Source organism: Brevundimonas sp. (genome assembly GCF_035935935.1).
Classification (GTDB): Bacteria; Pseudomonadota; Alphaproteobacteria; order Caulobacterales; family Caulobacteraceae; genus Brevundimonas.
In genome coordinates this window covers 1-224,116 of record NZ_DASYWO010000002.1, presented here as the reverse complement: position 1 = coordinate 224,116, position 224,116 = coordinate 1, and the positions used below count along the sequence as shown (strand labels likewise).

211 protein-coding genes, 3 tRNA genes and 1 pseudogene (1 of these 215 cut by a window edge) are annotated in these 224,116 nt (G+C 70.2%); 110 read left to right on the top strand and 105 right to left on the bottom strand.

Annotated elements, in window-relative coordinates; translation table 11 throughout:
- The 5 genes from cydB to VGR32_RS01505 all read left to right on the top strand — a co-directional run.
- On the top strand, positions 1 to 95 hold the final stretch of the coding sequence (gene cydB, locus VGR32_RS01525; RefSeq protein ID WP_327447333.1) for a cytochrome d ubiquinol oxidase subunit II. Its footprint begins 937 nt before the window's first position; only the last 95 of its 1,032 coding nucleotides appear in the window; the start codon falls outside the window, past its left edge; its stop codon occupies positions 93 to 95.
- Positions 73 to 243: a hypothetical protein gene (locus tag VGR32_RS01520; protein ID WP_327447331.1), complete on the top strand. Its 171-nt coding sequence runs from the start codon at positions 73 to 75 to the stop codon at positions 241 to 243. Before cydB ends, VGR32_RS01520 begins: the two co-directional genes overlap by 23 nt.
- A gap of 56 nt (positions 244 to 299) precedes the next feature.
- The gene (locus tag VGR32_RS01515; RefSeq protein ID WP_327447329.1) at positions 300 to 839 is read left to right on the top strand and encodes a TspO protein; all 540 of its coding nucleotides are present in this window, start codon (positions 300 to 302) and stop codon (positions 837 to 839) included.
- 90 nt (positions 840 to 929) lie between these two features.
- The gene (gene efp / locus VGR32_RS01510) at positions 930 to 1,499 is read left to right on the top strand and encodes an elongation factor P (RefSeq protein WP_125257577.1); all 570 of its coding nucleotides are present in this window, start codon (positions 930 to 932) and stop codon (positions 1,497 to 1,499) included.
- Between the two features lie 92 nt (positions 1,500 to 1,591).
- A complete protein-coding gene (locus VGR32_RS01505; RefSeq protein ID WP_327447325.1) occupies positions 1,592 to 2,398 on the top strand; it encodes an inositol monophosphatase family protein in 807 nt (268 codons plus the stop codon).
- Positions 2,399 to 2,404: 6 nt separating this feature from the next.
- On the opposite strand, the gene VGR32_RS01500 is transcribed toward VGR32_RS01505, so the two are convergent.
- Positions 2,405 to 4,249, bottom strand: a complete 1,845-nt coding sequence (locus VGR32_RS01500) for an ABC transporter transmembrane domain-containing protein (RefSeq protein ID WP_327447323.1) — start codon at positions 4,247 to 4,249, stop codon at positions 2,405 to 2,407.
- A gap of 135 nt (positions 4,250 to 4,384) precedes the next feature.
- Here VGR32_RS01500 and rpmE point away from each other — a divergent pair, with 135 nt between their 5' ends.
- Together rpmE and VGR32_RS01490 are read left to right on the top strand one after the other, a co-directional pair.
- Positions 4,385 to 4,609 (top strand): 50S ribosomal protein L31, encoded by a 225-nt coding sequence (gene rpmE, locus VGR32_RS01495; protein ID WP_327447321.1) that lies wholly within the window; start codon positions 4,385 to 4,387, stop codon positions 4,607 to 4,609.
- 179 nt (positions 4,610 to 4,788) lie between these two features.
- The gene (locus tag VGR32_RS01490; protein ID WP_327447319.1) at positions 4,789 to 6,348 is read left to right on the top strand and encodes a L,D-transpeptidase family protein; all 1,560 of its coding nucleotides are present in this window, start codon (positions 4,789 to 4,791) and stop codon (positions 6,346 to 6,348) included.
- 3 nt (positions 6,349 to 6,351) lie between these two features.
- Here VGR32_RS01490 and VGR32_RS01485 read toward each other — a convergent pair whose 3' ends face one another.
- Positions 6,352 to 6,867 (bottom strand): DUF1465 family protein, encoded by a 516-nt coding sequence (locus VGR32_RS01485; protein WP_327447317.1) that lies wholly within the window; start codon positions 6,865 to 6,867, stop codon positions 6,352 to 6,354.
- A gap of 100 nt (positions 6,868 to 6,967) precedes the next feature.
- On the bottom strand, positions 6,968 to 7,171 hold the full coding sequence (locus tag VGR32_RS01480) for a DUF1192 domain-containing protein (protein ID WP_327447315.1): 204 nt from the start codon (positions 7,169 to 7,171) through the stop codon (positions 6,968 to 6,970).
- A gap of 75 nt (positions 7,172 to 7,246) precedes the next feature.
- Here VGR32_RS01480 and VGR32_RS01475 point away from each other — a divergent pair, with 75 nt between their 5' ends.
- Positions 7,247 to 8,218, top strand: a complete 972-nt coding sequence (locus tag VGR32_RS01475) for an NAD(P)H-quinone oxidoreductase (RefSeq protein ID WP_327447313.1) — start codon at positions 7,247 to 7,249, stop codon at positions 8,216 to 8,218.
- A 3-nt stretch (positions 8,219 to 8,221) separates the two neighbouring features.
- Here VGR32_RS01475 and VGR32_RS01470 read toward each other — a convergent pair whose 3' ends face one another.
- Positions 8,222 to 8,839, bottom strand: coding sequence for a beta/gamma crystallin-related protein (locus VGR32_RS01470; protein ID WP_327447311.1), 618 nt, complete (start codon positions 8,837 to 8,839; stop codon positions 8,222 to 8,224).
- Between the two features lie 231 nt (positions 8,840 to 9,070).
- On the opposite strand from VGR32_RS01470, the gene VGR32_RS01465 reads away from it, so the two are divergent.
- Positions 9,071 to 9,745 (top strand): DUF1013 domain-containing protein, encoded by a 675-nt coding sequence (locus tag VGR32_RS01465; RefSeq protein ID WP_327447309.1) that lies wholly within the window; start codon positions 9,071 to 9,073, stop codon positions 9,743 to 9,745.
- A gap of 66 nt (positions 9,746 to 9,811) precedes the next feature.
- Here VGR32_RS01465 and VGR32_RS01460 read toward each other — a convergent pair whose 3' ends face one another.
- Complete coding sequence (locus tag VGR32_RS01460) at positions 9,812 to 9,982, bottom strand: YdcH family protein (RefSeq protein WP_327447307.1); 171 nt, start codon at positions 9,980 to 9,982, stop codon at positions 9,812 to 9,814.
- 118 nt (positions 9,983 to 10,100) lie between these two features.
- Between VGR32_RS01460 and VGR32_RS01455 the strand changes: the two genes are divergently transcribed.
- The 3 genes from VGR32_RS01455 to VGR32_RS01445 are packed head-to-tail and all read left to right on the top strand — an operon-like array spanning position 10,101 to position 11,422.
- Entirely contained in the window at positions 10,101 to 10,703 is a 603-nt protein-coding gene (locus tag VGR32_RS01455) for a UbiX family flavin prenyltransferase (RefSeq protein ID WP_327447305.1), read from the top strand.
- Positions 10,700 to 11,173, top strand: a complete 474-nt coding sequence (locus tag VGR32_RS01450; RefSeq protein WP_327447303.1) for a TIGR02444 family protein — start codon at positions 10,700 to 10,702, stop codon at positions 11,171 to 11,173. The genes VGR32_RS01455 and VGR32_RS01450 overlap by 4 nt, the downstream gene beginning before the upstream one ends.
- A 27-nt stretch (positions 11,174 to 11,200) precedes the next feature.
- Positions 11,201 to 11,422, top strand: a complete 222-nt coding sequence (locus VGR32_RS01445; protein WP_327447301.1) for a YdcH family protein — start codon at positions 11,201 to 11,203, stop codon at positions 11,420 to 11,422.
- On the opposite strand, the gene VGR32_RS01440 is transcribed toward VGR32_RS01445, so the two are convergent.
- Positions 11,419 to 11,997 carry a GGDEF domain-containing protein gene (locus VGR32_RS01440; protein ID WP_327447299.1) on the bottom strand — a complete coding sequence of 193 codons (579 nt, stop codon included), beginning with the start codon at positions 11,995 to 11,997 and terminating at the stop codon, positions 11,419 to 11,421. The two genes, VGR32_RS01445 and VGR32_RS01440, sit on opposite strands and share 4 nt — an antisense overlap.
- 116 nt (positions 11,998 to 12,113) lie before the next feature.
- Between VGR32_RS01440 and purE the strand changes: the two genes are divergently transcribed.
- The 4 genes from purE to VGR32_RS01420 all read left to right on the top strand — a co-directional run bounded on the left by purE (position 12,114) and on the right by VGR32_RS01420 (position 16,416).
- Positions 12,114 to 12,602 (top strand): 5-(carboxyamino)imidazole ribonucleotide mutase, encoded by a 489-nt coding sequence (gene purE / locus VGR32_RS01435; RefSeq protein WP_327447297.1) that lies wholly within the window; start codon positions 12,114 to 12,116, stop codon positions 12,600 to 12,602.
- A complete protein-coding gene (locus VGR32_RS01430) occupies positions 12,603 to 13,682 on the top strand; it encodes a 5-(carboxyamino)imidazole ribonucleotide synthase (RefSeq protein ID WP_327447295.1) in 1,080 nt (359 codons plus the stop codon).
- Between the two features lie 96 nt (positions 13,683 to 13,778).
- Positions 13,779 to 15,596 (top strand): SGNH/GDSL hydrolase family protein, encoded by a 1,818-nt coding sequence (locus VGR32_RS01425; protein WP_327447293.1) that lies wholly within the window; start codon positions 13,779 to 13,781, stop codon positions 15,594 to 15,596.
- Between the two features lie 205 nt (positions 15,597 to 15,801).
- Positions 15,802 to 16,416: a M23 family metallopeptidase gene (locus VGR32_RS01420; protein ID WP_327447291.1), complete on the top strand. Its 615-nt coding sequence runs from the start codon at positions 15,802 to 15,804 to the stop codon at positions 16,414 to 16,416.
- A gap of 3 nt (positions 16,417 to 16,419) precedes the next feature.
- Here the strand turns inward: VGR32_RS01420 and VGR32_RS01415 are convergent, their stop codons facing one another.
- Positions 16,420 to 16,812: a hypothetical protein gene (locus tag VGR32_RS01415; protein ID WP_327447289.1), complete on the bottom strand. Its 393-nt coding sequence runs from the start codon at positions 16,810 to 16,812 to the stop codon at positions 16,420 to 16,422.
- 159 nt (positions 16,813 to 16,971) lie between these two features.
- On the opposite strand from VGR32_RS01415, the gene VGR32_RS01410 reads away from it, so the two are divergent.
- From VGR32_RS01410 to VGR32_RS01395, 4 genes are read left to right on the top strand one after another with little or no spacing between them, the layout of a single operon-like run.
- Positions 16,972 to 17,937 (top strand): ABC transporter ATP-binding protein, encoded by a 966-nt coding sequence (locus VGR32_RS01410; protein ID WP_327447288.1) that lies wholly within the window; start codon positions 16,972 to 16,974, stop codon positions 17,935 to 17,937.
- Positions 17,934 to 19,343: an ABC transporter permease gene (locus VGR32_RS01405; protein ID WP_327447286.1), complete on the top strand. Its 1,410-nt coding sequence runs from the start codon at positions 17,934 to 17,936 to the stop codon at positions 19,341 to 19,343. The genes VGR32_RS01410 and VGR32_RS01405 overlap by 4 nt, the downstream gene beginning before the upstream one ends.
- Positions 19,344 to 19,347: 4 nt before the next feature.
- Positions 19,348 to 19,926, top strand: a complete 579-nt coding sequence (locus VGR32_RS01400; RefSeq protein ID WP_327447284.1) for a DNA-3-methyladenine glycosylase I — start codon at positions 19,348 to 19,350, stop codon at positions 19,924 to 19,926.
- Entirely contained in the window at positions 19,923 to 20,558 is a 636-nt protein-coding gene (locus tag VGR32_RS01395) for a ribonuclease HII (protein WP_327447282.1), read from the top strand. Before VGR32_RS01400 ends, VGR32_RS01395 begins: the two co-directional genes overlap by 4 nt.
- Here the strand turns inward: VGR32_RS01395 and VGR32_RS01390 are convergent.
- From VGR32_RS01390 to VGR32_RS01360, 7 genes are all read right to left on the bottom strand, one after another.
- Entirely contained in the window at positions 20,555 to 20,812 is a 258-nt protein-coding gene (locus VGR32_RS01390; protein WP_327447280.1) for a hypothetical protein, read from the bottom strand. The two genes, VGR32_RS01395 and VGR32_RS01390, sit on opposite strands and share 4 nt — an antisense overlap.
- 41 nt (positions 20,813 to 20,853) lie before the next feature.
- Entirely contained in the window at positions 20,854 to 21,882 is a 1,029-nt protein-coding gene (locus tag VGR32_RS01385; protein WP_327447278.1) for a DNA adenine methylase, read from the bottom strand.
- Positions 21,883 to 21,900: 18 nt separating this feature from the next.
- Positions 21,901 to 23,334 (bottom strand): pyruvate kinase, encoded by a 1,434-nt coding sequence (gene pyk / locus VGR32_RS01380; protein ID WP_327447276.1) that lies wholly within the window; start codon positions 23,332 to 23,334, stop codon positions 21,901 to 21,903.
- A gap of 83 nt (positions 23,335 to 23,417) precedes the next feature.
- Positions 23,418 to 23,984, bottom strand: a complete 567-nt coding sequence (locus VGR32_RS01375; RefSeq protein WP_327447274.1) for an alpha-ketoglutarate-dependent dioxygenase AlkB — start codon at positions 23,982 to 23,984, stop codon at positions 23,418 to 23,420.
- 26 nt (positions 23,985 to 24,010) lie between these two features.
- Positions 24,011 to 24,095, bottom strand: a tRNA-Leu gene (locus VGR32_RS01370).
- A 6-nt stretch (positions 24,096 to 24,101) separates the two neighbouring features.
- Complete coding sequence (locus tag VGR32_RS01365; RefSeq protein ID WP_327447272.1) at positions 24,102 to 25,520, bottom strand: M20/M25/M40 family metallo-hydrolase; 1,419 nt, start codon at positions 25,518 to 25,520, stop codon at positions 24,102 to 24,104.
- Positions 25,521 to 25,639: 119 nt separating this feature from the next.
- Positions 25,640 to 25,729 (bottom strand) — tRNA-Ser (locus VGR32_RS01360).
- A gap of 127 nt (positions 25,730 to 25,856) precedes the next feature.
- On the opposite strand from VGR32_RS01360, the gene msrA reads away from it, so the two are divergent.
- Together msrA and VGR32_RS01350 are read left to right on the top strand one after the other, a co-directional pair.
- The gene (gene msrA, locus VGR32_RS01355; protein ID WP_327447270.1) at positions 25,857 to 26,504 is read left to right on the top strand and encodes a peptide-methionine (S)-S-oxide reductase MsrA; all 648 of its coding nucleotides are present in this window, start codon (positions 25,857 to 25,859) and stop codon (positions 26,502 to 26,504) included.
- A gap of 2 nt (positions 26,505 to 26,506) precedes the next feature.
- Positions 26,507 to 26,851 (top strand): MmcQ/YjbR family DNA-binding protein, encoded by a 345-nt coding sequence (locus tag VGR32_RS01350; protein WP_327447268.1) that lies wholly within the window; start codon positions 26,507 to 26,509, stop codon positions 26,849 to 26,851.
- On the opposite strand, the gene VGR32_RS01345 is transcribed toward VGR32_RS01350, so the two are convergent.
- The 8 genes from VGR32_RS01345 to flgF form a co-directional block, all read right to left on the bottom strand.
- Positions 26,848 to 28,638 (bottom strand): DUF885 domain-containing protein, encoded by a 1,791-nt coding sequence (locus VGR32_RS01345; protein ID WP_327447266.1) that lies wholly within the window; start codon positions 28,636 to 28,638, stop codon positions 26,848 to 26,850. The genes VGR32_RS01350 and VGR32_RS01345 overlap by 4 nt on opposite strands.
- A 55-nt stretch (positions 28,639 to 28,693) precedes the next feature.
- Positions 28,694 to 29,188: a hypothetical protein gene (locus VGR32_RS01340; RefSeq protein WP_327447264.1), complete on the bottom strand. Its 495-nt coding sequence runs from the start codon at positions 29,186 to 29,188 to the stop codon at positions 28,694 to 28,696.
- Between the two features lie 13 nt (positions 29,189 to 29,201).
- The gene (locus VGR32_RS01335) at positions 29,202 to 29,630 is read right to left on the bottom strand and encodes a hypothetical protein (protein WP_327447262.1); all 429 of its coding nucleotides are present in this window, start codon (positions 29,628 to 29,630) and stop codon (positions 29,202 to 29,204) included.
- A gap of 38 nt (positions 29,631 to 29,668) precedes the next feature.
- Entirely contained in the window at positions 29,669 to 30,133 is a 465-nt protein-coding gene (locus VGR32_RS01330; protein ID WP_327447260.1) for a hypothetical protein, read from the bottom strand.
- Between the two features lie 142 nt (positions 30,134 to 30,275).
- On the bottom strand, positions 30,276 to 31,034 hold the full coding sequence (gene flgH, locus VGR32_RS01325) for a flagellar basal body L-ring protein FlgH (RefSeq protein WP_414642883.1): 759 nt from the start codon (positions 31,032 to 31,034) through the stop codon (positions 30,276 to 30,278).
- Positions 31,034 to 31,789 (bottom strand): flagellar basal body P-ring formation chaperone FlgA, encoded by a 756-nt coding sequence (gene flgA, locus VGR32_RS01320; protein ID WP_414642882.1) that lies wholly within the window; start codon positions 31,787 to 31,789, stop codon positions 31,034 to 31,036. Before flgA ends, flgH begins: the two co-directional genes overlap by 1 nt.
- Complete coding sequence (gene flgG, locus VGR32_RS01315) at positions 31,786 to 32,574, bottom strand: flagellar basal-body rod protein FlgG (RefSeq protein WP_327447256.1); 789 nt, start codon at positions 32,572 to 32,574, stop codon at positions 31,786 to 31,788. The genes flgA and flgG overlap by 4 nt, the downstream gene beginning before the upstream one ends.
- Before the next feature lie 15 nt (positions 32,575 to 32,589).
- The gene (flgF, locus tag VGR32_RS01310; RefSeq protein ID WP_327447254.1) at positions 32,590 to 33,327 is read right to left on the bottom strand and encodes a flagellar basal-body rod protein FlgF; all 738 of its coding nucleotides are present in this window, start codon (positions 33,325 to 33,327) and stop codon (positions 32,590 to 32,592) included.
- 174 nt (positions 33,328 to 33,501) lie between these two features.
- Between flgF and VGR32_RS01305 the strand changes: the two genes are divergently transcribed.
- From VGR32_RS01305 to VGR32_RS01285, 5 genes are all read left to right on the top strand, one after another.
- The gene (locus VGR32_RS01305) at positions 33,502 to 34,143 is read left to right on the top strand and encodes a flagellar basal body-associated FliL family protein (RefSeq protein WP_327447253.1); all 642 of its coding nucleotides are present in this window, start codon (positions 33,502 to 33,504) and stop codon (positions 34,141 to 34,143) included.
- A gap of 68 nt (positions 34,144 to 34,211) precedes the next feature.
- Entirely contained in the window at positions 34,212 to 35,201 is a 990-nt protein-coding gene (fliM, locus tag VGR32_RS01300; RefSeq protein WP_327447504.1) for a flagellar motor switch protein FliM, read from the top strand.
- Positions 35,201 to 35,734, top strand: a complete 534-nt coding sequence (locus tag VGR32_RS01295) for a DUF6468 domain-containing protein (protein ID WP_327447251.1) — start codon at positions 35,201 to 35,203, stop codon at positions 35,732 to 35,734. Before fliM ends, VGR32_RS01295 begins: the two co-directional genes overlap by 1 nt.
- Positions 35,735 to 35,751: 17 nt before the next feature.
- Positions 35,752 to 36,657, top strand: coding sequence for a MotE family protein (locus VGR32_RS01290; RefSeq protein WP_327447249.1), 906 nt, complete (start codon positions 35,752 to 35,754; stop codon positions 36,655 to 36,657).
- A 60-nt stretch (positions 36,658 to 36,717) separates the two neighbouring features.
- Positions 36,718 to 36,975 (top strand): DUF3297 family protein, encoded by a 258-nt coding sequence (locus VGR32_RS01285; RefSeq protein WP_327447247.1) that lies wholly within the window; start codon positions 36,718 to 36,720, stop codon positions 36,973 to 36,975.
- Positions 36,976 to 36,997: 22 nt separating this feature from the next.
- Here the strand turns inward: VGR32_RS01285 and VGR32_RS01280 are convergent, their stop codons facing one another.
- From VGR32_RS01280 to VGR32_RS01255, 6 genes are all read right to left on the bottom strand, one after another.
- Positions 36,998 to 38,653, bottom strand: a complete 1,656-nt coding sequence (locus VGR32_RS01280) for a carboxylesterase/lipase family protein (RefSeq protein WP_327447245.1) — start codon at positions 38,651 to 38,653, stop codon at positions 36,998 to 37,000.
- Positions 38,650 to 39,939: an MFS transporter gene (locus VGR32_RS01275; RefSeq protein WP_327447243.1), complete on the bottom strand. Its 1,290-nt coding sequence runs from the start codon at positions 39,937 to 39,939 to the stop codon at positions 38,650 to 38,652. Before VGR32_RS01275 ends, VGR32_RS01280 begins: the two co-directional genes overlap by 4 nt.
- 36 nt (positions 39,940 to 39,975) lie before the next feature.
- Positions 39,976 to 41,223, bottom strand: coding sequence for a serine hydrolase domain-containing protein (locus VGR32_RS01270; protein WP_327447241.1), 1,248 nt, complete (start codon positions 41,221 to 41,223; stop codon positions 39,976 to 39,978).
- Positions 41,220 to 41,918 carry a TetR/AcrR family transcriptional regulator gene (locus VGR32_RS01265; RefSeq protein ID WP_327447502.1) on the bottom strand — a complete coding sequence of 233 codons (699 nt, stop codon included), beginning with the start codon at positions 41,916 to 41,918 and terminating at the stop codon, positions 41,220 to 41,222. The genes VGR32_RS01270 and VGR32_RS01265 overlap by 4 nt, the downstream gene beginning before the upstream one ends.
- A gap of 73 nt (positions 41,919 to 41,991) precedes the next feature.
- Positions 41,992 to 43,566, bottom strand: a complete 1,575-nt coding sequence (locus VGR32_RS01260; protein WP_327447239.1) for an AMP-binding protein — start codon at positions 43,564 to 43,566, stop codon at positions 41,992 to 41,994.
- A gap of 127 nt (positions 43,567 to 43,693) precedes the next feature.
- The gene (locus tag VGR32_RS01255; RefSeq protein WP_327447237.1) at positions 43,694 to 45,847 is read right to left on the bottom strand and encodes a TonB-dependent receptor; all 2,154 of its coding nucleotides are present in this window, start codon (positions 45,845 to 45,847) and stop codon (positions 43,694 to 43,696) included.
- A 162-nt stretch (positions 45,848 to 46,009) separates the two neighbouring features.
- On the opposite strand from VGR32_RS01255, the gene VGR32_RS01250 reads away from it, so the two are divergent.
- From VGR32_RS01250 to VGR32_RS01230, 5 genes are all read left to right on the top strand, one after another.
- Positions 46,010 to 46,888 carry an SDR family NAD(P)-dependent oxidoreductase gene (locus VGR32_RS01250; protein WP_327447235.1) on the top strand — a complete coding sequence of 293 codons (879 nt, stop codon included), beginning with the start codon at positions 46,010 to 46,012 and terminating at the stop codon, positions 46,886 to 46,888.
- A 144-nt stretch (positions 46,889 to 47,032) separates the two neighbouring features.
- Positions 47,033 to 47,437 carry a response regulator transcription factor gene (locus tag VGR32_RS01245; protein WP_327447233.1) on the top strand — a complete coding sequence of 135 codons (405 nt, stop codon included), beginning with the start codon at positions 47,033 to 47,035 and terminating at the stop codon, positions 47,435 to 47,437.
- Positions 47,412 to 48,473 (top strand): tetratricopeptide repeat protein, encoded by a 1,062-nt coding sequence (locus VGR32_RS01240; RefSeq protein WP_327447231.1) that lies wholly within the window; start codon positions 47,412 to 47,414, stop codon positions 48,471 to 48,473. Before VGR32_RS01245 ends, VGR32_RS01240 begins: the two co-directional genes overlap by 26 nt.
- Positions 48,470 to 49,522 carry a HEAT repeat domain-containing protein gene (locus VGR32_RS01235; protein ID WP_327447229.1) on the top strand — a complete coding sequence of 351 codons (1,053 nt, stop codon included), beginning with the start codon at positions 48,470 to 48,472 and terminating at the stop codon, positions 49,520 to 49,522. The genes VGR32_RS01240 and VGR32_RS01235 overlap by 4 nt, the downstream gene beginning before the upstream one ends.
- Positions 49,519 to 50,940 (top strand): glycosyltransferase family 2 protein, encoded by a 1,422-nt coding sequence (locus VGR32_RS01230; protein ID WP_327447227.1) that lies wholly within the window; start codon positions 49,519 to 49,521, stop codon positions 50,938 to 50,940. Before VGR32_RS01235 ends, VGR32_RS01230 begins: the two co-directional genes overlap by 4 nt.
- On the opposite strand, the gene VGR32_RS01225 is transcribed toward VGR32_RS01230, so the two are convergent.
- The 10 genes from VGR32_RS01225 to VGR32_RS01180 all read right to left on the bottom strand — a co-directional run bounded on the left by VGR32_RS01225 (position 50,924) and on the right by VGR32_RS01180 (position 65,126).
- Positions 50,924 to 51,190, bottom strand: coding sequence for an Hpt domain-containing protein (locus tag VGR32_RS01225; protein ID WP_327447225.1), 267 nt, complete (start codon positions 51,188 to 51,190; stop codon positions 50,924 to 50,926). The two genes, VGR32_RS01230 and VGR32_RS01225, sit on opposite strands and share 17 nt — an antisense overlap.
- Entirely contained in the window at positions 51,187 to 51,567 is a 381-nt protein-coding gene (locus tag VGR32_RS01220; RefSeq protein ID WP_327447223.1) for a response regulator, read from the bottom strand. The genes VGR32_RS01225 and VGR32_RS01220 overlap by 4 nt, the downstream gene beginning before the upstream one ends.
- A complete protein-coding gene (locus tag VGR32_RS01215) occupies positions 51,564 to 53,981 on the bottom strand; it encodes a CHASE3 domain-containing protein (protein WP_327447220.1) in 2,418 nt (805 codons plus the stop codon). The genes VGR32_RS01220 and VGR32_RS01215 overlap by 4 nt, the downstream gene beginning before the upstream one ends.
- A gap of 114 nt (positions 53,982 to 54,095) precedes the next feature.
- Positions 54,096 to 56,186: a TonB-dependent receptor plug domain-containing protein gene (locus VGR32_RS01210; protein ID WP_327447218.1), complete on the bottom strand. Its 2,091-nt coding sequence runs from the start codon at positions 56,184 to 56,186 to the stop codon at positions 54,096 to 54,098.
- A 35-nt stretch (positions 56,187 to 56,221) separates the two neighbouring features.
- Entirely contained in the window at positions 56,222 to 57,286 is a 1,065-nt protein-coding gene (locus tag VGR32_RS01205) for a hypothetical protein (protein WP_327447216.1), read from the bottom strand.
- Between the two features lie 80 nt (positions 57,287 to 57,366).
- A complete protein-coding gene (locus tag VGR32_RS01200; protein WP_327447214.1) occupies positions 57,367 to 59,055 on the bottom strand; it encodes a M56 family metallopeptidase in 1,689 nt (562 codons plus the stop codon).
- Positions 59,052 to 59,429, bottom strand: coding sequence for a BlaI/MecI/CopY family transcriptional regulator (locus VGR32_RS01195; protein ID WP_327447212.1), 378 nt, complete (start codon positions 59,427 to 59,429; stop codon positions 59,052 to 59,054). Before VGR32_RS01195 ends, VGR32_RS01200 begins: the two co-directional genes overlap by 4 nt.
- Positions 59,430 to 59,531: 102 nt before the next feature.
- Complete coding sequence (locus tag VGR32_RS01190) at positions 59,532 to 62,903, bottom strand: error-prone DNA polymerase (protein WP_327447210.1); 3,372 nt, start codon at positions 62,901 to 62,903, stop codon at positions 59,532 to 59,534.
- Complete coding sequence (locus VGR32_RS01185; protein WP_327447208.1) at positions 62,900 to 64,456, bottom strand: DNA polymerase Y family protein; 1,557 nt, start codon at positions 64,454 to 64,456, stop codon at positions 62,900 to 62,902. The genes VGR32_RS01190 and VGR32_RS01185 overlap by 4 nt, the downstream gene beginning before the upstream one ends.
- Positions 64,347 to 65,126, bottom strand: a complete 780-nt coding sequence (locus tag VGR32_RS01180; protein WP_327447206.1) for a hypothetical protein — start codon at positions 65,124 to 65,126, stop codon at positions 64,347 to 64,349. The genes VGR32_RS01185 and VGR32_RS01180 overlap by 110 nt, the downstream gene beginning before the upstream one ends.
- Before the next feature lie 112 nt (positions 65,127 to 65,238).
- On the opposite strand from VGR32_RS01180, the gene VGR32_RS01175 reads away from it, so the two are divergent.
- The 8 genes from VGR32_RS01175 to hisIE are packed head-to-tail and all read left to right on the top strand — an operon-like array spanning position 65,239 to position 71,868.
- A complete protein-coding gene (locus VGR32_RS01175; RefSeq protein ID WP_327447204.1) occupies positions 65,239 to 65,553 on the top strand; it encodes a YerC/YecD family TrpR-related protein in 315 nt (104 codons plus the stop codon).
- Positions 65,554 to 65,562: 9 nt separating this feature from the next.
- A complete protein-coding gene (gene hisG / locus VGR32_RS01170) occupies positions 65,563 to 66,444 on the top strand; it encodes an ATP phosphoribosyltransferase (RefSeq protein ID WP_327447202.1) in 882 nt (293 codons plus the stop codon).
- Positions 66,444 to 67,751 carry a histidinol dehydrogenase gene (gene hisD / locus VGR32_RS01165; protein WP_327447200.1) on the top strand — a complete coding sequence of 436 codons (1,308 nt, stop codon included), beginning with the start codon at positions 66,444 to 66,446 and terminating at the stop codon, positions 67,749 to 67,751. The genes hisG and hisD overlap by 1 nt, the downstream gene beginning before the upstream one ends.
- Positions 67,748 to 69,178, top strand: coding sequence for an imidazoleglycerol-phosphate dehydratase HisB (gene hisB, locus VGR32_RS01160; RefSeq protein ID WP_327447198.1), 1,431 nt, complete (start codon positions 67,748 to 67,750; stop codon positions 69,176 to 69,178). The genes hisD and hisB overlap by 4 nt, the downstream gene beginning before the upstream one ends.
- Entirely contained in the window at positions 69,175 to 69,771 is a 597-nt protein-coding gene (gene hisH, locus VGR32_RS01155; RefSeq protein ID WP_327447196.1) for an imidazole glycerol phosphate synthase subunit HisH, read from the top strand. Before hisB ends, hisH (VGR32_RS01155) begins: the two co-directional genes overlap by 4 nt.
- Entirely contained in the window at positions 69,768 to 70,499 is a 732-nt protein-coding gene (hisA, locus tag VGR32_RS01150) for a 1-(5-phosphoribosyl)-5-[(5-phosphoribosylamino)methylideneamino]imidazole-4-carboxamide isomerase (RefSeq protein WP_327447194.1), read from the top strand. Before hisH (VGR32_RS01155) ends, hisA begins: the two co-directional genes overlap by 4 nt.
- Positions 70,496 to 71,263: an imidazole glycerol phosphate synthase subunit HisF gene (hisF, locus tag VGR32_RS01145; RefSeq protein ID WP_327447192.1), complete on the top strand. Its 768-nt coding sequence runs from the start codon at positions 70,496 to 70,498 to the stop codon at positions 71,261 to 71,263. The genes hisA and hisF overlap by 4 nt, the downstream gene beginning before the upstream one ends.
- Positions 71,260 to 71,868 (top strand): bifunctional phosphoribosyl-AMP cyclohydrolase/phosphoribosyl-ATP diphosphatase HisIE, encoded by a 609-nt coding sequence (hisIE, locus tag VGR32_RS01140; protein ID WP_327447190.1) that lies wholly within the window; start codon positions 71,260 to 71,262, stop codon positions 71,866 to 71,868. The genes hisF and hisIE overlap by 4 nt, the downstream gene beginning before the upstream one ends.
- An 11-nt stretch (positions 71,869 to 71,879) precedes the next feature.
- On the opposite strand, the gene VGR32_RS01135 is transcribed toward hisIE, so the two are convergent.
- From VGR32_RS01135 to VGR32_RS01125, 3 genes are read right to left on the bottom strand one after another with little or no spacing between them, the layout of a single operon-like run.
- The gene (locus VGR32_RS01135) at positions 71,880 to 72,146 is read right to left on the bottom strand and encodes a DUF5985 family protein (protein ID WP_327447188.1); all 267 of its coding nucleotides are present in this window, start codon (positions 72,144 to 72,146) and stop codon (positions 71,880 to 71,882) included.
- Positions 72,143 to 72,415, bottom strand: coding sequence for a DUF5985 family protein (locus VGR32_RS01130; protein WP_327447500.1), 273 nt, complete (start codon positions 72,413 to 72,415; stop codon positions 72,143 to 72,145). The genes VGR32_RS01135 and VGR32_RS01130 overlap by 4 nt, the downstream gene beginning before the upstream one ends.
- Positions 72,412 to 72,804: a hypothetical protein gene (locus VGR32_RS01125; RefSeq protein WP_327447186.1), complete on the bottom strand. Its 393-nt coding sequence runs from the start codon at positions 72,802 to 72,804 to the stop codon at positions 72,412 to 72,414. The genes VGR32_RS01130 and VGR32_RS01125 overlap by 4 nt, the downstream gene beginning before the upstream one ends.
- A gap of 245 nt (positions 72,805 to 73,049) precedes the next feature.
- On the opposite strand from VGR32_RS01125, the gene VGR32_RS01120 reads away from it, so the two are divergent.
- From VGR32_RS01120 to VGR32_RS01105, 4 genes are all read left to right on the top strand, one after another.
- A complete protein-coding gene (locus tag VGR32_RS01120; RefSeq protein ID WP_327447184.1) occupies positions 73,050 to 78,272 on the top strand; it encodes a HAMP domain-containing protein in 5,223 nt (1,740 codons plus the stop codon).
- A 44-nt stretch (positions 78,273 to 78,316) separates the two neighbouring features.
- A complete protein-coding gene (locus tag VGR32_RS01115; RefSeq protein WP_327447182.1) occupies positions 78,317 to 80,272 on the top strand; it encodes a response regulator in 1,956 nt (651 codons plus the stop codon).
- 69 nt (positions 80,273 to 80,341) lie between these two features.
- Positions 80,342 to 80,776, top strand: a complete 435-nt coding sequence (locus tag VGR32_RS01110) for a DUF2231 domain-containing protein (protein ID WP_327447180.1) — start codon at positions 80,342 to 80,344, stop codon at positions 80,774 to 80,776.
- A complete protein-coding gene (locus VGR32_RS01105) occupies positions 80,773 to 82,107 on the top strand; it encodes a sorbosone dehydrogenase family protein (RefSeq protein ID WP_327447178.1) in 1,335 nt (444 codons plus the stop codon). Before VGR32_RS01110 ends, VGR32_RS01105 begins: the two co-directional genes overlap by 4 nt.
- Positions 82,108 to 82,110: 3 nt before the next feature.
- On the opposite strand, the gene VGR32_RS01100 is transcribed toward VGR32_RS01105, so the two are convergent.
- From VGR32_RS01100 to VGR32_RS01085, 4 genes are read right to left on the bottom strand one after another with little or no spacing between them, the layout of a single operon-like run.
- Positions 82,111 to 82,416, bottom strand: coding sequence for a hypothetical protein (locus tag VGR32_RS01100; RefSeq protein ID WP_327447176.1), 306 nt, complete (start codon positions 82,414 to 82,416; stop codon positions 82,111 to 82,113).
- 1 nt (position 82,417) lies between these two features.
- Positions 82,418 to 84,952, bottom strand: coding sequence for a cbb3-type cytochrome c oxidase subunit I (locus tag VGR32_RS01095; RefSeq protein WP_327447174.1), 2,535 nt, complete (start codon positions 84,950 to 84,952; stop codon positions 82,418 to 82,420).
- A complete protein-coding gene (locus tag VGR32_RS01090; RefSeq protein WP_327447172.1) occupies positions 84,949 to 85,890 on the bottom strand; it encodes a cytochrome c oxidase subunit II in 942 nt (313 codons plus the stop codon). The genes VGR32_RS01095 and VGR32_RS01090 overlap by 4 nt, the downstream gene beginning before the upstream one ends.
- Positions 85,883 to 86,227: a c-type cytochrome gene (locus tag VGR32_RS01085; protein ID WP_327447170.1), complete on the bottom strand. Its 345-nt coding sequence runs from the start codon at positions 86,225 to 86,227 to the stop codon at positions 85,883 to 85,885. The genes VGR32_RS01090 and VGR32_RS01085 overlap by 8 nt, the downstream gene beginning before the upstream one ends.
- Positions 86,228 to 86,309: 82 nt before the next feature.
- Between VGR32_RS01085 and VGR32_RS13425 the strand changes: the two are divergent.
- A pseudogene (locus VGR32_RS13425) lies at positions 86,310 to 86,873 on the top strand (c-type cytochrome); the annotation flags it as partial.
- 16 nt (positions 86,874 to 86,889) lie between these two features.
- Here the strand turns inward: VGR32_RS13425 and VGR32_RS01080 are convergent.
- The 7 genes from VGR32_RS01080 to VGR32_RS01050 form a co-directional block, all read right to left on the bottom strand.
- Positions 86,890 to 87,624 carry a cytochrome b gene (locus VGR32_RS01080; RefSeq protein WP_327447168.1) on the bottom strand — a complete coding sequence of 245 codons (735 nt, stop codon included), beginning with the start codon at positions 87,622 to 87,624 and terminating at the stop codon, positions 86,890 to 86,892.
- Positions 87,621 to 88,340 (bottom strand): cytochrome c oxidase assembly protein, encoded by a 720-nt coding sequence (locus VGR32_RS01075; protein ID WP_327447166.1) that lies wholly within the window; start codon positions 88,338 to 88,340, stop codon positions 87,621 to 87,623. The genes VGR32_RS01080 and VGR32_RS01075 overlap by 4 nt, the downstream gene beginning before the upstream one ends.
- Positions 88,341 to 88,414: 74 nt before the next feature.
- Positions 88,415 to 89,302: an SDR family NAD(P)-dependent oxidoreductase gene (locus VGR32_RS01070; RefSeq protein ID WP_327447164.1), complete on the bottom strand. Its 888-nt coding sequence runs from the start codon at positions 89,300 to 89,302 to the stop codon at positions 88,415 to 88,417.
- 63 nt (positions 89,303 to 89,365) lie between these two features.
- The gene (locus VGR32_RS01065; RefSeq protein ID WP_327447162.1) at positions 89,366 to 89,617 is read right to left on the bottom strand and encodes a hypothetical protein; all 252 of its coding nucleotides are present in this window, start codon (positions 89,615 to 89,617) and stop codon (positions 89,366 to 89,368) included.
- 119 nt (positions 89,618 to 89,736) lie between these two features.
- Positions 89,737 to 91,137, bottom strand: coding sequence for a hypothetical protein (locus VGR32_RS01060; RefSeq protein ID WP_327447160.1), 1,401 nt, complete (start codon positions 91,135 to 91,137; stop codon positions 89,737 to 89,739).
- On the bottom strand, positions 91,118 to 94,171 hold the full coding sequence (locus VGR32_RS01055) for a TonB-dependent receptor plug domain-containing protein (protein ID WP_327447158.1): 3,054 nt from the start codon (positions 94,169 to 94,171) through the stop codon (positions 91,118 to 91,120). The genes VGR32_RS01060 and VGR32_RS01055 overlap by 20 nt, the downstream gene beginning before the upstream one ends.
- 35 nt (positions 94,172 to 94,206) lie before the next feature.
- Entirely contained in the window at positions 94,207 to 95,565 is a 1,359-nt protein-coding gene (locus VGR32_RS01050) for a dicarboxylate/amino acid:cation symporter (protein WP_414642881.1), read from the bottom strand.
- 239 nt (positions 95,566 to 95,804) lie between these two features.
- Between VGR32_RS01050 and VGR32_RS01045 the strand changes: the two genes are divergently transcribed.
- The 3 genes from VGR32_RS01045 to lepB all read left to right on the top strand — a co-directional run bounded on the left by VGR32_RS01045 (position 95,805) and on the right by lepB (position 99,752).
- Complete coding sequence (locus VGR32_RS01045) at positions 95,805 to 97,601, top strand: sensor histidine kinase (protein ID WP_327447156.1); 1,797 nt, start codon at positions 95,805 to 95,807, stop codon at positions 97,599 to 97,601.
- Positions 97,598 to 98,929 carry a sigma-54 dependent transcriptional regulator gene (locus VGR32_RS01040; protein ID WP_327447155.1) on the top strand — a complete coding sequence of 444 codons (1,332 nt, stop codon included), beginning with the start codon at positions 97,598 to 97,600 and terminating at the stop codon, positions 98,927 to 98,929. Before VGR32_RS01045 ends, VGR32_RS01040 begins: the two co-directional genes overlap by 4 nt.
- 79 nt (positions 98,930 to 99,008) lie before the next feature.
- Entirely contained in the window at positions 99,009 to 99,752 is a 744-nt protein-coding gene (gene lepB / locus VGR32_RS01035; protein ID WP_327447153.1) for a signal peptidase I, read from the top strand.
- On the opposite strand, the gene VGR32_RS01030 is transcribed toward lepB, so the two are convergent.
- The 4 genes from VGR32_RS01030 to VGR32_RS01015 all read right to left on the bottom strand — a co-directional run bounded on the left by VGR32_RS01030 (position 99,749) and on the right by VGR32_RS01015 (position 105,621).
- Positions 99,749 to 100,057: an EF-hand domain-containing protein gene (locus tag VGR32_RS01030; RefSeq protein WP_327447151.1), complete on the bottom strand. Its 309-nt coding sequence runs from the start codon at positions 100,055 to 100,057 to the stop codon at positions 99,749 to 99,751. The two genes, lepB and VGR32_RS01030, sit on opposite strands and share 4 nt — an antisense overlap.
- 71 nt (positions 100,058 to 100,128) lie before the next feature.
- On the bottom strand, positions 100,129 to 101,769 hold the full coding sequence (locus VGR32_RS01025) for an amidase (protein WP_327447149.1): 1,641 nt from the start codon (positions 101,767 to 101,769) through the stop codon (positions 100,129 to 100,131).
- Positions 101,703 to 103,955 (bottom strand): S9 family peptidase, encoded by a 2,253-nt coding sequence (locus tag VGR32_RS01020; RefSeq protein ID WP_327447147.1) that lies wholly within the window; start codon positions 103,953 to 103,955, stop codon positions 101,703 to 101,705. Before VGR32_RS01020 ends, VGR32_RS01025 begins: the two co-directional genes overlap by 67 nt.
- A gap of 52 nt (positions 103,956 to 104,007) precedes the next feature.
- Positions 104,008 to 105,621, bottom strand: a complete 1,614-nt coding sequence (locus tag VGR32_RS01015) for a sensor histidine kinase (RefSeq protein WP_327447145.1) — start codon at positions 105,619 to 105,621, stop codon at positions 104,008 to 104,010.
- 117 nt (positions 105,622 to 105,738) lie between these two features.
- Between VGR32_RS01015 and VGR32_RS01010 the strand changes: the two genes are divergently transcribed.
- Genes VGR32_RS01010 through VGR32_RS01000 form a run of 3 tightly spaced genes read left to right on the top strand, consistent with a single transcriptional unit; the run spans position 105,739 to position 107,575 of the window.
- Positions 105,739 to 106,398, top strand: a complete 660-nt coding sequence (locus VGR32_RS01010) for a TorF family putative porin (protein ID WP_327447143.1) — start codon at positions 105,739 to 105,741, stop codon at positions 106,396 to 106,398.
- A gap of 57 nt (positions 106,399 to 106,455) precedes the next feature.
- Positions 106,456 to 107,259 (top strand): ferredoxin--NADP reductase, encoded by an 804-nt coding sequence (locus VGR32_RS01005; RefSeq protein WP_327447141.1) that lies wholly within the window; start codon positions 106,456 to 106,458, stop codon positions 107,257 to 107,259.
- A gap of 43 nt (positions 107,260 to 107,302) precedes the next feature.
- Complete coding sequence (locus VGR32_RS01000) at positions 107,303 to 107,575, top strand: chorismate mutase (protein ID WP_327447496.1); 273 nt, start codon at positions 107,303 to 107,305, stop codon at positions 107,573 to 107,575.
- On the opposite strand, the gene VGR32_RS00995 is transcribed toward VGR32_RS01000, so the two are convergent.
- The 3 genes from VGR32_RS00995 to VGR32_RS00985 all read right to left on the bottom strand — a co-directional run bounded on the left by VGR32_RS00995 (position 107,572) and on the right by VGR32_RS00985 (position 109,841).
- Complete coding sequence (locus VGR32_RS00995; protein WP_327447139.1) at positions 107,572 to 107,877, bottom strand: hypothetical protein; 306 nt, start codon at positions 107,875 to 107,877, stop codon at positions 107,572 to 107,574. The genes VGR32_RS01000 and VGR32_RS00995 overlap by 4 nt on opposite strands.
- Before the next feature lie 159 nt (positions 107,878 to 108,036).
- Entirely contained in the window at positions 108,037 to 108,390 is a 354-nt protein-coding gene (locus VGR32_RS00990; protein WP_327447137.1) for an Hpt domain-containing protein, read from the bottom strand.
- A complete protein-coding gene (locus tag VGR32_RS00985; protein WP_327447135.1) occupies positions 108,390 to 109,841 on the bottom strand; it encodes an amino acid permease in 1,452 nt (483 codons plus the stop codon). Before VGR32_RS00985 ends, VGR32_RS00990 begins: the two co-directional genes overlap by 1 nt.
- A gap of 154 nt (positions 109,842 to 109,995) precedes the next feature.
- On the opposite strand from VGR32_RS00985, the gene VGR32_RS00980 reads away from it, so the two are divergent.
- Positions 109,996 to 110,071: transfer RNA gene (locus VGR32_RS00980), tRNA-Lys, on the top strand.
- A gap of 21 nt (positions 110,072 to 110,092) precedes the next feature.
- Here the strand turns inward: VGR32_RS00980 and VGR32_RS00975 are convergent.
- From VGR32_RS00975 to VGR32_RS00965, 3 genes are read right to left on the bottom strand one after another with little or no spacing between them, the layout of a single operon-like run.
- Positions 110,093 to 110,617, bottom strand: a complete 525-nt coding sequence (locus tag VGR32_RS00975; protein WP_327447133.1) for a DUF1543 domain-containing protein — start codon at positions 110,615 to 110,617, stop codon at positions 110,093 to 110,095.
- Positions 110,614 to 111,960 carry a DUF6880 family protein gene (locus VGR32_RS00970; RefSeq protein ID WP_327447131.1) on the bottom strand — a complete coding sequence of 449 codons (1,347 nt, stop codon included), beginning with the start codon at positions 111,958 to 111,960 and terminating at the stop codon, positions 110,614 to 110,616. The genes VGR32_RS00975 and VGR32_RS00970 overlap by 4 nt, the downstream gene beginning before the upstream one ends.
- Positions 111,961 to 112,019: 59 nt before the next feature.
- Complete coding sequence (locus VGR32_RS00965; RefSeq protein ID WP_327447129.1) at positions 112,020 to 112,379, bottom strand: hypothetical protein; 360 nt, start codon at positions 112,377 to 112,379, stop codon at positions 112,020 to 112,022.
- Between the two features lie 167 nt (positions 112,380 to 112,546).
- Between VGR32_RS00965 and VGR32_RS00960 the strand changes: the two genes are divergently transcribed.
- Positions 112,547 to 113,314 carry a hypothetical protein gene (locus VGR32_RS00960; RefSeq protein ID WP_327447128.1) on the top strand — a complete coding sequence of 256 codons (768 nt, stop codon included), beginning with the start codon at positions 112,547 to 112,549 and terminating at the stop codon, positions 113,312 to 113,314.
- Between the two features lie 51 nt (positions 113,315 to 113,365).
- Here the strand turns inward: VGR32_RS00960 and VGR32_RS00955 are convergent, their stop codons facing one another.
- From VGR32_RS00955 to VGR32_RS00925, 7 genes are all read right to left on the bottom strand, one after another.
- Positions 113,366 to 115,828 carry a S9 family peptidase gene (locus tag VGR32_RS00955; protein WP_327447126.1) on the bottom strand — a complete coding sequence of 821 codons (2,463 nt, stop codon included), beginning with the start codon at positions 115,826 to 115,828 and terminating at the stop codon, positions 113,366 to 113,368.
- A 39-nt stretch (positions 115,829 to 115,867) separates the two neighbouring features.
- Positions 115,868 to 116,476 carry a hypothetical protein gene (locus VGR32_RS00950; protein ID WP_327447124.1) on the bottom strand — a complete coding sequence of 203 codons (609 nt, stop codon included), beginning with the start codon at positions 116,474 to 116,476 and terminating at the stop codon, positions 115,868 to 115,870.
- Positions 116,477 to 116,488: 12 nt separating this feature from the next.
- The gene (locus tag VGR32_RS00945) at positions 116,489 to 117,892 is read right to left on the bottom strand and encodes an MBOAT family protein (RefSeq protein WP_327447122.1); all 1,404 of its coding nucleotides are present in this window, start codon (positions 117,890 to 117,892) and stop codon (positions 116,489 to 116,491) included.
- Between the two features lies 1 nt (position 117,893).
- Positions 117,894 to 119,081 (bottom strand): GDSL-type esterase/lipase family protein, encoded by a 1,188-nt coding sequence (locus VGR32_RS00940; protein ID WP_327447120.1) that lies wholly within the window; start codon positions 119,079 to 119,081, stop codon positions 117,894 to 117,896.
- A gap of 8 nt (positions 119,082 to 119,089) precedes the next feature.
- Positions 119,090 to 119,941: a DUF459 domain-containing protein gene (locus tag VGR32_RS00935; protein WP_327447118.1), complete on the bottom strand. Its 852-nt coding sequence runs from the start codon at positions 119,939 to 119,941 to the stop codon at positions 119,090 to 119,092.
- 93 nt (positions 119,942 to 120,034) lie between these two features.
- Positions 120,035 to 120,448 carry a DUF2177 family protein gene (locus tag VGR32_RS00930; protein ID WP_327447116.1) on the bottom strand — a complete coding sequence of 138 codons (414 nt, stop codon included), beginning with the start codon at positions 120,446 to 120,448 and terminating at the stop codon, positions 120,035 to 120,037.
- Positions 120,445 to 121,494, bottom strand: coding sequence for a cyclopropane-fatty-acyl-phospholipid synthase family protein (locus VGR32_RS00925; RefSeq protein ID WP_327447114.1), 1,050 nt, complete (start codon positions 121,492 to 121,494; stop codon positions 120,445 to 120,447). Before VGR32_RS00925 ends, VGR32_RS00930 begins: the two co-directional genes overlap by 4 nt.
- A 128-nt stretch (positions 121,495 to 121,622) precedes the next feature.
- On the opposite strand from VGR32_RS00925, the gene VGR32_RS00920 reads away from it, so the two are divergent.
- The 6 genes from VGR32_RS00920 (at position 121,623) to VGR32_RS00895 (ending at position 126,850) form a co-directional block, all read left to right on the top strand.
- A complete protein-coding gene (locus tag VGR32_RS00920; RefSeq protein WP_327447112.1) occupies positions 121,623 to 122,948 on the top strand; it encodes an NAD(P)/FAD-dependent oxidoreductase in 1,326 nt (441 codons plus the stop codon).
- A complete protein-coding gene (locus VGR32_RS00915) occupies positions 122,945 to 123,793 on the top strand; it encodes a DUF1365 domain-containing protein (RefSeq protein WP_414642880.1) in 849 nt (282 codons plus the stop codon). Before VGR32_RS00920 ends, VGR32_RS00915 begins: the two co-directional genes overlap by 4 nt.
- A gap of 579 nt (positions 123,794 to 124,372) precedes the next feature.
- Positions 124,373 to 125,077, top strand: coding sequence for a CoA transferase subunit A (locus tag VGR32_RS00910; protein ID WP_327447108.1), 705 nt, complete (start codon positions 124,373 to 124,375; stop codon positions 125,075 to 125,077).
- A complete protein-coding gene (locus VGR32_RS00905; RefSeq protein ID WP_327447106.1) occupies positions 125,077 to 125,298 on the top strand; it encodes a hypothetical protein in 222 nt (73 codons plus the stop codon). The genes VGR32_RS00910 and VGR32_RS00905 overlap by 1 nt, the downstream gene beginning before the upstream one ends.
- On the top strand, positions 125,298 to 125,957 hold the full coding sequence (locus VGR32_RS00900; protein WP_327447104.1) for a 3-oxoacid CoA-transferase subunit B: 660 nt from the start codon (positions 125,298 to 125,300) through the stop codon (positions 125,955 to 125,957). The genes VGR32_RS00905 and VGR32_RS00900 overlap by 1 nt, the downstream gene beginning before the upstream one ends.
- A 44-nt stretch (positions 125,958 to 126,001) precedes the next feature.
- Positions 126,002 to 126,850 (top strand): toxic anion resistance protein, encoded by an 849-nt coding sequence (locus tag VGR32_RS00895; RefSeq protein ID WP_327447102.1) that lies wholly within the window; start codon positions 126,002 to 126,004, stop codon positions 126,848 to 126,850.
- Here VGR32_RS00895 and VGR32_RS00890 read toward each other — a convergent pair.
- Genes VGR32_RS00890 through flgK form a run of 6 tightly spaced genes read right to left on the bottom strand, consistent with a single transcriptional unit; the run spans position 126,847 to position 133,358 of the window.
- Complete coding sequence (locus VGR32_RS00890) at positions 126,847 to 127,449, bottom strand: ABC-type transport auxiliary lipoprotein family protein (protein ID WP_327447100.1); 603 nt, start codon at positions 127,447 to 127,449, stop codon at positions 126,847 to 126,849. The two genes, VGR32_RS00895 and VGR32_RS00890, sit on opposite strands and share 4 nt — an antisense overlap.
- The gene (locus VGR32_RS00885; protein ID WP_327447098.1) at positions 127,446 to 128,384 is read right to left on the bottom strand and encodes an MlaD family protein; all 939 of its coding nucleotides are present in this window, start codon (positions 128,382 to 128,384) and stop codon (positions 127,446 to 127,448) included. Before VGR32_RS00885 ends, VGR32_RS00890 begins: the two co-directional genes overlap by 4 nt.
- A gap of 8 nt (positions 128,385 to 128,392) precedes the next feature.
- The gene (locus VGR32_RS00880) at positions 128,393 to 129,163 is read right to left on the bottom strand and encodes an ABC transporter ATP-binding protein (protein WP_327447096.1); all 771 of its coding nucleotides are present in this window, start codon (positions 129,161 to 129,163) and stop codon (positions 128,393 to 128,395) included.
- Positions 129,160 to 130,275, bottom strand: coding sequence for an ABC transporter permease (locus tag VGR32_RS00875; protein WP_327447094.1), 1,116 nt, complete (start codon positions 130,273 to 130,275; stop codon positions 129,160 to 129,162). The genes VGR32_RS00880 and VGR32_RS00875 overlap by 4 nt, the downstream gene beginning before the upstream one ends.
- Positions 130,276 to 130,326: 51 nt before the next feature.
- On the bottom strand, positions 130,327 to 131,244 hold the full coding sequence (locus tag VGR32_RS00870; protein ID WP_327447092.1) for a flagellin: 918 nt from the start codon (positions 131,242 to 131,244) through the stop codon (positions 130,327 to 130,329).
- Entirely contained in the window at positions 131,244 to 133,358 is a 2,115-nt protein-coding gene (flgK, locus tag VGR32_RS00865; RefSeq protein ID WP_327447090.1) for a flagellar hook-associated protein FlgK, read from the bottom strand. The genes VGR32_RS00870 and flgK overlap by 1 nt, the downstream gene beginning before the upstream one ends.
- A gap of 357 nt (positions 133,359 to 133,715) precedes the next feature.
- Here flgK and VGR32_RS00860 point away from each other — a divergent pair, with 357 nt between their 5' ends.
- The 6 genes from VGR32_RS00860 to VGR32_RS00835 all read left to right on the top strand — a co-directional run bounded on the left by VGR32_RS00860 (position 133,716) and on the right by VGR32_RS00835 (position 139,491).
- Positions 133,716 to 134,972 carry a flagellar hook-length control protein FliK gene (locus VGR32_RS00860; RefSeq protein WP_327447088.1) on the top strand — a complete coding sequence of 419 codons (1,257 nt, stop codon included), beginning with the start codon at positions 133,716 to 133,718 and terminating at the stop codon, positions 134,970 to 134,972.
- A 4-nt stretch (positions 134,973 to 134,976) separates the two neighbouring features.
- Entirely contained in the window at positions 134,977 to 135,690 is a 714-nt protein-coding gene (locus tag VGR32_RS00855) for a flagellar hook assembly protein FlgD (protein WP_327447086.1), read from the top strand.
- A 12-nt stretch (positions 135,691 to 135,702) separates the two neighbouring features.
- The gene (flgE, locus tag VGR32_RS00850) at positions 135,703 to 137,157 is read left to right on the top strand and encodes a flagellar hook protein FlgE (protein ID WP_327447084.1); all 1,455 of its coding nucleotides are present in this window, start codon (positions 135,703 to 135,705) and stop codon (positions 137,155 to 137,157) included.
- Positions 137,158 to 137,319: 162 nt separating this feature from the next.
- Positions 137,320 to 137,604 (top strand): DUF1153 domain-containing protein, encoded by a 285-nt coding sequence (locus VGR32_RS00845; RefSeq protein WP_125257761.1) that lies wholly within the window; start codon positions 137,320 to 137,322, stop codon positions 137,602 to 137,604.
- 107 nt (positions 137,605 to 137,711) lie between these two features.
- Positions 137,712 to 138,926, top strand: a complete 1,215-nt coding sequence (gene mnmA / locus VGR32_RS00840; protein WP_327447082.1) for a tRNA 2-thiouridine(34) synthase MnmA — start codon at positions 137,712 to 137,714, stop codon at positions 138,924 to 138,926.
- Positions 138,919 to 139,491, top strand: a complete 573-nt coding sequence (locus VGR32_RS00835; RefSeq protein WP_327447080.1) for a hemerythrin domain-containing protein — start codon at positions 138,919 to 138,921, stop codon at positions 139,489 to 139,491. Before mnmA ends, VGR32_RS00835 begins: the two co-directional genes overlap by 8 nt.
- Here VGR32_RS00835 and VGR32_RS00830 read toward each other — a convergent pair.
- The gene (locus VGR32_RS00830) at positions 139,488 to 140,324 is read right to left on the bottom strand and encodes a thioesterase family protein (RefSeq protein ID WP_327447078.1); all 837 of its coding nucleotides are present in this window, start codon (positions 140,322 to 140,324) and stop codon (positions 139,488 to 139,490) included. The two genes, VGR32_RS00835 and VGR32_RS00830, sit on opposite strands and share 4 nt — an antisense overlap.
- 172 nt (positions 140,325 to 140,496) lie before the next feature.
- Between VGR32_RS00830 and VGR32_RS00825 the strand changes: the two genes are divergently transcribed.
- The 3 genes from VGR32_RS00825 to VGR32_RS00815 all read left to right on the top strand — a co-directional run bounded on the left by VGR32_RS00825 (position 140,497) and on the right by VGR32_RS00815 (position 143,691).
- On the top strand, positions 140,497 to 140,988 hold the full coding sequence (locus VGR32_RS00825; protein ID WP_327447076.1) for a helix-turn-helix domain-containing protein: 492 nt from the start codon (positions 140,497 to 140,499) through the stop codon (positions 140,986 to 140,988).
- 53 nt (positions 140,989 to 141,041) lie between these two features.
- Complete coding sequence (locus VGR32_RS00820) at positions 141,042 to 142,448, top strand: tetratricopeptide repeat protein (protein ID WP_327447074.1); 1,407 nt, start codon at positions 141,042 to 141,044, stop codon at positions 142,446 to 142,448.
- 61 nt (positions 142,449 to 142,509) lie between these two features.
- Entirely contained in the window at positions 142,510 to 143,691 is a 1,182-nt protein-coding gene (locus VGR32_RS00815) for an acetyl-CoA C-acyltransferase (RefSeq protein ID WP_327447072.1), read from the top strand.
- Between the two features lie 204 nt (positions 143,692 to 143,895).
- On the opposite strand, the gene VGR32_RS00810 is transcribed toward VGR32_RS00815, so the two are convergent.
- The 3 genes from VGR32_RS00810 to VGR32_RS00800 form a co-directional block, all read right to left on the bottom strand.
- A complete protein-coding gene (locus VGR32_RS00810) occupies positions 143,896 to 144,342 on the bottom strand; it encodes a TIGR01244 family sulfur transferase (protein ID WP_327447070.1) in 447 nt (148 codons plus the stop codon).
- Positions 144,343 to 144,380: 38 nt separating this feature from the next.
- Positions 144,381 to 145,460, bottom strand: coding sequence for a sugar kinase (locus tag VGR32_RS00805; RefSeq protein ID WP_327447068.1), 1,080 nt, complete (start codon positions 145,458 to 145,460; stop codon positions 144,381 to 144,383).
- Positions 145,461 to 145,570: 110 nt separating this feature from the next.
- Positions 145,571 to 148,537 carry a TonB-dependent receptor gene (locus tag VGR32_RS00800; RefSeq protein ID WP_327447066.1) on the bottom strand — a complete coding sequence of 989 codons (2,967 nt, stop codon included), beginning with the start codon at positions 148,535 to 148,537 and terminating at the stop codon, positions 145,571 to 145,573.
- A 150-nt stretch (positions 148,538 to 148,687) separates the two neighbouring features.
- Here VGR32_RS00800 and VGR32_RS00795 point away from each other — a divergent pair, with 150 nt between their 5' ends.
- Positions 148,688 to 150,049: a pectate lyase gene (locus tag VGR32_RS00795; protein ID WP_327447064.1), complete on the top strand. Its 1,362-nt coding sequence runs from the start codon at positions 148,688 to 148,690 to the stop codon at positions 150,047 to 150,049.
- 3 nt (positions 150,050 to 150,052) lie between these two features.
- On the opposite strand, the gene kduD is transcribed toward VGR32_RS00795, so the two are convergent.
- On the bottom strand, positions 150,053 to 150,811 hold the full coding sequence (kduD, locus tag VGR32_RS00790; RefSeq protein WP_327447062.1) for a 2-dehydro-3-deoxy-D-gluconate 5-dehydrogenase KduD: 759 nt from the start codon (positions 150,809 to 150,811) through the stop codon (positions 150,053 to 150,055).
- A 113-nt stretch (positions 150,812 to 150,924) separates the two neighbouring features.
- Here kduD and VGR32_RS00785 point away from each other — a divergent pair, with 113 nt between their 5' ends.
- Positions 150,925 to 151,584 carry an RpiB/LacA/LacB family sugar-phosphate isomerase gene (locus VGR32_RS00785; RefSeq protein ID WP_327447060.1) on the top strand — a complete coding sequence of 220 codons (660 nt, stop codon included), beginning with the start codon at positions 150,925 to 150,927 and terminating at the stop codon, positions 151,582 to 151,584.
- Positions 151,585 to 151,588: 4 nt separating this feature from the next.
- Here the strand turns inward: VGR32_RS00785 and VGR32_RS00780 are convergent, their stop codons facing one another.
- Positions 151,589 to 152,632, bottom strand: a complete 1,044-nt coding sequence (locus VGR32_RS00780; RefSeq protein WP_327447058.1) for a LacI family DNA-binding transcriptional regulator — start codon at positions 152,630 to 152,632, stop codon at positions 151,589 to 151,591.
- Between the two features lie 65 nt (positions 152,633 to 152,697).
- Complete coding sequence (locus tag VGR32_RS00775) at positions 152,698 to 154,020, bottom strand: amidohydrolase family protein (protein ID WP_327447056.1); 1,323 nt, start codon at positions 154,018 to 154,020, stop codon at positions 152,698 to 152,700.
- Between the two features lie 148 nt (positions 154,021 to 154,168).
- On the opposite strand from VGR32_RS00775, the gene VGR32_RS00770 reads away from it, so the two are divergent.
- The gene (locus tag VGR32_RS00770) at positions 154,169 to 154,846 is read left to right on the top strand and encodes a murein L,D-transpeptidase catalytic domain-containing protein (RefSeq protein ID WP_327447055.1); all 678 of its coding nucleotides are present in this window, start codon (positions 154,169 to 154,171) and stop codon (positions 154,844 to 154,846) included.
- A gap of 16 nt (positions 154,847 to 154,862) precedes the next feature.
- Here the strand turns inward: VGR32_RS00770 and VGR32_RS00765 are convergent, their stop codons facing one another.
- From VGR32_RS00765 to aceA, 3 genes are all read right to left on the bottom strand, one after another.
- Complete coding sequence (locus VGR32_RS00765) at positions 154,863 to 155,147, bottom strand: hypothetical protein (protein WP_327447054.1); 285 nt, start codon at positions 155,145 to 155,147, stop codon at positions 154,863 to 154,865.
- Positions 155,148 to 155,309: 162 nt separating this feature from the next.
- The gene (locus VGR32_RS00760) at positions 155,310 to 155,519 is read right to left on the bottom strand and encodes a hypothetical protein (protein ID WP_327447053.1); all 210 of its coding nucleotides are present in this window, start codon (positions 155,517 to 155,519) and stop codon (positions 155,310 to 155,312) included.
- Positions 155,520 to 155,532: 13 nt separating this feature from the next.
- Positions 155,533 to 156,813, bottom strand: coding sequence for an isocitrate lyase (gene aceA, locus VGR32_RS00755; protein ID WP_327447052.1), 1,281 nt, complete (start codon positions 156,811 to 156,813; stop codon positions 155,533 to 155,535).
- 146 nt (positions 156,814 to 156,959) lie between these two features.
- Here aceA and VGR32_RS00750 point away from each other — a divergent pair, with 146 nt between their 5' ends.
- The gene (locus tag VGR32_RS00750) at positions 156,960 to 158,366 is read left to right on the top strand and encodes a helix-turn-helix domain-containing protein (RefSeq protein WP_327447051.1); all 1,407 of its coding nucleotides are present in this window, start codon (positions 156,960 to 156,962) and stop codon (positions 158,364 to 158,366) included.
- Positions 158,367 to 158,402: 36 nt separating this feature from the next.
- Here VGR32_RS00750 and VGR32_RS00745 read toward each other — a convergent pair whose 3' ends face one another.
- The 3 genes from VGR32_RS00745 to VGR32_RS00735 form a co-directional block, all read right to left on the bottom strand.
- Positions 158,403 to 158,879, bottom strand: coding sequence for a hypothetical protein (locus VGR32_RS00745; RefSeq protein WP_327447050.1), 477 nt, complete (start codon positions 158,877 to 158,879; stop codon positions 158,403 to 158,405).
- Positions 158,880 to 158,940: 61 nt separating this feature from the next.
- Entirely contained in the window at positions 158,941 to 159,648 is a 708-nt protein-coding gene (locus tag VGR32_RS00740; RefSeq protein ID WP_327447049.1) for a hypothetical protein, read from the bottom strand.
- 124 nt (positions 159,649 to 159,772) lie between these two features.
- Entirely contained in the window at positions 159,773 to 160,753 is a 981-nt protein-coding gene (locus VGR32_RS00735) for a WYL domain-containing protein (protein WP_327447048.1), read from the bottom strand.
- 88 nt (positions 160,754 to 160,841) lie between these two features.
- Here VGR32_RS00735 and VGR32_RS00730 point away from each other — a divergent pair, with 88 nt between their 5' ends.
- Entirely contained in the window at positions 160,842 to 161,072 is a 231-nt protein-coding gene (locus tag VGR32_RS00730) for a hypothetical protein (protein WP_327447046.1), read from the top strand.
- 43 nt (positions 161,073 to 161,115) lie between these two features.
- A complete protein-coding gene (locus VGR32_RS00725; RefSeq protein WP_327447044.1) occupies positions 161,116 to 162,609 on the top strand; it encodes a sulfotransferase in 1,494 nt (497 codons plus the stop codon).
- Here VGR32_RS00725 and VGR32_RS00720 read toward each other — a convergent pair.
- From VGR32_RS00720 to VGR32_RS00685, 8 genes are all read right to left on the bottom strand, one after another.
- The gene (locus tag VGR32_RS00720; protein ID WP_327447042.1) at positions 162,606 to 163,013 is read right to left on the bottom strand and encodes a DUF1801 domain-containing protein; all 408 of its coding nucleotides are present in this window, start codon (positions 163,011 to 163,013) and stop codon (positions 162,606 to 162,608) included. The genes VGR32_RS00725 and VGR32_RS00720 overlap by 4 nt on opposite strands.
- Complete coding sequence (locus tag VGR32_RS00715) at positions 163,014 to 164,429, bottom strand: NAD(P)(+) transhydrogenase (Re/Si-specific) subunit beta (RefSeq protein ID WP_327447040.1); 1,416 nt, start codon at positions 164,427 to 164,429, stop codon at positions 163,014 to 163,016.
- An 18-nt stretch (positions 164,430 to 164,447) separates the two neighbouring features.
- A complete protein-coding gene (locus VGR32_RS00710) occupies positions 164,448 to 164,726 on the bottom strand; it encodes a hypothetical protein (RefSeq protein ID WP_327447038.1) in 279 nt (92 codons plus the stop codon).
- Positions 164,723 to 165,046 (bottom strand): NAD(P) transhydrogenase subunit alpha, encoded by a 324-nt coding sequence (locus VGR32_RS00705; RefSeq protein WP_327447036.1) that lies wholly within the window; start codon positions 165,044 to 165,046, stop codon positions 164,723 to 164,725. Before VGR32_RS00705 ends, VGR32_RS00710 begins: the two co-directional genes overlap by 4 nt.
- Positions 165,046 to 166,179, bottom strand: coding sequence for a Re/Si-specific NAD(P)(+) transhydrogenase subunit alpha (locus tag VGR32_RS00700; RefSeq protein ID WP_327447033.1), 1,134 nt, complete (start codon positions 166,177 to 166,179; stop codon positions 165,046 to 165,048). The genes VGR32_RS00705 and VGR32_RS00700 overlap by 1 nt, the downstream gene beginning before the upstream one ends.
- 68 nt (positions 166,180 to 166,247) lie before the next feature.
- Positions 166,248 to 166,493, bottom strand: a complete 246-nt coding sequence (locus VGR32_RS00695) for an aa3-type cytochrome c oxidase subunit IV (protein WP_327447031.1) — start codon at positions 166,491 to 166,493, stop codon at positions 166,248 to 166,250.
- A 65-nt stretch (positions 166,494 to 166,558) separates the two neighbouring features.
- A complete protein-coding gene (locus VGR32_RS00690; protein ID WP_327447492.1) occupies positions 166,559 to 167,125 on the bottom strand; it encodes a TetR/AcrR family transcriptional regulator in 567 nt (188 codons plus the stop codon).
- 76 nt (positions 167,126 to 167,201) lie between these two features.
- Positions 167,202 to 168,056, bottom strand: a complete 855-nt coding sequence (locus tag VGR32_RS00685) for a metallophosphoesterase (RefSeq protein WP_327447490.1) — start codon at positions 168,054 to 168,056, stop codon at positions 167,202 to 167,204.
- A 64-nt stretch (positions 168,057 to 168,120) separates the two neighbouring features.
- Between VGR32_RS00685 and VGR32_RS00680 the strand changes: the two genes are divergently transcribed.
- Entirely contained in the window at positions 168,121 to 168,474 is a 354-nt protein-coding gene (locus VGR32_RS00680) for a hypothetical protein (protein ID WP_327447029.1), read from the top strand.
- Here the strand turns inward: VGR32_RS00680 and VGR32_RS00675 are convergent.
- A complete protein-coding gene (locus VGR32_RS00675) occupies positions 168,465 to 169,445 on the bottom strand; it encodes a mannose-1-phosphate guanylyltransferase (protein ID WP_327447027.1) in 981 nt (326 codons plus the stop codon). The genes VGR32_RS00680 and VGR32_RS00675 overlap by 10 nt on opposite strands.
- Before the next feature lie 121 nt (positions 169,446 to 169,566).
- Here VGR32_RS00675 and VGR32_RS00670 point away from each other — a divergent pair, with 121 nt between their 5' ends.
- From VGR32_RS00670 to VGR32_RS00545, 26 genes are all read left to right on the top strand, one after another.
- Positions 169,567 to 170,889 (top strand): UDP-glucose/GDP-mannose dehydrogenase family protein, encoded by a 1,323-nt coding sequence (locus VGR32_RS00670; RefSeq protein ID WP_327447025.1) that lies wholly within the window; start codon positions 169,567 to 169,569, stop codon positions 170,887 to 170,889.
- Positions 170,890 to 170,954: 65 nt separating this feature from the next.
- Positions 170,955 to 172,265, top strand: a complete 1,311-nt coding sequence (locus VGR32_RS00665) for a nucleotide sugar dehydrogenase (protein WP_327447023.1) — start codon at positions 170,955 to 170,957, stop codon at positions 172,263 to 172,265.
- A 102-nt stretch (positions 172,266 to 172,367) separates the two neighbouring features.
- Entirely contained in the window at positions 172,368 to 173,825 is a 1,458-nt protein-coding gene (locus VGR32_RS00660; protein WP_327447021.1) for an O-antigen ligase family protein, read from the top strand.
- Positions 173,826 to 173,908: 83 nt separating this feature from the next.
- The gene (locus VGR32_RS00655; protein WP_327447019.1) at positions 173,909 to 174,745 is read left to right on the top strand and encodes an FkbM family methyltransferase; all 837 of its coding nucleotides are present in this window, start codon (positions 173,909 to 173,911) and stop codon (positions 174,743 to 174,745) included.
- Positions 174,742 to 175,899, top strand: a complete 1,158-nt coding sequence (locus tag VGR32_RS00650; protein ID WP_327447017.1) for a glycosyltransferase — start codon at positions 174,742 to 174,744, stop codon at positions 175,897 to 175,899. The genes VGR32_RS00655 and VGR32_RS00650 overlap by 4 nt, the downstream gene beginning before the upstream one ends.
- A 9-nt stretch (positions 175,900 to 175,908) precedes the next feature.
- Positions 175,909 to 176,976 carry a glycosyltransferase family 4 protein gene (locus tag VGR32_RS00645; RefSeq protein ID WP_327447015.1) on the top strand — a complete coding sequence of 356 codons (1,068 nt, stop codon included), beginning with the start codon at positions 175,909 to 175,911 and terminating at the stop codon, positions 176,974 to 176,976.
- A 61-nt stretch (positions 176,977 to 177,037) separates the two neighbouring features.
- Positions 177,038 to 178,195, top strand: coding sequence for an N-acetyl sugar amidotransferase (locus tag VGR32_RS00640; protein ID WP_327447013.1), 1,158 nt, complete (start codon positions 177,038 to 177,040; stop codon positions 178,193 to 178,195).
- Positions 178,192 to 178,806, top strand: a complete 615-nt coding sequence (hisH, locus tag VGR32_RS00635) for an imidazole glycerol phosphate synthase subunit HisH (protein ID WP_327447011.1) — start codon at positions 178,192 to 178,194, stop codon at positions 178,804 to 178,806. Before VGR32_RS00640 ends, hisH (VGR32_RS00635) begins: the two co-directional genes overlap by 4 nt.
- Before the next feature lies 1 nt (position 178,807).
- Entirely contained in the window at positions 178,808 to 179,584 is a 777-nt protein-coding gene (locus VGR32_RS00630; RefSeq protein ID WP_327447009.1) for an AglZ/HisF2 family acetamidino modification protein, read from the top strand.
- Between the two features lie 26 nt (positions 179,585 to 179,610).
- Positions 179,611 to 180,645 carry a polysaccharide biosynthesis protein gene (locus tag VGR32_RS00625; protein WP_327447007.1) on the top strand — a complete coding sequence of 345 codons (1,035 nt, stop codon included), beginning with the start codon at positions 179,611 to 179,613 and terminating at the stop codon, positions 180,643 to 180,645.
- Between the two features lie 2 nt (positions 180,646 to 180,647).
- On the top strand, positions 180,648 to 181,760 hold the full coding sequence (gene wbjC, locus VGR32_RS00620) for a UDP-2-acetamido-2,6-beta-L-arabino-hexul-4-ose reductase (protein WP_327447005.1): 1,113 nt from the start codon (positions 180,648 to 180,650) through the stop codon (positions 181,758 to 181,760).
- Between the two features lie 2 nt (positions 181,761 to 181,762).
- A complete protein-coding gene (gene wecB, locus VGR32_RS00615) occupies positions 181,763 to 182,893 on the top strand; it encodes a non-hydrolyzing UDP-N-acetylglucosamine 2-epimerase (RefSeq protein ID WP_327447003.1) in 1,131 nt (376 codons plus the stop codon).
- A complete protein-coding gene (locus VGR32_RS00610) occupies positions 182,893 to 184,119 on the top strand; it encodes a glycosyltransferase family 4 protein (RefSeq protein ID WP_327447001.1) in 1,227 nt (408 codons plus the stop codon). Before wecB ends, VGR32_RS00610 begins: the two co-directional genes overlap by 1 nt.
- Positions 184,116 to 184,730, top strand: coding sequence for a sugar transferase (locus VGR32_RS00605; protein WP_327446999.1), 615 nt, complete (start codon positions 184,116 to 184,118; stop codon positions 184,728 to 184,730). The genes VGR32_RS00610 and VGR32_RS00605 overlap by 4 nt, the downstream gene beginning before the upstream one ends.
- 13 nt (positions 184,731 to 184,743) lie before the next feature.
- The gene (locus VGR32_RS00600; protein WP_327446997.1) at positions 184,744 to 185,469 is read left to right on the top strand and encodes a metallophosphoesterase; all 726 of its coding nucleotides are present in this window, start codon (positions 184,744 to 184,746) and stop codon (positions 185,467 to 185,469) included.
- Complete coding sequence (locus VGR32_RS00595) at positions 185,466 to 186,452, top strand: ATP-grasp domain-containing protein (protein ID WP_327446995.1); 987 nt, start codon at positions 185,466 to 185,468, stop codon at positions 186,450 to 186,452. The genes VGR32_RS00600 and VGR32_RS00595 overlap by 4 nt, the downstream gene beginning before the upstream one ends.
- Positions 186,449 to 187,375 (top strand): NAD(P)-dependent oxidoreductase, encoded by a 927-nt coding sequence (locus VGR32_RS00590; RefSeq protein WP_327446993.1) that lies wholly within the window; start codon positions 186,449 to 186,451, stop codon positions 187,373 to 187,375. Before VGR32_RS00595 ends, VGR32_RS00590 begins: the two co-directional genes overlap by 4 nt.
- 21 nt (positions 187,376 to 187,396) lie before the next feature.
- The gene (locus VGR32_RS00585; protein ID WP_327446991.1) at positions 187,397 to 188,572 is read left to right on the top strand and encodes a DegT/DnrJ/EryC1/StrS aminotransferase family protein; all 1,176 of its coding nucleotides are present in this window, start codon (positions 187,397 to 187,399) and stop codon (positions 188,570 to 188,572) included.
- A gap of 82 nt (positions 188,573 to 188,654) precedes the next feature.
- A complete protein-coding gene (locus tag VGR32_RS00580; protein ID WP_327446990.1) occupies positions 188,655 to 190,559 on the top strand; it encodes a polysaccharide biosynthesis protein in 1,905 nt (634 codons plus the stop codon).
- 137 nt (positions 190,560 to 190,696) lie between these two features.
- Complete coding sequence (locus tag VGR32_RS00575) at positions 190,697 to 192,859, top strand: polysaccharide biosynthesis tyrosine autokinase (RefSeq protein ID WP_327446988.1); 2,163 nt, start codon at positions 190,697 to 190,699, stop codon at positions 192,857 to 192,859.
- Positions 192,859 to 194,070, top strand: coding sequence for a hypothetical protein (locus tag VGR32_RS00570; RefSeq protein WP_327446986.1), 1,212 nt, complete (start codon positions 192,859 to 192,861; stop codon positions 194,068 to 194,070). The genes VGR32_RS00575 and VGR32_RS00570 overlap by 1 nt, the downstream gene beginning before the upstream one ends.
- Positions 194,071 to 194,093: 23 nt before the next feature.
- The gene (locus VGR32_RS00565) at positions 194,094 to 195,431 is read left to right on the top strand and encodes an O-antigen ligase family protein (RefSeq protein WP_327446984.1); all 1,338 of its coding nucleotides are present in this window, start codon (positions 194,094 to 194,096) and stop codon (positions 195,429 to 195,431) included.
- Between the two features lie 40 nt (positions 195,432 to 195,471).
- Positions 195,472 to 196,494, top strand: a complete 1,023-nt coding sequence (locus VGR32_RS00560; RefSeq protein ID WP_327446982.1) for an NAD-dependent epimerase/dehydratase family protein — start codon at positions 195,472 to 195,474, stop codon at positions 196,492 to 196,494.
- A gap of 114 nt (positions 196,495 to 196,608) precedes the next feature.
- Entirely contained in the window at positions 196,609 to 197,304 is a 696-nt protein-coding gene (locus VGR32_RS00555; protein ID WP_327446980.1) for a polysaccharide biosynthesis/export family protein, read from the top strand.
- Between the two features lie 4 nt (positions 197,305 to 197,308).
- Positions 197,309 to 198,304 (top strand): M48 family metalloprotease, encoded by a 996-nt coding sequence (locus VGR32_RS00550; protein ID WP_327446978.1) that lies wholly within the window; start codon positions 197,309 to 197,311, stop codon positions 198,302 to 198,304.
- A 170-nt stretch (positions 198,305 to 198,474) separates the two neighbouring features.
- Positions 198,475 to 198,702, top strand: a complete 228-nt coding sequence (locus tag VGR32_RS00545) for a hypothetical protein (protein WP_327446976.1) — start codon at positions 198,475 to 198,477, stop codon at positions 198,700 to 198,702.
- 90 nt (positions 198,703 to 198,792) lie between these two features.
- Here the strand turns inward: VGR32_RS00545 and VGR32_RS00540 are convergent, their stop codons facing one another.
- The 3 genes from VGR32_RS00540 to neuC are packed head-to-tail and all read right to left on the bottom strand — an operon-like array spanning position 198,793 to position 202,068.
- On the bottom strand, positions 198,793 to 199,848 hold the full coding sequence (locus VGR32_RS00540) for a nucleotidyltransferase family protein (RefSeq protein ID WP_327446974.1): 1,056 nt from the start codon (positions 199,846 to 199,848) through the stop codon (positions 198,793 to 198,795).
- Positions 199,845 to 200,933: an N-acetylneuraminate synthase gene (gene neuB / locus VGR32_RS00535; RefSeq protein WP_327446972.1), complete on the bottom strand. Its 1,089-nt coding sequence runs from the start codon at positions 200,931 to 200,933 to the stop codon at positions 199,845 to 199,847. The genes VGR32_RS00540 and neuB overlap by 4 nt, the downstream gene beginning before the upstream one ends.
- Positions 200,926 to 202,068 carry a UDP-N-acetylglucosamine 2-epimerase gene (gene neuC / locus VGR32_RS00530; RefSeq protein ID WP_327446970.1) on the bottom strand — a complete coding sequence of 381 codons (1,143 nt, stop codon included), beginning with the start codon at positions 202,066 to 202,068 and terminating at the stop codon, positions 200,926 to 200,928. Before neuC ends, neuB begins: the two co-directional genes overlap by 8 nt.
- Before the next feature lie 86 nt (positions 202,069 to 202,154).
- Here neuC and VGR32_RS00525 point away from each other — a divergent pair, with 86 nt between their 5' ends.
- Positions 202,155 to 202,793, top strand: a complete 639-nt coding sequence (locus VGR32_RS00525) for an acetyltransferase (protein WP_327446968.1) — start codon at positions 202,155 to 202,157, stop codon at positions 202,791 to 202,793.
- A gap of 20 nt (positions 202,794 to 202,813) precedes the next feature.
- On the opposite strand, the gene VGR32_RS00520 is transcribed toward VGR32_RS00525, so the two are convergent.
- Positions 202,814 to 203,824, bottom strand: coding sequence for an NAD-dependent 4,6-dehydratase LegB (locus VGR32_RS00520; protein WP_327446966.1), 1,011 nt, complete (start codon positions 203,822 to 203,824; stop codon positions 202,814 to 202,816).
- 188 nt (positions 203,825 to 204,012) lie between these two features.
- Here VGR32_RS00520 and VGR32_RS00515 point away from each other — a divergent pair, with 188 nt between their 5' ends.
- Positions 204,013 to 205,122, top strand: coding sequence for an AGE family epimerase/isomerase (locus VGR32_RS00515; protein WP_327446964.1), 1,110 nt, complete (start codon positions 204,013 to 204,015; stop codon positions 205,120 to 205,122).
- Here the strand turns inward: VGR32_RS00515 and VGR32_RS00510 are convergent.
- Complete coding sequence (locus VGR32_RS00510) at positions 205,119 to 205,688, bottom strand: hypothetical protein (protein WP_327446962.1); 570 nt, start codon at positions 205,686 to 205,688, stop codon at positions 205,119 to 205,121. The two genes, VGR32_RS00515 and VGR32_RS00510, sit on opposite strands and share 4 nt — an antisense overlap.
- A 122-nt stretch (positions 205,689 to 205,810) precedes the next feature.
- Here VGR32_RS00510 and VGR32_RS00505 point away from each other — a divergent pair, with 122 nt between their 5' ends.
- The 4 genes from VGR32_RS00505 to VGR32_RS00490 all read left to right on the top strand — a co-directional run bounded on the left by VGR32_RS00505 (position 205,811) and on the right by VGR32_RS00490 (position 212,628).
- Positions 205,811 to 207,400 carry an alpha-glucosidase gene (locus tag VGR32_RS00505; protein WP_327446960.1) on the top strand — a complete coding sequence of 530 codons (1,590 nt, stop codon included), beginning with the start codon at positions 205,811 to 205,813 and terminating at the stop codon, positions 207,398 to 207,400.
- Between the two features lie 41 nt (positions 207,401 to 207,441).
- Positions 207,442 to 208,236: a PDZ domain-containing protein gene (locus VGR32_RS00500; protein ID WP_327446958.1), complete on the top strand. Its 795-nt coding sequence runs from the start codon at positions 207,442 to 207,444 to the stop codon at positions 208,234 to 208,236.
- A gap of 188 nt (positions 208,237 to 208,424) precedes the next feature.
- Entirely contained in the window at positions 208,425 to 209,876 is a 1,452-nt protein-coding gene (locus VGR32_RS00495; protein WP_327446956.1) for a hypothetical protein, read from the top strand.
- 82 nt (positions 209,877 to 209,958) lie between these two features.
- Positions 209,959 to 212,628: a TonB-dependent receptor domain-containing protein gene (locus VGR32_RS00490; protein WP_327446954.1), complete on the top strand. Its 2,670-nt coding sequence runs from the start codon at positions 209,959 to 209,961 to the stop codon at positions 212,626 to 212,628.
- A 60-nt stretch (positions 212,629 to 212,688) separates the two neighbouring features.
- On the opposite strand, the gene VGR32_RS00485 is transcribed toward VGR32_RS00490, so the two are convergent.
- Both VGR32_RS00485 and VGR32_RS00480 read right to left on the bottom strand, forming a co-directional pair.
- On the bottom strand, positions 212,689 to 214,134 hold the full coding sequence (locus tag VGR32_RS00485) for an aldehyde dehydrogenase family protein (RefSeq protein ID WP_327446952.1): 1,446 nt from the start codon (positions 214,132 to 214,134) through the stop codon (positions 212,689 to 212,691).
- Between the two features lie 61 nt (positions 214,135 to 214,195).
- Positions 214,196 to 217,024 (bottom strand): pitrilysin family protein, encoded by a 2,829-nt coding sequence (locus tag VGR32_RS00480; protein WP_327446950.1) that lies wholly within the window; start codon positions 217,022 to 217,024, stop codon positions 214,196 to 214,198.
- Between the two features lie 321 nt (positions 217,025 to 217,345).
- Here VGR32_RS00480 and VGR32_RS00475 point away from each other — a divergent pair, with 321 nt between their 5' ends.
- From VGR32_RS00475 to VGR32_RS00465, 3 genes are all read left to right on the top strand, one after another.
- Entirely contained in the window at positions 217,346 to 218,581 is a 1,236-nt protein-coding gene (locus tag VGR32_RS00475; RefSeq protein WP_327446948.1) for an ammonium transporter, read from the top strand.
- A 78-nt stretch (positions 218,582 to 218,659) separates the two neighbouring features.
- On the top strand, positions 218,660 to 220,390 hold the full coding sequence (locus tag VGR32_RS00470; RefSeq protein ID WP_327446946.1) for a type I secretion system permease/ATPase: 1,731 nt from the start codon (positions 218,660 to 218,662) through the stop codon (positions 220,388 to 220,390).
- Positions 220,387 to 221,769 (top strand): HlyD family type I secretion periplasmic adaptor subunit, encoded by a 1,383-nt coding sequence (locus VGR32_RS00465; RefSeq protein WP_327446944.1) that lies wholly within the window; start codon positions 220,387 to 220,389, stop codon positions 221,767 to 221,769. The genes VGR32_RS00470 and VGR32_RS00465 overlap by 4 nt, the downstream gene beginning before the upstream one ends.
- Position 221,770: 1 nt before the next feature.
- Here the strand turns inward: VGR32_RS00465 and VGR32_RS00460 are convergent, their stop codons facing one another.
- Positions 221,771 to 223,870, bottom strand: coding sequence for a malate synthase G (locus VGR32_RS00460; protein ID WP_327446942.1), 2,100 nt, complete (start codon positions 223,868 to 223,870; stop codon positions 221,771 to 221,773).
- Positions 223,871 to 224,116 lie beyond the last annotated feature (246 nt).

Genomic DNA, 224,116 nt, shown 5'->3' with positions numbered 1-224,116 from the left:
GGGCGGTCGTGATCGTTCCCATGATCCTCGCCTACACGGCGTGGGTGTACTGGGTCTTCAGAGGCAAGGTCGATGCCGAGACGGGCTATCATTAGGCCGGACCCGCCGGCGGAGCCGGGCGCGCCCAAGGCGCCGCTGGCCCGGCGGCTGGCGTGGTTCGCGGGCCTGTCGCTGGCGTCGGCGGCGGCGGTGGCGGCGGTCGCCTATGCCCTGCGCGCCCTGCCTTTCATGGGCGCCGGCTGAGCGGAACCGGATCGCCGTGCCCGGACTTTTCCCTCCGTTCGCCGGAGGAGGCCCGCATGAGCGTCGAAGACACCCTGGACCAGGCGCTGGACGGCGCGGCGGATTTCCTGAACGCGGGCGACCGCCCGGCCCACCACGTGGCGCTGGGGCTGGCGCTGACGGTCGGGTTCGCCCTGGCGTCGGCCGCGCTGGCCAAGGGCGTGGTCGAGCCGAGACGGCGCAGTCGGGCGCAGGCGGCGCACCATGAAGGTCCCGTGACCGAGCGGCCGCGCGGGTCACTGGGCCTTCTGATCCCCGCCGTGTTCTCGGCGACGACGCTGTCGGCCCTGCGCGTCTGGAACGCCCCGTCGCGGAAGGAGCGGACGACGGCCCTGTCGTTGTGGGCGGTGGCGCAGGCGGCCAATGCGGCGCTTCTGGCCTTCCGGCCGTCCAGCCGCTTCGGCCAGATCGCCGCGGCCATGACGTCGGCCGGGCTGGCCGCCGCCTTCGCCCATGAGGCCCGGCGCGTGGACGTCGGCGCCGGCAAGCTGGCCGCGCCCTTCGGCGTCACCACGCGGATCGCCAACCGGGTCGAGGAGCGGGCGACCGTCCACTGACCGTCGGCTTGCCGCGGCGCCCGCCGTCGTCTAGGGACTGCGCCCGTTCCGCGCGCCGCGTCGGCCGCGCCTCTCAGACAGCGAATCCCTATGGCCAAGATCAACGGCAACACCATCAAGCCGGGCATGGTGCTTCAGCACAACGGCGGCCTGTGGGTCGTGACCAAGGCCAGCCACGTCAAACCGGGCAAGGGCGGCGCCTTCGCCAACGTCGAGGCCAAGAACCTCGAGACCGGCAACAAGCTGAACGAGCGCTTCCGGTCGGAAGACAAGGTCGAACGCGTCACGCTGGAGCAGAAGGACTTCTCCTACCTGTACGACGGCGGCGACAGCCTGGTGTTCATGGACGACGCCACCTACGAGCAGATCGAACTGCAGAAGGACTGGGTGGGCGAGGAGCGCATCCCCTATCTGCAGGAAGGCATGAAGGTCGTGATCGAAATGCACGAGGAGCGTCCGATCGGTCTGGAGCTGCCCGAGCAGGTCACCCTGACCGTCGCCGAGACCGAACCGACGGTGAAGGGCCAGACGGCCTCTTCCTCCTACAAGCCCGCCATCGCCGACAACGGCGTGCGCATCATGATCCCGCCCTACATGTCGGCCGGCGAGCGCATCGTCGTCGACACGACGACCGGCGAATACGTGCGCCGCGCGGACTGAGTTTCGCGGCTCCGAACGGCGCCGTCAGCGTTTGAACTTCTCCGCATGACCGGGCACGGCGCCTTTCAGGTCATGCGGACCAGGAGATCCCCATGGCCCTCGCCTCCGCCCTGCTGCAAGTCATGATGGACGCGGTCCGCAAGACCGCCCGCCCGATGCTGCGCGACTTCGGCGAGGTCGCCCAGCTGCAGGTGTCCCGCAAGGGCCCGGCCGACTTCGTCACCGCCGCCGACGTCAAGGCCGAGCAGACCCTTTTCGAACTGCTGACCAAGGCCCGCCCCGGCTACGGCTTCCTGGGCGAGGAGCGCGGCATGATCGAGGGAACGGACAAGACCCACACCTGGATCGTCGACCCGATCGACGGCACGACCAATTTCATGCACGCCATGCCGCAGTTCGCCATCACCGTGGCCCTGCAGCGCACGGATCACGACGGCCGCAACGAGATCGTGGCGGGGGTGACCTACAACCCCGTGCAGAACGAGATGTTCTGGGCCGAAAAGGGCAAGGGCGCGCACCTGAACGACGCGCGGATCCGGGTGTCGGGACGCAAGGATCTGGCCGACGGGCTGATCTCGACGGGCCTGCCCTTCCTCGGCCGCCCCGGTCATGCGCAGGCGATCAAGGATCTGCACGGCGTCGGCCAGCGCGTGGCCGGCATCCGGCGTCTGGGCGCCGCCTCGCTGGACCTGGCCTGGACGGCGGCCGGACGTTACGACGCCTTCTACGAGCGCGGCCTGAACGTCTGGGACGTGGCGGCCGGCGTGCTGCTGATCACCGAGGCCGGCGGCGTGGTCACCACCGTCGACCAGGACGGCGACCCGCTGAACGGCCGGCAGATCGTGGCCGGCGGTCCCGACATGCAGTCCAACCTGCGCAAGGTGCTGCAGTCGGCCTGAGGCCGCTCACTCGCCCCTGAACTGAAGCTCGGCCAGACGGGCGTACAGGCCGCCGCGCGCGACCAGATCATGGTGCGTGCCCTCCTCCACCACCCGGCCGCCGTCGATGACGACGATGCGGTCGGCGCGCAGCACCGTGGCAAGCCGGTGGGCGATGACCAGGGTGGTGCGCTCCTCCATCGCCTGATCCAGAGCGGCCTGCACCAGATGCTCGTTCTCGGAATCCAGCGCGCTGGTCGCCTCGTCCAGGAGCAGGATGGGCGCGTGCCGGATCAGGGCACGGGCGATGGCCAGACGCTGGCGCTGGCCGCCCGACAGGGTTTTGCCGCGTTCGCCCAGCGGCGTGTCGAAGCCCTGCGGCAGGGCCTCGATGAAGCCGCGGGCCTGCGCGCGGTCGGCGGCGTCGCGCAGCTCCTCGTCCGTCGCGGTCTCGCGGCCGAAGCGGACGTTCTCCGCCGCCGAGCCGGAGAACAGGGGCGCCTCCTGCGACACCCACGCGAAACGGCCGCGCACCTGTCCGGGATCGGCCTGCCGTACGTCGACGCCGTCGACGGACACGACGCCCGCCTGCGGATCGTAGAAGCGCAGCAGCAGCCGGAAGACGGTCGACTTCCCCGCACCCGACGGGCCCACGAGGGCGACGGTCTCGCCGGGACGGACGGTCAGGGAGAAGCCGTCCAGCGCGGGAAGGTCGGGGCGGCCCGGATAGGCGAAGTCGACGCCGGACATCGACACCTCGCCGCGCGGCGGCTCAGGCAGGGCGCGCGGCTTGACGGGGGGGGCGATCAGGGGTTCAGCCCGCATCAGCTCGTCGATCCGCTCCATGGCCCCGGCGGCCTTCTGCACGTCGCCCCAGCTTTCGCCCAGGGCGCCCACGGCGCCGCCGGCGAAGGTGGACAGCAGCACGAACTGCAGCAGGGCGCCCGGGCTCATGCGTCCGGCCACGACGTCCTGGGCTCCAAGCCACAACACCAGCGTCACGCCGCCGAACATCACGCCGATGATCAGGGCGGTCATGACGGCGCGGGCCCGCATGCGCTTGATCGAGGTGGCGAAGGACGCCTCGACCGCCGACTCGAACCGGCCGATCGCTGTGGCCTCGCGGCCGAAGGCCTGCACGGTCTCGACGCCGTCCACGCTCTCTCCCGCCGAAGCGACCGCTTCGGCGAAGGCGTCCTGGGTCTTCACCGTCAGGCGGCGCACGACCCGTCCGAACAGGAACAGGGGCACGATCAGCACCGGCACGACCAGCACGACCAGACCGGTCAGCTTGGGCGAGACGAAGAACAGCAGGATGATCGCGCCGACCAGGGTCAGCAGATTGCGCAGGGCATAGGAGACCGAGGTGGTCAGCAGCGTCTCGACCAGGGCGATGTCGGTCGTCAGGCGGGACAGAACCTCTCCGGTCCGCATCCTGACGTAGAAGCCGGGGTCCAGCGTCAGCACGCGGCGGAACAGGCCCTCGCGCAGGTCGGCGACGATGCGCTCGCCCGTGCGCGTGACGAAGTAGTAGCGGAAGGCCGTCGCCAGTCCCAGGAAGAGGGCGTTCAGGCCCAGCAGGCCAAACCAGAAGTTCAGGCCCGCTCCGCCGCTGAGGAAGCCGTTGTCGATGGCGCCGCGGGCGGTCACCGTCAGGCCCAGCGAGGCGGCCGTGGACAGGATCAGCCACAGGGCCGCCATACCCGCATGGCCGGCGTGCGCGGCCGCATAGGGCAGCAGCCGGGCCAGCGGCCGGACGTTGCGGCTGCGTTCGCGGCGGTCGCCGGCCTCGGACATCCGCTCGCTCAGCTGGGCCCCCGCGCCGGGGCGGCCGACGGCGGTGGACGAGGCGGAGGCGGAGGCGTCGGTCATGGCCGCGCCTCTTGCCCCGGAACCGTCTCCGGTGTAAACGCCCGCGCTCGCCGCAGGCCCGTCCTGCGGCTTACGTCATTTCAGCGCACCGACGGTCGGCATCGTCACCGCGCGTTTCTGGACCGGATCATCGCCATGAAGGCCGACACCCACCCCGACTACCACTTCATCACCGTGACGATGACGGACGGCAGCACCTATCAGACGCGCTCGACCTACCAGAAGGAAGGCGCGACCCTGAACCTCGACATCGATCCGCTGACGCACCCGGCCTGGACCGGCGGCAACGCCCACCTGATGGACCGCGCCGGCCGCGTGTCGAAGTTCAACAACAAGTTCGGCGGCTTCATCAAGAAGTGAGCCCGTCTCCGGCGCGTGTGCGCCGGGACACAAGATCGCGACATCGCGTCGCCGGAGCGCCGGTCCCATGGGGCCGGCGCTTTCGATTCGACCGGAACGTCGATAAGCTTGCCGACGTTTCCCACATATGGGGCGTCGGGCGGCCCTTCACGTCGCCCGCATCGTGAGACGGACTGGACATGAATCGTCGCGAATTGGGTTTCGGCGTCGCCGCGGCGGCGATGACGGGCGCGGGCGCAGCCCCGGCCTGGAGCCAGTCGAGGGACCCCGACGCGGTCCAATTCTACAACACCTTCAACGATCAGCTGGCGCGTCTGCCGGCGGCGCTTCAGCCCGATGTCCGCGCCTTCTACGAGAAGAACGGATGGACCCCCGTCTGGACCGCGCCGCGGCTGCAGCAGCTGCGCGCCGTGGCCGCGCGCGCCGAGCGCCACGGTCTGGCCGAGAGCGACCATTTCGATTTCCAGACCCTGGCGGCGGACCGCGCGCGGTCCGAGATGCTGACCACGGCGGCCCTGCTGTCCTATTGCCGCGTGCTGTCCGAGGGCCGCATCCGTCCCGAGACGGTCGAGGACCTGTGGGAGATGCGCAAGAACCGCGTCGACCTGCCGGCCGGCCTGCACGACGCCCTGGCCCGCAACGCCCTGCTGGACTGGGCCGAGGGGCTGGCGCCGACCGACATCGGCTATGCCAACCTGTCGGCCGGCTACGTCCGCTACCGGCGTCTGATCCGCGACGGCGGCGGCTGGCCGGCGTTCCGTCCGGGCGCCAACATCGAGCCGGGCCAGAGCGACGCCCGCATCCCCGTGCTGATCGACCGTCTGGTGGCCGAGGGCGACCTTTCGGCCGCGGACGGCGGCCGCCTGAAGGCCCAGGGCGTCGTCTACGGCCCCGAGCTGCAGGAGGCCGTGCGCGGCTTCCAGGTGCGGCACGGCCTGCTGGGCGACGGCCGCATCGGCTCGGGCACCCAGCGCTCGCTGTCGGCCACGGCCGAGAACCGCGCCCGGCAGATCGCGCTGAACCTGGAACGCCGCCGCTGGCTGGCGCGCGACGTGCCCGACGAGCGGATCGAGGTGAACACCGCCGCGGCCATCATGGTCTACTGGAAGGACGGCCGCCCGGTCCATTCCAACCGCGTCGTCGTCGGCACTCCGGCCAACCAGACGCCCAGCCTGGAGCGCCCGTTCGCCTCGGTGGTCGCCAATCCGCCCTGGTACGTGCCGGCCGGCATCGCGCGGAACGAGATTCTGCCCAAGGGCCCCGGCTACCTGGCCGCCAACGACATGTACGTGCAGAACGGCACGGTCATTCAGCGCGCCGGGCCGCGCTCGGCGCTGGGCTACGTGAAGTTCGAGCTGCAGGACAGCTACGCCATCTTCCTGCACGACACGCCGTCGAAGGCCGCGTTCAACAACGCCTATCGCCATCGCTCGCACGGCTGCGTGCGGGTGCAGAACGCCGTCGACTTCGCCCGCCTGCTGCTGTCGCCGGACCCCGCCAAGCTGGGCGAGTTCGACACGGCGCAGGACAGCCGCCGCACGACGCGCGTCACCACCGGCCGCGAGATCGGCGTGCGCCTGCTGTACTGGACGGCCTTCGTCGACGGTCAGGGCCGGGTCGCGTTCCGCGAAGACGTCTACAAGCGCGACGACAAGCTGGCCGATGCCCTAGGCATCGCGGTCAACCTGCCGGCCCCGGTCATCGACGGTCAGGCCGACGCCAACGACGTCGGGCCATAGGGATCAGTTCCGAAAGGCGGCGGCCAGACGCTCCATCTGGCTCAGCACCGGATTGACCGGCGCCTCTGCCTCGACGTCGACGTACATGCGGCGGTCCAGATGCAGGGCGCGCTCGTACAAACGTTCGGCGCTGACCACGTGCTCGATCAGGGCGATCGGCAGGTCCGGATGCGTCGGCTCCGTGCGCAGGCGCAAAGAGGCGAGGCGGTAGCGGGCGTCGCAGGCGGCGTCGGCCGTCATGTCGCCCTCGCGCACCGCGCGCTGGACCAGCAGCCACGACGCCATCTGCATCAGCCGGGTCGTCAGCGACATGCTTTCGGAGGCGTAGGCCAGCGCCGCGGCGCGGCTCAGCAATTTGGACTCGCGACGCCCGTCGCCGTCCAGATAGGCGGCGACCTCCTCGACCAGTTCCATGCCCTCCCGGAAGGTGCGCTCGAACAGTTCGGAGGCGGCGAACTCGCGCACCACGACCGCGCGCGGCCGACCGGAGGCGACGTCGGGACCGGCGTCGTCAATCATGGAATCCATCGACAGCATACGGGAACTCTCGGCACGCGCGGACGAACGGGGCCCACGGCCCCGTCGTGTGCAACGGTCATGCCAGCGCCGGGCACCCGCGTCACCGTCCGAAGTTGAACAAGGCGTCGGCCGCCGACTTCTGGTCCGCCTTCTTCGTCATGGCGGCGCGCGTGCGGGCGATCTCGGCCTCCAGCGCCGCGATGCGCTCCTCACAATCCTCCACGGAGCGCAGGTCGAGGTCCTCGCGCGCCAGCTCGGCCAAGGGTCCGCGCACGCGCTGGGGCTCCAGATCCTCGAACGACATGACGGCCTCCATGGCGGCGATCGGCGCAGCCCTCTATGAAGCGCGCGGGCGCGGCGCTTGGCAAGCGAGGACCGGATGCGGGCGATCGGGATCGAGGGCGGGTCGGGGCCGGCGGAGGCCCTGCGGCCGGTCGAGGTCGCGGACCCCGTGCCCGCGCCCGGCCAGATCCTGATCCGGGTCGAGGCCGCCGGCGTGAACCGGCCGGACCTTCTGCAGCGCGCAGGACTGTATCCCCCGCCCCCGGGCGCCAGCCCCACCCCTGGCCTGGAAGTGGCGGGAACCGTCGTCGCTCTTGGGGAAGACACGGTCCGGTGGAAGGTGGGAGACCGCGTCTGCGCCCTGCTGGGCGGGGGCGGTTATGCCGAGATGGCCGTGACGGACGGGCGGCACGCCTTGCCCGTTCCGGCCGGCATGGAGGCCGTGCAGGCCGCCGCCCTGCCGGAGACCGTCGTGACCGTCTGGGCCAACGTGTTCGAGGCGGGCGCGCTCAGACCCGGCGAAACCCTGCTGGTCCACGGCGCGACCAGCGGCATCGGCGTGACGGCCATCCAGATGGCGAAGGCGCACGGCGCCCGGGTCGTCGCCACGTCGCGCGGCGCGGACAAGGCGCGTGCGGCGGCGAAGCTGGGCGCCGACGTCAGTCTGGACGCGACGACCTTCGATCTGGCCGCAGCGGTGCGGGAGGCGGGCGGCGCGGACGTCATCCTGGACATGGTCGGCGCGGCCTATGCCGCGATCAACCAGACGGCGCTCAACGCCTTCGGACGATGGGTCGTGATCGGCACGCAGACAGGGCCCCTGGCCGAAGTCGACCTGATGCGGCTGATGCTGAAGCGGCAGGTGCTGACGGGGTCGACCCTGAGGTCGCGCCCCGCGGACGAGAAGGCGAGGCTGATCGCCGACGTTGAGCGCGTGGTCTGGCCCTGGGTCGCGGGCGGTCAGGTCCGGCCGCCGATCGACGCGACCTTTCCGCTGGACCGGGCGAGCGACGCCCACCTCCGGCTGGAGGCGGGCGTCCACGTCGGCAAGATCGTGCTGACGGTCTGAGGCCTACCAGCGGCCCCCGCCGCCGCGGCGGACCGGGCGCATCGACGAGATGCGGTCGTTGAAGACCGTGCTCGACAGGTTGCGCAGGTCGCCGTCGAAGGTCTCGCAGTAGCCGCGGAACCAGGCGTCGGTGCAGACCTCCCACTGACCGCGCAGCTGCATGGAGCTGATGCGGTCGTTGAAGCCGGTGTTGGCCAGGTTCGGCACCTCGCCGTCGACCCGCTGGGACGCGCCGCGGAAGGTGGCGTCGGTGTAGATCACCGCCGAGCCGCGGCCGCCCTGGCCCCAGCCGCCGCCGGGACGGTCGTCGCCCCAGCCGCCGCCCGGGCGGCCCGGGCGATCCTCGTATTGCCCGCGGTGCGGACCGCAGACCAGCCGGCCGTCGTCGTTGGCGATGTTGTAGGGGCCGCACTGGGCCAGCTCGATGGAGGTCCCTCGCAGGCGTCCCTGACGGTCGCGGCAGTCGGCGTACAGCCGCCCCCGGTTGACGTACTCTTCCTGACAGCTGTCCCGGTAGCTGCCGCGCGGGGCGGCGCGTTGGGCGCCGGGGTCCTGGGCGTAGGCCGGATCCTGGGCGGACAGGCTGAGCACGGCCGCTGCGGCCAGTTCGACGATCGGCATGGTTCCCTCCTCGAGAAACGCTTCGACGCAAAACGCGTCCTGACGACCGTTGTTCATCGTCGAGGATGAACCTTGGCTGTACGAAAGCGGCGCCGTTCGGTCAGGCGCGGACTCCGTTCCCTTTTTGAACGAACCGACCTATAGGGATTTCATTCCGCGCCCGGCCGAAAGGTCGGGCGCCGTCATTTCCGGCGCGCCGCACCGCCTGCGGCCGCCTGCCAAGGAACCGTCATGACCGACATCCTCATGCCCAAGGCCACCGCGGTCTGGCTGGTCGAGAACACTTCGCTGACCTTCGAGCAGATCGCGGACTTCTGCGGCCTGCATCCGCTGGAGGTGCGCGGCATCGCCGACGGCGACGTGGCGCGCGACATCCGCGGCGCCGATCCGCTCGTCAACGGCCAGCTGACCCGCGAGGAGCTGGACAAGGCCCAGACCGACGACTCCTATCGCATGAAGGCGGTCGTCAGCCGCCACGCCGAACTGCTGAAGTCGGCCAAGCCGGCGCCGAAGTACACGCCGGTGTCGCGCCGGCAGGACCGTCCGGACGCCATCATGTGGTTCGTGAAGAACCACCCGGAGGTCACCGACGCCCAGATCGCCAAGATGCTGGGCACCACCAAGGCCACGATCGAGAGCGTGCGCAACCGCACGCACTGGAACACGGCCAACATCAAGCCGGTCGATCCGGTGACGCTGGGTCTGGTCGGCCAGCTCGCGCTGGACGACCTGGTCCGCAAGGCGGCCGAGAAGAAGGCCCGCGACGACGCGAAGTCGGGCGGCGCCACCCTGGCCGCGGCCGGTCAGGCCGAGGAGACGCCGGCCGAGCCGGAATTCGTGCCGGAAGAGCGCCAGCGCCCCGGCGCCGAGCCCACCGCCGAGTCGGTCTTCGGCACGCGGGACTGATCAAACGAAGACGGCCCCGGGTGTCCCCGGGGCCGCCACGTCGATCTGAATTTCGATGGAGAGGACCTAGCGCGCGTCCTGCAGCGCGTTGATCTGGTCCTTCAGCCTGAGCTTCTGAAGCTTCAGCGCCTTCAAGTGCAACGAGTCCGCGGAAGGTCGTCCGGTCTGACGCTCAATCTCCGATTCGAGCGAGCGGTGGCGGTTTCCCAGTTCGCGAATACGAGCCTCGATGGTCATGGCTTGCGCCTCCATGTCTTAGGGACAAGAGCAGTGAGCCTCGCTATTGACGACCTGTGGAATCACATTCCGGTGACGCTCGCCAAGCGCGACGCTCCTGTGCAGCCTGGATGCGAAAATGGCCGATGATGTGAACTTGACCGTATCGGACCGGCCGCGCGTGGTCGTGGGGATTTCCGGCGCGTCTGGCGTGATCTGCGGCGTGCGCGCGCTGGACGCCCTGCGCGAACTGGGCGTCGAGACCCATCTGGTGGCCACCAGGGCGGCCCTGCTGACCCTGTCGCAGGAGACGGAACTGTCGGCCGACGATCTGTCGGCACGGGCCGACGTGACGCATCGCCTCGCCGACGTCGGGGCGTCGATCGCCTCAGGCTCCTTCCGCACGCTGGGCATGATCGTGGCGCCCTGTTCGGTCCGGACGATGAGCGAGATCGCCACCGGCGTGACCTCGAGCCTGCTGACGCGGGCGGCGGACGTGACGCTGAAGGAGCGGCGTCCCCTGGTCCTCATGGTGCGGGAGACGCCGCTGCACCTCGGCCACCTGCGCACGATGACGGCGCTGGCCGAAATGGGCGCCGTCATCGCGCCGCCCATGCCCGCCTTCTACGCGCGCCCGGGCTCGCTGGAGGAGATGGTCGACCAGTCCGTCGGGCGCGCGCTGGACGCGCTGGGGCTGGACTGGTCGGCGACGCGGCGCTGGTCCGGGGTGCGTCCGGAATGAGCGACGCCGCAGCGTTGTGGGCCTGGGCGGTCGACGCCTATGGGCGGGGCGGCGTGTCCGAGACCTGCCTGTCGCTTCAGGACAGGGACGAGCAGAACGTGCCCCTGCTGCTGTTCGGCGCGTGGTGCGCGCTGACGGGCCGGAGGCTGGACGACGAGGCCGTGGACGCCGCGTGCGATGTGGCCCGGGTGTGGGACGAGAAGGCGGTAGGGCCGCTGCGGGCCGTCCGCCGGGCGCTGAAGGCGCCGCTGATCGACATGGACGCCGGCGCCCGCGAGGAGGTGCGCCGTCAGGTGAAGGCGGTGGAGCTGGAGGCGGAGCGTCGGCTGCTGGAGGCGCTGGCCGGCCTGGCGGGTCCGGCTGGAGCCGTGCGTGACCCCTTGCCCGACCTGGCGCGGCTGTCCCGGCAGTGGGGAGGCCCCCTGCCCCGGCCGGCGCTGGCCCGTCTGGCCGAACGTCTCATCGCGTGACATAAGCGCGCCGCGCGGATGAGGCCCATGAACGACGAACAGGTTCCCGACGAAGTCGAACTGGCGCTGCGCAAGCGTCTGGCCGAGCTGCAGCAGGAGCATGCCGACCTCGACGCCTCCATCGATGCGCTCGGTCGCCTGCCGATTCCGGACCAGCTGATGATCGCGCGTCTGAAGCGAAAGAAGCTGACCCTGCGCGACGAGATCGTGAAGATCGAGGCGCGGATCCTGCCGGACATCATCGCCTAGCGGCCGCGTTTGCGGACCCACATCGCCGCGTCGGCCTCGGCAAGCCAGATCTCGGGATCCGGCTGATCGACGAAGGCGCGGACGCCGAACGAGCCGCCCAGCGCGGCGCGCTCGCCCTCCCAGCGGAAATCCTCGGCGGTCAGCGCCTCGGCCAGCCGGCGCGCCTTCTCCCGCCCCTCTTCCAGACCCGCGTTCAGCATCAGCAGTCCGAACTCGTCGCCGCCCAAGCGGCCGACGGCATCCGATTCGCGGAGGTTTGCGACCAACAGCTCCGCCACCCGGACCAGCGCAGCGTCGCCCGCCGCGTGACCCAGACCGTCATTGACCGACTTGAAGCCGTCGAGATCCAGATACAGCAGGCAGGCGGGCGTCTGATGCCGGCGGCAATAGGCCATGGCCCGGTTCAGCGTCTCGACGAAGCCGCGGCGGTTCAGGGTCGGCGTCAGCACGTCGTGGTCGGCGGCCGCCTCGGCCGCCTCGGCGCGGGCCCTCAGCTCGGCCACCTCGGCGCGCAGGCGCTCGACTTCGGCCAGCAGGTCGGCGTCGGACCGGACTTGGGCGGCGGACAGGGACACGGCGCACTCGGGGAAGGCCGCGACTCAGCAGGGCGGCGTCCCCCCGATCCTATCCGCCCCGGTTGCGGGCGCAACGCGAAGGCCGTAAACCCCGCGCTTTCCGAGGGGGGCTCCGCATGACCGCAGCGGCTCAGGTGGCCATCGTCATGGGCAGCCGCTCGGACTGGCCCACCATGAAGCGCGCCGCCGACGCCCTAGACCGTCTCGGCGTCGCCTGGATCGCGCGCGTCGTGTCCGCCCATCGCACGCCCGACCGACTGGTGAGCTTCGCGCGCGGCGCGGCAGGGGAAGGCTTCAGGGTCGTGATCGCCGGCGCGGGGGGCGCGGCGCACCTGCCGGGCATGGTGGCGTCCATGACCCCGCTGCCCGTCATCGGCGTGCCGGTGCAGTCGAAGGCGCTGAGCGGGCTCGACTCCCTTCTGTCGATCGTCCAGATGCCCGGCGGCGTGCCCGTGGCGACCGTCGCAATCGGCGAGGCCGGCGCGACGAACGCGGGCATTCTGGCGGCGCAGATACTGGCGCTGAACGACGCGGAACTGGCCGGGCGCCTGGGTGCGTTCCGGGAGGCCCAGACCGAGGCCGTTCACGAGACGGTCGAGGACTGAGTGACGCGCCTCGCTCCCGGTTCGACCCTCGGCATTCTCGGCGGCGGACAGCTGGGCCGCATGCTGTCGCAGGCCGCGAACCGGCTGGGCTTCGACGTCGTCATCCTCGATCCGGAGGAGAACAGTCCGGCGGGGCGGGTGTCGCGCGGCCAGATCGTCGCCCCGTACGACGACCCCAACGCGCTCGACGTCATGGGCAAGGTCTGCGACGCGGTGACGTTCGAATTCGAGAACGTGCCGGCGGCCTCCGTCGACCGCATTCGCGCGGGCGGTGCGCGGGTCGCCCCCGGTCCCATGGCTCTGGCGGTGGCCCAGGACCGGCTGGAGGAGAAGACGTTCCTGAACGGCGTCGGGGCCACGACCGTGGCCTTTCACGCCGTGGCCACGCTTGAGGACCTTCACCGCGGCCTCGAGAAGCTGGGCACGCCGTCGCTGCTGAAGACACGGCGCGAGGGCTACGACGGCAAGGGGCAGGTCTGGATCAAGGCGGCCAAGGGCGCCACGGCGGCGTGGGACGCGCTGGGCGGCCGCCCCTGCATCCTCGAGGCGCGGGCGCCGTTCCTGCGCGAGCTGTCGATCATCGCCGCGCGCGGACGCGATGGCGCGGTCGCCGTCTATCCGCTGGGCGAGAACCGCCACGCCGGCGGCGTTCTGCGCACGACCCTGGCGCCGGCCGTCGTCGACGCCCGCATCGACAAGGCGGCGCGCCGGATCGCCAAGGCCGTTCTGAACGGTCTGGAATACGTCGGCGTCGTCGGCATCGAACTGTTCGACCTCGGCGAAGGCCGGCTGCTGGTCAACGAGATCGCGCCGCGTGTGCACAACACCGGGCACTGGACCCAGGACGGCTGCGCCTGTGACCAGTTCGAGCAGCACGTGCGGGCGGTCATGGGCTGGCCGCTGGGTCCCACCGCCGCGCATGCGAGCGTCGAGATGACCAACCTTCTGGGCGACGAGGTGGACCGCTGGGCGGCCCTGTCCGGCAAGAGCGACGTGCGCATCCACCTGTACGGCAAGGCCCCGGCGCGGCCGGGTCGCAAGATGGGGCACGTCAACCGCGTGCGTCCGCTGCAACACTGAAGCCCGGCCTTCCCCGACGGCATCTTGCGCGCCGCGAAATCCGGCGCACACTGATCTCAACGGCCGCGAAAGTCGACGGCCGAGGGAGGATCATCGATGTCTCGTCTTCTGCGCACCGCGGCGCCCGCGGCGCTGGCCTTCGCCGCCGTCTGCGGCCTGGCTTCCGCCGCCTCGGCCCAGAGCTACAGCCGGCTCGTCGTCTTCGGCGACAGCCTGAGCGACAACGGCAACCTGTACGCCGCCAGCTTCAACACCCAGCCGACCTCGCCGCCGTATTTCCAGGGCCGGTTTTCCAACGGACCGGTCTTCACGGAGCTGCTGGGTTTCAACGCCGGCCGGTCTGCGGCCGGGGCACCGGTCACGGGCAGCATCAACTACGCCTACGGCGGCGCGCGGACCGACAACTCCGCCGGCCTGCCACCCGGCATGCGTCGCCAGCTGAGCACCTATCAGACGGCGGGCGGCACCTTCGGCGCCAATGATCTGGTCAGCGTGCTGGGCGGCGCCAACAACATCTTCCAGGCCCTTCCCGCCGCGGCGGTGTCCGCGAGCCCGCAGGCTGCGATCCAGCCCGTGGCGACGTCGGCCGCCGCCGACATCAACTTCATGGTCAACACAATCGCCGGCGCCGGGGCCGGGACCATCCTGGTCACCAACCTGCCGAAGCTGAGCCTTACGCCGCAGTTCCGCACCAGCCCCGCCGCGCCTTTGGCAGACTTCGCCGTAACGACTTTCAACGGCGCGCTGTCGACGGGTCTGTTCGCCACCGCGGCGGCCCGGCCCGGCACGAACATCATCCTGATGGATCTCTACAAGATCGGCGACGTCATCGCCGGCAGCCCGTCCAGCTTCGGCCTGACGAACACGTCGGACGCCTGTTTCAACGGCGTGACCGTCTGCGCGACGCCGTCGACCTATTTCTACTGGGACGGCGTCCACCCGACGGCCGCCGGCCACGCCCTGCTGGCCACCTTGGCCGAGGATTACCTCTACTACGGCGACGCCGGGGCGAAGACGGCGCTGCAGGGCGAAACCGCCATGCGGTTCCGCGAGGACATGCTGGACGCCTCGTCGGAAGGCATGTCGGGCGCGCACGGCTGGGAGGCCGGCACGGGCCTGACTTTCGGCGTGCTTTATGACTCCACCGACTTCGACGCGCGCGGCCTCGTGCCGGAAGCGGAGTCGCAGGGCTGGGGCTTCCGCGGCGGTCTGGTGTGGAGCCCGTCGGCCACATGGCGCGCGTCGCTGTCGGCGTCGCTGCGCAACGCCGAAGTCACGTCGCCCGGCCAGACCTTCGACGTGGAGTCCTATGCGATCGACGCCGCGCTCGGCTGGCGCTCGGGCGACGTCTTCGCCAACGTCGCCGCCGGCGGCGGCGTCGACGACTATGAGGACATCACGCGTCTGACGGCCTTGGCCCCCATCGTCCACACCGGCGAAACCCAGGGCTCGAGCTTCGGCGCCCGGGCGCAGGCCGGCATCTGGTTCGGCGGCGACTCGTTCCGCATCTCGCCCCGCGCGGCCATCACCTGGACGTCGAGCGAGGTCGAGGGCTACTACGAGCAGGGCGTGGCGGCGCAGTACCAGTACGAGGACCGCACCGTCACGGCGACGACGGCCGAGGCCACGGTCCGCGCCGAGACCGGCATGGGCGGCATGAGCGTCTTCGTGGAAGGCGGTTATCGCGACGATCTGGACGACGGCTCGGACGCGGTCGGCACCTCGATCGCCGGCAGCCCCTCCCAAGTCCTCTACCGCGAGATCGAGAGCCCGTTCGGCGGCCACATGATCGCCGCCGCCGGCATCGAGGGCGACTGGGCCGGAATGAAGGTCGCCTTCGGCTACCGCGGCCGCTTCGGCGAGCATGCCGACAGCCACCAAGGCGGCATCCAGGTCACCATCCCCCTGCCCTGACGACTTCGTGATTTCGGCGGAAGGGGCGCGGGCCACGGGGTCCGCGCCCTTTTTGCGCCCCGGGTTCCATGGGTGCGACCGTCCGCCGCGCCCCGCGCCTCATTGTCGTCGCGTCGCCTCCTATAACGGTCGCTTCATCCGCGCCGGGCCGAGCGTCCGCCGCTTCCATTTCGTCGAACGAAGCCGACAGGGAGACGCCGCACGCATGCGACGCCTTATGCCGACCGTCCGCCGCTTTCTGATCCACACGGGTCAGGCCGCCGCTCTCGCCACCACCGCCGTGCTCGCCATGGCCGCCGCTCCCAACGCCGATCCCGACCCTGTCGTGGTCGAGGCCTCCGCCACGCCGGCTGAGGCGCCCATCGTGGCCGTGGCCGAGCCGGCCGGACCGATCATGCGCGAGATCATGTTCCACGAGCCCGTGAAGGGCTTCGCCATCAACTCGCGCTACGGTACCCGTCATCTGGCCGGGGAAGCCGCCGCCCGCGCCCACAAGGGCGTCGATTTCGCCGCGCCGACCGGCACCGGCGTGTTCGTCGCCGCCGAGGGCACGGTGCTGCGCACGGGCTATCAGCCGACCGGGTTCGGCCGCTTCGTCGAGGTGCGTCATCCGAACGGCATGACCAGTCTCTACGCCCACCTGAGCCGCGTGGACGTGCGCTCCGGGCAGGAGCTTTACTCCGGCGAACGCGTCGGACTGGTCGGATCGACCGGCTATTCGACGGGCCCGCACCTGCATTTCGAAATGCGCCGCAACGGCGAGCACGTCGATCCCAGCCGCATCATGGGCCAGACCTTCGACGTGGTGGTCGAGGGCTGACGGTCAGCGGCGCGCCGTGCGGCCGCTCAGCCACGCGCCGCCCAGGATCGTCAGGATCGCCGCGGCCGGAAACCACATCGGGTGGGGATACTGGCTGACGTTGACGAAGGTCGCGGCGATCAGCAGGCCGGCCGGAACCCAGTTGGGCCACCCTGACCCCTTCGCCACAAGGGCGGCGATCCAGCCGCCCACGAAGGCGGCGACGCCGTAGCCCAGGATCACCACGGCGAACTGCCACATCGGCAGTCCCCGCATGTAGGCCGCCATGGCCGCCGCATCCCGCCAGTTCAGGTCCGTCGGCGGCGGCACGATCAGGGCGCTGACGGCCTGCCAGATCATCACGATCACGACGGCCACCACGGCGCCGACGACGGCGGCGAGAATTTTCTGGATCATGTCCGGCCCCTCCCAAGGTCGACCGAGCATCGGGGCGCCGGGCGTCGCGGTCAACCAGAGAACATGACGGGGAATTCATGAAGCGGACCCGGCTTCCGGTTGTCAAACGTCCTTTACATCCCTAGCCTTCAGCCCGACATGACTTCGGGGGGTATGGGTATGGCGGCGGCACTGACGCTGGAGGGGATCGGCAAGCGCTACGGCGACTTTCAGGCCGTCCGCGATCTGAGCTTTTCGGTCGAGAAAGGCACGATCTGCGGCTTTCTCGGACCGAACGGGGCCGGCAAGACCTCGACGCTGAGGATGATCCTCGGCCTGCAGCCGCAGACGGAAGGCCGTCTGGAAATCCTCGGTGCGGCCGACGGGCGCAAGGTGCGGGACCGCATCGGCTTCCTTCCGGAAGAGCGCGGCCTCTACAAGAAAATGACGCCGATCGACGCCATCGCCTTCTTCGGCGCCCTGAAGGGGCTGCCGACGGGCGAGGGCAAGCGTCGCGCGCGGGCGATGCTGAAAGATCAGGGCCTGGAGCACGCCCAGACCAAGAAGATGAAGGAGCTGTCCAAGGGCATGGCCCAGAAGGTCCAGCTGATCGCCTCGGTCGTGCACGGGCCGGAGTTCGTGATCCTGGACGAGCCCTTCTCGGGCCTGGACCCCGTCAACCAGCAGGGGCTGGAGGCCATGATCCGCGGGCTGGCGGCCAACGGGTCGACGGTGCTGTTCTCGACCCACGTGATGCAGCACGCCGAGCGGCTGTGCGACAAGGTCGTGTTGCTGGCGCGAGGGCAAAAGGCGTTCGAAGGCACGGTTGAGGAGGCCAAGGGCACGACCCGCCGCTTTCTGGAGCTGGAGGGCGAGATCGCCGAGGACGCGGCCAGGGCCCTGCCGGGCGTGGTCTCCGTCGAAACGGTGAGGACAGACGGCGCCGTGCGCGTGCTGAAGGCGCAGCTGGCGCCCGGCGGGCGGGGGCAGGACGCGCTGAAGGCGGCCTTCCTGAGCGGACTGGACGTGCGCCGCTTCGAACTGCGCGAGCCGACCCTGCACGACGCCTTCATCGGCCTGACCGGCGACGACCCCGATCAGGATCAGACCGTCCGCCGCGAGACCGTTTCGGAGGCCGCCCGATGAACCGCACGCTTCTCATCGCCCGGCGCGAGTTCGCCGCCTACGCAAGGACCGTCGGCTTCTGGCTGTCGCTGCTGGCGTTTCCGCTGTTCGCCGTGCTGGGCGGCGCCATTCCCATTCTGATGCGCACCTCGGAACCCGTCCGCGCGGTGGTTCTGGTGGAAGAAGGCCCGGCCGCGCAGGGGCTGGCGGGCTCCGTGCAGGACGCGCTCCGGGCCGACGCCGAGCGCCGGGCCGAGAACGCCCGCCGCGCGCAGGAGCAGGCCGCCAAGGCCACCGGCATGCCGAAGGAGGCCGTGGCCGCCGCCGAGAAGCAGGGAGGCGGGCTCGGCGCCTCGCTGAACCGCCAGCGGCTCCGCATCGTCGAGACCCCCTCCACCCTCGCCGCCGCGGCGCCGGGCAAGGCGCAGACGCAGGCCGCGCGCGACCTGCTGACCGCGGATGTCGACCGGGATCAGCGCATCGACTCCGTGGTCTTCCTTACCCGCGACTCCGCCGGCAAACCTTCGGCCCGGGTGTGGACGCGCCGCGCCGCGGACGACACGGTCGAGGACTTCGTGCGCGACGCGCTGAAGACCACGAACCGCCGCGAGGTGTTCGAAGGCGCCGGCATCGACGGCGCCGTGGTCACCGACACGGAGCGGTTCCGGCCGGACGTCACCGCCTTTTCCCCGCAGTCCGCCAGCGGCGGCGAGGTGTCGTTCCGGGACCGCCTGCCGACCATCATCGGCCTGGCCTCGGCCTTCATCCTGTGGTCGCTGATCATCACCGGGGCCTCCATCCTGCTGAACAGCGTGATGGAGGAGAAATCGAACAAGATCCTGGAGGTGCTGCTGTCCTCAGCCTCCGCAACCGAGATTCTGACCGGCAAGGTGCTGGGCGTCGCCATGCTGACGCTTACGGTCATGCTGGTGTGGGCCGGAATCGGCACGGCGGGCCTGCTTTCGACCTTCCCCGACGCCGCACGCGACGTGGCCGCGGTGATCACCGAGGGCGGCATGATCTGGTACTTCGTCGCCTATGCCGTCGGCGGCTATCTGATGTACGCGGTGCTGTTCGCGGCCATCGGCGCCTTCTGCGAGACTCCGCGCGACGCCCAGACGCTGATGGGACCCATCATGATGATCCTCGTCATCCCGATCATCGTGGTGCAGATGGCCCTGCGCACGCCCGACGCCCCGCTGGTGAAGATCATGTCGTGGATCCCCTTCTTCACCCCGTTCCTGATGCCCGCCCGCGCCCCGGCCGATCCGCCGCCGGTCGAGGTGTTCGGCACCATGGCCGGAATGTTCGCCATGGCCCTGCTGATGGTTTGGATCGCCGGTCGCGCCTTCCGGGCGGGGGCTCTGTCGGACGTGAAGCTGAGCTGGAAGACCTTCGGTCACGCCATCCGCTCCGGCGGGCGTTGAGGTCATGGCGGCGGGTCGGTGCGCCTGGTGCGGGACCGACCCGCTTTACGTCGCCTACCACGACAAGGAATGGGGCGTGCCGGAGCGCGATCCCCGCGCCCTGTGGGAGAAGCTGGTGCTGGACGGCATGCAGGCCGGCCTGGCCTGGATCACCATACTGAGGAAACGCGAGGGGATCCGCGACGCCTTCGACCAGTTCGATCCGGACGTGGTGGCCGCCTATGACGATGCCGACGTCGAGCGCCTTCTGGCCGATCCGCGCATCATCCGGTCGCGGGCGAAGATACGGATGGCGATCGACGGCGCGCGCATCTGGGTGCGCATGCGCGACGAGGGCGAAGATTTTTCCGCGTGGCTGTGGAGCTTCGTCGGCGGCGCGCCGACGCAACGGTCACCCGGACTTGACGGGCACCTGACGCAGTCGCCGGAGTCCGCCGCCATGGCCAAGGCGCTGAAGACGCGCGGCTTCAAATTCTGTGGCCCGGTGATCGTCTATGCCTTCATGCAGGCTGTGGGCATGGTCAACGACCATGTGGACGGCTGCTTCCGGCAGGCCGAGGTCCGTGGCATGTCGGGGGTATGACGGCCGCCCGCCCGAAACCGATTCCCACCCTGACGCTGGAAAAGACGCTGGCCAAGGCGGTCGGCGGGCTGGTGTGCGGCGTCGACGAGGCCGGGCGGGGGCCGTGGGCCGGGCCGGTTTCGGCGGCGGCGGTGATCCTGAACCCGCGCCGTGTGCCGAAGGGCATCGACGACTCCAAGGTCCTCACCGCCGCGCGGCGTGAGGAGCTGGAGGTTGAGATCAAGGCGAGAGCCGTCGCCTGGGGCGTCGGCTTCGCCTCGGTGGACGAGATTGCGGAGCTCAACATCCTGCACGCCACCGGACTGGCCATGTGCCGGGCGATCGAGGCGTTGGCCGTGCAGCCGGTCGCGGCGCTGGTGGACGGGAACTATCGCTTCAAACTGCCGTGCGACGTGCAGACGGTCATCGGGGGCGACGGTCTGTCGCTGTCCATCGCCGCGGCCTCCATCCTCGCCAAGACGGCGCGGGATCGGCTGATGGTGGAGCTGGACGCGGAGTTCCCCGGCTACGGCTTCGCCAGCCACAAGGGCTACAATGCGCCGGTGCATCAGGCGGCGCTGAAGACGCTGGGCCCCTGCCCCGCGCATCGCCGCGGCTGGTCGCCGATCCGGGCCTTGCTGGAAGAGGCCTAGAGCCGGAAGACCGCGCCCATCAGGACGCCGAGCAGGGCGCTGAACGCGCCGCCGGTGGCGATGACCACCCACGACGGCAGGGCGCGCAGTTCGTCCATGACCGACGGCATTTCGTAGCCGTCGTTGGCGGTCACGTCGTGAAACCGCCGCGCCTCGGGAGCCTTCCAAGCCACCGCGTCGAAGGCGTCGGCGGCGCGGCCGTACATGCGGTGGGCGTACCGGGCGCGATCGGGGGTCATCGTCATCTGGTCCATGACGGCGAAAACGGCAGGATTCCGCGTACGGTTCCGAACCGTCAAGCCGCCTCGGCCAGATCCACGCGACGGTCCGTGACCACGAACAGGTGTTCCACGTTGCGCAGGCGGCCGACGGCGCCGACCTTCTGGCCTTGCGGATTGTGGATGCCGATGCGCGCGCCGACGTAGCGGGGCCGCTCGATCTCGACCACCTGCACCCGGCCCCGCGCGGAAAGCATCTCGGTCAGCTCGGCGCGACTTAGATACCCCTCGTCGTTGAAGCTGACGATCAGATTCGGGGCGCGCAGCCGTTCCACCACCGTGGCCAGCGCGGGACCGATGCCGGGTCGGCTGTTGAAGGCGCTCTTTCGCGCCTTCACGTCGACGCGCTTGTTGGCGACGCCGTAGACCTCCGGCTTGTCCCAGCGGACCAGGCTCTCCCAGCAGTGGTAGTTCGCCAGATAGCTGTGCTGGTTGTAGGGCGGATCGAGGTAGACGAGGTCAGCCTCGACCTCGGCCGCCGCCTCGACCGCGTCCCTGCAGGTGGCGCGGCCGGCCCCGGGCAGCAGGTCGGGCATCCGCAGCTGGAGCGGATTCAGGGCGCGGGGCGCCCACCGCTTCATGTAGGCCATGTGGACCCCGGCGGTGCTGTCGACGCGGTCGGCCGCTTCCATCAGGGCGACCAGCGCGATCGCCTCCAGCTCGGGCTCCAGCGCCATGGTCGCGATGCGTTCGCGCATGGCGTCGACGCGGCCGCCGTTGTCGGGATGAAAGAACCGCGCGGCCTCGCAGAAGGTGCGCGTGAACCAGCCGGGCTCGGGCGTGACGTCGGCCAGCTCCGTCAGCACCCGCTGCGCCGGTTCCAGCCAGCGGTCACGGTCGGCCTGCACATAGGCGGTCGCCAGCACATGGGCGTAGGCGTTGTGGTCGTTGCTGTGGACCTGGAAGCCCTGCCGTTTCAGCGCATGGCCCACGCGCGCGGAGCCGCTGAAGAGGTCACAGACGCGGCCCCCGTCCGGCAGCCGCCCGCGCACCGCCGTCACGATGCGGTCCAGCAAGGCGCGCTTTGAGCCGAGGTATTTGATCACGCCGACGTCCTCGGGGGACTACCTGCGTCCCTTCTTCGCCGGAGCATGGGCCAGGCGAAGCAGATTCGCAGCCCCCGGGGCGCCGAAGGGGGTCCCGGCCAGGATCAGGATGCGTTGGCCGGGTTCGGCCAGGCCGTACTCCATGGCCGCGGCGACGGCGTCGTCGGTGACCTCTTCCAGCGACGACGGCTCGCGGCCCAGCCGCGACTCCAGCCCCCAGACCAGCGCCAGCCGCCGGGCGGTCGAGGCGTTGGGCGTGAGGGCCAGCACGGGCTGCAGCGGCCGCTCGCGGGCCATGCGACGGGCGGTGCCGCCCAAGGTGGTGAACACCACCACGCAGGCCGTTGACTGGGCCTCCCCCGCCTTGCGCGCCGCGGCGACCAGGGCGTCGGCGTCGATGTCGTCCATGCCCGCGTGCTCGGCGTCCATCAGGCCCGGCCACAGAGGGTCGCGCTCGACCCGCTCGATGATGCGGCTCATCACGGTGACGGCTTCAAGCGGATAGTCGCCGGACGCCGTCTCGGCCGACAGCATCAGCGCGTCGGCACCCTCATAGGCGGCGTTGGCGACGTCGGACGCCTCGGCGCGGGTGGGCGCCGGCGCGCCGGTCATCGACTCCAGCATCTGGGTGGCGACGATGGCGGGCACTCCGCGGCGACGCGCAGCGCGCAGGATCTGCTTCTGCGCCACCGGCACCTCTTCCGGCTCAAGCTCCACGCCCAGATCGCCGCGCGCGACCATGACGCCGTCGCAGTAGTCGAGGATGGCTTCCAGATCAGCCAGGGCCTGCGGCTTCTCGATCTTCGCCAGACAGGCCGCCTTGCCGCCGACCAGCCGCTTCAGCTCGGCCATGTCCTCGGCCTTCTGGACGAAGCTCAGCGCCACCCAGTCGACGCCGATGCGCAGGGCGAAAGCGAGGTCCTCGCGGTCCTTCGGCGTCAGGGCCGAGACCGGGACGACGGCGTCCGGCACGGCCACGCCCTTGCGGTCCGACAGCTTCAAGCCGCTCTCGACCGTCACGTCGGCCCAGTCGTCGGACCGCTCGCCGACCCGGAGACGCACGCGCCCGTCGTCCAGCAACAGCAGCATGCCCGGCCGCAACGCCCGGAAAATTTCCGGATGCGGCATCTGCACCCGGGTGGCGTCACCGGGGGCATCGTCCAGATCGAACCGCATCCGGTGACCGGGCTTCACGTCGATCGCCCCGTCCGCGAACCTGCCCAGACGCAGCTTGGGACCCTGAAGGTCGGCCAGCACGCCCAGCGGCCGTTTGAGCGCCATCTCGGCGCCCCGCACGGCCTTCAGCGCGGTGGCGTGATCCTCGTGGCTGCCGTGGCTGAAGTTCAGACGGAACACGTCCGCCCCGGCCTGGGCCAGCGCCTTGACCGTGCCCGGCGCCCGGCTGGCGGGCCCCAGGGTCGCGACGATGCGGGCGCGGCGGGCTCTGTTCATTCGGCGGTCCTGAGTGACGTCACGTCCTGCATGCCGGGGAACGCGCCGTCGGGCAAAGCCGCTTCGCCGACGGAAACACGAAGTTATGGCCGCAGGGTGCGGAAGGTCACGGAATATCGCAACGCCTCGCCCGGCGCGATCGAATGCTGCCACTGCATGCGGGCCGGCCCGTCCAGCAGATAGGCCGATCCCGGCTCGACCCTCAGCGCCGCACGCCGCCAGCGCTCGCCCTCGCGAAGCCGGAAGCGCAGCACGGCCGGGGCTGCGAAGGACAGGCCGACGACCCTGTCGAACTCCGGCCGGTCGCGGTGCCAGCCGATGCCGGCGCCGGGCGCATACTCGGTGACGAGGACGTGGCCGAACTCGTGGGGCTCGACGCCGGCGAAAGCCGCCGCCGCGTCGCGTGCGGGTTCAAGGAACGCCGGCAGCGGCTCCGCCTCGCGCAGCCGCGACGCGCTGAAATCATAGAGGGCGCCGTAGGAGACGATCCGCCGCAAACCCTTGAAGCCGTGGAAGTCGAACGCCTGGAACGGCAGGTCGGAGAAGCCGGCGATCACTGCAGCCGCGGCCGCGGGCGACATGACGTCGTCGTCGTATCTCAGCCCCTCGGGCAGCGCCGGGGGCGTGGCGAAGAGATCAGGTTGGCCCATGGCGTCTGAACGCGCCGGCAGGTCGATGGTGCGAGCGGCGGGGATCGAACCCGCATGACCGAAGTCGAGGGATTTTAAGTCCCTTGCGTCTACCAGTTTCGCCACGCTCGCAGAGGTCTATTGAGCGGGTCGTATGGCCCTGAAGTCGACGTCCGAGTTGGCCAGCAGCCACAGGAAGGCGGCCCAGGCGGCGACGTTCTGGTCCATGTCCTCGGGGTCGATCCGGTCCAGCACGTCGTCCGCGGTGTGGTGCCAGTCGAAATAGTCGGTGCCGTCCTGGTTCAGGCGAAAGGCCGGGACGCCCATGGCCACGGTCGGGCCGGTGTCGGGACCGCCGCCGGTCGCGGCCGCCCCGTCCCAAACGACGCCCAGCGGCGTCAGCACGGCCATCGCGGCCTTCTGGAAGTCGGTGTTCGCGGCGCCGGCCGGCAGGGCGAGGCTGTAGATCGGTCCCGCGCCGAAATCGCTTTCGGAGATCGCGACGTGGCCTCCCATGTCGTCGCGGCGGCGCTCGGCATAGAAGCGCGCGCCGGCGAGGCCTTGGGCGGGGGGCGGCTGGCTGACCTCCTCGGAGCCCCACCAGACGACGCGGATCGTGCGGCGCGGCTTGACCGGCATGTCGGCGATCAGGGCCAGGGCCGCGGCCGTGATGGCCACGCCCGCACCGTCGTCGATGGCGCCCGTGCCCAGATCCCAGCTGTCCAGATGGCCGCCGATGACGATCACCTCGTCCGGGTTGGTGCCGACGACCTCGCCGACGACGTTCTGGGAGCGGCTGTCCCGCACGTATCCGCTGGTCGAGCTGAGGCGAAGGCGGATCGGCTGGTCCGAGCGCGCCACGATCCGGCGCACCTGATCGGCGTCGGGCGGGCTCATGGCGAAGGCCGGAATCTGGCCCTCGCCCACAGTGGTGGCCCCGGCATGGGCGAAGCGGTGGTCGTGAGTGCCGAGCGAGCGCAGGACGAAGGCGACGGCGCCGCGCTTTCCGGCCTCGATCGGGCCGCGCCCGCGGATCGGAGACGTCGCGCCGTACCCCCGGCCGTCCTGGGCCTGGACCGTGTCCTGCAGCACCATGACGATCTTGCCGGCCAGAGCGCCCTCCGGCGTGTCGAGCAGTTGCTGGAAGGTCTCGAAGACGACGACCTCGCCCTCGATCCCGCCCCGCGGCGTGGCGGGCGACCCGCCCAGCGCCACGACCACCAGCGGCTGCGGGAACGGCGCGAGGATCTCCGCGGAGGCCGTCCCGCGCTCCCAGTACTTCAGGGGAAACGACTCGATCTCGACGTTGGCGAAGCCCAGTTCGCGGAACAGTTCCGCGCCCCAGGCGGCCGACGCCTGTTCCGACGGCGACCCCGCCAGACGCGGGCCGAACCGCGTGGTCAGGTCGCTGACGATCTCATAGGCCGGGTTGTCGGCCAGCGCCCGGTCGCGCAGCTGCGCGGCCTGGGTCACCGTTTCCGGGGACTGTGCGAGGGCCGGCGAGGCGGCCAGCGCGACGGCGCCGACGGCTGCGGCGAACAGGTGAAGGGAACGCATCCGACCTCCGGAACCAGCGAGACCGCGACCCTAGTCGCGCGACCGGCTCTCGTGAAGCTCGGCGCAAGGGTCCGGGATGACTGAAAAGGCCCCGGTTCTGCCGCACGTTCACCGGGCGGTGGCGGACAGAGAGGGATTCGAACCCTCGATAGAGTTGCCCCTATACACGCGTTCCAGGCGTGCGCCTTCAACCACTCGGCCACCTGTCCATGTCCACCTGCGCGGACGCCGTCGGGTCGGGCCCGGCGGGGAAGGCGTGCGAGATAGACGAAGGCGCCCCCCTCGGCAAGCGGCGCGCGACGCCCCATATGCGAGGCCGACTTTCAGGAGACCGCCATGCTGCCCCAGAAGATGACCCTGCCCTCGCCCGACGCGGCCCTGCCCGGCCGCGCGACGCCGCTGGAGACGGATGAGGTCCACTTCGTCAACGGACGCCCGCTGAAAGGGCCGCATCCGGAGGGTTTCCAGACGGCGATCTTCGGCATGGGCTGTTTCTGGGGCGTGGAGCGCGTCTTCTGGAAGCTGCCGGGCGTCTGGGTGACCGCCGTCGGCTACGGCGCCGGGTACACGCCCAACCCGACCTATGAGGAGGTATGCACCGGCAAGACGGGCCACAACGAACTGGTCCAGGTGGTCTTTGATCCTGCGACGACCTCCTATGCCGAACTGCTGAAGGCCTTCTGGGAGAACCACGACCCGACGCAGGGCATGCGTCAGGGCAACGATCTGGGCACCCAGTATCGCTCCGGCATCTATGTGCTCAACGACGCGCAGCGGCGGGAGGCCGAGGCTTCGCGCGACGCCTATCAGGCCGCGCTGGCGGCGGCCGGCAAGGGCGCGATCACGACGGAGATCGCGCCGGCGGGGCCGTTCTACTACGCCGAGGGCTACCACCAGGGCTATCTGGCCAAGAACCCTGCCGGATATTGCGGCATCGGCGGCACCGGCGTGACCTGTCCGATCGGGGTGGGGGTCGAGGCCTGACCATGGAGCGCGAGGGGGTGAAGCGCGTCTGTCTGGCCCTGCCGGGGGTGACGTTGGATCACCCCTGGGACCCGGACCACGACGCCTACAAGGTCGGCGGCAAGATGTTCGCCGTCATCGGCTCGATGGGCGGCCTGTCGTTCAAGGTCTCGGACATCGCCTTCGAGGTGCTGACCGAGAGCGGCCGGGCACGACCGGCGCCCTACATGGCGCGGGCGAAGTGGGTGAACCTCGAGGATCCGTCCGAGTGGCCCGAAGACGAACTGGCCGAACACCTCAGGATCGCGCACGGCCTGGTCGCGCAGAAGCTGACGAGGAAGGCGCGGACCGAACTCGGCCTCGCCTAGTTCCGCGTCCGCTCACTTTCGATCCAGGCGTCCATCCTCAGGTCGAGCAGGTCCAGCGGCAGGGGGCCGTCGACCAGCAGGGCGTCGTGGAAGCGGCGCACGTCGAAGCGGTCGCCCAGAGCGGCCTCCGCCCGGCGCCGGACGTCGCGCAATCGGATCTCGCCGACCTTGTAGGCCGTGGCCTGACCCGGCCAGCCGACGTAGCGCTGCAGCTCGGTCTCGATGTTGTGCGGAGCCAGGGCGGAGTTGTCGCGGAAGCAGGCGCGGGCCTGTTCGACCGACCAGCCCTTCCAGTGCATGCCGGTGTCGGCCACCAGACGGCAGGCGCGCCACATCTCGTAGGACAGCCGACCGAAGCGCTCATAGGGCGTGCGGTAGAAGCCCATCTCCTCGCCCAGGAACTCGGCATACAGGCCCCAGCCCTCGGTGAAGGCGGTGACGTCCGCGGCGCGCCGGAAATAGGGCTGGGCCTCAGCCTCCTGCTGCAGGGCGATCTGCAGGTGGTGGCCCGGCACGGCCTCGTGCAGCGTCAGGGCAGGCAGTTCGTACAGCGGCCGCTGATCCAGCTTGCCCGTGTTGACGATGTAGCCGCCCGCGACCCCGCCCTTCAGCGAGCCCGGGAAATAGCGCCCGGTGGTGTAGGTGGCCTCGATCTCGAGCGGCACCGGACGCACGCCGTAGGGCGTGCGCGGCAGCGTCCCGAACAGGGCCGGCAGGCCGTCGTCGGCCCGCTTGGCCATCTCCGCCGCCTTTTCCAACAACTGCTCCCGGCTGGTGGCGTAGAACTGCGGGTCGGTGCGCAGGTAGTTCAGGAAGCCGGCGAAGTCGCCGGTCCAGCCTGCGGCGCGCATCTCCACGTCCATCCGTGCGCGGATGCGGGCGACCTCCTGCAGGCCCAGCTCATGGACCTGATCAGGAGTCATCTCCGTGGTCGTATAACCACGCACCAGCCAAGCGTACATGTCGCGCCCGCCGGGCTTGAGACCCAGGCCGGGGGCTTCGGGCGCGCGGGGCAGGTAGTCGGTCCTCAGGAACTCCAGCCACGCCCGGCGGACGGGCACGACGCGATCGGCGATGATCGCCGCCGCCCGGGCACGCAGGTCGGCCTGATCCGCGGCGGAGATGGACGAAGGCAGATTGACGAACGGCCGCATCAGCGGCTCGCGGTCGGTGGTCATCGCGACGTCGGTCTCGGCCAGCGAGATGGCGCTGACGACGACGGAGCGCGGCTGGATCATGCCGGTCTCCAGGCCGCGCCGGGCATTGGCGGTGGACGCCACGTAGAGGTCGGGGATGCCGGCCATCCGCGCCAGCCAGTTCTCGGCGTCCTGCTTCGTGGCGATGCGGGTGACCGAGGCGAAATAGCCCAGCGACTGGCCTACGCCGCCCTCGGAGTTGAAGGCGAGGCGGCCCGTGTCGAGGTCGATTCCTTCGATCTCGCGGGTGATCAGCCGGTCCAGCAGGGCGTGGTTGATCCGGTCGTCAAGCGACAGGGCCGAGGCGTCGATGGCGTCCAGTCGGGTCTTGAAGGCGACCAGCTCGGGTCGACGTGCCAGCTCGCCGCCGCGGCTGTTGTCCGGCAGACGGGTCTGGGCGGCGCGGTCGCCTTCCTGACCCGCCGTGATCGGGTCGTTGCGGCGAAGGAAGGCCTCGTAGTCGACGATCAGCGTGCCGAGAGGCGTGGCGTCGGGCCGCGTGGCCTCGGTCGGCATCATTGCCGCGCCGTCGGCGGCGCAGGCGGCGAGCAGCAGGGCGGCGGCCCCGGCGGTGATGGCGGTGCGATGCATTGGTGGTCCCCCTCGTCGCCCCAGAAGGTGCGTCGGGCGTCAGACCGCGGTCAAGTCAGCCGCAGGTGACGAAGAAGCGCTCGATCCGCGGCGCGGAGCCGGGGTGCGCCACCATCGGGACGCGGCGGTCGGGGCCGTAGGCGGCGAGCCAGCCCAAACGGCGGAACCTCTGGAAAACGGGCTCGTCCGCGCCGGCGCGCGCCGCCAGATACTGGCCGTCGCCCAGCTCCGACGGCTGCGCGGCCGCTCGCCACGTCTCGGTGTCGCCGCCGGACTCCAGGGCGATGGCGGCGTCGCTGCCCAGTTCCAGATACTGGTTGATCTCGATCGAACCCGTGCCCGCCTCGCACGACATGCTGAGCCAGACGTCGTCGCTTTCGTTCAGGCCGTAGGACAGATGGTCGCCGGCATCGCCCAGGAACCAGTCGTGTCCGTCGATCGGCTGGGGAGCCACGGCGTCCGCCCCCGGGGCGACCACGGGGGCGGTGGAGGCGCAGGCGGCCAAGGCAAGCGCCGCCAGTCCGGACAGGATCAGACGATGAGCGGACATCAGCGGCCCTTGATCAACCCGCGCACAGTTCGCCGAAACGGCGCAGCTTGGCAAGATTGGCGCGGTCCAGCGTGACGGCGCCGGCCCGTCCAGCTGAGGCGACGTCCAGCCGGCCGCTCGCGCTGAAGGCAGCGAAGACCGGATGATCGATGCGCAGACCGACGCCGAGCGAGCCGTCGGCGTCGGCGTCGGATTGCGACTGCGCCGTGGCCTGTCCGGCGCGCAGCTGGGAAAATTCGGCCGCGTCGCCGAACCCGTAGACCCGCACGGTGGCCGCGCCCGATCCGGCCTCGCATTCCAGGGTCGCCCGGAGATGTTCGGTGTCGGGGATTTCGTGGGCGAGGACCAGCGTGCCGCCGTCCTCGTACAGCGTCCACGTCCAGCCGTCCTGAAATCCCTGGACCGCGAGCGCGCTCGCGGCGGCGACGATGGCGAGGATCATGTCCGGCCCCCCGGCTGAACGGTCAAGCTAGCAGCGCTTCAGGCGCGCGTCGCGCCGCAATGGGTGAAGAAGCCGTCGATCACGGCCTTGTCACCTCGGGTGACCGGCAGGTCGGCCGGTCCGGCCTCGCCGACGACGGGCAGGACGCCGCCGTCCCGCAGCGACGTCAGGGCGCGTGAGTTCAGGCCGACGGCCACGTCGCTCATCGCCAGGCCCGTCAGCGGATCGACCGGCGCCGGGCCCTCCTCCACGGCGGCGCCGGCAGGGGTGACGACGCCGAAGGCCTGCACCTGACGATCGCCCGGAGCACAGGTCAGCATGATGACGATCTGGTCCGAATGGGCCACGCCATAAGCCAGCTTGGCGGTTTCGCCCTCATGGCTGAGATGCCATGCCAGTGCGCCGTCCAGCGGCGCCTCGTCGATGACGGCCTCGGACCGGCTCTGGGCGGCGAAGGCGACCAGGGACAGGGTGGCGGCAACGGGGATCAGGTACTTCAGCATGGCAAAAACTCGCGTCTGATCGGGCTAACGCGAGTTTCTGTTAAGAGTTTCAGCGTGGCCGTAGCCGCCGCCCGGCCGTGCTCGCCCCACAACACCCCGTGCGCTGAAGCAGCGCGCGATCGCGTCGCGAGCGGCAGCGCCTCTAGAAGGGGCTGAACCGCTCGACCAGCGACTGGCCCGCCGGCGTCGCCTGGACGCGGCTGATGTCGCCGCGGCCGCCGTAGCTGATGCGGGCCTCGGCGATCTGGTCGTGCTGAATGACGTTGGCGGACGAGATGTCTTCCGGCCGCACGATGCCTGCCACCGTCAGCTCGCGCACCTCGCGGTTGGTACGCACTTCCTGCCGACCCTGAATTACAAGATTGCCGTTGGGCAGCACCGCGGTGACCACCGCCGCGATGGTCAGGTTGACCCTCTCCGACCGGTTGACGCTGCCCGTGCCCTGGGCGTTCGATTCCCCGCCCATGCCGACCATGTTCTGCGGGTCGAACCCGCCGGGGAAGGCCTGACCGAGGCTGTTCTCCAGTCCGAAGAAGTTCGACACCCCGGCCGAGATCTCGTTGGAGCGGCTGCGCACGGTGCTGTTCGACGTCTGGGCGCGGTCGTCGATGTCGATCTCGATGGTCAGGATGTCGCCGACGCGGCGGGCGCGCTGGTCGCCGAAGAAGCTGCGCGAGCCGCCGGCCGTGAACAGGCTGTTGGCACTGGGTCCCTGAGGCGCGGCATAGGCCGTCTGCGGGGCCGGCAGGTATTGTTGCTCGACCGGCACCAGCGCCGCCGGATAGCCGATCGGAGCCAGTTCGGGTCCCCGCACCGCTTCGATCGCGGTGGAGCAGGCGCCGAGGGCGACGAGCGGAACGATGGCGGCGAGGGTCTTCAGACGCATGAGCGGACTTCCCATCACTGGAACGCTTGGGGATTGGAGCGGGCGGCCTGCGCCGCGGGGCCCGTCACGGCGCGGCCCGGGGCCACGGCGACGGCGTCGATGGTGCGTCCCGACTGCAGATTGGTGATCGCCACGGGCTGGCCTCGCGCGGCGTCGCGCTGGGCCCGGCCCGTGACCGTCAGGGTCACGCCCGGCGCGGAATAGGTGACGGTGACCATCTCGTTGCGGCTGATCACCTTGGGCGCCGTCAGGTCGTTCGGTTGAACGGCCGCGCCGGAGCGCAGGGCGCGGCGGGCCGACATGCCGATCACGGCGTCGGCGTCCTGGGGCGCGCCCGCGGGGACGAGATGGCTCTGCATCGGCGCCCAGATCACGTCTTCGGGCTGGATCACCTCGCCCGCGGCGATGCTGCGCGCGTAGGTCAGGGCCTCGACGGTCGGCCCGGAGCGGCGGGCGGAGGTCGCAGACCCGCCCGGACCGGCCGACGCCGGCGCGCCCTCGCGCACCACCACCCGGCGCAGACCCTGCGGATTGGCCCAGATCAGACCCGCGCGGCGGGCGCTGGCCTGGAGCGTGCCGGCCTCGATCACGACGGTCGGCCCGCTGCGACGCGCGACGACCACGGACGCCGCGGCGCCCGCTCCGTCGAACACCTCGCCCAGGGTCACCTGACCGTCGTCGTCGACCGGATTGGCCTTCAGCGTGACGTCCGAGGCGAAGGCCGGGCTGCCGGCCATGAGCACGACGGCGGCGATCAGGGCCCGGATCACGACTTCACCTGCGCCGACACGGCCATCATCTCGTCGGCCGTGGAAATGACCTTGGAGTTCATCTCATAGGCCCGCTGGGCGATGATCAGGGCGCTGATCTCGGACACGGCGTCGACGTTGGACGCCTCGGTGTAGCCCTGAAGCAGCTGGCCGAAGCCGGGGTCGCCCGGCGTGCCGACGGTCGCGGGCCCGGACGCGGCGGTTTCCAGCAGCAGATTGTCGCCGACCGCTTCCAGACCCGCCTCGTTGAAGAAGGTGGCGATCTGGATGGTGCCGACGACCTGCGGCTCCGGGCTGCCCGAAACGATGACCTGCACCTCGCCCGACTTGGAGATGGACACGTCCACGGCGTCCTGCGGGATGCTGATCGCCGGCTCGAGCAGGTAGCCGTCGTCGGTGACGATCTGGCCCTCGCCGTTCAGGCTGAGGTTGCCGGCGCGCGTGAAGGCTGTCTCGCCCGAGGGCAGGGTGATCTGGAAATAGCCCTTGCCGTCGATGGCCAGGTCGAAGCGGTTTCCTGTCTGGGTCGGCGTGCCCTGCTCGGTGATGCGGTAGACGCTGCCCGTCTTCACCCCCGCGCCGATCTGGATGCCGGTCGGCACCACCGTGCCGGCGCTGGACGAGGTCGCGCCCATCCGCTCGACGTTGTGGTACAGCAGGTCCTGGAACTCGGCGCGCTGACGCTTGTAGCCGACCGTGTTCATGTTCGCGATGTTGTTGGAGATGACCTCCACGTTCGTCTGCTGGGCGGCCATGCCCGAGGCGGCGGTGCGAAGAGCGCGCATGCTGGGCTCCCTCTCTTAGTTGACCTTGCCCAGCCGCTCGACGGAGCGGCGCGACAGGTCGTTGGCGTTTTCGATCATCTTCGTGATCCGCTCGTAGGCGCGCTGGATCTCGATCAGATTGGTGATCTCCAGGATCGGATTGACGTTCGATCCTTCCAGCATCCCCTGATGAATGCGGGCGTCCGCCGCCTCTGCGGGCGCGGCGTTGGAGGTGTTGCGGTACAGGCCGTCGCCGCCCTTCTCCAGCACCGACAGGGCGTCGAACCGGACGGCCGTCAGGCGACCGACCTGCACGCCGCCCTGGCTGATGGTGCCGTCGGCCGCGACGGACGGCGAACCCAGCGCCGGGTCCAGCAGAATCTCCTGACCGTCTCCCAGCACCGCCAGCCCCTGACCGGTGACCAGGCGGCCCTCGGGGTCGAGGGTGAAGGCGCCGTCGCGGGTGTAGGCCTGGCCCGCGCCGTCCTGCACCACGAAGAAGGCGCCCTCGCCTTCGATGGCGAAGTCCAGCGTGCGGTCGGTCTGCTCCAGCGCGCCCTGCGAATAGTCCCGGCCCAGGCCCTGATCGAGGACGAAGCTGACGCCGGGCTTCACCGCGTCGTTGCGGGCGCGCTCGCCGACTTCGGTGCCGACCAGCAGTTGCTCGACCTTGAAGCCGGTCGTCTCGGCGTTGGCGATGTTGTTGGCCACGACGTCGAGCTCACGACGCAGGGTCATCTGACGGGACAGTCCGACGTAGGCGGCGTTTTCCACGGGCGACTCCTTTCGCCGGACCCGTCGCAACGGCCGTGCCAACAGGGTCAGCCCCGGATTTGCTGGATTTGAGCGGGATCCGCTCCCCGGCGCCCGGCAGCTTCTGCCGGTTCTAAACGGCGCGTTAACCAAGTCCGGCCGAAATGACCCGACGGAACGGTGCGGGCGGATTCGATGCTGAAACTCGGCAAGAAGAAGGGCGGAGGCGAGGTGCCGGCCGTCGTCGAAGGCGAGGCGCCCGCCGACGGCGAGGCCGCGCCGAAGAAAAAGAAACTTCCGATCCTGTTCATCGCCATCGGCGCCGGCGTCCTGCTGCTGGGCGGCGGGGGCGGCGCGGCCTTCTTCCTGCTGCAGCCCAAGCCCGCCGCGGCGGAAGAGGGCCACGGCGAGGCCGCGGCCGACCACGGCAAGGGAAAGAAGGACGAAAAGAAGGACGCCAAGGGCGGTCACGGCAAGGGCGGCGAGGCCGAGGCTGACCCCGCGCTGGGCAAGATCACCGAGGGCCCTGACGGCGTGACCTTCCTGACGCTGCCGGACATGGTCGTGAACGTGCAGTCTTCCGACGGTCGTCCGACCTTCCTCAAGCTGAAGCTGACGCTGGAGATGAGCGACGCCCATCAGGCGGAAGTCATCCAGTCCCAGATGCCGCGCCTGCACGACATGCTGCAGGCCTTTCTGCGCGAACTGCGCCCCGAGGAGCTGCAGGGCTCGGCCGCCAGCTTCCAGCTGCGCTCGGAGCTGGCCCGGCGGGTCAATCTGATCCTCGCGCCCGGCAAGATCGACGCGGTGCTGATCGAGGAGATGCTGGTCCAGTGAGCGCCGCGACCGCAGAGGATTTGGAGACGTCCGACCCCTTCGGCGGCGAGCCCGACCGCGGCGGGCTGATGCCCGAGCGCGTGCTGAACCAGGACGAGATCGACAGTCTTCTGGGCTTCGACCTGGGCGACGACGACGCGGCCGACCGCACCGGCATCCGCGCCATCATCAACTCCGCGCTGGTCAGCTACGAGCGACTGCCGATGCTGGAAATCGTCTTCGACCGCCTGGTGCGGTTGATGACGACGTCGTTGCGGAACTTCACGTCCGACAACGTCGAGGTCAGTCTCGACAACATCTCCTCCATCCGCTTCGGCGACTATCTGAACTCCATTCCGCTGCCGGCCATCCTCGCGGTGTTCCGGGCCGAGGAACTGGACAACTACGGCCTGCTGACGGTCGACTCGAACCTCATCTATTCGATCGTCGACGTCCTGCTGGGCGGGCGCCGCGGCACCGCGGCCCTGCGGATCGAGGGCCGTCCATACACCACCATCGAGCGCGTGCTGGTCCAGCGCATGGTCGAGGTCGTCCTGCACGACGCCCAGCAGGCCTTCGAGCCGCTGACGCCGGTTCATTTCAATCTCGACCGTCTTGAGACCAACCCCCGCTTCGCCGCCATCGCCCGGCCGGCCAACGCCGCCATCCTGGTGAAGCTGCGCGTCGACATGGAGGATCGCGGCGGGCGCATCGAGCTGCTGCTGCCTTACGCCACGCTGGAGCCCATCCGGAAGATGCTGCTGCAGCAGTTCATGGGCGAGAAATTCGGGCGCGACAACATCTGGGAAGGCCACCTGGCCAGCGAGCTCTGGACCACCCAGACCGAGGTCCGCGCCGTGCTGGACGAGCACCAGGTGCCGCTGTCGGAAGTGCTGAACCTCAAGGTCGGCGACACCCTGATGCTGAACGCGACGCCCGACAGCGACGTCTCCATCCGCGCGGGCCAGATTCCGCTGACGGTCGGCAAGATGGGCCGCAAGGGCGCGCACATCGCGGTCCGCGTGGAGCGCCCGATCTCAAGGGACGCCGCCGCCGGCCTGACCAAGGGAGGGTTCTGATGATCGGTCTGGTCATGGATTCGGTCCTGATGCTGCTGCTCGTCTGCGCCGTGGGCTTCGGTGTGCGTCTGGAGCGGCGCCTCAAGGTCCTGCGCGAGGGGCAGCTGGCCTTCGCCGGGGCCGTGACCGAGCTTAACGAGGCCGCGGGCCGCGCGGAGGCGGCGCTGGGTTCGTTGCGCGCGGCGGGTCAGGAAACCGACCTCCTGCACGATCGCATCGTGCGTGCCCGCGAGCTGAAGGGCGATCTGGAGAAGCTGATCGCACGCGGCGGCGATCTGCCTGAACGCCGTTCGGCCGCGCCCTTGGTCGCGACGCCGCGCCTCGAGCGCCCGGCTTCCGCTCCGACGCCCGTCGAGCCCGCCGACCGCATGGCGTCGCTGGCGCAGCGCATCCAGGCGCTGGCCGGCCCGGGTGCGGGCGCGGGTCGCGACGACGTCGCCGCCATCGTCCGCGCCATGACCGCTAACCCTGTGTCCGAACGGATCCCTAACCGGCCCGTGCGAGCGCAGGACGACGACCTGTTCGCCGCCTGACACGGACGCCCTTCCGAATGAGCAAGCTGCCCCGCATCCTGCCCCTCGCCGCCGTGGCCGTCGGCGGCGTCATCCTGGTCCGCGCCGTGGGCGTGGCGCCCGGCCTGTTCGAGGGCGCCAAGGCGTGGGCCGAGGAGGCGACCCCCGCCGCCGCGCCGGCGAACCCCAACCCCGCCGCGGCCGTGTGCGCCCTGTCCGAGGAGCAGCTGGCGGCCCAGATCGGCATCTCTCCGGCCGAGCTGCGCGTCATCTCCTCACTGGGCGACCGCCGCAAGGAGCTGGACGCCCGCGACGCCGACTTCGCCACCATGCTGCCGCTGCTGGCCGCCGCCGAGCAGAAGCTGGCCGAGCAGACCGCCGAGCTGGAAAAGGTCAAGGGCGAGGTCGAGGGCCTGCTGGGCCAAGTCGACGAGAAGGCCAAGGCCGAGACCGATCGGCTGGTCGCCGTCTATTCCGCCATGCGTCCGCGTGAGGCCGCGGCCGTCTTCTCCCAGCTGGACGATTCCGTGCTGCTGCCGGTGGCCGCCGCCATGCGTCCCCGGACCCTGGCCGCCATCATGGCCCAGATGCCGCCGGCCCAGGCGCGGGCGCTGACCGAGAAGCTGGCCGCGCGCTTCCAGTCCGCCCCGCTCGCCGCGCGCGCCGCCGCGGCGGCCGCACCCACGCCGATGCCGGCCGCCACGCCTCCCGCAGCTCCGGCCGCCGGAGCGGGCACGACGCCCGCCGCCACGACGTCAGCCCAGCCGCAGACGCAGCGCGCCTCGAACTCTCCCGGCCGCCAGCAGTCGACGCGCCCGTCCCCGACGCCGCGACGCGCGCAAAGCCGCCCGCCGCAGAGCCCGCCCGCCCGTTCGCAGCCGCAGACCGCGCCGGCCTCCACGCCCGCACCGCAACAGCAGCGTCCGCGTCAGTCGGTCGAATAGGTTGGCGTGAGCGCACGGGGCGGCTATGCGTCCGCCCCGAACCTTCGCCTGAGATCCGACATGTCCGAGACGCCTCCCGACCGCCTGTCCGTCGATCCCGACAGCCCCCACCACGACGCCGACGTGCTGGCGCGGGGCGTGGGCGTCCGCTTCAAGGGCGAGGAAAAGACCAACGTCGAGGAATACTGCGTGTCCGAAGGCTGGGTCCGTCTCGCCGTCGGCAACCGCGTCGACCGTCGCGGCAAGGCGCTGACGGTCAAGCTGCAGGGCGAGGTCGAGCCCTATTTCCAGCATGGCGAGGCGGCGGCGGGCGAGTGAGCCCTCCGGCGACGCACTCCCTTCAGCAGCCCTCGGCGCGCGGCGGCAGCTTCGGCGACCACAGGCCGACGTTCCAGTTCCACGGCTGATCTCCCGATGCGCGGCGGCGACACATCGTCCGCTCGTGCAGGTCGAACATGCCGGGGAAGAGAGCGACGCGCGCCTGCGGCCGGCCGTCGAACAGCATGTAGGCCCGCTCCGCGCCGTAGGCCGGCCAGGCTGCGGCTTCCCCCGCTCGCGGCACTCCGGCGCGCACGAAGCCCAGCCAGTAGTCGATCATGGCCGCGGACAGGTCGGCTTCCGCCTGGGTGTCCGGGATGGCGGGCCAACGGGACGGCGTGCGGTCCCGGTTGCCCCACATGTACGGCAGCTCGCTGGCATGGAAGGCGCGCAACCCCGCGGCGGCGGCCGCCGGGTAGTCGTGGTCGAACAGGTAGAGGTAGGCCGGCAAACCGCGCGCCGTCTGCGACCGGACCAGGCGTTCGGAGGTCCAGCCATAGAGGGCGTCGCGCGTGGCGGCGAGGATGCTCTGCTCCATGTCTGATGCGGGGTAGAGCCGCAGGAAATCATCGGCCATGTCTCCGTAGCGATCGCGGATCGCCGCCTCATAGGCCGCGGCGTCGCCCGGCAGGGCGGGCGTCAGCATCCTGAGGGAACGGGCCTCTCCGGCGTTGAAGCCGGCCAGCACCGGCACGGGCGCCTGCCCGCCCTGATCGAAGATCGTGACCAGCTGGTCCGGCAGGACCTTGCCGTCCACGACGCCGAGGCTGACGAAGCCGTTGGCCGGCGCGGCGTCGGTGATCGCCTGCGGGTCCATGGCGCGCATGGCGCGCAGGCTTGGCAACTGCAGGCGACGGGTCAGGACGGCCCCGGCCTCCTCCGCCGAGGGCGCGCCGAAGCGGGCCTGCTTCAGCTCCGGCGACGAGATCATGTAGCCGCTCTGGACGATCGCGCGGTGGAACAGGCCGCGCGCGTAGGGCGAGGCCATCAGATACATCACGCTGAGCCCGCCGGCGCTCTCGCCCGCGACGGTCACGTTCGACGGATCGCCGCCGAAGGCCGCGACGTTGTCCCGCACCCACTGCAGCGCCAGGACCTGGTCCATCAGGCCGTAGTTGCCGGAGATGCCCGCCGGGGACTCGGCGCTAAGTTCGGGATGCGCCAGGAAGCCCAGCACGCCCAGTCGGTAGTTGATCGTGACGACGATCACGCCCTCGCGGGCCAGCCGGACGCCGTCGTACAATGGCTCCTTGCTGGAGCCGGCGATCAGCGAGCCGCCATGGATCCAGACCATGACCGGCGCGCCCTTCGCGCCCTGCGGGGCGAAGACGTTGAGGCTCAGACAGTCCTCGCTGAACGGCCGGATGTCCTGCGAATAAACGCTGGGGAGACCGGGCGTCGGCTGCATGCAGGCCGGTCCATAGGCCGTCGCCTCACGCACGCCGTCCCACTTCACCGCCGGCAGGGGCGGTCGCCAGCGCATCTCGCCCGTCGGCGGTGCGCCGTAGGGAATGCCCTTGAAGGTGCGGACCTCGCCCTCCGCCGCGCCGCGGACCGCCCCGGCCGTGGTCGCGACGACCAGAGGGTGGGACTGCGCCTGCGCCGGCGCCCGGCTCGTCGCGCACGCGGCCAGCGCCCCGGCCAGCAACACCGCGACGCCGGTCAGGCGACGGGTCACGACAGGCCTCCCGCGCGCGACGTGTCCTTCGACAGCCGGCGCGCCAGCAGCAGGAAGATGAGGATCGCCACCACGTACACCGGCGCCAGCGTGTAGAGCGCGGTCTCCAGCGAGCCGAAATGGTCGCTGGCGAAGCCGACGTAGGTCGGGCCGACCGCCATGCCGATGAAGTTCATGATCAGCAGCAGCAGGGCGCCGGACAGCACCCGACGGTTCGGCGCCACCTCCTCCTGCACCAGGGCCACGGACGACGAGAGGTAGAAGTAGTTCAGAAAGGTCGGCCCAAGCAGCAGCACCAGCGCCAGCGGCCACGTCGGCGCCCACAGGAAGGCCAGATACAGCGGCAGCGCCAGCGTCAGGGAGATGGCCGGCAACAGGGCGTAGGCCGTTTTCGAACGGCGGGTGAAGCGGTCGATCAGGAAACCCGAAGCGAAGATGCCGCCCCCCATGCCGAAGAAGACGATCAGGGCGAACCAGACCGACAGATCGTCCAGCGTCATGCCCTTCTCCCGCATCAGGTACAGGGCGGTGAAGTTGCCGAAGCCATAGGTGACGATCTGGGTCACGCCGCTGCCTAGCGCGGCCAGCACCAGGGTCGGCTCCCGGAAGAAGGCCGCGACCGTGCCCCAGAACGGCGCCTTGGTCGGGGCCGAGCCGGCCGTCGCCGCGTCCAGCCCGCCCCGCCGCGGCTCCTTGACGAGGAAGGGGGTCGCCAAAGCCACGACGACGCCCACGGCCCCGATGACCACGAAGGCGTCGCGCCAGCTGAACTCCGCGGCGATCTTCGCCCCGAAGGCGACGCCCAGCGCCATGCCGACGGGGGGACCGAGATTGTAGATGCCGAGCGCCATCCCGCGACGACGCGGCGGGAAGCTGTCGGTGATGATTGCGTAGGAGGGGGGCACGCCGCCCGCCTCACCGAAGCCGACGGTCATGCGCGCCGCCGCCAGCTGTCCGAAGTTTCGCGACAGGCCGCAGGCGATGGTCGCCGCACTCCAGATGCCGCAGGCCACCGACACGACCGCGACCCGGTTGGTCCGGTCCGCCAGCCAGCCCACGGGGATGGCGATGAAGCAGTAGAAGAAGGCGAAGTACAGCCCGCCCAGCAGACCCAGCTGGCCGTCGGAGATTCCCAGCGTGTCCTGGATCGGCTTGGCCAGGATCGACAGCAGCTGCCGATCGAGGAAGTTCAGGACGTAGATGAACCAGAGGACTCCCAGCGCCGCCCAGGCCTGACGGCCCTGTGGAGAGGCGGGGGGACTGACGGCGGCGGCGTCGGAGCTCATGGGACTTTCCTCTCTCGGTGCGGGCGTCGGGCCCGTCTATTTGTCGGGGTCGGTCAGGGCCGCGTAGACGAAGGTCCGCGTCTCCCTGCGAAAGGCGTCGCTGACCGGGTCGGCCAATCTCTGGATCAGGCCGACGAAGACGAGGTCGTTCTCCGGATCGATCCAGAACCAGGTCCCGCCGCCGCCGCCCCAGCTGAGCGTGCCGCGCCCCTCGACGGCGCCGATCGCCGCGGGATCGATCATCACCGCGAAGTCCAGGCCGAAGCCGAAGGCCGGGCTGAACGGCAGGAGACGCAGCGGGCTGGATCGCGTCAGGACCGCGTCGGGGACGGCATTGGTCGCCATCAGATCGACGGTTTCGGACTTCAGCAGCCTCGCGCCGTCCAGTTCGCCCCGGTTGAGGATCATCTGGCAGAAGCGGGCGTAATCGGTCGCGGTCGAGACCAACCCCCCTCCCCCGCCTTCGAACGGCGGCGGCCGGGACCAGTCGTTGATCGGCATGTCGAAAGCGGTCGTGGCTTCGACCAGCCCGTCCGCGCCGCCGCGGTAGATGCCCGTCAGACGGTGCAGCTGGTCGGAAGGCACGTGAAAACCGGTGTCGACCATGCCGAGCGGCTCGAAGATGCGGCGACGAAAGACCTCGCCCAGCGACGCGCCCGCCAGCCGTTCCACGATCGCGCCCTGCAGATCCGAGGCGACCGAATAGAACCATTCGGTCCCCGGCTGGAACATCAGCGGCATCCGGGCGACGCGGGCGACGAGATCGTCCAGCGATCTCGCGCGCAGGACCTGCGCCTCGCGATAGGCGCGCTCGACGGGATGGATGTCGAACAGGCCGTAGCCGAAGCCCGCCGTGTGGTTCATCAGCTCGCGCATCGTCGGCGCCCGGACGGCGTCCTCCAGAACGGGCTCGCCGTCCGGGCCTGTGCCCGCGAACACCTTCAGGTCGGACAGTTCGGGCAGGAAGCGGTCGACGGGATCGTCCAGCGTCCACAGCCCCTCTTCCATCAGCATCATCAGCGCGACGCCGACCACCGGCTTGGTCATCGAATAGATGCGGAAGATGGCGTCGAAGCGCAGGGGTTCGGCGTCGCCCACCCGGGCGTGTCCGAAGGTGTTGAACGCCGCCACCCGGCCGTGGCGCATCAGCAGCGTCGAGGCGCCCGCAACCTCCCCCGCCGCCACCATGCCGGCCATCCAGTCGTCCAGGCGGGCCAGACGCGCGGAGTCGAAGCCGAGGGCCTCGGGGTCCGACGCGAACGCGAGGCCGCCGACGTCGGTCATGGCGCGGGCGCCTCCGTACGTGACGCCGCGCGGCTCCGGCACAGGCCGATGAATCCATGCGCCATGAAGGCGGCCATGCGGGCCTTGATGGCGTCGAAGTCGTCCGACCGGCACAGCCCGCCGGAGAGCTGGTCGATCCGCCCCGTGCGGGCGAGGCTAAGGGTCAGGGCCCCCGTGACGAAATGGTAGCCCCAGAACAGGTCCTCGTCCGGGCAGTCCGGCAGGGCCTGCCGCAGCAGGCCGATCAGCCGCAGGACCACCGGGTCGAACAGCCGGTCCATCACCTCGGCGCCCCACGCGGGGGTGTTGTTGATCTGGGCGCTGAGCGCGCCGAAATTGCGCCACCCCTCCCCGCCCGTCGAATAGGTGTCGAGGTCGGTGTCCAGAAACGCCCTCAGCGCCCCCTCGACCGTGGGCTTGCCGTTCGCCGCCTTCTCGTAGGCGTCCAGCGCGTCCATGCGGCGCCCGCTGGTGACCGGCGCGCGGCGCGCCATGACCTTGTCGAAGACGTCCTGCTTGTCGTCGAAGTAGTAATGGATCAGCGACTTGTGGACGCCGACCTTGTCCGCGATGTCCTTGATGGTCACGCCGTGCAGGCCATGCTGCGAGAACAGCTCCTCGGCGGCGTCGAGGATCTGCTCCAGACTTTCGGCGCGCTGTTCGGCCTTGCGGCGGGACGGACGGGCGGTGGACATGGGCTCGACCTTCAGACGTTGCGGCGCGTCCCGCCCGCTGCGCTTCGAGTCGGAGGCCGGGACGTCGAACATCCTAGGCGCCCCCATACCGGGCGCGAAGCTGCGTCTTGTCGATTTTGCCCGTGCCGGCCAGCGGCATGGACGGCACGCAAATGACGCTGTCCGGGATCCACCAGTCAGCCACGCGTCCCTTGAGGCTGGCCTTGAGCGCGGCCTCCTCGACCTGCTGGCCCTGCGCCGGCTCGACGACCATCAGCGGGCGCTCGCCCCACTTCGGATCGGAGCGCCCGATCACGGCGACCAGACCGACGGCCGGCAAGGCGCCTACGATGTCCTCGATCTCGACCGGATTGATCCATTCGCCGCCGGACTTGATCAGGTCCTTCGACCGGCCGGCGAGCGTCAGGACCCCGTCGTCGTCGATCGAGGCCAGGTCGCCCGTGTCGAACCAGCCGTCCGCGTCCACCGCCGGAGTGGACGCCCCGTGGTAGGTGCGCAGCACGCTCTGTCCCCGCACCTTCAGCCGCCCTTCGACGTTGCGCTGCTGCGGCAGGGGCGTCCCGCCCGCGTCGGTCAGCAGCATGTCCAGCCCGACCGGCGGCCGACCGGCGCCGACGGCCTGCGCGCCGGGCGGGGAGATGGCGCCCAGCGGCGAAAGCTCGGTCATGCCCCAGCTGGTCTGGACGCGGCAGCCCAGCCGGCTCTCCATGCGCGCCAGAAGCGCCTCAGGACAGGGCGAGCCGCCGACGATGACGCGCTTCAGTGTAGGGGTTTCGCCGCCGGTGGCGTCGAGGTGATCCAGCAGCCCCAGCCAGACCGTCGGCACGCCGACGGCGACCGTCACGCCCGCCCTTGCGATCAGGCCGGCCAGGCTGGCGCCGTCCGTGACCCGACCCGGCAGCACCAGTCCCGCCCCCACGGCGGGCGCGGCAAAGGGCAGGCCCCAGGCGTTGGCGTGAAACATCGGCACCGCCACCAGCACCTGATCCGCGCTGGTCAGGGCCATGGCGTCAGCCTGCAGCAGACGCAGCGTGTGAAGGTAGTTCGAACGGTGGGTGTAGACGACGCCCTTGGGCGCGCCGGTCGTGCCGGACGTGAAGCAGAGACCGGCGGGGGCGCGCTCGTCGAAGCCGCCCCAGGCGACCGGGCGGCCGCTCTCCACCAGATCGGCGTGCGCGACGAATCCCGCTTCCGCCTCCGCCGGCGTGGGCGCGCGGTCCAGCATCACCAGGCGTCGCAGACGGGGGCAGGCGTCGCGCATCTGCACCGCCAGCGGCGCCAGATCGGCGGCCACGGCCAGCACCTTATCGTCCGCCTGCTCGACCATGTCGATCAGCTGTCGGAGCGTGAGCCGCGGGTTCAGCGTGTGACATACGATGCCCACGCCCATGGCGGCGTACCACAGTTCGACGTGATCCGCGGTGTTCCACGCCAGCGTCGCGATGCGGTCTCCGACCTCCAGCCCGAGGTCCAGAAGCGCGCCGGACAGCCGGTTGGCCCGGTCGCGGAGATCGGCATAGCCGACGCGCACGTCGCCCTGCCCCGTCGCCGCGACCACGCCCGCCCGCGGATGCCACGCGGCGCCGTGCTCCAGGAACCGGTCGATGGTCAGGGCCGGGTCCTGCATGGGGCTGAGGTCCGGCGTCATGCCGGGCTCGCTGCGGGATCGGGATGGATGACGCGCGTCATGGGACTCGGAACTCGAGGAGGGTGGGCCGGCCTGGGCCACGATCCGCGGGAGCGACGCCGCCGCCCCCGCGGAGGGTTTCGCGGGATCAGAACGTCCGCGTCAGGTTCAGTCCGAACTGCCGCGGCGGGCCCGCGTAGCGCAGACCGGCGTTGACCGCGGCGATGTAGGTCTGATCCGTGGCGTTGACGGCGTAGGCGGCCAGCGTCCAGTCGTCCTTCTGGTACGTCAGGCGCAGGTTGACCAGATTGCGCGCCTCCAGCCGGTCGCCGCGGGCCTCGTTGTTGAAGATCGAGGTCCAGCTTTCGCCGATGTGCGAATAGTCGACGCGCGGCGTCAGCGTGGCGCCGTCGGCCATGACCCATTCGTACTCGACGCCGGCGTTGAACGTCACCTCGGGCGCATAGCTCTGCTCGTTGCCGCCCAGCTGCAGGCAGTTGACGCTGGCCGGCCCGGTGACGGTGTTGCACGTGCCGGTGCGGGGCGCCCGGGGGTCGGCCGCGAAGAAGTCGCCCAGCTCGGAGCTGGACACCGAGCCGCCCACGTCGATCTGCCACGGGCCGAAGATCATCTGCGCCGAGCCTTCAAGGCCCATCAGCACCGTGTCGTCCGGCACGTTGACGATCGAGCTGAACAGCGGCACCGCCGGATCGCCGACCACGACCTGGAAGCCCTCGTACGTCATGTAGTAGGCGCCCAGCTGGGTGCGGACCCGTCCGTCGAACATGGTCGACTTCCAGCCGATCTCGTAGTCGACGACGTCTTCCGGCCCGAAGGAGCTGGCGGGCACGTAGAAGTTCGGCGCGTTCAGGCCGCCCATCTTGAAGCCCGTGGCGACGAAGCCGTAGACGAAGTTGTTCTCGTCCACCTTCCAGTTCACCGACAGCTTGCCGGTCGTCTTCTCCGCCGTGACCTCGTCGTTCTGCAGCAGGAACAGACCGAACGCCGGATAGGTCGTGTAGACGTTGTCGTTGGTGGACGTGCTTTCCGACCAGCGGGCGCCCAGCTGGATCTGCAGCCGGTCCGAGACGTCGTAGCTCAACTGGCCGAAGACCGCCTTGGTCTCCTTCGGCGTCTCGCCGAAGATGTAGAAGTCGACCACGCCTTCCGGGAAGCCGACGTGGTAGGCCCCCTGCGGGAAGGTGGTCACCGGGAAGACGACGTCGTCATATTGCCAGAAGGCCCCCAGCACCCAGCTCAGGCGCTGGCCGTCCGGAGAAACGATGTTGAACTCCTGCGACCAGACCTCTTCCTCCACCCGGTCGTAGAAGGTGTTGTTCAGCGCGCTGGTGCCGTCGAGGTCGGTGGAGAACTCGCTGATGCCGTCCTGATAGCCCGTGATCGAGCGCAGGGTGATGCCGTTGTCGAGGACGTAGCTGACGTTCAGCGACACGCGCGCGGTCTCGTCCCGACCGGAGTGCGGGCCGTTGGCGGTGATCTCGAACGGGTCGTTCGTCGCCAGCGCCGGATCGGCCGGATAGCCGCCGAAATCCAGATTGTTGTAGTCGCCCTTCAGCAAAACCCGCAGCGCAGGCGTGGGGGTCCACAGCAGGCTGGCGCGCAAGCTGTTGGAATCGACGTCGCCCGGATCGCCGCGATAGGGGCCGGTGATGTCGTGGAAGCTGTCGCGCGTCTCCTTGTTGGCCGCGAAGCGCACGGCCAGGGTGTCGGTCAGCGGCACGTTGACGGCGCCCTGCAGCTTGATGTTGTCGTAGTTGCCCAGCTGGCCCTGGACGTAGCCGTTGACGCCGTCGAAGTCCGGATTGCGTGCCGTGATGAAGACGGCGCCGCCGGTCGCATTGGTGCCGGCGAAGGTGCCCTGCGGACCACGCAGCAGCTCGACGCTGCCGATGTCGTAATAGGGCTCGGTCTGGAAATAGCCCGGGAACACCGGGACGCCGTCGCGATACGTCGTGACGCCCACGCCGATGGCGGTGGTGGGCTCGGACTTGCCGATGCCGCGCACGTTGAAGAAGTTGCCTTGGCCGAAGTTCTGGACGGTCGTCGACGGCGACACGAACTGGAGCTGTTCCAGCGTCGCCACGCCGCGCTCTTCCAGATCCTCGCCGCTGAGCACCGTCGCGGCGACCGCCGTCTCCTGAAGGTTGGTGGTCCGGCGCTCGGCGGTGACGACGACGTCGTCGACCTGCGTCGCCTCCTGCTCCGGGGCCTCCTGGGCCTGAACCGCGCCGGCCCAGAGCAGCACGGCGAATGATGTCGTGATCCCGAGCTTGCGGCTCATGGCAGTCCCTCCTCGATGTTTCCCCACGACGCTCTGACGGCGTCATGAGGCGACGCTCTCACCGATCTCCGCGCCTGTCAACGTTCACTCACTCGCCAGTGAATGTTGACCCGAAGGTCAGCGTCGGCTCTTTTTCCGGCCTTTCGGACGGGGACGCGAGTCATGACGATCACCTTGGGCGGGCGCGCGGCGCTGGTCACCGGCGCGGGCGGCGGACTGGGTCGGAGCCACGCCCTCGCCCTCGCCCGGCACGGGGCCCGCGTGGCCGTCAACGACCTCAACTCCGATGCCTGCGCCGCGGTCGTGTCGGAAATCAAGGCGGGCGGCGGCGAGGCGGCGGCATTTCCCTGCAGCGTCACCGATCGCGCCGCAGTCTTCGCCATGGTCGACGCCGTCGCGGCGCACTGGGGCGGCGTCGACGTCGTGGTCAACAACGCGGGCATCCTGCGTGACCGGACCTTCGCGAAGATGGATCTGGACGACTTCGCCTTGGTGCTGGACGTGCATCTGATGGGGTCGGTCAACGTCACCAAGGCGGCGTGGCCTCACATGGTGGCGCAGGGCCGCGGGCGGGTGATCTTCACCACCTCCTCGTCGGGCCTGTACGGCAACTTCGGACAGTCGAACTACGGCGCCGCCAAGATGGCCCTGGTCGGGCTCATGCAGACCTTGGCGCTCGAAGGACGCAAGCACGACATCCGGGTCAATTGCCTGGCGCCCAGCGCCGCCACGCAGATGACCGAGGGTCTTTATTCCGCCGACGACCTGCGCGACCTCGGGCCCGATCTGGTCAGCCCCGGCGTGGTCGCCCTGGCGGCGGACGAGGCGCCGACGCGGACGATCCTTCTGGCCGGGGCCGGCGGGTTCGAGCAGGCGCACGTGACCATGACCCGGGGCGTCCACGTCGGCGCCCGCGACGACGCCGCCGAGGAGGTCGCCCGGTCGTGGGCGGCCATCGGCGATCGCACAGGCGAGGTCGTGCCGGACTCAGGCGCCGCCCAGTACGCCCATGAAGTCAGGACGCGGGCCGCCGCCGGCTGACGTGGCGCAGGCGGCCGAAGACCGTACCGGCGGCGGACGGCGTCGCGCGAACGCCGATATCGAACTTTCACGCCTCGGTAGCGCTTGATTCACCCAGCGCCCCCTATAGTCCGTGCGTTGGGGGCGCTGGGTATGGAGTAGGACATGGCGCGCGTCCTCATCGCCGACGACGACCCCCTGTTGCGGGGGTTGCTGCAGCACAAGCTGGCCGCGGACGGTCATCTGGTGATCGTGGCCGAGGACGGCGGAGAGGTGCTGGGCCTGATCCGCGAGCACCATCCCGACCTGATCGTGCTGGACGCCATGATGCCCGTGATGGACGGCTTCGAGGTGCTGCGGCGTCTGAAGGTCGACGCGGAGGCGGCTTCCATCCCGGTCATCATGCTGACCGCGCTGCGACGCGAGGCGGACGTCGTCGGCGCCCTCCAGCTGGGCGCGGCCGACTATCTGGTGAAGCCCTTCATTCCGGACGAATTGCTGGAGCGCGTGCGTCGGCTGGCCGTCCCGCAGCAGGTTCAGGAAGATGATCGCGCAAGACGTCCCCGCTGAAGTCCGTCAGGATCCCACCGCCCTCTATGAGGCCGCCGTGGCCGACCGGCGAGCCGGCCGCCCGGCGCAGGCGGTGGACAGGCTGCGCGCCGTTCTGGCCGCGCGGCCCGACGACGTCGACGCCCGCCTGCAGCTCGGACTCGCCCTGATCGACCTTGGTCGGCTGGACGAGGCTGAAGCGGAGCTGCTGCGCGTCGTCGAGCGCGCTCCGGCATATGTGGACGCGCACGTCGCCCTCACCCGCATCGCGCGTCGGCGCGGCGACGAGGCGACGGCGTCGACCCGCGCGGCCGAGGCCCTGCGTCTGGCCCCTGATCGGGAGGACGTGCGCGCGCTCGCGAGCGGTCCCGAACCGGCGATGCGCGGCCGTCTCGACGTGGACGTTTCCCGCAGCCGTCTCGGCGCCGGGCTTCCCGACTGGACCGAGGCCCGGCTGGCCGCGACGCGGACCGTCGACGACCGATGGACGGTCTCCGGCGCCGTCGAGCACACAGAGCGTTTCGACCGCACCGACGTGTATCTTGAAGGTCTGGTCGCGCGCCGCCTTGCGGGCGGAGACGCCTGGATCGCGCTGGGCGGCACGCCGGACGCCGACTACCGCCCGGAACTCGCGCTGCGGGCGGGCGGATCCTGGAGGGTGGCGCCCGCGATCAGCGCGACGCTGGAAGGATCGGTCGCCCGGTTCGCCGCCGGCGAGGTGTCGTCCCTGCAGCCCGGCCTCTCGATCGATCTGTTCGACGGCCGCGCCACGCTGACGGGTCGCTGGATCAACGTCTGGGACGAGAATGGCGACCGCGAGGACGGCTACGCGGTCTCCGCGCGCTGGGCCGTGACCGACCGCTTCCGTCTGCGGCTTGACCACGCGGACGCCCCGGAGACCAGCGAAGGCGTCGTCGTGGACGTCTCGTCCGTCGCAGTCAGCGGCGAGTGGGATCTGAACGCGCGCGTGTCCCTGCGTCTCGGCGTGCTGGACGAGGACCGCGGGACCTACGGGCGCCAGGCGGTCACGGTCGGTCTGGGCTGGCGCTTCTGGTGAGCCTGCTCGGCTTCCTCTGGTGGAGCTCGCTCGTCTTCGGGGCGGCGGCGCTGGCGTGGATGGTGTGGCTGATCGGCGCCCGGCTGCTGCGTGCGCGGCGCGACGCCCGGCTGGGGCTCGATCAGGCGCGGATGCGCCGCCTGTTCCTGGAGATCATGGACGGCCACGTGGACGCCGTGCGTCAGCTCAACGGCCCCAGCCGCCGGGCCCGGCTGACGGCGGAGGCCATTCTGGACATCGCCGGACTGGTTCGCGGCCATGAGCGCGAACGTCTCGTCTCCGCCCTGTCCGGGCTGGGCGTCGAGGAGCGCCTGCGCCGTCGCCTGCGTCGCGGCAGCCGGGCCGGCCGCATCGCGGCGGCCGAGGCGCTGGCCGTCTTCCCCAACCCCGCCAACGCGGCCGCGCTGCGGCAGGCGCTGGCGGCCGCGCGCGATCCGGAGTTCCGCGTCGCGGCCCTGAACGCCCTGCTGGCGCTCGACGAGGCCCCGCCGCTCTGGGACCTGCTGGCCGACGTGTCTTCGCGCGGCCTGCAGGATTCGCTGCTCTACGAATCCGTGGTCCGCACCATGGTGGCGCGGGCCCCCGATCAGGCCCTGACCGTCTTCACTGATCCGGAGGCGTCGCTGGTGATGCGCACGATCGTGGCGGACGCGCTGGGGCGCTCGGGCGACTACCGCGCCGTGCCCGCCCTGATGGCGGCAATCCCCGGCGCGGACCTGGAGCTGCGGATCGCCTGCATCCGGGCGCTGGGGGCCCTCGCCCACCCCGCGGCCGAGCCTGCCGTGGTCGCGGGCTTTGCGGACGAGGCATGGGAGGTGCGCGCCGCCTCTGCCGAGGCCGCCGGCCGGATCGGGCTGGTGTCGGCCGCGCCGCTTCTGGTTCAGGCCCTCGCGGACGGCGTGTGGTGGGTTCGATTCCGTTCGGGCGAGGCCCTCAACGCGCTGGGGGACAAGGGGGTCGCCAGCCTGCGGCTGGCAGCGGGCGTCGGCCAGGACGTGGTCCGCCGCGCGGCCTCGCTGGCGCTGGCCGAACGCGGCGTTCCGGCATGAACGGCGTGCTCCAGACCCTCGTCGGCTATGCCCAGGCCATCGCCTGGTTCGTCATCGGCGCGGGGGCCCTGCAGAACCTGCTCTATCTGATCCAGCTCGGCCTGGCGGGCGTCGCCCTGTCCCAGCGGCCGTCCATTCCGCAGTCGACGGTGCTGTGGCGGCGCTACGCCGAGGCCTCGCCCCCGATCGCCCTGCTGGCCCCCGCCTACAACGAGGCCATGACCATCGTGCAGAGCGTCCGCTCGCTGCTGTCGCTTCGCTATCCCAGCTTCGAGGTGATCGTCGTCAACGACGGATCCAGCGACGCCACCCTGCAGACCCTGATCGACGCCTATGGCCTGCGTCCCATCCAGCGACACTTCGATCTGCCGCTGGAACACCAGCCGATCCGCGGCATCTACGGGGCGGAGCATCAGCCGCGGCTGATCGTCGTCGACAAGGCGAACGGCGGGAAGGCGGACGCCCTGAACGCCGGCATCAACGTGTCGCGGGCCCCGATCTTCTGTTCGATGGACGCGGACTCCCTGCTGGAGCCCGACGCCCTCCTGCGCGCGGTGCGCCCGTTCGTGGAAGACCCCGAACGGACCGTGGCCGTGGGCGGCACCGTGCGCATCGCCAACGGCTGCGTCATCCGCGACGGCCGCGTGATCCAGGTCGGCCTGCCCCGCAGCTTTCTGGCCCTTCTGCAGACGGTCGAGTACCTGCGCGCCTTCCTTATGGCGCGGCTGGCCTGGAGCCGCATCAACGCCCTGACCATCATCTCCGGCGCCTTCGGCCTGTTCCGCCGCGCGCGGGTGATCGAGGCGGGCGGCTACACCCGCGGCACGGTGGGCGAGGACATGGAGCTGGTGGTCAAGCTGCACCGGCTGATGCGCGACAAGCGTCTGCCCTATCGCGTCGGCTTCGTGCCCGAGCCGGTCTGCTGGACCGAGGCGCCCGAAAGCCTGCGCGTGCTGGGGCGTCAGCGATCGCGGTGGCATCGCGGCGCGCTGGAGACGTTCGAGCGGCACTGGGACGTGATGTTCAAACCCCGCTACGGCCGTCTGGGCGCGCTGGGCTTCACCTACATCCTGCTGGTCGACATCCTGGGACCGGTGATCGAACTTCTGGGATATCTGCTCATCCCGGCGTTCTGGGCGCTCGGCCTGTTGTCCATCGACTACCTGCTGGCCTTCCTGGCCGTCAGCTTCACCTTCGGCGTGGTGATTTCCGTGGGCGCGCTGGCGCTGGAGGAGTCGGAGCTGAGGCGGTTTCCGCGGGCCCGGCATCTGCTGGTCCTGACCGCCGTCGCCGTCGTCGAGAACTTCGGCTATCGCCAGCTGAACAACGTCTGGCGGCTGCGCGGCCTGTGGCAGTGGATGCGGCGCAGCCAGTCGTGGGGCACGATGACCCGCAAGGGCTTCAGCCCGCAGACCTGATCACCGCCCGCAGCGCGTCGGCCAGCGCGTCGAGATCACCGGGTTCGGGTTCGCCGCCGTCGGCCAGAACGTCGTCGATCCTCCCCGCCGCCCCGCTGATCTCCGGATGTCCGAACGTGCCCCCGGCCCCTGAAAGTCCATGCGCCAGCCGATGCAGGACGCCTTGGTCCGGTCGTCCCTCCAGCGTTTCCAGATCCGCCCGGCAGCGCTCCACGAAGCGTGCGCGCAGGGCTTCCGGAATGCCGCTCACCGGCGGGATGCCGCCAGCACCGAGCGCAACTGCTGCGCCAGGGTCATCGGGTCGAACGGCTTGATGATGACGTCCAGCGCCCCCAGCGCACGATATTTGTCGACCTCGGTTTCCTGCGCGCGCGCGGTCATGAACACCACGGGCGTCGTCTCATGACCCGGCACCTCCCGCAGTCGCCGCAGGGTCTCCGGCCCGTCCATGGCCGGCATCATGACGTCGAGAAGCACGACGTCGACCGCGCGCGACCCCAGAACGTCCAGCGCCGCCGCGCCGGACTCCGCCGACTGCAGCTCGATGTCCGGATCGAGCTCGAGTGAGAACGCCGCCACCTCGCGGATGTCGGCCTCGTCGTCCACGTGCAGGACCTTCAGCGTCATCGGGCGTCCTCGTCGCTTCGCGCGGTCAGTCTGTGCACGGCGCGGCTGAGCTGGGTCAGCGACATCCGCGATTTCGTCAGCACCGCCTCGACGGAAGGCGCCGTCTGGGCGTCCAGTTCCTGGGCGGAATAGACGACCACCGGAATCGTGGCGCCGTCCGGCCCGGTCAGCTCGGGCAGCAGGTCCAGTCCGTGGCCGTCCGGCAGGCCGAGATCCAGAATGACGAGATCGGGGCGCTGCACGGCGAGGGCTTCGCGCGCCTCCTGCAGACTGCGCGCCGGCATCACCTCGGCCGTGACGCCGAGCGCCTCCGCGGTCACCGTCAGGATGTCCGGATCGTCGTCGACATGCAGCACGCGCGGACGGGCCGCGCCCGGCAAGGCGGCGATCGCCAGCCGCAGGCGCTCCTGATCGAACGGCTTCTCCATCCAGTCGACCACTTCCAGCGACCGTCCGCGCACCCGGCCACGGGCGACGTCGCCCGAAACCACGATCACGGGCAGGCTTCGGGTCGTTCTGTCGGCCTTCAGGGCGCGGATCAGGCCGACGCCGTCGGCGTCCGGCAGCTGCAGGTCGATCAGGGCGGCCTCATAGCCGCCGCGCCGCGCCATGGTCAGCGCCTCCCGCGCCGTCCCGGCGATGTCGGTGCGATAGCCTTCGGCCGTCAGCATCTCGGCCAGAACCCGGGCGGCGTCCGCGTCGTCCTCACAAATCAGCAGACGTCCGCCGCCCGTCCGCTGCGGTTCTTCCGACCACAACGGCAGGTCGAGATGGAAGGTGGCGCCCTCGCCCTCCCGCGATTCGAACCACAGGCGACCGCCGTGCCGTTCGGCGATCTCGCGCGCGATGGCCAGTCCCAGACCGGTGCCGCCCTTGGCCCGGGCGTCGCTGGCGTCGGCCTGCGCGAACTTGCCGAAGATGCGGGCGCGGAAGGCCTCGGGAATGCCGGGCCCCTGATCGGTCACGCTCAGGCGCGCGATGCGGGTTTCGGGGTTCACGCCGACGGCGACCTGTCCCCCGGCGGGCGAGAACTTGGCCGCGTTCGACAGCAGGTTGGTCACGACCTGGATCAGGCGGTCCGCGTCGCCGCGGATCGGCGCGGGCGCGCCCTCGAGCAGGGTCAGCGTCACGTTCAGCTGATCCGCATAGCCGCGCACGCCGTCGATGGAGCGCGCCGCCACCTCCCGCAGATCCAGGACGTCCATGGTCATGGGGGTCTTGCCGGACTCCAGCTTCTCGACGTCCAGGATGTCGTTGATCAGACGGACCAGCCGCTGGCTGTTGGAATGGGCGATGCCGATCAGGCGCGACGCCTTTTCCGGCAGCTCGCCCGCCGCCCCGCCCGCCAGCAGGCCCAGCGAGCCCGCGATCGAGGTCAGCGGAGTGCGCAACTCATGGCTGACCGTGGAGACGAAGGCGTCCTTCATGCTCTCGATCCGTCGGCGCTCGCTGATGTCGCGGATCACCGCGACCACGTGGCGGCCCGTCGGCAAATCCATCGCGCCGAGCGCGACGTCCACGGGAAAGCTGGATCCGTCGCGGCGCCGCGCCGTCAGCTCCTGCACGATGCCGCCTTCCAGGGTCCCCTGGCTGGCGCCCAGACGGCTCAGGAAGGCGCCCTCGCCGTTTCCGGCCAGATCCTCGATCAGCACGCCCACGTCGCGCCGGGCCAGCTCCGCGGCCGGCCAGCCGAACATGCGCTCGCCCGCGGCATTGACGCTTTCCACGCTGCCGCTGGGATTCAGCGTCACGATGGCGTCGATGGCGCTGTCCAGCGTGGCCTGCTGGCGCGCCGCCGACGCCGCGAGGCGGGTCGTCAGGGCCGTGCGCGTGGCGACGAACCGCCAGATCAGCAGGCCGATGGCCGCGGCGGTCGCCAGCAACAGCAGAAACAGGCCCCCGACCAGGGCCTCCGTCCTCCGGGTGCGGGCCTCCGACCGGGCGGCGAGTTCGTCCAGCGCGGCCGCTTCGCGGCCGATCATGCGCGCCACGACCTCGCGGATCGCGTCCATCGCCTGCTTGCCCTCGCCGCTGGACACGATCGCCATGGCCGCGCGCGCGTCGCCTTCCGTGCGCAGGTCGACGGTCCGCTCCATGGTGTCGCGCTTCCGGCTCACCAGAACGCCGAGCGCGTGCACGTCGGCGGTCTGGGCGGGATGATCCGCCAGCCGTCCCCCGAGATCCGCCAACGCCGCGTCGAGGCCGCCCAGAGCCCGGTCGTAGGGCTCCAGGAACCGCTCGTCGCCGGTGATGATGAAGCCCCGCTGCCCCGTTTCGGCGTCCTGCAGCAGGGAGAAGACCGACTGGATCCGGCTGCGCGTGTCGTAGGACCGCGCGACCTCGGCCCGCAGCCGCGCCGCGCCGTCGAACTCACGGCGCAGCTCCACGCCCGCCAGGATCAGAAGCAGCGCCACGATCGCTCCGGCCAGGCCGAGGCCGAGCCGGTACCGCGTCGCGCGGGGGGAAGGCGGTGAAGACATGCCGGCGACAGTGCGCCCGACAGGCTTATCGACTGGTCAATGCCGGCGTCAGAAGCGGCCGCGGACCTCCAGATTGAAGATGGGCCCGATCGTGCGGTCGCGGATCTCGATGAAGGAGATCGGATCCAGCCGCCGGCCCGCATAGGCCGTGCGCCTGAAGTAGCTCTCTCCCGAGAACACGTTCGCCGCCGAGGCGCGCACGGTCAGGCCCATCACGTCCTTGTGCTCGACGAACAGGCTGCCGAAGAGCGGGATCTCCCACTGTCGCGACAGCTCCGTCAGGCGATAGGTCTGGGCGTTCTTCTGATGGCTGAGGCCCAGGCCCCAGGCCCAGTCGGTGTCCGGCACGTCGTGCCGCAGGTTGACGCTGAACAGTCGCTTCAGGCTGCCGCTGATCTCGCGGTCCTCCAGCGTGAGCGGGTCCTCGACCTGCGAGCGCTGCAGCACAATCCGGGTGTCCACGCGCGCGCCGCGCCAGCCCAGGGGATCGAGATTGGTCGTCGCCCGCCACTCGACGCCGTATCGTACGGCCTCGTCGAGGTTGCCGATCGACTCGCCCGTCGCCCCGATCGGAACGATGTCGACGATGTCCTCGATGACGGCGCCGTAGACCCGCAGCGTGGAGCTTCCCCACGGCCCCCCGTCGCGCACCCATTCCGCTTCCAGCTCCCAGCTCTGGGGCGGCACGAGATTGGGATTGCCCGAAAACGTGGTGCCGCTGTTCAGGTTGGCGGAGGCCAGGAAGTCGCCGAAGTTCAACTGGCCCACGCGCCGCTGCAGGCGGACGGTCACCCGATCGTCGGGCGAGGCCTGCCACACCACATTGGCCTGACCCTTGGGCCGGAAGAAGTCGCGCTCGAGCCCGCCGGCGCCGACCTGCACCAGTTCGGAATATTCCGCCCCCGCGCTGATCTGGAACGAAAGGGTCGGGGACAGCGGCCTGCCGTAGGTCCCCATCGCCTCGTACCGGCTTTCCTCGACCCGGGCGGCGCCGTTGGCGAAGACCAGTTCCTGCTCGCTGCCATCCGGCTGCAGCCGGAACAGGCGCGTGCTGCTGTCCAGACTGTTGAAGGCCGCTTCCAGCGAGAACTCCGCGTCGGCGTCGCCCGGCTTCCAGCCGTACTCGGCCCGAACGACGCGCTCCCCTTCCTCGCTCGACTGCGTCAGTCGGTCTCCCGTGCGCGGCCGCCCGTCGGCCCACTCGACCGTCACGGCGCTCTGATAGTCGGCGGTCTCGAACCGTTCCAGCCCGATCAGCTTCAGCCGGCCGACGCCCCAGCCGAACTCCCAGTCACCGCCGATCTCGTAATCATGGCCCTCCTGATCGTCACGAACCGCTCGCTCCCGATCCGGCAGGGTGGGCGACGTGCGCGTGCCGTCCTCCTGGAAGCGGTAGTCCAGTCCGCGGACGGCCGCGTTCAGATTGCCGACGGCGTCGCCGGGTCCGTCGATGACGAACCGCCCGCTCAGCCGGGGCTGGTAGACCTTGCCGGTCCAGTAATCGAGCCGGGTCTCGGTGAGCGTCCCGAAGCGGTCGTAGATGTAGGTGTCCCCGCCGGCCCCGCTGTGGCTGGCCTGGTTCTCCAGGGCCACGGTGTACTCGACGGGACCCTGCTCGCCGCTCACCGACACATCGAACCGGGTCAGAACCGGATCGGTGAAGCGCGACCGGAACTCGGGCCGCCAGGACCACTGGCCGCTCAACGCCGACGCGCGCGTGACCACGTTGGCCACCTGCCCCGTCAGCCCCGGAATGCCGAGGCTGGCCCCGTCCCGGATCTCGATCCGCACCACGTTGCCCGCCGGCACCCGGCGCAGTTGGGTCACCACGTCGTCCGACTTGTTCGAGATGCGCTGGCCGTTCAGCAGGACGTTGCCGGTGGCCTCGCCCAGCCCGCGCTCCTGCGACACCTGGCGGATGGCGAATCCGGGCACCTGAACCAGCATGTCGTAGGCGGTGCTGGGGGCGAAGCGGGCGAAATGCGCCGCGTCATAGGTGCGCTCGGCGGCTTCGGCAGACCGGTCCTGCGCCAGGGCGGGCGTGGCGGCGAGCAGGGCGGGCGTGGCGGCGAGCAGGGCGAGCGCCGCGACCGCGGTCGACAGACGGGCGCGGCGACGCGCAAGGGGGGCGACGTGCATGAGCGTTCCTCGATGAGCTTTTCGTGTTCGTTCGGTCAATCGGCGGCACGTTCGCGCACGCCCTCGCGGGCCATCCGCCGCGCGTAGTCCGGCGTGACGTCATGGACGCGCAGCGACACCAGCTGATCCGCCGACAGGTCGGCGTAACCGGCGGCCGCCATCTCGCGGATGAAATCGGGGGTCACGTCATGGATGGCGAAGGCCAGCTGCTGCTCCGCGCTCAAGTCCCCGTAACCGGCGGCGGCCAGGGCGCGCACGCCTTCCACCGTGACGCCGTGGATCTTCAGCGCCACCAGATCCTCCGCGTCGCCGCCCAGCCCGACGGCGGCCATGTCGCGCACGTAGGCCGGGGTCACGTCGTGGATGGCCAGCGCCATGATCTCATGGGCGGGCAGGTCGCGGAATCCCTCGCCCAGCGCCGCCATGGCGGCGACGTACTCCGGCGTCACCCCATGAATGCCGAAGGCGACCAGGTCGTCCAGCGAGGCCAGGCGGTAGCCGCTGCGCGCGACGTCGGCGACGTAGGCGGCGTCCACGTCGTGGATGGCCGCCGCGACCACCTGATCCAGATCGGGCCGTGCATAGCCATGCCGGTCCAGCGCATCCAGAAGCGCGGGGTCGAAGTCCGTCAGGGCAAGATGGAACAGCTGCTGCGCGTCCGGCCGGGCGCCGACGCGCGCCGCCAGCGACGTGGCGAAGGCGTCGTCCGGATCGAAGTCGCAGCGCCCGGCCGCCATGCCGCCGGACGCGACGCCGGAACATCTCAGATCGCCGGCCGCGGCGTCCAGGGTGAAGGCCACCGGCCCCTCGGCGGCGACCAGCGCCTCGCGACTGAGGCCGCTCAGGTCGGCCCAGTCCCACGGACCGCTCATGTTCCCGCGGCGGCCCCGCTCGTCCTCGCCGAAACTCAGCGCCAGCTGGGCCCGTCCGTCCGTCCGCTCCTCCAGCGCGAAGCGGATCAGGCTCAGGTCGGGGCCGGCGACGCGCGGGGCGCGGAAGCCAGGCGCAGGCTGCGGCGCGCGCGCCGGCTGCGGGTCCTGCTGCGGCCCGGCGACGACCCCGACGGCGGACAGCATGGCGATCAGGGCGGTGCGGATCATGACGGTCTCCTCTGGATTCAAGGCGCGCGGGGTCTTTCGCTCCGTCCGGAGCGTCGGCGCGTCGGCTTCAGGCGTTCAGGTCAGCGGGTGGCGGGCGGAACCGGCGGCGGCGTCGCCGTGGGCGGCCGGGGCGTCTCGGGTCGACTTCGCGGTCCGGCGCCGGGTCGTGGTCCGATCAGGGCGGAGCGGCGCAGGGCGTCGACGTCGGTGATCCCCTCCGCCTCCATGCGCCGGGCGTAAAGCGCGTCCACGCCGGCGATCCGAAGTCCGATCAGCTGATCGACCGACAGACCGGTCAGCCCGGCTCCGGCGAGGTCGCGCACATAGGCCGGATCGACGCCGTGCACGGCCATGGACGTCACCTGACCGTACGACAGCCCGTCGTAGCCGACGCTCCGCATGCCGCGCACCCATTCCGGGCTCACGTCGTGGATGGCGAGATTGGTCAACTGACCGGCCGACAGGCCGCGCACCCAGGGCAGTTCGCGTTCCAGCGCCGCGATCCATTCGGGCGTCACGCCGTGCAGGCTCATCGATGCCAGCGCCTCGGGCGACAGCCGTGCCGGGCGGGTCTGCGCCGACCGTTCCGGGTCCTGCGACACGGCTTCCGCTTCCACCGCCGCTTCCGCCTCGGCTTCCATCTGCGCCTCCAGCGCCGCCTCCTCGGCCGGGCTCAGCTCGACGTCGGCCTCGGTCGGGTTCGGATCGGAATCGGACTCTGTGAGCACGATCGCGGCGGGCGTGCCGGCGACGGCGTGCGGGACGAAGCGCGTATGCAGGGGCGTGAAGGCGGCGAGCGGAAGGGCCAGGGACGCAGCCGCCAGCACACCGGCGGCGACCTGCACCGGCCGCGCGGGGTCGCGCCGCGCGGCGCGGTCCAGCACGCGGCTCAGGCGGCGCTTCAACGAACCCCGGCCGGGCGCCACGCCGTGTGCGGCCAGGGCCGCGCCGCGCTCGCCGCGGGCGAAGTCGACCAGCATGCCGGCATAGTCGGGGCCGTTCACGTCGCCTCGGAGGACGACGTCGTCGGCCGCTTCCTCCCGCAGTTCATGCGCCTGCCGCGCCAGGGCCCACACCAGTGGGTTGAACCAGAACAGGGCCGTGGCGACGCGGGCGACCAGCAGGTTCAGCCAGTCCATCCGGACCACGTGCGCCAGCTCGTGCGCCAGGATCGCCGCGGCGCGGTCAGGCGTCTTCAGGGCGGCGTCGCTCAGCACGATGGTCGGACGCAGCAGGCCCCAGCTGACGGGGGAGCCCAGCCGCGCGCTGCGCAGCAGGGCCGTCCCCTGCTTCACGCCCATCCGGTGCTGGGCGTGCGCCAGCGCGGACAGCCAGTCGCGGTCGGTCAGGACGGCCGCCTCACGCTGCAGTCGGAACAGGCGCACCAGCCCCAGGCCGAGGCCGCCTGCCAGGAACAGGGCGCCGGAGACCCAGGCCAGAAGGACCAGCGTCGGGACGTTCACCGCCAGGGCGGCCGTCGGCGACGCCGGCGCCGGCGTCGCGAGATTCAGGTGGGCCGCCTCCCCTGCCGCGGCGGGCGTCGTCGCCACGACCGCGTCGCGCGTCCAGGCGCCCGCCACCTCAACCTGTGGGCCGAACAGCACCAGCAGGGGCATGGCCGCCGCGACCAGCAGGCCCAGATGGGCGATCAGGGCGCGCTGCGACGCCGGCAGGCGTTTCAGCGCCGTCACCAACCCCAGGGCGACGGCGATCACGGCGGCGCCCTTCAGCACGATCTCGATCAACAGATCGGACGACACGGCGATCATGACCGCACCTCCTTGCGGGCCTCGGCGATCAGCCGTTCCAGTTCGTCCAGTTCCTCGTCCTTCAGCGGGCCGCTCATGCCCAGAAGGGCGCTGGCGGCCCCGGCCGCCGAGCCGTTGAAGAACGTGCCGACCAGCTGGCTGAGGGCGGACTTCGTCGCCTCCGCCTGGGGCACGCGGGGCGCGTAGACGATGCCGCGCGGCGTGTCCTTGCGCGCCACCAGCCGCTTCGTTTCCAGCCGGGCCAGCATGGCCCTCACCGCAGAGGCGGTCAGGGCGTCGGGCAGGGCCTCGCGGACCTCCGCCACCGTCGCCTCGCCGCGCCGGTACAGCACGTCGACGATCTGCCTTTCCCGCGGCGCCAGCGTCTGAAGCATGGCCGTCCTCCCGAAGCTACAATTGCAGCCTTCGCTACAAATGCAGCGCCGGTCAACGACCCTTCGGATGAAGCTTTCGCAATGTTCCCGGAGCGGCCCGTCCTAGTGGAAGTCGCGGGAGCCCGGCAGGATGCGCACGTCGCGGGGGTGCCGCGCGGCCCCGCGGGGGTGCTGGGGGTGGACGAACTCGTCGGCGCCCGACAGCTGGATCGTGGTGTCGTGATCTTCCGACAGGCGGGACAGTTCGCCCGACCTGTCGAACACGCGCCGGGCCATCAGGTGGGTGACGCCTTCGACGCTCTTCTCCACAGTCCCCTCGATCACCATCAGCCTCGCCGACATGACCTCGCGCCGGAACTCCTCGAAGGTGCGGGCCCACATGACGACGTTGATGACCCCGGTCTCGTCCTCGATGGTGATGAAGATGGCGTTGCCGTTTCCCGGTCGCTGCCGGATCAGCACCACGCCGGCGCAGCGGACCAGGGCGCCGCCGCGCTTCGCCTCGGTCGCGGCGCAGCTGAGCATGTTCTCCGCGTCGAAGACGGGGCGCAGCAGGCCCATGGGATGTCCCTTCAGCGACAGCCGCGTGGTCTGGTAATCGGCGGCGACGTGCTCGCTCAGCGGCATGGCCGGCAGGCGCGCGTCGGGCTCCTCGCCCAGCTCCCGGGCCTGCGCGGCGGCGAACAGCGGCAGGGCGTCGTCGTCGGGCAGGCGGCGCACCGCCCACAGGGCCTCCCGCCGGTCCATGCCCAGCGAGCGGAAGGCGTCGGCGTCGGCCAGCTTGCGCATCGCCAGCGCCGGCAGACGGGCGCGACGGGCCAGAGCCTCCACGTCGTCGAAGTCGCGATGGGACCGGGCGGCGACCAGACGCCCGGCCCACTCCTGACGGAAACCGTCGATCTGGCGGAACCCCAGCCGCAGGGCGAGCCGGTCGGCCGGGCCTTCCAGCGCATTGTCCCAGTCGCTGAAGGACACGTCGATGGCCCGGGTCTCCACGCCCCCGACCTCCTGCGCCTCGCGCACGATCTGGGCGGGGGCGTAGAAGCCCATCGGCTGGCTGTTCAGCAGGGCGCAGGCGAAGGCGGCGGGATGATGCCGCTTGATCCAGGAGGAGACGTAGACCAGCTGGGCGAAGCTGGCGGCGTGGCTTTCCGGGAAGCCGTAGGAGCCGAAGCCCTTGATCTGGTCGAAGCAGCGCTGGGCGAAGTCGGGCGGGTACCCGCGCGCGATCATGCGCCCGACGAATTTTTCCTCGAACTCTCCCAGCTTGCCGTCGCCGCGGAAGGTGCCCATCGACTTGCGCAGGCCGTTCGCCTCGGCGTCGTTGAACCTGGCCGCGACCATGGCGACCTTCATGGCCTGCTCCTGAAACAGGGGCACCCCCAGCGTCTTGCGCAGCACCTGTTCCAGCTCATTGGAAGGGCCGTGTTCCGGCGCCGGCGAGGCGTAGGTCACCGCCTCCTTGCCGCCGCGCCGCCGCAGATAGGGATGGACCATGTCGCCCTGGATCGGACCCGGCCTTACGATGGCGACCTGGATCACCAGATCGTAGAGCTTCCGGGGCTTCAGACGCGGCAGCATGTTGATCTGCGCCCGGCTCTCGACCTGGAAGACGCCGATCGACTGACCCCGGCACAGCATGTCGTACACCTCGGGGTCGTCCCGGGGCACGGACGGCAGGTCCATCTCCACGCCCTGATGGTCCCGCATCAGGTCGAACGCCTTGCGGATGCAGGTCAGCATGCCCAGCGCCAGCACGTCCACCTTCATCAGGCGCAGGTCGTCGATGTCGTCCTTGTCCCACTCGATGAAGGTGCGGTCCGGCATGGCCGCGTTGTGGATGGGCACCATCTCGTCCAGCCGGTCCTGCGTCAGCACGAATCCGCCGACGTGCTGGCTCAGGTGCCGCGGGAAATGCAGCAGGCGCGACGCCATGGCCACGGCGCGGGCGATGGTCGGATTGGCCGCGTCCAGACCCGCCTGCGCGACGTGTTTCTCGCCGATCTCCGATCCCCAGCTGCCCCAGTGGCTGGCGGCCAGACGGGCCGTCACGTCCTCGGTCAGGCCCAGCGCCTTGCCCACCTCCCGGATGGCGCTGCGGGGGCGGAAATGGATGACGGTGGAGGCGATGCCGGCGCGCTCGCGGCCATAGCGGCCATAGATGTGCTGGATCACCTCCTCGCGCCGCTCGTGTTCGAAGTCGACGTCGATGTCGGGCGGCTCGTCGCGGTCCTCGGACAGGAAGCGCTCGAACAGCAGGTCGGACTCCAGCGGGTCCACCGAGGTTATGCCCAGAACGTAACAGACCGCCGAATTGGCCGCCGACCCCCGCCCCTGACACAGGATGCGCATGTCCCGCGCCACGCGCACGATGTCGTAGATGGTCAGGAAATAATGGGCGATCTTCTTGCGGGCGATGAAGTCCAGCTCGTGCCGCAACAGCTCCGCCACCTTCGGCGGAATCTCCTCCGACCACCGCTCCGCCGCGTGACGCCAGGTCAGGTGCTCCAGCCAGGCCTGCGGCGCCCAGCCGGGCGGCACGGGCTCCTCGGGATACTGATAGGACAGCTGGGCCAGATCGAAGCAGACGCGGTCCAGAACGTCCCGGGTCTCGGCCACGGCGCCGGGCGCGTCGTGGAACAGCCGCGTCATCTCGGCCACCGGCTTCAGCCAGCGCTCGCCGTTGGCGTTCAGGCGCAGCCCCGCCTCCTCGATGGTCACGCCCTCGCGGATGCAGGTCAGCACGTCCTGCAGATCGCGCTGGCCGGCGTGGTGGTGCAGCACGTCGTTGGTCGCCACCAGGGGCACGCCCGCCCGTTCCGCGATCGCGCGCAGCCGGGCCAGACGGCGTCGGTCGTCCCCGCGCCTCAACATGGTCGCGCCCAGCCAGACGGCGCCGGGCGCGGCGTCGGCGATGCGGGACAGCGTCGACTCCAGCCCCGCCAGACGGTCCGGCGGCATGACGATCAGCAGAATGTCCTCCGGCGCGGCCAGCAGATCGCGCAGGCCGATCTCGCATTCGCCCTTTTTGGCCCGCCGGTTGCCCAGGGTCAGCAGGCGCGTCAGCCGCCCCCACCCGGCGCGCGTCTCGGGATAGGCCAGCACGTCCGGCGAGCCGTCGTTGAAGGCCAGCCGGGCGCCGGTGATCAGCTTGAAGTCCCGGGCCCGCAGGCGGACCTCCTCCGACAGGGCCGGATCGATGGTGTGGTCCTCCTCCTCCACCGTCTCTCCGGGGCCGGAGCCCTCGCGGCGGACGTCGGGGGGCAGCAGACCGTGGTCCCTCAGGGCCTTGAGCGCGCTCCACGCCCGCACCACCCCGGCCACGGAGTTGCGGTCGGCCAGACCCATGCCGACGTGGCCCCGCAAAATGGCGGTGGCGACCAGTTGCTTGGGCGACGACGCGCCGCGCAGAAAGGAGAAATTGCTGGTCACGGCCAGCTCGGCATAGCCGCCGACGGGATCCAGCGGGCTCATGCGAACAGGCCGTGGACGAACCAGCGGGGCGGATCGGCCTCGCCGTACTGACCCTGCCGGAACAGCCAGAACCGGCGGCCGTCGACGTCCTCCACCCGGTAATAGTCGCGGGTCTTCTGGTCCGGCGCGCGCCACCATTCGCCGGCGATGCGTTCGGGTCCCTCGGCGCGCGCGACCCTGTGCTCCACGCGACGCCAGCGGAAGCGATAGGGGTGGCCGTCGGGCGCCTCGGCCAGGGTGTCGACCGGCTGGGGCGGATGGAACATCTGCAGCGGCCGGAGCGGCGGATCCTCAGGATCGGCCGCGGACCAGTCGTCGGCCGCCCCTTCCGCGGCAGGGACCAGTCGCTGCGCCCGTTCGGGCATGTGGGACGCGTGCGGATGGAAGCGCAGAACCCGCTCGGGACCCAGCCGCGCCGTCAGGCGGTCGACCAGGCGGGCCAGCTCCCCGTCCGTCGGCCGGTCCGGCTGCAGGCCGGACTGGACCGGCGCCAGCGCCTCCGCCGCAGTGACCGTCATGCGGATCTGGTCGAAGCCGAAGCCCGGATCGACGGGGGCGGCCAGATTGGCCAGCCGCTCGCGGAACAGGCGCAGCACCGTCGCCGCCTCCCGCGTCGGGCGGCCGGTGCGCACCGTGACGCGGCGGACGGCGCCGTCGACGCGATAGAAGCCGGCCTGGAAGGCGCGCCCGCCCTGCCCCCGGGCCTCCAGACCGCGCGCGGTGTCGGCGATGAGGTCGGCCAGCACCCGCTCGACGTCCTCCGGCGCGGAAACGGGCTCGAAGAAGATCCGGTCCACCACGAAGGGGGGAGGCGGTCGGTGCGGGGTGATGCGCACGTCCTCGTCGCCCAGCACCCGCGCCAGCCGGGCGGGAAAGTCCCGGCCGAACCGGGCGGCCAGGGGCGCGCGCGGGCGGTCGTCCAGATCGCCGATCCGCTTCAGCCCGGCCCGGCGCAGGGCCTGTTCCTCCCGTTCGGACAGCTCCAGGGCGGCCACCGGCAGGCGACGCGCCGCGGCCCGGTCCGCGCCGGGATCGAACGAACCTCCCGGTCCGAACCGGCACAGGGCGCGCGCGCACTCCGGCGTGCCGGCCAGGGCCATGCGGACCTGCAGTCCGGCGCGACCGGCGCGGGCGTGAACCGCCGCGACCAGACCGGCCTCTCCGCCGAACAGATGAGCGCAGCCGGTCACGTCCAGGACCACACCGTGCGGCGGATCGAGCGAGATCATGGGCGTGAAGCGGTCGAAGTCGTTCAGGGCGGCGGACAGCAGGGCGTCGTCCTGTTCCGCCTCATGCGGCGCGGCCTTCAGGTCCGGCGTGCGGGCCTGGGCGTCGGCCAGAGTCATTCCGGGCGACAGGCCCAGACCGGCCGCCTGCGGGTCGACGGCGACGAGGCGCAGGGCGCCGCCCACCTTGTCGACGACGACGACGGGCCGTGCGGCTTCAGGCGACGTGGCGCATGTCGCCGTCGCGCGCGCCAGCCTGTCGCTGGGCAGCCAGGGGAACCAGACCGCCAGATAGCGGCGCCGGTTCGACGAAGACGCGTCGTTCACGGTCCCACTCCATCGTCCAGGTCCGGGTCGCCTCGCCGCCGCGGGATCGCAGCAGGGTGGCGGAAAAGGCGGGTCGGCCGGGCGCTCCGGCCTCGAGCGGGCTGGAGGCGACCGCCCGCACCGACCATCGGGTTTCGGCCGCGCTGGGCGCCGGATCGGCCGCCGCCCGGACCAGAAATACGCTTCCGCCCCCCGCCCGCGCCGCCATGGCCAGACGACGACTGGCCGTCAGGGTGAAGGCCCGCGCCTCTCCCCAGGCGGTCAGCACCACGGCGCCCACCGCCGGACTGCGAAGGGCCTCCTCCCCCACGGCCAGAAGCGCGGCGGCGTCGCGCACCCGCACCAGCAGCAGGTCCCGCGGCCGAAATCCCATCTGGTGCAGGCCGGGCCCGTAGGGTCGTCCGCTCTCCTGATCCGCCATGTGCTGCAGGGCCCAGACGACGGGACGCCCTCCCGCGGCGCCCACCCCCAGCCCCAGGGCGAAGGCGTTCGTCGACGCGGAGTCCGCAGACGTAGCGGCATAGACGTCGTGCAGACCGCGTCGCGCGGACGCGAGGGGAAGGCCCGCCCTTCCCGCCTCTCCCCGCGTCGGCGCGCGCAGGGTCCCGCACCCGGACAGCCGGGTCCGCAACGCCCCGACGAGGTCGCTCCTGCCTTTTATGTTCTTCATTTGTTCCATAAGCTGCCTGTGGCCGGAAAGAGTCAAGCGGGCCCTCTCGATGATCGTGGAAAGGTGAAAGACGCCCTTGACCGTTCCAATGTTACATCATAGTGAAACGCGCATGATCGACACTCTGCCCCGCAACGCGGCCCCGGCGCTCAGCCGGCTGGCCCTCTATGACGCGCTGCTGTCGCTGGAGACGCGCGACGAGGTCGACGCCTTCCTGTCCGATCTCTGCACGCCGGCCGAACTGCGCGCCTTCGCCGAGCGCTGGGAAGTCGCCCGCCTTCTGGACGCGGGCGGCCGCTCGTATCGCGAAATCGCCGCCGAGGCCCAAGCCAGCCCGACCACCGTCGTCCGCGTGGCGCGTTTCCTCAAGGAGATGCCGCATCAGGGCTATCGCCTGGTGCTGGACCGTCTCTCTCCCCGAACCTGAGTTTATCCCATGAGTACCGTGAAGGGACGGCTGCGCATCGCCGTCCAGAAGTCCGGCCGCCTGTCCGACCGCAGCCTCGACCTCGTCCGCGACGCCGGTCTGCGCGTCGTCAAGGGCACGAACGATCTGCTGTACCGCATTGAAAACGCGCCGATCGATCTGCTGCGCGTCCGCGACGACGACATTCCGACCTTCGTCGCCGACGGCGTCTGCGACCTGGGCATCGTCGGCGAGAACGTGCTGGAGGAAGGCCGCAACGGCGGGCCGGCGGCGGAAGTCGTCATGCCGCTGGGCTTCGGCCGCTGCACCCTGAAGATCGCCGTGCCGCCGACGCTGGACTACGACGGCCCCGCCTCCCTGCAGGGCCGACGCGTCGCCACCAGCTATCCGCGCGTGCTGAAACGGTGGCTGGCGGACCGCGGCGTTTCGGCCGACGTCGTCACCATGCGCGGCGCCGTCGAGGTGGCCCCCCGGCTGAAGCTGGCGCACGCCATCTGCGATCTGGTGTCCACCGGCGCCACGCTGGAGGCCAACGGCCTGCAGGCGCGCGAGACCGTGCTGGACAGCCAGGCCGTCTTGATCCGCTCGCCCGTCGCGCCCGAGCCCGAACTGGCCGACCTGCTCGACAGCATCGTCGAACGCATGGCCGGCGTCGTGGCCAGCCAGGGCGCCAAGTACGTGATGCTGAATGCGCCGCGCGCCAGTCTTGACCGCATCACGGCCCTGCTGCCGGGCGCCGGCGCGCCGACCGTCATGCCCCTGTCCGGCCGCGACGACGCCGTGGCCGTTCACGCGGTCTGCCAGGAGGCGGTGTTCTGGGAGACGCTGGAGAAGCTCAAGGCCGAAGGGGCTTCGGCCATCCTCGTCCTGCCGATCGAGAAGATGATGTGATGAAGCGGTTCGACTGGAGCCAGCTGGACGAAGCCGGACGGCGCGACGCCCTGGCGCGGCCCGCCCGGCGCGCCGAGGCGCGGGTGACCGACGGCGTCCGCGCCATCCTTGACGACGTCCGCGAGCGCGGCGGCGCGGCCGTCACAGACTGGGCCCTGAAGCTGGACGGCCATGCGCCCCGCCGCATCGCGCTCGACTTCCCGACCGTCGCCGCGGCGCGGTCCGCGCTGCCGCCCGCCGACGTCCGCGCCCTGCGCGTCGCGGCGGACAATGTGCGCGTCTTTCACGAGGCGACCCGGCCTGTCGACGGCGACTGGATCGAGACGACGCCGGGCGTCCGCTCCCGCATCGCCTGGCGGCCGATCCGGTCCGCGGGCATCTACGTCCCCGGCGGCACGGCCCCGCTGTTCTCCTCGCTGCTGATGCAGGCCATCCCGGCGCGGGTCGCGGGCGTCCGGAGCCCGGTCGTCGTGACGCCCCCGGCCAAAGACGGCGGCGTGCACCCGGCGATGATCTTCGCGGCCGCCGAAGCCGGTCTGGAAGAGATCTGGCTGATCGGCGGCGCCCAGGCGATCGCCGCCCTGACCTTCGGCGCGACCTTCGACGACGGCGCCATCCCGCCCGTCGACAAGCTGTTCGGCCCCGGCAACGCCTGGGTGGCCGAAGCCAAGAAGCAGGCGGCCGCCCTGCCGCGGGGCCCGGCCGTCGACATGCCGGCGGGACCGTCCGAGCTGATGGTGGTCGTCGACCGCGACGCCGCGCCGGAGATCGCGGCCGCAGACCTCTTGAGCCAGGCCGAGCATGACGTCGACGCGCAGGTCGTCCTGGTCTCCACCAGCCGCGCCACCATCGACTACGTGCTCGCCGAGGTGGAGGCGCAGCTGACCGACCTGCCCCGGGCCGACGTCGCGCGGGCCTCGCTGGCCGAGGGCCGGGCGATCCTCGTGCGCGACCTCGACGCCGCGCTGGAGGCGATCAACCTGTACGGCCCCGAGCATCTGGCCCTGCAGGTCGAATACCCCGAAGACCTGATCGACGGCATCACCGCCGCGGGCGCCGTCTTCATGGGCCGGCACGCGGCCGAGACGCTGGGGGATTACGCCGCCGGGCCCAGCCACGTCCTGCCGACAGACGGCGGCGCCCGGACGCTGGGCGGCCTGACCACCGCCAGCTTCATGACGTCGATGTCGGTGCAGACCGTCTCCGAAGGCGGCGCATCGGGGCTGTGCCCGGTCGCCGCGCGCCTCGCCCGGCTGGAGGGTCTCGAGGCGCATGCCCGCGCCGCCGATCTGAGGGCCGGACGATGACTCTGCCCGCTCCGTTTTCTCCGCTGGTGTCGGGGGGCGACGGACTGGACCGCCCGCCCTCGTCGACCGAGGCCGTGGCCGCCCGCATGGCGGAGGTCTACGGGCTTCCGCGCGATCATGTCCTGCCGGTGCGCGGCGCCTCACATGGTCTGGAGCTGATCTTCCGCCTGGCGGCCCGCGACGACCAGCGCGTCGAGGCGCCCCGAGCGCCGCCCTTCGACGCCCTGGCGAAGCTGTACCGCCCGGCCTCGCCCGACGCCGCGACCGGTGCGGTCATCGTGCGCGGGTTGGGCTCGGCGGAAGCGGTGGCCGAGATGGCAGCGCGCGTCGCGCCGGCCCTTCTGGTGGTCGACGAGGCCCGGGTGGAGTTCTCCGAGCAGGCCTCCGTCGCGTCCCTGACGCGCGAGGTCGAGGGCCTGATCGTCGTGCGCAGCCTGTCGCTGTCCCACGGCCTGTCGGGCGCGCGCGTCGGCGCGTTGCTGGCGTCGCCGGCGACGCTGGCGCGCGTCGCGCAGGTGCTGGAGCCGCACCCGCTGCCGGAGCCGAGCCTGCGGGTCGCGCTGCAGGCCCTCGATCCGTCGCGGGTCGTTGAGACCGGGGCCCGCATCGCGCGGGTGCGCGACGAACGCGCGCGCATGGTCAAGGCCCTGTCGCGGGAGATGGTCGTCGAACCGGGCGTCGGTCCGGTGATCGCGGCCAGGCCGACCGATCTGCAAGGCGCCCGCTCGGCGCTGGCGCGGCTGGGCGTCGCCGCCGAAGTCGAGGGCGACCGCCTGCGTGTTCCCGTCTTCGCCAGGGCCGAGTTGAACGACCGCGCGCTGGCGGCGTTCGGCGTCGCCCCGACCGGTCGACCGCACAGAACGGGTCAGGCGGTGCGGGACACCAAGGAGACGCGCATCGTCTGCGCCGTCGATCTGGAAGCGCCCGCCCCCGTGACGATCCGTACCGGCGTCGGCTTCTTCGACCACATGCTGGAGCAGGTGGCGGCCCACGGCGGATTTTCGCTCAGCCTTTCGTGCGAAGGCGACCTGCATACGGACCCGCACCACACGATCGAGGACTCGGCCATCGCCCTGGGCCAGGCGCTGAAGCAGGCGCTGGGCGAGCGGCGCGGCATCGCCCGGTACGGCTTCGTCCTGCCCATGGACGAGGCGGAGGCGAAGGTGTCGATCGACCTCTCGGGCCGCCCCTATCCGGTGTTCCGAGGCGATTTCGCCACGCCGTTCCTCGGCGACTACCGCACCGATCTGACCGCCCACGTGGTCCGCAGCCTCGCCGAGCATCTCGGCGCGGCGATCCACGTCTCCGTCACCGGACAGGACGACCATCACAAGACCGAGGCGGTCTACAAGGCGCTGGGCCGTGCCCTGCGTCAGGCCATCCGCGTCGAGGGCGAGGCCGTGCCGTCGACCAAAGGCGTGCTGTGAGCGTCGGTCTGCTCGCCTACGGCGCCGGCAACGTCGCCTCGGTCCGCTTCGCGCTGGAACGACTGGGCGCCGACGTGAGGCTGGTCTCGACCGCCGCGGACGTCGACGCCGCGGACCGCCTGATCCTGCCGGGCGTGGGCGCGGCCGGCTATGCCATGGCGCGGCTGGGGGAGCTGGGTCTGGTGGAGGCGATCCGGGCGTTCGCGCGCCCGTTGCTGGGCGTGTGTCTGGGGCAGCAGCTGCTGTTCGACCGCAGCGACGAGGGCGAGACCGGGATGCTGGGGCTGATCCCCGGTCGCGTGCGGAGTCTGGAACCGGGGCCGTCCCGTCCGGTGCCGCACATGGGCTGGTCCCGGCTGGAGATCGTCCGCGACGACCCTCTGCTGGAGGGCGTCGGCGGCGACGCCTGGGCCTATTTCGTCCACGGCTACGTCTGTCCCGAAGGGCCGGCGACCCTTGCCCGCGCCGAATATGGCGTTCTGGTGCCCGCCGTCGTGCGCGCCGGAAACCGGTGGGGCTGCCAGTTCCATCCCGAGCGATCGAGCGTGTCCGGCGCCCGCATCCTGCGCAACTTTCTGGAGCTTTCCGCGTGATCGTCTATCCGGCCATCGACCTGAGGGACGGCGCGTGCGTGCGGCTGATGCACGGGCGGTTCGATCAGGTGACGCGCTACGACGACGACCCCGCCGCGCGGCTGGAGGGCTTCGTCGACGCGGGCGCCGAATGGGTGCACGTCGTCGATCTGGACGGAGCCGAGGCGGGCCGCGCCGTCCAGCACGACCTCATCGGAAGGCTCGCGCGCGCGGCCAACGTGAATATCCAGTCGGGCGGGGGCGTTCGCGCCCGGGACGACGTCGCGGCCTTGCTGGACGCAGGCGTGGCGCGGGTCGTGGTCGGCTCACAGGCGGTGGCCGCGCCCGAGACCGTCCGCGACTGGCTGGGGGCCTTCGGTCCCGACAGGATCGCGCTCGCGCTGGACGTCAACGTCCGCGACGGCGTGCCCGTCCCCGCCCTGAAGGGCTGGACCGAGGCCGCCCGCATCGACCTGTGGGAGGCGTTGGCCCGGTTCCCGGAAGGCGCGGCGTCTCACCTTCTGGTGACCGACGTCGGCCGCGACGGCGCCCTGACCGGCCCCAACCTGGACCTCCTGGCCGAGATCGTCCGGCGCCGCCCCGATCTGCAGGTGCAGGCTTCCGGCGGGGTTGCCGTGGCCGCCGATCTGACCGCCGCCCGCGACGTCGGCTGCGCGGGAGCCATCGTGGGCCGGGCTATCTATGAGGGCCGCTTCACGGTGGAACAGGCGCTGGAGGCCGTGCGATGAGCGCGCGCCGGATCATTCCGTGCCTGGACGTGAAGGACGGACGGGTGGTGAAGGGCGTCCGCTTCGAAGGGCACGTCGACGTGGGCGAAGCAGCCGAACTGGCCGCCCGCTATCGCGACGAAGGCGCCGACGAGCTGGTCTTCTACGACATCACCGCCAGCCCGCAGGGCCGGACGCTGGATTACGGCTGGGTCGAGAGCGTGGCGCGGTTGCTGGACGTCCCCTTCTGCGTGGCCGGAGGCATCCGCTCCGTCGAGCAGGCGGCCCGCTGCCTGGACCACGGGGCGGACAAGGTCTCCGTCAATTCGCCGGCGCTGGAGCGGCCGGAGCTGATTTCTGAAATGGCCGGGCGGCTGGGGAGCCAGTGCGTGGTCGTCGGCGTCGACAGTCGGCGCGTGGGCGACGACTGGATGGTGCATCAGTACACCGGCGACCCGACGGCCAGCCGCGGCGCCGGCCGCCGCACGCTGGACTGGATCGTCGAGGCCCAGCGCCTCGGCGCCGGCGAGATCGTGCTGAACTGCATGGACGAGGACGGCGTGCGCCGCGGCTACGACCTCGAGCAGCTGACGGCCGCGCGGGCCCGGCTGACGATCCCGCTGGTCGCCTCGGGCGGCGCCGGAGCTCCGGCGCACTTCGTCGAGGTCTTTCGAGAGGCCGACGTATCGGGCGCCCTGGCCGCCAGCGTCTTTCACACCGGGGCGGTCCGCATCCCCGATCTCAAGCGCGAGCTGGCGGCCGCCGGCGTCGAGGTGAGGCCATGATCGACCCCGATGCGCTGGATTTCGACAAGGGCGGCGGCCTGATCCCCGCCGTCGTTCAGGACGCCGACACCCTGCAGGTGCTCACTCTCGCCTACATGGACCGCGACGCCCTGCAGGAGACGGTCGACAGCGGCGAGGCGACCTTCTTCTCGCGGTCCCGCGGCGGCCGGTGGCGCAAGGGCGAGACGTCCGGCGACCGGCTGCACGTCGTGTCGATCACGCCCGACTGCGACGGCGACGCCCTGGTCGTGAAGGTGCGCCCGGTCGGCGCCGCCTGCCACCTGAACCGGACCAGCTGCTTCGGCGACGAGGACGCCCCGGGGCTGGGGCGGCTGGCCCGGCTGGAGCGGACCGTGGACGCCCGCCCCGCCGATCCGGAGGCTCCAGGCTACACCTCCCGGCTCAAGGTCGACGGCGTGAAGCGCATCGCCCAGAAGGTGGGGGAGGAAGGCGTCGAAACCGCGCTGGCCGCCGTCGCCGGCACTGATGAGGAGCTGGCGTCCGAGGCCGCCGACCTGCTGTTCCACCTGATCGTGCTGCTGAACGTCCGGGGACTGAGCCTGGACGCGGTCATGCGCGTGCTGGAAGACCGTTCCCGCCTCTGAAACCGGGCCCGTCAGCCGCGCGGCTGCCGCGTCTTGCCGACGATGGCCACGATGATGACGATGAAGGCCAGGGCGCGGAGCAGGTAGAACGCGCTTTGCTCCTCGCGGGGGATCTGCAGCGTCACGGTGAGCAGCGGCACCGCGGCCAGCAGCAGGAACGACGTGGCGAAGGCCAGAAACAACCGGTCGCCCGTCCGCCGCCAGAACTTCAGGAAGAAGATCGCGGCGACCCCGTATCCCATGATGATGGCGCCCGTCATGACGGCCTGGGCGGTCATCGGTCGACCTCCCAGATGAAGCCGTAGATGAGCACGCTCACTGCGGCGAACGCCGTCCCGACGCGCCATAGCGAAAAGTCCGTCGCCGTCAGCAGCACCATGTCGAGCACCACGAACAGGTTGTTCAGCGCCAGCAGCGAGAAGCATCCGGCGCTCCACATCAGCAGGGGCTGCCGCGTCCGCCGCCACGATCGGATCAGCAGGCCGGCGCAGATCGCGCTGGTGAGCAGGCACAATCCGTAGACCAGTGCAGGCGCGCCCAGGCTCATGACGTCCACCTCCCCAGCCGGAAGGAGTCGGCGAACCCCTTCAGGGCGTCCGATCGCTTGGCCATGATCACAGCCGTAACGCTGAACGGACGCTTCGCATAGGTTGTTTCGAGACGGTCGACGAGTTCGGCAAGCTGCGGCGTCGCGGGCCGATAGCGATGCCCCTCCGCGTCCACCGCCACCAGGCCGGCGCGCTCCAGCGTGCGCAGACAATCGCTCATGACGTTGTGGCTCGACCGGGTCTCGCCGACCAGGGCGTCCGCCGTCCACACCCTGTCCGCGCCGCGTCGCATGACCAGCAAGGTCTCGAGCGCCCAGACCGACGGCAGCGCGCTTTCGATAAAGCTCGTCAACTGCGGATCGAGGGGAGTGCGGTCGGAGCCCGTCACCGCGCCGCGGGGCCGTAGCGGAAGGTCTGCATGGCGCGCGAACCTAGTCGCTGAGGCCCGAATGGCAACTTCAGAAATTTTGCGAAGTGAACGGAACCGAACACGTCGAAAGGCCATTTCCGAAGGTTGGGTTGGGGGAACGAACACGCGCGCCGACGTCCGGAGAGGCCGATCAACGGTCGCGTCCGACGTCGAGGCGTGACGGTCACCCCGATCGGTGTCTCGTTCTGGTGTACCCCATGTCCATGGCCGCAATCGCCTCCGACTCCCTCGACAACCGACAGCTTCTCGCCGCCCTTAAGGCGTTCCGCAAAGGCGACTTCTCCGTCCGCCTGCCGGTCAACCTGGGCGGGGTCGACGGGGAACTGGCCGACGCGTTCAATGAAGTCGTCGAGATGAACGACCGCATGAGCCGGGAGTTCGGGCGGCTGGCGGAAACCGTGGGGCGGCAGGGCCGCATCAACGCGCGCGCGAAGCTTCCGGGAGCCTCCGGGGCCTGGGCCGACAGCGTCGAGGCCGTCAACGACCTGATCGCCGACATGATGCATCCCACCGCCGAGATGGCGCGCGTGATCGGCGCCGTGGCCAAGGGCGACCTCTCCCAGACCATGGATCTCGACGATGAGGAGCGGCCGCTTCGCGGCGAGTTCCTCCGCATCGGCCGGGTCGTGAACACCATGGTGGGCCAGCTCGGGTCGTTCGCCTCGGAAGTGACGCGCGTGGCGCGCGAGGTCGGCACTGAAGGCAAGCTGGGCGGCCAGGCCAACGTGAAGGGCGTCGCCGGCGCCTGGAAGGACCTCACCGACAACGTCAACTCCATGGCCGACAACCTGACCGGTCAGGTCCGGAACATCGCCGAGGTGACCACCGCCGTCGCCAAGGGCGACCTGTCGAAGAAGATCACCGTGCAGGTGCGCGGCGAGGTGCTGGAGCTGAAGAACACCATCAACGTCATGGTGGACCAGCTGAACGCCTTCGCCTCCGAAGTGACCCGCGTGGCCAAGGAGGTCGGCACCGACGGCAAGCTGGGCGGCCAGGCCCAGGTGGAGGGCGTGACCGGCGCCTGGAAGGACCTGACCGACAACGTCAACTCCATGGCGGCCAACCTGACGGGTCAGGTGCGTGAAATCGCCGAAGTGACCACCGCGGTCGCCAACGGCGACCTGTCGAAGAAGATCACCGTCGACGTGAAGGGCGAGATCCTTGAGCTCAAGTCGACCATCAACGTCATGGTCGATCAGCTGAACTCGTTCGCCTCGGAGGTTTCGCGCGTGGCGCGCGAAGTGGGCACCGACGGGAAACTGGGCGGCCAGGCCAACGTGAAGGGCGTCGGCGGGGCCTGGAAGGATCTGACCGACAACGTGAACTTCATGGCGGCGAACCTGACGGGTCAGGTCCGCAACATCGCCGAGGTGACCACGGCCGTGGCCAACGGCGACCTGTCCAAGAAGATCACCGTGGATGTGAAGGGCGAGATCCTCGAGCTGAAGAACACCATCAACGTCATGGTGGACCAGCTGAACGCCTTCGCGTCCGAAGTGACGCGCGTGGCCAAGGAGGTCGGCACCGACGGCAAGCTGGGCGGTCAGGCCCAGGTCACCGGCGTGACGGGGGCGTGGAAGGACCTCACGGACAACGTGAACCTGATGGCGGACAACCTGACCGGTCAGGTGCGGAACATCGCCGAGGTGACCACCGCGGTCGCCAACGGCGACCTGTCCAAGAAGATCACCGTGGACGTGAAGGGCGAAATCCTCGAGCTGAAGTCCACGATCAACACCATGGTGGACCAGCTGAACGCCTTCGCCAGCGAAGTGACCCGCGTGGCGCGCGAAGTGGGCACCGAGGGCAAGCTGGGCGGGCAGGCGCAGGTGAAGGGCGTCACCGGCACCTGGAAGGACCTGACCGACAACGTGAACTTCATGGCCGGCAACCTGACCGGCCAGGTGCGGAACATCGCCGAGGTGACCACCGCCGTCGCCAAGGGCGACCTGTCCAAGAAGATCACCGTGGACGTGAAGGGCGAGATCCTCGAGCTGAAGAACACCATCAACGTCATGGTGGACCAGCTGAACGCCTTCGCCAGCGAAGTCACCCGCGTGGCCAAGGAAGTCGGCACGGAAGGCAAGCTGGGCGGTCAGGCGCAGGTGCCGGGCGTGACCGGCGCGTGGGAGGATCTGACCGACAACGTGAACATGATGGCCGCCAACCTGACGGGTCAGGTGCGCGGCATCGCCGAGGTCGTGACCGCCGTGGCCAACGGCGACCTGAAGCGCAAGCTGACGCTGGACGCCAAGGGCGAGATCGCCTCCCTGGCCGACACCATCAACGGCATGATCGAAACCCTGGCCATCTTCGCCGACCAGGTCACCAACGTGGCGCGCGAGGTGGGTTCGGAAGGCAAGCTGGGCGGTCAGGCGCGGGTGCCCGGGGCCGCCGGCCTGTGGCGCGACCTGACCGACAACGTCAACCAGCTGGCCGGCAACCTGACCACCCAGGTGCGCGCCATCGCCGAAGTGTCCACCGCCGTGACCAAGGGCGACCTGACGCGGTCCATCACCGTCGAGGCCTCGGGCGAGGTCGCGGCGCTGAAGGACAACATCAACGAGATGATCCGCAACCTTAAGGATCAGACCCTCAAGAACACCGAACAGGACTGGCTGAAGACCAACCTGGCCCGTTTCACCCGCATGCTGCAGGGCGAGCGCGACCTGGCGACGGTGTCCAACATGGTGCTGTCCGAGCTGGCGCCCCTGATCAACGCCCAGCACGCCGTCTTCTACGTCGCCGACCGGGACGCAGAGGATCAGCCGCTGCTGGTGCTGGCCGCCGCCTATGCCTCGACCGAGCGGGACCGCCTGTCGCCCACCTTCCGGTTCGGGGAGAGCCTGATCGGTCAGTGCGCCAAGGAGAAGGAGCGCATCCTTCTGACCAACGTGCCCAAGGACTACGTGCAGATCGGATCGGGCCTGGGCGCCGCGGCGCCGCTGAACATCATCGTCCTGCCGGCCCTGTTCGAGGGCGAGGTCAAGGCGGTCATCGAACTGGCCACGTTCGGCGAGTTCTCGGAGACCCACCAGTCCTTCCTCAGCCAGCTGATGGAATCCGTCGGCATCGTGCTGAACACCATCGCCGCCAACATGCGGACCGAGGGCCTGCTCAGCCAATCGCAACTGCTCACGGCAGAGCTGCAGGCGCAGCAGGAAGAGCTCAAGACCACCAACGACCGGCTGGAGCAGCAGGCCGCCTCCCTGCGTCAGTCCGAGGAGCTCCTGCGCGCCAAGCAGGAGGAACTGCAGAGCTCCAACGCCGAACTGGAGGAGAAGGCGCAGCTCCTGTCCGCCCAGAACAAGCAGGTGGAAGCCAAGAACATCGAGGTGGAGCAGGCCCGCTTCGCGCTGGAGGAAAAGGCCGAGCAGCTGGCCCTGACGTCCAAGTACAAGTCCGAGTTCCTGGCCAACATGAGCCATGAGCTGCGCACGCCGCTGAACAGCCTGCTGATCCTGTCGAAGATGCTCAGCGAGAACACCCAGGGCAACCTGACCGGCAAGCAGGTGGAGTTCGCCAAGAACATCCACGCCGCCGGTTCGGACCTGCTGGGGCTGATCAACGACATCCTCGACCTGTCCAAGATCGAGTCCGGCACCGTCACCCTCGACATCGGCGAAACCAGCTTCGCCGATCTTCGCGACCAGATGGAGCGCACCTTCGCCCAGATCGCCCAGGACAAGAAGCTGGACTTCCGCATCGACTTGGCCGCCGACCTGCCCGCGTCGATGTACACGGACGACAAGCGCCTGCAGCAGATCATCAAGAACCTGTTGTCCAACGCCTTCAAATTCACCGCGTCGGGCGAGGTGCGCTTCAGCGTCGAGCGCGTGCAGGGCGGCTGGAGCGCGGAGAACGACCACCTGAACAAGGCCGGCCAGGTCCTCGCCTTCTCGGTCAAGGACAGCGGCATCGGCATTCCTGAGGACAAGCAGCGGATCATCTTCGAGGCCTTCCAGCAGGCCGACGGCACCACCAGCCGCAAATACGGCGGCACCGGACTGGGGCTGTCGATCAGCCGCGAAATCACCCGCACGCTCGGCGGCGAGCTGAAGGTCGAAAGCGAGCCTGAGGTCGGCTCGACCTTCACCCTCTACCTGCCGCTCAACTTCGCCCCCGCCGCGCCCGCCGCCGCCCGCGACGCGGGCAAGTCCATCGTGGTCCGCCAGATGGAGGTCGAGGACGAGGCCGAGGTCGTGCAGATGCTCGCCGACGACCGGGACAACCTTTCGCCGGGCGATCCCGTCATCCTGATCGTGGAGGACGATCCGCGCTTCGGATCGATCCTGCTGGCGCTGGTCCACGACAGCGGCTTCAAGGGCATCATCACCCAGCAGGGGGTGGCCGCGGCGTCGCTGGCGCGGCGCTATGCCCCCCAGGCCATCATGCTGGACGTCGGCCTGCCGGACATGGACGGACTGGCGCTGCTCGACCTCCTCAAGCGGACGCCCGAGACGCGCCACATCCCGGTCCATGTCATCTCCGCGGACGACCAGGCGGGCCTGGGCATCGCCATCGGCGCCTTCGGCTTCACGCCCAAGCCGATCGATCGGGAAGGCGTCGCGGCCAGCCTGGACGAAGTGCGCAACTTCGTGGCCGCGCCCGACCGTCGTCTCGTCTACGTGGGTCCGGCCGGCGAACCGGTGGGCGCCCTCAAGTCGGCGTTCGGTCAGGTCATGCGCGTCGAGGATCTGAAGAACCTCGGCAAGGCCAAGCTGAAGCCGACCGACGGCCTGATCATGGACGCCGGCATGGCGTCTCCCGGCGCGATGATCGACTGGCTGAAGGCGGCGCAGCGTCTGGCGGTCATCTACGCCGGCGGCCCGCTGGACCCGCACGACGAGCGGCGCCTGCGCCTGGCCGTCTTCTCCGGCCATGCCCGCCTCGCCCGAACCCCCGAGCAGCTGCTGGAGCAGGCCACCATCCTGCTGCACGAGCCGACGGACCGCCTGTCCGAGGCGGCCCGCGCCAGCCTGGCCCAGACGCGCAAGGACGACGCCATCCTGACCGGCCGCACCGCGCTGGTGATCGACGACGACATCCGCAACATCTTCTCCATGGCCAGCGCCCTGGAGGAGTTCGGCGTCGACCTGCACTACGCGGAAAGCGGCCGGGCGGGACTGGACCTGCTGCGCCAGCATCCCGAAATCGACATCGTTCTGGTCGACATCATGATGCCCGACATGGACGGTTACGAGACGATGCGGGAAATCCGCTCCATCACCCGCTTCGCGGACCTGCCGATCATCGCCGTGACCGCCAAGGCCATGAAGGGCGACCGCGCCAAGTGCATCCAGGCCGGGGCGTCCGACTACGTCTCCAAGCCGGTCGACATCGACTACCTGATCTCGGTCATGCGGGTGTCGATCCAGCGTGCCGACGCGCACCGTCTGGCCGCCGCCCAGCCGGCCGCCGTCTGATGGCGCCACGCCGCACTCCGGCCGCCGCCCCGCCACGCGCGCGCGTGCTCATCGTCGACGACGACGAGCGCAACGCCTTCGCCGCCACCGAGGCGCTGGAGGTGCTGGGTCACGAACTGGTGGTCGCCCGCTCCGGCGAGGAGGCGCTGCGACTGCTCCTGACGCAGGAGTTCGCGGTCATCCTGCTGGACCTGCACATGCCCGGCATGGACGGCTATGAGACCGCGCGCCTGATCCGTGAGCATCCACGCACGCGCGACACGCCCATCGTCTTCGTCACCGCCGTGTTCCGGGACGAGGCGCACATCTTCCAGGCCTACCAGGTCGGTGCGGTCGACGTGGTCTTCAAGCCGGTCGATCCCTTCATCCTGCGCGCCAAGGTGTCCGTCCTCGCCGACCTGCACCTGAAGAACCTCGAGATCACGCGGAGCGCCGAGGAGCGGCACAAGCTCCTGCGCGAGAACGCCGCCAACGCCGAGGCGCGTCTGAGCGCGGAGCTGGAACTGCGCCAGACGCGCGAACGCCAGGACGCGATCCTGAAGTCCCTGCCGGTCGTCTTCACCTCGCGTGCGACCCTGCACCCGTTCGCGGCCCTGTTCGTCAGCGACAGCATCACGCCGCTCACGGGTTTCGAGCCGTCGCGTTTCCTCGACGAGCCGGAGATCGGTCTGGGGCGCATCCATCCGGACGACGTGCAGGGCGTGGTGGACTGCCTGATGAAGGCCAGCGAGACCGGCGCCTACGCCTGCGAATACCGCTGGCAGTGCGCCGACGGCGAATACCGCTCCTTCCTCGATCAGGGCGTCTGGGTCCCGGGCGAGCTCGAGGGCGAGGGCGAGATTCTGGGCACCCTGCTGGACGTCACCGACCGGCGACGCCTGGAGGAGCAGCTTTCACAGGCCCGGAAGATGGAAGCGGTCGGCCAGCTGACGGGCGGCATCGCCCACGACTTCAACAACCTGCTCACCGTCGTGCTCGGCAACGCCGACATCCTGATGCGGCGCATAGAGGACGAGAAGCAGAGGCGGCAGCTGGAGGCGATCAAGCTGGCGGCGGATCGGGGCCACACCCTGACCCGGCAGCTGCTGGCCTTTTCCCGGCGTCAGACGCTCAATCCGGAGCCGCTGGACCTGAACCAGCTCATTCACGGCTTCACTCCCCTGATGAAGCAGGCGGTCGGGGAAGGCGTGACGCTGGACGTCGTGCCCCACCCCTCCCCCGTCTACGTGCTGGCGGACGCCAACCAGCTGGAGAACGCCCTGCTCAATCTGGCCGTCAACGCCCGCGACGCCATGGATGGAGAGGGCCGATTGACCATCACGGTCAATCGGCACGACGGCGACGGGGTGATCTCGGTCGCCGACACCGGGTCGGGCATGACGGCCGAAACGCGTCAGCGCCTGTTCGAGCCCTTCTACACCACCAAGGAGGTGGGCCGCGGCTCGGGCCTGGGACTGTCCCAGGTGTACGGCTTCCTCAAGCAGTCCGGCGGCAAGGTCGACATCGAAAGCGCGGTCGGCGAAGGCTCGACCTTCCACCTCACCCTGCCCCTCACCGAACAACGCCCCGAGCCCGTCGCGGCCAGCGGAGAGGCCGTCGCGACGCAGGGCGGGTCGGAACGCGTGCTGATCGTGGAAGACGATCCGGCCGTCCTCAGCGTCTGCCTCGACATGCTCCAGAGCCTCGGATACCGCTGCGAGGTGGCCGTGGACGCGGCCGGGGCCCTGGCGCGACTGGCGGAGCGGCGCTTCGACCTGCTGTTCTCGGACGTCGTCATGCCGGGCGGGGTCAACGGAATCGAGCTGGCGCGTCGGGCCACGGCGGCTCACCCGGGTCTCCACGTTCTGCTGACCTCGGGCTACGTCGGCGAATCCGCGCTGGGCGACGCCCATGACTTCGAGGTGATCGAGAAGCCTTACGAACGGGCCGCACTGGCCGCGCGTCTGCGCTCCATCCTCGATGAGGACGCGACCACCAAGGCCATGCACGTCGCCTCCTGACGCCCTGGGCTGAACCGATCCCGCTGTGACGCTTTCCGCAAGGACGGCGACCGCAGCGGGAGACGACGAATGGATCTGGAACGACTCCGGCACGGTCCGCCGCACCCCCTGCGCGCGATTCTGATGGCCTTCCCCATCGCTCTGTTCAGTCTCGCCCTCGCGACCGACGTCGCCTACCTGCGGACCGAACAGCTGCAGTGGACCAACTTCTCGGCGTGGGCGATCGTCGGCGCGTTGCTGGGCGGCGCCGGCGTCTTCGTCTGGTCCCTGGTCGAGGTGGTGCGCTCCGGGTTCCGCCCGGCGCTGAACGGCGCCTGGCTGCACCACGTGCTGGTGCTCGTCTTCTGCCTGCTCGGACTGGTCAACAGCTTCCAGCACTCCAGGGACGGCTGGAGCTCGGTCGGCACGACCGGTCTCGTCCTCTCGATCCTGTCCCTGCTCGCGGCCCTGGGCGCGGCGTGGATCCTGCATTCCCGCGGCGGCGCGGCGGAGGCTTCCCGATGACCCTGCGCTCCCTCCTTCTCGGCGGTCTCGCCCTGACGCTCGCAGCCTGCGGCGGCGGTTCGGACCCGGCGCTGAAGCAGACCGGCGCGACGCCCGACCTGCCGGAGATGCAGCAGACCCTCGTCCCGCCGATGAACATCGCGACGCCGGCGGCGTGGGGCGACGAGGTCCCGACCGCGCCCGCGGGCTTCAACGTGACCGCCTTCGCCTCGGATCTGCGCATCCCGCGCCAGATGCTGATGCTGCCGAACGGCGACCTGCTGGTGGCCGAGGGACGCGGCGGCGGCGCCCCGGCCCTGCGGCCCAAGGACGTCATCGCCGGCATGATCAAGAAGCGCGGCAACACCCAGGTTCCGGGCGGCGACCGCGTCACCCTGCTGCGCGACGCCGACGGCGACGGCCGCCCGGAGGTGAAGTCCGTCCTGCTGGAGAACCTCGACGCGCCCTACGGCCTGGCCTTCGTCGACGGCTACATCTACGTCGCCAACCAGGACGCCCTGGTGCGCGTGCCGTGGACGCCCGGCCAGACGCGGATCACGTCGGAGCCCGAAGAGGTGACAAAGCTTCCGTCACAGCTGAACCACCACTGGACCAAGGCCCTGACGGCCAGCGCCGACGGCACGAAGCTGTACGTCGGCATCGGCTCCAACTCCAACGTCGGCGAGCGCGGCATGGCGGTGGAGGAGGAGCGCGCCGTCGTGTGGGAGATCGATCGCGCGACGGGCGCGCGTCGCACGATCGCCACGGGCATCCGCAACCCGACAGCGCTCGCCATAGAGCCGACGACGTCGCAGCTCTGGGCCGTCGTCAACGAGCGCGACGAGCTGGGCCCGCAGCTGGTGCCCGACTACCTGACCTCCGTGCGCGACGGCGCCTTCTACGGCTGGCCCTACTCCTACTGGGGCAAGAACATCGACCCGCGCGTGCGACCGGCGCGGCCCGATCTGGTCCGGACTGCGGTCACGCCGGACTATGCCCTCGGGTCGCACGTCGCGGCGCTGGGCCTCAGCTTCGCCACGGGGGGCGGCTTCGGCGGCCGGTTCTCGCAGGGCGCCTTCATCGGACAGCATGGCAGCTGGAACCGTCAGGATCTGTCCGGCTACAAGGTGGTCTGGGTGCCGTTCGCCGGCGGCCGGCCCGCGGGCGATCCGGTCGACTTCCTCACCGGCTTCATCGCCGACGGGAAGGCCCGCGGCCGGCCGGTCGGCGTCCTGTTCGACGCGCGATCGGGCGTCCTCTACGTGGCCGACGACCTGTCCAACGTCATCTGGCGCGTGGCGCCGACGGCCCGCGCCGCCGCGCCCGCGGCTCCTGTGGCGGCCGCCGGCTGACCGTCAGACGAAGGCGGCCGGCAGGCTCTGGAACAGAACCGCCAGGGCGGCGATCACGCCGCCCAGCCCCGCGAGGTCGGACATCAGCCGCCCGCCCTCGCCCTGGCGGGAGCGCGCGCGTCCCCGCCAGATCGCGACCGTGCAGAGCACGCAGCCGGCCGCGCACGCCGCCCCGAAGACGGCGGCCGCGATCCGCCACGCCGTCGCGGAGCCTCCGGCGAGATCCTCGACGCTCCACACCACGTAGAGCCCGAGAAAATGCGCCGTCCAGATCAGCCACGGCGCGAGATACAGGATCCACCGCGCCACCTCACATCCCCGGAAACAGGCGCGTCAGCAGGGCGGGCAGCGCCCCCTGCGCGGCGGTGAAGGAGATCGTCAGCGCCATGACCTCCGCCGTCGCCGGACGGGTGATCGTCCAGACGCCGCAGGCGCGCCGCAGGGGGGCATATAGGGTCATGATCAGGACCGTCAGCACGAACGCTCCCTGCCACGCCATGAAGCCGTAGACGGCGGCGCCTTGCGGCGAGGCGTCCGGTTTCAGCCCGGCCTCCAGCCAGCTCCACAGATCCAGCCCGAACGACGCGGTGACCAGCAGGCCGGCCAGACTCATGGTCAGGGCCGACGCCCACGTCCGCCCGGCGTCCAGCAGCCGCACCCCGCCCCACGCAAGCGCCCCGCCGGCCAGCGCCGCGACGGCGATCGCCGCCAGCCAGACCGGATCCGGCGGCGCGATCCAGAGGTCCGAACGCCGGCTCCACAGGAACACGTAGGCGAAGGCCGTCAGGGCCGTGACCATGCCCGACACGATCAGGGTGATGACCGTGGCCCACCACCCCAGGCTTGAGGGGCCCCGCCCGTAGGTCGGCAGGCGGATTCCCGCGCCCACGTCGGCCGTCTTCGCCGCGATCGGATGATCCAGAAACCAGCACCACCGCACCAGGCAGTAGACGGCCAGCACCGCGCTGACCGCGGCCGGCCAGTAGGCCTGGACCGTCAGCAGCAGGAAGGCCGCGGCGGTGAAGATCGCCGCCCAGACGTGCCAGCCGCTGGGCTTGGGCAGCCGCAGAAGCTGCTGGGGCTCCGCCTCGACCGTGCTCGTCACGATCGTCTCGCGCCCGCTGGTCGCCACCCCGGGCAGGAACCACCGTCCCTGCTCGACCTCCCGGGCCAGTCCCGGCTGGTCCCACATCGGCTCGCGGCCGCGCACGACCGGGATCGAGCGCACCGAATACAGCCCGGTCGGCAGCCACTCCAGACCCGGCCCGTCGAAGACGTTGCCCGCGTCCTTCGGTCCGAACGGCCGGAAGTTGCGGCACATGTCGATGATCCAGAGCAGGACGCCCACCCCGATCATGAAGGAGCCGACGGTAGAAAGCAGATTGATCGCGTCCCAGCCCCGGTCCGGCAGATAGGTCCAGACCCGTCGCGGCATCCCCATCAGCCCCGTCAGATGCATGGGCAGGAAGGTGACGTGCGTTCCGGCGAACATCAGCCAGAACGCCCATTTGCCCCATCTCTCCGACAGCGGCCGGCTGCTCGTCATCGGCGTCCAGTAGTAGATCGCCGCGAACAGCGGAAAGACCATGCCGCCGATCAGCACATAGTGCAGGTGGGCGACGATGAAGTAGCTGTCGTGCGCCTGCCAGTCGAAGGGGACCATGGCGACCATGACGCCGCTCAGGCCGCCCATGACGAAGATCAGCAGCCCGCCCAGCGCGAACAGGCCCGGCGTCCGCAGCCTGAACTTCCGGCTGGCCGCCACCGTCGCGATCCAGGCGAAGACCTGGATCCCCGCCGGCAGGCTGACCGCCGCCGACGCCGCGCTGAACAGGGCCACCGACGGGATCGGCATCCCCGTCGTGAACATGTGGTGCGACCAGACCCCGAAGGCGATGAAGCCCGTGGCGATCATGGCCAGAACGACCAGGCGGTGTCCGACCAGCGGCGTCCTGGCCATGGCCGGGATGATGGTCGACATCGCCCCCGCGGCCGGCAGGAAGATGATGTAGACCTCGGGGTGGCCGAAGAACCAGAACAGGTGCTGCCACAGCAGCGGATCGCCCCCCATCACCGGATCGAAGAACGGCCAGCCGAAGGCGCGCTCCAGCTCCAGAAGCAGGGTCCCCAGGATGATCGAGGGGAAGGCGACGATGATCATCACCGCGAAGATCAGCATGGCCCAGGCGAAGATCGGCAGCCGGTCCAGGGTCATGCCCGGCGCCCGGGTGCGCAGCACGCCCACGATGATCTCGATGGCCCCGGCGATGGCCGAGATTTCGATGAAGCCGATGCCCAGCAGCCAGAAGTCGGCGTTGATCTCCGGCGAGAAGGTCTTCGACGTCAGCGGCGGATACATGAACCACCCGCCGTCAGGCGCCAGGCCGAAGAACAGCGAGGCGAAGAAGCACAGCCCGCCGATCAGATAGGCCCAGAAGGCATAGGCGCTCAGCCGCGGAAACGGCAGATCGCGCGCGCCCAGCATCTGCGGCAGCATCAGCACGCCCAGCGCCTCGACCGCCGGCACGGCGAACAGGAACATCATCACCGTGCCGTGCATGGTGAAGATCTGGTTGTAGGCCTCCGGTCCCAGAAAGCCGTTCATCGGCACGGCCAGCTGGGTCCGCACCAGCAGCGCCAGCACCCCGGCCAGCACGAAGAACAACATGGCCGCGCCTAGGTAGTAGACGCCGACGTAGTTGTTGTTGATGGCGGTGATCCACTCGGTCCAGCTGCGCGGGCCGCACCACTCGCGCTCCAGCGCCTCCAGCTCCCCCTCCGGCCGATCGCCCTGCGTGGGAAAGCGCCCGTACAGACGCGCGTCGAAGCCGGTCTCGGACCTCACTGAAGGCCGTCCAGATACTCCACCACCGCCCGCAGTTCAGGCCGGGTCAGCATGGGATAGGCCGGCATGCGGTTGCCGGGCTTGATCGCCTGGCTGTCCGAAATCCATCCGCCCAGCGTGCCGGCGTTGTTCGGCAGGATGCCGGCGCCCAGCGTCCGGCGGGCGCCCACGCGCGTCAGGTCGGGCCCGGCCAGTCCATTGGCTTCCGTCCCCCGGATCGTATGACAGGCGCCGCAGCCCGAAGAGCGGAACACCTCGGCTCCAGGGTGCGGAACGGGGGTGCGGGGAGCAGTCTGCCCCGCCATCCACGCGTCGAACTCCGCCGCCGGACGGGCGACCACGACCAGGCCCATCAGGGCGTGCGGCCCGCCGCAGTACTCCGCGCACTGCCCCCCGAAAGCGCCCGCCTGATCCGCCTGCACCCGCATCAGATTGCGGCGGCCGGGAACCATGTCGACCTTGCCGGCCAGCCGCGGGACCCAGAAGCTGTGCACCACGTCCGCGCTCTCCAGCTCCAGCGTGACCGGTCGCCCGACCGGCAGGACCAGCTCGTTGGCGTCGTGGAAGAGCTCGCGCCCCTCTGCGTCCAGATAGACGACTCGCCACCACCACATCTCGCCGACGATCCGCACCCGCATCTCGCCGGGCGGCGCCGGTCCCGTCAGGTCGCGCATGTCGCGAAGACCGAGCACCAGAAAGGCCCCGATCACCACCGCCGGAAAGGCCAGCCCGGCGCCCAGGATCATCCACCCCGATCCCAGCCGCTTTCGCCACGACCGCGGCCCGAAGAGCGCGAGCCCCAGCGCCACGAAAACGATCAGCGACACGATCGCGCCCATCGCCAGCAGGGCCCACGACAGGCCCTCCACGCCCTCGGCGAAGGGGCCTGCCGGATCCAGCGCCGGCGGCGGCCAGCCGCTGAAGGCGCGGTCAGTCATCGTGCTGCTCGTACAGCCAGGCGGCCAGGTCCCGCGCCTCCGCTTCGGTCAGGGGCATGGCCGGCATGGCCACGTCGGGCGCGACGGACGGCGCGTCGCGGATCCAGCGCACCAGCACGTCGGGCCGATTGGGCGCCCGGCCGGCGATCATCGGCCGGTCGGCGAAGCCCGCAAGCGAGCCGCCCGCCGTCCCTCTCGGCCAGTCGATGCCCGGAACCTCGTGACAGGCCGCGCAGCCGACGCGCTCCATTACCACCAGGCCCCGCGCCGCGTCGCCGCCCGTGACCGTGCGCGGCGCCGGGCCGGGATCGGCGCACGCCGCGACCGCGACCGCCATTCCGATCCCCATTGCCCGCGTCGCGATCTGTCCACGCCCCATCCGGTCCCGCCCAGCTTGACCGTACAAAGCCCCGGGACGGATGCGGTTCCGGAACGCCGCTCCGCATTCGCGGGTTGAAGGCCGCGTGCGACCTTTGCCGTTCCTGATGTTCGCCCTGCTCCTGGCCGCGTGCGAGCCCGCCGACGATTCCATCGGCCGCCGGCTGTCGCGGGACGGCGAGACGATCGCTTTGGGCGGCGGCGACGCCGGCCCGGCCCACGCCTGCTTCAGCTGCCACGGACTGCGCGGCGAAGGGGACGGCGCCGCGCCGCGGCTGGCCGGGGCCGACGCCGGCGACCTGATCAAACAGCTGACCGACTACGGATCCGGCCTGCGCCCCGACCCCGTCATGGCGCCGATCGCCCGGCGGCTGGACTCCGGGGAACGCGCCCGGGTCGCCGCCTTCTACGCCGCCCTGCCGCCGCCGCGGGCGGAAGCGGCGGGTGGGCCCGCACCCGCCGCCTGGTTCCGGGGGCCGCATTCCTGCGCCTCCTGTCACGGCGTCGACGGGGCGGGCGCGGGCGCGGGCATGCCGGCGGTGTCGGGCCAGCCGGCCGACTATGTGCTGGAACAGATCGATCGCTGGCGCTCGGGGAAACGTCGGAACGACCCGGGCGGCGTCATGCGGACCGCCGTCGCCGGGCTTTCGGAACCAGAAAGTCGGGCAATCGCGCTCTGGCTTTCGCGCGGACCCACTGTTCCATCGCCCGCCAGCGCCGAGCCCACCGCGTCCGCCGCCGCGTCGGCACGGGAACGACCGGCAGCATCCCGTGCAGCACGTCGTCCCGATCGATGAGCTGATGCTTCACCGCCCCGCCCACGTGAAGGGGCAGCATCACGATCAACGCCCACACCAGGCCGACGTGCATCGCCTCCGCCACGGTCCCCAGGGCCCAGCGGCTTTCGAAGCCGAGCTCTCCCATGGGCACGGCGGGCCACGGGATCAGCCCGGCGACCGTGAACCTCTGCTCGGGGGCCGTCGCCGAGATCAGGAACCAGCCGGTCAGCGGCAGGCCGAACAGGCAGACGTAGAAGACGCCGTGCGTCAGCCGGGCGGCCGTCGTCTCCCATCCCGGCTTGTCGGCGTCGTTGATCGGACCGGGGGCGAGGGCCCGCCAGGCGCCGCGCCCCATGGCCAGCACCAGCATCAGCACGCCGACGGCATAGTGCAGGTCGTAGGCCGCCAGCTTCTGCCCGCCCACGTCCAGTCGCGTCATCACGAAGCCCAGCCCCAGCTGGAACAGGATCAGCGCCGCCATGGTCCAGTGAAACAGGATGGCGACGGGCGAATAGCGTCCCTCGTCGTGATGCCCGGCCGCCCATTCCAGCGCCGTGCCGATCAGCCGGTCGATCATGCGGCGACCGCCCGGCGACGCAGCCCCAGGCCCATGACCCACAGCGCCGCCGCCAGATAGGCCCCGGCGGCGGGAGCCCACATGATCAGCCCCGCCAGCCGCTGATCCTCGACCGGGCTCAGGCCCCACACGGAGGTCGTGGCGAAATGGGGCGCATAGACCGCCACCTCCGAAAAGGTCAGCACGGCCCCCAGCAGGCCCATCTGCACCGTGACGGCCAGCAGCCCCGCCGCCGCGTGAACGAAGCCGGCGCGGAAGGTCTCGCGCCAGAACCATACGGCCGACGCCAGCAGACTGATCTGCATCGTCCAGTAGACGCCGTCGTGGGACAGGGCCGCGGCATAGGCGGCGGGGGCATGCCAGATCCAGAAGACGGTGGCATGAACCACGGCGGCGACCAGGGGGCGGGCCGCGTCGCGCCCGCCGGTCAGCAGCAGGGCGATCAGCGGCGCCGCACCCAGGATCAGCAGCAGGTGATGCGCCGTGCGGGCGGTGAACAGCGCCGAGCTCAGCGCGCACAGGGGCGAGACGAAACTGACGGTCAGAAGGCCGACGGCCGCCCACGCCGCCCCCTGCTCGCCGCCCTGTCGACGCGCCGCCCAGACCAGCCCCGCCGCCGTCGCGGCCAGACCCGCCAGCAGCAGGGGATCGCCGTTCCACCGGGTCCACAGCTCCGCGGGAACCGGCCCCGGCCCGCAATAGGGCGTCCAGATCATGCGCGCCGCCCTCCTCGCCCGCGGTCAAGCTTCAGGAGGGGCAACCCGCGGGGGCGTGCGGGGTTCCTGTGCGATCAGGACCCGGCCTGCCCCTCGTGCGTCCCGGCGATGGTCACTTCGCGCTCGGCTTGCGTCAGGCCGTAGGCCGGCACGAGTTCGCCTTCCCGATCGGAGACCTGATCCCAGGCCGCGACCAGACGCTGTCCAGCGTCCTCGCCGCCGCCGATGAACTGGCCCTGCGTGAGGGTGACGTAGGCGCGCGCGAAATGCCCGGCTCCGGCGCAGACCACCGCCCGCGTCGGCGCCTCGTCGCCGCACAGCAGCAGCAGCGCCGGGCTGACCAGCTTCGGGTTCAGACGCTCCAGCGCCTGCGGCGGCAGCAGGCCTTCGGTCATCCCGGTCGCCGCCGTGGGCGCCAGGCAGTTGACGCGGATGCCGTACTTCTCGCCCTCGATGGCCAGCGTCTGCATCAGGCCGACCAGCGCCATCTTGGCCGCGCAGTAGTTGGCCTGTCCAAAGTTGCCGTAGAGACCCGACGACGACGTCGTCATGACGATGCGTCCGTGGTCCTGCGTCCGCATGATCTCCCACACCGCCCTGGTGCAGATCACCGCGCCCATCAGGTGCACGTCCACGATCAGGCGGAAGTCGGCCAGATCCATCTTGCCGAAGCTCTTGTCCCTCAGGATGCCGGCGTTGTTGACCAGCACGTCGACCCGGCCCCAGCGGTCCATGGTCTTCGCCACCATGTCCGCGACCGCGGCTTCGTCGGTCACCGACGCCGCCACCGCCAGCGCCTCGCCGCCCGCCGCCTCGATCTCGGCCGTGACGGCCGCCGCCGCATCGGGGTTCATGTCGTTGACCACGACCGCGGCCCCCTGGGACGCCAGATAAAGAGCGTGCTCGCGCCCCAGTCCGCCCCCCGCGCCCGTGACGATGGCGACGCGCCCGTTCAACGACATGATCGATCTCTCCGCATGATGTGCAGGCCTTGCATCACGACGGCGGCCGGCTTGCAACGGCGCTCAGTTCTCGCCCGACTTCAGACGCCGCTGCGCCTCGCGCGACAGGGCCGCGCACATCTCCGACATCTGCTGCAGGGCGAACCGTTCGGCGGCGGCGGCCGTGATGCCGTCCTGCCAGGCGACGAACAGATCGACGCCCGGCATCTCGCCGTACAGGCCGTTCTCGACCTCCACCGTCACGACGACCAATTCGCCGGGCTTCATCCGCACGGCGGTGCGGATCTTCCAGTCGGTGTGCGAGGCGTCCTGCATGCGTGTGTCGCGATCCTGCGGACAGGATCGATCCGAACCCGTCGGATCGCAACGCCCCGTCCCTCGCCGTCATTTACGGTCAGGTCGAAACTGCGGATGCGGCGGGACCCGCCTTCCGCTCAGGGCGTCATGAACCGGCAGGGGCCGAACCCGGCCGCCACGCACCGGGACTGGAACGCCGTCGCGTCCGGCCGCCGCCCGGTGGCGATCCACTCTTCCAGCGCGGACAGCGCCGTCAGATAGGTCGCGTCCTCCAGCTTGCTGTGCTGGTCCTCGTCCGTCGTGACCTGAACGAGCAGGTCCGACTTCCCGGCGGCGGCCACGGTCTGCGCATAGACGGCCTCGGCCGAGTGAAAGACCGTGGGATCGTGCAGGGCGTGGACCGTCAGCGTCGGCGCCATGATCGCGCCCGTCAGATCCGCGTCGTGGGCCAGCATGGCGACCGCCTCCGGGTCCGCCTTGAAGCGCTCGATCCCGGCGTTCAGGGCGACGTCGTCGGCGGATCCGGAATACACGCGCGTCGCGTTGTCGAACGGATTGCGGCCGCCCAGCCGCACCTGGACCAGGTCCTGAAACAGGAAGGTCGCCCAGGTCAGGTGAGAGATCAGCTCGTCCTCCTGCAGGCCGGTCACGGACAGGATCTGCCGCTTTCTCTGCGTCTGCGCCGCCGTCCGGTCGCGGGCCGACAGGCCGATGCCGGTGCAGGCCTCGACCCGGCGCCTCAGCTCCGCCCGGCTCATCGTCGCGCCCGCCGGCAGCCCCTGCCACACCGGATACTGCGGATCGGACGGCGCTGGATGGTTGCGGCAGAAATACTGCCAGACGACCCTCAGGTCGGCGCGGAACTGATAGGCGCGCGTGCCGCCGTTGACGACGCCGTTGGTCAGCAGCACGCCGTCGTAGGACAGGCTCCCGTCCTCGCCCCGGCCGTAGAGCTCCGCCGTCTTGGCGGCGACGTTGCCGCCCCACGACTGACCGTGCAGCAGCGTCATCGTCGGGCGCCCGTGCAGGCTCCAGAAGACCTTCCGGCTGCGCTCCACGTCCTCCGCCGCCGACCGCACACCATAGCCCGGCCGGCGATAGGTCGAGCCGATCCAGGCGTAGCCGCGACGGACCATGACGGCGAACCGGTCCAGATCCTCCAGCCCGTCCTCCGCCGCCGGCTCCGACGTGCGGGGACCGCCGTGGGCGTGCACGATCAGCCGTCCATTCCAGGCGTCGGGCAGGGCGATGACCAGCCAGGCCCCGGCCTCGTCCTTCAGGGCGAAGCAGCGCACCTCGCGTCCGACCGACCGCGGACAGTCGACCGGCGTGGGGGCGTCGGGCGCGAAGCCTGATCGACCGAGAGGGGACCGCTGCGCGGTTCCACCGACGTCGTGAATCAGGCTCCCCCCGGATTGTCCGGTCGCCGAGGCCCCCACGGGCGCGCAGGCGGCCAGAACCGCCAGGGCGGCGCCCAGTCCGCACAACGCGGCCCGGGCGCCTTGAGCGAACTTCAGATCAGAACGAGCGCCGGACATTGACGTACCAATAGCGGCCCCAGGGCTGGTGCACGGACCCACGATAGCCGCCTTCGGCCAGCGGCGGACCCTCATCCGTCAGATCGCGGACGCCCAGCCGCACGCGGGTAGAGTCCTCGAACTCGTACTGGCCGTACAGATTGTAGACGGTCTGCGACTCCACCTCGAACGGCGTGTTCGACGCGCCCAGAAGCGACGGCTGCACGAAGCCGCTGACGTACTGGCTCGACAGGCCCGCCCGCCACGGACCGGCGTCCCAGGTGAAGGTGCTCGACACCTTCCATTCCGGGCGGCCGTTCTGGCCGATCAGGTCCGACGGGTCCGGCAGGGTCGTCCCGGCGTTGATCGTGCCCGCGTCGCGCGCCTCATACAGCAGGTTCACGATGGGCCCGGGATCGCGCGTGAATTCCTCGAGCTTGGTCGCGTTGACGCTGACGTCGAAGCTGCCCCACGGCGTGTCGTCCAGCGTCCAGTAGGCGGCCATGTCCAGCCCGCTGACCGTCTGGGGCTGCAGGTTGATGAAGCTGTCGTTGACCGAGATGGCCTCCCCCGCGGGCGTCAGGCCGGTTCCCGCGAACAGCGTCAGGTCGTCGGCGTCGACCGGCGCGCGGTTGACCAGCGGATTGCTCTGCCCGTTGACGCGGAAATAGTAGTCCAGCGCCAGCGCCGTCTGCGCGCCCAGCAGGCCGACGATGTCCTCCTGCTCGATCTTCCAGCGGTCGATCGTGAAGGTGAAGGCGCCGAACTCCGCCGGGATGAAGGTGGGCTGGAACACCAGTCCGTACGACTGGTTGACGCTCGTCTCCGGATCCAGGTCCGGATTGCCCGCCACCAGCAGCGACAGGCTCGACGTGTTCTGCGTGCACTGACCGAAGTTCGAGATGCGGCCCGCGCGCAGGTCCGCCTCGCAGCGCACGTAGTCCACGCCGCTGGCCAGACGCGCATACTGCGTCGCGTTGGTCTGCTCCAGATTCGGCGCGCGGAAGCCTTCAGAATAGGAGCCCCGCAGCCGCAGGCCGTCCACCACGTCCCAGGCCACGGCGACCTTGGGGCTGCCGACGGAGCCGAAGTCCGAGTAGTGCTCGAACCGCCCCGCGATCTGCACGTCGATCGCGCGCACCAGCGGAATGTTCATCTCCGGCGACACCAGCGGCACCGCGAATTCGATGTAGGCCGAGCCGACGGTGCGGCTGCCTTCGGTGTCGGGGTTCGGGCTCACCGCCGCCACGTTCGACAGGTTGGTCGCCCCCGTCACCATGTCGGTGAAGGTGAAGGTTCCGTCCAGGTTCTCGTCGCGATCGTCGGACTGGGTCTCGCGGCGCACCTCCAGACCGAAGGCCATGCCCACCGGTCCGGCGGGCAGCTGGAACATGTCGGCCCGCGACAGGCGGAAGTCCGCCAGCGTCAGGGTGGTGCGCGAAATCCGCTTGAGGTCGAAGGTCACGGCGTCGATCGCGGCCGGCGAGCTGGGGTTGCAGTCGCCGTAGCTCGGCGTGTCCACGCAGCCGCCGCCGAACGGGTTGTAGGCCTCGGGCGTCGACAGGGCCAGCTGCTGCTGCAGCAGGGTCATGTTGATGTTCGGGGACGAGTCCTCGGCCTCCGCCTCGGAGTACAGCAGCGCCGTCTCCCAGTCGTAGCTGCCCCACTCGCCACGGAAGCCGCCGAGGAAGCGCGACTGCCAATTCTGGACCTTCACCTCCTGGAAGCCGGCGTCGACGTAGCGGTAGTTGGTCATCAGCACGGGCAGACCCGCCGCCGGCACGCCCGTCAGACCGGGCAGACGGTTCGGGTTGGCCTGACCGTTGGCGAAGGTCACGGGACCGAAGGGGTTCCAGTAGTTGCTGGCCGGGATCCAGATCTGGTTCAGATTGACCACCGGCGGCTGCACGGCGCGGCTCTCGGCGGCATAGAAGCCCACCTCGCCGAACGCCTCGACGCCGTTGTCCAGCTCATAGCGGCCGGTGAAATAGACGTTCAGACGCTCGACCGTCGGACGCACCGTCGTGCCGTAGCGCGTGTCGTACCGCATCTCGCGGTTGGTGGTGTTGAAGTTGTGGTTGCCGCTGGAGATGCAGACGCCGCCGCCCACGTTGACGCCGCAGCCGAAGGTCGACGGCTGGTAGCGGAACTGGCCCGAGGTGTTGGTCACCGCCGTTCCGTTGGAGCGGATCGTCGGCCGCGCGCCCACGCTCAGCCGCGCCCAGGGCGTGTTCGACGAGCGCCCGTCCAGCACGCTGAGCCCGGCGAAGTCCGGATAGTCGGCGAAGAGCAGCCGCAGGTCGTCGGTCGACGTGAAGTCCTGATCCGACGCCAGCAGCGCCGTGCGGTCGGTGTAGTTCACGAACACCGACAGGTTCCCCCGGTCGAAGTTGCGGCCGGCGAACATGTTCAGGTCCAGCTCGCTCATGCTCGTCCCCTCCGCGCCGCCGTACCGGGCGCTGAAGGTCAGGCCGTCATAGTTGTCGCGCAGCACGGTGTTGACCACGCCCGCGACCGCGTCGGCCCCGTAGATGGCGGCCGCGCCGTCCAGCAGGATTTCCGTGCGTCGCAGGCCCGCCACCGGAATGGCGTTGGAGTTGTAGCTCAGCACCGGCACCGTGCCCGTGTCCGACGTGCCCTGGCTGGTCGGGTGCTGCACCACGCGCCGTCCGTTCAGCAGGACCAGGGTGTTGCCGACCCCCAGCGAGCGCAGGTTGACCGAGTTGACGTCGCCGCGCGCCGCGTTGGACGTCTGCGGATTGTTCGAGCTGTCGAACAGGACGTCGCCCATTTGCGGAATGGTCCGCAGCAGCTCGTCGCCCGACACCGCCCCGGTGGCGTCGACCTGCGCCTCGTCGACCACCACCACCGGCAGGGCCGCCGTCGTGCGCGCCCCGCGGATGTTGGTGCCGACGACGACGATGTCGTCGACCTGCGTGACCTCGGGATCCTGCGCACCCGGCACGGCGTCCTGCGCCATGGCGGCTCCCGCAAAGGCCAGCGCCGCCGTCATGGCCGCGCCGCCCAGCAGGCGATTGCGTCGCGTGTGTTTCATGGTCTTCCTCCCCGAAGTCACCTTGGTCGCCGCTCTCAGTCGGCCGTAAGAACCTTGTCGTCGCCGGGACCCGCCGCCGGGTCGGGCCCGGCCGCCAGCGCCTTCGGCCTGGACGCCAGCGCCGTGCGCATCGCCGCCTCGTCCAGCTCCCCCTCCCAGCGCGCGACCACCAGCGTGGCCACCGCGTTGCCGGTGAAGTTGGTCAGGGCCCGGCACTCGCTCATGAAGCGGTCGATGCCGAGGATCAGCGCCATGCCGGCGACCGGCACGTCGGGCACGACCGCCAGCGTCGCCGCCAGGGTGATGAAGCCGGCGCCCGTGATCCCCGCCGCCCCCTTGGAGCTCAGCATGGCGACCAGCAGCAGCGTGATCTGCTGCCACAGGGTCAGCTCGATGTTCATCGCCTGGGCGATGAACAGGGCGGCCATCGTCATGTAGATGTTGGTGCCGTCCAGATTGAACGAATAGCCCGTGGGCACGACCAGCCCGACGACCGACTTCGACGCCCCGGCGCGCTCCATCTTCTCCATCAGGCTGGGCAGCGCCGCCTCGGACGAGGAGGTGCCCAGCACCAGCAGCAGCTCCTCCTTCAGGTAGGCGATCAGCCGGAAGATCGAGAAGCCGTTGCGCCACGCGACCAGTCCCAGGATGCCCAGCACGAACACCGCCGACGTCAGGTAGAAGGTGGCGATCAACGCCAGCAGGTTGGCGATCGCGCCTATGCCGTAGGCGCCGATGGTGAAGGCGAAGGCCCCGAACGCCCCCACCGGCGCGGCCTTCATCAGGATGGCGACCAGGCGGAAGACGACCTGGCTCAGCGACTCCAGCGCGCGCTGCACGGGCGCCCCTGCGTCACCGACCATCGCCAGGGCGACGCCGAACAGGATCGACACGAACAGCGTCTGCAGGATGTTGCCCTCGACGAAGGCGCTGACCAGCGTCGTCGGAATGATGCCAAGCAGGAAGCCCTGGATCGTCGTCTCATGCGCGGCGGCGGCGTAGCCCGCCACGGCGCCGGCATCCAGGGTGGACGGGTCGATGTTCAGCCCGCGGCCGGGCTGGACCACGTTGGCGATCACCAGTCCGACGATCAGCGCCAGGGTCGAGAAGACGAGGAAATAGCCGAACGCCTTGGCCGCGACGCGGCCGATGCGCTTCAGGTCGCGCATGCCCGCGATGCCGATGACGATCGTCAGGAAGATCACCGGGGCGATGATCATCTTCACCAGCTTGATGAAGGCGTCGCCCAGCGGCTTCAGGCTTTCGCCCGTCTCGGGGAAGAAATGCCCGACCAGGCCCCCCGCCACGATGGCGAACAGCACCCAGAAGTAGAGCGTTCTGTAGATCGGCCTGCGCGCGCCGGGCGCGGCTCCGCCGTCGGTGGTGATCAGCACGATCGTCTTCCTCCCGGCGCGCCACTGGCCACGCCCTCACGCTCGGCCCCGTCTGACGCGGGATCTCGGAGGCCAGTGTCGGCGATGACTCGCGCCGGATCGAAAAAAACCCGCACGCACCCCATCCCACGGATTGCACAGCGAAATCCATCGTTGACCGATAGGCGTACTCTCCGCGCGTGTGCGAAAATCCGCACATCGCGCTCGCCATTCGTGCGGATTTCCGCCCTTATGCGGAGATGTCGCGGCCGCCGCTCAGTCAGACCGCCCAGTGGCGCCTGTTCGGCGGGTTATGGGTCGTCGTCGCCCTGATGGCCGTGGCCGGCGCGGGCTGGCTGGCGCACCGCGACGCCCGGGCCTCCGTCGATCGTCAGGCCGCCACCGCGGCGGCCCTGCACGCCGCCGTCCTGCGCAGCGAGCTGGAGCGGGTGCGCGCGGTCCCCTCCGTGCTCGCGGCCGACCCCGACCTCGCCGCTCTGGTCACCGCGCCGACGGCGGCGCGCCGCGACGCGGCGAATCTCAAGCTGGAGGCCCTCGCGCGCGAGGTGCGCGCGGCCGTCCTCTACGTGCTGGATGCCGACGGCACGGCGGTGGCGTCCTCCAACTGGCGCGAGCCGATCAGCTTCGTCGGCTCAAACTACCGCTTCCGACCCTACTACATCGACGCCGTCCGCGACGGAGACGCGGCCTTCTTCGCCCTGGGCACCGTCAGCGGCCGCCCCGGCCTCTACCTGTCCCGACGGATGCAGGACGCTGCTGGCCGGCGTGTCGGCGTCATCGTCGCCAAGATCGAGTTCGACGAGCTGGAGGCCATGTGGCGCCGCGCCGGAGAGCCGACGTGGGTCACCGACGCGTCCGGCGTGGTCCTGATCACCACCGTGCCCGACTGGCGCTTCCGCGCCATGCGGCCCCTCACGCCCGAAAGGCGCCGGACGCTGGTCGAGGCCCAGACCGCCGGCGCCGCGACGTCGGCCTTCCCCTTCGCCGTGCCCCAGGGCGGACTTGTGCGGCCCGACGGAGACGTCCCGCCAGGCCGTTACGCCCACGCCGCGGACGCGATCTCCGGGCTCGACTGGACCCTCCATCTGCTGGAGCCGGCCGATCAGACCTTGTCTCGCGCCGTGGGGGCGGCCCTCGTCCTCGCGGCGCTGGCGACCGCCTTGCTGGCAGCCCTGTCGGGCGTCCTGCTGCGCCGCCGCCAGCGCGCCGCCGTCCGCGCGATCGAGGAGGACGAGGCCCGCGCCCGGCTCGAACATCTCGTGGGCGAACGCACCGCCGAGCTCAGCGACGCCAACGGACGCCTGCGTCGCGAGATCGACGAACGCCGCCGCCTCGAGCGCGATCGCCAGGATCTGGAGGACAAGCTGGTCCAGGCCAACAAGCTGGCGACCCTGGGTCAGGTCGTCGCCGGCGTGGCGCATGAGATCAATCAGCCGGTCGCCGCCATCCGCACCCATGCCGACGTGGCGGGCCAGTACCTGACCCGTGCCGATCCCGACGCCGCCGCCCGCTCGCTGGACGCCATCGGCCGCCTGACGGAGCGCGTGGGCGCCATCACCGAGGAGCTGCGCGCCTTCTCCCGCAAGACCCGGTCCGAGGTCGTCGCCGTCGACGTCGCCCGCGCGGTCGAGGGCGCCCTGCTGCTCGTCTCGCCCCGTCTGCGGGAACAGGGCGTGGACGTCCGCCTCGACCTTCCGGCGGGGCTGTCCGTGAAGGCCGAGCGCAACCGGCTCGAGCAGGTGGTTCTGAACCTGCTCCAGAACGCCGCGGAAGCCCTGGACGGCCCGGGCCTGATCGTGGTCACGGCGCGGCCCGAGGGTCGCAAGGTCGTGATCCGGGTCGCCGACGACGGGCCCGGCCTGTCTCCGGGGGTGCGCGACCGGCTGTTCACCCCCTTCACCACCGACAAGCCCGACGGGGTCGGCCTAGGGCTGGTCATCAGCCGCGACATCGTCGCCGGCTTCGGCGGCGAGCTGGCGCACGAGCCCACGCCCGCGGGCGCGACCTTCCGCATCGTCCTGGCGAGGGCGAAATGAGCCGCCGCGTGGCTCTGGTGGAGGACGACGAGGCCTTCCGCGCGGCCCTCGCCGAACGCCTGACGCTGGCCGATTTCGAGGTCGCCGCGTTCCCGTCCGCCGAGACCGCGCTGAAGGCGATCGGCGCCGACTTCGACGGCGTGGTCGTCAGCGATCTGCGCATGCCCGGCATGGACGGGCGCCAGCTCGCCGCCCGCCTGTCCGCCCTCGACCCCGACCTGCCCGTCGTTCTGATGACCGGACACGGCGACGTCGCCGACGCCGTCGAGGCGATGAAGCGCGGCGCCTACGACTTCCTGACCAAGCCCTTCGCCTCGGAACGGCTGATCGAGACCCTGGGTCGGGCGCTGGAGAAGCGGGCCCTGGTCCTAGACAACCGCCGCCTCACGGCGCTGGCCGCGGAAACGGAGGACTCCATTCCGCTCAGCGGCGACGGCCCGGCGTCCGCCACGCTCCGCGCCGCCGTGCGCGAGCTGGCGGCCGCGGAGGTCGACGTCCTGATCGAGGGCGAAACGGGCTCCGGCAAGGAGGCGGTGGCGCGCGCCATCCATGCCGCCGGCCGCCGCCGCCATCGCCCCTTCGTCGCCGTCCCCTGCGGGGCCCTGCCGGATCAGGATGCGGAGGCGCGTCTGATGGGGCAGGAAGCCAGCGTCGGCTCCGGCCTGCTGCGTCGCCGCGAGGGACGCATCGAGCAGTCGCACCAGGGCACGCTTTTCCTCGATGAGATCGACCTCGCCCCACGCTCCGTCCAGCTCATGCTGCTGCGGGTGCTTGAGGAGCGTGAGGTGCTGCCGCTGGGGGCCGCGGAACCGCGCGCGCTGGATCTGCGCGTCCTCGCCGCCGCCAAGGGCGATCCGGCCGAGGCCGTCGCCCGCGGCGATCTGCGTGAAGACCTGTTCTGGCGCCTGAACGTCGTGCGCCTGCGCGTGCCGCCGCTGCGGGAGCGGCGCGAGGACGTGCCCCTGCTGTTCGCCCGCTTTCTGTCCCGCGCCGCCGCGCGGCTGGAACGTCCCCTGCCGGCGCTCGACGACGCCGTGCGCCGGCGCCTTCTGGACCACGACTGGCCGGGCAATCTCCGCGAGCTTTCGAACTACGCCAACGAGGTCGCGCTGGGTCTTCGGCCGTCCTCCACGACGTCCGTCGACGACCTGGGTCTGGCCGACCGCGTCGCGCGCTACGAGTCCGGACTGATCCGCGAGGCCCTGTCGGCCCATGGTGGAGACATGAAGCGCGTCACCGAGGCCCTGCGCATCCCGCGAAAGACCCTCTACGACAAGATGGCCCGCCTCGGCATCCAGCCCGCCGAGCATCGCCCCGGTCGTCGCTGAGGCCTGTCCGGACACGATCCCGCGGCGTCCGGACACGACTTCGCTGGCCCGGGGCGGTCGAGACCGCTCGACTGCGGTCATGACCCAGCCCGCCTCCCTCCGCCATGAACTGATCGAGACCGTCCGCGTGATCGCATTCGGCCTCGCCCTCGCCGTCACGTGGACCTCGGTCGCGTACCAGCCCTTCACCATCCCCTCGGCCTCAATGGAGCCCGGCCTGATCGAGGGCGACTATCTGGTGGTGTCGAAATGGGCCTACGGCTGGTCCGGCGCGTCGCTGCCCATGAACCCTCCACTTGGAGACGGCCGCCTGTTCGGACGCGACCCCGCTCGCGGCGACGTCGTGGTCTTTCGCCATCCGCTGAAGCCCCGCGACCCCTGGATCAAGCGCGTGATCGGCCTGCCCGGCGACCGGGTTCAGGTCCGCGCCGGACAGGTCTTCGTCAACGACCTGCCCTTCGCGCAGCAGGACCTCGGTCCCGGCCGCAGCGCCTCCGATCCCGACCGCCCGGTGACGCGTCGGCGCGAGACGGCGCCCGACGGCGGTCGCAGCTGGATCACCCACGACTTCGGTCCCGGCGCCCCCGGCGACGACACGCCCGTCATCGTGGTGCCCAAGGGCCAGTATCTCGTCCTCGGCGACAATCGCGACAACTCGCTGGACGGGCGCTGGCCGTCTGAAGTCGGCGTCGGCTTCCTGCCCGCCCGCAACCTGATCGGCCGCGCCGAGATCGTGCTCGCCTCATGGAAGCCGGGCGCGTCGCTGTGGAAGCCCTGGACGTGGGTCCGGCTTCAGGGCCGCTGGTTCATGCCGATCCGCTAGCGGGCGAATTCCGCCTTGCTGACCACGCCGTCGCCGTTCGCATCCAGCCGCTCGAACGCCGCGTCCGAGCGTGCGTCGGCTTGCGCCAATGTCGGCGCCGCCATCGCCCCCAGCGCCAGTCCGGCCGCCGCGGCCACCGCCGTCGGCCAGCCCTTCAGCCGCCCCGCGCCCAGCTCCGCATCGATGAAGCCCCGCACCGCGTCGCTCGCCGACCGCCCCCGCGCCCGGCACAGAGCCATGAAGGCCGTCTTCGTCTCGAACGGCAGACGCACTTCCAGCGTCTCGGATTTCTTGGGCGCGCGCATCATGGGCCTCCTGGTCGAGCCCCATCTCACCCTGCGGACGCCGGCCGCGCCAATGAAATCGCCGACAGCTTTCAGCGGCCGGACGGCCTCGGGGCCGGCCCGCGCGCCGTCTCATAGGCGTGGCCCAGCGACAGGATCCGCGCGTCCTCCCACTTGCCGCCGATGAAGCTCAGGCCCACCGGCATCCCCCGATCCAGCCCCATCGGCACCGTCAGGTGAGGGTAGCCCGCCACGGCCGCCAGCCGGCTGGCCGATCCCTGCATGTTGTCCTCGTCTTCGCGATCGTTGGTCCAGGCGCGGGAGGTCGTCGGCGCGATCAGGGCGACCACCTGATGCTCCGCCATCATCCGGTCGATCCCCTCCGGCCCCGCCATGCGCAGCGAGTCCGCCCGGGCCGCGACGTATTCCGGATCGTCCAGCCCCCTGGTCGCCTCGGCGAGGACGAACAGTTCCTGGCCGAACAGCACCGTCTCGCGCGGCTCCGCCGCGTTGAAGGCGATCACGTCGGCCAGCGTCCGCGTCTTCACCTGCGCCGGATCGGTCGAGGCCAGATACAGGTTCAGATCGTGCTTCAGCTCGACCATCAGCACGGTGAACTCCAGCCGCCCGATGGTGGCCATGTCCGGCCCCTGCTCGATGTCGACCAGCACCGCGCCGGCGGCCTCCAGCACCTCCAGCGTCCGCTCGAACTCGGCCCGCGTCTCCTCGGAATAGGACGGCAGCAGGAACCGCATCACCCCGATCCGCGCCCCTCTCAGCGAGCCCGCGTCCAGCGCGGCGCGATAGTCCACCTTGCGCGCGTCCGCCTCGACCGTCGCGGCGTCCAGCGGATCGCTGCCGGCGATGACGCCCAGCACGATCGCCGCGTCCTCGACCGTCCGCGTCATCGGCCCGGCCGTGTCCTGCGAATGACTGATCGGCACGATGTGCGTGCGCGACACCAGCCCCACCGTCGGCTTGAACCCGACCACGCCGTTGACCGACGCCGGACAGGTGATCGACCCGTCCGTTTCCGTCCCGATCGCCGCCGGCGCCAGCCCCGCCGCCACCGCGACCGCGCTGCCCGACGAGGATCCGCACGGCGTCCGCTCGGGGTCGTACGGATTGCGCGTCTGCCCCCCGACCGCGCTCCAGCCGCTGATCGACTGCGACGACCGGATGTTCGCCCACTCCGACAGATTGGTCTTGCCCAGGATCACCGCGCCCGCCGCGCGCAGCCGCGTGACGATGGGCGCGTCCCGGCCTTGGTCGTTGTTCGACAGCGCCAACGACCCGGCGGTCGTCGGCATCCCGGCGACCTCGATGTTGTCTTTCAGCAGGATGGGCACGCCGGTCAGCGCGCCGTCCTCGCGCGCCGCGCCGGCCTCGTCGAGCGCCGCCTCGCTGAGCCGGATCACGCTCTGCGGGGCGAAGTCCGGCATGCCGCGGTCGATGCGCGCCACGTCGCTCAGCGCGGTGGACGTCACGGCCCTGCGGCGCATCACGTCGGTTCCAAACGACCGCGCCTGAACCACCGTCATGCCTGACGGCGCCGACACGTCGTTGGTCCATGCCGGGGCGGCCTCGGGCGAAGGCTGACTCTCCGTCCGCGTGACCTCGACGCTGATGCATCCGCCCAGCGTCAGGGCCAGCAGCCCCGCCGCGATCAGTCCTGCGCGGCCGGCGATCTGGAGCCGATCGTGCGGTCGAGGAAGTCGAGATACGTCCGCCATTGGTGCAGCCCCCGCTCGTTGCCCCGGATGCCGTGGCGCTGGCCGGGATAGAGCATGGTCTCGAACGGGAGGCTCTTTTCCTGCAGGGCGTTCAGCACGCGGGTGGTGTTTTCGAAGATCACGTTGTCGTCGGCCATGCCGTGCATCAACAGGAGCCGCCCGGTCATCAACGGCAGCTGGTCCAGGATGTCGGACGCGGCATAGCCCTCCGGATTGGCCTCCGGCGTCGACATGAACCGCTCGGTGTAGTGGGTGTCGTACAGGCTCCAGTCCGTCACCGGCGCGCCCGAGATGGCGGCGGCCAGCCCCATCTTCGGCTCGGTCAGCATGTGCAGGGTCATGAACCCGCCATAGCTCCAGCCCATCGCCGCGATCCGGTCGTCGTCGACGAACGGCAGGGTCCGCAGATAGTCGGCGGCCAGCACCTGATCCTCGATCTCCGGCTGGCCCATCTTCAGGTGGAGCGCCTGCTTGAACCGGGCCGAGCGCACGCCCTCGCCGCGGTTGTCCAGACGGAACACGACGTAGCCGGCCTCGGTCAGAAGCTGCGTCGTCGCCGGCTGCCACGCGTTCTTCACGCCGCCGCCGCCCGGGCCGCCATAGACCTGCATGACCACCGGGTACCGCTTCGACGGATCGAAGCCCGGCGGCGTCGTCATCTGCCAGTGCAACGTCTCGCCGTGGCTTTCCAGCGTGCCGAACTGCGGGTCCTGCTGACGCGCGTTGTACGGCCAGAACGGGTGCCCCTCCTCCAGCCGGTTCTCCTCGATCCAGGCCAGACGCCGGCCGTCGATGGCGTACAGCGCCGACTGCGGCGGCGTGTCCGGATCGGAATAGTTGGCCAGGTAGGCCGTGCCGGTGGCGTTGACGACGGCGCTCCACCACCCGCCGCGCGGCGTGATCTCGACCGGCCGCCCCGGGCGACGCAGGCTGACGCTGAACAGCTGCTGCTCGATCGGATATTCGCGGCCGTCGCGCATCGACGCCGTGAAATAGACCGTGCCGGTCCGCTCATCGACCGTGTCCAGCGACGTCACGGCGTATTCGCCCGAGGTGATCGCCCGGACGCGCCGCCCGTCGGCGCGGTGCAGATACAGGTGCTTCCAGCCGCTCTCCTCGCTGGACCAGATGAAGGTGCCGTCCTTCAGCGCCTTGAAGTCGTGCGTCAGCGGCACCCAGGCGTCCGAGGTCTGGGTGAAGATGACGCGGCCCTGCCCCGTCGCCGGATCGACCGCGATCAGGTCCAGCGTCCTCTGGTCCCGCGACTGGCGCTGGACGTACAGCGTGCCCCCATCCGTCGACCAGTTCACCCGCGCCAGATAGACGTCGGGGTTCTCCCCCAGGTCGACCTTGATCCGCCGCCCCGTCGTGCGGTCGTGCACGTACAGGTCGACCACGGCGTTCGGTCGCCCGGCGCGCGGGTAGCGCTGCTCCACCACGGTCGCGCCGCCGCCCGAGATGTCCAGTCGCGGGATCACGTCGACCTGCGTCTCGTCGGTCCGCTGCAGGGCGATGTAGCGCTCGTCCGGGCTCCACCAGTAACCGGTGTCGCGGTCCATCTCCTCCTGGGCGATGAACTCCGCCGTGGCCCAGGTGATCAGGCCGTCGCCGTCCGTCGTCACCGCCTGCTCGGCGCCGGCCGCCAGGTCGTAGACGACCAGGTCCTGGTCCCGCACCCACGACACGTAGTTGCCCTTGGGCGAGACCTTGGCGTCGATCTCGTCGGCCTCGGTCTCCGTCAGACGGCGCACCGTCCCGCCCTGTCGCTCGGCCAGGAAGACGTCGCCCTCCAGCGGCGCCAGGATGTAGCGGCCCTGCTGGTCCCAGGCGTACTCCACCACGCCGCGCGCAGAGATCCGCATCCGCTCGCGCCGCGCGATCTCCGCCTCCGACAGCTCGCCGGCGTCGGGGACCAGGGCGCGCGCGTCGATAAGCTTGAACGGCGCGCCGCCGCTGGTCGGCATGGCCCAGAGGTCCTGCACGTCGGCGTCGTCCTCGCGCGATCTCAGGAAGGCGACCAGCTCCCCGTCGGGCGAAAGGCTGACGCCGCGCGCCACCGGCCCGACCAGCGACGGGTTCGCATAGACGCGCTCCACCGTCAGGATCGAAGGATCGGTCGCCTCCTGCGCCGCGGCCGGCACGACGACGATGAGCGAAAGGGCCGAAGCCAGAAGAAGATTGCGCATGGCCCGGGACGCTAGAGGCAGATTCCGCCCGCGTCACCCCCCGCCGACCCGCTCAGGCGGCCAGCCGCTCCCTCAGTCTTTCGGCGACGGGTGCGGGCAGGTCGACCACGAACCGCGTGCCCTCGCCGGGTGCGCTGTGCGCCTCGATCCGTCCGCCCATGGCCTCGACCAGATTGCGGCAGATGGAGAGTCCCAGTCCCGCGCCCGAGCTCGCGCTGGTCAGACTGTCGTCGCCGCGCGTGAAGACGTCGAACACGCGGGGCAGGAGGTCCGCGGGTATCCCGGGGCCGGTGTCCGACACCTCGAACCGCAGCCGATCGTCCTCGACGTGGAGCGAGAGCCGGACCCCGCCGCTGCGGGTGTAGGCCACGGCGTTGTCGAGCAGATAGTCCAGCACCTGCGCCACGTGCTTGCCGTCGCCCAGGCGCGCGCCGGCCTGCGCCAGCCTCACGTCCAGCGACAGCCCCTTCGCCTGTGCGGCGGCCTCCTGGCGGTCGACGGCGGCGCGCGCCACCTCGGCCGGGTCGTAGGCCTCGCGGGCGACCAGCACGTGTCCCTTCTCCAGCCGCGTGACCTGCAGCAGGTGCTCGATCATGCGCAGAAGGTCCTGTCCGGAGCCTCGCAGAACGTCCAGACGTTCCCTTTGCACGGGGCTCAGCTCGCCGAGCGCAATGATCTCGCTCATCGCCACCACGCCGTTAAGCGGCGTGCGCAGCTCGTGGCTCATGTTGGCGAGGAAGCGCGATTTGGCCTCGCTGGCGGCCTCGGCCCGATCGCGCGCCTCGATCAGGGCGGCCTCCGACAGCGCCAGCCGGGCGCCGGTGCGGCGCAGCCAGATCACCAGGCCGACGGCCGCCGCGCCCAGCACCAGAAGCAGCGCGATCAGATAAGGGGCCGCCTCGACCACGACCGCCGTTCCAGGCCGGCTCGGCCTCCACGTCAGCCAGCCCAGCCGACGGCCGTCCGGTCCCGCCACGGCCACGCCCGCGTCTCCGGGATCGGTGGACGTGAAGGCCGCGCCTTCAAGCTTCAGGTCGGCGCCCAAACTGTCCACGACGGCCGACAGGGGCTTCGCCGACACCACCACCGCATCCGCGGCCGGGCGCGCCACGCTCTCGTCCTCCGGCGCCACGCTGGATGCCGCCACCAGCCACGCCTCGCCGTCCGCAGTCACGACGCCCGTCCGGCTGGCCACGGCCTCGAACGCGACGCCGCGCCGCCGCCGCGGGTCCCTCGCGTCGCGCCGCACCTGCTCCAGCAGCGGCGCGGTCGCGGCCGTCATGGCCGCGACGTCGCTCGCCGTCACCGGCTCGCTCTCGCGCGACGCCAGGATCAGGGCGCCCTCGGCGTCGTGGACCAGGGTGACCTCGTGATCCATGTAGTCGGCGTAGTAGTCGCCGAAATTGACCTGCAGCCACGCCATGTCCCGGGCTTCGACGGCGACGACGGCGTCGTTCCAGATGGTGGCCGACTGCAGGTCGTCGACCATGGCCGCGCCCAGCCGTTCGACGCGCCGTTCCACCAGCGCGGTCTCCTTGTCGATCTGGATGCGGTCGACGGCCGATGCCGCCCAGATCACAAGGCCGCCGGCCCCGACCAGCAGCAGGATCGCGCACGCCGAGGCCGCGGCCACGACGCGCCACATGTCCCGACGATGTTGAGTCATGGCCCCCACGCATCCTGACTATGACGCCGGGCGCTAAAGTGGGGTTATTCGACACGGTGAACGGAAGATCACCTTAACCCGGCGCCTGCAGTCTGCGGCGGTCACCGGAGTTTTCGCATGCGCCGTCTGTTGCCGTTCGCCCTCTTCCTCGCAGGCCTCCCCGGCCCGGCCGCGTCTCAGTCATGGTCGTGGGAGTCCGTCGTCGGCGTGGCCTCGGAGTACCGGGACCGCGGCTGGGACCTCTCCGCGGGACGACCGTCCGCCTACGGCGAGATCACCGCGTCTCATGCGACCGGCGTGTACGGCGGCGTGTGGGCCGCGGACATCGCCGACTACGCGGGGGCGGAGGTCGAGCTGACCGGCTACGTCGGCTGGGCCGGAGCCGTGGGCGGCTGGGACGTCGACCTCGCGGTCTGGCAGAACGTCTATCCCGACGGCGTCGACGTCGACTACGTCGAATTCCCTCTCCAGGTCGGCCGAGCGTTGGGACCCGCGACCGTCTCCGCCGGCGCGGTCTGGGCGCCGTCCCAGACCGGAACGGGCGACGACGAGAACCTCTGGGTCTGGACGCGCCTGGACTGGGCGCCCGAGGCCTGGCCCGTCGCGTTGCATGCGCGCGTGGGTCATGAAGACGGCGGCTTCGCCCCCGACGGCAAGACGGACTGGCTGGTCGGCGCCGAGGCCCCGGTGGGGGGCGGCCTCAGCGTCGGACTGGACTGGATCGAGTCCGACCTGGAGGACGGCGCGCTGGTGGCGAAGCTGGAATGGCGGCGCTGACGCCGCGTCGTTCCCGACACTTCCGCTTCCGCGCGCCATCCCCTATTCACCGCCGCGATGACCGAGCCCGCGCCCGCCAAGCCCTCGCCCTTCCATTCGTTGAAGGTGCTGTGGGTGAAGCACTGGACCGACCAGCTGTTCAGCTTCGCCTGCGAGCGGCCCGACGACTTCCGCTTCCGCTCCGGGGAATTCGTGATGATCGGCCTGCCCGATCCCGCAGGCGGCAAGCCGATCCTGCGCGCCTATTCCATCGCCAGCCCGCATTGGGCCGAGGAGCTGGAGTTTCTTTCCATCGCCGTGCCCGACGGCCCCCTGACCTCTCGTCTGGTGAAGATCGAGGCCGGCGACCAGGTGCTGATGGGCAAGAAGCCGACCGGCACCCTGGTGCTGGACGCCCTGACCGGCGGCGAGCGTCTGTGGCTGATCGGCACGGGCACGGGTCTGGCCCCGTGGCTGTCCGTGGCCCGCGATCCGGACACCTACCAGCGCTTCGGTCAGGTGATCGTCTGCCACACCGTGCGCAACGTGGCCGACCTCGCCTACCGCGACTTCTTCACCTCGGGCATCCACGACGACCCGCTGGTGGGCGACGAGTCCCGGGCCCAGCTGACCTACTATCCCACCGTGACGCGCGAGCGGTTCGAGACCCCCGGCCGGATCACCGACCGCATCCGCTCCGGCGACCTGTTCGCCGACCTGCAGCTGCCCATCGGCTTTTCGCCCAACGCCGACCGCGTCATGCTGTGCGGCTCGATGGCCATGATCAAGGAGACCGGCGAACTGCTGGAATCCTATGGGCTCAGGGAAGGCTCGAACGCCGAGCCGGGCGACTACGTGCTGGAGCGCGCCTTTGTCGGATGAGGTGAAGATCGACGCGCGCGTCGCGCCTGACGCGTGCGAGACGATGGCCGAGGTCCGCCACGGGGTCGACGCCCTGGACCGCGCTCTCGTCGTCCTGCTGGCCGAGCGCCAGCGCTACATGGACGCCGCCGCCCGCATCAAGCCCAGCCGCGACGTGGTCCACGACGACGCCCGCATCGAGGACGTGGTGACGAAGGTGCTGGCCGCCGCGGGCCCGGCCGGCCTGTCGCCCGACATCGCCGAGCCCGTCTGGCGCACCCTGATCGACCGCTGCATCGCGCACGAGTTCGCGCAGTGGGACCGCACGCGGGGCTAGGACCAGTCGGAGCAGTCAGCGTTGTTCGACGACTGGCGTTCCACGCTGAAGGTGCCGCCGTCAGTGGCGTATCGGTAAAGACGAACCGCGGATTTCGGAGGCAGCAGCCAGTAGCCGCTCACTCCCTGGTACTGGCTGAAGGCGATGCATAGAGGTTCCTGGCCGCCGTTCACGGCCCAGGTTTCCGCATCGTCGTTGGTGGAGTCCCACGCGTCCGCAACCTGGCGGGTCGTTCTGTACTCGACCCAGGCCTCGTAGCCGTCGTCCCTGAAGTCGGTGTTGAGCTGCGTCCCTACGGTCATCGCGCAGGCTCCGGCCGCGCCTGCCAAACAAAGCGTCACGGCTGCCTGAAATCGCCGCATCCCACTCCCCCGATTTTTGCGGTTCACGTCAGACGCAGGTTTGGTCGCCCGTCATCCAGCGTCAAGTGGCGGACCGATGCCGTAATGGAAGCTCGGTCGTCAGCCTCTCAGGCTCTTCAGCATCAGTTCGTGTCGATAGGCCGCCACGTCGGCCAGAGCGACGTCCAGCGCGTCCCGAACCCGGTCCAGCAGCGGCGGCGCCTCGGCCTTCTGCGCGGCTTCCGCGGCGGCGCAGGCCTCGGCCAGCGCGCCGGCGCCGATGCCTGCCGCCGCGCCGCGCACCGTGTGCGATGCGTCTCGCCAGCCCTCCTCGCGCACGTCCAGCAACGGCGCCCACATCGCCGCCTGCTGAACGAACAGGCCCAGCACCTCTTCCGACACGCCCGCGTCGCCGCCCGTCATGCGCTCCAGCACGGAGAAGTCGACCGCGCCCGACAGGTCGCGGGCGGCCATCAGGCCGCCGGCTCCTCGCCCCTGGCCAGCCGCGAGTTCCGCGCCGACCAGACCAGATAGATGACCAGTCCGACGGCGTTCCAGATCAGGAACCACAGCTGGGTCTGGGTCCGCAGGCTGAAGAAGAAGACGACGCAGCCGACCATGCAGATGACGCCGACCAGCCAGAACAGCGGCGCCCGGAACACGCGCGGGCGGTTCGGCTCGCGCAGGCGCAGCACGATCAGGCTCAGGCCGACCGCGAAGAAGGCCGCCAGCGTGCCGGCGTTGGCCAGCGACGCCAACTCGTCCAGCCGCATCACCCCGGCCAGCGCGGCGACCACCACGGCGGTGAAGATCGTCACCACCGCCGGGACGCCGCGGCTCGAGACCTTCGCCAGTCCGCGCGGCAGCAGTCCGTCGCGCGCCATGCCCAGGAAGATCCGGCTCTGGCCGAACAGGAAGGCCAACAGCACCGTCGGCAGGGCGATGACCGCCGAGGCGCCGATCCACTGCGCCGCCGTCCCCTGCCCCAGCTCGCGCAGGATGAAGGCCAGCGGCTCCTCGCTCTCGGCGAAGGCGGCGGGCGGCCGCGCGCCGATCGCGGCGGCGGCGACGATCATGTACAGGATGGTGCAGACGACCATCGAGCCGACGATGCCGATGGCCAGATCGCGGCCGGGGTTTTTCGTCTCCTCGGCCGCCGTCGAGATGGCGTCGAACCCGTAGAAGGCGAAGAAGATGATGGCGGCGGCGGCCATCACGCCGGTCTGCACCGGCGGGATGCCGAACAGCGTCTCCTGGAACGGGAAGGTCGGCGCGCCCCAGCCGTTGGGCAGGAAGGGCTGGAAGTTGGCCGGGTCGAACGCCGGCAGGGCGATCGCCACGAACACGATCAGGGCCACGATCTTCACCACCACCAGCACGGCGTTCAGCGTGGCGCTCTCCCGCGTGCCCAGCAGCAGCAGCCCGGTCACCACCGCGATGATGGCGACGGCCGGCAGGTTGATCAGACCGCCCTCGACGTGCGGACCCGCCGCCAGCGCGGCCGGAAGGGTCACGCCCAGCCCTTCCAGGAAGCCGACGGCATATCCGGCCCAGCCCACGGCCACGGCCGACACGACCAGCGAGTATTCGAGGATCAGGCTCCAGCCCACGATCCACGCCAGCATCTCGCCCAGCACGGCGTAGGAGTAGGTGTAGGCGCTGCCGGCCGCCGGCATCATGGTCGACAGCTCGGCATAGGCCAGCGCCGCGCAGGCGCAGACCAGTCCGGCCAGGCCGAAGCTGATCATGACGCCCGGCCCCGCCAGCCCGGCGCCGACGCCGATCAGCGTCAGGATGCCGGTGCCCACGATGGCGCCGACGCCCAGAGCCAGCAGGTGCGGCCAGCCCAGCGTCTTCTTCAGCGCCGGCCCCTCGCGCGGAGCGGTCATCAGATCGATCGAGCGTCGCCGGTTCCAGAACGCCATGGTCATCTCCCCCGCCCGCCCTCCCGGCGGATTCGCGAGGACCTTAGCGCGAGGACCGTCTGCGATGAAATGCCCGCTTGCGTCGCGGAAGGTCAGACGCTATCTCCCGCCCCCTTCGACGGCGTGCCCGTCGAAACGGCCGCGACGATGGCTCGGGTGATTAGCTCAGTTGGTAGAGCAGCTGACTCTTAATCAGCGGGTCCACAGTTCGAACCTGTGATCACCCACCATCGTCGCGACGCCCGCCCTCTTCAAACAGTCCTGACAGGTCGCGCTCGCAGGGGCGTGTAGGCGCATGTGAAGTCGGGATCGCCCGCCGACGGGTTGAGGGTCAGGTGAATGTGCATACGGCCCTCGCCGGTGGCCTGCTGCAGATCGAAGACGTCCTCGGCCTCATACAGGTCGTCCCGGTGCGGCTGGCTCCATCCGCGCACGCGTTTCAGACCCCGCGCCTTGGCCTGGGCCACGGACTGCGCCACGACGAACAGATTGCGGTGCCGCTCGGAGAAGTCGTCGGCCTCATAGCCGCCCATGTTGACGTAAAACAGCCGCTCCGGGCCCTCGAAAGGTTCCGGCCTCAGCGCCACGTCGAAACCGTCGGCGCGGTCGATCTCACTCCAGCAGTCGATGTGCAGGCTGCCCGGCCTGCCCCACCACTGCCGCCTCAGCTCCGCATGGGTGTCGGCCAGCGACGGCGCGACGACGAAGCGCATGTCGTGCACCTCGACGTTGGCCTGCGCATGCCGGCCCCCGACGAAAATGGCGAAAAGCTTCATCGGCGGGGTCTCCCGGGGGGCGGTCGGGTCAGGTCGCGCAGGAAGTCGTCATGGTCGTGCGGCGGCACGGCGCGGGCCAGCGCTTCCGCCTCGGCGACGAGGCCCTGCACCTCCTCCGTCATGCCGCCCATCGCCATCAGCGCCCTGGCGCGCGCCCGGACCAGCGCCAGGGCGGCCGCGGGATGCCGCGCGGACAGCCGCGAAGCCCACAGCGGCACGTCGTCGTGCGCCCCGCGGATTTCCGCCTGCCGCGCCGTGACCAGCTCCGCCGACTCCCGGAGGGCCGGCCACCCCATCAGCAGGCCCAGGGCCCGCATGAGGTCCGGATGCCGCCCCGCCGTGGCGAACGCCCGGTCCAGCGCGATCACGTCCTCGAAGTCGGGCAGTCGGGCGATCAGCGCCCTCAGCTGTTCGATCGACAGCGTGCGCTCGAACAGGCTCCAGCGAACCTGATCCGCCTCGTCGCCGCGCCCCTCGGCGTCTAGGATGGCGATCTCGGCGTCGGCGCGACGGACGAACTCGGCCTCGGTCTCCGCTTCCGCCTTGCGCCATGGCGAGCCGCGCGGTCGCCGCACGGCCTCCAGCGCCGCGCGCGCCTCCGCCGGACGGCCCGCCAGGGCCAGCCGTCGCGCCAGCTCGGCCGCCGCCTCCGGCCTGGCCCGTTCCTCTTCGGACAGCGACGACGCCCAGGCGTCCAGATCCCCGGCGCGGTCCGCCAGCTTGCGCACCACCAGCGCGAGCCGCCCCGTAGGCGGCGCCCGACCCTGCGTCAGCGCCGCCAGCAGCCGGCGGGCCACGTCCGGATCCAGCGCCTCCGCGCCCCTGCCGACCCAGGCCGCCCACTGGCCCAGCCGCGTCGACAGCGCCTCGGCGAGGATCGGGACCGCGACGTCGGCGCCGGCCGTCGACGCGACCTCGGCGAGATCGCCCGCCGCCGCGTCGAACAGCAGCGGCAGCTCGCCCTTTGCGTCGCTCACGCGCGCCGCCAGTCCGGGGTAAAGGTCGAACCAGGCCGTCAGCCGGTCCAGCGCCATGGCGGCGTCCAGCGGCGCCAGCCGCTCGGCGATCATCCGCCGCAGCGTGGTCAGTTCGGCCAGCAGGCCGGGCCGCTTGCGCCAGGACACCCGCGCCCGGCTGGCGGCGATCGCGATCAGGCGCTTGTCGATCTCCAGCGCCAGGTCGGCGGCGCCGACCTCGGCCGCCAGCTCCATCCTCAGCCTGCGCTTGAAGGCCGCGTCGCCGGCCGCCGCCTCAAGCAGCAGGTCGGCCAGACGGTCGGGCCCCATGGCGATCAGGTTTGCCGCCGACAGGGTCTTGCCGGCGCGGGTCGCGCGTTTCGCCATGCCCCCGGTAGAGCCGCGACGCGACCGTCACGCAAGCGCCGATCGCGTCCCGCCCCGGCTCAGCGGTCCTGCCCGTCGTAGGTCAGCACGAAGCGGCGTCCGGCCGGCACGTTGATCCGCTCGCCCGGCGTCGATCCGACGCCGACGGCGCCGGCCATGACGTCATAGCAGCCCGCCGAGACGGTCCACTCGTGACGCTGGCCCGGATAAACCGTGACGCCCTCGGGAAGCCGGTCCAGCCCGTACGACGCCGCCTCGCACGTCGAGATCAGGATCGTGTCGATCGGCTGGGGCGAGGTGTTCTCGAACACCAGCGTCCCGGTCGGCACGCCCTCGCGGATCAGGTCTCCCCCCGTGATCAACGAGGCGCACCCGGCCAGAGCCGCCGCGCCGGCCATGCACATGACGAGCTTCTTCATCGCACCCTCCTGTCCCTTTGCGATCGGGGCACATCACGCCGCTTCGCATACCGGCGCAATCCCACGGAACCTGACGAACGGCCACGCCTGTCACAGGAGCGCGAGCGGCGGAACGCGCCCGCGTTCCCGCGATTCACTCGGCATCCCTCACTCCAAGGAGAGCAGCGATGAACAACCCCTTCCGAAATCAGGATCGCGAGCGCGAGCAGGATCGCGGCCGCTGGACCGAACAGGGTCAGGACGGCGGCTACTATGGCGAGGCGTCCCGCAGTCAGGGTCAGGACCAGGGCCGCGACCGGTCCTACGAACGCAACAGCCCCTATGCCCAGGGCCAGGGCGGCTGGTCGCGCGAACAGGATCAGGGCTCCGGCGCCCGGTCCCAGGGCGGCTCGTCCGGTCAGGCGAACTGGGGCGGAAACTACGGCCAGTCCGCCGGCGACCAATGGAACACGCGATCCGGCGCCGGATCGCAGAGCTCCTGGCACGGCCAAATGAACATGGGCCCTTCCGGCTACGATCAGGGACGGTCCCAAGGGATGGAATCCGGCGGCTGGAGCCAGGGCGGCGGCTATGGCCAGTCGTCGTACGGCCAGTCGCCCTCGAACCAGTCCTACGGGCAATCCTCCTATGGCCAGGGCTCGCCGTCGTCGTCCGGGCAGACGTCCCAAGGCCGGCAGCAGGCCGGCGGCCACCACGACTTCGAGCCCGACTATCTGCACTGGCGCGAGCAGCAGATGGCGAACTACGACCGCGACTACCACCAGTGGCGCGACGAGAAGCGCCAGAAGTTCTCGTCCGACTTCGAAGGGTGGCGCAGCAGTCGCGGCCCCGCGGTCCAGGCCGAGAACTCGGTGGTGGGCGACGTGACCGACGGCGGCGGCGGCAGCCAGGCCCATGCCAAGGAGCTGCACGGCGACAAGCCCGCCAAGCACTGACGTCCCATCAGGACGTGACGAGGGGCCCGGTTCGCGCCGGGCCCCTTTTGCTTACTGGCTCCCGGCCACGGCCGCCGTCCGCGGCGGTGCGTTCTTCACGTGCCGGTCCAGCCAGTTGACCATCTCCCACAGCGTGTGCCCGACCGACTCCCGCGCGCGATAGCCGTGCGCCTCCAGCGGCAGGACCACGTAGCGGACCGTCGCCCCGTGCCCCTTCAGCGCGGCATAGAAACGCTCCGACTGCACCGGGAAGGTGCCCTGGTTGTCGTCGTCCTGGCCGTGGATCAGCAGGATCGGCTCGTTGACCTGATCCGCGTAGGTGAAGGGCGACAGCTCCGTATAGACCTCGGTCGCCTCCCAATAGGTCCGCTGCTCCGACTGGAAGCCGAACGGCGTCAGCGTCCGGTTGTACGCTCCCGACCGCGCGATGCCCGTCCGGAACAGGTCCGTGTGCGCCAGCAGGTTCGCCGTCATGAAGGCGCCGTAGCTGTGCCCGCCGACGGCGATGCGGTCCGGGTCGGCCACGCCGCGATCGACGACCGCCTTGACCGCCGCCTCGGCGCTGGCCCGCAGCTGCTCGACATAGGTGTCGTTGGGCTCGGCCCCGTCCCGGCCCACGATCGGCATGGAGGGGTCGTCCAGCACGGCATAGCCTTGGGTCAGCAGGAACAGGTGGCTGGACCCGCCCGGCCGGACGAAGCGATTGGCCGTGTCGACCACCTGCCCGGCCACGGCCGCGTCGGTGAATTCCGCCGGATAGGCCCACATCACCAGCGGCAGCGGCCCGTCCCGATCCTTGTCGTAGCCGGCCGGCAGGTACAGCGTGCCCGACAGCATCACACCGTCGGCGCGCTCATAGGTGATCAGCTCACGCGTCACGCCCGCCAGCTGCGGCGCCGGATCCGGAAACTCCGTCAGGGCCGTCATGGCGGACGCGTCCAGATCACGCACGAAGACGTTGGCCGGGAGCGTCGGCGTCTCGCGGCGCGTGACCACCCGGCGACCCGTGTCGTCGAGGAAGCCGATGACGCTCTCGTATTCGCCCGGCGCGGACCGCCACACGATCTCCGACTGACCCGTCGCCGGGTCCATCAGCGAGACGAAGGGATACTCGCCCTCCCGCGTGGCGCCGGCGCCGGCCATGACGATGCGGCCGTCCGCGGCGAAGCGGATGCGCGCGCGCCCGCGATCGTCCGGCTCCGTCACCGGGAAACCGGGGTCGTTGTACCGGTCCTGATAGTTGCGCTCGAGCAGCTGCCGGCCCCGTCCGGGGTTCGACGGGTCGATCAGCCAGCGCGTCTCATGGCGCGTGTTGAACCAGCGGCTGTTGACGATCGCCGTGTCGGCGTCGCCCCAGCTGATGCCCGAAAAGCGCTCGTTCAGGTCGATCAGCTTCACCGGCCGGCCGTCGAACGGCGCCGACAGCAGGAAGACGCTGTCGCGGATTTCCGCCGGATTGCGCGGGTCCCCGCCGTCCTGCGCCTCGACCCAGCTCAGCGTCGCGTCCGCGTCCGCGCGCCACTGCACCGAGCGGGGTCCGGGAGACACGGCGTCGAAGGGCGTCGGCACGTCGTCGCGCAGCGGCAGGTCGGCGACCTGATGCACGACCCGCCCCTGCAGGTCCGTCACCATCACGTCCGCCGGAAACAGTCCGGCCGGCACGACGTAGGAATACGGCCGCTTCGCCCGCGTCTGCAGCAGATAGCGTCCGTCGGGCGACGCCGACGCGCCCAGGATCACGCCCGGACCGCCGACGTTGCGCGTCGCCCCGTCCAGTCCGACGATCGTCAGCTGGCTGGTGAAATAGTGGTCGAACAGGGCCTCGTCGCCCGGCGACCCCAGCAGGTCCTGATAGGTCCGCACCGGCGCCGCCCGCCCCGCGGTCTCCTCCACGATCGGTCCCGTCGGCGCGCGCGTCACGTCCGGAGCGGCGCCGCGGTTGGCGGGCGTCATCCGGACCAGCAGGCCCGAGCCGTCGGGCAGCCAGTCGAAGCCGTTCCCCGTGGCCGCATTCACCCTTGCCGTCGTCAGGCGCCGCGCGGGCCCGCCCTCTGCCGAGGCGACGTACAGCGACATCCCCTCCTGCTCGTCCACCAGAAAGGCCAGCGACTTGCCGTTCGGCGACCAGCTGGGATTGGTGAAACGCGCCCCGTCAGGCAGCTGCACCCGGCGCGTGGAGCGGTCGTCCACGTCCTGGAAGCTCAGGCCCGTGAGCCAGGACACGCGGCTGTTCGCCGGGCCGTTGTTGCGCGGATTGATGCGATAGCCGGCCAGCTTCAGCATCGGCTCGGCCAGTTCCTCGATCGACGGAAGGTTCGACCGGTCGAACAGCGCCAACGTCTGGCGATCCGGGCTCAGGCTGGGCGTCGGGCTCGGCTGGGAATCCAGAATCGCGGCGATCGGCGCGGGCGGCTGCTGGTAGACGACGGGCTCGGCCGCCTGCTGCGCCGCCACGGGTCCCGCCGCCGCCAGCAGCGCCAGAACCGAAACCAGACCGAATGCCGAAACCCGCATGAGAACGCTCCCCTTGATGTCGCGGCGCACGCTAGCGGGTCATTCGGCGGGCGCAACCTTCTCCGCCGTGCGCCGCGAGGCCCATTCTGAATCGCGTGCCGTCTCCCAGGCGTCGCGCACGCCCTGACGAGGCAGATCGGCGCCCAGCAAGGCGACCTGCGTCGCCCAGACCTCCGACACGCCCCTCACGGTGTCCGTCACCCAGCCCGGCGCTTGCTGTCGCGACCAGTTCGGGACGGATCCGGCGTTGAAGATCGCCATGAAGACCGCGACGGCCAGGATCACCCGGGTGGTCCAGCGCCGGTCGCGCGCGGCCAGACCTTCGTCGTCCGGCGGCGGCCCGGGAGGAAAGGCGAAGCGCGCCATGGCCTTCAGCCGGCTTTCGCGCTCGATGAGGTCGTGGGCGTCGGCCTTTTCGTTCCAGTCGCTGGGTGGATCCGCTTCCGGCGCCGCGTTGACCGTCGGCCGGGGCACGACCACCGCCGGCTCGATCACCTCCGTCGGCTCCGGCGGCGGCGCGGGCGCGGCGGCCGCGGTGTCGTCCAGCGGGGGAAACGGCGAGAACGCCGGCCGTCCCCCGAACGCGGGAAAGGGATCGGGCGGCTCGTCGTCCGTCGGCGGGTCGTTCGGATCGGTCGGTTCGCTCATGGCCGCCTCCCCTCAGAACTGGAAATAGATGAAGGGCGCCACGCCCTCGGGTCGCACGGCCTCGATCAACAGGAACGCCGCGCCGATCAGAAGGCCCATGGTGATCGAGGGCGCGTCCTTCAGACGGGCCGTCATCCCCTCCGCTGCGCGCGGCGGCAGCCAGTGCATGCCCAGGCCGACGACGATCAGGCCCAGCAGGAAGGGCGTCGTCACGACCGCCGGCCCCCATCGACCCAGCCCCTGCAGCATGGCCATCGCCAGATCGAAGGTCTCGGCCCGGAACAGGATCCATCCCAGGCACACCACGTGGAAGGTGATGAGCACGCCCAGCCACATCGGGATGACCTTCCGGTCCCCGAACGCCCGTTTGCCCACACGCTCCACCACCTGCGCCCCGCCGTGCAGCGCGCCCCACAGCACGAAGGTCCACGCCGCCCCGTGCCAGAGGCCGCCCAGCAGCATGGTGATCATCACGTTGACGCTGGAGCTGAACGTGCCCTTCCGCCCCCCGCCCAGCGGCACGTACAGATAGTCGCGCAGCCAGCTGGACAGGCTGATGTGCCACCGCCGCCAGAACTGCTGCATGGAATGCGCGCGATACGGCTGGTCGAAGTTGCGCGGGAAGGAATAGCCCAGCAGCGCCGCGATCCCGATCGCCATGTCCGAATAGGCCGAGAAGTCGCAGTAGATCTGCACCGCATAACCATAGACCGCCGCCGCTATGTCCAGGGCCGAATGCGCCGACGGATCGAAGAACACCGGGTCCACCAGCCGCACGGCCAGCTCCGATGCGATCACCGTCTTCTTGAACAGCCCCCACACGATCAGCAGCAGGCCGTGGGTCGCCATCTCCCGCGTCAGCCGCGGCGTCCGGTCGAACTGCGGCAGCAGGTCCGACGCCCGCACGATCGGTCCCGCCACCAGATGCGGGAAGAAGCTCATCAGCAGCATGACGTCCAGCAGGCTCTTCGCCGGCTCGGTCGTGCGCCGATGCACGTCGACGACGTAGCTGATGCCCTGGAAGGTGAAGAAGGAAATCCCGACCGGCAGGATAACCTGCAGCAGCGGCAGATCCCGCTCCCAACCCACCCGCGCCAGCAGTTGCCCCATCTCCTCGACGAAGAAGCCGTAGTATTTGAAGAAGCCGAGGATCAGCAGGTTGATCGCGACGCCCAGCGCCACCAGCCATTTCCGCGTCGCGGGCTTCTCCCTGCGCGCGATCAGCGCCGCCACGCCCCAGTTCAGCACCGCCGACAGGATCAGCAGGCCGACGAAGCGCCAGTCCCACTGGGCGTAGAAGAACCAGCTGGCCAGCAGCAGGAACAGCTTCCGCCGCCCGTTCTCGCGATCCAGCGACCAGGAGGTGAAATAGACGAACAGGAAGAAGACGCCGAAGGCGAGCGTCGGGAACAGCATGCTACCGGGCTCCGGCCCGGGTCGCCTTCCAGGCGTCGTAGGCGCCGATCAGGTCGTCGGCCAGCAGGCCGCCGATCCACTCGCCGCCCGCCGAGGTGAAATGCACGCGGTCGCCGCGCATCATCGGCTCGCGCGCCGTGACCAGCCGTTCCGCCGAACACTCTCCGCCCATCCGCCCCTGCCAGTCCCAGAACGCGACGCCCGTCTCGGCCGCGACCAGTCGTTGCAAGTGCCGGACCCGCGCGAGATTGGCCGGGGGGCCACGTTCCGGAACGCCCGGGCACGACCCCACCTCGCCGCGGCGCAGGGCGTCGGGCGCGCCCAACACCACGATCGCGGCGTCCGGCGCGAACAGCCGCATGCGCCGGATCTGGTCGCGCAGCGTCGCCTCGTAGACGTAGGCGTCCAGACCGTCGTCGAATCCTTCGTTGGTGCCGAAGGCCAGGATGATCAGGTCCGGCGGAAAGGGCGCCAGCTCCGCCCGCACCGTCGCCTCGTCGCGCGCCTGCAGGTCCGCCAGCGTCGCGCCGACCTGACCGACGTTGCTCAGGATAACTCCGGGCCGGGGCCCTTCCAGCCAGACGCCGTCCAGCGCGCCGCCGCCAGGCCCGGGCCTCAGCGTCAGCGTCCGCGCCGCGGGATCGACCGGCGTCGTCCGGCACTGCGGGCCGAAAAGCTCCAGCCGGGCCGCCTCGACGCCGTCGGCCTCGATCACCCAGAGGCCGTCCCGTCCGCACAGACCCACTCGCGCCGTCGCCGCCTCCGGGTCCAGCGCCAGCGTCAGCGCGTCGCCGTCGAAGACCCGCGCCGGCCCGCCGAACAGGCCCGTCGGCTCCGCACTCAGATAGCCGCCGACCCGCGCCGGCTTCGGCGCCCAGCTCCACCCGCTCGCGGTCGCCGACAGCTGTCGCGGCGCATAGCCGTCGTGGGGAACGCCGGGGGCCACATAGCCGCGCCCGCCGCGCCCGAACCGCCCCTGCAGCCGGCTGCGAACCGTGCCTGGAATCACCTCCCCCGCCGTGTGGCTGTCGCCGATCTGCAGGACGTGCACCCTGATCGGCGCCCCCTCCTCCAGTCGCGCAAGCTCCTCGAACCACGGCGACAGCGCCTCGGCGCCGCACAGTCCTCCCGGGCAGGGCCCCTCCTGCGCCGCCGCCGGCGCGGCCAGCGCCAGCAGCGCGGCCGCCACAAGCGCCCTCACTCCGTCAGGCCCGCATCGCGCCGGATCGCGGCCTCCACGGGTCCGGCCAGACGCAGATAGCCGTCCATGCTCATGTGGATGCCGTCGTTGGCCCGCATCAGCCGCCGCCGCCCGCCGTCCTCGGCATAGGGCATGTACTTGCCGTCCGCGTCCGACGTCAGGCTGACGGTCTCCAGATACGGCACGCCCAGCGTCTTCATGCGCGCCGTGACGACCTCGTTGATCAGCGCCATCCGGCCGTCGAAGCCCTCGCGCTTCATGCGCGGCATGCCGACCCAGTAGACGACGACCCCGCGCGAGCGGAACAGGCCGACCAGATCGTCGATCCGCTTGCCGTAGGCGGCCTTCCAGCCGTCGGTGCCGAAGGCGTGGACCGTCCCGCCGTCGTCGATGCCCTGCGCGTCGTTGGTGCCGAACACCACCACCGCCACGTCGACCGGACTCTCGTCCAGCTGTCGCGTCGTCTTGGCCTGAATGTTCACGTAGTCGTAGCGCGACAGCCCGGTCGAGACCTCGCTGAACTTGGTCACGTCCACGCCGGCGTCGTCGCGGAACTCGCGATACAGCGCCGCCCAGACGCCGTCGCCCATGCTGTCGCCGAACACCCCGATCCGCAGGTTCCCGGCCTTGGCTTTCAGCACCGAGCCGTCCTGCATCTGGACCACGGGCGCCGCGGGGACCGCCGCCGCGGGCGGCGGCGCGGGCTCGGGGCTGGCCGAGGCGTTGGCCTGCCCCCCCAGCATCAGGGTCGGCGAGCGCAGCCACGCCCGCCCGTCCGGCGTCAGGGCCAGCCCGCCCACGACGCCCGCCACGAACATGGCGGTCAGGGAGTTGACTCCGAACTTCACGCCCGCCCCCACGCGGTTAACCGTCTGAGGGCGCACCCTTACCTGAAATCACGACGGAAAACACCGCACGCGCCTGTCAGGCGAGAGGAAAGGTTAACCGAACCGCCCCTCGGCCCACTGCGCGGCGAGGAACCCGGCTCCGGCGGTCACGGTGGTCAGGAACGTCCCCCAGGCGAGGTCGATCACGGTCAGCTCCGTCTGCCAGATCGACAGGGTCGCCTGATTGGTCAGGTCATAGGTGGCATAGGCGACAAGCCCCAGCACGGCCCCGCCGATCAGGGCCCGCGTCAGGCTGGCGTCACGCATCGCCGGCGCCACGGCGAAGAACAGGATGCCGCCGAGATAGATCAGATAGAACAGGATCGCGGCGCCCATGTCGGGCTTGTCCCGCATCACCGCGCCCAGCGCCGGCCGGTACAGCCGGTCCGCCATGGTGGTCAGCCAGACCGCGTCCAGCACGCCCATCGCCAAGGCGGCGCCCAGATAGCCCGCGACCCACTTGATCATGCTTCGGCTCCCGTCGGTTTCAGCAGGTAATGGCTGACGGCCCAGGTGTTTCCGTCGTCGTTGCCGAACAGGCCGGCGGTCGCCAGATAGAAGCGCCGCCAGCGCCGCCGCCACAGCTTCCAGTCCGCGCCATAGGTCTCCCGCATCAGCTCCGACACGCGGTCGACGTTCAGGTCCATGTTGCGCAGCCAGTGCTCGGCCGTCCTTCGGTAGTGGACGCCGTTCCACGTCCACTCCCGCTCGACCGCGAACAGGTCCGGAAACTGCCGCATCAGCCCCTTCGACGGCATCACCCCGCCGGTGAAGAAATGCTGGGCGATGAAGTCGCCGCCGTCCGTGTGATCGAAGCGGTAGGGGGCGTCCCTGTGGGTGAAGATGTGGATGAACATGCGCCCGTCCGGCTTCAACCAGCCCCGCGCGCGCGTCAGCAGGGCGCGCCAGTTCGCCATGTGCTCGAACATCTCGACCGAGACGATGCGGTCGAACCGGTCGCCCTCCGCCACGTCGGGACGGAAGTCGTTCATGTCCTGGGTGATCACCCTCAGATTGGTCAGCCCGCGCGACGCGGCCTGGGCCTCGATATGACCGCGCTGGCCGTGGCTGTTCGACACCGCCGTGATCTCTGAGTTCGGATACCGCTCGGCCATCCAGAGGCTCAGGCTGCCCCAGCCGCAGCCCAGTTCCAGGATGCGCTGGCCGTTGGCCAGACCGGCCCGCTCACAGGTTTCGGCCAGCGCCAGCGCCTCGGCTTCCGCCAGCGTCTCCTCCCCGCTCGGATACAGGCAGCAGGAGTACTTCAGGCGCGGCCCCAGACAGATGCGGAAGAACTCCGGCGGCAGCTCATAGTGCTGGTCGTTCGCCGCGTCCGTGTGCTCGGCGACCGCCCGCTTCGCCATGTCCGCGGCGAAACCCGCCTCGTCGTGCGGCCCCTCGCGATCCAGCCGCTTGCGCGCCTCCGTGACCAGCGCCGCGATGGCCGGTCGTGTGACGAAGTCGGGGAACGGCGCGTCCTGCAGGCTGCGGATGGCGGCTGTGGCTGGATTCATGCGTTGATTTCGTCCCTGTCTCTGGGCGTCGGCCGCTTGGGGCGAGATACGGTCCGGCTTATCCGTCGGATGCCGACATCTGCCGGGGTCCTGTCTTCGTAACTCCGTGGCATCTAGCAGGAGGCCTCATGCGCAAGACCATCGCCGTCGTCGGGTCCGGAATTTCCGGTCTGTCCGCCGCATGGCTGTCGTCGCAGGCGCACGACGTGACGCTTTTCGAGGCCGACGACCGCCTCGGCGGACATTCGAACACCGTCGAAGCCCCCACGCCGGCCGGCCCGATCGCGGTCGACACCGGCTTCATCGTCTTCAACGAGGCCAACTACCCCAACCTCACAGCGCTGCTGGCGCATCTCGGCGTGGCGACGAAGCCGGCCCTCATGTCCTTCGCCGTCTCGATCGATGAAGGCGCGCTCGAGTACTGCACCCAGGGTCTGCGCGCTCTGTTCGCCCAGAAGCGCAACTGGGCCAGCCCGCGCTTCTGGCGCATGATCGGCGACATCCTCCGGTTCCAGAAGGAGGCGCCGAAGCAGCTCGCGCAGCTGGAAGAAACCGGCGAAAGCCTGGACGCATGGCTGGGCCGCAGCGGCTACGGGCCCATGTTCCGCAACGCCTATCTGCTGCCGCAGGCGGCCGCGATCTGGTCGTGCACACTGGAGCAGATGACCGACTATCCGGCCGCCGCCTTCGTCCGCTTCTACATGAACCACAACCTGCTGACCTACGACCTGCGTCCGACATGGCGCACGATCGACGGCGGCGCCCGCGAGTACGTCGGCAAGCTGCACCAGGTGCTGGCCGGCCGCGTCGTGACGGGCGCCCGCATCGCCGCGGTGGTCAGGGACGAGGCCGGACCCGGTCTGCGGTTTGAGGACGGCTCCCTGCGGCGGTTCGACGAGATCGTGCTGGCCACCCACTCGGACCAGGCCCTGCGTCTGCTGGACGCGCCGACCGCCGACGAGCGCAGCCTGCTGGGGGCCATTCCCTATCGGGCCAACCGCGCCGTCCTGCACCGCGACGTTTCGCTGATGCCCCGCCGCCGCAAGGCGTGGGCCGCCTGGACCCACATGGGCCGCTCGGACCGCGCGGGCGAAGGCGGCGTCACCTACTGGATGAACGAGCTTCAGTCCCTGCCGGGGCCACCCCTGTTCGTCAGCCTCAATCCCGCGCGCGAGCCCGATCCCGAGCTGGTCATCGGCGAATGGGACTATGAGCACCCGGTGTTCGACCTCGCCGGGGTGGCGGCCCAAAAGGAGCTGTGGTCGCTGCAGGGTCGGGGCGGCGTCTGGTTCGCCGGCGCCTGGTTCGGCTCGGGCTTCCATGAAGACGGGCTGCAGGCCGGGCTCGCGGTCGCCGAGGCCATCGGCGGAGTGCGCCGCCCGTGGACGGTCCCGAACGAAAGCGGGCGCATCCACCTGACGCCGCCGCCCGTCCTCCTGGCCGAGGCGGCGTGACCCCGGGGTCGGCGCTCTACGTGGGCCGCGTCGTTCATCGGCGCGTGGCCGACTTCCGGCACCGGCTCAACTACCGCACCTGGATGCTCCTGCTGGATCTCGATCGCGTCGACGCGGATCGACCCCGCCTGCTGGGGCACGCCCGCTTTGCGCCGATCTCCTGGCGCCCTGAGGACCATGGCGACGGCTCGGCCGTTCCCCTTCGGCGCCAGATCGAGGGCCATCTGGCGGAAGCCGGGGTCGATCTGGCCGGAGGGCCGATCCAGCTGCTGACCATGCCGCGCGTCCTCGGCTACGGATTCAACCCCATCAGCGTCTATTTCTGTTTCGGTCCGCAAGGCGACGTCCGCGCCCTGGTGCACGAGGTGACCAACACATTCGGCGTTCGGCACAGCTACGTGCTTCCGGCACGCGCCGGCCCGGACGGGCGCGTCCGGCAGACGACGCCGAAGACCCACCACGTCTCCCCCTTCATGGATGCGGCGCTGACCTACGACTTCACCGTCCTGCCGCCGGGCGAGCGGGTGTCGATCAGCATCGACGTCCGCCGCGGCGGCTCACCCCTCCTGACCGCCGGCTTCACGGGCGACCGCCGCGACCTGACGTCCGCGGCGCTTGCGCGGGTGTTTCTGACCCACGCCCTGCTGACCTGGAAGGTCACGGCCGCCATCCATTGGGAAGCGTTCAGGATGCTGTTCAAGGGCGCCCGCTATCGCCACCCGCCGGCTCCAAACCGGCGTGCGACGACCGTGCCCTCTGAGCGCGACCTTCAGGAGGTCACGGTGGGCCACGCCCCGTCATTGCGACGACGCCCGCGGGAAATCCGCGCTGATTTAGTCGTCTGAGGAAAACTTCGACCTCCACGTCGACGTCGCTCCGGACCTGACCCACCCTTGCTTCGTCCCGTCGCACCCGAGGGCTCGTGAGGCCTGCGACCTTGCGGCGGCGGGAGCGTGTGGAGCGGGGTCCTTCTTTGTTGGCCTATCGCTCGCGCCGCGGGCGCTCGCTGCTTGAGGCCAGGTTGGTCTCGGGCGATCGGCGGAAGTTCGGGGATCGGGCGAAGGGGCGACGGAGATGGAGCCGATCGGGGTCACCAAGAGATGATCCCGGGCAAGGGTCGAGGGGGATACTCGGACCGATCCGGCAGACGTCGCAGGACGTCGCCGCCCGCCGGAGGCGACCGCGGTAAGGCGTGAACAGCGCCACCCGACGCGGGCTTCCGTCCAAACCACGCGCGCGGAGCGTCACGCGAAGCCGAAACGGTATTTTCTTTCTGCATCCGGGCTTCGCGCCCGGCGCTCCGCCCGTCCTCCAACCTCCGTCATCCGACAGGGGGCGCTTCCGCTTGCCCGAAACGATGCCCCGCCGTAGAGACGGATCAAGCGCGCCGATATTCATCAGGCGATGAAAAGCACGAGGAAGCGATGCGGAAGATCTATCCCGACGCGAAGTCCGCGTTGGAGGGGCTGACCTTCGACGGCATGACCGTCATGTCCGGCGGCTTCGGCCTGTGCGGCATTCCCGAAAACCTGATCGCGGCCCTGCGGGACACCGGGGTGAAGGGCATCACCGTCATTTCGAACAATGCCGGGGTCGACGGCTTCGGCCTCGGCCAGCTGCTGGAGACGAAGCAGATCGCGAAGATGATCTCGTCCTACGTCGGCGAGAACAAGGAGTTCGAGCGCCAGTATCTGGCCGGCGAGCTGCAGCTGGAGTTCAACCCCCAGGGCACCCTGGCCGAGCGCATCCGCGCGGGCGGCGCCGGCATCCCGGCCTTCTTCACCGCCACCGGGGTCGGCACCCTGGTCGCCGAGGGCAAGGAGGTCCGCAACTTCGACGGCCGCGACTACGTCATGGAGACCGGCCTCGTCGCCGATCTGTCGATCGTCAAGGCGTGGAAGGCCGACGAGCGCGGCAACCTCGTCTTCCGCAAGACCGCCCGCAACTTCAACCCGATGATGGCCACGGCCGGCAAGGTCACGGTTGTCGAGGTCGAGGAGATCGTGCCGACCGGCTCGCTGGACCCCGATCAGATCCACACCCCCGGCATCTACGTCGACCGCCTGATCCAGGCCACGTTCGAGAAGCGCATCGAGCAGCGCACCATCCGCCAGCGCGAGACCGTCTGATGGAAGACCGTCACTACGACATCCTGAAGAAGATCAGCGGCCAGCTGACGTGGGCGCTCGTCTTCCTCTTCATCATCATGCTGAACACCTGCTCGGTCAGCGACGACGTCGAGGACGCCATCCGCGACGCGCGCCGTGCCGAGCGCAAGGCCGAGGGCCTTGAGGCCATCGCCGCCCTGCCGGCCTCCGAGCCCGCCCCCGTCAAGAAGGACGCTCCCTGATGCCCCGCACCCGCGACCAGCTCGCCGCCCGCGCCGCCCGGGAGCTTCAGGACGGCTTCTACGTCAACCTCGGCATCGGCATTCCGACGCTGGTGGCCAACCACATCCCGGCCGGCATGGAGGTGACCCTCCAGTCCGAGAACGGCATGCTGGGCATGGGGCCCTTCCCCTATGACGAGGACGTCGATCCCGACCTGATCAACGCCGGGAAGCAGACCATCACCGAGATCCCCGAAAGCGCCTACTTCAGCTCGGCCGACAGCTTCGCCATGATCCGCGGCGGCCACATCAATCTGTCGATCCTCGGCGCCATGGAAGTCGCCCAGAACGGCGACATCGCCAACTGGATGATCCCCGGCAAGCTGGTGAAGGGGATGGGCGGCGCCATGGATCTGGTCGCCGGCGTCAAGCGGGTCGTCGTGGTCATGGAGCACGCCAACAAGCACGGTCAGTCCAAGGTGCTGAAGGCCTGCACCCTGCCGCTGACCGGCACGGGCGTGGTCAGCCGGGTCATCACCGACTTGGCGACCTTCGACGTCAAGCCGGACGGCTCCGGCCTGGTCCTCATCGAGCTGGCCGACGGCGTGACGCTGGAAGAGGTCGCGCAGAAGACCGAGGCGGCCTACGAAATTGCCCCTGAGTTGAAAACCGTCGCATAGTCTTTCCGGCCCGCCCATCGTCGGCGGGAACGGGGAGAATGGGCATGGCGGACGGCGCGAACCTGCGGGCGGGCGGACTGCCCGCGCCTGACGTCGGGCGCGTCGAGGCCCTGCGCGCCACGCTGGATCCGACGACGCCGGAAACCTTCGGCGAGGCCGAGCGCAGGACCCTGCTGGCGCTCCTCGATCGTGTGGTCTCCGACGTCCGCACCGGCGACCTCACCGAGGCCCGCGCCCGCCTGACGCATCTGGACACCGCCCTCTCCCGGCTCGACGTGGGCTCGCTGGAGCCCCGCCAGGGGCTCGCGGGTCTGTTCGACTCGCGGAGCAAGCGGCTGCGCACCTTCCGCGAAGCGTTCTCGGACGCCGCCCGCACTGTGTCCGAGACGGCCGGCGAACTCACCGAACGGGGCGCCGCCGTCGCCCGTCGCGACGCCGGTCTGGACGCGCTCTGGGCCGAAGTGCGCGCGGCGCTGGAGACGGTGAACGCCCATCTCGCCGCCGCGCTGGCCGTGCTTGATCCGGCGCCGACCGGCGACGAGCCCGATCCGCACGCCCCCCTTCGGCAGCGGACCCGCGACCTCGCGGCCTGCCGGGACGCGGCCCTCGCGGCCCTGCCCCGTCTGCGTGCCGCGCAGAATGCCGACGCCCCGGCGCTGGCTTCGCTGGAGAGGTGCTCCGCCGCCGTCGAGGCGTGGAAGGCCGAGTGGACCCGGTCGCTGGGTCTGGCTGGTCGACGACCGAAGAAGGTGCGGCCCGACGCCGTCGGCCTGGAGACGTCGCGCCGGACGCTGGCGGGCGCCGTCGCCGACGCCGTGCGGCGCCTCGACGCCTCGCTGGCCCGTCGCACCGCGGTGACGGGCGAACTGCAGGAGCTGCGCCGCCCGCTCTAGGGGCGGGCCGTGCTCTCGATCCAGCCGGCGATCTGCTCGGCCAGATCGCGCGAGCCGGCGTCATAGGCCGCCACGATCGGCGCGACCCGGTTCTCCGCCGCCGGCGTCTGGACCGTGAAGGTCCGCTCGGCCTCAATCTCGCGATCCGGCAGGCCGACAAGCCGGGCCCGCACGGTCATGACCACGACCGGCGCCGCGCCGGGCGCCGCATAGCGCGTCTCGAACGTCGTGGCGTCGACGTCCAGCGCCACGTCACCCTGGGCCAGGTCGCGCGCACCGATCAGCCGGATGCGTCCGCCCCGGTTCGCCACCGCGCCCTCCAGCGCGGCCGCGAACAGCCGGTCCGCCGGCTCCACCCAGCGCGCGCCCTTCAGATAGGCCGCCTCGGTTCCCGTGACGGTCAGGATGCGGTCGCCCTCGGCGGATTCGGGGAAGGTGACGCGGCGCACCGCCACGTCCACCGCGCCCGCGGCCTCGCCGCCGCTGGGCGCGTCCATCGCCGCGCCGAAGCGGTACATCTGGACTGGATCGGGCGACGACAGCAGCGCACAGGCCGACAGGCCGGCGGCGACGGCCGCGATCGAGAGCGTACGGATCACGGCTGCACCTCCAGCTCCTTGGTGGGCGGTCGCCCGATGAAGTCGCGCGGGCTGGACCGGACCTCGTCGATCAGGTCCTCCAGAGACGCCGTGGCCGCCTCCAGCCCTGCGATGGCCCGTTCCAGCTGGGGCAGGCCGTTGTCCGCGAAGTCGCCCAGCGGCGCCTCGAGGTTCGACACCGTCCGGTTGACGGACGCCGCGGCCTCCTGCGCCTCGGCGGTGGCCGCGTTGATGTTGGCGATGGCTTGCCGGCCGTCGGTGTTCACCAGACGGCGGGCGTCCTCGCCCAGGGCGGTGTATTCCGCGATGGCCTCATTGGCGCGGGTCAGCGCCTGCTCCAGCTGCTCCAGCATGCCCTTGCGGGCCTCCAGTTCGGCGGTCAGGGATTCCACGTTGCGCAGCGAGGTGGAGAAGCTGCGGATGTTGTCGTCGCTCAGCACGCGGTTGATGCGGTTCAGCGCGTCCACCGTCTGCGCCAGAACGGTCCCGGACCCGCTCAGGAGTTCCGAGATCGGGCTGGGCTGGCTCTGGATCACAGGCACGACATTGTCGGGATACTGCGTCTTCAGCAGCGGCCGCCCGTCGGTGCCGGCGGTGATCTGGATGTAGTTCAGGCCGGTGATGCCCTGCGGTTCCAGCTGCGCGCGGCTGTCCACGCGGATCGGCGTCGTGGCGTCCACGCGGATGCGGGCGACGACCTGGTTGCCCTTGCGCGGATCCAGCCGCAGGTCCGTCACCTCACCCACGCGGATGCCGTTGAAATGCACCTCGCCCCCTTCCGACAAACCGCGGACGGGCCCGTAGAAGACGATGTCGTACTGGTCGAACTCGTTGTTGAACGACAGGCGGGCCAGCCAGATCGAAAACACCACCAGCGCCGCGAGAAGCGCGACGGTGGCGATGCCGACGGCGGCGTAGTGGGCGTCTCGTTCCATCGTCGTCCTCAGGCGGCCTTCGCGGCGCGACCGCGCGGTCCCAGGAAGTATTCCCGGATCCACGGATGGTCGGAACGCTCAAGCTCGGAAACGGTCGCCTTGGCGACCACGCGTTTGTCTGCCAGCACCGCCACCTTGTCGGTTATGGCGTAAAGGCTGTCGAGATCGTGGGTGATCATGAACACCGTCAGGCCCAGATCGTCGGACAGCTGGCGGATCAGATCGTCGAACGCCGCGGCTCCGATGGGATCGAGTCCCGCCGTGGGTTCGTCGAGAAAAAGCAGTTCCGGGTCCAGCGCCAGCGCCCGTGCCAGCCCGACCCGCTTCTTCATGCCGCCCGACAGTTCGGCCGGCTTCAGATGGTGCGACTCCGGCTTCAGACCGACCATGGCGATCTTCATCTCGGCGATCTCGTCGATCATCGCCGCCGGCAGCTTCGTGTGTTCGACCAGCGGCGCCGCCACGTTCTGCAGAACGGTCAGGGAGGAGAACAGCGCGCCGCTCTGGAACAGCACGCCGGTCCGCCGCTCGACGTCGGAGGCCTCCTGTTTCGACAGCGTCGCCATGTCGTGACCGAAGATGGAGACAGACCCGCCCTCGGGTTCCTTCAGGCCGATGATGGTGTTCAGAAGCACCGTCTTGCCGGTGCCGGACCCGCCGACCACGCCGATGACCTCGCCGCGTTCGACGGTCAGGTCCAGGTCGTCGTGGATGACGTTGTCGCCGAACTGGCTGCGCAGGCCGCGCACCTCGATCAGGGCGTCGCGAGCGGCGGTCAAATGTTCAGCTCCAGGTAGATCAGGGCGAACACCGCATCCAGCAGGATGATGGCGAAGATCGCCTGCACCACGGCCGCCGTCACGCGCCGGCCCAGGCTCTCGACGTCGCCCGCGACGGCCATCCCCTGCCGGCATCCGATCGCGGCGACCACCATGGCGAATACCGGCGCCTTGGACAGACCCACCATGGCCTGCTGAAACATCAGCGGATCGTCCTGCATGCGCTGCAGGAAAAAGGCGGGGCCGAGGTTCAGCGTGCTCCAGGTGACCAGCAGACCCCCGAAAAGGCCCGCCAGCATGGCCGTGAAGGTCAGCAGCGGCAGCATCACGAGCAGGGCCGCCAGGCGCGGAATGACCAGCGCCTGGAACGCGTTCACGCCCATGACCTGCATGGCGTCGATTTCCTGGTTCATCCGCATCGCCCCGATCTCCGCCGCGAACGAGGATGCGGAGCGGCCCGCCAGCAGCACGGCCGTCAGCACTACCGCGAACTCGCGAAGCACGGAAAAGCCGATCAGCTGGACCGCGAAGACGCCCGCCCCGAACTGGCTGAGCAGGTTCACACCCAGAAAGGCCACGACCGCGCCGATGAAGAAGTTCGTGATCATGACGATGGGCATGGCGTCCAGCCCGGCCCGCTCGGACTGGCTGACCCACGCCGCCCAGCGAATGCGTCCCGGATGCTTCAGCGCCGTTCCCGTCGCGGCGATCAGCCGCCCGAGGAACGCCAGAGACAGGGTCGCCTCCGCGGCGAAATCGTAGACGCCGTGCCCGATCTTGGCGAAGGTCCGCGTCACGGGGTCGGCCCGGCGCGGGGGCGGCGCGCTTTGTCGTTCGAGCTTCTCGACGAGCGCGTAGATCCGGCCGGCCTCGGGCCGCGCCTTCCAGTCCGCCTTGCCGAGCCGGCCCGCCCCGCCCTGCACCAGCGCCAGGGCGCCCGCGGTGTCGAACTTCTGCAGATCGCTCAGGTCGACGCCCGCGACCTTGCGGCCCGCCAGCGCCTCTTCCAGCCGCCGGCCGGTGCGGCCCAGCGACGTGGTGGTCCAGTCGCCCGAAAGCTTCAGCAAGGCGCCGTCGCCCGCTTCCTCGACCTGAAAGTCAGCTTTCGCCATGTCCCCTGCTTAAACGGAGCCGTGGCGGCTGACCACCGCCGTAAACTCGCGTCAGGTCAGGAAGTTCAGCAGCGACACCTGCCGCAGCTGGTTGATGACCTGGGCGGACGCCTGCATGGCCACCTGCGACAGTTCCAGGTCGGTCAACGCCTGCGCCAGATCGGCGTCGGTCCGTTCCGACACCAGCGCCTCCAGAGCGTCGCTCTGCTCCTTCTGGGCCTTCAGCACGTTGTCGACGCGGTTCTGCACCGCGCCGTTCTGGGCTGCCTGATTGGTGACGCCCTCCCGCGCGGCGTCCAGACGCGACAGCATGCCGGTCAGGAAGTCGCGCGTGGCGTCGTCCATGTCGCCGGCGATCGGCGTGGCCTCGTGTCGGCGCTGGATCTCGTGGAAAACGCGGAACAGCGCCCCGCCCACATCGTCGGCCAGAAAGCCGGTCTCCAGGGCCGTGCCTTCGTCCAGACGCGACACCTGAACCAGGTCGTCGTTGACGAAACCCGTGTCCGGATCGGCCAAGGCCGACAGCTCCGCCATCGTCCGGGGGGTGACCGGCGCCTCCGACGAGGCCCCGCCAGCGAAGAGATAACGCCCCTGATGGCGCGTGTTCAGGCCGTCGAGCGCGATCTGGAACTGACCCTGAAGCTCCAGCATCAGACCGTCGACACGCCCCGCCGCCAACGCGCCGGCGATCGCCTCGCGCGCGCCGCCGGCCCCGTCAGCCACCCGGTTCAGCGCCAGGTTCTGGCTGGCCAGCCGCCCGGCCGCCGCCTTTCCGGCGTCGATGAAGCCGGCGATCCGGCTCTGCGCCGACTTGAGCGCCGTCAGCGACTCCGACCCGCGGCCGAAGCCGACCAGATCGGTCGCGTTCTTCTGGGTGGAAACCCTCTCCTGCGCCTCCTGCGAGCGCACCTGCGCCCCCATCAGGTCGAGAAGGGCGGACTGGTAGTTCCCGAAGGTCGAGACCCGCATCAGACGATCCCCAGAAGCACGTCGTAAAGGTCCTTGGCCGCCTGGATCAGGCGCGCCGAGGCGTTGAAGGCCTGCTGATAGGTGGTCATCAGCACCAGCTCCTCGTCCAAGTTGACGCCTTCGTGCGCCCGCTGGCGCGAAAAGGCCTCGGAATGCAGCGCGGCGGAGCTTTCCGCCCGCGACTTGGCCACCGCCGCGCGGCCGCCCACATCGCCGGCCAGTTCGGAGGCGTAGCGCGAAACCGAGGACGTGCCGCCGACCGACTCCCCGGCGGCGTCGAACTTCGTCGATCCCTGCCCCGCGTCCGCCAGCGCCAGTCCGCCGCGCCCGTCGCCCGACACGAAGGCGCGCGCGCCGACCGCCGTGGCGTAGTCCGCCCGGGCCAGACCCAGCAGGGCAGGGTTGCGCGCGACGTCGGTGCGCAGGGCGAACCCGTCGGCCCGCGACGCGCGCACGCCGCCGCCGATGCCGAACATCTCGGTGATCGAAACGCCCGACGCGGACTGGCTGGTCCGGTCTTCCAGAACCGACAGCCTCGCCGGCGGCGTGGTCGAGCCCACGAAGGTCAGAGAGCCGTCGCCGCCGAGGCGGAAGGCGCCGTGCCCGCCGACGCCCGTCACAGGGTCGTTCAGGGCGTTCAGGAGATCGGTCATCGTGCCGCCCGGCAGGGTGACCTCGACGTCGCGCAGGCGTGCACCCGTCTCGCCCGTCAGCCGCAGCTTCAGCGTCTGCCCTGCCGGGAAGCCGTGCGGCGACGTCGCCCCCAGACCGGTGGCGTACAACGCCGGCCGGTCGGTGGTGATCAGGTCGTTCAGGCCGAAGAAATGCGACAGCCCCATGCCCTGCTTGCGGGCCGGGGATGCGGGATCGTCGACCACGGCGGCGCCGCGGCTAGCCGCGGCCGTGATCGTCAGCCGCCCGTCCACGAAGCTGGCCGTGCCCGAGGTCCCCAGCTTCGTGTTCAACTCCGCCAGAAAGCCCGAGAGCGGCACGGTGTCCCCGTTCACGGACACATTGCCCGCGCCGTCGAACGCCAGCGCGACGCGCGTTTGCACCACGCCGGCCGCGTCGGTGATCAAGACGGCCGTGTTTCCGGTGAAACCCGCCAGCGCCGTATCCAGCGACTGCCCGACGTTGCGTCCGCTCAGCGACTGCGGCGCCGGCACGGCGGTGTTGGCGTTGTGAGCCCGGTTCAGCTCGTCGGCGGCGCGCGTCAGAAGCTCGGCCAGACGCTCCGCCGCCTGCGGCGCGTCGACGTCGCGGAGCTCGACCAGCCCCTTGATCTCGCCTGAGGTCACGCCGTCCAGCAGCGGACGCTTCTGACCGCGCGGTTCGGTGACCCAGATCTCGTTGAAGCTGCTCTCGGCGTTGATCACCCCCGCGCGCGCATACTCCAGCGTCGCGAACCCGTCTCCGGCCAGCAGCGCGCCGCCGTTGGTGCGGATCGACACGCCGCCGACGTTCCGCTGCGACACCCGCACGTCGAGGATGCCGGACAGCTCGTCGATCAGCCGCGCCTGCGCCGCCTCGGCGCCGGACGCATCTTCGTTGACGACGGTGGCTTTGGCGATCTGGACGTTCAGCGCCTCGATCTGCTGCAGAAGGCCGTTGGCCCGATCCACGGCGCTCTTGATGCGGCCGTCCGCGTCCTCGCGCACCGACTGGATCTGCCGCGAGATGCGCGCGCCCTCGTCGAACAGGCTCTGCACGCCGAAGATCGCCGCCTGGCGCGCGGGCGACGACGCCGGATCCTCGGCCGTCGCCGCGAAGGCGGAGAACATGTCGTCCACCTGGGCGAAGAAGCCCGACGTGCCGCCCGGGTCGCCGAACAGGCCCTGGATGCGGTCGAACAGTTCGTGCCGCACGCCCTGACGCTGCGCCTCGGCCGAGGCCGACATGGTCGCGGCCTGCAGGAAGCGATCGGTGGCCAGACGGACGCGCGTCACCTCGACGCCCACCCCCACGCCCTGACTGACCAGCGAGCTCTGCTCGGCGACCTTGCGGACGTATCCGGGCGTGTTGACGTTCGCGACGTTGTCCGAGACCACGCGCAGTTGCATCTGCGCCGCCGTCAGGCCGGACTGGCCGGCGCTCAGGATCGAGTTCAGCGACACGTGAGCGCCTCCCCGGTGGGCAAAGCCTGCATCCGGGCGCGCGGATTTTGCCGCCCGCCCATGACAGGCAAGTCACTGATAAATTTAGGATGCCGGTCGAGGCGCACGATCATGGTGAGCTGGGAGCGCAAGACCCGGACCAATCAGGATCGACCCGCGGGCGCCGGGCAAAAACCGGTCGGGGCGCGGCAGATTTCGCCGCAGAGAGCCTGATCTTACGACCTGTCGAGAACCCGGATTATCTCGACAAGACAGCTAACTAGCATGCTGAGGACCGGCTGGCCCGGAGCTTGCGCCAAGGGCTGCCGACCTTTGGGCGCAGCAGGCGCCGCCGTTCCCACCCCTTCCCGGTGCCCGATGCTCGTTCAGAGCCTGTTCGCCCTCGCCGTCCCTGCCGCGCCCCAGCCCGGCGACGCGTCCGCCGCTCCGGCGGACGGCGAATTCGGCCGTCTGGTGGACGTCGCGCCTGCCGCGGAACCCGAAACCGTCGGGCCGGCCCGCCCGCCGGCCCACAAGGCCTTGCCGGATCATACGGGGCCGCAGATCCTCCCCGGAGAGGATGCCCTCAGCCTTGCGCCGAAGACCGGCAAAGAGGTCCGGCCCGAAGTCCTGCCGGCGGAGACGGGCCTCGTCGCGCCGGACGACCTCGCCGACCCCGTCGCGGAAGTGCTGCCGGCCGAACCGGACACGGCCATGGGAGAGCCGCGCGTCGGGGCAAAGGCCCTCAAGGACGCCGGGCCCCGCCCCGAAATCCTTCCGGCCGAGGTCGGCCCCGTTGAAACCGCGCGACCTGAGATCCTGCCCGCGGAGGTCGGTCCGGCCCCGCAGCCGGCCCCCCAGTCGACCCCTGCGAAGAGTGTTCCGGCGCTCGCGCCGGTCGCGCCGGGCGTGCCGTCCGTGAGGAGCGAAGACGTCCGCGCGGCCTTGCCTCAAGACGACGAACCCGCACCGGAATCTGGCCCCACGTCGACCGTCGCCACGGCGCCCGATGGAGACGCCGCGCCGCAAGCGTCTCCGGCGGCTCCCGCAAGCGGGGCGCCGCGACCGGCAAACCCGGCCGCGCCCGAGACCCCTCGCATTGAGCCGTCCGTCGCCGGCGTCGGCGCAGACCCCGCGGTCTCATCGGCGCCGGAGGCCGCGCCCTCTCCCGCCACCGAGGCGCCCCTCTTCTCGCTGTCGCGCGTCGCGCACGAGACGCTGGCCGACCTCACCGCCCAGATCGTAAAGCGGCTGGAGGGCAAGTTCACCCGCTTCGAAATGGCCCTGACGCCCGAGGACCTCGGCCGCGTCGACGTCAGTCTTGAGATGGGCGAAGACGGCTCGCTGACGGCGCGCCTCGCCTTCGACACGCCCGCCGCCGCCGCCGAGATGCGCGCCCAAGTCGACCAGTTGCGTCGCCAGCTGGAACAGGCTGGTTTCCAGCTGGCCCGCGACGCGCTGGAGTTCTCGCACCGCGAAGGCGCCTCGGGCCAGCGACAGGATGGCTTCGAACGCCGCCCGGGCCGCGCCTTCGCGGCCGCGCGCGATCTGGCCGATCGGGCCGAAGCCGCGCCGCTGATCAACGTCTCCTTGTCTCTCGGATCGGCGCGCGACCGCGTCGACGTGAAGGTCTGAACCCATGGTCGACGCCGTCACCACAGCCAGTCAGGCCGGGGGCCGCATCGGCGCCTCCTCGGCTCTGCTCAGCCAGAATTTCGAAACCTTCCTCGCGCTGCTGACCGCGCAGCTGAAGAACCAGGATCCGCTGTCGCCGGTCGACTCCAACGAATTCACCGGCCAGCTGACCCAGATGGCCGGGGTCGAGCAGCAGCTGCTGACCAACGACCTGCTGACGGCCATCCTGCAGGGTCAGGGCGGGGCCGGGCTGACGGGCGCCACCAGCTACATCGGTCGCGAGGCGACCGCCGTCTGGTCCGCGGTCAAGGCGACCGACGGCGAGGCGACGTGGAGCTACGAACTGGCTTCCGACGCCGCCTCGGCGAAACTGCAGGTGCTCGACGCCTCCGGCCGCGTGGTCCACGAGATCGACGCGCCGGAGAAGGGCGTGGGCGTCCACGACTTTACATGGACCGGCGGTCAGGACGGTCAGGTCTACACCCTGAAGGTCGCCGCCACGAACACCGCGGGCGAGGCGGTCCAGTCGCAGGTGCTGGTCCGTGGCCGCGTGACCGGCGTCGAGATGTACGACGGCCAGCCCTACCTCACGATCGGCGCGTCGATCCTCCCGCTTTCGGCCGTGATCGCGGTCGAGGAAGCCCGCGCCGCGGTCGAGGAGCCGGAAGCCGAAGCTTCGATCCTCTCCGCTCTCAATCCCATGAAATTGTTCTCGTAACGGAGCCGCGCCATGTCCATCAACAGCGCCCTTCTCGCCGGTGTGTCCGGCCTGACCGCCAACTCGGCCGCCCTGGCGGCCATCTCCCAAAACATCGCCAACGTGAACACGGTCGGCTACAAGCGCACGGCCGGCGAATTCCAGACCGTCATCAACAGCCAGTCCCAGGGTGCGGGCTATTCCGCCGGCGGCGTGCTGGCCACGGCGCGGCACTACACCAGCCAGAACGGTCAACTGCAGCGCACCACCTCTTCCACCGACCTCGGCATCTCGGGCCAAGGCTTCTTCGTCGTCACGGAGAAGGCGGAGAACCTCGAGGTCACGGACAGCCGCCTGTTCACCCGCGCCGGCGCCTTCCGCGTCGACAATCTGGGCTACCTCAAGAACACCTCCGGACTGTACCTGCAGGGCTGGCCGGTCGACGCAGAAGGCAACATCACCACCGACCCGTCCGACCTCAACCGCCTGCGCACGATCAACGTCGGCTCGGTCGGCGGCACGGCCGAGGCCACGACCCGGATTCAGTTGAACGCCAACATCCGCTCGAGCCAGGCCGTGTCTTCCGAAGCCGCCGCCGCCGCCGCGGTCCCGCCGGGCGCCGACGCCTACAACCCCGCGACCAACTCCATGGCCATGTGGGACCCGGAAACCGGCGTCGGCGTGAAGCCGGACTTCGAGCTGACGATTCCGGTTTCGGACTCCAAGGGCGGACAGCGCACGATCGCCATTTCGTTCCTGAAGAGCACCACGCCGAACCAGTGGTACTCCGAAATCCGCGCCGTTCCGGCCGGCGACGTCGTCACCGGGACCGGCCTCGCCAACGGCCAGATCAAGACCGGCCTGGTGGCCTTCACCCAGGACGGCCGCCTGGACGTCGACGCCATGGCCACCCTCGGCGCCCAGGCCCTGTTCGCGGATCCCTCCGTGGCCAGCCTCACCTTCGGCGCTTCCGATTCCGGGGCGCCGGGCGCCGGCGAAGTGAACTGGGCCCCCGGCCTGGGCATCGACGATCAGACCCTCAGCTTCGACCTCACGGCGGCCGCCGGCGGCCTCACGCAGTACGACAGCGCGTCGGTCGTCCAGGCCGTCCTGACCAACGGCACCGCCTTCGGCAACCTGTCAGAGGTCAAGATCGACGAGACCGGCTTCGTCACCGCCATCTTCGACAACGGCGTGACCCGCAAGATCGCCCAGATCGCCATCGCCACCTTCCCAAGCCCCGACAACCTTTTGCAGACCAGCGGCAACGCCTATCGCGTCAGCCAGGGATCGGGGACCTACAACCTGAAGACCGCGGGCACGGGGGGCGCGGGCACCATCGGCTCGTCCCAGCTGGAGGCCTCGACCGTCGACCTGTCGGCCGAGTTCACCGGCCTGATCACCACCCAGCGCGCCTATTCCGCCTCGTCCAAGATCATCACCACGGCCGACGAGATGCTGGCCGAGCTGATCAGCATCAAGCGCTGATCCGGTCGTCGGGGGGACTGAATGACCGTCGTTCGCAATCTGAATCGAATGTGGCCGGGCCTGCGCGCGGGTAAGGCCTCCTTCACCACGCCGCTTAAACGGCCCTTAGCGGCGCCCGGCGCATGGTCCGCCCGTGATGGTTGGTGAATGAGGCAAAAGCCCATGCTGCAAGAGCGTCGAGTCAACAGCAAAGGCGAGCAGTACGTGGTCGGCCCGACGGGCACGCCGCTGACGCTGCGCGACCTGCCCCCGGCGAACACGGACCGCTGGGTCATCCGCCGCAAGGCGGAGGTGGTGGCGGCCGTCCGCGGCGGACTTCTGTCCATCGACGACGCCCTGAACCGCTACGGCCTCACCGCCGAAGAGTTTTCCGCCTGGCAGCAGTCCATCGACAAATGGGGCATGCAGGGCCTGCGCACCACGCGCATCCAGCACTACCGCTCGTAACCCTCCCCCTCCTTGCGAGCCGAACCGAGGGCCGCCGGCAGCGATGTCGGCGGCCCTCGGCGCGTCCGGTCTCGAATTTGCGCCGGTTCGGCACTAAATGGCGCCGCATGAGCCTGACCGAGGACATCTGCCCGATCCCGGCCATCGCCCCCATGAGCGCCGACGGCGACATGGACGCGGCGATCGCCTCGGCGCGCGCGGCGGTCGGCCTGCCCGCCGGTTCGCGCGTGGTCGCGGCCATGTCCGGGGGCGTGGATTCGACCGTGGTGGCCGCCCTTCTGCACAAGGCCGGCTACGACGTGGTCGGGGTCACGCTTCAGCTCTACGATCACGGCGCGGCGCTGAAGAAGAAGGGCGCCTGCTGCGCCGGTCAGGACATCCACGACGCCCGCCTGGCGGCCGAGACGCTGGGCATCCCGCACTACGTCCTGGACTATGAATCGAAGTTCCGCGACGCGGTGATCGACCAGTTCGCCGACAGCTACCTCCGCGGCCAGACGCCGGTGCCGTGCATCCGCTGCAACCAGACGGTCAAGTTCCGCGACCTGCTGGACGTCGCCCGCGACCTCGGCGCGGAGGCGATGGCCACGGGGCACTACGTCCGCCGCGCGATCGGCGCCGACGGCCGTCCGCAGATGCGCAAGGCGGTCGATCATTCGCGCGACCAGTCCTACTTCCTGTTCGCCACCACGCCCGAGCAGCTGGACTTCCTCCGTTTCCCGCTGGCTGATCTCGCGAAGCCGCAGGTGCGGGGCGTCGCCGCCGAGCTGGGCCTGCGCATCGCCGCCAAGCCCGACAGCCAGGACATCTGCTTCGTCCCGTCCGGCGACTACCGCTCGCTGATCGACAAGCTTCGCCCGGAAGGCCGGCAAGCCGGTGAGATCGTGCACATGGACGGGCGCGTGCTGGGCAGGCACGAGGGCGTCACCGACTACACGATCGGCCAGCGCCGTGGCCTGAACGTCGCGGTGGGCGAACCGCTGTTCGTCACGAAGCTGGATCCGGCCCGGCGCCACGTCATCGTCGGCCCGCGCGAGGCCCTGCTCACCGCCGCCCTGACGCTGGAGGAGACCAACTGGCTGGGCGACGCGCCGACGATGCTGGACGCCGCCCGCGACGGCGCCCCCGTGCTGGCCCGCGTGCGCTCCACGCGTCCGCCCTCGCACGCCCGACTGACCCTGAGCGACGGCGCGATCGCCGTCGCCTTCGACCGGGGCGAGGAAGGCGTGGCGCCGGGCCAGGCCTGCGCCCTTTACGAGCCCACCGATCCCGACCGTCTGATCGGCGGCGGCTTCATCCGCGAGACCACTGCGGTTGCCTGAAGACCCTCTGCACCTGTCGACGCGTTCCGGCCTCCCCGAGGATCTGCGCGTCGGCCTGATCGATTTCCCGCGCGCCCGCTGGTCGGAGCCGACCGTCGCCGAAATGGCCCGCTTCTGGCTGGGCGTGCACGACGGATTTCGTCGGCATCACGCCCATCTGGGCGCGCTGGTCTCGCCATGGCGGGACGGACGCTCCGACCTCCGGACCCTGCATGGACGCCTGATTCCTGCGACGCAGCAGTTCCTGCAGCATCTCGACATGCATCACCGCATCGAGAGCGGACAGTATTTCCCCAGCTTTCGGAATCTCGATCCGCGCATCGCCCACGGCATCGACCTGCTGGACCGCGACCACGACGTCGTCCACGAGCGGCTGGAGGCGCTGTTCGCCGCCGCCTCGGCCTTTCATCAGGCCATTCTGGGCGCCGCGCCCGACGTCGCCGACCACGCCGCCCGACTGTCCGACGTCATCGACGCCATGGGCCCGCTGGTCCTGCGCCACCTCGACGACGAGGAGGAGATCGTGATCCCCCTCATCCAGCTTCGCGGCGGAGGGCTGGTCTAGCCCCGCGTCGGCAGGATGCGTCGCCGCTGTCTCACCAGCGCGAGAGCGGTCCCGTTCGGAGCCTGCGCCGTGCCGTCCTCGACCGCCCAACCGCCGCCGACGTCGCGGCTGATGAAGTGGAAATACGCCCATCCCTCGGGCGAAGTCTCCGGCGTCAGCGGCGTCAGAAGGTCCGCGCGCAGGTCCACGCTGGCCGAAATCGCCGGGGGCGCCTCGAACGCGGTGAAGTAGGTCGGATACAGACCGTCCAGCAGGAACAGCAGCCGCGCTTCGTCCAGCGGCAGGCCGTCGATGCAGCGCATCCAGCAGCCCAGCTCCACCGTCTTGCCCGCGTTCTGTCCGAAAAGGCCGTGGCCGTTCGGGAAACGATGCTCGATGTGCCGCGTGAACCAGGGCCCGAACGCCGCGTCCATCGGCTGCGTCTCGAAGTCGTTCGGGCGTCCCGGCGCGGGCGGCATCGGATGCAGCTCCGGCCCGGCCACGTCGCGTCCGAAGGTGACCAGCGCCTGCACGGCCGCCCGTTCGTCCTGCCCGCCCGAAACCGCCGCATAGGTCAGGTTGCGCCCACCCCGCAGAAGCATGGGCGTGAATCCCACCTCCTCGAACCGGGCCGCCGCCAGATACTGGATCGTCAGACTGCGGATCGGCGCCGCGACCCCCAGGCCCGCGCGCGCCGACTCCCCGGCCAGAGCCGCCATCAGCCCACCGAACGGCGCGCCCTTCAGCGGGTCCACCGCCTGTGGCGCGTTCGAGAACTCGGGGTGCAGCGTCGCCGTCAGAGCGCCGTCACGCGGAGTCAGCGTCAGGGCTTCGCCAAGGGTCGTGGTGTTCATCCGCCCGTCGTGCCGCAGTCAAAGGAAGGGCGGAAGCGTCGCCGCCTCCGCCCAGTTTCGGGGATCGGGACCGTCGCCGGGACGACACGTCCGTCTCGAAAAGCAACTTACTGCGTCCGTTCCGAAACGCAACCCTCTTGCCAAACCGCTGACGCAGGGTCACTTTCCGACCATGGGACGCACCGCCGACTATTCGCGCCAGAGCTGCTCGATCGCCGCCACTCTGGAAGTGATCGGCGACCCGTGGACGCTTCTGGTGGTGCGCGACGCCTTCAACGGCGTGACCCGCTTCGAACAGTGGCAGGAGCGGCTGGGCGTGGCGCGAAACGTCCTCGCCGCCCGCCTGAAAAGCCTCGTCCAGCACGGCGTGCTGGAGCCGCGTCTCTATTCCGAGCGCCCGCCGCGCAACGAGTACGTCCTGACCGCCAAGGGCAAGGATCTCTACGGGGTGCTGATCACCCTGCACGGCTGGGGCGCCAAGCACGTCTATGGCGACGCCGACGCCGGCGTGTTGATGACCCACAAGGCCTGCGGCGAGGACCTGAAGCCGCGCATCGCCTGCGGCTGTTGCGGCGAAATCGTCAAGCCGCGCGACATCCAGCTGACCATGCGTGCGGACCGTCCCACCGTCGGCGACGTGATGCCCGACGACAAGGCGGCCTGACCGTCAGGTCCGGAAGGCTGGCACGGCCGGTCATGGGGGCCTAGCGGTAGCGGATGCGCCCCGGACTCATCCTCGCGCTGCTGATGCTGGCCACGCCCGCCGCGGCCCAGGATCCCGCGCGCATCCAGTCCGACGTGCGTGAAGGCCAGCGCCTGATGGCCGAGGGACGCCCCGCAGAGGCCGAACCCATGTTCGCCCGCGCCGCCTCGGACGCCCGCGTGCTGTGGGGCGACTCCTCCCCCGACGCCGGCAGCCTGCTGCTCCTTCAGGCGAACGCGGTCGAGGACCAGGGCCGCTTGCCCGAGGCCGAAGTCCTGTACCGACAGGCGCTTGCCGCGCTCGAGCGCTCGACGGAAGTCGGCCACCCCCGTCGCGGCTGGGCGCTCAACGACTTCGGCCTGAACCTGCATCGTCAGGGCCGACATGAAGAGGCGCGACAGGTCACGCTCCGGGCCGTCGAGCTGCGGACGGCCTCGGAAGGTCCTGACGCTCCGACGACCCTGACGTCTCTCAACAACCTCGCGTCGATCCTGCGCGCGCTCGGCCGGTTTCCGGAGTCCGCCGACATCCAGCGCCGTATTCTGGCAGCGCGCGAGACGACGCTGCCTGCGGACGATCCAGAGCTGGCCCTGACCCTGAACAATCTCGGCGCCGTGCTGCTGGACCTCGACCGGCCGGAAGAAGCCGAGGATCTGCTGCGTCGCGCGGCAGGCATCCGCGCGCGAGCGCTGGGTGACGACCACCCCCTGACCGCCCAGACCCTGACCCTGCTGGCCGTCGCGCTCGCACGCGACGGTCGCACGGAGGCCGCGTGGGCGACCCAGGCGCGCGCGGTGGAGACGTTGGGGGCAGCCGACGCTCCCGTCGAGCTGGCGGCCGCCCTGACGGGGCGTGCCGACCTCGCGCTCGAGCTCGGGCGCCTGGATGAAGCGCTGATCTCCGCGGAACGCGCCCTGTCCTTGCGTCGGTCGCATCTCCCCGCCGCCCACCCGGACGTGGCCGGCGCGCTGACCGTGCTCGCCGACGTGCATCTCGCCCGGGGGCGGCCCGATCTGGCGCTGCCCCTGCTCGAGGAGGCGCTGACCCTGACGCGTGCGTCGCTCGGCCCGGACCATGTCGACGCCCTGCGCATCCTCACCCTGTTGGGCCTGACGGAAGCAGAACTCGGCCGGGACGACCCGGCGCTCGAACGTCTGGCGGAAGCCGCGGACCTGGCGTCCCGCGTCCTGCCGCCGCTTCACCTTGGCCGTATCGCGACGACCGCCGATCTCGGCGCCGCGCTGGCCGCCGCCGCACGGCCGGACGACGCCCTGCCCCTGCTACGGGAGGCCGGCGACGCCATGATCACGCGCCGCGGCGCCGCCTCCCGGATCGGCTCGACCGACCGCGAGCACGACGCGCTGCGCCACCTCTGGCGCCTCAGCGTCACCGCCGCCTGGGACGCCGCTCATTCCGACTGAGCACTTGCAACATGACGCGCGACCCGCGATCTACACCGCCTGAGTTTCGAAAGGCCACGCCATGTCCGATCCCGTCGTCATCTGTTCGTTCGCCCGCACGCCCATGGGCGGGTTCCAGGGCGCCCTGTCCGGCGTGAAGGCCACGGATCTGGGGGCCGCCGCCGTCAAGGCGGCGGTCGAGCGCGCGGGCGTCCCCGCCGAAAAGGTCGACCAGATCCTCATGGGCTGCGTCCTGCCCGCCGGCCTCGGTCAGGCCCCGGCCCGTCAGGCCGCCATCGGCGCCGGCCTCGGCCAGCATGTGGAGGCGACGACGGTCAACAAGATGTGCGGCTCGGGCCTGCAGGCCGCCATGATGGCGCACGACGCGCTCAAGGCCGGCACCGCCGACGTGATCGTCGCGGGCGGCATGGAGTCGATGACCGGCGCCCCGTACGTGATGAACAAGCACCGCGGCGGCGCCCGCATCGGTCACGACGTCATCGTCGACACCATGTACATGGACGGGCTGGAAGACGCCTACACCCCCGGCAAGCTGATGGGCGCCTTCGCCGAGGACGCGGCAGGCCAGTACCAGTTCACCCGCGAACAGCAGGACGAGTACGCCATCGAAAGCCTGCGCCGCGCCAACGCGGCCATCGCCTCCGGAGCCTTCAAGGCCGAGATCACGCCGGTGGAGGTCAAGACGCGCGCAGGCGTCGAGATCGTCGACACGGACGAACAGCCCGGCAAGGCGCGTCCCGACAAGATCCCGACCCTCAAGCCGGCTTTCGCCAAGGACGGCACGATCACCGCCGCGAACGCCAGCTCAATCTCGGACGGGGCCGCGGCGCTGGTGATGACGCGTGAAAGCACGGCCAGGGCCCTTGGTCTGCCGGTCGTGGCCCGAGTGGTCAGCCACGCCTCGCACGCCCACGAGCCGGGCCTGTTCACCACCGCCCCCGTGCCCGCGATGAAGAAGACGCTGGAGAAGGCCGGCTGGTCCGTCGACGACGTCGATCTGTGGGAGGTCAACGAGGCTTTCGCCGTCGTTGCCATGATCGCCCAACAGGAGCTCGGCATCGACCGCGAGAAGCTGAACGTCAACGGCGGCGCCACCGCTCTGGGTCACCCGATCGGCGCCTCGGGCGCGCGCGTCCTCTCTACCCTGCTGGCGGCGCTTCAGGCCCGCGGCGGCACGAAGGGCGTGGCCTCGCTCTGCATCGGCGGCGGCGAGGCCGTGGCGATGGCGGTGGAGCTGGCCTGACGCCGACGGCATCGGCGGAGATCCGGCGAAAGAGTGCGGTTCACTGCGCTGGTGTGCGCGGACTTCCCCAGTGAAACCAGGGGCCGCCCGGAATTCCGTCGCCTTGCGTCGCCGTCGGTCGTCGCGGCGGTCACACTCTCTGCCGTCGTCGCGGAAGTGGGCCGGATGATGGAAATGAGAGTCTTTTTTTCTGGACTCTCACTCTCACTCTCGCGGTCGGCCTGAACCCCGCACCCCGCCCAGGTTCAGCTGGGGTCTCAGGCCCTCCAGGTCGTAGCCGGCCGCGGCGGCCGTCGACACGATCTCGTCGGTCGGGCGCCCTCCCGCCTGCGACAGGGCCCACAGGACGGTCGAGCGCGTGCCCGTGCGGCAGAAGGCCAGCGTCGGGCCGGGCATCTCTTCCAGCGCCGCGCCGAACGCCCGCGCGTCCTCCTGAGACAGCGTGGGCATGGTCACGGGCAACCAGCGGAACTCCAGCCCGGCGTCGCGCGCCGCCGCCTCGATCTCCGCGGCGTCCGGCTGGCCGGGCTCCTCGCCGTCGGGGCGGTTGGACATCAGGCTGCGGAAGCCTTGCGACGCGGCGGTCGCCACGTCGTCGAGCGTGATCTGGGGGGCGACGGCCAGTCCGTCGGTCAGGGGGCGGGCTTGCATGCGGTCATCCTGCGCTCCGCCGCGCCGGAGGCCAAGCCTCAGCGCACCGAGCGCGCGTCGCCGCCCGCGACCAGAGCGGCCACTTCCGAGGCGTCCACCATGGACGTGTCGCCCGCCGTCGTCATGGCCAGCGCGCCATGCGCCGCGCCCCACTCGACCGCCGCCTGCAGGTCCATGCCGTCCAGCAGGGCGTGCGCCAGCCCCGCAACGAAGCCGTCGCCGCCGCCGACCCGGTCCAGCACGTCCAGTCCCGGTCGCGCGACGGAGCTCACGACGCGCCCGTCCGACCAGGCCTGCGCCGACCAGTCATTACGCCCGGCCGTGTCGGCGGTCCGCAAGGTCGCCGCGACGATCCGCACCTCCGGGAACTCGGCCGCATAGGCCCGCGCCGCCGTTTCCAGATCCGCCTTCGCGTCGACGTCCAGACCCAGGCACGCGCGGAAGCCCCAGGCGTCGCCGATCATGACGTCCACGTGCCGGGCGATCTCGCGGTTGACGCGCCGCGCGGCCTCCGGGTCTGCGTGCGCCGCCCACAGGCTGGCCCGGTAGTTCAGGTCATAGGACACGACCGCGCCCGACGCCTGCGCCGCCTTCACCGCCGCCAGCGCGGTCTCGGCGGAACTCTCCGACAGGGCCGCGAAGATGCCTCCGGTGTGGAACCAGCGCACGCCCTCGGCCCCGAACAGACGGCCCCCGTCGATTTCCTCGCGCATCAGCTGCGACGCCGCCGAGCCGGCCCGATCCGACACGCCCCTCGCCGGCCGCACGCCGAACCCGCGCTCGGTGAAGTTCAGGCCCACGCGCGTGTTTCGCCCGATGCCGTCGAACTCACGCCAGACCACGTGGCTGCGATCCACGCCCCCCTGCGCCATCAGGTCGTCGACCAGCAGGCCCAGGTCGTTGCGCGGCAGGGCGGTGACCGCCGTCGTGCGCCGCCCGAAGCCCTTGGCCAGGGCGCGGGCCACGTTGTACTCGCCGCCGCCCTCCCAGACGTCGAACCGGCGCGCCGTGCGCACCCGGCCCTCGCCCGGGTCCAGACGCAGCATGACCTCGCCCAGCGCCGCCAGGTCCCAGCGGCAGGCGTCTGCGGATCGAATGCTCAGCGGCGCTGCGGTCATCGGGCCTCCCTGGCGACACCCTGCCTCAAGGCGTGCGCCGGACAAAGAGACGGCCGGTCCGGATTGGGGCCGGACCGGCCGAAGGTGTTCTCCTCAGGAGAGGAAGGGGATCAGAACCGCGCGCGGGCCCCGATGTAGTACTGGCGTCCGGTGTGGTGGTAGACGGACGTGCTCTGGCGGTTGTCGTCGCCCACCCACTGGTGGTTGAACTCGTCCGTAAGGTTGATGGCCTCGAACGTCAGGTCGACGTCGTCGGTCAGCTTGAACGAGGCGGAAGCGTCCAGGTTGAACGTCTCCATCTTGCCTTCCAGCGCATTGCCGTTCCGGCCCGGCACGTTCTGGATGTAGGCGTCGCGGGCCGAACCAGACACGCGGGCCGAGAAGCGCTCGTCCTCGTAGTACAGCGTGGCGTTCCACGATTCCGGCGACAGGTTGATCAGATCGGCCGTGACGAAGGTCGAGCACAGCGCGTCGTTGCAGTAGTCGATCTCGCTTTCGACACGGGTGTAGTTCAGCTGAACCCCGGTGTTGCCCAGCGGTCCGGGCAGGAAGCTGAACGGCTGCTGGTAGCTGACCTCGAACCCGCTCAGCGGACCGCCGTCGGTGTTCACCGCGCTGGTCAGCTGAAAGATGGTCGAGCCCGAGCACACGCCGGTGCAGAAGGCTGGCGCGAAGGCCGACGGGTTCAGCGCCGTCAAATCCGTGTACGGCAGGTCCTGCCGCAGGATCTGGATGTAGGTGTCGATCTCCTTGTGGAAGTACGCGAAGGACAGAAGGCTTTCCGGCGCGAAGTACCACTCGATCGAGAAGTCGTAGGTGTCGGCCCGGAAAGGCTCCAGCTTCACATTGCCGATCGAGGCGGTGAAGTTCGGACCCGAGGCGTTCAGCGAGGTGGTCGGCACCAGGTAGTTGGTGCCTGCCAGCGTGTTGCCGATCTGGGGGCGCGCCATGACCTTGGCCGCGCCGAAGCGGACCAGCAGGTCATCCATGGGCTCGAACACCAGGTTCAGGGACGGCAGGGTGTCGGTGTACTCATGCTCCCCGCTGACCTTGGTGCCCCCGCCGGTAGAGCTGTAGCCCTCGGCGTAGATGCGGGTGTTCGCCTGACGCACGCCGACGTTGCCGCGGAACGGCATGCCGAACAGCTCGGTGTTCCAGTCCGCCTGCACGTAGACCGCCAGATCCTCTTCCTCGATGGACCGGTTGCCGCCGCGGGCGTTGCCGTTGGTGATGCTGGTCAGGGTGAAGTCCCCGCCCGGCACGCCGGTGTTGCAGTTGCAGTAGATGTCGAACAGCGCGGCGATCGCATTCAGGTCCGGGCGTACCCACCCGATCGTGCCGCCGGGGACCAGACCACGCCCGAAGCCGGTCAACTGGTTCGAGATGTCGGCCACCGTGACCCCGGCGGGAAGAACCGGCACCACCGTCTCGTCCGCGCGGCGGGACTCGTAGGTGGTCGACTCATAGGTCTTGTAGTTGACCCCGGTCTTGAACGTTAGCCAGTCGGACGCGTCGTACTCCAGATCGCCCTGCCACGACATGAACAGGTTGTCCGCGCCGTTGGGACGGATGCGGATCTCCGACCGGGGCGTCGACGCGGTGGACGGCCGCCACGCCCAGGAGGCGGGGTTGGTAACGTCGATGCCGTAGGTGATGACCGGCGAGTTCATGTTGCCGCGGAAGTCCCAGCCGTATCCGTCGACGTCGTTGGCATCGAGGGTGACGGTGGTCTGGATCGGGTTCTCGAACGTCGATTCGGCCCGGCCGATGTAGTAGCGGCCCCGCAGGCGGTCGGTGAACTCGTGCTCGGCGGTGAAGCTGACCTGGGTGAACTCGGTCGACAGCACGTCGTAGCGGCTCTCGGAACGCAGATCGACGTTGTCGAACAGGCCATAGACCAGCATGCCGTTCTCGACGGCGGCGTCGCGGACGATGACCTGAGTCTGACCGCCGGCGGCCGCGTTGCGGCTGAACGACAGGGCCTGCAGGAAGTCCTCCTGACGCGTCGCGTCGAGCTTGGAGTACAGCACGTCGACGGAGAACATCGTCGTGTCCGCAGGGCGCCACTGCAGCGACCCGGTCACGCCCAGCCGTTCCTGCTCGTGCGTCAGCCGGCCGTAGCGCGGCAGTCGCGGGATGAAGACGTTGGCCTGGTTGGCCGTCTGGTAGGCCGTGACGTTGGCGGCGGTGTTGGTCGGGCGCGCGTTGCCGGTCGAGCAGTTGGCCGCGTTCGAGCCGTTGGCCGTACTGTTGCCCGGGTTCTGCGGCGTGACGCCGACGGGGCTGCAGAAACCTCCCGAGCTGCCGGTGCCCGTGGCGGGCGCCCAGCGCACGGTGCTGAAGCCCTCTTCGAGCAGGCTGCGCTCGCTATAGGCCACCGAGATCAGCGCGCCGAACTGGTCCTGATCGCCGAAGGTGCTGCTGGCCAGCACCGCCATCCGCGGATTCCACTGCTCGGAGAGGTCGTTGTAGCCGGCCTGGGCGGAGAAGGCGAAGGCCGTGCCCGGATAGTCGAACGGCCGCGAGGCCTGCAGGTCGACGGTCGCGCCCAGCGAGCCCTCTTCGGTTTCCGCCGCCGCGGTCTTGCGGACGGTGATGGAGTTGAAGAGCTCAGACGCGAAGACGTTGAAGTCGAAACCGCGGCCCCGGTTGGCGCCGCCGGACGAGTCCGTGCCCCCCGTGGTGGCCTGCGCCTCCATGCCGTTGATGCGGGTGCGGGTGAAGTCCGCGCCGAGGCCGCGCACGGTGATCGAGCGGCCCTCGCCGGCGTCGCGATCGATGGCGACGCCCGGCACCCGCTGGATGGCTTCGGCTAGGTTCAGGTCAGGAAAGTCGGCGATGTCTTCCGCCACGATGACGTCGACCACCGTCGCCTCGCGACGCTTGGCGGCGAGACCCGCCGTAAGGCTGGCGCGGTAGCCCGTCACGACGATCTCATCGACCTCGGTTTCCGGGTCCTGGACCTGCGCCGAGGCCCCGATGACGCCCAGCGTCATGGCCATGGCGAGGCCGGAACCGCCTGCGATCAGCGTGCGGCGAAAGGCGCGGGAATCCCGGGCCTGAATGAACTGCGACATATGCCTCCTCCCAATGGGCATACAGGACGCCGGAGTGACCCCGGTCTATCTGTTTTTGCGGCGAGCCCCTCGGGGGCCTACCGTTTGACACCGGTGTCAAATGCGCGTGGAATGCGGCGTGACACCGGTATCAAACAAGAGCCTAAACTCATGACTCGCGTTTCGGCAACCCCGTTCGCTCAACGCCTGCTCACCGCCGCCGTCATCGGCGTCGCGACCGTTGCCGTTTGCGCACAGTCGCCAGCCCGGGCCCAGCAGCTGGCGTTTCCGGGCGCAGAAGGCGCGGGTCGACATGCCGTGGGCGGACGCGGCGGCCCCGTGCTGAGGGTCACGTCGCTGGAGGACGCGGGGCCCGGAACCCTGCGAGCGGCCATCGACGCCGAAGGGCCGCGCACGATCGTCTTCGACGTCGGCGGGACCATCCGGCTGCGCTCGCCGCTGGTCGTGCGCGAGGGTCGCGTGACCGTGGCCGGTCAGACGTCACCGGGCGGCGGCATCGCCCTGCGGGACCAGCCGCTGATCATCCGTGCCGACGACGTGGTGATCCGGCACATCCGCTCCCGCCTGGGCGACGAGAGCGGCGTGGAGGCCGACGCGATCTCCATAGAACGCGGCAGCCGCATCATCCTCGACCACGTTTCCGCCAGCTGGTCGGTGGACGAGACCCTGTCGATCGGCAGCCGCTATGATCCGCCGGAGCGGGGCATTTACGACGTCACCGTGCAGAACTCGATCATCTCGGAGTCCCTGAACGCGTCCGCTCACGCCAAGGGCGATCATGGCTACGGCACGCTGGCGCGGGGCGGACACGGGGCGCGCATCAGCTTCATCGGCAACCTCTGGGCCAGTCATCGCGCGCGCATGCCTCGGCCCGGCAACTACAATCCGCCTGCGGCGGACCCGGTCGGTCCCCTGTTCGAGTTCCGTCAGAACGTCTTCTTCAACTGGGGAGGCGGCCACGCGGGCTATGACGCGGACACGGAGTCCATTTCGACCTACGCCTTCGTCGGCAACGCCTACCTCCCCGGCCCGGACAGCCAGGGGCGCTGGGCGTTCGAGGATTCGAATCCGCTGGCCAAGGCCTGGTTCGAGGGCAACGCCATGAACGGCGTGGTGCCCGCGGATCCGTGGAGCCTCGTCAGGTTCGACGGCGGGCCGGGCCAGCGCCTCGCCGCGCGTCCGGAGTGGGCTGCAGCGGCCGACTCCGGCCCGGTCGCGACGACGACGCGCGTGCTGGCGGAAGCCGGCGCCTTGCCGCGCGACCCCGTCGACGCGCGGGTCGCTGAGGGCGTGCGGGGCGGCTCCGGGAGGATCATCGACAGTCAGGAAGGCGTGGGCGGCTGGCCTGAGCTCGCGCCCGGCGTCCCGTGGACGGATTCCGACGGGGACGGCATGCCCGACGCGTGGGAGCTTGCGCGGGGGCTGGATCCTGCCGATGAAAACGACGGTCCCACCGACGCGGACGGCGACGGCTTCACCAACCTCGAGGACTGGCTGAACAGCCTGACCTGAGACTCAGCGCGCCATCCAGCCGCCGTCGACGGTCAGGATCGTGCCGTGGACATAGGCCGAGGCGTCCGAGGCGAGGAACACCGCGGCGCCCTTGAGGTCGTCAGGAGAACCCCACCGGCCGGCGGGAATCCTCGCCAGGATGTCCCGGCTGCGCGTCTCGTCGGCCCGCAGGGCTTCGGTGTTGTTCGTCGCGAAGTAGCCCGGCGCGATGCCGTTGACGTTGATCCCCTTGCTCGCCCATTCACACGCAAGCAGCCGGGTCAGACCCGCCAGCCCGCTCTTGGAGGCGGTGTAGCTGGGCACGCGGATGCCGCCCTGGAAGCTCAGCATCGAGCAGATGTTGATGATCTTCCCGCCCCGTCCGGCGTCGACCCATGTCCGCGCCACCGCCTGCGACAGGAAGAACGCGGACTTCAGGTTCGTGTCGATCACCGCATCCCAGTCCTCTTCCGTGAAGTCGAGGCTGTCGGCCCGCCGGATGATGCCCGCGTTGTTGACCAGCACGTCGATCGCGCCAACCGCCGCGACGGCCGTGGCGACGACGTCCGCGATCGGCGCAGTGGAGCCCAGATCGGCGGGCACGGCGTGGAGGGCGCGGCCCGTCGCCGCGACCATGCCCGCCGTTTCGCTCGGCGCCGACCTGCCCACGGCGACGATGTCCGCTCCGGCGTCGGCGAGCCCCACGGCGATGGCCTGACCCAGACCGGTGTTCGCGCCGGTGACGAGGGCCGTGCGGCCGGTGAGATCGAACATGGTGCTCATTTCGTCAGGTCTGGAGGGCGGAAAGGACCATCGCGTCCCGACGCCGGATTGTGAATAGGTAACCGGTGTCATATCTTGTGGCAAACGCGCCGCGACGTCCCGAAAGGATCGCCATGAAGATCGCCCTCATCATCGAAAACAGCCAGGCCGCCAAGAGCGAGACGGTGCATGCCGCCTTGAAAGCTGTCGCCGAACCGCTTGGGCACGAGGTTCACCACTACGGCATGTACTCGGCGGAAGACGGCGCCTCGCTGACCTACGTCATGAACGGTCTGCTGGCGGGCATCCTGCTGAACTCCGGCGCCGCGGATTTCGTGGTCACCGGATGCGGCACGGGGACAGGCTCGATGCTGGCGGCGAACGCCATGCCGGGCGTGTTCTGCGGCCTGATCGTCGATCCGACCGACGCCTTCCTGTTCGGCCAGATCAACGACGGCAACGCCATCGCCATGCCCTATGCCAAGGGCTTCGGCTGGGCGGCCGAACTGAACCTGCAGGACGTCTACCGCAAGCTGTTCGAGGGCGAGCGCGGACTGGGCTACCCGAAGGAGCGCGCCGAGATCATGCGCCGCAACCGCGGCATTCTGAAGGACCTCAAGGCCGTCACCTGCCACGACATGCTGACGGTGCTGAGAACGGTCGATCAGGATCTGCTGAAGGCCGCCGTCGCCGGCGAGCGCTTCGGCGAGCTGTTCTTTGCGAACGCGACCGACGAGGGCATCCGCGAGCACCTGCGGGGCGTCATCGGCGCCCGCACGCCGCAGCCCGCCTGAGGCGTCAACGCGGCGGGGCGGCGGTCGAGTCGCGCTCCACCAGCTGCGGGTCGACCGTCGGCTGATCGAGAGCTGAAGGATCCAGCCCGCGCAGGCCGGCCGTCAGCTTCTCGGCCGCCATGCGTCCCATGTCCCGGATGGGCAGTCGCACCGTGGTCAGGTTCGGCCAGACGCGGGACGCCATCGGCAGGTCGTCGAAGCCGACGATCGAGAGGTCGCCCGGCACCTCCAGCCCAAGGTCGCGCGCTGCCTTCATCACCCCGATGGCCATCTCGTCGTTGCCGGCGAAGATTGCGGTCGGACGATCCGTCAGCGCCAGCAGATCCCGGGCGGCCTCCACACCCGACTCGAAGGTGTAGGCGCCCTGCCGGACCAGATCCGCCGCCAGCTCCAGTCCGTGCTCGGCCAGCCCTTCGCGGAAGCCCCTCCCCCGCTCATGCGACGACCGGAAGGTGCCGGGACCGGAGATGAAGGCGACGCGGCGGTGGCCGAGCCCGGCCAGATGACGCGCCGCGCGCGCCGCCCCTCGACTGTCGTGCGTGACCACCATGGCGCCCGGCTCGTCCAGCGAAACGGAGGCGATGCGGACGTAGGGGCAGTCGGCCTCGTTCAGGATGGCCACGACGCGCTCGTCCTCGGACACCGATGGGGGCATCACGACGCCGAACAGCTTCTGGCGGACGACGAAGTTGCGCACGTCGTCGAGAAAGGTCGGCGAGGCGCGGTCGCAGGGGTGCACCACCAGCTCCAGGCCCGAGCCGCGCACGCCGTCCAGCACGCCCTGCTGCATGTTGACGACGTAGTTGGGGCTGGGGTTGTCGTAGATCATTCCGACGAGGAAGGACCGCTTCAGCGCCAGCCCACGAGCCTGCGGATCGGGGGTGTAGCCGTGCTCGGCGATGACGGCCTCGACGCGGCGACGCGTCTCCTCCTTCACGGAAGGCGAGTGATTGATGACGCGCGAGACGGTCTTCTTGGAGACGCGCGCCAGACGGGCGATGTCGTTGATGGTGGCGGGCTTGCCACCGCTGCGGGAAGTCTCGCTCACGCGTCGCGTCTCTCTGGCCGAACGCCGTCCTTAGAGCAGATGCCGGGCGATGGCGACCCGAGGCCTCACGGCCGGTCGTCGCGATGCACAACGCCGCCCTTCATCACGAAGCGGACCCGTTCCAGTTCGGTGACGTCCTGCAGGGGATCACCCGATACGGCGATCAGGTCCGCCGGCATGCCGGGGAGAAGGCGGCCTGCCTGGCTGGAGATGCCGAGGTGCTCCGCGGCGTTGACCGTGGCCGTCTGGATGGCCTCGATCGGGGTGAGCCCGGCCCGGACCAGCAGGGCGAACTCGCCGGCGTTGTCGCCGTGGCGCGACACGCCGCTGTCGGTGCCGAAGGCGATGCGGACGCGGCCGCGGTGCGCGCGGGCCGCCATGTCCAGCATGCGCGGTCCCGCCTCCAGCGCCTTGGCCGTCTGCGCCGGGGTGAACCAATTGTCCGGACCCGAGGCGACGCGCGCGACGTAGTCTCCGGCCATCAGCGTGGGCACCAGCCAGGCGCCGTGTTCACGGAACAGCCGGATCGACTCGTCGTCCAGATAGGTGCCGTGTTCGATGGAGTCCCCCCCGGCGCGCAGGAAGGCGTTTATGCCGTCGGCGCCGTGGGCATGGGCGGTGACCTTGCGGCCCATGCGGTGCGCCACCTCGACGATGGCCGCCAGCTCGGCGTCCGTGAACTGCTGGCCCAGACCGGCGGCGGTGTTCGACAGAACGCCGCCCGTGGACGTGATCTTGATGACGTCGGCGCCGGCGCGGACCTGCGTGCGCACGGCACGCATGCAGTCTTCGGGGCCGGAGCAGATCGACTCCGAAGACAGCAGATGCAGCACGTCCTCGCGATAGCCATTCGCGTCGCCGTGACCGCCGTGGACCGAGATGGAGCTGCCGGAGGCCAAGATGCGCGGACCCACCACGTCCCCACGGGCGACGCCGTCGCGCAGGGCGAAGATGGCGTCGTTGGGCGCCCCCAGATCGGCCACGGTGGTGAACCCCGCCATCAGGGTCTTGCGGGCGGCGCCGGCCCCCAGGATCGCACGGTCTGCGTCGTCCAGCGTGACCGCCTGAAGACGTGCGTTCGGGTTCTGCTCGCTGGTCAGATGGACGTGGGAATCGATGAGGCCGGGCAGGACGAAGGCGTCCCGCAGATCGATCACCTGGCCGTCGCCGACGAAGCCGTCGCGGATTTCGACCAGTTGGTTCCCGGTGATCACCAAAGTTTTATCGCGCTGCACAACGCCGTTCGACGGGTCGGCCAGCAGGCGGCCGACGTGCACGTAGATGGTCGGACCTGATGGCGCAGGGGCCGGTGTGGCGGGCGTTTGCTGCGCGCATGCGGCGCCCGCCAGCGCCACCCAGGCCATCGCGGTCGCAAGTATCGATCTCATGGCGCCCCTCCCGGTATGAGCCTTGCACCCTACCCGCTCGCCGCCATTCGCCAAGGCTCAGGTTGAAACGGGCGGCCGGCTTTGAAATGTTCGGACACAGTCAGTGTAACCGCTACGAGGGCGTCGCATGCGGGTGTCGAGGCGAGGAATGATACTGGGCGGGTCCGCCCTGCTGGCCGGCTGCTCGTCGGCCGCGTCGTCGGTTCAGCCGGTGACGCCGCTGGCGAAGGTCGTCGCGCCGCCGGTGGTGGCGGCTCCCGCCATTCAGATCGCCTCCGCCGACCCGTTCGTCAGCCCGCCGCTCGATCCCCGCGGCGTGGTCCGCAAGGAACTGATGGAGCGCGCCATGGCGGCGCTGGACATCCACCACGCCCGGATCCCCAACCGGGACCGCATGTACCTGGTCGACTTCAAACGCCATTCGGGGGAGGAACGGCTGTACGAGGTCGATCTGCACGGCGGATCGGTCAAGACGCTGCGGACCAGCCACGGGCGCGGGTCCGACCCGTCGCACAGCGGCTACGCCCAGAACTTCTCGAACGTGCCGGAAAGCTACTGCTCATCCGTCGGGTCGTATGTGTCGGCGGGTCCGTCGTGGGGTCCCGCGCAGGGGCCGAACGTTCTGCTGGACGGCCTTGAGTATTCCAACGACAAGGCCCGCGACCGCGCGATCATCGTGCACGGCGCGGACTATGCCGATCCGGACTTCCTGGCCCGCGAAGGCAAGCTGGGCCGCAGCTACGGCTGCTTCTCGGTGGCCCACGCCGACCTGCCGGACCTGCGCGAGCGCATGGGACACGGCCGCCTGCTGTTCGCCTTCGCCTGAGGCGCGTTCGGGAGCCTTAAGGATAGCCGCAAACGCCTGACGCGTTCGGCTGCCAGAGGTCATATTCCAGCGTGGCGCCGTTGTCGGCATATCCGAGCTCCACCGTCGCGCCGACAGGCACGAGGTGCGTGCCGCCGTACGAATAGTTGGACGCATTGGTCGAGAGCAGCAGAACGCGGGCGCAGACGGGCACGCCGCTGTAGTTGACCGCCCGTTCCCGGTAGGTCATCCCGCCAAGCATGTCCTGCGTCAGATCGGTCCGGATCAGCGCGCCCACCATTGGGCCCGATGTGGCCTGCACTTTGACGGTAGAACTGAGGATGCTCGGCTCGCTGAGCGTTTCGCATCCTCCCAACGCGAGGACCCCGATGACGAGCGTCAAAAACCGACCAGTCCGCATGCGAGACCCCTCCAAGACTCGAACCAGCCTATCTGACGATGCGCCGTCGGCAAACCTGAGGCGTCATTCGTAGCCGTGCGCGGCCTCGTTGATGACCTGGCTGGGCATGGACGAGAAGTCGACGCTGACCGGCTGGGTCGCCTTGGCGCGGAAGGTCTTGAGGACATGTTCGAGGCGGCGACGCACCTCACGCTCGGCCTCGGTGCCGTCCTGCAGGGCCAGGGGGGCCAGGCAGAAGTCGATGATGGCGGTGGGGTTGCTGAGCGGTTCCATGGCTGTCTCCTGATCAGTGGGCGGCCGCGAACTGGGCGGCCTCGGTGGAGTCCTTGAGCGCGGTCGTGGAGGACCGGCCCTGCGAGATGACGGTGGCGACGGCGTCGAAGTAGCCGGTGCCGACCTCGCGCTGGTGGCGGGTGGCGGTGTAGCCGGCGGCCTCGTTCGCGAACTCGCGCTGCTGCAGCTCGGAATAGGCCGCCATGCCGCGGTCGCGGTAACCGGAGGCCAGCTCGAACATACCGTTGTTCAGGCTGTGGAAGCCGGCCAGGGTGACGAACTGGAACTTGTAGCCCATGGCCCCCAGCTCGCGCTGGAACTTGGCGATCGTGTCCTTGTCCAGTTTGGCCTCCCAGTTGAAGCTGGGCGAGCAGTTGTAGGCCATCAGCTTGCCGGGGTGCTCCTTCTGGATCGCCTCGGCGAAGCGGCGGGCGTCGTCAAGATCGGGGTGGCTGGTCTCCCACCACAGGACGTCGGCGACCCTGGCGTAGGCCAGCCCGCGGGCGATGCAGTGATCCAGGCCGGTTCCGGCCTTCAGGCGGTAGAAGCCCTCCACCGTGCGGTCGTCGCGGTCGATGAAGGGGTGGTCGCGCTCGTCGACGTCGGACGTGATCAGCTGGGCCGACTCGGCGTCGGTGCGCGCGACGGTCAGGGTGGCGGTGCCCATCACATCGGCGGCCAGACGGGCCGCCACCAGATTGCGCTCATGCTGCGCGGTGGGGATCAGCACCTTGCCGCCCAGATGGCCGCACTTCTTCTCGGACGCCAGCTGATCCTCGAAATGCACGCCGGCGGCGCCCGCCTCGATGAAGGCCTTCATGATCTCGAAGCTGTTCAGCGGTCCGCCGAAGCCGGCCTCGGCGTCGGCGACGATCGGCACGAACCAGTCGCGCTGCGCGCCGCCCTCGGCGTGCTCGATCTGGTCCGCCCGCTGCAGCGTGCGGTTGATGCGGCGGCACAGCTCGGGAGCGGCGTTGGCGGGATACAGGGACTGGTCCGGATACATGGCGCCGGCCGTGTTGGCGTCGGCCGCGACCTGCCAGCCCGACAGGTAGATGGCCTTCAGCCCCGCGCGGACCATCTGCATGGCCTGGTTGCCGGTGACGGCGCCGAGCGCGTTCACGTAGTCCTCGGTGCGCAGCAGCTCCCACAGCTTGTTGGCGCCACGCTCGGCCAGGGTGTGGGTGATCGGCACCGAGCCGCGCAGACGCAGGACGTCCTCGGCGGTGTAGGGCCGCTCGATGCCGTCGAAGCGCCCTTGCGGCGCGGGGACGAGGTCGGTGAAGTCGGTCATGGTTCAGCTCGCGGCGCCGCGGGATGCGGCCTGGTCCAGAGAGGAACACGCGTCGGTCACGAATGACACCGCGACCACCGACCCAATGAAGTCTTTTAGACACTTTGCGACATCGCTTGTTAAGTCATGATGTGACATCAGGGGACATGGACGCGGACAAGAAACTGTTTCTGGGCGGCCGGCTGAAGCGGCTGCGTCGGGATCTGCGGCTGACCCAGACCGCGATGGCCGCCGACCTGGGCGTTTCGCCGAGCTATCTGAACCACGTCGAGCGCAACCAGCGCGCCGTGTCGGCGCAGCTGCTGCTGCGCCTTGCCGAGACCTACGACGTCGACCTCCGGGCGCTGGGCCGCGACGGGGCCGTGGACGAGGCGCAGGTGCGCGAGGCGCTGGCGGATCCGGTGCTGGCGGGGCTGGAGGTGCCGCGCCACGAAATCGTACAGTTGATCGACGACCAGCCGGCCCTGGCCGAGGCGTTGCTGCGGCTGTTCCGGGCCCACGATGCGCGGCGCACGGCGCAGGCGACCCTGGGGCAGGAGGCCGTGGAAGGCCCCGCCGACTGGGTGCGCGAGCATGTCCAGCAGAGGCGCAACTTCTTCCCCGAACTTGACGGGATGGGCGAGGCGCTGGCGGCGGCGCTGGAGGTCGAGACCCCGGGCGAACCCTTCGAGGCACGCGCCCGCGCACGGTTGAGAGCGCGGCATGACCTGACCGTCCGCACCGTGCCGGCCGAGGTGATGGTGGAGTGGACCCGCCGGTTCGACCCGCACCGGAACCGCCTGCTGCTGGCCGAGACGCTGGGGCCATCGTCGCGGGCCTTCGCCGTCGCCTATCAGCTGGCCCTGACAGAACACGGCCCGCAACTCGAAGCCATGGTCACAGCGGCGAACCCGCCCGACGACGGCGCAGGGCGGCTGCTGAAGACGGCGCTGACCAACACCCTGGCCGCGGCCGTTCTGATGCCTTACGGCGCCTTCCACGCCCTGGCGGAGGCGACCGGGTACGACCTCGGCCGGCTTCAGGCGCGGTTCGGGGTCAGCTATGAACAGGCGGCGCACCGGCTGACGACGCTGTCGCGGCCCGGAGCGCGGGGCGTGCCCTTCTTCCTGATGCGGGTGGACCAGGCGGGCAACGTGTCCAAGCGGTATGCGGCCGACGCCTTCCCCTTCGCCCGGTTCGGCGGGTCGTGCGCGCGTTGGCGGCTGCACAGCGCGTTCAGGACGCCGGGCCGCATGGTGACGCAGATCGTCGAGACGCCGGACGGGCAGCGTTGGTTCACGATGGCGCGGACGGTGGATCGGCAGGGTCATGACGGGTTCGGCGAAGGGCAGGACCTGGCGATCGGTCTGGGGTGCGAGCTTCGACACGCGCCCCGGCTGGCCGCCGCGCGCGGGCTGGATCTGGCTGCCCCGCAGGTAACGCCGATCGGACCGGCCTGCCGCCTGTGCCCGCGCCACCCCTGCGCCGAACGCGCCGCCCCGCCGCTGGACCGGCCGCTGGCGGTCGATGACTGGGCCAAGTCGGTGAGCCCGTATCCGTTCAGGACGGGGTGAGAGTGAGAGTCCGAATAAAAAAGACTCTCATTTCCATCACCAGTCGTCGGCGCGCTCACCCTCCTCGGCGTGGCGGAGCCGCAGCGCGGCCTTGGCCTGCGCCTCGATCAGCTTCGCCGCGCCGCTGAGACGGTCGAGCTGTTCGCGCGCCTCCCGCTGGGTCCGGGACGCCGCGCGGGCCTCGCCGTCGGCAAGGGCCTCATGCAGGCGCCGCCAGCGGAGCGCCTCCATGGCGCGCCCGGCCTCCAGCGCCTGGGTCATGCGGCGCCACGCCTTGTCGGCGGCGTCTGAGCTGGCCTGGATCGGGGCCTCGAGATCGAGGGGCGCGGGCGCTTCGACCCGACGGTCGCGCCGGAGCCAACCGTCCTGTCGGGCCCGGCGCCAGAAGGTGGCGGTGGCGAGGCCGAGATCTTCACAGATTTCACGAGCGGGCAGCCCCGCGTCGTAGAGCTGGCGGGCGACGTCCCACAGGTCGTCGCCGAAGATCGGGCCGGTGAGCGTCGCGTCAGTCATGCGCGCAGCATGCGACGCCGCTGCGCCAGATCCGGACGTGGCCACAGCGGCACGCCGTGTTTCATTCGAGGCGCTGGACCATCACCCCGTCCTCGGGGCGAGCGAGGGGGCGCATTTCATCGACGTAGACCTGGCCTGCCGTGCCGCTGGATCGAGTCAGGACGCCCGCGTCGGATCGCGCGTAGGTCTCGCATCGGATTTCGGCGGTCTGCACCGCCACGAAGCTCTTCACAGCCGGGTCCGAAAGGGCGGTCGCCGGAATGCCGGCGACCATCTCGTCGAATGCGGCAGGCCAGAAGCGGTAGTAGACCTCCGCCTCGTCCTCCGGAATGAGGACGTCGTCCTCGCTGGACCACGCGCCGTTGCGGGACAGACGCATGGTCGGCCGGTCGGTCGTCGACCACGGACGCTGGCACACTCCCCGCTCGTCCAGCTTGAACGACGAGGTCCAGCAGAACTTGATCAGGCGGGCGCCGTGCGCGTCGGCGCGGGCCTGCAGGGATTCGATCAGGGGGCGCGCGTCCTCGGCCGTGGCCAGGCCGTCGTCGGCCCAGCCGGTCGCGACCCGGAACCAGGCGACGTCGGTGCCTGTGCAGACGTAGATTTCCTTGCGCGCGAAATCATAGCGCTGAATGGCCGAGCAACCGTTCTCTTCGGCGTCCCAGGTGCACCACCAACCCTTGCCGAGGACGGCGGAAACGTCGGCGACCGCCACGGGGTCGGGCGCGCCGGCGACGAGGACGATGGAGATGGCGAGGGCGACGGACATGCCCCGATCCTGCACGTGCCGCGGCTGGGAGCAAGGCGATCACGCGGGCGCTTGCCGGGTACCATACCAGGCGTCGCTGGCCGGACGCGGCCACCCTCGCCTGCGGACGGAGGAGACGTTCCGGTCAGCCTAACGTCGCCTGCGCCGCCGCCAGTTCATCCGCCATCACCTGCTTCAGCCGCTCCGGCGCGAGGATGGTGACCGAGCCCGACCAGGTGAACAGGTGCCAGGCGAGTTCGCGCATGCCGGATGCGGTGAAGCGGACGATCACGCCGCCGTCGGACTGGTCCTCCAGCGTCTGGGTGGGGTGCCAGCGCCAGGCGCGGGCCTCTTCGGCCTTCTCGCCGGGCGCGACCTTCAGAACCACGTCCTCGACCGCGTCCTGGTAGATGCCGAAGCTGCGGGCGGCGAAGGCGCCGAGGTCGAAGTCGGCGGGCGGAGCGGCGGTCCCCTCCTCCGCCCGGACGGCGGCCATGCGGTCGAGGCGGAAGGTCTGAACCTTCGACGTCGTGAGGTCGGCGGCGACGAGGTAGTTGGCGCGGCCGAACATCAGGCCGCAGGGCGCGACGGTGCGGCGCCGCGCCTCGGCCCCCGGGCGGCTGTAGGTGAAGCCCAGCGGCCGTTGCGCCAGCACGGCCTGCCGGATCTCGGCCAGCATGGCCTCGTCCGACGACGGGCGCGGTCCGGCCTGGACGGCGAGGGTCTCGGCGCGCATCAGCGCCTCCTGATCCGGCGCGATGCGGGTCAGGACCGAGGCGCGCATGGCGGCCTTTATCTTGCGCTCGAGGCTTTCCAGCGCCGCGGCGCGGGCGGGTTCGTCCGTCGCGCGCAAGCCTTGGGCCGCGCGGGAAAGCTCGACCAGTTCCGGCATGGTCGGGGCCTGCTCGAAACCGTTCAGGCCCCCGCGGATGCGCCAGCGCTTGGTCGGCGGGTCCGACACCTCCTCGGCCAGGGGATACAAGGACATGACGGCGTCGCGCATGCGCTCGACGGTGCGGCGGCCCACGCCCAGCTCCTGCGCCATCTCGTCCAGCGTCAGACCCTCGGCGCTGGCCGCCATGCGCCGGGCGAGTTCGATGACCAGACCCGCTTTTTCGTGCCGCATGGGCGCCCCTGAAAGCTACGACCGTTTCTGACGCAACGCTGCACCATAATGATCCCATCGACAAGTCGCCCCGTGCAGGACAACCGAAATGACCGCCTTCCAGCCCCACGCCGCCGTCGCCGAAGCCCGCTACATGATCGTGCCCTGCGAAGGCCGGTCCAGCGACCTCGCCGTCATCTGGGATCGGCTGGAGGAGCAGGTGGTGGACGTGATCGATCGCCGCGCCGCCGCCCGCTGGACCGAAGAGGACGCCCTGTGGGACGAGGGCCGCGCGGCCTTCCACGCCGCGGACGCCGAACCGTTGCGGATGGCCGCGTGATCCGGGCCTTGCCCGCCGCCCTGCGCCCGGCTAGCCGGAGGTGATGACGGACGCGATCCAGACCCTCGACGGCGGACAAGCCGTGAATGCCGCAGTCGAGGCCTTCAAGGCGCGGGAAAGAGACGCTTGCGCCGCCCTTCTTGGCCGGGCGCTGCAGGCGGCTCCGCCGCTGGGCCCCAAGTGGATGTCCGTGTCGCGCATGGCGGACACCATCGGCGAGGTGAACATCGCCCTTGCCGCCGCGAGGCTCGCCATCGCGGCGTCGCCGACGGCCGAGCACCGGCAGGCGTATGCGAACTTGCTGAGCCAGAACGGGCGGACGGAGGAGGCGCGGCGGGAGGCGCTGGCGCTGGTTCGCGACCGTCCGAACGACCCCTCCGCCCTGCACTTCCTCGCGACCATCCACGTGCAGTTCGGTGAGGAGGGTGAGGCGACGGCGATCCTGCGCCGCATTCTGGCCCTGCCGACGGTGGCCATGGGGGCGGAGAACGCCTGGTCGGTGCTGGCGGGCATCAAGACCTTCACGGCGGACGACCCGGACATTCCGGCGATGGAAGCCCTGCTGGCCCGCATCGGCCATGCGCCGGACCGGCGGATGAGCCGGGTCGTGCTGCTCTTCGCGCTGGGCAAAGCCTATGACGACGCCGGGCAGGCGGACCGGTCCTTCGAAGCCTTCACGGAGGCCGGGCGGCTGCAGATGCCGGACAGCACCTATCGTCCGGACGAGGCGGATCGGTTCGTGGACGACGTGACCGGGGTCTGGGACGAAATCTTCATGAAGAGCCTGCCGCGCTCCGACTGCGACAGCGACCGGCCGATCTTCGTGCTGGGCCTGCCGCGCTCGGGGACGACGCTGGTCGAGCAGATACTGGTCAGCCATTCGCAGGTGCACGACGGAGCCGAGGTGCAGATGTTCCGCCATGCGGCGATGAAGCTGCCGAGCCAGGACCCGCGCTCGGTGGCCGAAGCGTTCGGGGGGCCGGGAGGCGCGGCGATGCCGGGCAGGATCGGCCGATCCTACCTGCACCTGCTGGACGAGCGTTTCGGCAAGGAAGGACGGGTGGTCGACAAGACGCTGAACCACACGCGGATTCTGGGTCTGATCCATCAGTGTCTGCCGAACGCGAAATTCATCTGGCTGAGACGTCACCCGGCGGGCATCGCCTGGTCGTGCTTCCGCACCCGCTTCGCCAAGGGCGTGGACTGGGCCCGGTCGCTGGAGCACATCGGCCGGCATTTCCGGGGCGAGGACCGGCTGTGGGCGCACTGGTCGAAGGTGCTGCCGGCCGGCACGTTGCTGACCGTGCCCTATGAGGAGCTGGTGGCCGATCCGGACGCGTGGATGCGCAAGATCCTGGACCACGTGGGCCTGCCCTGGGAGGACCAGGTGAAGGACTTCCACAAGACCGACCGGGCTGTGACCACGGCCAGCTTCGCCCAGGTGAGGAAGCCGCTGTATTCAAAGTCGGCGACGGCGTGGAAGCGCTATGAGGACAAGCTGAAGCCGTTCTTCGACGCCTATGAGGGGCGCGGCTAGGCCGGGTATTTCCGCGCCATCGCGGCCCAGGTGGTGGCGGCCAGTTCGCGCAGGACGTCCGGATCGACGTCCGACAGCCTGTTGACGTACAGGCAGGCGACCGAGGTCTTGTGCTTGCCCAGCTTCGCCAGCAGCGGCGCGACGTCCGGCGAGCCCGACAGGACATAGAGCGACAGGTTGGCCTTGCGCGGCGAAAAGCCGATGCGCGGCCAGTCTCCGGTCGAGCTGCGGTAGGTTCCGAAGCCGATGATGGCGTCGCCCCACATGACGGGCGGCTGGCCCGAAACCTCCTCCAGCATGCGGCACACCACCTCCGCATCGGCGCGGCGCGTCGGATGCTCGATGGAGGCGATGAAATCGGCCGCTGGGACGTCGGTGGGGCGGGTCTTGGGTTCGGTCGCCATCTAGAGCCCCTTCACGATCCCCTCGACCATCTTCTTGGCGTCGGCGAAGAGCATCATGGTGTTGTCGCGGAAGAAGAGTTCGTTCTCGACGCCCGCGTAGCCGGCGGCCATGCCGCGTTTGACGAACAGAACGGTGCCGGCCTTCTCCACGTCCAGGATGGGCATGCCGTAGATGGCGCTGGTGGGGTCCGTCTTGGCGGCCGGGTTGGTGACGTCGTTTGCGCCGATGACGAAGGCGACGTCGCAGCTGGCGAACTCGGCGTTGATGTCTTCCAGCTCGAAGACCTCGTCATAGGGGACGTTGGCTTCGGCCAGGAGCACGTTCATGTGGCCCGGCATGCGGCCGGCGACGGGGTGGATGGCGTATTTCACCTCGACCCCCTCCTCCTTCAGCTTGTCGGCCATTTCGCGCAGGGCGTGCTGGGCCTGGGCCACCGCCATGCCGTAGCCGGGGACGATGATGACCTTGGAGGCGTTCTTCATGATGAAGGCGGCGTCGTCGGCCGAGCCCTGCTTGACCGGGCGGGTCTCGACCCGGCCCTCGCCGCCCGCCGCCGCGTCGCCGCCGAAGCCGCCCAGGATCACCGAGAAGAAGCTGCGGTTCATCCCCTTGCACATGATGTAGCTGAGGATCGCGCCGGAGCTGCCCACCAGGGCGCCGGTGATGATCAGGGCGATGTTCTCCAGCGTGAAGCCGAGCGCGGCGGCGGCCCAGCCGGAGTAGGAGTTCAGCATCGACACGACGACCGGCATGTCGGCGCCGCCGATGGGGATGATCAGGGTCGCGCCCAGGACCAGCGCGATCAGGAAGACGCCCCAGAAGGCCCATGTCGCGGTCCCGCCCGAGCCGACCATGATGCCGATCAGCAGCACCATGCCGAGGGCGAGGCCGATGTTGATCAGGTGCCGCGCGGGCAGGAGGATCGGCGCGCCCGACATGTTGCCGTTCAGCTTGGCGAAGGCGATCACCGAGCCGGTGAAGGTCACGGCGCCGATGGCGACGCCGAGGCTGAGCTCGACGATCGACAGGGTCTTGATGCCGCCGTCGGCCGTGGCGATGCCGAAGGCGTCGGGCGCGTAGACGGCGCCGACGGCGACCAGACAGGCGGCCATGCCGACGAGGCTGTGAAAGGCGGCGACCAGCTGGGGCATCTGGGTCATCTGCACCCGCGCGGCGATCAGGGCGCCCGCCCCGCCGCCGACGATCACCCCGCCGGCGATCAGGCCGAGCGTCAGCGGATCCAGCGCGCCGGTGCTCCACACCGTGCCGAGGGCGACGACCGCGGCGATGGCCATGCCGATCATGCCGAAGGTGTTGCCCCGCCGGCTGGTCTCCGGACTGGAGAGGCCGCGCAGACTGAGGATGAACAGGACGCCGGAGGCCAGATAGGCCAGGGCCGCGACGGAAGCGTTCATGCCGCCCCTCTCCTCATTCTATCGACCCATGCGCGTGCGGTTCAGTCGCCACAGGGCGGCGGCGATGAACAGGGGGCCGAGGAAGACCATGGCCCAGTCGAAGGCGTTCATCGGATCGGTCTTGACCAGCAGCCAGGTCAGAACGGCCGAGAAGACCAGCACCACGCCGCAGTCATACAGGCGCATGCGGGTGATGGCGCAGTCGCAGCGCCAAGCCATCCAGACCCACAGGCCCAGGCCGCCCACGGCGGACAGCCAGGCGGCGCCGACGGCAAGACGGACGGGGTCCAGCGTCATGCCTTCGGCCGTTCCTTCTTGCGGTACATGGCCAGCATGCGGCGGGTGACCATGAAGCCGCCGAAGATGTTGACGCTTGCCAGGGTCACGGCGGCGACGCCGGCGCCCTTGGCGATCCAGGCGTTCGCGCCCGTGGCGTCGCCGGACAGGGCGGCCGCGGCGATCAGGCCGCCGACGACGATGACGCTGGAGATGGCGTTGGTCACGGCCATCAGCGGCGTGTGCAGCGCGGGCGTCACCGACCAGACGACGTAGTAGCCGACGAAGATGGCCAGCACGAAGATGGCCAGGCGGAAGACGGTGGGATCGACGTGTTCCATCAGCCCTTCACTCCTTCGTGCGCCACCGCCCCGCCGTGGGTGACGACGGCGGCCTTGAGGATTTCATCATCGAGGTCGACGGTCAGGGCGCCGTCCTTGACCAGCAGGCCGAGGAAGGCGGTCAGGTTGCGGGCGTAGAGGGCGCTGGCGTCGGAGGCGATGCGGCCCGGAAGGTTGGCCCAGCCGACGATCTGGACGCCGTTGGGCGTGGTGACGGTCTCGCCGAGCTTCGCGCCCTCGACGTTGCCGCCGTTCTCGACGGCCAGATCGACGATGACCGAACCGGGCTTCATGGAGGCGACGTGTGCGGCGGTGATCAGGCGCGGCGCGGGGCGGCCGGGGATCAGGGCGGTGGTGATCACCACGTCCTGCTTGACGATGTGGGACGCGGTCAGCTCGGCCTGTTTGGCCTGATACTCCGGCGACATGGGCCTGGCGTAGCCGGCGGCGGTCTCGGCGGCCTTGAACTCCTCGTCCTCCACCGCGACGAACTTGGCGCCGAGGCTTTCGACCTGTTCCTTGGCGGCCGGACGAACGTCGGTGGCGGTGACGACGGCGCCCAGACGGCGCGCCGTGGCGATGGCCTGAAGGCCCGCGACGCCCGCGCCCATGACGAACACCTTGGCGGCGGCGACGGTGCCGGCGGCGGTCATCATCATCGGGAAGCCGCGGCCGTAGCTGTGCGCCGCCTCGATCACCGCGCGATAGCCGGCCAGATTGGCCTGGGACGACAGGGCGTCCATGACCTGGGCGCGGGTGATGCGGGGCACGAACTCCATGGCGAAGGCGGTGGTGCCGGCCTTGGCCAGGGCGGCGACCGTGTCCTTCTCGCGGTAGGCGTCCAGCAGGGCGACGACCACGGCGCCGGGCTTCAGCGCGCTGATCTCCTGCGCCGTGGGACCGCGCACCTTGAGCAGGACGTCGGCGTGGGACAGGACGGCCTTGGTGTCGGCGGCGACGGTCGCGCCGGCCGCGGTGAACTCGGAGTCCGGAATGGAGGACCCCTGCCCGGCCCCGGCCTCGACCGTCACGGTGCAGCCCAGCGCGGCCAGCTTTTTCACAGTGTCGGGAGTGACGGCGCAGCGGGTTTCGCCGTCGCGGCGCTCGCGGGTCACGGCCAGGGCGACGGTCAAGCGAATCCCCTCCCCTCAGGTCAGGGAAGGACGTTAGGCCGGTTTGTGAAGGGCCGTCAAAAGGGCGCTCAGTGCGCCTTCTTCTTCTCGCGCAGCAGGAAGATGCCGACGATCAGCAGGAGGGTCGACGCGATGGCCGAGGTGAAGAAGTTGCCCGTCGACAGGATCAGGGTCGTGAAAAGGATCACTGACACCACGCCCAGCGAACCCCACTTGGTCAGCAGCATGACGAGGTGGAAGGTCGAGACCTGCTCGGAGATCTCCTGCGAACCGCGATGGTAGGAGTGATCGCCGGAAGCGTGCGGGTCGGCCATGTCGTCGGGTCCTGGGCGAAACGGAATCTGGCGGCCCTTATAGCGGGCCGTGCGGAGGGCTCAAGTCAGCCGTCCGCCAGTGACTGAAGCAGCCCGGCGAGACGGTCGCGCAGAAGGTCGCAGTGCTCGGGGGACAGCGTCTGGGTGCCCCCCGTCATCTCGCGACCGATGGACATGCCCATGAGGAGCCCGGCCATGAGGCGGGCGCGGACGGGCGCGTCGTGCCCGCCCAGCCAGTCGGTCAGGGGCTGCATGAAATCCTTCACGCAGGATCTCTGGACCACCTCGATCGCCTTGGCGGAGCCCAGGGAGCGCAGGATTATCGACAGGCCCTGCATCTTGCCGGGCTTCTTCGCGGCGCCGAAGACCAGCTGGTCGGCGATGCGGCGACCGAAGTCCGCGCGATCGCCCTCCCAGAAATGTTCGCCGTCGAAACAGGCGTCGATCGCCGCCTCGAACAGCTGCTCCTTGGAGCCGAAGTACCGGACGACCAGGGCCGCATCGATGCCGACGTCGCCGGCCACGTCGCGCATGCCGACGTCGTCGTAGCCGTCGCGCGCGAACCGCTTGACCGCCGCGTCCAGCAGGGCCGCGCGCGTCGCCAGCGAGTTCCGCATCCGTGGGCCGCACACGAAGGTCAAGTCTGCCGTCTCCGATCGCCCCGGACCCTACATGGGCCAGCGGAACGGCGCCAACAAGCGTTACGGTTCATGCGGCGACGGGCGTCGGGGCCGGCGCCGGGGCGGTCCAGTCGCGGATCGTCACCTGACCGTCCGTCCCCCGCACCGCCTGGACGAAGCGCTCGTGCCGGCCGTCTATGCGCAGCGCCGTCAGCACGCCGGTCGCATAGGCGCCGGTGTCGACGCCGATGCGTCGGTGATCGACGTGGGGAACGTCCGTCGGGGTGTGGCCGTGGACGACGACGCGGTCGAAGGCCTGGTCGTCGTTCAGGAAGCGGCCGCGAATCCACATGAGATCCCGCTCGGCCTGCTGATCCAGGGGAACGCCCGGCAGCGCCCCTGCGTGACAGAAGAAATAGCCGCCCAAGGTGACGCTGGGCTCCAGCTGCTCCAGAAATCGCCGGCCGCGGGGGCCAAGCTTGTGCGACAGGTCCGCCGAAAGCGCGACCCAGCCTTCGCGCCGGTGGCGCATGGCGGGCGGCTGAAGCCCGTACGATGCCAGGGCCGCGTCGCCGCCGTATTCGCACCAGGTGGCCCCGACCGACGGATCGTCGAGGAACTCGTGCATCTTGTCCTCGTGATTGCCGCGGATGAAGCGGGCGTCCACATCGGGCATGTCGGCGATCTGGATGAGGCGGTCGACGACGCCGCGCGAATCCGGCCCGCGGTCGACGTAGTCGCCGAGGAAGATCAGCGTGCGCGGGCGGTCGTCGACGTCGGCGTCGCCGATGATCGCCTGCAGCAGCCCGTCCAGCAGGTCCAGGCAGCCGTGGACGTCGCCTATGGCCCACACCACCGCCCCGTCGGGCCCCGCGCGCGGGACGCGGACGTCCGTGGCGGGCGTCGCCGCGGGAGGGGATTTACGAAACAGACCGCCGAACATGTCGCGCACTCGATGCACGTTCGCGCGTGAGGATTCAATGCGGCGCGCGTGCTAGTCGGGCGGCATGCGCCTGCTCGTCCGTGCCGCCGCCTGGGGCGGGATCCTGCTGCTCATGATCCTGATGCTGACGCCGCAGGTCCGCGTGCCGGGGCCGGAAGCCTATGCCGACAAGGTCTGGCACCTGCTCGGCTTTCTGGCCATCACCCTGGCGCTGCAGGTCGGGCCGGTGTGGGGGAACCGGTTGGGCGCGGCGCTGCTGGCGGTCGCGATCGGCGCGGCTGTGGAGGTGGTTCAGGAGTGGGTCGGGCGCGAGCGCAGTCTGCTGGACCTGATCGCCGACGCGGCCGGGGCCGGGATCGGCTGGGCGGTTTCGCCTCTGTTGACGCCTCTGCTGGGATGGCTGAGGCCTCAGGACTGATCGGCGACGCGCCGCACCTGCTGGGCGGCGTCTCGGGCGCAGACCAGAACGGCGCCGTCCTCGACCACGACGATCACGTCGGGCAGGCCCACCACGGCGACCTGCACGCCGTCCGGCGCCTGGACCCAGGCGCCGTCGGCGTCGACGCCCCGGAACGGGGCGGATGGCGCATGAGCGGCCACGGCGTCCCATGCACCCAGATCGGACCAGCCGAAGTCGACCGGCAGGACCCACGCGCGGTCCGTCTTCTCCAGCACGGCGTAGTCCATGGAGATGCGCGGCGAGGCGGCGAACGCCGGGCCGAGGCGCCCGGGTCCGGTAACGGCGTCGGCGACGGCGCGGGCGACCTCGGGCGCGTGCCGCTGCGCCTCGGCCCACAGCACGTCGGCGCGGGCCACGAGGATGCCTGCGTTCCAGAGGCAACCTTCTGCCGTCAGCCGGGCGGCGCCGGCGGGATCGGGCTTTTCGACGAAGGCCTGAACCGGAGACGGTCCCGGCCGCTGCGGCCGGATGTGACCGTAGGCCGGGGACGGCCGGTCGGGCGTCACGCCCAGCAGCACGAGGCGGCCGTCGCGGGCCATCTCGCCGGCCTGGCGCAGGGCGGCGCGGAACGCCGCCTCGTCCCCCACGTGGTGATCGCAGGGCAGGAGGGCGACGACGGTTTCCGGATCGCGGGCGGCGGCCAGGCGGGCGCCGGCCAGCATGGCGGGCGCCGTGTCGCGCGGCGCGGTCTCGAGCAGAAGCTCAGCCGGATCGTGGCGGGAGGCCAGCAGGGCGCGCACGGCGTCTGCGTGGTCGGCGGCGGCGACGACCACGGCGGGGGCGTCGGACAGCCCGCGGCAACGATCCAGCGTCGCGCCCAGCAGGCTGCGGCCGCCCACCGACATCAGCCCCTTCGGCCTTTGCGGCGTGGACGCGGGCCACAGGCGCGTGCCGCCGCCGCCGCACAGGATGACGGGGACGACGCTCACGCCGCGACTCCCGCGATGCGGACCTTCGTCATCAAAACTCCGCACTCCGGCAACGGTTCGGCTCTGGTCTTGCGCGGCCCGTGCCGCTAACGAGGCGCCCGGACCTGAAGGGGGCGAGCGCATGCGCGTGGCGATGATCGGAACGGGCTACGTCGGGCTGGTCTCTGGCGCCTGTTTCGCCGATTTCGGCCATGTGGTCACCTGCATCGACAAGGACGCGCCGAAGATCGCGCGGCTCGAGGCCGGTGAGATGCCGATCTACGAGCCGGGGCTGGAGGATCTGGTCGCCGCCAACGTCCGCGACGGCCGGCTGTTCTTCACCGTCGACGGCGCCGAGGCGATCCGGCAGGCCGACGCCGTCTTCATCGCGGTGGGCACGCCGACGCGGCGCGGCGGAGGCCACGCCGACCTGTCGTACGTGCAGGCCGCCGCCGAGGAGATCGCCGGGCTGATCCAGGGCTTCACCGTCGTGGTCACCAAGTCGACCGTGCCGGTCGGCACCGGCGACGAGGTCGAGGCCATCATCCGCAAGGCCAATCCCGACGCCGACTTCGCCGTGGTGTCCAATCCCGAGTTTCTGCGTGAGGGCGCCGCCATCGGCGACTTCAAGCGCCCCGACCGGGTGGTCATCGGCGTCGACGACCCGGAGGGACCCGCCGGCGCCCGCGCCCGAGCGGTGATGTCGGAGCTGTACCGCCCGCTGAATCTGAACGAGAGCCCGCTGCTGTTCACGGCCCGGCGGACGTCGGAGCTGATCAAATATGCGGCCAACGCCTTCCTGGCGATGAAGATCACCTTCATCAACGAGATGGCGGACCTGTGCGAAAAGGTCGGGGCCGACGTGCAGCAGGTCGCGCGCGGCATCGGGCTGGACAACCGCATCGGATCAAAATTCCTGCATGCCGGGCCCGGCTACGGCGGCAGCTGCTTCCCCAAGGACACCCTGGCGCTGGTGCAGACGGCGCGCGAGGCGGGCGCGCCCGTGCGACTGGTCGAGACCACCGTCGAGGTCAACGACGCCCGCAAGAAGTCGATGGTCGATCGCGTTCGCGAAGCCGTGGGCGGCGACCTTCAGGGCAAGACCGTCGGCGTGCTGGGCCTGACCTTCAAACCCAACACGGACGACATGCGCGACAGCCCGGCGCTGGACCTCGTCCCCGCGCTGACCGCCGCGGGCGCGACGGTGCAGGCGTTCGACCCCGAGGGCATGCACGAGGCCGGCAAGCTTCTGGCCGGCCTGACCTTCTGCGAAGGCCCGTACGACGCCGTCGCCGGCGCCCACGCGGCGGTGATCGTGACGGAATGGGACCAGTTCCGCGCCCTCGACCTGGACCGGGTCAAGCTGACGATGGCGGCCCCCGTCATGGTCGACCTGCGCAATGTGTATCGCGCCGACGAAATGCGGGCGCGCGGCTTCCGCTATGCCTCCATCGGGCGGGCCTGAGGCCCAGCCTTCTCATTCATGCCGCCGCGGGGTATCAGCCCCGACCTCGGTAACCGGAAGCCACGATGACCGTTCTGGACGATCTTCTCACGCGCCTGCGCGATCGCGACGCGGTCATCGGCGTGGTCGGACTGGGCTATGTCGGCCTGCCGCTGTCGCGTCGCTACTGCGAGGTCGGCTATCGCGTCGTCGGCTTCGACATCGCGCCGGACAAGGTGCGCCGGCTGAACGACGGCAAGAGCCTGATCGAGCACATTCCGGACGCCGACATCGCGACGATGCGGCAATCGGGCTTCGAGGCCACGACGGACTTCTCGCGCGCCGCCGAGTGCGACGCCCTGATCCTGTGCGTGCCGACGCCGCTGAACAAATACCGCGAGCCGGACCTGAGCTTCGTCGTGAACACGGTGGAAAGCCTGGTGCCGCACATGCGGCCCGGACAGGTCATGGCGCTGGAAAGCACCACCTACCCCGGCACGACCGACGAGGAGCTGGGACCCCGGATCGCGGCGCGCGGGCTGACGATCGGCGAAACCGCCTTCCTGGTCTATTCGCCCGAGCGGGAAGACCCCGGCAACGCGCACTTCTCCACCCGGTCCATCCCGAAGGTCTGCGGCGGCGCGACCCCGGCCTGCCTGAAGGCGGGCGTCGCGCTGTATGACCAGGTCATCGACCAGGTCGTGCCCGTCAGCTCGACGCGCGCGGCGGAGCTGACCAAGCTGCTGGAGAACATCCACCGCGCGGTGAACATCGGGCTGGTCAACGAGATGAAGATCGTTGCCGACCGCATGGGCATCGACATTCATGAGGTCATCGCCGCGGCCGCGACCAAACCCTTCGGCTTCGTGCCGTATCAGCCGGGTCCGGGGCTGGGCGGTCACTGCATTCCCATCGACCCCTTCTATCTGACGTGGAAGGCGCGCGAGTACGGCGTGCACACCCGGTTCATCGAACTGGCGGGCGAGGTCAACTCGGCGATGCCGGACTACGTTGTCGCAAAGGTGACGGCCGCGCTGAACGACCGCCAGAAATCCGTGCGCGGAAGCCGGATCCTGGTCTTGGGCATCGCCTACAAGAAGAACGTCGACGACATGCGTGAGAGCCCGTCGGTCGTGCTGATGGAGAAGCTGCGCGATCTGGGCGCCGAAGTGGCCTACAGCGACCCGCACGTGCCGGTGTTTCCGCCCATGCGCGAGCACCACTTTGATCTGGAGAGCGTGGCGGCGGACGCCGCGACGCTTGGCCGGTGGGACTGCGTCCTGATCGCCACGGATCACGACAAGTTCGACTACGACGTGATCCGTGACCACGCGTCGCTGATCGTCGACGCGCGCGGCCGTTATCGCGACCCCCTGCCCCACGTGGTCAAGGCCTGAGGCCGCCGGCCGCCTTGTCAGCGTCGTCTTTCTCCCGCAGTGGAGGCGGGGTGACGTCGAGACGGATGCCGGCGGTCGGGAACACGGGACTGCTCTGAAGTCATGAGCATGACAGGCGCGAGCTTCAACTTCGGCCATACGGCGCCTCCGCCGGTCGACGCGGCGTCGGCGGACCGGCGCAACGCCTTTGTGTTCGTTGGCGTCGTCACGGCTGCCCTGGTCGCGTTGCAGGCTCCCAATGCACAGACCGGCCTGGCGCTGGCGGCCGGTGCGGCGGCGCTGATTTCCACCCGAATGGCGATCGGCGCGCTGATCGTCGTCATGATCTTGCGTCTGGCCAACCCGGGTCTGGTCGCAGGCTCGGGCGCGTTCGAGATTTTCGCGTGGGGCGCCGTGATGCTGGCATGCGGCCGCATCCTGCTCGACGCGCTCATGTCGCGCGGTCAGGCCTTGAGCCGACTGCCGGCCTTCTTCCTTCCTTACGCCGCGGTGCTGCTGACGGTGTCGGTGCTGTTCAGCCAGGTGCGGGACGTGTCGCTGTTCAAGGCCATCAGCTTCACCACGGTGACGGCCGCCGTCACGCTGGGCTTCGCCCAACTGAGGGCGCAGGGACGTCCCGCGTCGTCATGGATAAAGGGCCTGTGGCTGGCGGTGGTCGTGCTGTCAGTCCCGACCTTCGTCATCCCGTCGATCGGCTTCCTGCGCGACGGACAAGGCTTTCAGGGCGTGCTGAACCACCCGCAGGGCTTCGCCGTCTTTCTGGCGCCGGTGGTCGCATGGAGCGCGGTGCAGGCCTTCTCGGCCGAGGGCCGCGGCCGGGCGGTGGTCATCGGGCTGTTTCTGATTTCCTTCGGGTCGCTCTGGCTCACGCGGGGACGGACCGGGCTGGCGGCGATCGTGCTGGCGGGGCTGGCGCTGCTGCTGCTGCGTCCCGGCTTCTTCAAGACCGCCGCGGCGCTGGCGCTGAGAGCACTGTCGAAGTCGTGGGTCATGGCCGGCTTCGTGCTGCTGATCCCGCTTGTCGTGTGGAAGGCGCCCGAGATGGTCGCCGCGGTGCAGGAATTCCTGCTCAAGGGGTCCGGCGCCGACGCCGTGACCGGAGCCGCGGCCGCGTCTCGCGGCTTCATCGCCGATCAGCAGATCCTGAACTTCCAGAGCAGCCCGATCTTCGGCATCGGGTTCGGCGTGTCGAACAGCGCCACTCACGCGCTGAACGTGGTGATAGACCCCGTGACCGGCCTGCCGGTGGGCGCGGCGACGGAAAAGGCGAACCTCGTGCTCGCAGTGCTGGAGGAGACGGGCATCGTCGGCGCTCTGGCCTTCCTGCCGTTCTTCCTGGCGCTGATCCTGCGCCTCGCACGAACGGAAAGCCTGGCCGTGGCCTGGGCGGCGCTGGCGGCATTGGGCACCAATGTGTCCGAGATGACCTTCTTCTCGATGGGCGGGATCGGGCTCTACACTTGGCTGATCATGGGGTGGGCCTTGTCGGAGGCGCGCAAGGCGCCCCGGCGATCCCCGACGTTCGGACGCATCGGCGGCGTCGCCGCCCGGACGCCGTGAGGGGATACGCCGTGCGCGCTCTGCTCAAGCTTCTGAAGGCGACCCTGAGCCACCCCCTGAACGCACGGAGTCCCGCCGCCCGAATGGCCGCACTCGGACGCGTCGTCAGATGGCAGATCGCCGTGCGCCTGTTGCCTGCCGCGCATTTCATCCTGCCCTTCGCCAACGGGTCGAGCCTGGCCGTCTGCCGCGGCATGGAAGGGGCGACCGGCAACTGGTACGGCGGCCTGGATGAACCGGACGAGATGGGCTTCCTGCTGCACCTTCTGCGTGCAGGCGACCGCTTTCTGGACATCGGGGCCAACGTGGGCAGCTACACGGTGCTGGCCGCCAGCGTTCCCGGCGTGACGGGCGTCGCCTTCGAGCCGGTGCCGGCCACCCACCATCGACTGAGACGCAACCTGATCGTCAACGACGCGACGGACAGGTTCGAGGCCCGCCAATGCGGCGTCGGCGACGCCGCGGGGGTCCTGAGGTTCACCACGACCCTCGACAGCATGAACTTCGTCGCGCCGGACGACTATCCGGACGACGACACCGTGGAGGTGCGCGTGGTGCGGCTGGACGACGCGATGCCCGACCGAGACGGGCCCATCGTCGCCAAGATCGACGTCGAGGGTTTCGAGAAGGCCGTCCTGACGGGCGGCGCGCGGACGTTGGGCAGCGAGGACGTCCTGGCCGTCGTCATGGAGACGAACGGCAGCGGAGAGCGCTATGGCGTCACCGACGCCGAGCTGTTCGACCTCATGGCGGCCCTGGGGTTCACGCCGCACCACTACGACGCCCTGAGCCGGACCCTGTCGCCGGCCCGGCCCGGGGATCCCGCACACATCAACACCCTGTTCCTGAAGGACGTCGCCACGGTGACGCGGCGCACGCGCGAAGCCCCGCCGGCGAAGCTGGTCAACGGGTCGCTGTGACGGAAGAGATTCGGACTTCGATCCGCGCCGTGCATCTGGCCGGCAGCGTCGATCCGGCCGCGGGCGGGCCGGCCTACAGCATTCCGGGGCTTTGCGCCGCGCTGCGGACCGCCGGCGTGCATGTGGACCTGCTGACCCTGAAGGACCCCCGGGGCGGCGCGATCGCGGCTCCCCGGCATGAGTTCGACGTTCAGGGCCCGTGGAAGCTGGGCCGCGCGCCGGACATGGAACGGTGGCTGAACCACAAGGCGGCAAAAGGCCAGGTCGACGTCACCCACAGCCACGTCCTGTGGCAGATGCCGTCCCTTTACCCGGACGCCGCGCGGCGCCGCTGGGGCGTGCCGCACGTCGTGTCGCCGCGGGGCACGTTGACGGCCTATTCCATGAGCGTCGGGTCGCGCCTGAAGGCGGCGTGGTGGCCCCTGATCCAGCGGCCGGCGATGCGGCGCGCGTCGCTGTTTCACGTCACGGCGGAGTCCGAGATCGAGGACCTGCGGCGGCTGGGACTGCGTCAGCCGGCCGCCTTCCTGCCGATCGGCCTCGACCTCCCGGCGTGGCGCGACCCTCCGACGGACGATCCGAAGGTCATCGTCTTCCTGGGCCGCCTGCACCCGGAAAAGGGGCCGATGGACCTGATCGAGGCCTGGGACCGCATCCATGAGCGGCGCCCCGACTGGCGTCTGCGTCTCGTGGGGCCGGATCAGGACGGGCACAGGGCGGAACTGGAGGCGCGGATCGCGGCCACGGCGATCCCGCGCGTGGAGTTCGCGGGGTCCGCCTGGGGAGACGGCAAGTTCGAGGCGCTCCGCGAGGCGTCGATCTGCGTCCTGCCCAGTCCCACGGAGAATTTCGGCGTGACGGTCGCCGAGGCGCTGGCCGTGGGCACGCCGGTGATCGCCAACCACGGCGCGCCGTGGGCGGCGCTGGAGGCCGAGAAGGCCGGCTGGTGGATCCCCAACGGCGTCGACGCCCTGACGGATGCGCTGATGACGGCGACGGACACGGACGCCGGAACCCGGCGTCGCATGGGAAGAGCCGGCCGTGACTATGTGGGGCGCACGCTGGGCTGGCCGTCGATCGGCGCGCGGATGGCGGAGTCATACGCCTGGATTCTGGGGCGCGGATCCCGCCCCGCCTGCGTCCACGTGGACTGAGGGCGCTTGATGGACAAGCGGCGCGTCCTGTTTCTCTACAGCCGGCTGAACGGCTTCGTGCTGTCGACGCTGCGCGCCCTGCAGGCGAGCGGACGATGCGAGCGGATCGACGTGGTCCACTGGTCGAACGCGGGCGCGATCGGCAACCACTATCGCCCCGAGGGCGTGGACGGCGTGACCTTCCGCCGGCGCGACGAGCTGGACGACGAAGGTCTGGCGCGCCTGATCGAGGACGTGCGTCCGACGACGGTCTACGTCTCGGGGTGGATGGACAAGGGCTACCTGCGCGCCATCCGGGCCCGGCGTCGCGCAGGGCAGGCCTTCGTCACAGTGGCGGGACTGGACGATCAGTGGCGGGGAACCTGGCGCCAGCGGGTGGGCACGATCTGGTTCCGGCTGGCCTACCGGGCCCTGATCGACGTGATGTGGACGGCCGGGCCGGCGCAGTACCACTACGCCCGGCGCTTCGGTTATCCGCACGACCGGATCGTCGGCAATCTGCTGAGCGCCGACGACGCGCGGTTCAGGGCGGGCGACGCGTCCAACCGGCGCTTCGTCTACGTCGGACGGTTCGACCCGGTGAAGGGCCTCGACGCCCTGGTCGAGGCGCACGGTCGCCTGCCGCAGGAGACCCGGGCGGCCTGGCCGCTGGTGCTGATCGGCGACGGGGCGCTGCGCGGGTCGCTGGAGGCGCGCGCAACTCCCGAGGTCAGGATCGTCGATTACCTTCAGCCGGACGGCGTGGCGCGCGAGCTGGAAGCCGGCGGGGTCGGCATGCTGGTCAGTCGGTGGGAGCAGTGGGGAGTCAGCCTGCACGAGATGGCGGTGGCCGGGCTGCCGCTGATCGCGAGCGTGCAGGCCGGGGCGACCTCGACTTTCCTCATCGACGGGCACAACGGAATTCTCGTCCGGGGCGGCGACGTCGCCGATCTGACGCAGGCCCTCGCCAGAATGGCCGCGACGTCGGACGAGGAGCGCGCGGCCATGGGTCGGGCCAGCAGGGAGCTGTCGAAGAGGATCACGCCGCAGGTGGCCGCGGCGTCGCTGCTTTCGGCGGAGGGGCTGGCGCGGATGTGACGGCGCTTGGCGGAAACCCGCGGCGCCGCTATCAGGGCGCGAACCAAGGGCAACTGACCAGATGACCTCGACGGACGGCGCCAGTCGCCCTTACCAGATCTGCACGCGCTGCATCATGGACACGACGGACCCGCGGATCGTCTTCGACGAAGCGGGGGTCTGCGACTATTGCCATAATTTCGATGAGCGCATCGCCCCCAGCTGGCACACCGACGAACGCGGCGCCCGCGAGCTGGACGCCATGGCCGCGGAAATCCGCAAGGCCGGCGAAGGCAAGGACTTCGACTGCATCATCGGCCTGAGCGGCGGACTGGACAGCTCCTACGCCACCTATGTCGCCAAGGAGCGGATGGGCCTGCGTCCGCTGCTGTTCCACGTCGACGCCGGCTGGAACACCGACCAGGCGGTCGGCAACATCGAGAAGCTGGTCGACGGTCTGGGGCTGGAACTCTACACCGACGTGGTCAACTGGCAGGAGATGAAGGACCTGCAGGCGGCCTTCCTGAAGGCGCAGGTTCCGGATCAGGACATCCCCCAGGACGCCGCCTTCTTTTCCGGGCTTTATCGCTTCGCGCGCAAGCACGGCATCAAATACGTGCTGACCGGCGCCAACTATTCCACCGAGTGCTGCCGCGAGCCCGAGGAATGGGGCGCCTATCCGGGCATCGACAAGACGCTGATCGGGGCCATTCACAAGCGGTTCGGCACGCGTGAGCTGAAGACGTTCCCGCTGATCGACATCCTGGTCTACAAGATCTGGTACCAGCGTTTCCTGGGCATGAAGATCGTCAAGCCCCTGAACCTGGTGCCGTACGTGAAGAAGGACGCGGAAGCCGAACTGGCCCGGCGGTTCGGCTGGCAGCCGTTCCAGCACAAGCATCACGAGTCGCGCTTCACCCGTTTCTACGAAGACTACTGGATGCCGCGGAAGTTCGGCTACGAGAAGCGCCGGGCGCACTTCTCCAGCCTGATCATGACCGGTCAGATGACGCGCGAGGCCGCGCTGGACCGCATCTCGCGGCCGGAGATGGACGACCATTTCCAGGCGCAGGAGTTCGAGTACGTCGCCAACAAGCTGGACATGACGGTCGAGGAGCTGCGCCGCATCTTCGAGGGCCCCAACAAGACCTTCCACGACTATCCCAACAAGCTGGCCCTGATCAGGCTGGGCGCGTGGGTGATGAAGGTGCTGGGCATGGAAAAGCGGCTGTTCCGGTGATCACCATCGTCGACTACGGGCTGGGGAACGTCGGCGCGTTCGCCAACGTCTACAAGCGGCTTGACGTGCCCGTCAGGCGTGCGCGGACGGCCGACGAGCTGGCGTCGGCGGAGCGCATCATCCTGCCCGGCGTCGGCGCCTTCGACGCGGCGATGGACCTGCTGGACGCCTCGGGCATGCGCGACGTGCTGGAGGACCTGGTCGTCGGGAAGAAGACGCCCGTGATCGGCGTTTGCGTGGGCATGCAGATGCTGGCCGACGGGTCCGATGAGGGCGAGCGCAAGGGGCTGGGCTGGATTCCCGGACGCGTCAGACACTTCTCGCATGGCGCGGGCAACGCCGAGCTGCCGATGCCGCACATGGGCTGGAACGACGTGAAGCCGGCCGCCGGGGAACGGCTGTTCGCGGGCATGGAAGACGACGCGCGGTTCTATTTCCTGCACTCGTTCTACTTCGAGCCGGCCGAGACGGACGACGCGGTCGCCTACGCGTCCTATGGGCTGGAGTTCGCCTGCGCGGTGCGGCGGGATCACATCCACGGCGTGCAGTTCCACCCGGAGAAGAGCCATCACTTCGGCTACGCGCTCCTCAAGAACTTCGCGGAGGCCTGACATGCTCCGCCCGCGGATCATCCCCTTCCTGCTGGTGCATGAGGGCGGGCTGGTGAAGACGGTCGGGTTCAGGGACCCGAAGTACGTCGGCGACCCCATCAACGCCGTGAAGATCTTCAACGAGAAGGAAGCGGACGAGCTGTGCGTCGTCGACATGGACGCCACGGTGAACGGGGTCGAGCCGGATTACCGGGCCATCGAGCACATGGCGCTGGAGTGCCGCATGCCGCTTTGCTACGGCGGCGGCGTGCGCACGGCGGAGCAGGCCAAGCGGATCATCGGTCTGGGGGTCGAGAAGGTCTCGATCAGCGCCGCGGCCGTCGACCGTCCCGAACTGGTGGCCGAGATCGCCGACGAAGTCGGGCGCCAGTCGGTCGTGGTCGTCATCGACGCGAAAAAGAAGATGCTCGGACGGGGCTGGGACGTCGTCACCCATAACGCGAAGCGCTCGGCGAAGCTGGACGCGCTGGAGTTCGCGGCGCGGGTCGCCGAACTGGGCGCCGGCGAGATCGTCATGAACGCCGTCGACCTGGACGGGAAGATGACCGGCTACGATCTGGATCTGGCACGGAAACTGCGCGAGCGGGTCAGGATTCCCATGACCATGCTGGGCGGCGCGGGCCGGCTGGAGCATCTGTCCGAGCTGTTCGCGGCCTGCGGCGTCGTGGGCGCCGCGGCGGGCAGTCTTTTCGTCTTCAAAGGCCAGTACAAGGCCGTGCTGATCAACTATCCGAAACCCGCCGAAAAGGAGCCCCTGTTCGCCGCTGCGCGCGGATGAGGGGAGCAGGCACGGCTGGAGGGGCCATGTTCGACGACAAGACGCTACTGATCACCGGGGGCACCGGCTCGTTCGGCAACGCCGTGCTGCGCCGCTTCCTGCAGTCGGACATGGCGGAAATCCGCATCTTCTCGCGCGACGAGAAGAAGCAGGACGACATGCGCAAGGCGTATGCGCATCCGAAACTGAAGTTCCATTTGGGCGACGTGCGCGACCGCACCAGCGTCCAGGCCGCCATGCACGGCGTCGACTACGTGTTCCACGCCGCGGCGCTGAAGCAGGTGCCGAGCTGCGAATTCTATCCGATGCAGGCGGTGCAGACGAACGTCGTCGGCACCGAGAACGTGCTGAACTGCGCCCGCGCGGCCGAGGTGTCGCGCGTGATCTGTCTGTCCACGGACAAGGCCGTCTATCCGATCAACGCCATGGGCATCTCCAAGGCGATGATGGAGAAGGTGATGGTGGCCACCTCGCGCACGTTCGAGGGCACGGGCACCGTCGCCTGCGGCACGCGGTACGGCAACGTCATGGCCAGCCGGGGCTCGGTGATCCCCCTGTTCGTCGGCCAGGTGCTGGCGGGCAAGCCGATCACGGTCACCGATCCGCAGATGACGCGGTTCATGATGACGCTGGACGACGCCGTGGAACTGGTGCTGTTCGCCTTCGCCAACGGGGCCAACGGCGACATGTTCGTGCAGAAGTCGCCGGCGGCGACCATCGAGGTCCTGATCAAGGCGATCCTGGACCTGATGGGCCGTCCCGATCATCCGGTGAAGACCATCGGCACGCGCCACGGCGAGAAGCTGTTCGAGTCGTTGCTGGGCCGTGAGGAGCGGGCGCAGGCCGAGGACATGGGCGACTATTTCCGGGTCCCGCCGGACGCCCGCGACCTGAACTACGACAAGTTCGTCGACGAGGGCGATCCGGGCGCCGCGGGCGGCGAGGAGTACAACAGCCACAACACCGAGCGGCTGGACGTCGAGGGCATGAAGACCCTGCTGATGAAGCTGAACTTCATGCGGCGCATCGTGGCGGGCGAACCCGCCGTGCTGGAGGACTGACCATGGCCGTGGTGGTCACCGGCGCGAACGGCTTCGTCGGCAAGACGCTGATGGTGCGGCTGGCGGAGCGCGGCGTGGACGCGGTCGGGTTCGGCCGCGGCGACGACGAGGCCATGCTGGCGGCCGTGGCCCGGGCCGACTTCGTCTTCCACCTGGCGGGCGTGAACCGGCCGCAGAACGAGGAGGAGTTCGTCACCGGCAACGCGGACCTGACGGCGCGCGTCTGCGCGGCGCTGGCGGCGGCCGGCAACGCCGCGCCGCTGGTGATCAGTTCGTCCACCCAGGCCGAGCGGGACAACCCCTACGGACGATCCAAGCGCGCGGCCGAGGACGCGGCGCTGGCGCACGCCGCCGCGACCGGCGCGCCCGTGCACGTGTTCCGCCTGACCAACGTGTTCGGCAAATGGGCGAGGCCCAACTACAACTCGGCCGTCGCCACCTTCTGCCACAACGTGGCGCACGGCCTGCCCATCTCGGTCAACGATCCGGCCGCGCCGCTGAAGCTGGTCTACGTCGACGACGTCTGCGACGCCTTCCTGCGGGTGCTCGACGATCCGGGGGGCGCGCATGGCGACCGCCCCGGCTTCGCCCACGCGGGGCCGGAATACGAGACCACCGTCGGGGCCGTGGCGGATCTGATCCGCCGTTTCCCTGAAAGCCGGACGACGATGGTCACGGACCGGGTCGGGACGGGCCTGACCCGCGCCCTGCACGCGACCTATCTCAGCTATCTCAAGCCCGAAGACTTCGCCTACGACGTGCCGCGTCACGGCGATCCGCGCGGCGTCTTCGTCGAAATGCTGAAGACCCCCGACTGCGGTCAGTTCAGCTATTTCACCGCCGGGCCAGGCATCACGCGCGGCCAGCACTATCACCACACCAAGACCGAGAAGTTCCTCGTGCTGACGGGCCGCGCGCGGTTCGGCTTCCGCCACATCCTGACCGGCGAGACCTTCCACCTGGAAACCGAGGGCGGCCAGGGCCGGATCGTGGAGACGATCCCGGGATGGACCCACGACATCACCAACGTCGGCGATCAGGAGATGGTCGTCATGCTGTGGGCCAACGAAATCTTCGACCGCGCCCGCCCCGACACCGTCGCGATGAAGGTCTGACGATGAAGAAGCTCAAGGTCATGACCGTGGTCGGCACCCGGCCGGAGATCATCCGCCTGTCGCGCGTGCTGGCGCGGCTGGACGCGACGACCGACCACGTGCTGGTCCACACCGGCCAGAACTACGACTACGAACTGAACCAGGTCTTCTTCGACGATCTGGGCCTGCGCAAGCCGGACCATTTCCTGAACGCGGCGACCGGCGGGGCGGCCCAGACGATCGGCAACATCATCGGCGCCATGGACGGCGTGCTGGAGGCCGAAAAGCCCGACGCGCTTCTGGTGCTGGGCGACACCAACTCCTGCCTGTCGGTCATCCCCGCCAAGCGCCGCCGCATTCCGATCTTCCACATGGAGGCGGGCAACCGCTGCTTCGACCAGCGCGTGCCGGAGGAGACCAACCGCCGCATCGTCGACCACGTCGCCGACGTGAACCTGACCTACAGCGACATCGCCCGCGAATACCTGCTGGCCGAGAACCTGCCGCCCGATCGGGTCATCAAGACTGGCAGTCCGATGTTCGAGGTGCTGACCCACTACGCCGACCGGATCGACGGATCGGACGTGCTGGAGCGGCTGGACCTCAGGGAGCACGACTACTTCGTGGTCAGCGCCCACCGCGAGGAGAACATCGAGGACGGCCGGGCCTTCCCGCGCCTGGTCGAGATCCTTAACCGCGTCGCCGAGACCTACGACCGGCCGGTGATCGTCTCGACCCACCCGCGCACGCAGAAGCGCATCGACGCCGCCGGCGCGAAGTTCCACGGCCAGGTCCGGCTGCTGAAGCCGCTGGGCTTCCACGACTACGTCCGTCTGCAGAAATCGGCCCGCGCCGTTCTGTCGGACAGCGGCACCATCACCGAGGAGAGCTCGATCCTGAACTTCCCGGCCCTGAACATCCGTGAGGCGCACGAGCGCCCCGAGGGCATGGAAGAGGCCTCGGTCATGATGGTCGGCCTGAACCCGGACCGCGTCATGCAGGGCCTGGCGCTGATCGCCGACCAGCCGCGCGGCGACGACCGGACCTTCCGCCGGGTGGCCGACTATTCGATGCCGAACGTGTCGGACAAGGTGGTGCGCATCATCCACAGCTATGCGGACTATGTGCGCCGGGTGGTCTGGCGCGAGTACTGATGTCCCGCGTCCTCTACCTGAGCCAGTGGTTCCCGCCGGAGCCCAACACGGTCGGACTGCAGGTCGCGCACGGACTGCAGGCGCGGGGCCATGAGGTCGAGGTCCTGACGGGCTTTCCCAACTATCCCACGGGCAAGCTGGCGGAGGGTTATCGTCTGGCGTGGCATCGGCGCGAGGTGGTGGAGGGCGTGGTGGTGCACCGGGTGTGGCTGCATCCCAGCCATGACCGATCCAGCGTGGGGCGGGCGCTGAACTATCTGTCGTTCTTCCTGTCGGCGCTGGTCTTCCTGCTGTTCCAGGCGCGACGCTTCGACGTGATCTACGTCTATCACCCGCCCCTGACGCCGGCGCTAGCCGCGGCGATCAGCGGCTGGTTCACGCGCCGCCCCTTCATCGTCGAGGTGCAGGACCTGTGGCCGGACTCCGTCGCCACGGCGGACATGGCGGGAACGGGCGCCATCGCGCGCGTGCTGGGCCCCCTGTGCCGTTTCGTCTACCGCAGCGCCGCGGGCGTGCTGGGACAGTCGGACGGCATGACGGCGCGACTGATCGAACGGGGCGCCGCCGCGCACAAGACGGGCACGGTGTTCAACTGGGCCGACGAGGACGCGGCGCGCGCCGCAGGGCGGCGGCGGACCGACGACCTGGGGTTCGAGGGGCGTTTCAACCTGGTCTTCGCCGGCAACCTGGGCGTGGTCCAGGCGCTGGACGCGCTGATCGAGGCCGCGCGTGAGGCGGCGCGGCAGGAGCCGCGGATCCGGCTGACCCTCATCGGCGACGGCACGGAAAAGGCGCGGCTGGAGGCGCTGGCCGCGCGGAGCGACGGCGTCGTTCAGGTGCGCGACGCCGTTCCCCAACGCGAGATCGGCGACGTTCTGGCGGCCGCCGACGTGCTGGTGGTGCATCTGAAGGACGACCCGCTGTTCGAGATCACCCTGCCCTCCAAGTTGCAGTTCTATCTGGCCATGGGCCGGCCGGTGCTGACGGCCGTGGGCGGCGAGGCGGCGCGCATCACAGCCGGGACCGGAGCGGGAATCGCCGTTGCTCCCGGAGACGTGCCGGCGCTGGCGCGCGCCATGGTGGACCTGAGCCGACGGCCCGCGGCCGAACTGGCGGCGATGGGCGCCGCGGGGCGTCGCGCCTACGACGCGCGCTTTTCCTTCGCCGAGGGCATCGATCGCCGCGCGCAGGCGATCGCGCGCGTCGTGGCGAGGGCGGCGGCATGAAGCGGCGCACCGACGCGATCAAGCGGGCCTTCGACGTGATCGTGGCGACCTGCGCGCTGGTGGCCCTGTCGCCGGTGATGGCCGTCCTGTGGGTGATGGTGCGCGCCCGGCTGGGAGCGCCCGCGCTGTTCCGGCAGGAGCGGCCGGGCCTGGGCGGCAGACCCTTCCTCATGATCAAGTTCCGCACCATGCGTGATGCGGTGGGCGCGGACGGGGCGCTGCTGCCGGACGAGGAGCGGCTGACGCCGTTCGGCCTGTGGCTGCGGTCGACCAGCCTCGACGAGCTTCCGGAGCTGTGGAACGTCATCCGCGGCGACATGAGCCTGGTGGGCCCGCGCCCGCTTCTGATGGAGTATCTGCCGCTGTACTCGCCGCAGGAGGCCCGACGTCATGAGGTCAGGCCCGGCGTGACCGGCTGGGCGCAGGTCAACGGCCGCAACGCCATCAGCTGGGACGAGAAGTTCCGGCTGGACCTCGAGTACGTCGACCGGCGATCCTTCGCGATGGACTTCCGGATCCTGCTGCTGACCGTCAGGAAGGTGCTGCGCAGCGAAGGCGTCTCCCCCGACACGCAGGTCATCATGGAACGGTTCAAGGGGTCGGCGAAGTGAGGGAGAGCGGGCCATGCGCCTCGCGGTCCTGAGCGACGTTCACGGGCACGCCCGGGCCTTCGACGCCGCCCTGACGGCGGCGCGCACGGAAGGCTTCGATCACATGCTGATCCTCGGCGACCTGCTGACCTACGGGGTCGAGCCGGAGCGCGTGATGGAGCTGACCGCCGGCGCGACAGCCCGGGACGGCGCCGCGGTGATCCTGGGCAACCACGACCAGATCTATTTCGACCTCGCCGAAGGCGGCTCCGACTACGCCGACGCCCTCCCCGATTGGATCCGCGAGTCCGTGGACTGGACGCGCGACCGCGTGGGCGGAAGCTGGGCGGCCGCGCCCTGGACCTGGCTGCCGGACTGGACGTGGGGCGACCTGTACGCGGCGCACGCCAATCCCTACGGCTACGGGGACTGGACCTATCTCTCGACCGAAGCGGCCCTGCAGGCGGCGGCGGAGGCGCTGGCCGCGCGGGGTCGCCGCCACGGCGTGTTCGGGCATACGCACCGCTTTCGCACCCTGACGGCCGCGGGCGTGGACGTCGTGGTCGTGGGTTCGCTGGGCCAGCCCCGCGACCGGCAGGACCCTTGCGCCCAGTGGGCCATGCTGGAGGTCGGACCGGGCGGCCTGACCGTCATGCCGCGCCGCGTCGAGGTCGACTGGGCCGCGCACGCCGCGTCGATCCGGGCCACGACGCTTTCAGATTCCACCAAAGACCGACTCTGCGGATTCTTCTCGACATGATCACGGTTCTCGTCACCGGCGCAGGCGCGCTTCTCGGTCAGGGCATCATCCGCGCCTTGCAGGCGTCGACGCTGGACGTCCGGATCGTCACGGCCGACCCCTCGCCGCTGTCCGCGGGACTGTACTGGGGCGATCGGGGCCACCTGATCCTGCCGGCCGCGGACCCCGACTATCTGGACCGCCTGTCCGAGGTGATGGACCTCGAACGGCCCGACGTCGTGATGGTCGGCACCGACGTCGAGCTCATGGTTCTGGCGACGCATCGGGCCGAACTTGAGGCGCGGCACGGCACGCACATTCTGGTCAGCGACCCGCGCGTGGTCGGCATCGCCGACGACAAATACCGGACCTTCGAGTTCTTCCGGGACGCCGGGGGCGCCCCGCCGGCGTCGGCCCTGCCCGAGAACGCCGACGAACTGGAAGCGGTGATCGAGGCCGTGGGCTTCCCGCTGATCGTCAAGCCGCGCATGGGCGCGCGGTCGATCGGCGTATCCCGGGTCAACGACCGGTCGGAACTGGCCGCCGCGCTGGCCGGCCGGGAAGGTCTGGTGGTGCAGGAGTGCGTCGGCACCGACGCCACGGAGTACACCGCCGGCGTGATCGTCTTCGACGGCAAGGCCGACGCCGCCATCGTGATGCGGCGGGACCTGCGGGACGGCAACACCTATCGCGCCTTCGTCGATCTGGACCCCGGCCTGCACGAAGCTGTGCTGGCGTTCGGCGAGCAGCTGAAACCCTACGGCCCGGCGAATTTCCAGTTCCGGCTGGACGCCGCCGGCCGGCCGCGCGTGTTCGAGATCAACGGGCGGTTCTCGGGAACGACGCCGCTGAGGGCGCTGGCCGGCTTCAACGAGGTGGAGATGTGCGTCCGCCGCATCCTGGACGGCACGCCGGTGACCCAGCCGAAGCTGGGGCCGCTGACGATCCTGCGCCACTGGAGCGAAACCGTGGTCCAGGACGGTGAACTGGTGCGCCCGGCATGACCGCGCCGTCGTCCACCATCGCCCTGACCGGCGGCACCGGTCTGGTGGGGAAGGCCTTCGCGCGGCTTGCGCTGGCGCGGGGCCATCGGGTGCGTCTGATGACGCGCAAGCCGCTTGAGCTCGACGACGCGCGGCTGGAACAGGCGGAGTTCGACCTCGCCGGGACCTCAGTTTCCGCCGACGCCCTGGCCGGATGCACCTCGGTCGTGCACCTGGCGGCGCACATTCCGGCGAACATGGCCGATCCGACCGAGGCGCAGGTCTGCTTCGACCGGAACGCCATGGCCACGCTGAGGCTGCTGGACGCCGCGGAGGCAGCGGGGGTCGGCCGGTTCGTCCACACCAGTTCCGCCAACGCCTATGCCGCCGGTCAGGCGCACCCGGACGAGGGGGCGCCCCAGTACCCGGTGCATCGCGGCACCTATTATCTGACGTCCAAGATGGCGCAGGAGCTGTTCGCCGCGCACCGGGCGACGGCAGGGACGACGGAGGTCGTGTGCCTCAGGCTGAGCTCGGTCTATGGGCCCGGCCAGCAAAAGGGCGCGTTGGTGGGGATGACCCGTTCGCTGCTGGGCGGTCAGGCGGTCACGCTGGCGAACGGCGGCCGTTTCGCCGCGGACTTCGTCCATGTCGACGACGTGGCGTCCGCGCTGATCGCCGCGCTGGGGCCCGGCGCGTCCGGCAGCTACAACGTGGGCAGCGGGGTGAGGTCGTCTATGGCGGAGATCGCCGACGTGCTGGCGCGCTGCACGGGGGCGGCCCCCTCACTGATCGTGCGACAGGACGTGGTCGCCGAGGATCCGGGATTTCCCGCACTGGACATCGGCCGCGCCCGACGGGAGCTTGGCTATGACCCCGTCGGCGTCGATGAAGGGCTGAAGAGCCTCGTCGACTTCCTGCGCGATCCGCAGCCGACCACCTGAACGCTCCGAGGTGACCCCTTCATGCTGAACAGCCCCTTCTCCCCCTGGCCGTCCTTCTCGCAGGAGGAGGTGGACGCCGTCGCCGCGACCCTGGCTTCGAACCGCGTGAACTACTGGACCGGCGACCGCGGACGCGAGTTCGAGCGAAAGTTCGCGGAGTGGGCCGGGACGCGTCACGCCGTGGCGCTGGCCAACGGCACCCTGGCGCTGGACGTGGCGCTGAAGGCGCTGGGAATCGGGCCGGGCGACGAGGTCGTGACCACGCCGCGCACCTTTCTGGCCTCGGCGTCGTGCATCGTCACGGCGGGCGCCGTGCCTGTGTTCGCGGACGTCGACCGCGACAGCCAGAACATCACGGCCGACACCATCCGCGCCGTTCTGACGCCCAGGACGCGCGCGATCATCTGCGTGCATCTGGGCGGCATGCCCTGCGACATGGATCCGATCATGGCGTTGGCGGAGGAGCGCGGGCTGAAGGTCATCGAGGACTGCGCCCAGGCGCACGGCGCGCGGTACCGCGGCCGCTCAGTGGGATCGATCGGCCACGTGGGGGCCTGGTCCTTCTGTCAGGACAAGATCATGACCACCGGCGGCGAAGGCGGAATGGTCACCACCAACGACCCTGACCTTTGGAGCTTCATGTGGTCATACAAGGACCACGGCAAGAGCTGGGAAGGCGTCTACGAGCGCGCCCATCCGCCCGGACCGCGGCTGGTCCACGACAGCTTCGGCACCAACTGGCGCATGATCGAGATGCAGGCCGCCATCGGCCTGATCCAGCTGGAACGCATGGCCGGCTGGACGGCGCGGCGGACGAAGATCGCGCTGAAGCTGGCTGAAGCCTGCGGACGGCATGACCTGCTGCGCGTGCCGCCCGTCCCGGCCCACGTGGATCACGCCTGGTACCGCTTCTACGCCTTCGTTCGGCCGGAACGGCTGGCCGATGGCTGGACGCGGGACCGGATCGTCGATGAGATCACGGCACGGGGCGTGCCCTGCCTGCATGGCTCGGCTTCGGAAGTGTATCTGGAGCGCGCCTTCGACGGCACGGGCTGGCGGCCGCCGCAACGGCTGCCCGCGGCGCGCGAGCTCGGCGAGACGGCGGTCTGCTTCCTGACCCATCCCACGCTGACCGACGAAGAGATCGACAGGACGGTCCGGGCGATCGACGAGGTCGCGGCGCTCGCGCAGCGCTGAAAAGGCGAACATTCTTGAAGTCGACACGTGCGACGCGCATAAGCCGCGCGTTGCCGGGCCGCCGCCCTGGGGGAACGCCACAGTGCACGTCGCCGTCGCCAAGCTGATCGTCCGCGCGGCCGTTCGCCTGCTCGCCCTGACCTTCGCGTACAGCATCGCCAAGTACGGCGACGTGGGCCCACTGCGCGCCCTGCAGACGGTCGAGGCCATCGGTCCGTACATGCTGGTCTTCCTCGCCCTGGGGCTGGCCTTCGACATCGCCATGCGCAGCTGGCGGAAATCGTGGCGCTTCACGTCGCTGAAGGACGTCCTGACGCTGGCGCAGGCTTCGACCGTCGTCGCGCTGGCGCTGCTGCTGGTGGTCTTCACCATGGACCGCGGCGAGGCCCTGCCCCGCTCGGCCTTGCTGCTGACCTGGCTTCTGGACGTGGGGATCGCCGGCGGCCTGCTGATGCTGCGACGGGCGGCATATGAGAACACGCTCGCCGACATCTTCCACCCGCTGCTGGGCCGCCCCGCCCCGCCGCGGCAGGCGCTGATGCTGATCGGCAGCCTGGAGTCGGCGGACTCCTTCCTGCGCGATCTGAACCGCGAGAGCGCGCCGAAATACTACGCCGCCGGCCTGATCGCCGCGCATGCGGGCGACGTCCGGCACGAGGTCCGCGGCGTGCGCGCGCTCGGCAGCGTCGAGGACGCCCCGCGCATTCTGGACGACTTCGCCCAAGGCGAGGGCGAGCGCGCGGTTCTGTTCCTGGACGGTGCGCCGGCGCCGGCCGATCTGGACGCCGAACTGCTGGCCAGACTCCGCGCCCGCAAGGTGCGGTTGGTGCGCCTGAACCGGATGACCGAGCTCGACACCGCCATCGGCGCGCTGTCGCTGCGGGAACTGGACTTCAACGAGCTGCTGGCGCGGCCGCCGGTCCATCTGGACCGGGAGCGCATGCGCCGGCTGATCACCGGCAAGCGGGTGCTGGTCACCGGGGCGGGCGGCAGCATCGGCTCGGAAATCTGTCGGCAGGTCGCCGGCCTGTCGTGCGCCCACGTCACGCTCGTCGACAACTCCGAGTTCGCGCTGTTCCGGATCGAGCAGGAAATCGCCGACGCCTTTCCGACGCTGTCGCGCTCCGCGCGACTTTGCGACGTCCGCGACGGCGCGCGGCTGCGCGCTTTCATGACGGCTGAGGCCCCTGAGATCGTCTTTCACGCCGCGGCCCTGAAGCACGTGCCGCTGATGGAGGCGCATCCCAGCGACGCCGTTCTGACCAATGTGATGGGCAGCGCCAACGTAGCCGACGCCGCCGTGGCGGCCGGCGCGTCGAACTTCGTCTTCATCTCGACCGACAAGGCCGTCGATCCGCCGAACGTCATGGGCGCGACCAAGCGTCTGGCGGAGCGCGCCGTCTGTCAGCGCCGGCGCGCCGGCGGCCCGCGCATCAACGTCGTCCGGTTCGGCAACGTCCTGGGCTCGGCGGGATCGGTCGTGCCGACCTTCCTGAACCAGATCGGCCGCGGCGGCCCGGTGACGCTGACGCACCCCGACATCGAACGCTATTTCATGACCATTCCGGAGGCGGTGCAGCTGGTCCTGCACGCCACGGCCAAGTCGGCCTTCGACGACGTGGAGGGCGTGCTGGTGCTGGACATGGGCGAGCCGGTGAAGATCATCGAACTGGCCCGCCGCCTGATCGAACTTCACGGCAAGACGCCCGGCGTCGACGTCGAGATCCGCGTCACCGGCCTGCGCCCCGGTGAGAAGATGACGGAGGCGCTGGTGGACGTGACCGAGACCGCCCGCCACTGCGATCCGGGAGTCATGGAGGTCATCGACGCCAACGGAGCCGTCACCCTGTCGGATGCGGAGATGCGCCGGCTCGAGACGGCCGCCCGCGAGGGAGACGACGCGCGCGTGAAGACGATGATCTTCGAGATCCTGACCCAGCTGCGGACCCCGCAAAAGGGGAAGGTGCGGCCTCTGCGCCGCGCCTGACGTTCGCCGCTCGCGCGTCACGGAAGTATGGGGTAAGGGCATCGACACGCCACGCGGCGATCGGTGGGAATTGAGCGGACACGTCTATGTGGGATGACAATATCGGCGCTCGCCGCGGAGATCCGCGCTCGCCGACGATGACCGGACGCCCGGACGCCGCGCCGGAGCTTGAGTTCGACTTCGCCCAGTACTGGCGCATCGCGGTCAAGCACCGGCTGGTGATCATCGGCGCCTTCGTGGCGACGATCCTGATCGCGCTGGCGCTGACCATGGTCATGACGCCGATCTACACGGCGTCGGCCACCCTGCAGATCGATCGCGAGAGCGTCCGCGTGCTGGACTCCAGCGACGAGCAGCCGCGCGAGTCGATGATGTTCGGCGAGGAGTTCTTCCAGACGCAGTACGGCCTGCTGGAGAGCCGTTCGCTGGCCGAGCGGGTCATCGACAGCCTGGGGCTGGCCTCGTCGGACGCCTTCATCGAAGCCATGGGCGCCACCCCGCCCGAGCGGGGCGACCGCTCGGCGGCGGAATTCGCGGCGATTCGGCGGGAGATCGTCATCGGGCTGGTTCGGGGCAATTTCTCGGTGTCCCCCACGCGGGGGTCGCGCCTGGTGGTGATCTCGTTCGACAGCCCCGATCGTGCGCTGTCGGCCCGCCTGGCCAACGCCTATGCCGAGAACTTCATCCAGGCCAACCTGGACCGCCGCTTCGAGTCCGCGTCGTACGCCCGCGAGTTCCTTGAGGAACAAATCACCCAGACCAAGTCCAAGCTCGAGGAGGCGGAGCGGGCGCTGGTCGACTATGCGTCGAACCAGGGGATCATCAATCTGACGGAATCCGCGGATGGCGAGGGCCAGACCCAGTCGCTGTCGGGCACCAATCTTTCGGCGCTGAACGCCTCGCTGGCGGAGGCCCGCGCGGCCCGCATCGCCGCCGAGCAAAGGTGGCGTCAGGCGCGCTCCGCGCCCCTGCTGAGCCTGCCGGAAGTGCTGCAGAGCCCCGCGATCCAGCGGCTTCAGGAAGAGCGCGCCCGGCTGGACGCCCAGTATCAGCAGAACGCCAGCGTCTACCAGGCCGACTGGCCGGCCCAGCGTCAGCTGCGCAGCCAGATCGAGGAACTGGACCGGCAGATCACGCAGCTGGCCCGCGGGGTCCTGAACTCCATCCAGGGCCAGTACGTCGTCGCGGCCAACAACGAGCGCGCGCTGGCCGCCCAGGTCGAGGGCCTGAAGGACGAGGTCCTGGACCTGCGCGACCGCAGCGTCCAGTACAACATCCTGTCGCGCGAGGTGGACACCAGCCGCTCGCTCTATGACGCCCTGCTGGAGCGCTACAAGGAAGTGGGCGTGACGGGGACGGTCGCGGCCAACAACATCTCCATCGTCGATCGGGCGCAGGTTCCGGACGCGCCGTCGAAGCCCGACCTGATCACGAACCTGATCCTGGCGGCGCTGATCGGCGCGGGTCTCGGCGCCTTGGCCGCGCTGATCCTCGAAGCCCTGGACGAGACGCTGGCGACGCCGGAGGATGCGGAAAGCAAGCTGCACCTGCCCATCCTCGGCGTCATTCCGCTGCTGCCGCGCGACCAGACGCCGCGCGAGGCCCTGGGCGACGTCCGATCTCCCTTCTCGGAAGCCTATTACTCGCTGCGCACCGCGCTGCAGTTCTCGTCGGCGGACGGCGTGCCCTCCAGCATTCTCGTGACCAGCTCGCGGCCCGCGGAAGGGAAGTCCACGACGGCTTACGCCACGGCGTTGAACCTCGCCCGCATCGGCAAGCGCGTCGTCCTGATCGACGGCGACCTTCGCAACCCGTCCATGCACCGCATCGTGGGCGTGGAAAACGCCGCGGGCATGAGCAACCTGCTGGCGGGCGCCGCGACGCTGGCGCAGGTGGTGCAGGCGACGTCGGAACCGAACCTCGGCATCGTGCCGTCCGGGCCCTTGCCCCCCAACCCCGCCGAGCTGTGGGGCGGCGACCGGCTGCGCGCCATCCTGGCCGACATGCGCGACGAGGTGGATCACGTCGTGATCGACGGCCCGCCCGTGCTGGGCTTCGCCGACGCGCCGCTGCTGGCCACGGCCGTGGGCGGCACCGTGTTCGTGCTGGAATCGCGCGGCACGCGTCGCGCCCAGGCGAGGGGCGCCCTGCGCCGCCTGACCATGGGCAGCGGTCGACTGCTGGGCGGGGTGCTGACCAAGTTCAACACCAAGGCGACCCAGTACGGCGGATACGACTACGCGTACGACTACAACTACGGCGCGGATCGATCCGACAAGAGGCGGAACAAGGGCTCCTGATGCCGTCCGAACGGGCCGCGAAAGCCGCCTCGGGCGCGAAGGGCTGGGCGCCCTACGTCCTCGTGGCCCTGCTGATCTGGCTGGCGTGGCAGATCGTCGTGGCGCTGCTGGTGCAGCGGGCCCCGGTCGAGGCGGCGATCCGCGTCGCGCCGGGCTCGCCGGCGGTGCTGAGCCGCGCGGCCGAGGCCGAGTTCGTCGCCGGCCGCAACGATCAGGCGCGCGATCTGGCCGAACTGGCGCTCAGGTCCTCGCCGTTCGACGTGCGCGCCCTGCGGGTCTTGGGGCTGGCGATCGCGAAGGAAGACGAGGCCGCCGCCGATCCGATCCTGACCCTGGCCGGGAACTGGAGCCTGCGGGACGATCCTTCGCATGCCTGGTTGATGACGCGCCGTCTGCGGCAGGGCGACTACGTCGGCGCCTTCGGACACGCCGACGCGCTGGCTCGACGTCGGCCCGAGCTTTGGCCGGGCATCTTCCGCCTGTTCACCACGGCCGCCGCCGAAGACCCGCGCGCGGTTCCGGCGTTGCTGCAGCGGATCGCGGCCCATCCGCCCTGGCGAAACGAGTATCTGGGCGTGCTGCGGAGCGACCCGCGCGGGCCGCAGGTCCAGGCGGCGATCGTTCTGGGACTGAACGACGGACCGGGCCGGCTGCGCGACCCGGAGCTGCAGCTGATCTACCGCGACTGGCTGGACGCCGGGCGACTTCCGGGCCTGATCGAGCTGCGCCGGCGCAGCGGCCGGCCCGCGCCGGGACTGCACGACGGCGGTTTCGACGGCCTGCCCGCACCGGCGCCGTTCGGCTGGCAGCTGGAGCAGAACCCGGGGGTGGTCGCGACCCTGTCGCAGGACGAGGACCGAGGCGGCATCCTCTACGTCGAGACCGACGGCTTCCGGGGGCAGACGGTGGCGTCGCAGCTGTTGCTCCTTCCGGCGGGCGCAGGCCGGCTCACCTTCCGCTCGCGTGTCGAGTCAGGCGTCGAAGACTCCCGCCTGCGCTGGACACTCGCCTGCGTCGAATCCGGCGCGCCGCTGGCGCAGCAGATCGTGCCCGTCTCCGCCGACTGGCGGGACGTGAGCGTCGCCTACGACGTTCCCGGCAGCGGCTGCACGGCCCAGTGGCTGAAGCTCGAAACCACCTCCGGCCCGCGGAGGACGTTCATCGCCGCTTCCTTCGACCGCGTCGCCGTCTTCGCCGGAGGCGCACGATGAGGGCCCGAAGGTCCGGCGCATCCGTGTGGGATCGGATCCCCGGCGGCAAACTCGGCGCCGGCGTCGCGGTCCTGATCGTGCTGGCCGTGCTGCTGGGCGGCGCCTCGAGAGGCAACGCGCTGCGGCTGAGCCTGCTGGAACTGGCCAGCCTGCCCCTCTTGGGAGTCGCCCTGATCCGGCTGTGGACCGACGGCAGCTGGCGACGGCATCGCTTCGCCCTGGCTCTTGCGGCGGCGGCGGCGGCCGTGCCGCTGATCCAGCTGATCCCCCTGCCCCCCGGCATTTGGCAGTCCCTGCCCGGACGCGAACAGGCGGTTCTGGCGCTGGAGGTCGCGGGCCTGCAGCCCGGCTGGTCGCGTTACAGCCTCACCCCGGACCTGACGTTGCGAAGCGCCCTGGCTCTATTGCCGCCGATGTCCGTCTTTCTCGCCGTGCTGGCCCTGCCGAGGGATCCGGGACGAGACGCCGCCCGGCTGTGGATCGGGCTGACGGTCGCCGGCCTGACGCTGGGAATCGCCCAGGTCGCCGTCGGGGCGGCGGCGCTTCACCCTTGGCCGACCTCCGAGGCCGGCGAGATGACCGGCTTCTTCGCCAACCGAAACCATTTGGCGACGATGGTGCTGACCGCCCTGCCCTTCTGCGGCCTGATGATCGGACGACGACTGCGTCGGGGCGACGACGGCCGCGCCGCCCTGTGGCTCTGGGCTGGCGTCGCCGCCCTGCTGGCGGCTCTGACGCTGGCCATCCAGTCGCGGGCGGGGGTCGTCCTGTTGCTGCCGATCCTGGCGCTGTCGGCCCTGGTGGCGCACATGGCCAGCGGCCGCGCCTTCCCCGGGCCGAAAGTTCTGGCGGTCCTCGCCGCGGGCTTCGTCGGCGTGGCGGCGCTGGGCTGGTTCGGCGGAGCGGCCGTGCTCGACCGCTTCCAGTCCGAAGAGGCGGAGCGACGGCTGGAGAACTGGCCCCTGATCGTCGAGGCGGCGCAGACGCACCTGCCCGCCGGCGCCGGAATGGGATCGTTCGACCGCGTGTTCCGGACGGTGGAGCCGCTGGAGGACCTGGACGCGACCTACTTCAACAGCGCGCACAACGACTACCTCGAGACGTGGCTCGAGGCGGGCTGGCTGGCGACGGCGATCCTGATCGCCTTTCTGATCTGGTTCGGGCGCCGGGTGCTTGAGCTGTGGCGCGATCCGCGGTCGCACGGTCGCGCGGCCCCGGCCGCCGCGGTCGCCATCGTCGCCGTGCTGGTGCACTCCGCCGTGGACTATCCGCTCCGCACGGTGACGCTGACGGTGCTGTTCGCGCTGTGCTGCGCCCTACTGGAGCGTAGGGCCGACCCGGCGCGCCGGGAACGGCGCTGAAGGACTGGCGCGCACGACGCGGGGGGCATAGGACCCTTGCATGACCCACACCGCGCCCGTCCTCGTCACCGGATCCGCAGGGTTCATCGGCTCGCACGTGGCGCTGCGGCTGCTGGAGCGCGGCGAGCGGGTCGTCGGCGTGGACGACCTGAACGCCTATTACGATCCGGAACTGAAGCGGGCGCGCCGGGCGCGATTGCTGGCGCACGCCGGATACGAAGACAACGAGCTGGATCTGGCGGACCGGTCCGGCATGGCCGCCTTGTTCGACCGCTACCGGCCCCGCCGCGTCGTCCACCTCGGGGCCCAGGCCGGCATCCGCTACAGCGTCGAGGCGCCTGAGAGCTACGTCGACTCCAACGTGGTGGGCTTCCTGACCGTGCTGGAGGGCTGCCGCGCGGTGCAGGCCGAACATCTGGTGTTCGCCTCGACCAGCTCCGTGTTCGGAGCCAACACCGCCCTGCCGTTCGACGTGGAGCAGGCGACCTCACACCCGCTGAATCTCTATTCGGCGACCAAGCTGGCCAATGAGTCTATGGCCCACGCCTACGCCTACGTCTTCGGCATCCCGTGCACGGGACTGCGGTTCTTCACCGTCTACGGCCCGTGGGGCCGGCCCGACATGGCGCTGTTCAAGTTCACCCGGTCGATCCTGAATGGCGAGCCCATCGACGTGTACGGCGAAGGCCGGATGGAACGGGACTTCACCTTCATCGACGACATCGTCGACGGCGTGATCGCGGCCCTGGACGACGTTCCGGAACGCGACCCCTCGTGGCGGTCGGAGCAGCCTTCGCCCGCCAGCAGCGGCGTGGCGCCGTGGCGGCTGCTGAACCTCGGCGCCGGACGCCGCGAGCCGCTGATGCGATACATCGAGGTGCTGGAAGCCAGGCTGGGTCGCAAGGCGATCCTGAACTCCCTGCCCGTCCAGCCCGGAGAGATGGTGCGCACCGAGGCCGGGCTGGCGCAGACCGAAGCGGCGCTGGGCTACCGACCCGGCGTGTCGATCGACGAGGGGGTCGGTCGGTTCGTGGACTGGTATCGCGGCTACTACGGCGTCTGATGGCGACTGGACCCCGCCGCACGGGGCTGTTACCCGTCCGGACGGCCCCACGGGCGTCGAATTCGGCAGGCAGCCTGCCCGAATCCGCAGCGGGGCGGCCTTAAGGATATGATGATGCGTCTGCTGCTTCTCGTCCTCGCCGCGCTGGCCGTCACGGCCTGCAGCACCACGCCCCGTCGTGACCCGTCCCAGACAACGGCGGCCACCGTGGTCGACCCCTTCGCCATGGCGGCGGCCGACGGCCCCGAGGCGACGGGCGAATATCGCATCGGCGCGACCGACAAGCTGAGCGTGACGGTGTTTCAGGTGCCGGACCTGAGCTTTCCGGAGATCGTGGTCGACGCCTCCGGCAACATCCAGATGCCCATGATCGGGTCCGTGCAGGCCGCCGGCCTTACGCCCAACCAACTGTCCGGCGACATCGCGCGCCGCCTGGGCGAACGCTATCTGCGCAATCCGCAGGTCACGGTGACCGTCAAGGAAGCCGCCAGCCAGAAGGTCACCGTCGACGGCGCCGTGAAGCGTCCCGGCGTCTACGAGATGCGCGGCCGGACCACCCTGTTGCAGGCCGTGGCCATGGCGGAAGGCCCCGCCCCGGCTGCGGACATTCAGAGCGTAGCCGTGTTCCGCACGGTCGGAGGACAGCGCATGGTCGCCGTGTTCGACCTCGCCGCGATCCGCAACGGCGCCGCCAGCGATCCCGTCCTCCTCGGCGACGACGTGGTGGTGGTCGACACTTCGCGCCTCAACGCGACGCTGCGGGAGGCGATCGCCACCCTGCCCGCCCTGTCCATCTTCACTCTGCTGTGACGCCATGATGCGCGAGGCGGCGCTGGCGATCGCCCTGCCGCTGACCGTGGCGGCGTGCGCCGCGGACGGCGGCAGCTCGCAGCCGCAAGCCCTGGCCGAAGGGCCTGCCGAGCGGCTTGAGGGCATCGCCGACATGGATCGCCGCGTGATCGGCGTCTTCCACCGTCTGATCGTGGCCAACGTGGACGCCTGTCCCGACAAGGGCTGGACCGCCGGGTGGAGTGTGCACGCCGCCAACCAGTATGACGGCGCCCTGCGCGACGTGCTTGTCGCCGAGGGGCTGGAGGGGGACCTGCCGGCGGTTTCCGCGATGGCTCCGAGCGGGCCCGCCGCCCGGGCGGGCCTTTCCCGGGGGGATGTGATCGTCGGCGTCGACGGCGTCCGCCTGGCGCCGGGCCAGACCGCCGGGCGCGCGCGGTACGAGGGCGTGGAGGCGAACTTGAAGACGATCGACGCCGCCCTGGCCGACGACGGGCCCGTGGTGCTCGCCGTCCGGCGGCAGGGGGTCGAGCGCGAGGTACGGATGATTCCCCAGGCGGCATGCGACTACGACGTGCATCTCGACGTGTCGGACGAGCTGAACGCGCGGGCGAACGGCTCGTCGGTTCACGTCTCCAGCGCTCTGGTTCGTTTCGCGACGAGCGACGACGAACTGGCCGTGATTCTCGGCCACGAACTGGCGCACAATGTGCTGGAGCACCGCGAAATCCTTGATCGCGAGGCGCCCGCGCGGCGGGTCTTCGGCAATCTCGCCGTGGCGCCGGGCCGGCTGGAGCGCGCCGAGCGGGACGCCGACCGCACGGGGCTGCAGCTCATGGCGCGCGCCGGCTTCGCCTACGACGTGGCGCCGGGGTTCTGGCGTCGGTTCGGGGAGGCGAACTGGCGCGTGCGTTGGGCCCAGTGGGGCCACCCGTCCGCCGCCGTCCGCGCAGCGCAGCTTGACCAGGTCGTGGCGGAAATCCGGGGAACCGCCCCGCTGGGCGGGAGTTTGACGCAGTGACTGCGGTCGCTCCGTGCCCCCCTCAAGCGGTGCCGTAAGGCCACAAGGGCACCCTTGGTTGAGCGAAATCAGTGGAAAAACGCTTGCCTTCCGCAACCGGTGGCGAGTAGAAGCATTCTCGGAAACGCGCGGACCAACCGCGCCAACTCAAAGTTTTGAAGGGGATTCAGATGCGTAAGACGATCGCCGCCGTTTCGGTCGGTCTGCTGCTGGTCGCTGGCCAAGCCGCCGCCGCCGGCTCCAACACCGCCGTCGCTCGCGTGGGCGACCGCGTCGGCGCCTCGGCCGACGGCTCCAACGAGTTCGCCGGCATCCCGCTGGCCGTGCTCCTGATCGGCGGCGCCGTTCTGGCCACCGCGATCGTGGTCGCCACGGACGACGACGGCGAAAGCGCCTAAGTCGGTTCCTCGCGGCTGAGGCCGCGTACGACGACATCGAAGCCGACGAGCGATCCGCTCGTCGGCTTTTCGTCGTTGCCGCCGATGGGATCAGCCGCCTTCGAAGACGGCGCCGTAGTCGTCGTTGGCGCGCGCGAAGTCGGCCATTCGACCCACGTCCACCCAGTACCCCTCTGCGCGGTGTGACCGCACCCCCCGTCCCGAATCGATCAGGGCCTGCAGCAGCTGGGGCATGTCGAAGGCGCTGCCCCGGGGCACGAGCTCCAGCGCGGGTCGTGACAGGGCGTAGACGCCCGCGTTGATGCGATGGACGAAGCTGGGCTTCTCCTCGATCGCCAAAACTCGCCCTTCATCGGCGCGCACCACGCCGAACGGCACCTGCATCTCATAGTCCCGGACCACCACCGTGGCCGCGGCCCCCGAGGCCTGATGCCCGTCCAGCACCTGGCCGTAGTCGAGCTTGGCCAGGACGTCGCCGTTGGTCACGAGGATCGGGCCCGGCTCGTCCTCCGGGAGAAGCGACAGGGATCCGCACGTTCCGAGAGGCTGGCTTTCGCGCAGGTAGCGGACGTCGAGCCCGCGCGCCGAGCCGTCGCCGAAATGGCCCTCGATCTGCTCGCCGCGATAGTTGATGGACAGGAAGATGCGCCGGAAGCCCTGCGCCGCGAAGGCGTCGACCACGGTGTCGAGCATGGGTCTCGGCCCGACCTTCAGCATCGGCTTGGGCGTGTCCCGGGTCAGGTCGCCCAGCCGCGTTCCCTTGCCTCCCGCCATGATGACCACGGCGTTGGGCCGGTCCGGCATCTCCAGAAAATCGGCCAGCGTCGACAGGCCGGCGATGTGGCCGGCGGCGTCGATCAGGGGCAGCTGCCGCAACTTGCGCGACCGCAGCAGGCCGAGGCGCGACGCGGCGTCCATGTCTGCGGGGGCGCTGGCGGGATTCGGATTGGCGAAGGCGCCGCAGGGGCCGTCCAGATCCTCTCCCCGAATCAGGGCGCGGCGGATGTCGCCGTCGGAAAGCGTGCCCAGCAGCCGACGCTCCGCGTCGACCACCAGCGCCATGCCGACTCCCGTCGCGTCGATGTTCCGCAGGGCGTCGCGAAGCGTCGCGTCGGGCGCGATGAGGGTGCGTTCCCAGTGCTTCACCGCAGTTCCTCCGGGTCCAACGCCTCGTCCGGCACATAGGGTCGGGTCGCCGCGCGATCGGCGACGTCCCACCAGCACATGGGCGACAACCCATCGGCGGGCCGCTTGGCGGTCACTGCGTCGGCCGTCCAGACCTCGCCCGCCGACACCGCGCGCGACGCCACGAGAGATCGTCGCGCGATCGGCCGATTCGGCAGTTCGACGGGAGAGGGTGATTTCACCCCGTCGCCCAGCGCCGCCTCGACGTCGCGGATGGCGCGGACCAGCGCGGCCAGCTCGCCCGGCTCCAGGGATGCGGCATGATCCGGCCCCGGCCGACTTCGACTGAGGGTGAAGTGCTTTTCGATCACCCTCGCGCCCAGCGCGACGGCCGCCGTGGACACCGCGATCCCCAAGGTGTGATCCGAATAGCCGATCGGCACGCCGAACGCCTCGCCCATAGAGACCATGGCCCGCAGGTTCACCGCCGAGGGAGGCGCGGGGTACTGCGTCGTGCACTGCAGGACGGTGACGCGTTTCGCGAGGGCCGCGCGACCGTGCGCGGAGGCGAAGGCGGCCTCGCAGTCGGCCAGTCCCGACGGGTCGCCGTCTCGCGTCAGACCGAAGGCGATGACGCCGAGCGCTTGCCGCACCTCCGCCAGATCGGCCATGCCGGTGGAGACGAAGAGAGGGCGACCGGTCCGCGCGGCCGCCAGCAGCATCGGCCCCCAGGTCAGGTCTCCGGAGGGGATCTTGATCGCGGGCACGCCCATCCCGTCCAGCAGGGCCAGACCCTCCATGTCGAAGGCCGTCGACATGAAGTCGACCCCCCTCGTCCGGCAGCGCTCGGCGATCTGGCGATGCGCCGCCTCCGAAAGTTCGAGCCGGCGAAGCATGTCGGCCTGCCCACCGGCCTCACCCGTGTTGGCCGCCTGATAGTCGGCCTTCGCCGCCCGGCGGGTGACCAGCGCGTCGGCGCGGAAGGTCTGGAATTTGACGGCGTCGGCGCCCGCCTCCGCCGCGACGTCGACCAGGGTCAGGGCGTCGTCGACCGACCCGTCGTGGTTCACGCCGGCTTCGGCGACGATGAAGACGCGATCAGCCATGGCCGGGCTCCGCATCCACGAACGGTTTGCGCAACAGGGCGTCGCGGGAGGGCGCGTCCCTGAGGAGAGCGACGATGCGCGGCACCGATCGGCCGTCGCCGTACGGATTGACCATCGCGTCGGAACCCAGCTTTTCGGCGGCGGCCAACGCCGCAAGGATCGCGTCCGGCTCGGCCCTTGACCACACGACGCTGGGTCCCGCGAGGCGGCCCGACTGGCGCAGGCCGACGTCCACCGTCGGCACGCCCAGCGTCGGGACCTCGGCCAGGCCCGATGACGAGTTGCCGATGACCGCCCGGCATCGCGCGGCCAGCGCCGGGTAGGCCTCGCCGAGCGCGGTGCAGACGCGGGCATTTTCCCGACCCGTCGCCCACTGCCGGATGCGGCGTCGGACGACCTCGCCGCCGGGGTCGGCGTTCGGCGCGGTGAACCAGATCGTCCAGCCCTCGCCGAGACGGCCGAGCGCCGTGAGAAGTCCCTCCAGCTCCCCCGCGCCGCGGTCAGGCTGAAGCGTGACGGGGTGGAAGGTGACGAGCAGGTTCCGGTCGCCCAAGGGGGCGCCGAGGCGACGCTCAAGTTCCGCCTCGGGCATTCGCGCCGATTTCGCCAGTCCGTCGAGCGCCGGATTGCCGACGACGTGGACCCTTTCGGGCGCCTCGCCCATCTGCCGCAGGCGTCTGGCGGCCGGCTCGTGGAAGACGAAATGCAGGTGCGACAGCTTGGTCAGGGCGTGACGAAAGCCGTCGTCCATGGCGCCTTCGGTGACGTCTCCCCCGGAAAGGTGAGCCAGAGGCACGCCCCCCAGGATCGCACTTTGCGCCGCCGCCAGCGTCTCGAACCGGTCGCCCAGCAGGATCAGCAGATCCGCCGGATCGTCGCTGAGCGCGCGCGCCGTGCCTTCCATGACGCGGGCGGCGCGGGCCGCGGGCGTCCCGTGGCCCCAAGCCACGCGGGCGGCGACGGGCACGCCGGCGGCTTCGACCGCCGCCATCGTCAAGCCCTGATCGGGATCGAGATGGCCGCCGGTCGCGATGACGCCGAAGTCGAAGCCCCGTTCGGCCGCAAGGGCGCGGGCCAACGGCGCCAGAATGTTCCAATCCGCGCGGCCGGTCGTCAGCAGGCGCAGACGCTTCACCGCCGGGCCTCCTCGACGCCGCGCCCGGGGTCCGTCAGCCTGAGCGGAACGGTCGATTCGGCGCGCGACAGCACAGGAAGCCCCACATGCGCATCGCCATACTGGGAACCGGCGCCCTGGCCCGGGAGGTCGCAGCCTTGGCCCTCGATCAGGTAGGCGCGGAGGCCGCCGACGTCGGCGAACCGGTCGTGTTCGTGCCCAGGGACGCGGCCGACGTCGCGCCGCTCGCCGGGCATTCCCTGCGTGCTCTGGCCGAGCTTGAAGACGATCGGGAGCTGGTCATCGCCGTCGGTGATCCCGCCCTGCGCCGCCGGATCGCGGAGGGCGAGGCGGCGGGCCGGCGGTTCGCCACCGTGATGGCGGACACGGCGCGGCGCCGCGGCCGCAGCGACATCGGCGAAGGCGCCGTGCTGTGCGACGGGGTGGTGGTCACCGACGACGTCCGCATCGGCCGACACTTCCTTGCGAACCCGCACGCCTGCGTGATGCATGACTGCGTGATCGGCGACTTCGTGACCCTGGCTCCGGGGGCGATCGTGAACGGCAACGTCGAGATCGGCGACGGCGCCTACATCGGCGCGGGCGCCGTGATTAAACAGGGCGCGCCGGGACGGGCGATGCGCATCGGGCCGGGCGCCGTGGTCGGCATGGGCGCGGTCGTGACCCGCGACGTGCCCGCGGGTGAGACGGTCGTCGGCAATCCGGCCCGCCCCCTGAAGCGCTGAGATCGAGACCGGCGGCCGGCTCACAGCACGTATTCTCCGGGCCTGTAGGCAGCCAGATTGGCCGGATCACGGAACCAGGCGACCGTCTTCTCCAGCCCGCGGACGAAGCCTTCGCGGCCGGCGTGCTCAGGCGCCCAGCCGGTCAGGGCGCGCATCCGCGAGGAATTGCTGAACAGGCGCTCGACCTCGGACAGGGCGGGGCGCAGGCGGGCGTCGTCCGCGTCGATCTCCACCCTGCGCCCCATGACCTCTGCGATCAGGGCGGCGAGATCGCCGATGGATATCTCGAACTCCGAACCGACGTTGACCACCTGTCCGACCGCGGCGTCGCAGGCGGCCAGCGCAGGGAAGGCGGCAGCGGTGTCGTGCACGAAGGTGAAATCACGCGTGGGGTGCAGGGCGCCCAGCCGGACGCGGTCGGCGCCGGCGGCGATCTGGGTGATGACCGTCGGGATGACGGCACGGGCCGACTGGCGCGGGCCGTAGACGTTGAAGGGCCGGATCACCGTCACCGGCGTGCCGAACGCGGCGTGGAAGCTGAGCGCGATCTGGTCGGCCCCGATCTTGGTCGCCGAATAGGGCGACTGGCCCTGAAGCGGGTGCTCCTCCGTCATCGGCACGAAGCGGGCGGTGCCGTAGACCTCGCTGGTCGAGGTGACGAGGACGCGCTCGGTCCCCAGCTCGCGCGCCGCCTGCACCACGTTCAGCGTGCCGCGCACGTTGGTGTCCACATAGGCGTCGGGCGAGGAATAGCTGTAGGGAATCGCGATCAGGGCCGCGAGATGCAGCACCACCTCGCAGTCGCGCATGGCGTCGCGCATGCCGTGGGGATCGCGGACGTCTCCGGCGACGAACTCCACCCCGTCCAGCGCGCCCGGCGCGGCGCGGTCCAGCCAGCCGCGCGTGCCGAGGCTGTTGTACTGAACCATCGCCCGCACGCGATGACCGTCGGCGACCAGCCGCTCGACCAGATGCGAGCCGATGAAGCCGTCGGCCCCGGTTACCAGGATGCGCTTGCCGTTGAGGTCCATCGATCTTCCGCAGGGGTTCCGGGACGCGGAACCGTCGGCCGATGGTGACCGAACATGGTAAACGAGCGACGAAGACGGGCGCGTTGCGCGGTCCCATCCGCGCTGCTTCAATGGCTTTCCAGTTTGCGTCCCGCGAGGCCCGCTTGAGCTCCGAACCCCCGCTTCCTTCGGAGCGCCTCCACGCCTGGTTGCTGCGATCCGCATATCCGCTTTGGTCGACGGCGGGCGTCGATGCCGAAGGCGGATTTTTCGAAAAGCTGGACGCCGCCGGTGAGCCGGTGCGCGGACCGCGGCGGGCGCGGGTGCTGGGTCGGCAGATGTACAGCTTCGCGCGGGCGACCGCGCTGGGCTGGGACGGCGACTCACGAGGCATGGTCCGGCATGGGCTTGCCGCCCTGCCCCGCTTCCTGCGGGACGACGGGCTGGCGCACGCCCGGGTCGACGACGCCGGCACGCCGATCGATGAGCCGATCGACCTGTACGATCAGGCCTTCGTGCTGTTCGGCCTGGCTCACGCCCTGACCTTCGCCGAGGATCCGACAGCGGTCGTGGAGACGGCACGGCGCATGCGCGGGGCACTGCAGTCGCACGCCCATGTCAGCGGCGGCTTCGAGGAGGCCGTGCCGCGCACCCTGCCGCTGAAGGCAAATCCGCACATGCACCTGCTCGAGGCGGGACTTGCCTGGGGCGAGGTCGAGGGCCGGCCGGACGGCGCGGCCTGGGACGCCTTCGCGGACGGACTGGCGGAGCTGGCGATGGCGCGGTTCGTCGATCCGGACACGGGGGCGGTGCATGAGTTCTATGACGGCGACTGGACCCGGCTGGCCGGCGCGCAGGAGATCGTCGAGCCCGGGCACCAGTTCGAATGGGGCTGGCTGCTGACGCGGTGGGGCGCGGCCCGGGGCCGGGCGGACGCCACGGCGGCCGGCGCGCGGCTGATCGACCTTGGCGAGGCGCATGGTCTGGACGCGGGAACTGGCGTGACGGCGGGCGAGCTGGACGGGGCGCTCACACCCCGCCCCTTCCATGCGCGGCTGTGGGCGCAGGGGGAGCGGATCAAGGCCTGGGCGCAGGCGGCGATGCGGGCGCCGGAGCCGGCACGGCGCGCACTGGCGCTGGAACGCATGGAAGCGGCGGCGGGCGCGCTGGAACTGTTCCTGAAGGGTCCGCCTCCGGGGGCGTGGCGCGACCGCATGGGACCGGACCGGACGATCATCGAGGAGGCCGCTCCGGCAAGCAGCCTGTACCACATCGTCGGCGCCGTGGAGGAAGCCGCGCGGGCGCGCGGGCGTCTCTAGGTCGGAACGGCGGGCGCGGGCGCCGGCGCGGCCAGCATGCCGGGCACGCTGCCCGGCGGGTTCATCGTCACCATGTCCTTGAGAAAGCCGTTGGGGCTGAGTGTCTCGTGCGAAGGCGTGCGCAGGCCCAGCCGTTGAGCCACGTCGGCGACGAAGGCGATGCAGTTGCGCTTGTTCAGATTGTAGCGCGAGCCCTCAGGCGTGCCCCACCAGTCGATGCGGGCGCTGATCTGGCGGAAGGCCTCGTCGGAAATCTCGACGCTGAGGTAGGGCACGCCCTCGGCCACATAGATCGCGTCGGGCTCCTTCAGGATGCCCGGGCCGGAGAACAGAAGCAGTTGCGGCCCCGGGCTGCGGGCGGTGAAGCCGACCGAGCGCTCGACCATCTCCCCCGTCTCCAGCGTGCCGTGCAGTCGGACGTAGGCGTGCGGGAAATACAGCCAGCCGCCCCTCACCTGCGCGCCTTCATGGCCGAAGAAGGTGACGGTGACGGCCGCCGCGGCGGGTCCGGCGACCAGCCACAGCAGAGCGACGGCGAGCAGGGACCTGAGACGCGAACGGAACATGACGCCACACTGCCCTGATCGGCGGGACGGGAAAAGGGCGGCGCCCCATGGATCGAAGTTCCCGACAGGGCTTTACCGCCCCGGCGCGATGTCGGACGAACGACGCCTGCAGCGGAGATCCCATGGCCGGACTGGATCAAAACTGGTGGCGCGGCGCGGTGATCTATCAGATCTATCCGCGCAGCTTCGCCGACACGAACGGAGACGGCGTCGGCGACCTGCCAGGGATCCTGCGGCATCTGGACCACGTGGCCTCGCTAGGGGTGGACGCGGTCTGGCTGTCGCCCTTCTACGCCTCGCCGATGAAGGACTTCGGCTACGACGTTTCGGATTACTGCGCGGTCGACCCCGTCTTCGGCACGATGGACGACTTCGACCGGCTGGTCGCGACGGCCCATGACCTGGGGCTGAAGGTGATCACCGACCTGGTGTTCGCGCACACGTCGGACCGGCATGCATGGTTCGCCGAGAGCCGCACGTCGCGGACCAATGCCAAGGCCGACTGGTACGTCTGGGCCGATGCGAAGCCCGACGGCTCGCCGCCGTCGAACTGGCAATCGGTGTTCGGAGGCCCGGCGTGGACGTGGGACGCGCGTCGCGGGCAGTACTGGATGCACAATTTCCTGCCCGAGCAGCCCCAGCTGAACACGCATCTGCCGGCGGTGCAGGACGCGCTGCTGGACGTGGCGCGCTTCTGGCTGGAGCGCGGCGTGGACGGCTTCCGGCTCGACGCCATCAACTTCGGCATGCACGACCCCGCGCTGACCGACAATCCGCCGGCGCCTGCCGGCGGCAAGCGCACCCGGCCGTTCGATTTCCAGCTGCATCTGCACAACCAGTCGCAGCCGGGACTGATCGACTTCATGAGGCGCATCCGGGCGGTGACGGACGCCTACCCGGGCCGGTTCACGGTGGCCGAAATTCCCGGCGAGGGGGCCGAGGCCGAGATGCAGGCGTTCACGCAGGGCGGAGACCGCCTGAACAGCGCCTACGGCTTCAACTACCTTTACGCCGACGCCCTGACGCCTGAACTGGTGCGCACGGCCACGGACGCCTGGGACGGACGCGAAGGGCAGGGCTGGCCCAGCTGGACCTTCTCGAACCACGACGCCCCGCGGGCCGCCTCGCGCTGGGCGCACGGCCGGGACCTGCGGGCGACGGCGGAGGTCGCCATGCTGCTGCTGATGTGCCTGCGCGGCACGGCCATCGTCTATCAGGGCGAGGAGTTGGGCCTGCCGCAGGGCGACGTGCCGTTCGAGCGGCTGGTCGATCCCGAAGCCATCGCCAACTGGCCTGAAACGCTCGGCCGCGACGGGGCGCGCACGCCGATGCCTTGGCGGACCGAAGGGTCGTTCGCAGGGTTTTCGACGGTGGACCCGTGGCTGCCCGTGGACGCGCGCCATTCCGCGCTCGCGGTGGACCGGCAGGACGAGGACCCGGGCTCGATGCTGGCCGCCACACGACGTCTGATCGATCTGCGCCGGACGACGCCCTGCCTCCGGGCCGGAGACATGCGCGTGCTCATTGCCGACGGGGATCTGCTGGTGTTCGAGCGGTCGCTCGGCGACGAACGACGGCTGTGCGCCTTCAATCTCGGCTTCACCAGCCGGGAGTGGGCGGCGCCCGCAGGATGGACGGTGGTCGAGGCGGTCGGAGCCGATCAGGTCGACCGTCTGGAGCCCTTGGCAGGCCGAATCCTGGCGCCCGACTGAGGTGTGGGGCGATCGTCACAAAGGCCGGATATGTCGCGGCCATGACGAAAGGTCAGTCCGCCCTCGCCCGCCTGACGCCGGCCAGTCGGCTTGAAATCGGTCTGATCGCCGCGCTCGCGACGCTGGCCATCGGGGGCGTGCGGTCGCTGACGCAGGAGCGCCCGGCCGCCGCGACGTCGCGCGTCACGCCTCCTGCCGACCCCGGAGTGTTCGCGCGCTTCGACGCCTTTCACAGGGCCGGCACGGCGCCGCCCGGAGTGGCGGCCGAGCCCGGTCTGATCGGCTGGCGTCTGGTGGGGACGCGCACGGGGGCGGACGCTTCGGCCATCCTTCAGCGGCCGGACGGGGCCCAGATCGTTCTGAGGCGGGGAGAAGCCACGCCCGGCGCGCCCGAGCTGCGCCACGTCGCGGTCGACCACGTCGTGCTGATCGACGGCGGGCGTGAGGTCCGACTGGAGTTCAGCGACGATCCACCCCCTCCGCCTGCGCCGCCGGAAGCCCGGGCCGCCCTCGGAGCGGACGCCGGCCAGGCCGCCGCGGCGATGGGGCTGAACGCCCCGACGCAGGACGTGTACGCCTCGGCCCTGCGGCCGCAGACGCGCGACGGTGTGATCGAGGGCTTCGTCTGGCGGCGCGGCGCGGCGGGCGGAGCCCTGGCCCAGCTGGGACTGCGCGAGGGAGACGTCATCCTGAGCGTCGCCGGCGAGCCCCTGACCAGCGAGGAGCGGGTGGCGGAGCTGGCCCAGATCCTCGCCTCCGGCCGTCCCGTCGAGGTCCGCTACAGGCGCGGTTCGCAGATCCTCACGGCGACGCTTGCTCCGGCGACGGATCGATAGTCACGGTTCCGTTGCAAGTAATCGCGGGACCGATTGTGACGATCGATCTGGATTCGGAACGATCTACATACTTGATTACATAAACGTCACGTCGCCATTGCAAAGCCCCTCTAATCGAGCGTCCCGGGGTTGCTGGGCGAGACGGTGCACGGGTGACCCACTCATTCATTCCGAGGGGATTGCCGACGATGCGTTTCACCAAGATCCTGATGGCCGGCGCGGCCGCCCTGGCCCTGGCCGCCTGCGGTTCGGCTGAAGTGGCGTCGCCCGGCGAAGGCGACTTCGGCGGCGGCGGCGGCGGCACCGGCGGAGGCGGCGGCACGGGCGGCGGCACCACGCCGGCCACCTGCCCCACCGGAACCTCGAACGTCGGCACGATCACGGCGGCCGGCGGCACGGTCCTGCGCAACTGCCAGCTGCCGGCCCTGATCGTCGGCAACCTGGTCCTGGCGAACACCACCGGCGTGATCTACTCGGTCTCGGGCCGCACCGACGTGGGTCAGGACCGCGGCGCCAACCCGGCCGCGCCGATCGCCGGCGCGCAGCAGGGCATCCTGACGGTCGAGCCGGGCGTGCGCGTGTTCGGCTCGGGCGGCCTGGACTACATCGTCGTCAACCGCGGCTCGCAGATCTTCGCCGAAGGCACGGCGACCAACCCGGTCGTCTTCACCAGCCGCCAGTCGGTGGAGGGCACCACCAACGGCGATTCGATCGGTCAGTGGGGCGGTCTGGTGATCCTGGGCCGCGCCCCGATCGCCGCCTGCCCGGCGGGCGTGACCGCGCCGAACGTGGCCTGCGAAGCCCAGGTCGAGGGCACGAACGCCTTCTACGGCGGCAACACGGTCTCGGACAACTCCGGGCGCCTGCGCTACTTCCGCCTGATGCACTCCGGCTTCCAGATCCTGCCGGGCAATGAGCTGAACGGCATCACCATGGCGGGCGTCGGCAACGGCACCGTGGTGGAGTACCTGCAGGTCCACAACTCGTCCGACGACGGCATCGAGCCCTTCGGCGGCACCGTGAACCTGAAGTACATCGTCCTGACCGGCAACGACGACGACAGCTTCGACACCGACACCGGCTATCGCGGCAACGTGCAGTTCATGATCGTGCGCCAGGCCGCCAACCGCGGCGACCGCGGCTTCGAGTTCTCCGCGGCCGGCAGCTCCAGCGCCACGCTGTTCACCCGTCCGACCATCTCGAACCTGACCCTGATCGGCCGGACCGACGCCGGCGGCGGCGACGCCATCGTGCTGAACACCGGCAACGCGCTGCGTCTCTACAACTCGGTCGTGGTCAAGACCGGGGGCACCTGCTTCGACCTCGACGACGCCGCCACCGTGGCCAACGGGCCGACGTTCAACTCGGTCTACTTCAGCTGCGGCACGGACTTCCGTGTGGACGCCAACCAGGACGCCGCCACCGCCGGCATCTTCGCCACCGGCGCCAACAACGGCTCGGGCGCCTCGACCCTGTCGGGCGTGACCAACGGCGCGACCGAGGCCGGCCGGACGTCCACCCCGGTCGCGGGTCTGGATCCGTTCTTCACCAACGTGTCCTACATCGGCGCCGTCCGTGACTCCGCCGACACCTGGTACGCCGGCTGGTCCTGCGGCATCGCCGCCGGCTCCACCTGCTGATCAACGCGCCCTGTGGGGACGGTCGTTCGCGGCCGTCCCCCTCGTCGTTCCGTGTCGAACCCATAGGACCAAGGCGCCGATCATGAAGACGCTTTCCAAGACCCTGAGCGGACTGCTGCTCGCCGGCACCGCGCTGACCGCGCCCGGCCTGGCGTTCGCCCAGACGCCGCCCACCGATCCGGTCGTGCAGACGCAAGACCCGCCCCAGGATCCGGATCAGGAGCCGGAGGACACCCAGGTCGACGAAATCGTCGTTCTGGGCCGCTACATCCCCGAGCCGCTGCGCGAGACGTCAGAGGTCGCGGCCTTCCTGACCGAGGAAGACCTGGAGCGCACGGGCGACGACAACGCCGCGCAGGCGCTGACGCGCGTGACCGGCCTGTCGATCGTCGAAGGCCGCTTCGTCTATGTGCGCGGGCTCGGCGAGCGCTATTCCTCGGCCCTGCTGAACGGCTCACCGCTGCCGTCCCCCGAGCCGCTGCAGCGCGTCGTGCCGCTGGACCTCTTCCCCTCGTCGATCCTTGGCGGGGTGCAGGTCCAGAAGACCTATTCGGCCAACCTGCCCGGCGAGTTCGGCGGCGGCGTGATCGACCTGACCACCGTGGGCGCTCCGCGCGAGCCGTTCCTGAACCTTCAGTTCAGCGTCGGCGGCAATCTGGAGACGACGGGCCGCGACGGGCTGATCTACTACGGCTCGCGCACCGACTTCACCGGCTTCGACGACGGCACGCGCGACATGCCGAACCTGTTGCGCGACGCCATCGCCACGGGGAACCGCGTCTCGGCCGGCGCCGACTTCACCCAGGCCGAGATCCAGGCGATCGGCCGCGACTTCGTCAACGCGCCGCTCAACCTGCTGCAGCAGCAGCGGTACATCCAGCCGAACTTCGGCGTCGAAATTTCCGGCGGAACGTCGTGGGTCGTCGGCGGCGGCGACCTGGGCCTGATCGCGGTGGCCAGCTACGACAACGACTGGCGCACGCGCCACGCGATCCAGCAGGAAGGCCGTCTCGACATCGACACCCTTGAAGTCCAGACCGACTACGACGTCTATTCGACCGAGAACGACGTCGGCCTGAACCTGCTGGGCGGCCTGAGCTGGCAGAACGAGTTCCACGAGCTGAAGTGGACCAACCTGTACGTCCGGCGCACCACCAAGGAAGCCCGCACCCGCGAGGGCGTCGACTTCGCGGCGCCCGGCACCGGCGAGGTGCGCGACGACTACACCGAATGGTTCGAACGCGACCTGTTTTCGACCCAGCTGGCGGGCGAACACGACCTGATGGACGGGGCGCTGGAGCTGTCGTGGCGCGGGGCCTACGCCCTGACCAACCGCAACTCTCCGTATGAGAAGGTGATCCGCTACGGTCTGGGCGCCGACGGCGTGTATCGCCACGACGGCGAGCAGTACCGCAACTCCACCAGCTTTTCGGAGCTGGAAGACGAGGTTCTCAGCGCCGGCGCCGATCTGGCGTGGACCATGCCGCTGTCGGACGTGCGCGAGCTGACGGTGCGCGGCGGCGTGGCGTGGATGGACAACACCCGCAATTCCGAGCTGCGCGTGTTCCGTTTCTATGCGGCCGGCGGATCGATCCCGCTGGACGTGCAGGACAGCCGCGTCGACTACCTGTTCTCCGACTTCAACATCGGCCCGCTGCTGTGGGAGCTTCAGGACATCACGCCCGGCGACGGCGCGGCGGCCTATGACGCCGGCCTCGAGACCCGCGCGGCCTATGTGCAGGTCGAAGCCGAGGTCGTGCCGCTGGTCAGCGTCTCGGCCGGCGTCCGCTACGAGGAGGCCGACCAGTTCGTCACGCCCTACGATCTGTTCGGCGGCGCGACCTTCCTGTCCGGGACGACGCTGGAAAACAGCTATTGGCTGCCTTCGGCGACCCTGACGTGGAACTTCGCGGAGGACACCCAGCTGCGTCTGGGCGCGTCGAAGACCATCGGCCGTCCCCAGTTCCGCGAACTGGCGCCCCAGCAGTATCAGGATCCGGACAACGACCGCCTGTTCATCGGCAACCCGTTCCTGGTCGACACCGAAATCGTCAATCTGGACGCCCGTCTGGAGCGCTATTTCGCGCGCGGCGAATACGTGACGGCCGGCGTTTTCTACAAGGACATCAAGAACCCGATCGAATCCTCGATCAACGACCAGGGCTCGGTGATCCAGCAGACCTACCTGAACGCGCCGCAGGCGGTGCTTTACGGGATCGAGGTCGACGGCAAGAAGTACTTCGAGTTCCCGGACTCGCCGTGGAGCTTCGTCGCCGACAAGCGCTGGCTGGTGCAGGCCAACTACACGTGGACGTCGTCGGAAGTGCAGGTCGAGGCCGGCGACGAGGTCTTCCCCTTCCGCCCGGTCCGCACGGCGTTCGCCGCGTCCGACTTCATCATCGACGGCAGCCGCCTGCAGGGTCAGTCCGACCACATGGCGAACCTGCAGTTCGGATGGGAAGACGACGTCGCCCGGTCGCAGGCGACCTTCCTGGTCACCTGGGTTTCGGAGCGTTCTTCGGCCCGCGGCCGTCCGGGCGAGCCGGACCTGATCCAGGAGCCCGGCGTGATGCTGGACTTCGTCTACCGCAAAGACTTCGAATACGCGGGCCGCGACATGGGCCTGGCGATCGAGCTGAGGAACCTGCTGGACGAGGACTACATCGAGTACCAGGAGCTGGGGAACCGGATCACGGCCAACGGCTACGACCTGGGCCAGAGCGGTTCGGTCAGCCTGACCACGCGCTTCTGAGCTCAAGGAGAACGACGTGAGACGCGGCCGGCCCTTCGAGGCCGGCCGTTGTCTTTGCGGTCAGGCGAACACGTAGGACGTCTGGGTCCAGGTGTAGAAGTCGGCGGCGGCGAAGCCCTGCTCGCGCGGGCCGAAGCTGGACTTCTTCGTTCCGCCGAAGGGCACGTGATAATCGACGCCGGCGGTCGGCAGATTGACCATGGTCATGCCGGCGCGGATGCGGCGCTGAAAGTCCGTCGCGTGCTTCAGCGAGGTGGTGACGATGCCGGACGACAGGCCGAACTCGCCGGCGTCGGCGACGGCGAAGGCTTCCTCATAGTCCCGGACGCGCACTGCCGAGACGACCGGCCCGAACACCTCATTGGCGTTGATCTTCATGTCGGCGGCGGTGTCGACGATCAGGGTCGGGGGCACGTGCCAGCCGCGGGGCGACAGTGACAGGCGTTCTCCGCCGCACAGGATCCGGCCGCCTTCTTCGCGCGCCGTGTCGATCCAGCGATGGACCGTCTCCATCTGATCGTCGGTCGCGGCCGGGCCGACCTGGGTCTGCGGGTCGAGCGCGTGACCCACGCGCAGGGCGGCGGCCCTCTCCGCGAGCGCCGCGACGAAGCGGTCGTGAATCCCGTCCTGCACGATCAGGCGCGAGGAGGCGGTGCAGCGCTGGCCGGTGGAGAAAAAGCCGCCGTCCAGCGCCACGGTCACGGCGCGCTCCAGATCGGCGTCGTCCAGCACGACCAGCGGGTTCTTGCCGCCCATCTCCAGCTGGCAGCGCGCCTGACGGACGGCGCAGCCGGCGGCCACGCCCGCGCCAACGCCCTGCGAGCCGGTGAAGCTGACGCCGTCGACGTCGGGATGGTCGACCAGCGCCTGTCCCACCCGACCGCGACCGATGACGAGGTTCAGGACGCCGTCGGGAAGGCCGGCCTCATGCAGGACGGCGACCAGCGCCTCGGCCGTCGCGGGCGTCGGTCCGGCGGGCTTCATCACGACCGTGTTGCCGAAGGCCAGGGCGGGGGCCAGCTTCCAGGCGGGAATGGCGATGGGGAAGTTCCACGGCGTGATCAGTCCGAACACGCCCACCGGACGCCTGCGGGTCCGCACCGACACGCCCGGGCGGACGCTGTCGAGCGCCTGACCGTGCAGTCGGACGGCCTCGCCTGCGAAGTATTTGAGGATGCGTGCGGCCCTGCCGGTTTCGGCGATGCCTTCGACGAGGGTTTTGCCTTCCTCGCGCGACAGCAGTCGGCCCACCACCTCGCGCTGGTCCCAGAGCAGCTGACCCGCGCGCTCCAGAACGTCGGCACGGGTTTCGGGGGACGCGTCGCTCCAGCCGGGGAAGGCCGCACGCGCAGCGGCCACGGCGGCGTCGACTTCGGCCTGACCCGCTTCGGGCAGGCGGGCGACGACCTCGTCGAGGTCCGAGGGATTCCGGCGCTCCGACGGCCGCTCCGCCGCCACCCGCTTCCCGCCGATCCAGTGATGGAGGTCCAGCGGGGCGTCGGTCATGGCGAAGGTCCGTGAGGGCGGGCGACCCGGCCGGGGCGAACCGGCCGGGTCTGGAAGCGCCTTACTGGACCGGGTTTCCGTACACGTCCACCACCCGGACCTCGCCGATGTTGAGCGCGCGCAGACGCGGCTCCAGCGTGGCGCGGTCGCCGACGACGACCCAGACGGTCGGGCCGTCGCCGATGATGGCCTGCGCGGCTTGCGACGCCGTGGCGGACGTCGTCGCCACGATGCCGGCGGCCTCACGGTCGTAGTAGTCGTCCGGCAGGCCATAGACGACCATCTGGGCCAGATCGCCGGCGACCGCGCCGTTCGTTTCCCACTCCCCGGCCATGCCGAGGATCAGGTTCGACTTGTGGGCGGCCAGTTCCTCGTCGCCGATCGGGCGGCCGCTCAGGATTTCGGTCAGCTCGCGGTCGATTTCGACGAGGCTTTCCGCCGTCTTGTCGGACTGCACCCCCGTCGAGACGAGGAAGAGACGCTCGCCGCGGGCGTTGCGAATGCCGGAGCCCGCGCCGTACGACCAGCCCTTGTTCTCCCGCAGGTTCATGTTGATCCGGCTGGTGAAGGCGCCGCCCAGGGCGGTGTTCATGGCCGTGATCGCCGGCTCCGTCGCCGGATCCAGCGCCGGGACCAGTCGGCCCGCGGTGATGGTCGACTGCGGACCGGCGCGGTCCACGAGGTAGATCACCGGCCCGGACGCGGCGGCGACCGCGGTCGGCTGCTGCCGCGACGGGATGGCCGAGGCCGGAGCGGTCCACCCGCGGAACTTCTCTTCCAGCAGCGGCGTCAGTTCCGCGCGCGTCACGTCGCCGACGACCACCAGGGTGGCGTTGTCGGGGCGGAACCAGGCGGCGTGATAGGCCTCGGCATCGGCGGGGGTCAGCGCGCCCACGGTCTGCACCGTGCCCGACGTGGGGCGGCCGTTCGGGTTCTGGAACCCGTACAGCGATCCCGCCAGAACGCGGTTGGCCACCGCGCCCGGGTTGCGATCGGCCTGCTGGATGCCCGAGACCTGCTGGACGCGCGACCGCTCGAAGTCCTCGGCGCGGAAGGCCGGGTTGAGGATCACGTCCGCGTACAGGTCCAGCGACTCTTCCAGACGGCTGTCGATGGCGGTCATCGAAATGCTGGTGAAGTCGATGCCGGACGAGCCGCCCAGCGTGGCGCCCAGCAGCTGCAGGCGGTCGCTGAGCTCCAGCGCGTCAAGGTCGTCGGTGCCGCTGGTCATCACGGCCGGCGTCAGGACGGCGAGACCGGCCTTGTCGGCGCCCTCACCGGCGGTGCCGGCGTCGACGATCAGGTTCATCGAGACGGTCGGCACGCCGGTGCGGGTGGCCAGCACCACGTCCAGCCCGTTCGACAGCTCGAAGCGCTCGAACGACGGGAAGTTGGCCATCGGCGTCTCGCCGGGCGTCGGCATGGCCGAGCGGTCGGCGCCGGTGGCGGCGGCCGCGTACTGTTCGAACGGCCGGACCTCCAGGGTGTAGGAGCCGTCGGACAGCCATTCGCGGCCGGCCGCGGTCAGATCCTGCGGCCGCGCGCCGAGCAGACGGGCGTAGGATTCGCGCCACTGGTCAGGGTTGTCGTGGAACACCTCGCCCTGGGCCAGGCGGTCGGACTTGCCGCCGAACCCGCCGATCCGCTCCAGCCCACGCACCAGGCCGGCGCCGGTCGAGGTGCGGGCCCGCTCCAGTTCGTTGGCGGTCGGACCGTCGCGCAGCAGGCGCTCCAGCTCCTCGTCCACCACCGCCTCAAGGGCGGCCAGATCCTGACCGGGCTTGGCGGTGATGATGATCAGAAACTGGCTCCCGACCTCGCCCTCGCTGACTCCGGCGGAGACGGACGTGGCGGTCTGGTCGTCGAACACCATGCGCTTGTAGAGGCGGGAGTTCCGGCCCGAGCTCAGAACCTGGCCCAGCAGTCCCAGATAGTCGGCGTCGGCGTCGCCGGCCGGCGGCACGTTCCAGACCTTGTACAGGCGCGGCTGCCCGACGCGGTCGTACATGACCTCGCGCTGCTCGCCGACCATGGGGGCGATCATGCGGGCCGGCTGGGTCACCGGCGGTCCGGGCGGGATGTCGCCGAAGTAGTGGGTGACCTTGGCCAGCGCCTCTTCAGGCGAGATGTCGCCGGCCAGCACGATCACGGCGTTGGCCGGCCCGTAGTAGTCCTTGAACCACTGCTGCACGGTCGGCAGGTCGGCGGCGTTCAGGTCGTCCATCGAACCGATCACGGTGTGACCATAGGGATGGTCGTCGGGATAGGTCGCCTCGGTGATCGAGTTCCAGACGCGGCCGTAGGGCTGGTTCTCGCCCTGGCGCTTCTCGTTCTGCACCACGCCGCGCTGCTCATCCAGGCGGGCCTGGTCGATCGCGCCCAGCAGGTGGCCCATGCGGTCGCTTTCCAGCCACAGGATCGAATCGAGCGCCGAGGTCGGAACGTTCTGGAAGTAGTTGGTCCGGTCCTTGTTCGTGGTGCCGTTCTGGTCCGTGGCGCCCAGCAGTTCGGTGGCCTTGAAGAAGTCGGAGTTGAAGTTCTCCGAGCCGTTGAACATCAGGTGCTCGAACAGGTGGGCGAAGCCCGAGCGGCCGTTGGGCTCGTTCTTCGAGCCGACGTGATACCAGATGTTCACGGCCACGATCGGAGCCTTCCGGTCCTCGTGCACGATCAGCGTCAGGCCGTTCGGCAGGACGAAGCGCTGATACGGGATCTGGACGTCGGGCAGCGGCGGCAATTGCTGCATCGCGGGCTCGACCGGATCGGCGGCCGCGATCGGGACGATGGAGGTCGAGTTCGGATCGATCTCCTGCGCGACGGCGGCTCCGGACAGAAGCGCGGCGGCGCAGCAACCGCCGGCCAGCAGGCGGCGAAGGGTGGGCAGGCTCATGGAAATCCCCCTGAATACACAGCTCTGACGGCGCCGACGGGCGCTTTCAGGCTGCATTGATGCCTGCGAGGGCCGCCCGCGCAAGGTCCGTGACATTGCGGTTTGTTAATATGGCGCCGACGGCCGCCGCGCTGCGAAATGGTGAAGGTGGAGGCATGCGCCAATGAACGCTGCAACCCCCATCCTTGCATGCGGAGGGCGCTGCGCCGCGGCACTACGAAATGATTTGCCTGTTGCACCGCAATACGATCCATTGCGTTTCCGCGGCCCGCGACGACGGCGCGGCCGGCATCCTGATCGCCGCCCGGAGACGTCGCGCCCATGAGCATCGCCGCCCTGCTGCCGCACCAGGCGGCGCTGCAACTCGATCCGGCCGGCACCGGGTGGATCCTGACGTCCACCGCGCTGGTGCTGATGATGACCCTGCCGGGACTGGCGCTGTTCTACGGCGGCATGGTGCGGCGCAAGAACGTCGTCGGCGCGATCGCCCATTCGGCCGCGGCCTTCATGGTCGTGACGGTGCTGTGGTTCGCCGTCGGCTATTCGCTGTCGTTCGGAAGCGGCAACGCGCTGATCGGCGGCCTTGACGCCGCCTTCCTGAACGGCGTCCGGATCGACACGGCGCATTCCCTTGCGCCCGCCCTGCCCGAGTTCCTGTGGGTCGCGTACCAGCTGACCTTCGCCATCATCACGCCCGCCTTGATCGCGGGCGCCTTCGCCGAGCGGATGAAGTTTTCCGCGTCACTGCTGTTCTTCGCCCTGTGGCACCTGATCGTCTATGCGCCCATCGCGCATCAGGTCTGGGGCGGCGGCTGGATGGGCGGTCTGGGCGTGCTGGACTTCGCCGGCGGCGCGGTAGTGCACGTCAACGCCGGCGTCGCCGGGCTGGTCTGCGCCATCGTTTTGGGGCCGCGTCATGGTTTCGGACGCGACAACCTGGCGCCTCACAACCTCGCCTTCACGGCCATCGGCGCCGGTCTGCTGATGGTCGGCTGGATGGGCTTCAACGCCGGATCGGCCTGGGCGGCCGACGGCATCGCCGCCGTGGCGGCGCTGAACACCCTCCTGGCGGCGGCCGCGGCCGCCCTGGGCTGGCTGGTGGTCGAGTGGATAGACCACCGGCGGCCCACCCTGCTGGGCATGCTGTCGGGGCTGGTCGGGGGGCTCGTGGGCGTCACGCCCGCCGCGGGGCTGGTGAACCCCCAGGGCGCCATGGTCATCGGCCTGGCCGCCGGGGTCGCCTGCTGGTTCGGCGCGGTGAAGCTGAAGCACTGGCTGAAGGTCGACGACAGTCTGGACGCCTTCGGCGTGCACGGCATGGGCGGGATCGTGGGCGCCCTGCTGACGGGCGTTTTCGCGGACGCCGCCATAAACGGCGTGGCCGAGGGCGCGACCGTGCTGAAACAGGCCGTCGGCCTGGTCGCTGTGATCGCGTGGAGCGCCGTCGGCACCGGCCTGATCCTTCTGATCTGCCGCCTCACCACCGGCCTGAGGGTCGATCGCGAGCAGGAGATCGAGGGTCTGGATTCGGCACTGCACGGCGAGACGCTTCACTAAGACGCCGCTGTTCCGCCGGGATCGGCGGGTCTATGTAGTCGGCGAGCCCGCGTGACCGGGCGGCTGACGGATGCGTGCGTGTTCAAGCTGTTGCCGGACCGACCGGGCGTCGAGCCCTTGGCCGAGGCTCTCAGGGCCTGCCGGACCCATCTGATCTGGGCCGCCGTCTTCAGCGCCCTGGTCAACCTGCTCTATCTGACGCCGACGATCTACATGATGCAGGTCTATGACCGGGTCGTGCCGACGGGCGGCATCACCACCCTGCTGCTGATCACGGCCGTGGCCGTCTTCGCCCTGGGCACGCTGGCGACGCTGGACTGGCTGAGGACGCGGATCCTGATCCGCGCCGGCCTGCGGCTCGACCGGCAACTGGCGGACCGCATCCTGGCGCGGATCATCGACATGCCGGGCAAGGCCTCGGGCGCCCAGGCCCTGCGCGAGTTCGACGCCGTCCGCGGCGCGGTGTCGGGTCAGGGCGTGCTGGCGCTGTTCGATGCGCCGTGGACGCCGATCTATCTCCTCGCGTGCTTCCTCCTGCATCCGTTCATCGGGGTGCTGACGCTGGTCGGCGGCATCGTTCTGGTCGTGCTGGCGGTGATGAACGAGCGCGACGCGCGACCCCGGCTGAAGCAGGCCCACGACGCCCAGATCGACGCCTACTCCGCCCAGCAGGCCGTGGCCGAGCAGGCCGAGGTGGTGCGGGCGCTGGGCATGCGGCGTGCCGGCATCGCGCGACAGCTGCGGCAACGACGCGCGGCGGCGGACCGCCAGGCGGACGCGCAGTTCACCGGTGGGCGCTACACCGGCGCGATCAAGTTCCTGCGGCTTCTGCTGCAGTCGTTCTCGCTGGGTCTGGCGGCATGGCTGGCGGTCGAGGGCCAGCTGTCGCCCGGGGCCATCATCGCCGCCTCCGTGTTGCTGACACGGGCCGTGGCGCCGATCGAGCTCCTGGTCGGGGCGTGGCCGTCGCTGGTGGCGGCGCGGGCCGGGTGGAAGACGCTGACGGATCTGTTCGAGGGCACGGCCGACGTCGACCGGCCCACCACCGCCCTGCCGGCCCCGCGGGGCCGGCTGGCGCTGGAAGCCGTGTCGGTGCGCCTGCCCGGCACCGAGCAGCCGCAGGTGCGCGGCGTGACGCTGCAGCTGGAGCCGGGGGAGACGCTGGGCGTGGTCGGCCCTTCTGGCTCCGGCAAGACGACCCTGGCCCGCGCCGTCGCCGGCGCGCTGAAGCCGACCTCGGGAACCGTGCGGCTGGACGGAGCCGAGTTCGAGGCCCGGGAGGGCGACGAACTTGCGCGGTTCATCGGATATCTGCCCCAGGTTCCGAGCCTGTTCGCGGGCACGATCAAGGACAACGTCAGCCGGTTCGCCGGCGCTACGGGCACGCCGCCATCCGAGGTCGACCGGCTGGCCGTGACGGCGGCGCAGGCGGCGGGGGCGCACGAGATGATCCTGCGCCTGCCGGACGGCTACGACACCGTGCTGGGGCCATACGGGGCCGGACTGTCCGCCGGGCAGGCGCAGCGGGTGGCGCTGGCCCGGGCGCTGTACGGCGACCCGGTCCTGCTGGTGCTGGACGAGCCGAACTCCAATCTGGACCAGGACGGAGAGGCGGCGCTGATGACGGCCGTGCGTGACGCCGCCGCCCGGGGGGCCGCCGTGGTGATCGTGGCCCACCGGGCCGGCGTGCTGGCGCGGGTGGACCGGCTGCTGATGCTGAACGGCGGCGCCGTGGTGGCCGAAGGTCCGCGCGAGCAGGTGCTTGCCCGCATGCGCGGCGCGACGTCCGAGGAGGCCGCGGGCCGATGAGCGATCTGTCCTTCCCGCCGCTGAAGACTCCGCCGCCGCAGGCTCCGGCGCCGCCCGTCGCGCCGACGCCCGACGCGCAGGTGACGGACGTGCCGCGGCTGGAGCTGCGCATCGGCCTGGGCGTCATCTTCGCCTTCTTCGTCCTGTTCCTGGGTTGGGCCGCCTTCTTTCCGCTGGACGCCGGCGCGTATGCGACCGGGCAGGTCGCGGTGTCGGGGAACCGGCAGGCGGTGCAGCACCGTGACGGCGGCGTGGTGACCGCCCTGCACGTCGAGGAGGGCGACACGGTCAAGGCCGGGCAGATCCTGATCGAGGTGGCCGGCGGTGAACTGCAGGCCACGGAGCGAGGCTTGGCAGGGCAGGTTCTGGCCCTTCTGGCGCAGCGGTCGCGACTGATCGCCGAGCGCGACGGACTGGGCACGGTGCCCACGCCGCCGGAGTTCGCCAGCCTGCCGCCCGAGGACGTGCCGCTGGCGAACGAGGCGCTGGGGCTGCAGCGGCGCCAGTTCGGGGCGCGCAGCAGCGGACGGTCGACCGAGCGCGGGGTGCTGTCGCAGCGCGTCAGCCAACTGGAGCAGCAGATGGCGGGCTTCCAGCGCCAGCTGACGGCGAATGCGGAGCAGCGGCGGCTGATCGAGGACGAGCTGGCCGACGTGCGCCGGCTGGCGGAGCAGGGCTATGCGCCGCTGAGCCGCGTCCGGGCGCTGGAACGCCAGGCCGCCCAGCTGGACGGCGAGGACGGCAATCTGCGGGCGCAGATCGCGCGGGTCGGCGAACAGATCGGCGAGACGCGGCTGCAGATGGCCTCGGTCGGCACCACGCTGAACGAGGACGTGGCCGACCAGCTGAAGACCGTCGAGGTGCAGCTGAACGAGCTGCAGCCCCGACTGGCCTCGGTGCGGGCCCAGATCGCCCGCAACCAGATCCGGGCGCCGGCGGACGGGCAGGTCGTGGGCCTGACCATCTTCACGCCTGGCGGAGTGATCCAGGCGGGGCAGACGCTGATGGAGATCGTGCCGGACGACGCCAGCCCGGTGATCGTGGCGGAGATCGCGCCGACCGACGTCGACAACCTGGCCGTCGGCCAGAGCACGCAGATCATGTTCCCCGGCCTTCGCGAGGGCAGTCCGCCGCGGCTGGAAGGGCGCGTCACGCGCATCTCCGCCGACGTCCTGACCGACGCCCAGAGCGGCCGCCGCTGGTTCCGCACCGAGATCGTGGTGCCGGAGGCCGAGGTTAGGAAGCTGGGCCGCGCAGCCTCAGCCGTCCGGCCGGGCGCGCCGGTGGAAGTGGTGGTGCTGACCCGCAAGCGGACGGCGCTGCAGTATCTGTTCGAACCCCTGCTGCGCGGCCTCTGGCGGTCCGGCAGCGAACAGTAGATCAGCCGGCCGCCTTGGCCTCACGCCGGAAGCGGTGCAGCAGCGGTTCGGTGTAGCCGTTGGGCTGGGCGGCCCCTTCGAAGACGAGCGCGCGGGCGGCGCGGAAGGCGAGGCTGGCGTCGGGATCTGTCGCCATGGGGCGGTAGTTCGGATCGCCGGCGTTCTGCGCGTCGACCTTGGCCGCCATTTTCAGCATCGCCGCCTCGACCTGCTCGCGGCTGCAGACGCCGTGCATCAGCCAGTTGGCGAGGTGCTGTGACGAGATGCGCAGGGTGGCCCGGTCTTCCATGAGGCCGACGTCGTGCAGATCGGGCACCTTGGAGCAGCCCACGCCCTGATCGATCCAGCGGACGACGTAGCCGAGCAGACCCTGGCAGTTGTTCTCGATCTCCTCGACCACCTCGGCCCCGGACCAGTTGCGGCCGGTCGCCAGCGGCGGGGTCAGGAGATCGTCCAGCGACGGGACGGGGCGGGCGGCGACCTGCTCCCGCACGGCGAAGACGTCGGTCTGGTGGTAGTGGAGGGCGTGCAGGGTCGCGGCGGTCGGGGACGGCACCCAGGCGGTGTTGGCGCCGGTCCGGGGGTGCGCCGCCTTCTGTTGCAGCATCTCGGCCATCCGGTCCGGCGCGGCCCACATGCCCTTGCCGATCTGGGCGCGGCCGCCGAGGCCGCACTGCAGCCCGATCGCGACGTTGCGCGCTTCATAGGCGGCGATCCAGGCGGAGGACTTCATGTCCGCCTTGCGCACCACGGGGCCGCCCCGCATGCAGGTGTGGATCTCGTCGCCCGTGCGGTCGAGGAAGCCGGTGTTGATGAAGACGATGCGGTCCCGAACCGCGTGGATGCAGGCGGCCAGGTTGGCGCTGGTCCGGCGCTCCTCGTCCATGACGCCGACCTTCATCGTGTGACGGTCGAGGCCCAGCAGGTCCTCGACCCGGTCGAACAGGTCGTTGGTGAAAGCGCATTCCTCGGGCCCATGCATCTTGGGCTTCACGACGTAGATCGACCCCGCGCGGCTGTTCCGGAAGTGTCCCAGACCGCGCAGGTCGTGCATCGCGCACAGGGCGGTGACGATCGCGTCCAAGGCCCCTTCCGGCGCCTCAGATCCGTCCGGCAGCAGGACGGCCGGGGTCGTCATCAGATGGCCGACGTTGCGCACGAACAACAGGCTGCGGCCCGGCAGGGTCAGGGTGGCGCCCTCCGGTCGGGCGACGAGGCGGTCGGCAGCCAGTTCGCGCGTCAGGGACTTGCCGCCCTTTTCGAAGGTCTCCGACAGGTCGCCGCGCATGAGGCCGAGCCAGTTTCGGTATCCCGCCGCCTTGTCGGCCGCATCGACGGCGGCGACCGAGTCCTCCAGGTCGACGATGGTCGACAGGGCGGCTTCCAGCACCACGTCGGCGATGCCGGCCGGGTCGGTCGCCCCGATGGGATGGCCGGGATCGATCACCACCTCGATGTGGAGGCCGCTGTTCCGCAACATCCGGCCCCGGTCGGTGCTCCCCACCTCCTGCGACGGGTCGGAGAGCGGGGCGTCCGCGTCGCTGCAGTCGGCCCACGACCCCTCCGCCAGCGGCACGGCCTCGTCCAGAAACGCCTTGGCCCGGGCCACGACGCGCGCCCCGCGCGCCGCGTCGTAGGCGCCCGACGGCGGCAGATCCCCGAGCGCGTCCGTGCCGTACAGGGCGTCGTAGAGACTGCCCCAGCGCGCATTGGCGGCGTTCAGCACGAAGCGGGCGTTGAGCGAGGGCACGACCAGCTGGGGACCGGCCCGGGCAGCCACCTCGGGATCCACCTTCGTCGTGCCCACCGTGAACGGCGCCGGCTCCGGCACGAGATAGCCGATCTCGGTCAGGAAGCGTTGCGTGGCTGCAGCGTCGTGGGGCCGTCCGCGCCGCGCCTCATGCCAGGCGTCGATCCTGGCCTGCAGGTCGTCGCGGACAGTCAGCAGTTCCCCTCCCCGGGCGGCCGCCCAGCGCAGGACGTCCGCCGCGCCACGCCAGAAGGCGTCGGCGTCGAGGGCCAGGCCGGCCATCGCCTCATCCTCGATGAACCGCGTCAGTTCGGCGTCGACCTGAAGTCCGGCGCGGTCGAGGGTCGGCATGGCGGCTCCGTCGGCTGAGAGGCTGAAACATTCCGTGATGACGCGGGGGAAGTCGAGCGCGAAGTCTCTTCCGCATCACGAAGCCGATGTCGTGACGCGCCAAATCGCCCCGTCGCTTTCGCGCGGAGTTGGAGGGCGGGCGGAGCGCCGGGCGCGAAGCCCGGATGCAGAAAGAAAATACCGTTTCGGCTTCGCGTGACGCTCCGCGCGCGTGGTTTTCCGGAAGCCCGCGTCGGGTGGCGCTGT

Excerpts from the sequence above, each read along its gene's own strand:
- VGR32_RS01045 (WP_327447156.1), top strand. The coding sequence starts at position 95,805 with ATGTCGCGGCCGCCGCTCAGTCAGACCGCCCAGTGGCGCCTGTTCGGC.
- VGR32_RS00730 (WP_327447046.1), top strand. The coding sequence starts at position 160,842 with ATGACCGCCTTCCAGCCCCACGCCGCCGTCGCCGAAGCCCGCTACATG.
- aceA (WP_327447052.1), bottom strand. The coding sequence starts at position 156,813 with ATGACCGACTTCACCGACCTCGTCCCCGCGCCGCAAGGGCGCTTCGAC.
- VGR32_RS00590 (WP_327446993.1), top strand. The coding sequence starts at position 186,449 with ATGACCGCGCCGTCGTCCACCATCGCCCTGACCGGCGGCACCGGTCTG.
- VGR32_RS00855 (WP_327447086.1), top strand. The coding sequence starts at position 134,977 with ATGGTCGACGCCGTCACCACAGCCAGTCAGGCCGGGGGCCGCATCGGC.
- VGR32_RS00525 (WP_327446968.1), top strand. The coding sequence starts at position 202,155 with ATGCGCATCGCCATACTGGGAACCGGCGCCCTGGCCCGGGAGGTCGCA.
- VGR32_RS01400 (WP_327447284.1), top strand. The coding sequence starts at position 19,348 with ATGGCGGCGGGTCGGTGCGCCTGGTGCGGGACCGACCCGCTTTACGTC.
- flgH (WP_414642883.1), bottom strand. The coding sequence starts at position 31,034 with ATGGGAAGTCCGCTCATGCGTCTGAAGACCCTCGCCGCCATCGTTCCG.
- VGR32_RS01285 (WP_327447247.1), top strand. The coding sequence starts at position 36,718 with ATGTCCGAGACGCCTCCCGACCGCCTGTCCGTCGATCCCGACAGCCCC.
- VGR32_RS00600 (WP_327446997.1), top strand. The coding sequence starts at position 184,744 with ATGCGCCTCGCGGTCCTGAGCGACGTTCACGGGCACGCCCGGGCCTTC.
- VGR32_RS01060 (WP_327447160.1), bottom strand. The coding sequence starts at position 91,137 with ATGTCCGGCGCTCGTTCTGATCTGAAGTTCGCTCAAGGCGCCCGGGCC.
- VGR32_RS01345 (WP_327447266.1), bottom strand. The coding sequence starts at position 28,638 with ATGCATCGCACCGCCATCACCGCCGGGGCCGCCGCCCTGCTGCTCGCC.
- VGR32_RS00945 (WP_327447122.1), bottom strand. The coding sequence starts at position 117,892 with ATGCTGTTCCCGACGCTCGCCTTCGGCGTCTTCTTCCTGTTCGTCTAT.
- VGR32_RS01365 (WP_327447272.1), bottom strand. The coding sequence starts at position 25,520 with ATGCGTTCCCTTCACCTGTTCGCCGCAGCCGTCGGCGCCGTCGCGCTG.
- VGR32_RS01465 (WP_327447309.1), top strand. The coding sequence starts at position 9,071 with ATGACCGACATCCTCATGCCCAAGGCCACCGCGGTCTGGCTGGTCGAG.
- VGR32_RS00985 (WP_327447135.1), bottom strand. The coding sequence starts at position 109,841 with ATGGCGTTCTGGAACCGGCGACGCTCGATCGATCTGATGACCGCTCCG.
- VGR32_RS00925 (WP_327447114.1), bottom strand. The coding sequence starts at position 121,494 with ATGAATCCAGCCACAGCCGCCATCCGCAGCCTGCAGGACGCGCCGTTC.
- VGR32_RS01305 (WP_327447253.1), top strand. The coding sequence starts at position 33,502 with ATGCTGAAACTCGGCAAGAAGAAGGGCGGAGGCGAGGTGCCGGCCGTC.
- VGR32_RS00775 (WP_327447056.1), bottom strand. The coding sequence starts at position 154,020 with ATGAGATCGATACTTGCGACCGCGATGGCCTGGGTGGCGCTGGCGGGC.
- VGR32_RS01330 (WP_327447260.1), bottom strand. The coding sequence starts at position 30,133 with ATGCTGAAGTACCTGATCCCCGTTGCCGCCACCCTGTCCCTGGTCGCC.
- VGR32_RS01070 (WP_327447164.1), bottom strand. The coding sequence starts at position 89,302 with ATGTCGTTGAACGGGCGCGTCGCCATCGTCACGGGCGCGGGGGGCGGA.
- VGR32_RS00910 (WP_327447108.1), top strand. The coding sequence starts at position 124,373 with ATGCGGAAGATCTATCCCGACGCGAAGTCCGCGTTGGAGGGGCTGACC.
- VGR32_RS01340 (WP_327447264.1), bottom strand. The coding sequence starts at position 29,188 with ATGTCCGCTCATCGTCTGATCCTGTCCGGACTGGCGGCGCTTGCCTTG.
- VGR32_RS00660 (WP_327447021.1), top strand. The coding sequence starts at position 172,368 with ATGAGCATGACAGGCGCGAGCTTCAACTTCGGCCATACGGCGCCTCCG.
- VGR32_RS01195 (WP_327447212.1), bottom strand. The coding sequence starts at position 59,429 with ATGCTTCAGACGCTGGCGCCGCGGGAAAGGCAGATCGTCGACGTGCTG.
- VGR32_RS00665 (WP_327447023.1), top strand. The coding sequence starts at position 170,955 with ATGACCGTTCTGGACGATCTTCTCACGCGCCTGCGCGATCGCGACGCG.
- VGR32_RS01020 (WP_327447147.1), bottom strand. The coding sequence starts at position 103,955 with ATGCGCAATCTTCTTCTGGCTTCGGCCCTTTCGCTCATCGTCGTCGTG.
- VGR32_RS01475 (WP_327447313.1), top strand. The coding sequence starts at position 7,247 with ATGCGGGCGATCGGGATCGAGGGCGGGTCGGGGCCGGCGGAGGCCCTG.
- VGR32_RS00795 (WP_327447064.1), top strand. The coding sequence starts at position 148,688 with ATGACTCGCGTTTCGGCAACCCCGTTCGCTCAACGCCTGCTCACCGCC.
- VGR32_RS00645 (WP_327447015.1), top strand. The coding sequence starts at position 175,909 with ATGGACAAGCGGCGCGTCCTGTTTCTCTACAGCCGGCTGAACGGCTTC.
- flgG (WP_327447256.1), bottom strand. The coding sequence starts at position 32,574 with ATGCGCGCTCTTCGCACCGCCGCCTCGGGCATGGCCGCCCAGCAGACG.
- mnmA (WP_327447082.1), top strand. The coding sequence starts at position 137,712 with ATGAGCCTGACCGAGGACATCTGCCCGATCCCGGCCATCGCCCCCATG.
- VGR32_RS00655 (WP_327447019.1), top strand. The coding sequence starts at position 173,909 with ATGGCCGCACTCGGACGCGTCGTCAGATGGCAGATCGCCGTGCGCCTG.
- VGR32_RS01270 (WP_327447241.1), bottom strand. The coding sequence starts at position 41,223 with ATGACCGACGTCGGCGGCCTCGCGTTCGCGTCGGACCCCGAGGCCCTC.
- VGR32_RS00475 (WP_327446948.1), top strand. The coding sequence starts at position 217,346 with ATGAGCATCGCCGCCCTGCTGCCGCACCAGGCGGCGCTGCAACTCGAT.
- VGR32_RS00815 (WP_327447072.1), top strand. The coding sequence starts at position 142,510 with ATGTCCGATCCCGTCGTCATCTGTTCGTTCGCCCGCACGCCCATGGGC.
- VGR32_RS00800 (WP_327447066.1), bottom strand. The coding sequence starts at position 148,537 with ATGTCGCAGTTCATTCAGGCCCGGGATTCCCGCGCCTTTCGCCGCACG.
- VGR32_RS01135 (WP_327447188.1), bottom strand. The coding sequence starts at position 72,146 with ATGACCGCCCAGGCCGTCATGACGGGCGCCATCATCATGGGATACGGG.
- VGR32_RS00480 (WP_327446950.1), bottom strand. The coding sequence starts at position 217,024 with ATGAGCCTGCCCACCCTTCGCCGCCTGCTGGCCGGCGGTTGCTGCGCC.
- VGR32_RS00995 (WP_327447139.1), bottom strand. The coding sequence starts at position 107,877 with ATGACCGTAGGGACGCAGCTCAACACCGACTTCAGGGACGACGGCTAC.
- VGR32_RS01375 (WP_327447274.1), bottom strand. The coding sequence starts at position 23,984 with ATGGGCCAACCTGATCTCTTCGCCACGCCCCCGGCGCTGCCCGAGGGG.
- VGR32_RS01090 (WP_327447172.1), bottom strand. The coding sequence starts at position 85,890 with ATGACTGACCGCGCCTTCAGCGGCTGGCCGCCGCCGGCGCTGGATCCG.
- VGR32_RS00585 (WP_327446991.1), top strand. The coding sequence starts at position 187,397 with ATGCTGAACAGCCCCTTCTCCCCCTGGCCGTCCTTCTCGCAGGAGGAG.
- VGR32_RS00630 (WP_327447009.1), top strand. The coding sequence starts at position 178,808 with ATGCTCCGCCCGCGGATCATCCCCTTCCTGCTGGTGCATGAGGGCGGG.
- VGR32_RS01480 (WP_327447315.1), bottom strand. The coding sequence starts at position 7,171 with ATGTCGTTCGAGGATCTGGAGCCCCAGCGCGTGCGCGGACCCTTGGCC.
- purE (WP_327447297.1), top strand. The coding sequence starts at position 12,114 with ATGACCGCAGCGGCTCAGGTGGCCATCGTCATGGGCAGCCGCTCGGAC.
- VGR32_RS01220 (WP_327447223.1), bottom strand. The coding sequence starts at position 51,567 with ATGACGCTGAAGGTCCTGCACGTGGACGACGAGGCCGACATCCGCGAG.
- VGR32_RS00670 (WP_327447025.1), top strand. The coding sequence starts at position 169,567 with ATGCGCGTGGCGATGATCGGAACGGGCTACGTCGGGCTGGTCTCTGGC.
- VGR32_RS01230 (WP_327447227.1), top strand. The coding sequence starts at position 49,519 with ATGAACGGCGTGCTCCAGACCCTCGTCGGCTATGCCCAGGCCATCGCC.
- VGR32_RS00895 (WP_327447102.1), top strand. The coding sequence starts at position 126,002 with ATGGCGGACGGCGCGAACCTGCGGGCGGGCGGACTGCCCGCGCCTGAC.
- msrA (WP_327447270.1), top strand. The coding sequence starts at position 25,857 with ATGCTGCCCCAGAAGATGACCCTGCCCTCGCCCGACGCGGCCCTGCCC.
- VGR32_RS00805 (WP_327447068.1), bottom strand. The coding sequence starts at position 145,460 with ATGACCGCAGCGCCGCTGAGCATTCGATCCGCAGACGCCTGCCGCTGG.
- VGR32_RS00750 (WP_327447051.1), top strand. The coding sequence starts at position 156,960 with ATGGACGCGGACAAGAAACTGTTTCTGGGCGGCCGGCTGAAGCGGCTG.
- VGR32_RS01190 (WP_327447210.1), bottom strand. The coding sequence starts at position 62,903 with ATGAGCCCGCTGGATCCCGTCGGCGGCTATGCCGAGCTGGCCGTGACC.
- hisG (WP_327447202.1), top strand. The coding sequence starts at position 65,563 with ATGAGTACCGTGAAGGGACGGCTGCGCATCGCCGTCCAGAAGTCCGGC.
- VGR32_RS00955 (WP_327447126.1), bottom strand. The coding sequence starts at position 115,828 with ATGCGGGTTTCGGCATTCGGTCTGGTTTCGGTTCTGGCGCTGCTGGCG.
- VGR32_RS00625 (WP_327447007.1), top strand. The coding sequence starts at position 179,611 with ATGTTCGACGACAAGACGCTACTGATCACCGGGGGCACCGGCTCGTTC.
- VGR32_RS01085 (WP_327447170.1), bottom strand. The coding sequence starts at position 86,227 with ATGGCGGTCGCGGTCGCGGCGTGCGCCGATCCCGGCCCGGCGCCGCGC.
- VGR32_RS00830 (WP_327447078.1), bottom strand. The coding sequence starts at position 140,324 with ATGAACACCACGACCCTTGGCGAAGCCCTGACGCTGACTCCGCGTGAC.
- VGR32_RS00740 (WP_327447049.1), bottom strand. The coding sequence starts at position 159,648 with ATGTCCGTCGCCCTCGCCATCTCCATCGTCCTCGTCGCCGGCGCGCCC.
- lepB (WP_327447153.1), top strand. The coding sequence starts at position 99,009 with ATGACCCAGCCCGCCTCCCTCCGCCATGAACTGATCGAGACCGTCCGC.
- VGR32_RS01395 (WP_327447282.1), top strand. The coding sequence starts at position 19,923 with ATGACGGCCGCCCGCCCGAAACCGATTCCCACCCTGACGCTGGAAAAG.
- VGR32_RS01080 (WP_327447168.1), bottom strand. The coding sequence starts at position 87,624 with ATGATCGACCGGCTGATCGGCACGGCGCTGGAATGGGCGGCCGGGCAT.
- VGR32_RS00720 (WP_327447042.1), bottom strand. The coding sequence starts at position 163,013 with ATGGCGACCGAACCCAAGACCCGCCCCACCGACGTCCCAGCGGCCGAT.
- VGR32_RS01245 (WP_327447233.1), top strand. The coding sequence starts at position 47,033 with ATGGCGCGCGTCCTCATCGCCGACGACGACCCCCTGTTGCGGGGGTTG.
- VGR32_RS00960 (WP_327447128.1), top strand. The coding sequence starts at position 112,547 with ATGAACAACCCCTTCCGAAATCAGGATCGCGAGCGCGAGCAGGATCGC.
- VGR32_RS00695 (WP_327447031.1), bottom strand. The coding sequence starts at position 166,493 with ATGGCCGACCCGCACGCTTCCGGCGATCACTCCTACCATCGCGGTTCG.
- VGR32_RS00550 (WP_327446978.1), top strand. The coding sequence starts at position 197,309 with ATGATGCGCGAGGCGGCGCTGGCGATCGCCCTGCCGCTGACCGTGGCG.
- VGR32_RS00975 (WP_327447133.1), bottom strand. The coding sequence starts at position 110,617 with ATGAAGCTTTTCGCCATTTTCGTCGGGGGCCGGCATGCGCAGGCCAAC.
- VGR32_RS00845 (WP_125257761.1), top strand. The coding sequence starts at position 137,320 with ATGCTGCAAGAGCGTCGAGTCAACAGCAAAGGCGAGCAGTACGTGGTC.
- VGR32_RS01425 (WP_327447293.1), top strand. The coding sequence starts at position 13,779 with ATGTCTCGTCTTCTGCGCACCGCGGCGCCCGCGGCGCTGGCCTTCGCC.
- efp (WP_125257577.1), top strand. The coding sequence starts at position 930 with ATGGCCAAGATCAACGGCAACACCATCAAGCCGGGCATGGTGCTTCAG.
- VGR32_RS01405 (WP_327447286.1), top strand. The coding sequence starts at position 17,934 with ATGAACCGCACGCTTCTCATCGCCCGGCGCGAGTTCGCCGCCTACGCA.
- VGR32_RS01455 (WP_327447305.1), top strand. The coding sequence starts at position 10,101 with ATGGCCGATGATGTGAACTTGACCGTATCGGACCGGCCGCGCGTGGTC.
- VGR32_RS01350 (WP_327447268.1), top strand. The coding sequence starts at position 26,507 with ATGGAGCGCGAGGGGGTGAAGCGCGTCTGTCTGGCCCTGCCGGGGGTG.
- VGR32_RS01110 (WP_327447180.1), top strand. The coding sequence starts at position 80,342 with ATGGATCTGGAACGACTCCGGCACGGTCCGCCGCACCCCCTGCGCGCG.
- hisD (WP_327447200.1), top strand. The coding sequence starts at position 66,444 with ATGAAGCGGTTCGACTGGAGCCAGCTGGACGAAGCCGGACGGCGCGAC.
- VGR32_RS00575 (WP_327446988.1), top strand. The coding sequence starts at position 190,697 with ATGACCGGACGCCCGGACGCCGCGCCGGAGCTTGAGTTCGACTTCGCC.
- pyk (WP_327447276.1), bottom strand. The coding sequence starts at position 23,334 with ATGAACAGAGCCCGCCGCGCCCGCATCGTCGCGACCCTGGGGCCCGCC.
- VGR32_RS00810 (WP_327447070.1), bottom strand. The coding sequence starts at position 144,342 with ATGCAAGCCCGCCCCCTGACCGACGGACTGGCCGTCGCCCCCCAGATC.
- VGR32_RS01025 (WP_327447149.1), bottom strand. The coding sequence starts at position 101,769 with ATGGCGGACGTATCTCGACTTCCTCGACCGCACGATCGGCTCCAGATC.
- VGR32_RS00640 (WP_327447013.1), top strand. The coding sequence starts at position 177,038 with ATGACCTCGACGGACGGCGCCAGTCGCCCTTACCAGATCTGCACGCGC.
- VGR32_RS00725 (WP_327447044.1), top strand. The coding sequence starts at position 161,116 with ATGACGGACGCGATCCAGACCCTCGACGGCGGACAAGCCGTGAATGCC.
- wbjC (WP_327447005.1), top strand. The coding sequence starts at position 180,648 with ATGGCCGTGGTGGTCACCGGCGCGAACGGCTTCGTCGGCAAGACGCTG.
- VGR32_RS01450 (WP_327447303.1), top strand. The coding sequence starts at position 10,700 with ATGAGCGACGCCGCAGCGTTGTGGGCCTGGGCGGTCGACGCCTATGGG.
- VGR32_RS01015 (WP_327447145.1), bottom strand. The coding sequence starts at position 105,621 with ATGACTCAACATCGTCGGGACATGTGGCGCGTCGTGGCCGCGGCCTCG.
- VGR32_RS00990 (WP_327447137.1), bottom strand. The coding sequence starts at position 108,390 with ATGGCCGCCCGCGACCTGTCGGGCGCGGTCGACTTCTCCGTGCTGGAG.
- VGR32_RS00930 (WP_327447116.1), bottom strand. The coding sequence starts at position 120,448 with ATGATCAAGTGGGTCGCGGGCTATCTGGGCGCCGCCTTGGCGATGGGC.
- VGR32_RS00785 (WP_327447060.1), top strand. The coding sequence starts at position 150,925 with ATGAAGATCGCCCTCATCATCGAAAACAGCCAGGCCGCCAAGAGCGAG.
- VGR32_RS00500 (WP_327446958.1), top strand. The coding sequence starts at position 207,442 with ATGACGAAAGGTCAGTCCGCCCTCGCCCGCCTGACGCCGGCCAGTCGG.
- VGR32_RS01415 (WP_327447289.1), bottom strand. The coding sequence starts at position 16,812 with ATGATCCAGAAAATTCTCGCCGCCGTCGTCGGCGCCGTGGTGGCCGTC.
- VGR32_RS01055 (WP_327447158.1), bottom strand. The coding sequence starts at position 94,171 with ATGAAACACACGCGACGCAATCGCCTGCTGGGCGGCGCGGCCATGACG.
- VGR32_RS01505 (WP_327447325.1), top strand. The coding sequence starts at position 1,592 with ATGGCCCTCGCCTCCGCCCTGCTGCAAGTCATGATGGACGCGGTCCGC.
- VGR32_RS00595 (WP_327446995.1), top strand. The coding sequence starts at position 185,466 with ATGATCACGGTTCTCGTCACCGGCGCAGGCGCGCTTCTCGGTCAGGGC.
- VGR32_RS01490 (WP_327447319.1), top strand. The coding sequence starts at position 4,789 with ATGAATCGTCGCGAATTGGGTTTCGGCGTCGCCGCGGCGGCGATGACG.
- VGR32_RS01010 (WP_327447143.1), top strand. The coding sequence starts at position 105,739 with ATGCGCCGTCTGTTGCCGTTCGCCCTCTTCCTCGCAGGCCTCCCCGGC.
- VGR32_RS01515 (WP_327447329.1), top strand. The coding sequence starts at position 300 with ATGAGCGTCGAAGACACCCTGGACCAGGCGCTGGACGGCGCGGCGGAT.
- wecB (WP_327447003.1), top strand. The coding sequence starts at position 181,763 with ATGAAGAAGCTCAAGGTCATGACCGTGGTCGGCACCCGGCCGGAGATC.
- VGR32_RS01500 (WP_327447323.1), bottom strand. The coding sequence starts at position 4,249 with ATGACCGACGCCTCCGCCTCCGCCTCGTCCACCGCCGTCGGCCGCCCC.
- VGR32_RS00950 (WP_327447124.1), bottom strand. The coding sequence starts at position 116,476 with ATGAGCGAACCGACCGATCCGAACGACCCGCCGACGGACGACGAGCCG.
- neuB (WP_327446972.1), bottom strand. The coding sequence starts at position 200,933 with ATGGCTGATCGCGTCTTCATCGTCGCCGAAGCCGGCGTGAACCACGAC.
- VGR32_RS00970 (WP_327447131.1), bottom strand. The coding sequence starts at position 111,960 with ATGGCGAAACGCGCGACCCGCGCCGGCAAGACCCTGTCGGCGGCAAAC.
- hisIE (WP_327447190.1), top strand. The coding sequence starts at position 71,260 with ATGATCGACCCCGATGCGCTGGATTTCGACAAGGGCGGCGGCCTGATC.
- VGR32_RS00685 (WP_327447490.1), bottom strand. The coding sequence starts at position 168,056 with ATGTTCGGCGGTCTGTTTCGTAAATCCCCTCCCGCGGCGACGCCCGCC.
- VGR32_RS01470 (WP_327447311.1), bottom strand. The coding sequence starts at position 8,839 with ATGCCGATCGTCGAACTGGCCGCAGCGGCCGTGCTCAGCCTGTCCGCC.
- VGR32_RS01205 (WP_327447216.1), bottom strand. The coding sequence starts at position 57,286 with ATGATCCGCACCGCCCTGATCGCCATGCTGTCCGCCGTCGGGGTCGTC.
- VGR32_RS00710 (WP_327447038.1), bottom strand. The coding sequence starts at position 164,726 with ATGACGCTGGACCCCGTCCGTCTTGCCGTCGGCGCCGCCTGGCTGTCC.
- VGR32_RS00705 (WP_327447036.1), bottom strand. The coding sequence starts at position 165,046 with ATGGAACACGTCGATCCCACCGTCTTCCGCCTGGCCATCTTCGTGCTG.
- VGR32_RS01040 (WP_327447155.1), top strand. The coding sequence starts at position 97,598 with ATGAGCCGCCGCGTGGCTCTGGTGGAGGACGACGAGGCCTTCCGCGCG.
- VGR32_RS00560 (WP_327446982.1), top strand. The coding sequence starts at position 195,472 with ATGACCCACACCGCGCCCGTCCTCGTCACCGGATCCGCAGGGTTCATC.
- hisB (WP_327447198.1), top strand. The coding sequence starts at position 67,748 with ATGACTCTGCCCGCTCCGTTTTCTCCGCTGGTGTCGGGGGGCGACGGA.
- VGR32_RS01255 (WP_327447237.1), bottom strand. The coding sequence starts at position 45,847 with ATGAGCCGCAAGCTCGGGATCACGACATCATTCGCCGTGCTGCTCTGG.
- VGR32_RS01410 (WP_327447288.1), top strand. The coding sequence starts at position 16,972 with ATGGCGGCGGCACTGACGCTGGAGGGGATCGGCAAGCGCTACGGCGAC.
- VGR32_RS01420 (WP_327447291.1), top strand. The coding sequence starts at position 15,802 with ATGCGACGCCTTATGCCGACCGTCCGCCGCTTTCTGATCCACACGGGT.
- VGR32_RS01065 (WP_327447162.1), bottom strand. The coding sequence starts at position 89,617 with ATGCAGGACGCCTCGCACACCGACTGGAAGATCCGCACCGCCGTGCGG.
- VGR32_RS01180 (WP_327447206.1), bottom strand. The coding sequence starts at position 65,126 with ATGAAGAACATAAAAGGCAGGAGCGACCTCGTCGGGGCGTTGCGGACC.
- VGR32_RS00825 (WP_327447076.1), top strand. The coding sequence starts at position 140,497 with ATGGGACGCACCGCCGACTATTCGCGCCAGAGCTGCTCGATCGCCGCC.
- VGR32_RS01445 (WP_327447301.1), top strand. The coding sequence starts at position 11,201 with ATGAACGACGAACAGGTTCCCGACGAAGTCGAACTGGCGCTGCGCAAG.
- VGR32_RS00610 (WP_327447001.1), top strand. The coding sequence starts at position 182,893 with ATGTCCCGCGTCCTCTACCTGAGCCAGTGGTTCCCGCCGGAGCCCAAC.
- VGR32_RS00870 (WP_327447092.1), bottom strand. The coding sequence starts at position 131,244 with ATGCGGGTCTCGACCTTCGGGAACTACCAGTCCGCCCTTCTCGACCTG.
- rpmE (WP_327447321.1), top strand. The coding sequence starts at position 4,385 with ATGAAGGCCGACACCCACCCCGACTACCACTTCATCACCGTGACGATG.
- VGR32_RS01260 (WP_327447239.1), bottom strand. The coding sequence starts at position 43,566 with ATGACGCCGGACCTCAGCCCCATGCAGGACCCGGCCCTGACCATCGAC.
- VGR32_RS00900 (WP_327447104.1), top strand. The coding sequence starts at position 125,298 with ATGCCCCGCACCCGCGACCAGCTCGCCGCCCGCGCCGCCCGGGAGCTT.
- VGR32_RS01460 (WP_327447307.1), bottom strand. The coding sequence starts at position 9,982 with ATGACCATCGAGGCTCGTATTCGCGAACTGGGAAACCGCCACCGCTCG.
- VGR32_RS00570 (WP_327446986.1), top strand. The coding sequence starts at position 192,859 with ATGCCGTCCGAACGGGCCGCGAAAGCCGCCTCGGGCGCGAAGGGCTGG.
- VGR32_RS00485 (WP_327446952.1), bottom strand. The coding sequence starts at position 214,134 with ATGACCGACGCCCCGCTGGACCTCCATCACTGGATCGGCGGGAAGCGG.
- VGR32_RS00735 (WP_327447048.1), bottom strand. The coding sequence starts at position 160,753 with ATGCGGCACGAAAAAGCGGGTCTGGTCATCGAACTCGCCCGGCGCATG.
- VGR32_RS01000 (WP_327447496.1), top strand. The coding sequence starts at position 107,303 with ATGGCCGAGGTCCGCCACGGGGTCGACGCCCTGGACCGCGCTCTCGTC.
- VGR32_RS01030 (WP_327447151.1), bottom strand. The coding sequence starts at position 100,057 with ATGCGCGCGCCCAAGAAATCCGAGACGCTGGAAGTGCGTCTGCCGTTC.
- VGR32_RS00820 (WP_327447074.1), top strand. The coding sequence starts at position 141,042 with ATGCGCCCCGGACTCATCCTCGCGCTGCTGATGCTGGCCACGCCCGCC.
- VGR32_RS01290 (WP_327447249.1), top strand. The coding sequence starts at position 35,752 with ATGAGCAAGCTGCCCCGCATCCTGCCCCTCGCCGCCGTGGCCGTCGGC.
- VGR32_RS01105 (WP_327447178.1), top strand. The coding sequence starts at position 80,773 with ATGACCCTGCGCTCCCTCCTTCTCGGCGGTCTCGCCCTGACGCTCGCA.
- VGR32_RS00965 (WP_327447129.1), bottom strand. The coding sequence starts at position 112,379 with ATGAAGAAGCTCGTCATGTGCATGGCCGGCGCGGCGGCTCTGGCCGGG.
- VGR32_RS01520 (WP_327447331.1), top strand. The coding sequence starts at position 73 with ATGCCGAGACGGGCTATCATTAGGCCGGACCCGCCGGCGGAGCCGGGC.
- VGR32_RS00885 (WP_327447098.1), bottom strand. The coding sequence starts at position 128,384 with ATGGAACGAGACGCCCACTACGCCGCCGTCGGCATCGCCACCGTCGCG.
- VGR32_RS00505 (WP_327446960.1), top strand. The coding sequence starts at position 205,811 with ATGGCCGGACTGGATCAAAACTGGTGGCGCGGCGCGGTGATCTATCAG.
- VGR32_RS01240 (WP_327447231.1), top strand. The coding sequence starts at position 47,412 with ATGATCGCGCAAGACGTCCCCGCTGAAGTCCGTCAGGATCCCACCGCC.
- VGR32_RS01275 (WP_327447243.1), bottom strand. The coding sequence starts at position 39,939 with ATGAGCTCCGACGCCGCCGCCGTCAGTCCCCCCGCCTCTCCACAGGGC.
- VGR32_RS01265 (WP_327447502.1), bottom strand. The coding sequence starts at position 41,918 with ATGTCCACCGCCCGTCCGTCCCGCCGCAAGGCCGAACAGCGCGCCGAA.
- VGR32_RS01200 (WP_327447214.1), bottom strand. The coding sequence starts at position 59,055 with ATGATCGCCGTGTCGTCCGATCTGTTGATCGAGATCGTGCTGAAGGGC.
- VGR32_RS01335 (WP_327447262.1), bottom strand. The coding sequence starts at position 29,630 with ATGATCCTCGCCATCGTCGCCGCCGCGAGCGCGCTCGCGGTCCAGGGA.
- VGR32_RS00520 (WP_327446966.1), bottom strand. The coding sequence starts at position 203,824 with ATGGACCTCAACGGCAAGCGCATCCTGGTAACCGGGGCCGACGGCTTC.
- VGR32_RS00875 (WP_327447094.1), bottom strand. The coding sequence starts at position 130,275 with ATGGCGAAAGCTGACTTTCAGGTCGAGGAAGCGGGCGACGGCGCCTTG.
- VGR32_RS00465 (WP_327446944.1), top strand. The coding sequence starts at position 220,387 with ATGAGCGATCTGTCCTTCCCGCCGCTGAAGACTCCGCCGCCGCAGGCT.
- VGR32_RS01210 (WP_327447218.1), bottom strand. The coding sequence starts at position 56,186 with ATGCACGTCGCCCCCCTTGCGCGTCGCCGCGCCCGTCTGTCGACCGCG.
- VGR32_RS00490 (WP_327446954.1), top strand. The coding sequence starts at position 209,959 with ATGAAGACGCTTTCCAAGACCCTGAGCGGACTGCTGCTCGCCGGCACC.
- VGR32_RS00555 (WP_327446980.1), top strand. The coding sequence starts at position 196,609 with ATGCGTCTGCTGCTTCTCGTCCTCGCCGCGCTGGCCGTCACGGCCTGC.
- VGR32_RS01175 (WP_327447204.1), top strand. The coding sequence starts at position 65,239 with ATGATCGACACTCTGCCCCGCAACGCGGCCCCGGCGCTCAGCCGGCTG.
- VGR32_RS00770 (WP_327447055.1), top strand. The coding sequence starts at position 154,169 with ATGATACTGGGCGGGTCCGCCCTGCTGGCCGGCTGCTCGTCGGCCGCG.
- VGR32_RS01075 (WP_327447166.1), bottom strand. The coding sequence starts at position 88,340 with ATGATCTGGACGCCCTATTGCGGGCCGGGGCCGGTTCCCGCGGAGCTG.
- VGR32_RS01130 (WP_327447500.1), bottom strand. The coding sequence starts at position 72,415 with ATGAGCCTGGGCGCGCCTGCACTGGTCTACGGATTGTGCCTGCTCACC.
- VGR32_RS00715 (WP_327447040.1), bottom strand. The coding sequence starts at position 164,429 with ATGAACGCTTCCGTCGCGGCCCTGGCCTATCTGGCCTCCGGCGTCCTG.
- kduD (WP_327447062.1), bottom strand. The coding sequence starts at position 150,811 with ATGAGCACCATGTTCGATCTCACCGGCCGCACGGCCCTCGTCACCGGC.
- VGR32_RS00860 (WP_327447088.1), top strand. The coding sequence starts at position 133,716 with ATGCTCGTTCAGAGCCTGTTCGCCCTCGCCGTCCCTGCCGCGCCCCAG.
- VGR32_RS00495 (WP_327446956.1), top strand. The coding sequence starts at position 208,425 with ATGCGTTTCACCAAGATCCTGATGGCCGGCGCGGCCGCCCTGGCCCTG.
- VGR32_RS01005 (WP_327447141.1), top strand. The coding sequence starts at position 106,456 with ATGACCGAGCCCGCGCCCGCCAAGCCCTCGCCCTTCCATTCGTTGAAG.
- VGR32_RS01120 (WP_327447184.1), top strand. The coding sequence starts at position 73,050 with ATGGCCGCAATCGCCTCCGACTCCCTCGACAACCGACAGCTTCTCGCC.
- VGR32_RS01390 (WP_327447280.1), bottom strand. The coding sequence starts at position 20,812 with ATGGACCAGATGACGATGACCCCCGATCGCGCCCGGTACGCCCACCGC.
- VGR32_RS00605 (WP_327446999.1), top strand. The coding sequence starts at position 184,116 with ATGAAGCGGCGCACCGACGCGATCAAGCGGGCCTTCGACGTGATCGTG.
- VGR32_RS01250 (WP_327447235.1), top strand. The coding sequence starts at position 46,010 with ATGACGATCACCTTGGGCGGGCGCGCGGCGCTGGTCACCGGCGCGGGC.
- VGR32_RS01485 (WP_327447317.1), bottom strand. The coding sequence starts at position 6,867 with ATGATTGACGACGCCGGTCCCGACGTCGCCTCCGGTCGGCCGCGCGCG.
- VGR32_RS00545 (WP_327446976.1), top strand. The coding sequence starts at position 198,475 with ATGCGTAAGACGATCGCCGCCGTTTCGGTCGGTCTGCTGCTGGTCGCT.
- VGR32_RS00460 (WP_327446942.1), bottom strand. The coding sequence starts at position 223,870 with ATGCCGACCCTCGACCGCGCCGGACTTCAGGTCGACGCCGAACTGACG.
- fliM (WP_327447504.1), top strand. The coding sequence starts at position 34,212 with ATGCCCGAGCGCGTGCTGAACCAGGACGAGATCGACAGTCTTCTGGGC.
- VGR32_RS00760 (WP_327447053.1), bottom strand. The coding sequence starts at position 155,519 with ATGGAACCGCTCAGCAACCCCACCGCCATCATCGACTTCTGCCTGGCC.
- VGR32_RS00680 (WP_327447029.1), top strand. The coding sequence starts at position 168,121 with ATGCGCCTGCTCGTCCGTGCCGCCGCCTGGGGCGGGATCCTGCTGCTC.
- VGR32_RS00905 (WP_327447106.1), top strand. The coding sequence starts at position 125,077 with ATGGAAGACCGTCACTACGACATCCTGAAGAAGATCAGCGGCCAGCTG.
- VGR32_RS00920 (WP_327447112.1), top strand. The coding sequence starts at position 121,623 with ATGCGCAAGACCATCGCCGTCGTCGGGTCCGGAATTTCCGGTCTGTCC.
- VGR32_RS00510 (WP_327446962.1), bottom strand. The coding sequence starts at position 205,688 with ATGTTCCGTTCGCGTCTCAGGTCCCTGCTCGCCGTCGCTCTGCTGTGG.
- hisF (WP_327447192.1), top strand. The coding sequence starts at position 70,496 with ATGAGCGCGCGCCGGATCATTCCGTGCCTGGACGTGAAGGACGGACGG.
- VGR32_RS00745 (WP_327447050.1), bottom strand. The coding sequence starts at position 158,879 with ATGACTGACGCGACGCTCACCGGCCCGATCTTCGGCGACGACCTGTGG.
- flgE (WP_327447084.1), top strand. The coding sequence starts at position 135,703 with ATGTCCATCAACAGCGCCCTTCTCGCCGGTGTGTCCGGCCTGACCGCC.
- VGR32_RS01295 (WP_327447251.1), top strand. The coding sequence starts at position 35,201 with ATGATCGGTCTGGTCATGGATTCGGTCCTGATGCTGCTGCTCGTCTGC.